The sequence below is a fragment of the Cryptosporangium sp. NPDC048952 genome, from assembly GCF_043197895.1.
In the GTDB taxonomy this organism is placed as follows: domain Bacteria; phylum Actinomycetota; class Actinomycetes; order Mycobacteriales; family Cryptosporangiaceae; genus Cryptosporangium.
Genome location: NZ_JBICTY010000004.1, coordinates 1 through 226144, shown reverse-complemented (window position 1 = coordinate 226144; position 226144 = coordinate 1). Strand labels below are relative to the sequence as shown.

Annotated in this window: 211 protein-coding genes and 3 pseudogenes (1 of these 214 cut by a window edge); 91 read left to right on the top strand and 123 right to left on the bottom strand. The window is 71.0% G+C overall.

From position 1 onward, the window contains the following. Nucleotides 1-478, bottom strand: the 5' portion of a protein-coding gene (locus tag ACGFY5_RS23580) for a tRNA (adenine-N1)-methyltransferase (RefSeq protein WP_392722896.1). The gene continues 455 nt to the left of window position 1, outside the view; the window shows 478 of its 933 coding nt (coding positions 1-478); it begins with the start codon at nucleotides 476-478; its stop codon lies beyond the left edge, outside the window. A gap of 192 nt (nucleotides 479-670) precedes the next feature. Between ACGFY5_RS23580 and ACGFY5_RS23575 the strand changes: the two genes are divergently transcribed. The 6 genes from ACGFY5_RS23575 to ACGFY5_RS23550 all read left to right on the top strand — a co-directional run bounded on the left by ACGFY5_RS23575 (nucleotide 671) and on the right by ACGFY5_RS23550 (nucleotide 8134). Then, the gene (locus tag ACGFY5_RS23575) at nucleotides 671-1540 is read left to right on the top strand and encodes a RecB family exonuclease (RefSeq protein WP_392722894.1); all 870 of its coding nucleotides are present in this window, start codon (nucleotides 671-673) and stop codon (nucleotides 1538-1540) included. A gap of 93 nt (nucleotides 1541-1633) precedes the next feature. Continuing rightward, nucleotides 1634-3169, top strand: a complete 1536-nt coding sequence (locus ACGFY5_RS23570; RefSeq protein WP_392722893.1) for a sensor histidine kinase — start codon at nucleotides 1634-1636, stop codon at nucleotides 3167-3169. Nucleotides 3170-3171: 2 nt separating this feature from the next. Further along, nucleotides 3172-3855, top strand: coding sequence for a response regulator (locus ACGFY5_RS23565; RefSeq protein ID WP_392722891.1), 684 nt, complete (start codon nucleotides 3172-3174; stop codon nucleotides 3853-3855). Between the two features lie 49 nt (nucleotides 3856-3904). Continuing rightward, nucleotides 3905-4603: a Clp protease N-terminal domain-containing protein gene (locus ACGFY5_RS23560; RefSeq protein WP_392722889.1), complete on the top strand. Its 699-nt coding sequence runs from the start codon at nucleotides 3905-3907 to the stop codon at nucleotides 4601-4603. A gap of 226 nt (nucleotides 4604-4829) precedes the next feature. Continuing rightward, complete coding sequence (locus ACGFY5_RS23555; protein ID WP_392723901.1) at nucleotides 4830-5603, top strand: ABC transporter ATP-binding protein; 774 nt, start codon at nucleotides 4830-4832, stop codon at nucleotides 5601-5603. Then, nucleotides 5603-8134, top strand: coding sequence for an ABC transporter permease (locus ACGFY5_RS23550; protein ID WP_392722888.1), 2532 nt, complete (start codon nucleotides 5603-5605; stop codon nucleotides 8132-8134). The genes ACGFY5_RS23555 and ACGFY5_RS23550 overlap by 1 nt, the downstream gene beginning before the upstream one ends. A 53-nt stretch (nucleotides 8135-8187) precedes the next feature. Here the strand turns inward: ACGFY5_RS23550 and ACGFY5_RS23545 are convergent, their stop codons facing one another. The 4 genes from ACGFY5_RS23545 to metH form a co-directional block, all read right to left on the bottom strand. Further along, entirely contained in the window at nucleotides 8188-8907 is a 720-nt protein-coding gene (locus tag ACGFY5_RS23545; RefSeq protein ID WP_392722886.1) for a ribosomal RNA small subunit methyltransferase A, read from the bottom strand. A gap of 343 nt (nucleotides 8908-9250) precedes the next feature. After that, nucleotides 9251-9784, bottom strand: a complete 534-nt coding sequence (locus ACGFY5_RS23540; protein WP_392722885.1) for a hypothetical protein — start codon at nucleotides 9782-9784, stop codon at nucleotides 9251-9253. Nucleotides 9785-9847: 63 nt separating this feature from the next. Continuing rightward, nucleotides 9848-10513 carry an HAD family hydrolase gene (locus tag ACGFY5_RS23535; RefSeq protein ID WP_392722884.1) on the bottom strand — a complete coding sequence of 222 codons (666 nt, stop codon included), beginning with the start codon at nucleotides 10511-10513 and terminating at the stop codon, nucleotides 9848-9850. Further along, nucleotides 10510-14073: a methionine synthase gene (metH, locus tag ACGFY5_RS23530; RefSeq protein ID WP_392722882.1), complete on the bottom strand. Its 3564-nt coding sequence runs from the start codon at nucleotides 14071-14073 to the stop codon at nucleotides 10510-10512. Before metH ends, ACGFY5_RS23535 begins: the two co-directional genes overlap by 4 nt. Nucleotides 14074-14195: 122 nt before the next feature. Here metH and ACGFY5_RS23525 point away from each other — a divergent pair, with 122 nt between their 5' ends. Beyond that, entirely contained in the window at nucleotides 14196-15068 is an 873-nt protein-coding gene (locus tag ACGFY5_RS23525; RefSeq protein WP_392722881.1) for a PAC2 family protein, read from the top strand. A gap of 48 nt (nucleotides 15069-15116) precedes the next feature. Next, nucleotides 15117-15806: a hypothetical protein gene (locus ACGFY5_RS23520; RefSeq protein WP_392722880.1), complete on the top strand. Its 690-nt coding sequence runs from the start codon at nucleotides 15117-15119 to the stop codon at nucleotides 15804-15806. Here ACGFY5_RS23520 and ACGFY5_RS23515 read toward each other — a convergent pair. Next, entirely contained in the window at nucleotides 15800-16444 is a 645-nt protein-coding gene (locus ACGFY5_RS23515; RefSeq protein WP_392722879.1) for an SDR family NAD(P)-dependent oxidoreductase, read from the bottom strand. The two genes, ACGFY5_RS23520 and ACGFY5_RS23515, sit on opposite strands and share 7 nt — an antisense overlap. A gap of 71 nt (nucleotides 16445-16515) precedes the next feature. Here ACGFY5_RS23515 and ACGFY5_RS23510 point away from each other — a divergent pair, with 71 nt between their 5' ends. After that, nucleotides 16516-17421: a LysR family transcriptional regulator gene (locus ACGFY5_RS23510; protein WP_392722878.1), complete on the top strand. Its 906-nt coding sequence runs from the start codon at nucleotides 16516-16518 to the stop codon at nucleotides 17419-17421. On the opposite strand, the gene ACGFY5_RS23505 is transcribed toward ACGFY5_RS23510, so the two are convergent. Next, nucleotides 17409-18848 carry an amidohydrolase family protein gene (locus ACGFY5_RS23505; protein ID WP_392722877.1) on the bottom strand — a complete coding sequence of 480 codons (1440 nt, stop codon included), beginning with the start codon at nucleotides 18846-18848 and terminating at the stop codon, nucleotides 17409-17411. The two genes, ACGFY5_RS23510 and ACGFY5_RS23505, sit on opposite strands and share 13 nt — an antisense overlap. Before the next feature lie 185 nt (nucleotides 18849-19033). Here ACGFY5_RS23505 and mshC point away from each other — a divergent pair, with 185 nt between their 5' ends. Further along, entirely contained in the window at nucleotides 19034-20257 is a 1224-nt protein-coding gene (gene mshC, locus ACGFY5_RS23500) for a cysteine--1-D-myo-inosityl 2-amino-2-deoxy-alpha-D-glucopyranoside ligase (RefSeq protein ID WP_392722876.1), read from the top strand. Nucleotides 20258-20303: 46 nt separating this feature from the next. Here mshC and ACGFY5_RS23495 read toward each other — a convergent pair whose 3' ends face one another. From ACGFY5_RS23495 to ACGFY5_RS23455, 9 genes are all read right to left on the bottom strand, one after another. Next, nucleotides 20304-22775, bottom strand: a complete 2472-nt coding sequence (locus ACGFY5_RS23495) for an FtsX-like permease family protein (RefSeq protein ID WP_392722875.1) — start codon at nucleotides 22773-22775, stop codon at nucleotides 20304-20306. Beyond that, nucleotides 22775-23512: an ABC transporter ATP-binding protein gene (locus ACGFY5_RS23490; protein ID WP_392722873.1), complete on the bottom strand. Its 738-nt coding sequence runs from the start codon at nucleotides 23510-23512 to the stop codon at nucleotides 22775-22777. Before ACGFY5_RS23490 ends, ACGFY5_RS23495 begins: the two co-directional genes overlap by 1 nt. 79 nt (nucleotides 23513-23591) lie before the next feature. After that, nucleotides 23592-24248, bottom strand: a complete 657-nt coding sequence (locus ACGFY5_RS23485; protein ID WP_392722872.1) for a response regulator — start codon at nucleotides 24246-24248, stop codon at nucleotides 23592-23594. Then, nucleotides 24245-25468 carry a sensor histidine kinase gene (locus tag ACGFY5_RS23480; RefSeq protein WP_392722870.1) on the bottom strand — a complete coding sequence of 408 codons (1224 nt, stop codon included), beginning with the start codon at nucleotides 25466-25468 and terminating at the stop codon, nucleotides 24245-24247. The genes ACGFY5_RS23485 and ACGFY5_RS23480 overlap by 4 nt, the downstream gene beginning before the upstream one ends. A 35-nt stretch (nucleotides 25469-25503) precedes the next feature. After that, a complete protein-coding gene (locus ACGFY5_RS23475; protein WP_392723899.1) occupies nucleotides 25504-26325 on the bottom strand; it encodes an SCO1664 family protein in 822 nt (273 codons plus the stop codon). Next, the gene (locus ACGFY5_RS23470; protein WP_392722868.1) at nucleotides 26322-26849 is read right to left on the bottom strand and encodes a DUF3090 family protein; all 528 of its coding nucleotides are present in this window, start codon (nucleotides 26847-26849) and stop codon (nucleotides 26322-26324) included. Before ACGFY5_RS23470 ends, ACGFY5_RS23475 begins: the two co-directional genes overlap by 4 nt. A 51-nt stretch (nucleotides 26850-26900) precedes the next feature. Continuing rightward, on the bottom strand, nucleotides 26901-27614 hold the full coding sequence (locus ACGFY5_RS23465) for a histidine phosphatase family protein (protein ID WP_392722867.1): 714 nt from the start codon (nucleotides 27612-27614) through the stop codon (nucleotides 26901-26903). A 42-nt stretch (nucleotides 27615-27656) separates the two neighbouring features. After that, nucleotides 27657-28493 (bottom strand): undecaprenyl-diphosphate phosphatase, encoded by an 837-nt coding sequence (locus ACGFY5_RS23460; protein ID WP_392722865.1) that lies wholly within the window; start codon nucleotides 28491-28493, stop codon nucleotides 27657-27659. Continuing rightward, the gene (locus ACGFY5_RS23455) at nucleotides 28490-29554 is read right to left on the bottom strand and encodes an LLM class F420-dependent oxidoreductase (RefSeq protein WP_392722863.1); all 1065 of its coding nucleotides are present in this window, start codon (nucleotides 29552-29554) and stop codon (nucleotides 28490-28492) included. The genes ACGFY5_RS23460 and ACGFY5_RS23455 overlap by 4 nt, the downstream gene beginning before the upstream one ends. A gap of 91 nt (nucleotides 29555-29645) precedes the next feature. Between ACGFY5_RS23455 and ACGFY5_RS23450 the strand changes: the two genes are divergently transcribed. From ACGFY5_RS23450 to ACGFY5_RS23440, 3 genes are all read left to right on the top strand, one after another. Further along, nucleotides 29646-30614, top strand: coding sequence for an aldo/keto reductase (locus tag ACGFY5_RS23450; protein WP_392722862.1), 969 nt, complete (start codon nucleotides 29646-29648; stop codon nucleotides 30612-30614). Nucleotides 30615-30682: 68 nt separating this feature from the next. Next, entirely contained in the window at nucleotides 30683-30880 is a 198-nt protein-coding gene (locus ACGFY5_RS23445; RefSeq protein WP_392722860.1) for a DUF5703 family protein, read from the top strand. Nucleotides 30881-30945: 65 nt separating this feature from the next. Next, nucleotides 30946-31941 carry a M48 family metallopeptidase gene (locus ACGFY5_RS23440; RefSeq protein WP_392722859.1) on the top strand — a complete coding sequence of 332 codons (996 nt, stop codon included), beginning with the start codon at nucleotides 30946-30948 and terminating at the stop codon, nucleotides 31939-31941. A 10-nt stretch (nucleotides 31942-31951) separates the two neighbouring features. Here ACGFY5_RS23440 and ACGFY5_RS23435 read toward each other — a convergent pair whose 3' ends face one another. After that, entirely contained in the window at nucleotides 31952-32659 is a 708-nt protein-coding gene (locus tag ACGFY5_RS23435) for a hypothetical protein (RefSeq protein WP_392722857.1), read from the bottom strand. 23 nt (nucleotides 32660-32682) lie between these two features. Next, the gene (locus tag ACGFY5_RS23430) at nucleotides 32683-34008 is read right to left on the bottom strand and encodes a M20/M25/M40 family metallo-hydrolase (protein WP_392722855.1); all 1326 of its coding nucleotides are present in this window, start codon (nucleotides 34006-34008) and stop codon (nucleotides 32683-32685) included. Between the two features lie 96 nt (nucleotides 34009-34104). Here ACGFY5_RS23430 and ACGFY5_RS23425 point away from each other — a divergent pair, with 96 nt between their 5' ends. Beyond that, on the top strand, nucleotides 34105-36147 hold the full coding sequence (locus tag ACGFY5_RS23425; protein ID WP_392722853.1) for an NAD(+) synthase: 2043 nt from the start codon (nucleotides 34105-34107) through the stop codon (nucleotides 36145-36147). A gap of 1642 nt (nucleotides 36148-37789) precedes the next feature. Beyond that, nucleotides 37790-40642 (top strand): AAA family ATPase, encoded by a 2853-nt coding sequence (locus ACGFY5_RS23420; protein ID WP_392722851.1) that lies wholly within the window; start codon nucleotides 37790-37792, stop codon nucleotides 40640-40642. Nucleotides 40643-40743: 101 nt separating this feature from the next. On the opposite strand, the gene ACGFY5_RS23415 is transcribed toward ACGFY5_RS23420, so the two are convergent. From ACGFY5_RS23415 to ACGFY5_RS23400, 4 genes are all read right to left on the bottom strand, one after another. Further along, the gene (locus ACGFY5_RS23415; protein WP_392722849.1) at nucleotides 40744-42501 is read right to left on the bottom strand and encodes a DUF6328 family protein; all 1758 of its coding nucleotides are present in this window, start codon (nucleotides 42499-42501) and stop codon (nucleotides 40744-40746) included. A 244-nt stretch (nucleotides 42502-42745) separates the two neighbouring features. Continuing rightward, nucleotides 42746-43726, bottom strand: coding sequence for a nitric oxide synthase oxygenase (locus ACGFY5_RS23410; RefSeq protein WP_392722848.1), 981 nt, complete (start codon nucleotides 43724-43726; stop codon nucleotides 42746-42748). Nucleotides 43727-43746: 20 nt separating this feature from the next. Next, on the bottom strand, nucleotides 43747-45282 hold the full coding sequence (locus ACGFY5_RS23405) for an aminotransferase class I/II-fold pyridoxal phosphate-dependent enzyme (protein WP_392722846.1): 1536 nt from the start codon (nucleotides 45280-45282) through the stop codon (nucleotides 43747-43749). After that, nucleotides 45279-45842: a hypothetical protein gene (locus ACGFY5_RS23400; protein ID WP_392722844.1), complete on the bottom strand. Its 564-nt coding sequence runs from the start codon at nucleotides 45840-45842 to the stop codon at nucleotides 45279-45281. Before ACGFY5_RS23400 ends, ACGFY5_RS23405 begins: the two co-directional genes overlap by 4 nt. A 296-nt stretch (nucleotides 45843-46138) precedes the next feature. On the opposite strand from ACGFY5_RS23400, the gene ACGFY5_RS23395 reads away from it, so the two are divergent. Then, nucleotides 46139-46633 carry a hypothetical protein gene (locus ACGFY5_RS23395; protein ID WP_392722843.1) on the top strand — a complete coding sequence of 165 codons (495 nt, stop codon included), beginning with the start codon at nucleotides 46139-46141 and terminating at the stop codon, nucleotides 46631-46633. A gap of 90 nt (nucleotides 46634-46723) precedes the next feature. Here the strand turns inward: ACGFY5_RS23395 and ACGFY5_RS23390 are convergent, their stop codons facing one another. Both ACGFY5_RS23390 and ACGFY5_RS23385 read right to left on the bottom strand, forming a co-directional pair. Beyond that, nucleotides 46724-48268 (bottom strand): methyl-accepting chemotaxis protein, encoded by a 1545-nt coding sequence (locus ACGFY5_RS23390; RefSeq protein ID WP_392722842.1) that lies wholly within the window; start codon nucleotides 48266-48268, stop codon nucleotides 46724-46726. A 112-nt stretch (nucleotides 48269-48380) separates the two neighbouring features. Beyond that, nucleotides 48381-49808 carry an FAD-dependent oxidoreductase gene (locus ACGFY5_RS23385; protein WP_392722840.1) on the bottom strand — a complete coding sequence of 476 codons (1428 nt, stop codon included), beginning with the start codon at nucleotides 49806-49808 and terminating at the stop codon, nucleotides 48381-48383. Nucleotides 49809-49955: 147 nt separating this feature from the next. Between ACGFY5_RS23385 and ACGFY5_RS23380 the strand changes: the two genes are divergently transcribed. Beyond that, nucleotides 49956-51413: a glycosyltransferase family 2 protein gene (locus ACGFY5_RS23380; RefSeq protein WP_392722839.1), complete on the top strand. Its 1458-nt coding sequence runs from the start codon at nucleotides 49956-49958 to the stop codon at nucleotides 51411-51413. 194 nt (nucleotides 51414-51607) lie between these two features. Here the strand turns inward: ACGFY5_RS23380 and ACGFY5_RS23375 are convergent, their stop codons facing one another. Continuing rightward, nucleotides 51608-52480 carry an NAD(+)/NADH kinase gene (locus ACGFY5_RS23375; protein WP_392722837.1) on the bottom strand — a complete coding sequence of 291 codons (873 nt, stop codon included), beginning with the start codon at nucleotides 52478-52480 and terminating at the stop codon, nucleotides 51608-51610. A 9-nt stretch (nucleotides 52481-52489) separates the two neighbouring features. After that, a complete protein-coding gene (locus tag ACGFY5_RS23370) occupies nucleotides 52490-53272 on the bottom strand; it encodes a methyltransferase domain-containing protein (RefSeq protein ID WP_392722836.1) in 783 nt (260 codons plus the stop codon). Nucleotides 53273-53331: 59 nt separating this feature from the next. Here ACGFY5_RS23370 and ACGFY5_RS23365 point away from each other — a divergent pair, with 59 nt between their 5' ends. Both ACGFY5_RS23365 and ACGFY5_RS23360 read left to right on the top strand, forming a co-directional pair. Further along, complete coding sequence (locus ACGFY5_RS23365; protein WP_392722834.1) at nucleotides 53332-53814, top strand: hypothetical protein; 483 nt, start codon at nucleotides 53332-53334, stop codon at nucleotides 53812-53814. Continuing rightward, on the top strand, nucleotides 53712-54554 hold the full coding sequence (locus ACGFY5_RS23360; RefSeq protein WP_392722833.1) for a hypothetical protein: 843 nt from the start codon (nucleotides 53712-53714) through the stop codon (nucleotides 54552-54554). The genes ACGFY5_RS23365 and ACGFY5_RS23360 overlap by 103 nt, the downstream gene beginning before the upstream one ends. On the opposite strand, the gene ACGFY5_RS23355 is transcribed toward ACGFY5_RS23360, so the two are convergent. Further along, on the bottom strand, nucleotides 54535-55098 hold the full coding sequence (locus ACGFY5_RS23355; RefSeq protein ID WP_392722831.1) for a LuxR family transcriptional regulator: 564 nt from the start codon (nucleotides 55096-55098) through the stop codon (nucleotides 54535-54537). The two genes, ACGFY5_RS23360 and ACGFY5_RS23355, sit on opposite strands and share 20 nt — an antisense overlap. Next, nucleotides 55095-57734: a LuxR C-terminal-related transcriptional regulator gene (locus ACGFY5_RS23350; protein ID WP_392722830.1), complete on the bottom strand. Its 2640-nt coding sequence runs from the start codon at nucleotides 57732-57734 to the stop codon at nucleotides 55095-55097. Before ACGFY5_RS23350 ends, ACGFY5_RS23355 begins: the two co-directional genes overlap by 4 nt. Before the next feature lie 202 nt (nucleotides 57735-57936). Between ACGFY5_RS23350 and ACGFY5_RS23345 the strand changes: the two genes are divergently transcribed. From ACGFY5_RS23345 to ACGFY5_RS23325, 5 genes are all read left to right on the top strand, one after another. Further along, on the top strand, nucleotides 57937-58428 hold the full coding sequence (locus tag ACGFY5_RS23345) for a hypothetical protein (RefSeq protein ID WP_392722828.1): 492 nt from the start codon (nucleotides 57937-57939) through the stop codon (nucleotides 58426-58428). 88 nt (nucleotides 58429-58516) lie between these two features. After that, entirely contained in the window at nucleotides 58517-60019 is a 1503-nt protein-coding gene (locus ACGFY5_RS23340; RefSeq protein WP_392722827.1) for a dynamin family protein, read from the top strand. 25 nt (nucleotides 60020-60044) lie between these two features. After that, the gene (locus ACGFY5_RS23335) at nucleotides 60045-60881 is read left to right on the top strand and encodes a hypothetical protein (RefSeq protein WP_392722825.1); all 837 of its coding nucleotides are present in this window, start codon (nucleotides 60045-60047) and stop codon (nucleotides 60879-60881) included. Next, entirely contained in the window at nucleotides 60878-62806 is a 1929-nt protein-coding gene (locus ACGFY5_RS23330; protein WP_392722824.1) for a dynamin family protein, read from the top strand. Before ACGFY5_RS23335 ends, ACGFY5_RS23330 begins: the two co-directional genes overlap by 4 nt. Nucleotides 62807-62813: 7 nt before the next feature. Next, complete coding sequence (locus tag ACGFY5_RS23325) at nucleotides 62814-63416, top strand: hypothetical protein (RefSeq protein ID WP_392722822.1); 603 nt, start codon at nucleotides 62814-62816, stop codon at nucleotides 63414-63416. Between the two features lie 22 nt (nucleotides 63417-63438). Here ACGFY5_RS23325 and ACGFY5_RS23320 read toward each other — a convergent pair whose 3' ends face one another. Then, nucleotides 63439-64896 (bottom strand): Hsp70 family protein, encoded by a 1458-nt coding sequence (locus tag ACGFY5_RS23320; RefSeq protein ID WP_392722821.1) that lies wholly within the window; start codon nucleotides 64894-64896, stop codon nucleotides 63439-63441. Nucleotides 64897-64980: 84 nt separating this feature from the next. On the opposite strand from ACGFY5_RS23320, the gene ACGFY5_RS23315 reads away from it, so the two are divergent. The 3 genes from ACGFY5_RS23315 to ACGFY5_RS23305 are packed head-to-tail and all read left to right on the top strand — an operon-like array spanning nucleotide 64981 to nucleotide 67760. Continuing rightward, nucleotides 64981-65748: a glycerophosphodiester phosphodiesterase gene (locus ACGFY5_RS23315; protein ID WP_392723897.1), complete on the top strand. Its 768-nt coding sequence runs from the start codon at nucleotides 64981-64983 to the stop codon at nucleotides 65746-65748. A gap of 15 nt (nucleotides 65749-65763) precedes the next feature. After that, the gene (locus ACGFY5_RS23310) at nucleotides 65764-67116 is read left to right on the top strand and encodes an MFS transporter (protein ID WP_392722819.1); all 1353 of its coding nucleotides are present in this window, start codon (nucleotides 65764-65766) and stop codon (nucleotides 67114-67116) included. Next, nucleotides 67116-67760, top strand: a complete 645-nt coding sequence (locus tag ACGFY5_RS23305) for a thymidine kinase (RefSeq protein ID WP_392722817.1) — start codon at nucleotides 67116-67118, stop codon at nucleotides 67758-67760. Before ACGFY5_RS23310 ends, ACGFY5_RS23305 begins: the two co-directional genes overlap by 1 nt. Here the strand turns inward: ACGFY5_RS23305 and ACGFY5_RS23300 are convergent. Next, entirely contained in the window at nucleotides 67757-67915 is a 159-nt protein-coding gene (locus tag ACGFY5_RS23300; RefSeq protein WP_392722816.1) for a hypothetical protein, read from the bottom strand. The genes ACGFY5_RS23305 and ACGFY5_RS23300 overlap by 4 nt on opposite strands. Before the next feature lie 47 nt (nucleotides 67916-67962). Beyond that, entirely contained in the window at nucleotides 67963-68466 is a 504-nt protein-coding gene (locus tag ACGFY5_RS23295; RefSeq protein WP_392722815.1) for a MarR family winged helix-turn-helix transcriptional regulator, read from the bottom strand. A gap of 139 nt (nucleotides 68467-68605) precedes the next feature. Here ACGFY5_RS23295 and ACGFY5_RS23290 point away from each other — a divergent pair, with 139 nt between their 5' ends. Then, entirely contained in the window at nucleotides 68606-69265 is a 660-nt protein-coding gene (locus ACGFY5_RS23290) for an FMN-dependent NADH-azoreductase (RefSeq protein WP_392722813.1), read from the top strand. 106 nt (nucleotides 69266-69371) lie between these two features. Here ACGFY5_RS23290 and ACGFY5_RS23285 read toward each other — a convergent pair whose 3' ends face one another. Together ACGFY5_RS23285 and ACGFY5_RS23280 are read right to left on the bottom strand one after the other, a co-directional pair. Continuing rightward, a complete protein-coding gene (locus ACGFY5_RS23285; RefSeq protein WP_392722811.1) occupies nucleotides 69372-70799 on the bottom strand; it encodes a dihydrolipoyl dehydrogenase family protein in 1428 nt (475 codons plus the stop codon). A gap of 282 nt (nucleotides 70800-71081) precedes the next feature. Beyond that, on the bottom strand, nucleotides 71082-71318 hold the full coding sequence (locus tag ACGFY5_RS23280) for a hypothetical protein (protein WP_392722810.1): 237 nt from the start codon (nucleotides 71316-71318) through the stop codon (nucleotides 71082-71084). Between the two features lie 317 nt (nucleotides 71319-71635). Here ACGFY5_RS23280 and ACGFY5_RS23275 point away from each other — a divergent pair, with 317 nt between their 5' ends. Further along, entirely contained in the window at nucleotides 71636-71980 is a 345-nt protein-coding gene (locus tag ACGFY5_RS23275; protein ID WP_035856302.1) for an RNA polymerase-binding protein RbpA, read from the top strand. Nucleotides 71981-72094: 114 nt separating this feature from the next. Here the strand turns inward: ACGFY5_RS23275 and ACGFY5_RS23270 are convergent, their stop codons facing one another. The 5 genes from ACGFY5_RS23270 to ACGFY5_RS23250 all read right to left on the bottom strand — a co-directional run bounded on the left by ACGFY5_RS23270 (nucleotide 72095) and on the right by ACGFY5_RS23250 (nucleotide 78327). Further along, nucleotides 72095-72619, bottom strand: a complete 525-nt coding sequence (locus tag ACGFY5_RS23270; protein WP_392722809.1) for an FxsA family protein — start codon at nucleotides 72617-72619, stop codon at nucleotides 72095-72097. Between the two features lie 52 nt (nucleotides 72620-72671). Further along, the gene (locus ACGFY5_RS23265) at nucleotides 72672-73475 is read right to left on the bottom strand and encodes a polyprenol monophosphomannose synthase (RefSeq protein WP_392722808.1); all 804 of its coding nucleotides are present in this window, start codon (nucleotides 73473-73475) and stop codon (nucleotides 72672-72674) included. Between the two features lie 5 nt (nucleotides 73476-73480). Further along, entirely contained in the window at nucleotides 73481-75154 is a 1674-nt protein-coding gene (lnt, locus tag ACGFY5_RS23260) for an apolipoprotein N-acyltransferase (RefSeq protein WP_392722807.1), read from the bottom strand. A 902-nt stretch (nucleotides 75155-76056) separates the two neighbouring features. Continuing rightward, nucleotides 76057-77643, bottom strand: coding sequence for an amidohydrolase (locus tag ACGFY5_RS23255; protein WP_392722806.1), 1587 nt, complete (start codon nucleotides 77641-77643; stop codon nucleotides 76057-76059). A gap of 96 nt (nucleotides 77644-77739) precedes the next feature. Beyond that, nucleotides 77740-78327: a hypothetical protein gene (locus ACGFY5_RS23250; protein WP_392722804.1), complete on the bottom strand. Its 588-nt coding sequence runs from the start codon at nucleotides 78325-78327 to the stop codon at nucleotides 77740-77742. Nucleotides 78328-78491: 164 nt separating this feature from the next. Here ACGFY5_RS23250 and ACGFY5_RS23245 point away from each other — a divergent pair, with 164 nt between their 5' ends. Both ACGFY5_RS23245 and ACGFY5_RS23240 read left to right on the top strand, forming a co-directional pair. Further along, on the top strand, nucleotides 78492-79748 hold the full coding sequence (locus ACGFY5_RS23245) for a sensor histidine kinase (RefSeq protein ID WP_392722803.1): 1257 nt from the start codon (nucleotides 78492-78494) through the stop codon (nucleotides 79746-79748). Further along, complete coding sequence (locus ACGFY5_RS23240) at nucleotides 79745-80395, top strand: response regulator (RefSeq protein WP_392722800.1); 651 nt, start codon at nucleotides 79745-79747, stop codon at nucleotides 80393-80395. Before ACGFY5_RS23245 ends, ACGFY5_RS23240 begins: the two co-directional genes overlap by 4 nt. Here ACGFY5_RS23240 and ACGFY5_RS23235 read toward each other — a convergent pair. After that, nucleotides 80392-81498 carry a M24 family metallopeptidase gene (locus tag ACGFY5_RS23235; RefSeq protein WP_392722799.1) on the bottom strand — a complete coding sequence of 369 codons (1107 nt, stop codon included), beginning with the start codon at nucleotides 81496-81498 and terminating at the stop codon, nucleotides 80392-80394. The genes ACGFY5_RS23240 and ACGFY5_RS23235 overlap by 4 nt on opposite strands. 58 nt (nucleotides 81499-81556) lie before the next feature. Continuing rightward, on the bottom strand, nucleotides 81557-81883 hold the full coding sequence (locus ACGFY5_RS23230; protein WP_392722798.1) for a GNAT family N-acetyltransferase: 327 nt from the start codon (nucleotides 81881-81883) through the stop codon (nucleotides 81557-81559). 90 nt (nucleotides 81884-81973) lie between these two features. Between ACGFY5_RS23230 and ACGFY5_RS23225 the strand changes: the two genes are divergently transcribed. Beyond that, entirely contained in the window at nucleotides 81974-82870 is an 897-nt protein-coding gene (locus ACGFY5_RS23225) for a 5'-3' exonuclease H3TH domain-containing protein (protein WP_392723895.1), read from the top strand. On the opposite strand, the gene ACGFY5_RS23220 is transcribed toward ACGFY5_RS23225, so the two are convergent. Together ACGFY5_RS23220 and ACGFY5_RS23215 are read right to left on the bottom strand one after the other, a co-directional pair. Next, entirely contained in the window at nucleotides 82857-83657 is an 801-nt protein-coding gene (locus ACGFY5_RS23220) for a sensor histidine kinase (RefSeq protein WP_392722796.1), read from the bottom strand. The genes ACGFY5_RS23225 and ACGFY5_RS23220 overlap by 14 nt on opposite strands. 124 nt (nucleotides 83658-83781) lie before the next feature. Further along, complete coding sequence (locus ACGFY5_RS23215) at nucleotides 83782-86502, bottom strand: DEAD/DEAH box helicase (protein ID WP_392722795.1); 2721 nt, start codon at nucleotides 86500-86502, stop codon at nucleotides 83782-83784. A gap of 41 nt (nucleotides 86503-86543) precedes the next feature. Between ACGFY5_RS23215 and ACGFY5_RS23210 the strand changes: the two genes are divergently transcribed. The 3 genes from ACGFY5_RS23210 to ACGFY5_RS23200 all read left to right on the top strand — a co-directional run bounded on the left by ACGFY5_RS23210 (nucleotide 86544) and on the right by ACGFY5_RS23200 (nucleotide 89761). Beyond that, complete coding sequence (locus ACGFY5_RS23210; RefSeq protein ID WP_392722794.1) at nucleotides 86544-87242, top strand: HAD family hydrolase; 699 nt, start codon at nucleotides 86544-86546, stop codon at nucleotides 87240-87242. A gap of 324 nt (nucleotides 87243-87566) precedes the next feature. Next, the gene (locus ACGFY5_RS23205) at nucleotides 87567-88658 is read left to right on the top strand and encodes an IPT/TIG domain-containing protein (protein ID WP_392722793.1); all 1092 of its coding nucleotides are present in this window, start codon (nucleotides 87567-87569) and stop codon (nucleotides 88656-88658) included. Between the two features lie 119 nt (nucleotides 88659-88777). After that, nucleotides 88778-89761: an IPT/TIG domain-containing protein gene (locus ACGFY5_RS23200; protein ID WP_392722790.1), complete on the top strand. Its 984-nt coding sequence runs from the start codon at nucleotides 88778-88780 to the stop codon at nucleotides 89759-89761. Nucleotides 89762-89799: 38 nt separating this feature from the next. Here the strand turns inward: ACGFY5_RS23200 and ACGFY5_RS23195 are convergent, their stop codons facing one another. From ACGFY5_RS23195 to ACGFY5_RS23165, 7 genes are all read right to left on the bottom strand, one after another. Next, nucleotides 89800-90549: an SDR family NAD(P)-dependent oxidoreductase gene (locus ACGFY5_RS23195; protein ID WP_392722789.1), complete on the bottom strand. Its 750-nt coding sequence runs from the start codon at nucleotides 90547-90549 to the stop codon at nucleotides 89800-89802. A gap of 2 nt (nucleotides 90550-90551) precedes the next feature. Next, nucleotides 90552-91403, bottom strand: coding sequence for a putative RNA methyltransferase (locus tag ACGFY5_RS23190; RefSeq protein ID WP_392723894.1), 852 nt, complete (start codon nucleotides 91401-91403; stop codon nucleotides 90552-90554). 76 nt (nucleotides 91404-91479) lie between these two features. Next, nucleotides 91480-91929: a hypothetical protein gene (locus ACGFY5_RS23185; protein ID WP_392722788.1), complete on the bottom strand. Its 450-nt coding sequence runs from the start codon at nucleotides 91927-91929 to the stop codon at nucleotides 91480-91482. Between the two features lie 88 nt (nucleotides 91930-92017). Continuing rightward, on the bottom strand, nucleotides 92018-92992 hold the full coding sequence (locus ACGFY5_RS23180; protein WP_392723892.1) for a diacylglycerol kinase family protein: 975 nt from the start codon (nucleotides 92990-92992) through the stop codon (nucleotides 92018-92020). 56 nt (nucleotides 92993-93048) lie between these two features. After that, the gene (gene tatC / locus ACGFY5_RS23175; RefSeq protein WP_392723890.1) at nucleotides 93049-93942 is read right to left on the bottom strand and encodes a twin-arginine translocase subunit TatC; all 894 of its coding nucleotides are present in this window, start codon (nucleotides 93940-93942) and stop codon (nucleotides 93049-93051) included. A gap of 59 nt (nucleotides 93943-94001) precedes the next feature. Then, nucleotides 94002-94298 (bottom strand): Sec-independent protein translocase subunit TatA, encoded by a 297-nt coding sequence (gene tatA, locus ACGFY5_RS23170; protein WP_392722786.1) that lies wholly within the window; start codon nucleotides 94296-94298, stop codon nucleotides 94002-94004. A 118-nt stretch (nucleotides 94299-94416) separates the two neighbouring features. Next, a complete protein-coding gene (locus ACGFY5_RS23165) occupies nucleotides 94417-94644 on the bottom strand; it encodes a hypothetical protein (protein ID WP_392722785.1) in 228 nt (75 codons plus the stop codon). Nucleotides 94645-94706: 62 nt separating this feature from the next. Between ACGFY5_RS23165 and ACGFY5_RS23160 the strand changes: the two genes are divergently transcribed. Beyond that, entirely contained in the window at nucleotides 94707-96185 is a 1479-nt protein-coding gene (locus ACGFY5_RS23160; protein ID WP_392722784.1) for a DUF222 domain-containing protein, read from the top strand. A 414-nt stretch (nucleotides 96186-96599) separates the two neighbouring features. Here ACGFY5_RS23160 and ACGFY5_RS23155 read toward each other — a convergent pair whose 3' ends face one another. Together ACGFY5_RS23155 and ACGFY5_RS23150 are read right to left on the bottom strand one after the other, a co-directional pair. After that, nucleotides 96600-97571, bottom strand: a complete 972-nt coding sequence (locus ACGFY5_RS23155; protein WP_392722782.1) for a helix-turn-helix transcriptional regulator — start codon at nucleotides 97569-97571, stop codon at nucleotides 96600-96602. 332 nt (nucleotides 97572-97903) lie between these two features. Then, nucleotides 97904-99019: pseudogene (locus ACGFY5_RS23150) on the bottom strand (helix-turn-helix transcriptional regulator); the annotation flags it as partial. Between the two features lie 153 nt (nucleotides 99020-99172). On the opposite strand from ACGFY5_RS23150, the gene ACGFY5_RS23145 reads away from it, so the two are divergent. After that, nucleotides 99173-100240: a DUF3866 family protein gene (locus ACGFY5_RS23145; protein ID WP_392722779.1), complete on the top strand. Its 1068-nt coding sequence runs from the start codon at nucleotides 99173-99175 to the stop codon at nucleotides 100238-100240. A 54-nt stretch (nucleotides 100241-100294) separates the two neighbouring features. Here the strand turns inward: ACGFY5_RS23145 and ACGFY5_RS23140 are convergent, their stop codons facing one another. Continuing rightward, the gene (locus ACGFY5_RS23140; protein WP_392722777.1) at nucleotides 100295-101449 is read right to left on the bottom strand and encodes a hypothetical protein; all 1155 of its coding nucleotides are present in this window, start codon (nucleotides 101447-101449) and stop codon (nucleotides 100295-100297) included. 174 nt (nucleotides 101450-101623) lie between these two features. Beyond that, on the bottom strand, nucleotides 101624-102796 hold the full coding sequence (locus ACGFY5_RS23135) for a hypothetical protein (protein ID WP_392722775.1): 1173 nt from the start codon (nucleotides 102794-102796) through the stop codon (nucleotides 101624-101626). Between the two features lie 237 nt (nucleotides 102797-103033). Between ACGFY5_RS23135 and ACGFY5_RS23130 the strand changes: the two genes are divergently transcribed. Continuing rightward, a complete protein-coding gene (locus tag ACGFY5_RS23130; protein ID WP_392722772.1) occupies nucleotides 103034-103735 on the top strand; it encodes a DUF4232 domain-containing protein in 702 nt (233 codons plus the stop codon). Nucleotides 103736-103883: 148 nt separating this feature from the next. On the opposite strand, the gene pafA is transcribed toward ACGFY5_RS23130, so the two are convergent. The 5 genes from pafA to ACGFY5_RS23105 all read right to left on the bottom strand — a co-directional run bounded on the left by pafA (nucleotide 103884) and on the right by ACGFY5_RS23105 (nucleotide 107825). Beyond that, nucleotides 103884-105242 carry a Pup--protein ligase gene (gene pafA, locus ACGFY5_RS23125; RefSeq protein WP_035856327.1) on the bottom strand — a complete coding sequence of 453 codons (1359 nt, stop codon included), beginning with the start codon at nucleotides 105240-105242 and terminating at the stop codon, nucleotides 103884-103886. 90 nt (nucleotides 105243-105332) lie between these two features. Then, nucleotides 105333-105932 carry a dTDP-4-dehydrorhamnose 3,5-epimerase family protein gene (locus tag ACGFY5_RS23120; protein ID WP_392722769.1) on the bottom strand — a complete coding sequence of 200 codons (600 nt, stop codon included), beginning with the start codon at nucleotides 105930-105932 and terminating at the stop codon, nucleotides 105333-105335. Nucleotides 105933-105961: 29 nt separating this feature from the next. Beyond that, complete coding sequence (locus ACGFY5_RS23115; protein ID WP_392722767.1) at nucleotides 105962-106579, bottom strand: class I SAM-dependent methyltransferase; 618 nt, start codon at nucleotides 106577-106579, stop codon at nucleotides 105962-105964. A gap of 39 nt (nucleotides 106580-106618) precedes the next feature. After that, nucleotides 106619-107485 (bottom strand): glucose-1-phosphate thymidylyltransferase RfbA, encoded by an 867-nt coding sequence (gene rfbA / locus ACGFY5_RS23110; protein ID WP_392722766.1) that lies wholly within the window; start codon nucleotides 107483-107485, stop codon nucleotides 106619-106621. A gap of 76 nt (nucleotides 107486-107561) precedes the next feature. After that, entirely contained in the window at nucleotides 107562-107825 is a 264-nt protein-coding gene (locus tag ACGFY5_RS23105) for a hypothetical protein (protein WP_392722764.1), read from the bottom strand. A gap of 86 nt (nucleotides 107826-107911) precedes the next feature. On the opposite strand from ACGFY5_RS23105, the gene rfbB reads away from it, so the two are divergent. From rfbB to ACGFY5_RS23075, 6 genes are all read left to right on the top strand, one after another. Next, nucleotides 107912-108904: a dTDP-glucose 4,6-dehydratase gene (gene rfbB / locus ACGFY5_RS23100; protein WP_392722763.1), complete on the top strand. Its 993-nt coding sequence runs from the start codon at nucleotides 107912-107914 to the stop codon at nucleotides 108902-108904. Nucleotides 108905-108907: 3 nt separating this feature from the next. Continuing rightward, the gene (rfbD, locus tag ACGFY5_RS23095; protein WP_392722762.1) at nucleotides 108908-109786 is read left to right on the top strand and encodes a dTDP-4-dehydrorhamnose reductase; all 879 of its coding nucleotides are present in this window, start codon (nucleotides 108908-108910) and stop codon (nucleotides 109784-109786) included. Continuing rightward, nucleotides 109783-111117: a lipopolysaccharide biosynthesis protein gene (locus tag ACGFY5_RS23090; RefSeq protein WP_392722761.1), complete on the top strand. Its 1335-nt coding sequence runs from the start codon at nucleotides 109783-109785 to the stop codon at nucleotides 111115-111117. Before rfbD ends, ACGFY5_RS23090 begins: the two co-directional genes overlap by 4 nt. After that, a complete protein-coding gene (locus tag ACGFY5_RS23085) occupies nucleotides 111101-112126 on the top strand; it encodes a glycosyltransferase family 2 protein (protein WP_392722759.1) in 1026 nt (341 codons plus the stop codon). The genes ACGFY5_RS23090 and ACGFY5_RS23085 overlap by 17 nt, the downstream gene beginning before the upstream one ends. 140 nt (nucleotides 112127-112266) lie before the next feature. After that, nucleotides 112267-112977, top strand: a complete 711-nt coding sequence (locus tag ACGFY5_RS23080) for a glycosyltransferase family 2 protein (RefSeq protein ID WP_392723888.1) — start codon at nucleotides 112267-112269, stop codon at nucleotides 112975-112977. A 3-nt stretch (nucleotides 112978-112980) separates the two neighbouring features. Next, the gene (locus ACGFY5_RS23075; protein WP_392722757.1) at nucleotides 112981-113400 is read left to right on the top strand and encodes a DUF2304 domain-containing protein; all 420 of its coding nucleotides are present in this window, start codon (nucleotides 112981-112983) and stop codon (nucleotides 113398-113400) included. Here the strand turns inward: ACGFY5_RS23075 and ACGFY5_RS23070 are convergent. From ACGFY5_RS23070 to ACGFY5_RS23055, 4 genes are all read right to left on the bottom strand, one after another. Continuing rightward, a complete protein-coding gene (locus ACGFY5_RS23070; RefSeq protein WP_392722755.1) occupies nucleotides 113397-113975 on the bottom strand; it encodes a TetR/AcrR family transcriptional regulator in 579 nt (192 codons plus the stop codon). The genes ACGFY5_RS23075 and ACGFY5_RS23070 overlap by 4 nt on opposite strands. A 13-nt stretch (nucleotides 113976-113988) precedes the next feature. Then, nucleotides 113989-114477 (bottom strand): glutathione peroxidase, encoded by a 489-nt coding sequence (locus ACGFY5_RS23065; protein ID WP_392722753.1) that lies wholly within the window; start codon nucleotides 114475-114477, stop codon nucleotides 113989-113991. A 333-nt stretch (nucleotides 114478-114810) separates the two neighbouring features. After that, entirely contained in the window at nucleotides 114811-117072 is a 2262-nt protein-coding gene (locus ACGFY5_RS23060; protein ID WP_392722751.1) for a PAS domain S-box protein, read from the bottom strand. Between the two features lie 23 nt (nucleotides 117073-117095). Next, nucleotides 117096-118085: a substrate-binding domain-containing protein gene (locus ACGFY5_RS23055; RefSeq protein WP_392722750.1), complete on the bottom strand. Its 990-nt coding sequence runs from the start codon at nucleotides 118083-118085 to the stop codon at nucleotides 117096-117098. Between the two features lie 340 nt (nucleotides 118086-118425). Between ACGFY5_RS23055 and ACGFY5_RS23050 the strand changes: the two genes are divergently transcribed. Next, nucleotides 118426-120090, top strand: a complete 1665-nt coding sequence (locus ACGFY5_RS23050; RefSeq protein ID WP_392722749.1) for an MFS transporter — start codon at nucleotides 118426-118428, stop codon at nucleotides 120088-120090. Nucleotides 120091-120129: 39 nt separating this feature from the next. On the opposite strand, the gene ACGFY5_RS23045 is transcribed toward ACGFY5_RS23050, so the two are convergent. After that, a complete protein-coding gene (locus ACGFY5_RS23045) occupies nucleotides 120130-122694 on the bottom strand; it encodes a Tex family protein (RefSeq protein ID WP_392723887.1) in 2565 nt (854 codons plus the stop codon). 169 nt (nucleotides 122695-122863) lie between these two features. Between ACGFY5_RS23045 and ACGFY5_RS23040 the strand changes: the two genes are divergently transcribed. The 4 genes from ACGFY5_RS23040 (at nucleotide 122864) to ACGFY5_RS23025 (ending at nucleotide 126437) form a co-directional block, all read left to right on the top strand. Continuing rightward, nucleotides 122864-123277 (top strand): DNA-binding protein, encoded by a 414-nt coding sequence (locus tag ACGFY5_RS23040; protein WP_392722747.1) that lies wholly within the window; start codon nucleotides 122864-122866, stop codon nucleotides 123275-123277. Nucleotides 123278-123333: 56 nt separating this feature from the next. Beyond that, a complete protein-coding gene (locus ACGFY5_RS23035; RefSeq protein WP_392722746.1) occupies nucleotides 123334-124107 on the top strand; it encodes a DUF4142 domain-containing protein in 774 nt (257 codons plus the stop codon). Between the two features lie 75 nt (nucleotides 124108-124182). After that, entirely contained in the window at nucleotides 124183-125421 is a 1239-nt protein-coding gene (locus ACGFY5_RS23030; protein ID WP_392722744.1) for an MFS transporter, read from the top strand. Further along, nucleotides 125418-126437 (top strand): ketopantoate reductase family protein, encoded by a 1020-nt coding sequence (locus ACGFY5_RS23025; RefSeq protein WP_392722743.1) that lies wholly within the window; start codon nucleotides 125418-125420, stop codon nucleotides 126435-126437. The genes ACGFY5_RS23030 and ACGFY5_RS23025 overlap by 4 nt, the downstream gene beginning before the upstream one ends. A 104-nt stretch (nucleotides 126438-126541) precedes the next feature. Here the strand turns inward: ACGFY5_RS23025 and ACGFY5_RS23020 are convergent, their stop codons facing one another. From ACGFY5_RS23020 to ACGFY5_RS23010, 3 genes are all read right to left on the bottom strand, one after another. Next, nucleotides 126542-127414, bottom strand: coding sequence for a sigma-70 family RNA polymerase sigma factor (locus ACGFY5_RS23020; protein WP_392722741.1), 873 nt, complete (start codon nucleotides 127412-127414; stop codon nucleotides 126542-126544). 177 nt (nucleotides 127415-127591) lie between these two features. Next, nucleotides 127592-127735 carry a DUF6203 family protein gene (locus tag ACGFY5_RS23015; RefSeq protein ID WP_392722739.1) on the bottom strand — a complete coding sequence of 48 codons (144 nt, stop codon included), beginning with the start codon at nucleotides 127733-127735 and terminating at the stop codon, nucleotides 127592-127594. 105 nt (nucleotides 127736-127840) lie between these two features. Next, nucleotides 127841-128575: a CAP domain-containing protein gene (locus ACGFY5_RS23010; protein WP_392722738.1), complete on the bottom strand. Its 735-nt coding sequence runs from the start codon at nucleotides 128573-128575 to the stop codon at nucleotides 127841-127843. A 144-nt stretch (nucleotides 128576-128719) separates the two neighbouring features. Here ACGFY5_RS23010 and ACGFY5_RS23005 point away from each other — a divergent pair, with 144 nt between their 5' ends. The 3 genes from ACGFY5_RS23005 to ACGFY5_RS22995 all read left to right on the top strand — a co-directional run bounded on the left by ACGFY5_RS23005 (nucleotide 128720) and on the right by ACGFY5_RS22995 (nucleotide 131427). Continuing rightward, a complete protein-coding gene (locus ACGFY5_RS23005) occupies nucleotides 128720-129613 on the top strand; it encodes a TIGR03619 family F420-dependent LLM class oxidoreductase (RefSeq protein WP_392722736.1) in 894 nt (297 codons plus the stop codon). 72 nt (nucleotides 129614-129685) lie between these two features. Continuing rightward, complete coding sequence (locus ACGFY5_RS23000; RefSeq protein WP_392722734.1) at nucleotides 129686-130303, top strand: hypothetical protein; 618 nt, start codon at nucleotides 129686-129688, stop codon at nucleotides 130301-130303. Between the two features lie 125 nt (nucleotides 130304-130428). Then, nucleotides 130429-131427, top strand: coding sequence for a LacI family DNA-binding transcriptional regulator (locus ACGFY5_RS22995; RefSeq protein WP_392722732.1), 999 nt, complete (start codon nucleotides 130429-130431; stop codon nucleotides 131425-131427). On the opposite strand, the gene ACGFY5_RS22990 is transcribed toward ACGFY5_RS22995, so the two are convergent. After that, nucleotides 131333-132343: a type IV toxin-antitoxin system AbiEi family antitoxin domain-containing protein gene (locus ACGFY5_RS22990; RefSeq protein ID WP_392722730.1), complete on the bottom strand. Its 1011-nt coding sequence runs from the start codon at nucleotides 132341-132343 to the stop codon at nucleotides 131333-131335. The two genes, ACGFY5_RS22995 and ACGFY5_RS22990, sit on opposite strands and share 95 nt — an antisense overlap. 198 nt (nucleotides 132344-132541) lie before the next feature. Between ACGFY5_RS22990 and ACGFY5_RS22985 the strand changes: the two genes are divergently transcribed. From ACGFY5_RS22985 to ACGFY5_RS22975, 3 genes are all read left to right on the top strand, one after another. After that, the gene (locus tag ACGFY5_RS22985) at nucleotides 132542-132967 is read left to right on the top strand and encodes an HIT family protein (protein WP_392722728.1); all 426 of its coding nucleotides are present in this window, start codon (nucleotides 132542-132544) and stop codon (nucleotides 132965-132967) included. Between the two features lie 48 nt (nucleotides 132968-133015). Further along, nucleotides 133016-134209: a PLP-dependent aminotransferase family protein gene (locus ACGFY5_RS22980; protein ID WP_392722725.1), complete on the top strand. Its 1194-nt coding sequence runs from the start codon at nucleotides 133016-133018 to the stop codon at nucleotides 134207-134209. Nucleotides 134210-134584: 375 nt separating this feature from the next. After that, nucleotides 134585-134953 (top strand): FKBP-type peptidyl-prolyl cis-trans isomerase, encoded by a 369-nt coding sequence (locus ACGFY5_RS22975; protein ID WP_392722724.1) that lies wholly within the window; start codon nucleotides 134585-134587, stop codon nucleotides 134951-134953. 140 nt (nucleotides 134954-135093) lie between these two features. On the opposite strand, the gene ACGFY5_RS22970 is transcribed toward ACGFY5_RS22975, so the two are convergent. Continuing rightward, complete coding sequence (locus ACGFY5_RS22970) at nucleotides 135094-136245, bottom strand: hypothetical protein (RefSeq protein WP_392722723.1); 1152 nt, start codon at nucleotides 136243-136245, stop codon at nucleotides 135094-135096. A gap of 93 nt (nucleotides 136246-136338) precedes the next feature. Between ACGFY5_RS22970 and ACGFY5_RS22965 the strand changes: the two genes are divergently transcribed. Continuing rightward, nucleotides 136339-136764: a rhodanese-like domain-containing protein gene (locus tag ACGFY5_RS22965; protein ID WP_392722722.1), complete on the top strand. Its 426-nt coding sequence runs from the start codon at nucleotides 136339-136341 to the stop codon at nucleotides 136762-136764. A gap of 35 nt (nucleotides 136765-136799) precedes the next feature. On the opposite strand, the gene ACGFY5_RS22960 is transcribed toward ACGFY5_RS22965, so the two are convergent. Further along, a complete protein-coding gene (locus tag ACGFY5_RS22960; RefSeq protein WP_392722721.1) occupies nucleotides 136800-137981 on the bottom strand; it encodes a winged helix DNA-binding domain-containing protein in 1182 nt (393 codons plus the stop codon). A gap of 180 nt (nucleotides 137982-138161) precedes the next feature. Between ACGFY5_RS22960 and ACGFY5_RS22955 the strand changes: the two genes are divergently transcribed. Then, nucleotides 138162-138941, top strand: coding sequence for a hypothetical protein (locus ACGFY5_RS22955; protein WP_392722719.1), 780 nt, complete (start codon nucleotides 138162-138164; stop codon nucleotides 138939-138941). A 63-nt stretch (nucleotides 138942-139004) separates the two neighbouring features. Here ACGFY5_RS22955 and ACGFY5_RS22950 read toward each other — a convergent pair. The 5 genes and pseudogenes from ACGFY5_RS22950 to ACGFY5_RS22930 all read right to left on the bottom strand — a co-directional run. Beyond that, a pseudogene (locus ACGFY5_RS22950) lies at nucleotides 139005-139445 on the bottom strand (FAD-dependent monooxygenase); the annotation flags it as partial. A gap of 137 nt (nucleotides 139446-139582) precedes the next feature. After that, complete coding sequence (locus ACGFY5_RS22945) at nucleotides 139583-140686, bottom strand: coiled-coil domain-containing protein (RefSeq protein WP_392722718.1); 1104 nt, start codon at nucleotides 140684-140686, stop codon at nucleotides 139583-139585. Nucleotides 140687-140773: 87 nt separating this feature from the next. Continuing rightward, nucleotides 140774-141349 carry a dihydrofolate reductase family protein gene (locus tag ACGFY5_RS22940; RefSeq protein ID WP_392722716.1) on the bottom strand — a complete coding sequence of 192 codons (576 nt, stop codon included), beginning with the start codon at nucleotides 141347-141349 and terminating at the stop codon, nucleotides 140774-140776. 18 nt (nucleotides 141350-141367) lie between these two features. Further along, a complete protein-coding gene (locus ACGFY5_RS22935; protein ID WP_392722715.1) occupies nucleotides 141368-142213 on the bottom strand; it encodes an ABC transporter permease in 846 nt (281 codons plus the stop codon). Next, nucleotides 142210-143169 carry an ATP-binding cassette domain-containing protein gene (locus ACGFY5_RS22930; protein ID WP_392722714.1) on the bottom strand — a complete coding sequence of 320 codons (960 nt, stop codon included), beginning with the start codon at nucleotides 143167-143169 and terminating at the stop codon, nucleotides 142210-142212. The genes ACGFY5_RS22935 and ACGFY5_RS22930 overlap by 4 nt, the downstream gene beginning before the upstream one ends. Before the next feature lie 80 nt (nucleotides 143170-143249). Here ACGFY5_RS22930 and ACGFY5_RS22925 point away from each other — a divergent pair, with 80 nt between their 5' ends. Both ACGFY5_RS22925 and ACGFY5_RS22920 read left to right on the top strand, forming a co-directional pair. Then, nucleotides 143250-144317, top strand: coding sequence for a glycosyltransferase (locus ACGFY5_RS22925; protein WP_392722713.1), 1068 nt, complete (start codon nucleotides 143250-143252; stop codon nucleotides 144315-144317). Between the two features lie 58 nt (nucleotides 144318-144375). Continuing rightward, entirely contained in the window at nucleotides 144376-144840 is a 465-nt protein-coding gene (locus ACGFY5_RS22920) for a hypothetical protein (RefSeq protein WP_392722711.1), read from the top strand. On the opposite strand, the gene ACGFY5_RS22915 is transcribed toward ACGFY5_RS22920, so the two are convergent. From ACGFY5_RS22915 to ACGFY5_RS22890, 6 genes are all read right to left on the bottom strand, one after another. Further along, complete coding sequence (locus tag ACGFY5_RS22915; protein ID WP_392722710.1) at nucleotides 144824-146122, bottom strand: DUF4185 domain-containing protein; 1299 nt, start codon at nucleotides 146120-146122, stop codon at nucleotides 144824-144826. The genes ACGFY5_RS22920 and ACGFY5_RS22915 overlap by 17 nt on opposite strands. 151 nt (nucleotides 146123-146273) lie before the next feature. Further along, nucleotides 146274-147053, bottom strand: coding sequence for a hypothetical protein (locus ACGFY5_RS22910; RefSeq protein ID WP_392722708.1), 780 nt, complete (start codon nucleotides 147051-147053; stop codon nucleotides 146274-146276). Continuing rightward, complete coding sequence (locus ACGFY5_RS22905) at nucleotides 147050-148258, bottom strand: CaiB/BaiF CoA transferase family protein (RefSeq protein WP_392722707.1); 1209 nt, start codon at nucleotides 148256-148258, stop codon at nucleotides 147050-147052. The genes ACGFY5_RS22910 and ACGFY5_RS22905 overlap by 4 nt, the downstream gene beginning before the upstream one ends. After that, entirely contained in the window at nucleotides 148255-149244 is a 990-nt protein-coding gene (locus ACGFY5_RS22900) for a hydroxymethylglutaryl-CoA lyase (RefSeq protein ID WP_392722705.1), read from the bottom strand. Before ACGFY5_RS22900 ends, ACGFY5_RS22905 begins: the two co-directional genes overlap by 4 nt. Beyond that, a complete protein-coding gene (locus tag ACGFY5_RS22895; protein ID WP_392722704.1) occupies nucleotides 149241-150524 on the bottom strand; it encodes a hydroxymethylglutaryl-CoA reductase, degradative in 1284 nt (427 codons plus the stop codon). Before ACGFY5_RS22895 ends, ACGFY5_RS22900 begins: the two co-directional genes overlap by 4 nt. A gap of 71 nt (nucleotides 150525-150595) precedes the next feature. After that, nucleotides 150596-152521: a helix-turn-helix domain-containing protein gene (locus ACGFY5_RS22890; RefSeq protein ID WP_392722703.1), complete on the bottom strand. Its 1926-nt coding sequence runs from the start codon at nucleotides 152519-152521 to the stop codon at nucleotides 150596-150598. A 93-nt stretch (nucleotides 152522-152614) separates the two neighbouring features. Here ACGFY5_RS22890 and ACGFY5_RS22885 point away from each other — a divergent pair, with 93 nt between their 5' ends. From ACGFY5_RS22885 to ACGFY5_RS22875, 3 genes are all read left to right on the top strand, one after another. After that, nucleotides 152615-153271, top strand: coding sequence for a TetR/AcrR family transcriptional regulator C-terminal domain-containing protein (locus ACGFY5_RS22885; protein WP_392722702.1), 657 nt, complete (start codon nucleotides 152615-152617; stop codon nucleotides 153269-153271). Nucleotides 153272-153374: 103 nt separating this feature from the next. Beyond that, on the top strand, nucleotides 153375-154349 hold the full coding sequence (locus ACGFY5_RS22880) for an NAD(P)-dependent alcohol dehydrogenase (RefSeq protein ID WP_392722701.1): 975 nt from the start codon (nucleotides 153375-153377) through the stop codon (nucleotides 154347-154349). A 152-nt stretch (nucleotides 154350-154501) separates the two neighbouring features. Further along, nucleotides 154502-155401 carry an acyl-CoA desaturase gene (locus tag ACGFY5_RS22875; protein WP_392723885.1) on the top strand — a complete coding sequence of 300 codons (900 nt, stop codon included), beginning with the start codon at nucleotides 154502-154504 and terminating at the stop codon, nucleotides 155399-155401. On the opposite strand, the gene ACGFY5_RS22870 is transcribed toward ACGFY5_RS22875, so the two are convergent. Further along, on the bottom strand, nucleotides 155382-156293 hold the full coding sequence (locus tag ACGFY5_RS22870) for a DMT family transporter (RefSeq protein WP_392722699.1): 912 nt from the start codon (nucleotides 156291-156293) through the stop codon (nucleotides 155382-155384). The two genes, ACGFY5_RS22875 and ACGFY5_RS22870, sit on opposite strands and share 20 nt — an antisense overlap. A gap of 64 nt (nucleotides 156294-156357) precedes the next feature. Here ACGFY5_RS22870 and ACGFY5_RS22865 point away from each other — a divergent pair, with 64 nt between their 5' ends. Then, nucleotides 156358-156852, top strand: coding sequence for an Lrp/AsnC family transcriptional regulator (locus tag ACGFY5_RS22865; protein WP_392722698.1), 495 nt, complete (start codon nucleotides 156358-156360; stop codon nucleotides 156850-156852). Here ACGFY5_RS22865 and ACGFY5_RS22860 read toward each other — a convergent pair. Genes ACGFY5_RS22860 through ACGFY5_RS22835 form a run of 6 tightly spaced genes read right to left on the bottom strand, consistent with a single transcriptional unit; the run spans nucleotide 156841 to nucleotide 163322 of the window. Further along, nucleotides 156841-157608, bottom strand: coding sequence for an SDR family NAD(P)-dependent oxidoreductase (locus tag ACGFY5_RS22860; protein ID WP_392722696.1), 768 nt, complete (start codon nucleotides 157606-157608; stop codon nucleotides 156841-156843). The two genes, ACGFY5_RS22865 and ACGFY5_RS22860, sit on opposite strands and share 12 nt — an antisense overlap. Further along, the gene (locus tag ACGFY5_RS22855) at nucleotides 157605-159122 is read right to left on the bottom strand and encodes an AMP-binding protein (RefSeq protein WP_392722695.1); all 1518 of its coding nucleotides are present in this window, start codon (nucleotides 159120-159122) and stop codon (nucleotides 157605-157607) included. Before ACGFY5_RS22855 ends, ACGFY5_RS22860 begins: the two co-directional genes overlap by 4 nt. Next, complete coding sequence (locus ACGFY5_RS22850) at nucleotides 159113-160012, bottom strand: LLM class flavin-dependent oxidoreductase (RefSeq protein WP_392722693.1); 900 nt, start codon at nucleotides 160010-160012, stop codon at nucleotides 159113-159115. Before ACGFY5_RS22850 ends, ACGFY5_RS22855 begins: the two co-directional genes overlap by 10 nt. After that, complete coding sequence (locus ACGFY5_RS22845) at nucleotides 159984-160670, bottom strand: TetR/AcrR family transcriptional regulator (RefSeq protein WP_392722692.1); 687 nt, start codon at nucleotides 160668-160670, stop codon at nucleotides 159984-159986. Before ACGFY5_RS22845 ends, ACGFY5_RS22850 begins: the two co-directional genes overlap by 29 nt. Nucleotides 160671-160723: 53 nt before the next feature. Beyond that, nucleotides 160724-162229, bottom strand: a complete 1506-nt coding sequence (locus ACGFY5_RS22840; protein ID WP_392722691.1) for a class I adenylate-forming enzyme family protein — start codon at nucleotides 162227-162229, stop codon at nucleotides 160724-160726. A gap of 10 nt (nucleotides 162230-162239) precedes the next feature. Then, entirely contained in the window at nucleotides 162240-163322 is a 1083-nt protein-coding gene (locus ACGFY5_RS22835; RefSeq protein ID WP_392722690.1) for an LLM class flavin-dependent oxidoreductase, read from the bottom strand. A gap of 96 nt (nucleotides 163323-163418) precedes the next feature. Between ACGFY5_RS22835 and ACGFY5_RS22830 the strand changes: the two genes are divergently transcribed. Genes ACGFY5_RS22830 through ACGFY5_RS22820 form a run of 3 tightly spaced genes read left to right on the top strand, consistent with a single transcriptional unit; the run spans nucleotide 163419 to nucleotide 165643 of the window. After that, nucleotides 163419-164414, top strand: coding sequence for a thiamine pyrophosphate-dependent dehydrogenase E1 component subunit alpha (locus tag ACGFY5_RS22830; RefSeq protein ID WP_392722688.1), 996 nt, complete (start codon nucleotides 163419-163421; stop codon nucleotides 164412-164414). Further along, a complete protein-coding gene (locus ACGFY5_RS22825) occupies nucleotides 164411-165400 on the top strand; it encodes an alpha-ketoacid dehydrogenase subunit beta (RefSeq protein ID WP_392722687.1) in 990 nt (329 codons plus the stop codon). Before ACGFY5_RS22830 ends, ACGFY5_RS22825 begins: the two co-directional genes overlap by 4 nt. After that, nucleotides 165401-165643, top strand: a complete 243-nt coding sequence (locus tag ACGFY5_RS22820; RefSeq protein WP_392722686.1) for a biotin/lipoyl-containing protein — start codon at nucleotides 165401-165403, stop codon at nucleotides 165641-165643. It abuts the gene before it with no gap. Here the strand turns inward: ACGFY5_RS22820 and ACGFY5_RS22815 are convergent. After that, complete coding sequence (locus ACGFY5_RS22815) at nucleotides 165624-166388, bottom strand: enoyl-CoA hydratase/isomerase family protein (RefSeq protein ID WP_392723884.1); 765 nt, start codon at nucleotides 166386-166388, stop codon at nucleotides 165624-165626. The genes ACGFY5_RS22820 and ACGFY5_RS22815 overlap by 20 nt on opposite strands. Before the next feature lie 143 nt (nucleotides 166389-166531). Between ACGFY5_RS22815 and ACGFY5_RS22810 the strand changes: the two genes are divergently transcribed. The 6 genes from ACGFY5_RS22810 (at nucleotide 166532) to ACGFY5_RS22785 (ending at nucleotide 172898) form a co-directional block, all read left to right on the top strand. Then, nucleotides 166532-167731, top strand: a complete 1200-nt coding sequence (locus ACGFY5_RS22810) for a CaiB/BaiF CoA transferase family protein (protein ID WP_392722685.1) — start codon at nucleotides 166532-166534, stop codon at nucleotides 167729-167731. A gap of 91 nt (nucleotides 167732-167822) precedes the next feature. Next, on the top strand, nucleotides 167823-168587 hold the full coding sequence (locus ACGFY5_RS22805) for an ABC transporter ATP-binding protein (RefSeq protein WP_392722683.1): 765 nt from the start codon (nucleotides 167823-167825) through the stop codon (nucleotides 168585-168587). Further along, the gene (locus ACGFY5_RS22800) at nucleotides 168584-169291 is read left to right on the top strand and encodes an ABC transporter ATP-binding protein (RefSeq protein WP_392722681.1); all 708 of its coding nucleotides are present in this window, start codon (nucleotides 168584-168586) and stop codon (nucleotides 169289-169291) included. The genes ACGFY5_RS22805 and ACGFY5_RS22800 overlap by 4 nt, the downstream gene beginning before the upstream one ends. 12 nt (nucleotides 169292-169303) lie before the next feature. Continuing rightward, nucleotides 169304-170329 (top strand): branched-chain amino acid ABC transporter permease, encoded by a 1026-nt coding sequence (locus ACGFY5_RS22795; RefSeq protein ID WP_392722680.1) that lies wholly within the window; start codon nucleotides 169304-169306, stop codon nucleotides 170327-170329. After that, nucleotides 170326-171438, top strand: a complete 1113-nt coding sequence (locus ACGFY5_RS22790; RefSeq protein WP_392722679.1) for a branched-chain amino acid ABC transporter permease — start codon at nucleotides 170326-170328, stop codon at nucleotides 171436-171438. Before ACGFY5_RS22795 ends, ACGFY5_RS22790 begins: the two co-directional genes overlap by 4 nt. Beyond that, entirely contained in the window at nucleotides 171435-172898 is a 1464-nt protein-coding gene (locus ACGFY5_RS22785) for an ABC transporter substrate-binding protein (protein WP_392722677.1), read from the top strand. Before ACGFY5_RS22790 ends, ACGFY5_RS22785 begins: the two co-directional genes overlap by 4 nt. Nucleotides 172899-172975: 77 nt before the next feature. Here the strand turns inward: ACGFY5_RS22785 and ACGFY5_RS22780 are convergent, their stop codons facing one another. The 8 genes from ACGFY5_RS22780 to ACGFY5_RS22745 form a co-directional block, all read right to left on the bottom strand. Beyond that, the gene (locus ACGFY5_RS22780; RefSeq protein ID WP_392722676.1) at nucleotides 172976-173311 is read right to left on the bottom strand and encodes a Rossmann fold domain-containing protein; all 336 of its coding nucleotides are present in this window, start codon (nucleotides 173309-173311) and stop codon (nucleotides 172976-172978) included. A gap of 102 nt (nucleotides 173312-173413) precedes the next feature. Then, nucleotides 173414-174388 carry an SDR family NAD(P)-dependent oxidoreductase gene (locus ACGFY5_RS22775; RefSeq protein WP_392722674.1) on the bottom strand — a complete coding sequence of 325 codons (975 nt, stop codon included), beginning with the start codon at nucleotides 174386-174388 and terminating at the stop codon, nucleotides 173414-173416. A gap of 193 nt (nucleotides 174389-174581) precedes the next feature. Then, nucleotides 174582-175289 (bottom strand): TetR/AcrR family transcriptional regulator, encoded by a 708-nt coding sequence (locus ACGFY5_RS22770; RefSeq protein ID WP_392722673.1) that lies wholly within the window; start codon nucleotides 175287-175289, stop codon nucleotides 174582-174584. A 12-nt stretch (nucleotides 175290-175301) separates the two neighbouring features. Further along, entirely contained in the window at nucleotides 175302-176147 is an 846-nt protein-coding gene (locus tag ACGFY5_RS22765) for an SMP-30/gluconolactonase/LRE family protein (protein ID WP_392722672.1), read from the bottom strand. Beyond that, the gene (locus ACGFY5_RS22760) at nucleotides 176147-177247 is read right to left on the bottom strand and encodes an LLM class flavin-dependent oxidoreductase (protein WP_392722671.1); all 1101 of its coding nucleotides are present in this window, start codon (nucleotides 177245-177247) and stop codon (nucleotides 176147-176149) included. Before ACGFY5_RS22760 ends, ACGFY5_RS22765 begins: the two co-directional genes overlap by 1 nt. 16 nt (nucleotides 177248-177263) lie before the next feature. After that, nucleotides 177264-177764, bottom strand: a complete 501-nt coding sequence (locus tag ACGFY5_RS22755; protein ID WP_392722670.1) for a flavin reductase family protein — start codon at nucleotides 177762-177764, stop codon at nucleotides 177264-177266. Between the two features lie 68 nt (nucleotides 177765-177832). After that, the gene (locus ACGFY5_RS22750; protein WP_392722669.1) at nucleotides 177833-178984 is read right to left on the bottom strand and encodes an acyl-CoA dehydrogenase family protein; all 1152 of its coding nucleotides are present in this window, start codon (nucleotides 178982-178984) and stop codon (nucleotides 177833-177835) included. Between the two features lie 63 nt (nucleotides 178985-179047). Next, nucleotides 179048-179707: a TetR family transcriptional regulator gene (locus ACGFY5_RS22745; RefSeq protein ID WP_392722667.1), complete on the bottom strand. Its 660-nt coding sequence runs from the start codon at nucleotides 179705-179707 to the stop codon at nucleotides 179048-179050. A 29-nt stretch (nucleotides 179708-179736) separates the two neighbouring features. Between ACGFY5_RS22745 and ACGFY5_RS22740 the strand changes: the two genes are divergently transcribed. Genes ACGFY5_RS22740 through ACGFY5_RS22730 form a run of 3 tightly spaced genes read left to right on the top strand, consistent with a single transcriptional unit; the run spans nucleotide 179737 to nucleotide 182578 of the window. Beyond that, on the top strand, nucleotides 179737-180540 hold the full coding sequence (locus ACGFY5_RS22740; protein WP_392722665.1) for a CoA transferase subunit A: 804 nt from the start codon (nucleotides 179737-179739) through the stop codon (nucleotides 180538-180540). Next, complete coding sequence (locus tag ACGFY5_RS22735; protein WP_392722664.1) at nucleotides 180537-181319, top strand: co-chaperone HscB; 783 nt, start codon at nucleotides 180537-180539, stop codon at nucleotides 181317-181319. Before ACGFY5_RS22740 ends, ACGFY5_RS22735 begins: the two co-directional genes overlap by 4 nt. Further along, entirely contained in the window at nucleotides 181316-182578 is a 1263-nt protein-coding gene (locus ACGFY5_RS22730) for a phenylacetate--CoA ligase family protein (RefSeq protein WP_392722662.1), read from the top strand. The genes ACGFY5_RS22735 and ACGFY5_RS22730 overlap by 4 nt, the downstream gene beginning before the upstream one ends. Nucleotides 182579-182668: 90 nt before the next feature. On the opposite strand, the gene ACGFY5_RS22725 is transcribed toward ACGFY5_RS22730, so the two are convergent. After that, nucleotides 182669-183550, bottom strand: coding sequence for an oxidoreductase (locus ACGFY5_RS22725; protein WP_392722661.1), 882 nt, complete (start codon nucleotides 183548-183550; stop codon nucleotides 182669-182671). Between the two features lie 65 nt (nucleotides 183551-183615). On the opposite strand from ACGFY5_RS22725, the gene ACGFY5_RS22720 reads away from it, so the two are divergent. Beyond that, nucleotides 183616-184194 (top strand): TetR/AcrR family transcriptional regulator, encoded by a 579-nt coding sequence (locus tag ACGFY5_RS22720; RefSeq protein WP_392722660.1) that lies wholly within the window; start codon nucleotides 183616-183618, stop codon nucleotides 184192-184194. Nucleotides 184195-184196: 2 nt separating this feature from the next. Further along, nucleotides 184197-184661 (top strand): NUDIX domain-containing protein, encoded by a 465-nt coding sequence (locus ACGFY5_RS22715; RefSeq protein WP_392722658.1) that lies wholly within the window; start codon nucleotides 184197-184199, stop codon nucleotides 184659-184661. Between the two features lie 110 nt (nucleotides 184662-184771). Here ACGFY5_RS22715 and ACGFY5_RS22710 read toward each other — a convergent pair whose 3' ends face one another. From ACGFY5_RS22710 to ACGFY5_RS22690, 5 genes are read right to left on the bottom strand one after another with little or no spacing between them, the layout of a single operon-like run. Next, entirely contained in the window at nucleotides 184772-185872 is a 1101-nt protein-coding gene (locus ACGFY5_RS22710; RefSeq protein WP_392722656.1) for an acyl-CoA dehydrogenase family protein, read from the bottom strand. After that, nucleotides 185869-186975 carry an acyl-CoA dehydrogenase family protein gene (locus tag ACGFY5_RS22705; protein ID WP_392722655.1) on the bottom strand — a complete coding sequence of 369 codons (1107 nt, stop codon included), beginning with the start codon at nucleotides 186973-186975 and terminating at the stop codon, nucleotides 185869-185871. Before ACGFY5_RS22705 ends, ACGFY5_RS22710 begins: the two co-directional genes overlap by 4 nt. Before the next feature lie 49 nt (nucleotides 186976-187024). Next, nucleotides 187025-187780, bottom strand: a complete 756-nt coding sequence (locus tag ACGFY5_RS22700; RefSeq protein WP_392722654.1) for a crotonase/enoyl-CoA hydratase family protein — start codon at nucleotides 187778-187780, stop codon at nucleotides 187025-187027. After that, entirely contained in the window at nucleotides 187777-188583 is an 807-nt protein-coding gene (locus ACGFY5_RS22695; protein ID WP_392722653.1) for an SDR family NAD(P)-dependent oxidoreductase, read from the bottom strand. The genes ACGFY5_RS22700 and ACGFY5_RS22695 overlap by 4 nt, the downstream gene beginning before the upstream one ends. Continuing rightward, nucleotides 188583-189767 (bottom strand): thiolase family protein, encoded by a 1185-nt coding sequence (locus ACGFY5_RS22690; protein ID WP_392722652.1) that lies wholly within the window; start codon nucleotides 189765-189767, stop codon nucleotides 188583-188585. The genes ACGFY5_RS22695 and ACGFY5_RS22690 overlap by 1 nt, the downstream gene beginning before the upstream one ends. 95 nt (nucleotides 189768-189862) lie before the next feature. On the opposite strand from ACGFY5_RS22690, the gene ACGFY5_RS22685 reads away from it, so the two are divergent. Continuing rightward, nucleotides 189863-190324, top strand: a complete 462-nt coding sequence (locus ACGFY5_RS22685) for a MaoC/PaaZ C-terminal domain-containing protein (RefSeq protein ID WP_392722651.1) — start codon at nucleotides 189863-189865, stop codon at nucleotides 190322-190324. Then, complete coding sequence (locus ACGFY5_RS22680; protein WP_392722650.1) at nucleotides 190321-190890, top strand: HD domain-containing protein; 570 nt, start codon at nucleotides 190321-190323, stop codon at nucleotides 190888-190890. The genes ACGFY5_RS22685 and ACGFY5_RS22680 overlap by 4 nt, the downstream gene beginning before the upstream one ends. Here ACGFY5_RS22680 and ACGFY5_RS22675 read toward each other — a convergent pair. The 5 genes from ACGFY5_RS22675 to ACGFY5_RS22655 all read right to left on the bottom strand — a co-directional run bounded on the left by ACGFY5_RS22675 (nucleotide 190883) and on the right by ACGFY5_RS22655 (nucleotide 197618). After that, on the bottom strand, nucleotides 190883-192226 hold the full coding sequence (locus tag ACGFY5_RS22675; RefSeq protein WP_392722648.1) for an alpha/beta fold hydrolase: 1344 nt from the start codon (nucleotides 192224-192226) through the stop codon (nucleotides 190883-190885). The two genes, ACGFY5_RS22680 and ACGFY5_RS22675, sit on opposite strands and share 8 nt — an antisense overlap. A 3-nt stretch (nucleotides 192227-192229) precedes the next feature. Then, on the bottom strand, nucleotides 192230-192895 hold the full coding sequence (locus tag ACGFY5_RS22670) for a response regulator transcription factor (RefSeq protein WP_392722647.1): 666 nt from the start codon (nucleotides 192893-192895) through the stop codon (nucleotides 192230-192232). A 4-nt stretch (nucleotides 192896-192899) separates the two neighbouring features. Beyond that, a complete protein-coding gene (locus ACGFY5_RS22665; RefSeq protein WP_392722646.1) occupies nucleotides 192900-195632 on the bottom strand; it encodes a BTAD domain-containing putative transcriptional regulator in 2733 nt (910 codons plus the stop codon). 115 nt (nucleotides 195633-195747) lie between these two features. After that, complete coding sequence (locus tag ACGFY5_RS22660) at nucleotides 195748-196758, bottom strand: zinc-binding dehydrogenase (RefSeq protein WP_392722645.1); 1011 nt, start codon at nucleotides 196756-196758, stop codon at nucleotides 195748-195750. Then, the gene (locus tag ACGFY5_RS22655; RefSeq protein ID WP_392722643.1) at nucleotides 196755-197618 is read right to left on the bottom strand and encodes an SMP-30/gluconolactonase/LRE family protein; all 864 of its coding nucleotides are present in this window, start codon (nucleotides 197616-197618) and stop codon (nucleotides 196755-196757) included. The genes ACGFY5_RS22660 and ACGFY5_RS22655 overlap by 4 nt, the downstream gene beginning before the upstream one ends. Nucleotides 197619-197665: 47 nt before the next feature. Here ACGFY5_RS22655 and ACGFY5_RS22650 point away from each other — a divergent pair, with 47 nt between their 5' ends. After that, on the top strand, nucleotides 197666-199357 hold the full coding sequence (locus tag ACGFY5_RS22650) for a dihydroxy-acid dehydratase (RefSeq protein ID WP_392722642.1): 1692 nt from the start codon (nucleotides 197666-197668) through the stop codon (nucleotides 199355-199357). Here ACGFY5_RS22650 and ACGFY5_RS22645 read toward each other — a convergent pair. Beyond that, complete coding sequence (locus ACGFY5_RS22645; protein ID WP_392722641.1) at nucleotides 199338-199583, bottom strand: hypothetical protein; 246 nt, start codon at nucleotides 199581-199583, stop codon at nucleotides 199338-199340. The two genes, ACGFY5_RS22650 and ACGFY5_RS22645, sit on opposite strands and share 20 nt — an antisense overlap. 144 nt (nucleotides 199584-199727) lie before the next feature. Between ACGFY5_RS22645 and ACGFY5_RS22640 the strand changes: the two genes are divergently transcribed. From ACGFY5_RS22640 to ACGFY5_RS22630, 3 genes are read left to right on the top strand one after another with little or no spacing between them, the layout of a single operon-like run. Beyond that, a complete protein-coding gene (locus ACGFY5_RS22640) occupies nucleotides 199728-200108 on the top strand; it encodes a hypothetical protein (RefSeq protein WP_392722639.1) in 381 nt (126 codons plus the stop codon). Continuing rightward, complete coding sequence (locus ACGFY5_RS22635; RefSeq protein WP_392722637.1) at nucleotides 200105-200557, top strand: hypothetical protein; 453 nt, start codon at nucleotides 200105-200107, stop codon at nucleotides 200555-200557. Before ACGFY5_RS22640 ends, ACGFY5_RS22635 begins: the two co-directional genes overlap by 4 nt. Beyond that, the gene (locus ACGFY5_RS22630; RefSeq protein WP_392722636.1) at nucleotides 200554-200871 is read left to right on the top strand and encodes a transcriptional regulator; all 318 of its coding nucleotides are present in this window, start codon (nucleotides 200554-200556) and stop codon (nucleotides 200869-200871) included. Before ACGFY5_RS22635 ends, ACGFY5_RS22630 begins: the two co-directional genes overlap by 4 nt. Before the next feature lie 103 nt (nucleotides 200872-200974). Here the strand turns inward: ACGFY5_RS22630 and ACGFY5_RS22625 are convergent, their stop codons facing one another. Continuing rightward, complete coding sequence (locus ACGFY5_RS22625; RefSeq protein ID WP_392722635.1) at nucleotides 200975-202144, bottom strand: ROK family protein; 1170 nt, start codon at nucleotides 202142-202144, stop codon at nucleotides 200975-200977. A 116-nt stretch (nucleotides 202145-202260) separates the two neighbouring features. Here ACGFY5_RS22625 and ACGFY5_RS22620 point away from each other — a divergent pair, with 116 nt between their 5' ends. The 4 genes from ACGFY5_RS22620 to ACGFY5_RS22605 are packed head-to-tail and all read left to right on the top strand — an operon-like array spanning nucleotide 202261 to nucleotide 206025. Beyond that, on the top strand, nucleotides 202261-203310 hold the full coding sequence (locus ACGFY5_RS22620) for a sugar ABC transporter substrate-binding protein (RefSeq protein ID WP_392722634.1): 1050 nt from the start codon (nucleotides 202261-202263) through the stop codon (nucleotides 203308-203310). Beyond that, nucleotides 203310-204032: an ATP-binding cassette domain-containing protein gene (locus ACGFY5_RS22615; RefSeq protein WP_392722632.1), complete on the top strand. Its 723-nt coding sequence runs from the start codon at nucleotides 203310-203312 to the stop codon at nucleotides 204030-204032. Before ACGFY5_RS22620 ends, ACGFY5_RS22615 begins: the two co-directional genes overlap by 1 nt. Continuing rightward, on the top strand, nucleotides 204029-205165 hold the full coding sequence (locus ACGFY5_RS22610; protein WP_392722630.1) for a sugar ABC transporter permease: 1137 nt from the start codon (nucleotides 204029-204031) through the stop codon (nucleotides 205163-205165). The genes ACGFY5_RS22615 and ACGFY5_RS22610 overlap by 4 nt, the downstream gene beginning before the upstream one ends. Next, on the top strand, nucleotides 205162-206025 hold the full coding sequence (locus tag ACGFY5_RS22605) for an ROK family protein (RefSeq protein WP_392722629.1): 864 nt from the start codon (nucleotides 205162-205164) through the stop codon (nucleotides 206023-206025). Before ACGFY5_RS22610 ends, ACGFY5_RS22605 begins: the two co-directional genes overlap by 4 nt. Here the strand turns inward: ACGFY5_RS22605 and ACGFY5_RS22600 are convergent. The 3 genes and pseudogenes from ACGFY5_RS22600 to ACGFY5_RS22590 all read right to left on the bottom strand — a co-directional run bounded on the left by ACGFY5_RS22600 (nucleotide 206022) and on the right by ACGFY5_RS22590 (nucleotide 209708). Further along, nucleotides 206022-207157: pseudogene (locus tag ACGFY5_RS22600) on the bottom strand (AAA family ATPase). The gene ACGFY5_RS22605 and the pseudogene ACGFY5_RS22600 overlap by 4 nt on opposite strands. Further along, nucleotides 207154-208593 (bottom strand): FAD-dependent oxidoreductase, encoded by a 1440-nt coding sequence (locus ACGFY5_RS22595; protein WP_392722627.1) that lies wholly within the window; start codon nucleotides 208591-208593, stop codon nucleotides 207154-207156. Before ACGFY5_RS22595 ends, ACGFY5_RS22600 begins: the two are co-directional and overlap by 4 nt. Continuing rightward, the gene (locus ACGFY5_RS22590) at nucleotides 208590-209708 is read right to left on the bottom strand and encodes a GDSL-type esterase/lipase family protein (protein ID WP_392722625.1); all 1119 of its coding nucleotides are present in this window, start codon (nucleotides 209706-209708) and stop codon (nucleotides 208590-208592) included. The genes ACGFY5_RS22595 and ACGFY5_RS22590 overlap by 4 nt, the downstream gene beginning before the upstream one ends. A gap of 99 nt (nucleotides 209709-209807) precedes the next feature. Here ACGFY5_RS22590 and ACGFY5_RS22585 point away from each other — a divergent pair, with 99 nt between their 5' ends. Continuing rightward, nucleotides 209808-213047, top strand: coding sequence for a BTAD domain-containing putative transcriptional regulator (locus tag ACGFY5_RS22585; protein WP_392722624.1), 3240 nt, complete (start codon nucleotides 209808-209810; stop codon nucleotides 213045-213047). A 51-nt stretch (nucleotides 213048-213098) separates the two neighbouring features. Continuing rightward, on the top strand, nucleotides 213099-213263 hold the full coding sequence (locus ACGFY5_RS22580; RefSeq protein ID WP_392722622.1) for an SAM-dependent methyltransferase: 165 nt from the start codon (nucleotides 213099-213101) through the stop codon (nucleotides 213261-213263). Here ACGFY5_RS22580 and ACGFY5_RS22575 read toward each other — a convergent pair. The 4 genes from ACGFY5_RS22575 to ACGFY5_RS22560 all read right to left on the bottom strand — a co-directional run bounded on the left by ACGFY5_RS22575 (nucleotide 213242) and on the right by ACGFY5_RS22560 (nucleotide 217212). Beyond that, nucleotides 213242-214246: a CobW family GTP-binding protein gene (locus ACGFY5_RS22575; RefSeq protein WP_392722621.1), complete on the bottom strand. Its 1005-nt coding sequence runs from the start codon at nucleotides 214244-214246 to the stop codon at nucleotides 213242-213244. The genes ACGFY5_RS22580 and ACGFY5_RS22575 overlap by 22 nt on opposite strands. Nucleotides 214247-214256: 10 nt before the next feature. Next, entirely contained in the window at nucleotides 214257-215270 is a 1014-nt protein-coding gene (locus ACGFY5_RS22570) for an MsnO8 family LLM class oxidoreductase (protein WP_392722620.1), read from the bottom strand. A gap of 67 nt (nucleotides 215271-215337) precedes the next feature. Then, the gene (locus ACGFY5_RS22565; RefSeq protein ID WP_392722618.1) at nucleotides 215338-216228 is read right to left on the bottom strand and encodes an SDR family oxidoreductase; all 891 of its coding nucleotides are present in this window, start codon (nucleotides 216226-216228) and stop codon (nucleotides 215338-215340) included. Nucleotides 216229-216243: 15 nt separating this feature from the next. After that, nucleotides 216244-217212 carry an alcohol dehydrogenase catalytic domain-containing protein gene (locus ACGFY5_RS22560; RefSeq protein ID WP_392722616.1) on the bottom strand — a complete coding sequence of 323 codons (969 nt, stop codon included), beginning with the start codon at nucleotides 217210-217212 and terminating at the stop codon, nucleotides 216244-216246. Between the two features lie 124 nt (nucleotides 217213-217336). Between ACGFY5_RS22560 and ACGFY5_RS22555 the strand changes: the two genes are divergently transcribed. Next, entirely contained in the window at nucleotides 217337-217948 is a 612-nt protein-coding gene (locus ACGFY5_RS22555) for a TetR/AcrR family transcriptional regulator (RefSeq protein ID WP_392722614.1), read from the top strand. 176 nt (nucleotides 217949-218124) lie between these two features. Here ACGFY5_RS22555 and ACGFY5_RS22550 read toward each other — a convergent pair whose 3' ends face one another. From ACGFY5_RS22550 to ACGFY5_RS22540, 3 genes are all read right to left on the bottom strand, one after another. Further along, nucleotides 218125-218427: a hypothetical protein gene (locus tag ACGFY5_RS22550; protein WP_392722612.1), complete on the bottom strand. Its 303-nt coding sequence runs from the start codon at nucleotides 218425-218427 to the stop codon at nucleotides 218125-218127. Further along, complete coding sequence (locus ACGFY5_RS22545; protein ID WP_392722610.1) at nucleotides 218424-219077, bottom strand: DJ-1/PfpI family protein; 654 nt, start codon at nucleotides 219075-219077, stop codon at nucleotides 218424-218426. Before ACGFY5_RS22545 ends, ACGFY5_RS22550 begins: the two co-directional genes overlap by 4 nt. A 413-nt stretch (nucleotides 219078-219490) precedes the next feature. Then, a complete protein-coding gene (locus tag ACGFY5_RS22540) occupies nucleotides 219491-220354 on the bottom strand; it encodes a type II CAAX prenyl endopeptidase Rce1 family protein (RefSeq protein WP_392722608.1) in 864 nt (287 codons plus the stop codon). Between the two features lie 118 nt (nucleotides 220355-220472). On the opposite strand from ACGFY5_RS22540, the gene ACGFY5_RS22535 reads away from it, so the two are divergent. Next, nucleotides 220473-222125, top strand: coding sequence for a molybdopterin-dependent oxidoreductase (locus ACGFY5_RS22535; RefSeq protein ID WP_392722606.1), 1653 nt, complete (start codon nucleotides 220473-220475; stop codon nucleotides 222123-222125). A gap of 51 nt (nucleotides 222126-222176) precedes the next feature. Here ACGFY5_RS22535 and ACGFY5_RS22530 read toward each other — a convergent pair whose 3' ends face one another. From ACGFY5_RS22530 to ACGFY5_RS22515, 4 genes are all read right to left on the bottom strand, one after another. Further along, nucleotides 222177-222824 carry a response regulator gene (locus tag ACGFY5_RS22530; protein WP_392722604.1) on the bottom strand — a complete coding sequence of 216 codons (648 nt, stop codon included), beginning with the start codon at nucleotides 222822-222824 and terminating at the stop codon, nucleotides 222177-222179. After that, nucleotides 222821-223975, bottom strand: a complete 1155-nt coding sequence (locus ACGFY5_RS22525; RefSeq protein ID WP_392722602.1) for a sensor histidine kinase — start codon at nucleotides 223973-223975, stop codon at nucleotides 222821-222823. Before ACGFY5_RS22525 ends, ACGFY5_RS22530 begins: the two co-directional genes overlap by 4 nt. Nucleotides 223976-223989: 14 nt before the next feature. Next, a complete protein-coding gene (locus ACGFY5_RS22520; protein WP_392722601.1) occupies nucleotides 223990-225477 on the bottom strand; it encodes an alpha/beta fold hydrolase in 1488 nt (495 codons plus the stop codon). Nucleotides 225478-225673: 196 nt separating this feature from the next. Continuing rightward, nucleotides 225674-225835, bottom strand: a complete 162-nt coding sequence (locus tag ACGFY5_RS22515) for a hypothetical protein (RefSeq protein ID WP_392722599.1) — start codon at nucleotides 225833-225835, stop codon at nucleotides 225674-225676. Between the last annotated feature and the right edge of the window lie 309 nt (nucleotides 225836-226144).

The following is a 226144-nucleotide window of genomic DNA, read 5'->3' as shown; positions in this document are numbered from 1 at the left end:
AGAACCGCTCGACGTTGAGCCGGGCGATGTCGGCGAAGTCCTCGCGGCGCTCCCAGGAGTGCACCGCACCGCCCTCGCCGACTGCGCGCAGCAACGAACAGGTGAGCGCACCGGAACCGGCGCCGGCCTCGAGCACCCGTGCGCCCGGGAAGACGTCGCCCATCGCGACGATCTGCGCCGCGTCCTTCGGGTAGATCACCTGGGCGCCGCGGGGCATCGACAGCACGAAGTCGCTGAGCAGCGGACGCAACGCCAGGTACTGCGTGCCCGAACTGGCCGTGACGACGATGCCCTCGGGCTTGCCGATCAGGTCGTCGTGGGCCAGCGCGCCGCGGTGCGTGTGGAACGAGCGGCCAGGTTCGAGGAGCACGGTGTGCAACCGGCCCTTGGGGTCGGTGAGCTGCACACGGTCACCGGGAGCGAACGGCCCGCGGCGGTTCGCGCCGACGGGACGATGAATTCCAGTGGTGTCGCTCACACTTTCCGTCCGGGCGTGTTCGGGTAGCACATTGGTCACGACGGACCACCCTAGGCGTGGTCCGAAGGTTCAGGTCGCCGTGGGTGCGGTCCAGGCTGCTGGCCTTCGGACCACGCCTAGGTCACGTGGCGGTTGTCCACAGGACGCAGGCGAGTGCGGCGAAGTGTCGGGGGGCTCGCCTAACCTTCCGGCATGAGCGTTACGGCGGACGGGCGCACGGAGCTGACGATCATCGGATCGTTGTCGCCGTCGCGTGCGTCGGACTTCAAGACCTGCCCGTTGCTCTACCGCTTCCGCAGCATCGATCGGCTGCCCGAGCGGCCGAGCGCCGCTGCCACCCGCGGCACCCTGGTTCACGCCGTGCTGGAGAGACTGTTCGATCTGCCGGCCGGGCAGCGCTCCCCCGCCGCCGCCCAGGCCCTGCTCGAGCCCGAGTGGGCCCGCCTGGCCGAGGCCGAGCCCGACGTCGTCGGGCTGTTCGAGACGCCCGAGGCGCTGGCCACCTGGTTGGAGTCCGCGCGGGGTCTGCTTGCCGGATACTTCACGCTGGAAGACCCGGACCGGCTCGCGCCGGCCGAGCGGGAGCGCCTGGTCGAGGTGATCACCGAGTCGGGCCTCCGGTTGCGGGGCTTCGTCGACCGGATCGACGTCGCGCCCACCGGCGAGATCCGCGTCGTGGACTACAAGACCGGTGCCGCACCCCGCGAATCGTTCGAGGGCAAGGCGATGTTCCAGCTGAAGTTCTACGCGCTGGTCATCTGGCGTACCCGGGGCGTCGTTCCCCGGCTGCTGCGCCTGCTCTACCTCGGTGATCGCGAGGTGCTCGACTACACGCCCGATCTGGACGAGCTGCTCCGCTTCGAGCGCACGCTGCAGGCCATCTGGGCCGCGATCGACCGCGCCACCGCCGCGCGCGACTTCCGGCCCAACCCCGGCCCCCTCTGCGGCTGGTGCGACCACCAGGAGCTCTGCCCCGCCCACGGCGGCACCCCGCCCCCGTTCCCCGAGCAGCTGCCGCCCCTCACCGAATCGCCGCCGGCCACCCCGGCCTCCGAGGACTGAGCCCACGCGTCGCGCCGACGCACCCGCCGCCCCAGTGGTCCCGTCCGCCCCAGGGGCGCGGGTGGGCGACCCGGGTCGGCGACAATGAGCGCCATGCGCATCCCCCGGCCCCGGGCGGCGCGGCCCGCGGCCGCGCCCCCCGCCGTCGCACCGGTCCCGGCCGCAGACGCGCGCGCCACACCGGCCGCAGACGCGCGGGCCGCACCGGCCGCAGACGCGCGGGCCGCACCGGCCGCAGACGCGCGGGCCGCACCGGCCGCAGACGCGCGGGCCACGCCGGCCGCGGCGCACCCCGCCGCCGCGCACCCCGCCGCCGCGCGCTCCGTCCCGGCGCGGGACCGGGCACGGGACCGGGCACGGCTCGGCTTCCGGCGATGGGTCGGCGGGCTAGGCGCCGACAGGGATGGCGCCGACAGGGATGGCGCCGACAGGGATGGCGTCGACTCGGATGGCGTCGACTGGCGGGCGCTGGGGGTCGACTCGGCGCTGGCTGCCGGGATCCTCGCGCTGTTCGCGATCGCGGCCGGCCCGATGGGCCCCGACAACCACGCCTTCGACGGCGGCCCGAACTGGGCGTTCCTGCTCCCGGCCGTCGCGCTCCTGCCCGTCGCCCTGCGCCGCTCGGCACCCCTGACGTCCGTGGGACTGGTCTGCGTCTCACTGCTGCTCACCGAGTGGCACACCGACGGCGCCACCGCGACGACGGTCGCGGGCCTGATCGTCACCTACACCCGCGCGGCGCTCGCCCCGGTGCGTCAGGCCGTTCTCGCGACCACGGCGCTGGGCGTCTGCGGCACCACCGTCGGCCTGGTCGGGCCGGAGCCCAACGCGGAACGCTGGGCCGCGGTGACGTTCGGGATCCTCGCGTTACTCGCCTGCTTCTTCCTGGGCCGGACGGTGTTCACCCGTCGCGCGTACACGGCCGCGCTCGAGGAGCGGGCCCGCGTCGCCGAACTCAACCGCGAGGCCGCCGCCCGCCAGGCCGTGCTCGACGAGCGTCGCCGGATCGCCCGCGAGCTGCACGACATGGTCGCCCACCACGTCAGCGTCATGGGTGTGCTCGCCACCGGCGCCCGCCGGACGCTGCGCCGCGACCCCGACTCCGCCGACGAGGCTCTCAAGACGATCGAGGACACCGGCCGGGCCAGCCTGCGCGAGATGCGTCGCCTGCTCGACGTCCTGCGCACCGACGACGAACGCGCCCCCGACGAACCGCCACCGGCCTCCGGCGTCGCCGGCCTCGAGCAGCTGGCCGAACAGGTCCGCGAAGCCGGGCTCGACGTCGAACTCACCGTCTCCGGCGCCGCGCCGCAGCTCGAACCCGGCCTCGACCTCACCGTGTTCCGCGTCGTGCAGGAAGCGCTCACGAACTCCCTCAAGCACGCCGGCGGCGCCCGTGCCGTCGTCGCTGTGGAGTTCGCGGTGGACGGCGTCCGCGTCACGGTGACCGACGACGGCCACGGTCCGGCACCGGGCAACGACCACCTCGGCCACGGCCTGGTGGGCATGCGGGAGCGCGTCGCCCTCTACGGTGGCACGCTGCGGACCGGCGCACGGTCCGGCGGCGGGTTCCGGGTGTTCGCCCGCCTCCCCCTCGACGGCGCGTCCGTACCGACGACGAAAGGCTGACGGTGACCCAACCGGCGCAACCCCCACGGATCCAGGTGCTTCTGGCCGACGACCAGCCGCTGCTGCGCACGGGCTTCCGGATGGTGCTGGGCGCCGAGCCCGACCTCGACGTCGTCGGCGAGGCCGGTGACGGGGTCGAGGCGGTGGAACTCACCCGGCGGCTGCTGCCGTCGGTCGTGCTGATGGACGTGCGCATGCCCCGGCTCGACGGCGTGGCCGCGACCAGGGCGATCGTCGCCGCGGGCCTGCCCACCCGGGTCCTGGTGCTGACGACGTTCGACCTGGACGAGTACGTGGTGGGCGCGCTGCGGGCCGGGGCCAGCGGATTCCTGTCCAAGGACGTGCCGGCCGAGGACCTGATCGCGGCGATCCGCACGGTGGCGGCGGGCGAGGCCGTGGTCACCCCGCGCATCCTGCGGCGGCTGCTCGACCAGTTCGCCGACCGGCTGCCGGAGCCGGGCGTCGATCCGCGCAGTCCGTTGACCGTGCTCACCGACCGGGAGCAGGAGGTGCTGACGCTGATGGCGCGCGGCCGGTCCAACGGCGAGATCGCCCGCGAGCTGTTCGTCAGCGAGACGACGGTGAAGACGCACGTCGGGCACGTGCTCACCAAGCTGGGTCTGCGCGACCGGGTGCAGGCCGTGATCCTCGCGTACGAGACCGGTCTGATCCGTCCGCGCGCCTAAACGTCAACCTCGGGTTGACGATGATCGATCGTCAACCTAGGGTTGACGCATGACCACACCACAGCTCCCGCCCGGCATCGGACTCGACGCGCTGATCGCCGGCATCAAGAAGGCCCAGTCCGACCCCCTCGAGCAGCTCTCCACCGCGGTACTGACCGCCGAGGCCGTCGGCGAGATCGCCGACCACCTCATCGGGCACTTCGTCGACCAGGCCCGCCGCACCGGTGCGTCCTGGACCGACATCGGCAAGAGCATGGGCGTCACCAAGCAGGCCGCGCAGAAGCGGTTCGTGCCCGGTGACCCGTCGCAGAACTTCGGCCGTTTCACCGAGCGAGCGCGCCATGTCGTCGTCGCCGCGCAGGAAGAGACGCGTCAGGCCGGCAACCCGGAGATCATGCCCGCGCACCTCGTCCTCGGGCTGCTCGCCGAACCGGAGGCGATCGCGGCGCGGGCGATCGTCGCGGTCGGCGTGACTTTGGACGCGGTGCGCACCGCCGCCACCACCACCTTGCCCGCCGCGGTCGACGATCTGCCGGCGCTCATCCCGTTCGACGGCGATTCCAAGAAAGTGCTGGAGCTGACGTTCCGCGAGGCGATCCGCCTGGTCCACAATTACGTCGGTACCGAGCATTTGCTGCTGGCGCTGCTCGAACACGAGGACGGGCACGGCATTCTGTCGGATCTCGGCGTAACCAAAGCAGCGGTGGAGCCGGTGATCGCGGCCGCCCTCGCGCCGTACACGAAGTAGTACTCCAGAAGGAGTACAGGTCAGGGAAACCCTGAGAGCACACCCGGGGTCGGCGTCCCCCGTAGGGAGTAGTTACAGACCAGACCAGGAGGCGACGAATACGCCTTGAGTCTCCCCTTACGTTGGGGTGGAGGCTGCGAAGCGACAGCACACGGGGATGTGGCCCGGCCACGAAGCACGACGGCCGGGCCGAAATCAGGGGATGGAGAGGGCCGTGACGACGCCGATGACCGACTCATCGACAGCCGACACGCTCGGCAGCAACGCCGCCGCGCGGGCAGTCGACGTGTGGAAGGTCTACGGAACCACCGAGGACACCCGGGTGAACGCGCTCGCCGGTGTCAGCGCCGAGTTCGAGCGGGGCAAGTTCACCGCGATCATGGGGCCCTCCGGGTCCGGCAAGTCGACGCTCATGCACTGCCTGGCCGGGCTGGACTCGATCTCCCGCGGGGAGGTCTGGATCGGCGACACCCGGGTGGACACGCTCGGCGACAAAGGCCTGACCCTGCTCCGCCGGGAGAAGGTCGGCTTCATCTTCCAGCAGTTCAACCTGCTGCCGACGCTCACCGCCGAAGAGAACATCACGCTGCCGCTCAACATCGGCAAGCGCAAGCCCGACGAGGAGTGGATGGCCACCGTCATCAAGACGGTCGGCCTCGGCGACCGGCTCAAGCACCGCCCGACGCAGCTCTCCGGTGGTCAGCAGCAACGCGTGGCCTGCGCCCGTGCGCTGGTGTCCAAGCCAGACGTGGTCTTCGCCGACGAGCCGACCGGTAACCTCGACTCCCGTTCGGGTGCCGAGGTGCTGCAGTTCCTGCAGAACTCGGTCCGCGACTTCGGACAGACGATCGTGATGGTCACCCACGACCCGAACGCGGCCTCGTACGCCGACCGGGTCGTGTTCCTCGCCGACGGCCAGATCAGCGGCGAGATGACCGACCCGACCAGCGAGCGGGTGCTGGAGAAGATGAAGACCCTGGACACGTTCGGGGCCGCGTGATGTTCCGCGCCACTCTCAAGAGCCTGCTGTCGAGGAAGCTCCGGCTGACGCTGTCCGCGTTCGCCGTCGTCCTCGGCGTGATGTTCGTGGCCGGCTCGATCATCATGACGTCGTCGATGGCGAAGTCCTTCGACGCGATGTTCCAGGGCATCAACAAGAACATCGACGTCCAGATCACGGCGAAACCGAAGCTGGACAACACCGGTTCGGACACCCCGACCGCGCTGATCCCGGCGTCGGAGATCGCGAAGATCGAGTCGGCGCCCGGCGTGGAGAAGGCCACCGCGAACGTGTTCGCCGGCGGGGCCCGGGTGATCGGCAAGGACGGCAAGGTCGCCCAAGGCTTCGCACCGCGCTTCGGGAGCAACTGGACCGGCGAAGACGACCTGATCCAGCTGCGTGAGGGCCGCGGTCCGACAGCAGCGAACGAGGTCGTCGTCGACGCGTCGATCGCGAAGTCGCTGAACTTCAAGGTCGGCGACACGATCGGCATCCTGACGCTGCAGCCGAAGAAGGAGTTCACACTCGTCGGAATCTTCGGGTACAGCGGTGACCGGGACACGCTCGGCGGCTCGCAGGTCGTCGCGTGGACGCTGCCGGTCGCGCAGGAACTGATGCTCGGCCAGCAGAACGTCTACACCGACGTCCAGGTGCGCGCCGACAGCGGCGTCAGCCAGACCGACCTGAAGAAGACGATGCAGGACACGCTCGGCAGCGGGTACGTCGTGCAGACGCGGGACGAGGTGAACGAAGCCAACTCCGAGGACATCCAGCAGGCGTTGAGCTTCGTCAACTACATCTTCCTGGGCTTCGCCGGCGTGGCGCTGTTCGTCGGTATCTTCCTGATCCTCAACACGTTCTCGATGCTGGTCGCCCAGCGGACACGCGAACTCGCGCTGTACCGCGCCATGGGGGCCGCGCGAGGACAGGTGATCCGGTCGGTGCTGTTCGAGGCGCTCGTCATCGGTCTCGTCGCGTCGATCGTCGGGCTGCTGTTCGGCATCGGCATCGGGTACGGGCTCGGCTCGGTGTTCAGCAACTTCGGTGGCGCGAACATCGACCTCCAGCTCACGGTCCCGCTCTCGGCGATCATCGCGTCGTTCGTCGTCGGTATCGGTGTGACGCTGGTCGCGGCGCTGTTCCCGGCGATCCGGGCTTCCCGGATCCCGCCGATCGCCGCGATGCGCGACGCCGCGACGCCGGACAAGCCGCTCACCACGATCACGTCGATCGGCGGCGGGATCTTCGTCGTCGGCGGCGCGCTGATGGCGTGGGGCCTGACCGAGAACGGCTCGCTGTGGGCCCTGCTCGGTGGCGTCCTGCTGGTGTTCGTCGGTGTGGCACTGCTGACGCCGATCATCAGCCGGCCGATCGTCTCGGTGATCGGGCGGATCTTCGCCTGGTCGGTGCCGGGCCAGCTGGGCCGACGCAACTCGTCGCGCAACCCGCGTCGCACCGCGATCACCGCCGCGGCGCTGATGGTCAGCATCGCGCTGGTCACCGGCGTCAGCACGATCGTGGCGTCGGCCAGCAAGAGCATCTCGTCCGCGGTCGGGGACCAGCTGAACGCCGAGCTGATCGTGGCCGGCCAGCAGTCCGGTGCGCAGCCCCCGACGTTCGACGTGGCCACGCTCGACAAGATGGAGCAGGCCGACGGCGTCGACAAGGTGGCCGCGTTCTACTACGGCCCGGCCCGCATCAACGACAAGCGGAGCTATCTGCAGGCGGTGAACGACCCGGCTGCGGCGGTCGAACTGCTCGGGATGAAGCGGACCGACGGCGAGATCACCCGCATCGGCCCGAACGAGGTCGTCGTCGACGACGACACCGCGAAGGACCAGCGGCTGTCGGTCGGCGACGAGGTCTCGGTCCAGCTGGTCAAGGGCGGCGAGGAGAACTACCGCGTCGTCGGGACCTACGAGAAGAGCGACGCTCAGTCCGGATTCGTGGCCGGGGAGGACGCGGCGCAGAACTTCCAGGTCGCACAGCCGGCGCAGGCGTTCGTGAAGGTCGACGACGGGGCGTCGGTCAAGGACGTCGAGGCCGAGATCAAGACGCTGCTGGCCGACAGTCCGGAGGTGGACGTGCAGGACCAGAGCGCGTTCATCGACCAGATCACCGGGCAGTTCGACACGATCCTGACGTTCGTGCAGATCCTGCTCGCGCTGGCGATCCTGATCGCGATCCTCGGCATCGTGAACACGCTGGCGCTGTCGGTGATCGAGCGGACGCGGGAGCTCGGGCTCCTGCGGGCGATCGGGCTCCGGCGCTCGCAGACCACCCGGATGATCACTGTGGAGTCGGTGGTGATCTCGGTGTTCGGCGCGTTGCTGGGCATCGTGGTCGGCATCGGACTGGGTGCGGCAGTGGTGCAGGCGCTCAAGTCGCAGGGGTTGGGCGAGTTCGCACTCCCGTGGGGGCAGATGGGTACCTATCTGGTGCTGTCGGTGTTCGTGGGGGTGATCGCGGCGCTGCTCCCGGCGCTGCGTGCGGCCCGCTTGAACGTCCTGGCAGCCATCTCGTACGAGTAGCCCGACAACGCGGAACGGCCGGGCGGGGTTCTCCCCGCCCGGCCGTTCCGCGTCTAGTGGCCGGCGAGGGTTGCCCACTGGGTTGCGGTGAGTCGGCCGGGGAGGGTGCTGGCGGGGATGCCCGCAGTGTGCAAACGGCGCCCGCTCACTGCTCCGCGCAAGCCCCCACGGCCGGTGAACGCGCGGCGGACCAGCGCCTGGTAGGCGGCCCGTTCGGACACCGCCACCAGCGGCACGGGGCGCCGCTCCACGAGCAGGATGCCGCCGTCGACGCTGGGCCGTGGGCGGAAGTCGCTCGCGGGTACCCGCCCGGCCAGCGTGAACGTGTACCAGGGCCACCACGACGCGGTGAGCATCGTGGTCGAGCCCACCGCGGCCCGCTTCCGGGCGACCTCCCACTGCAGCAGCAACACAGCGGTCCCCCATGCGCGCTGCTCCAGCAGGTGCCGCAGCAACGGCGTGGTGATCCCGAACGGCACGTTCGAGACGAGATCGTGCGGCTCCGGCCCCCGGTACCGCAGCATGTCGGCCCGGACCACGTCGACCCGTGACCCGAGCCGACGCAACGTCACGATCCGACGAGGGTCGAGCTCGACAGCGGTCACCCGATGACCCCGGCCGACGAGCGCACGCGTGAGCGCTCCGGCGCCGGCCCCGAGGTCGACGACCCGCGCGGCCCCGGCGGGGACGAGTTCGGCGATCCGGTGAGCGGTGGAGGTGTTGGCAAGAAAGTTCTGGCCCAGCTCGTGCGGGCCAAAGGAATGACGAGACACGTGTTGACGTCCTGCGCATCGGCGGAATGGGCTCGTAGCTCCGTCGACGGCGGTACGCCTGGTGGCGTCCGGAAAGGAATGCGCGCGAACCGGACCGGGGACAGCAACCACCGGTACGGGAAGGCAGCACCGCCGTCAGGCGATGCGCATCCGGATCGCATGTGTCATGGCGGCACGCTAACCCGTTGCCGGGGCGCCGCGCGAACGATTAAAGGCGGCGGCCGTCCGCACACCCCTCGCGCCCGGACGGCCGGTGCTCCTGTGCGGAGCACACGGCGTCACCCCGACGCCGTGCCGCGAGCACAAATCTAGACCGTCCGGGCAAGTCGATGGGGACTGCGCGTCAGCCCTTCGCCATCTGGATCAGGCCCTTGACGACACCGACGACGCCGAAGATCATCGGGCCGGTGGCGACGAGGAAGTGGCCGCCCGGGTCGGCGAACGCGAAGGTGCCGATCGTGATCGCGATGCCGACCACGAACAGGATCGCGCTACCGATGACGAGCTTGGTGCCGGGGCGGTGCCAGAGGCCCCCGGCTGCGGCCGGTGCCGCGAAGTTCTGCGCCTGGTGCGGGGGCACCCCGTACGGCTGAGCGCCGTACTGCTGCGGGGCGCCGTACTGCTGGGGAGCGCCGTACTGCGGGGGAGCGCCGTACTGCGGCTGCCCGTACCCCGGCTGCGGCGCATACCCCTGCGGCGGCGCGCTGGTCGGGTACCCCTGCGGCGCGTACCCCTGCGGCGGAGCGCTCGTGGGATACCCCTGCTGCGGAGGCGCGCTGTTCGGGTAGCCGGGCGGGGGCGCACCCCACTGCTGCTGGGGCGCGGGCTGCCCGTACCCCGGTAACGGCGCCTGGCCGCCGTAACCCTGTGGTTGCATCACGTCTCCCCGTTGGTTGCCGGTCACACCCGACCCGGGAGGCACTCTAAACCCGTCAGTGGGTCAGGACGCAACAGCCGTCAGGACGGCGGCGAGCTCCGGAAGGCCGACCCCGACCAGCGACTCCCGCTGCACCCGCCGGGCCCCCGCCGGCACCGGCGCCTCGCTGGGAACGACCAGCACCGGGCACCCGGCGGCCTCCGCCGACGCGGTGCCGTTCACCGAGTCCTCGATGGCCACGCACGCCCCGGGATCCACCCCGAGCAGCGAAGCCGCCCGCAGATATGGCTCGGGGTGCGGCTTCGAGTGCTCCACCTCATCGCCGCACACCACCGCGTCGAAGTTCTCGCGCCCGAGCGTGTCGAGCGCCACCTCGACCAGGTTCCGCCGGGTCGCGGTGACCAGCGCCGCCGGAATCTCCGCGGCCCGCACGGCCTTGAGCAGCTCCTGCGCCCCGGCTCGCCAGACGAGCGAGGTGGTGAATAGCGTCCGCATGTAGTCCTCGAGCCACGCCCCGCTGGTCGCGATGTCGAGGTCGGGGCGCCCGAGGTCGGCATGGAGGATCTCCATCGACATCGCCAGCGGCGCACCGATCATCGTCGTGCGCGCCGCCTGCGAGAGCTCACCACCGAGGTGGTGAGCCAACTCGTCGAGACCGACGTCCCACAGCTTCTCGCTGTCGAACAGCGTCCCGTCCATGTCGAAGAGAACCGCATCCGGGAGCGTCATCGGGCCGCGAAGTACTTCGCCTCGGGGTGGTGCACGACGATCGCCGACGTCGACTGCTCCGGGTGCAACTGGAACTCCTCGGACAGCTTGACGCCGATCTGGTGCGGCTTGACCAGCTCGAACAGCTGCTCCTGCTGCTCCAGGTCGGGGCAGGCCGGGTAGCCGAACGAGTACCGCGCGCCCCGGTACTGCAGGTCGAAGAACTCCTCGGGCTTCGTCGGGTCCTCGCCGCCGAAGCCGAGCTCCGAGCGCACCCGCTGGTGCCAGTACTCGGCGAGCGCCTCGGTGAGCTGCACGGACAGCCCGTGCACCTCGAGGTAGTCGCGGTAGGAGTTCGCGGCGAACAGCTCGTTCGCGTACTCCGCGATCCGGTTGCCCATCGTGACGACCTGGAACGAGACGACGTCCGTGCGTCCCTCGGCCACCGCGGCCTCGCGCGACCGGAAGAAGTCGGCCAGGTTGAGCCGACGGTCACGAACCTGCCGCGGGAAGCGGAAGCGCACCCGCTCCGCCGAGGAGGGGTCGGAGGACTCCAGCACGATCAGCTTGTTGCCCTCGGACACCGCCGGGAAGTACCCGTACACCACCGCGGCTTCCAGCACCTTGTCGGCGAGCAGCCGGTCGAGCCAGTACCGCAGCCGCGGCCGGCCCTCGGTCTCGACGAGCTCCTCGTACGACGGTCCCTCGCCGCCGCGGGCGCCACGCAGGCCCCACTGACCGAGGAACGTCGCCCGCTCGTCGAGCAGCCCGGAGTACTCCGCCAGCGGGATGCCCTTGACGACCCGGTCGCCCCAGAACGGCGGCGTCGGCACCGGGTTGTCGGTGACGACGTCGGACTTCACGCTCTCGTCGTCGACCGAGATCTCCGGGCCGGCCTTGGCCTTGCGCTCGGCCGCGATCCGGGCCGACCGCTCGTGCCGGGCCTTGCGCTCGGCGGCCTTGCGCTGCTCTTCCTCGCTGTCCGCAGGCGCGACGCCGCCCCGCTTGGCGAGCATCAGGGCGTCCATGAGCCGAAGGCCTTCGAACGCGTCGCGCGCGTACCGCACGTCGCCGGCGTACATCTCAGCCAGGTCGTTCTCCACGTACGCACGGGTCAGCGCGGCACCGCCGAGCATCACCGGCCAGCGCGCGGCGACACCGCGCGTGTTCATCTCGGCCAGGTTCTCCTTCATGACCACGGTGGACTTCACCAGCAGGCCGGACATGCCGATGACGTCGGCCCGGTGCTCCTCCGCGGCGTCCAGGATCGCGTTCACCGGCTGCTTGATGCCGATGTTGACGACGTTGTAGCCGTTGTTGCTCAGGATGATGTCGACGAGGTTCTTGCCGATGTCGTGGACGTCGCCCTTGACGGTGGCGAGCACGATCGTGCCCTTGCCCTCGTCGTCCTCGTTGCGCTCCATGTGCGGCTCGAGGTGCGCGACAGCGGTCTTCATGACCTCGGCCGACTGCAGCACGAACGGCAGCTGCATCTGACCGGAGCCGAACAGCTCGCCGACCGTCTTCATGCCCGAGAGCAGCGTGTCGTTGATGATGTCGAGCGCCGACTTCTGCTGCAGCGCGGCGTCCAGATCGGCTTCGAGGCCGTTGCGCTCGCCGTCGACGATCCGGCGCTGGAGACGCTCTTCCAGGGGCAGTGCGGCAAGCTCCTCGGCCCGGGAGGCGCTGGTGGACTTCGCGTCGACACCGTCGAAGAGCTGCAGCAGGTGCTGCAGCGGGTCGTAACCCTCGCGGCGGCGGTCGTAGATGAGGTCCAGCGCGGTCTCGCGCTGCTCCTCCTGGATCTTGCTGATCGGCAGGATCTTGCTGGCGTGCACGATCGCCGAGTCCAGGCCGGCTTCGCGGCACTCGTGCAGGAACACCGAGTTGACGACCTGGCGGGCGGCCGGGTTGAGGCCGAACGAGATGTTCGAGAGCCCCAGCGTCGTCTGGACGTTCGGGTGCCGCTCCTTGAGCAGGCGGATCGCCTCGATGGTCTCGAGACCGTCGCGGCGGCTCTCCTCCTGGCCGGTGGCGATCGTGAACGTCAGCGTGTCGACGACGATGTCCGACTCGGCCATCCCCCACTTCTGCGTGAGGTCCTCGATGAGCCGCTCGGCGATGCGGACCTTGTGCTCCGCGGTGCGGGCCTGGCCCTCCTCGTCGATCGTCAGCGCGACGACCGCGGCGCCGTGCTCGCGGATGATCGGCATGATGCGCGCGTAGCGGGACTCGGGCCCGTCGCCGTCCTCGAAGTTGACCGAGTTGACGATCGAGCGGCCACCCAGCGACTCCAGGCCGGCCTCGATCACGTCGATCTCGGTGGAGTCGAGCATGATCGGCAGCGTGGACGCGGTCGCGAAACGCCCGGCCAGCTCACGCATGTCGTCGGCGCCCTTACGGCCGACGTAGTCGACGCAGAGGTCGATCAGGTGGGAACCGTCGCGGGTGGCCTCGCGTGCGATCTCGACGCAGTCCTGCCAGCGGCCGTCGAGCATCGCCTCGCGGAACTTCTTGGAGCCGTTCGCGTTGGTGCGCTCGCCGATCATCAGCGCGCTGGCGTCCTGCCGGAACGGCACCGACTGGTAGATCGACGCGACCGACGGGTCGTCGTCGGGGGCCTTGACGGCCGGGGTGAGGTCCTTGACCGCCTCGGCGACCTGGCGGATGTGCTCCGGCGTCGTGCCGCAGCAGCCGCCGACCAACTGGGCGCCGTACTCGGTGACGAACCGGCTCAGCGAGGTGGCCAGCTCCTCGGGGCCCAGCGGGTAGACCGCGCCGTTCGGGCCGAGCTCCGGCAGGCCCGCGTTCGGCATCACCGACAGGCCGACGTGGCCGTGCTGGGAGAGGTACCGCAGGTGCTCGCTCATCTCGGCCGGGCCGGTGGCGCAGTTGAGGCCGAGGTAGTCGATGCCGAGCGGCTCGAGCGCGGTGACCGCGGCGCCGATCTCGCTGCCCAGCAGCATGGTGCCGGTGGTCTCGACCGTGACGTGGCAGATCAGCGGGATGCGCGTGCCCAGCTTGGCCATCGCGCGCTGCGCGCCGATGATCGCGGCCTTCGCCTGCAGCAGGTCCTGGCACGTCTCGACGATGAACGCGTCGGCGCCGCCGGTGAGCAGACCCTCCGCCTGGATCTGGAACGCGTCGCGCAGCTGGGCGTACGGCGCGTGGCCGAGCGTCGGCAATTTTGTTCCGGGACCGACCGAACCGAGCACGAACCGGGGGCGGTCGGCGGTGCTGAAGCCGTCCGCGACCTCGCGCGCGATGCGCGCGCCCTTCTCGTTCAGCTCGAAGATCCGGTCGACGATGTCGTACTCCGCGAAGTTCGCGAAGTTTCCGCCGAACGTGTTGGTCTCGACCAGGTCCGCACCGGCCGCGAAGTACGCCTCGTGGATCGTGCCGACGACGTCGGGGCGGGTGGCGTTCAGGACCTCGTTACAGCCCTCGAGCCCTTCGAAGTCGTCGAGCGTCAGGTCTGCCGCCTGCAGCATCGTGCCCATCGCTCCATCGGAGACGAGGACCCGTTCGCGCAAGGCGGACGTGAGGGCAGTGGCCGGCGTGCTCCGCAGGATGGACACCATGCTGTCAAGGTTACCGCGACCCACCGACGGTCTTTCATCGAGGCGCTGGGGCTTTTCGGGGCATCCCGGTCATCGCCGTGCGCGCCGCCCCTCCCGGCTTGCGTCCCGCGTAGGGTGGTTCTGTGACCGAGTTCGACGGACTACCTGTGCTGCGTTCCCCCATCGTCATCGCCGCCTTCGAGGGCTGGAACGACGCGGGTGACGCAGCGACCGCGGTGGTCGAGCACCTCGAACTGGAGTGGCAGGCCAAGCCGGTCGCCGAGATCGACCCCGACGACTACTACGACTTCCAGGTGAACCGTCCGCTGGTCTCGATGTCCGAAGACCCCAGCGGCCGGCGCATCGAATGGCCCACCACCCGGGTTTCCACCTGCACCCCGCCCGAGGCCGAGCGCGACGTCGTGCTGGTCCGCGGCATCGAGCCGAACATGCGCTGGCGGGGCTTCTGCGAGGAGATCCTGGAGCTGTTCCACGCGCTCGACGTCGAGCAGGTGATCCTGCTCGGCGCGCTGCTGGCCGACACACCGCACTCGCGCCAGTTCCCGGTCACCGGCAGTGCGTCGGACCCGGAGATGGCCAACCGGTACGACGTGCAGCAGACCAAGTACGAGGGGCCGACCGGCATCGTCGGCGTGCTGCACGACGCGTGCGTGCGTGCCGAGATCCCGTCGCTGTCGTACTGGGCGCAGGTGCCGCACTACGTCGCCCAGGCGCCGAACCCGAAGGCGACGCTCGCGCTGCTGCACACGCTGGAGAACGTGCTCGACATGCGGGTGCCGATGGGTGAGCTCGCGGAGCGCGCTGCGGCGTGGGAGTCGCAGGTGAACGAGCTCGCGGCGTCGGACGCGGACATGGCGGAGTACATCCGGACGCTGGAGCAGCGGGACGGGGACGAGCCGCTCCCCCAGGCGTCGGGTGAGGATCTCGCGCGCGAGTTCGAGAAGTACCTCCGCCGCCGGGGCGGCACCGCGGGCCCGGGCGGCCCCGCGGTCTGAGCTTGACGCTCCGGCGATCCTGGAGGCCCGCGTTCCGTCGGAGCCGCCATGTCCGAGGCGTCACCGGAAGTCGTCCCGCTGAACTTCTCACCGGGCCGGTCGGTGCTGGCCGCCGTCGGCGCCGTGCTGATCATCGCCGGGTTGGAGTGGGCTGACACGCCGCTCGGCGAGTTGCGGGTCTACGCCCGCGAGACCGTCGGCTGCGCGACCGGCCGCGCCGACTGCCTGCCCGGTGAATCCGGACGGGTCGTCCGGCGGTGGGAGAGCATCCCGCCGCGCGGCAACCCGTCCTGGGGGCTGGAGGTGCGGCGGGCCGACGGCAGCCGGTGGACGAAACACGTGCCCAGCAACGTCGAGCACGTGGCCCGGGTGGGCGACCCGGCACGGTTACGGATCTGGTGCGGCGAGGTGGTCGAAGTCGCCGTGCGGGACCAGGTGTCGACGTTTCTTCCCCGTGCGGCGAGCGGCGTCGCGGTCGCGTTGCTCGTCAGCTGGGTCGGGCTCGGCGCGTTCGTGGCGGGAGTCCTCCCCCGGAGGCGCCGGTCGGGGCTCCTCGGCGTCAAACTCGCGGTCTGGACGCTTCTCGGCCCGGTGCCGGTGACGGCGGTGGCCTACCTCGTCGCGTATCGGGGGCCACCGGCGGACACCGAGGACTACGGCTGGGGCCTTCTCTGGGCGTGCCTGCTGCCGTGCGCCGTCGCGTTGCTGGCGTACCGCGGCGGCAAGGACGCTCAGTAGCTGGTCGCGACGCTGACGCGTTCCCACTTCGTCAGGTCGTCGGCTAGCCCGGTCTGGTGAGCGCGGAGGGCGTCGACGGCGTCGCGGCCCAGCGGCAGGCGCAGTGGGGCGTCGTCGGAGCCGACCGTGTCGACGATGATGCGCGCGGCCTTGGCCGGGTCACCCGGCTGGGTGCCGTCGCCCTCTTGGAGGTTCCGGCGGGTCGTGCCCACGGTGTCCCGGTAGGCCTCCAGCGGTGCGGACGCGACCATCCGTCCGCCGTTGAACTCGGTGCGGAACGCGCCGGGCTCGACGATCAGCACGCGGACGCCGTGCGGCTCGAGCTCGGCGGCGAGCGCCTCGGACAGCCCTTCGAGCGCGAACTTCGCCGCGCAGTAGGCGCCGACGCCGGCGAACGCCAGCTGGCCGCCCATCGAGCTGATCTGCACGATCGTGCCGTGGCCCTGTTCGGCCGTCGCTGCGGCGCCGGGCTCAGTGACGTCGAGAGCAGCGGTTCTCAGGCTTTCGCCGACCAGGTCGGCGAGGACTTCCGGCTTGCGCGCGGTAGCGAGAACGTTGTCCCCGGCGGCGAGCGCAGCGAGCGCGATCTCGCGGCCGAAGCCGGAGGAGCAGCCGGTGATCAACCAGGTCTTTGTCATGGCCCGAGCCTCACCCGGCGGCAGGGCGCTCCGCCAACACCGGTCGCCGGTTGCGGTTACAGTCCGAGCCTGTGAGCGACCTCGAGCTGCGGCACCTGCGCTACTTCGTGGCGGTGGCCGAGGAGCTGAGCGTCACCGCGGCGGCCGCGCGACTGGGGATCGCGCAGCAGTCGTTGTCGCAGCAGATCGCTGCGCTGGAACGGCGGTTGAAGACCCGATTGTTCGATCGGGACACCCGAGGCACGCGGCTGACCGCTGTGGGCGAAGTGTTCCTGCCCGAGGCGCGGGCGGTGCTCGAACGCGCCGGACTGGCCACGGCCGTGGCCGCGCGGGCGGCGCGGGGCGAGATCGGCCAGGTGGACCTCGCGTTCCTCGCGTCGGCGGCGAACACGCTGCTGCCGCCGATCGTCCGAGCACTGCGGGAACGGTTCCCGGACTGGGAGCTGACGACCGACGCGGTGTCGATCGCGGAGATGGTGACCGGTCTGCGGTCCGGGCGTTACGACGTGGGGTTCGGGCGTCCGCCGTGCGTGGACGACCTGCGCACCCGGGTGATCGCCACCGAGCCGACGTGCGCGGTGCTGCCGTCGGGGCACCCGCTCGCTCTGCGCGGCGCCCTCCACCTCGCGGAGCTGAAGGACGAGCCCTGGGTGCTCACCCCGCGCGACTCCTGGCTGCCCTGGCACGTCAGGTACGACGCCGAGTACGCGGCGGCCGGGTACGAACCCCGCGTCGTGGCCGAGGGAAGCAGCGTGCAGAACCTGCTCGCGCTGGTCGCCGCCGGGGTGGGCGTCACCCGGCTGGCCGCGTCGTCACGCAGCCTGCGCGGCGGTGGTGTGGTGTACGTGCCGCTGGAGGGCGAGGTCGCCGAAACCGTGGTGACCTGGCGGGACGACACCCCGCTGATCCGCAACGTGGTGTCCGTGGTCGCGGCCCTCGCCGCGACCACGGACCTCACCGTCGATCAGGCCTCGTGAGTGGAAGCGCTGCGGTAGTCGGTGTACGTGTAGGGGTTGTCGAGGACCTTGGTCTCCGGGATGTCGGGGTTCATGCCGGCTTCCCAGGCCTCAGTACCGAGCGTCTCCTGCAGGTATTCGACAGTCGATTCGATCGCCGTGCGCGCGGCGGCCAGGTCGATGCCGACCAGCTTGCCGTCGTGCTTGACGACCTTGCCGTCGACCAGCACGGTGTGCACGTCGCCGCGCTGCGCCTGGAACGCCACGTGTCCGTACGGGTTGAGCAGCGGGAACATCACCGGCGAGCTGTCGTTCTTGATCAGCACGACGTCGGCCTTCTTGCCGGCCGCGAGCTGACCCAGGTTGTCCCGGCCCAGCGCCGCCGCCCCACCGCGGGTCGCGTACTCGACGACCTGGTCGGCGCGCAGGTGCGAGTGGGTGACGGTGTCGCCGTTCTTGTGGGCCTCGAGGTGCTCGCGGGAACGGTCGGCGCCGAGCGTCGCCCGCATCGCGGAGAACAGGTCGCCGCTCCACCAGACACTGGTGTCCATCGACAGCGAGACCGGGACGTTGTGCTTGCGCAGCACCCAGGTGGGCGGGTAGCCCTGACCGCAGCTCTGCTCGCTCTCGGTAGAGACCGACACGGAGCCGCCGGTCGCCGCGATCCGCTGGTACGAGTCGTCGGACAGCGTCGCGGCGTGCACGTAGACGGTGCCCGGCGTCATGAAGCCGTTGTCGTACATCAGCCGGATGCCGTCGTCGTTCGTCGCGCCCCACACGCCGGCGTGCGTGGTGACGGTCGCGCCGAGGTCGCGGGCCACCTCGAACGCGGCCTTCTCGGGAAACGCCGGGTCGCCGGTGACGTCGAACGCCATCTGGAAGCCGAGCATGTCGCCGCGGTGCATGCGCCGCTCGACGAAGTCGCGGAAGTCCGGCGTGGTGGCCCACTCCCACGCGCCGCCCTGGATGTTGCCGTAGGCGAACACGAACCGGCCGGGAATCGCCTCGAGGGCGTCGACAGCGGCGTCGGCGTGCTGGGTGGTGTGGTTGTTGTGCGACCAGTCGACGGTGGTGGTGACACCGGCGTCGAGCGCCTCGATCGCGGACAGCAGGTTGCCGGCGTAGATGTCCTCCGGCCGGAACGACTTGCCGTGCTGGAGGTAGTAGAAGACGAAGTACTGGGTGAGCGTCCAGTCGGCGCCGTAGCCGCGCATCGCGGTCTGCCACATGTGCCGGTGGGTGTCGATCATGCCGGGCATCACGATGCCGCCGCGGGCGTCGATCTCCTGGGTGCCCTCCGGCACCGACAGGTTCGGACCGATGGCCTCGATCGTGTCGCCGACGACGAGGACATCGGTGTCGCGCAGCACCGACTTGGTAGCGTCCATCGGCAGGACGGTGCCGCCCCGCAGCACGATCGGACGGCCGGGCTGGAACTGGTCGGTCATGGGTGTTCGACTCCTTCGTCGTCCCGGTACGAACTCTGTCCGGACGTATGTCCGCACAGCGAGCGCGGAGCTGCTGACTGCACCTTCGTGCGAGAACGGTGACGTGTCAACCCCTAGCCGTTCAGCGGACGCTTGTCCGCAGGACGGACATTCTGAATGACGAGAATCCCGGTTACGCTCGGGGAATGCAGAGCTGGCCGCACCCTGACGTGCCCCTTCTCCCCGGAACCGGCATCCCGCTGCGGCTGTACGACTCGGCGACGCACGAGGTGCGGCCGACGGAGCCCGGGCCCGTCGCCCGGATGTACGTCTGCGGCATCACGCCCTACGACGCGACGCACCTCGGTCACGCCGCCACGTACCTCGCGTTCGATCTCGTGAACCGGGTCTGGCGCGACAACGGGCACGAGGTCATGTTCGTCCAGAACGTCACCGACGTCGACGACCCGCTGTTCGAGCGCGCCGACCGCGACGGCGAGGACTGGATCGTGCTCGGTATGCGGGAGACCGCGCTGTTCCGCGAGGACATGACCGCGCTGCGGGTCATCCCGCCGGCGCACTACGTGGGTGTCGTGGAGGCCGTCGAGGAGATCGCCGAGCTGGTCGAGAAGCTCGTGTCGATCGGGGTGGCCTACCGGCTCGAGGACGGGACGGGCGACGTCTACCAGGACGTCGCGGCCGCTGCGCGCTTCGGCTACGAGTCGGGGTACGACCATTCGACGATGCTGAACTTCTTCGCCGAACGCGGTGGGGATCCGGAGCGGCCCGGCAAGCGGAACGCGCTCGACCCGTTGCTGTGGCGTGGCGCCCGGGAGGGTGAACCGCGCTGGCCGTCGCCGGTCGGGCCCGGGCGCCCCGGCTGGCACGTGGAGTGCGCGGCGATCGCGGTCAACCGCCTCGGCATGGGCATCGACGTCCAGGGCGGCGGCTCGGACCTCGTCTTCCCGCACCACGAGATGTCCGCGCTGCACGCCGAGGCGGCCGCGGACCAGTGGCCGTTCGCGAAGCACTACGTCCATACCGGGATGATCGGCCTGGACGGCGAGAAGATGTCGAAGTCGCGCGGAAATCTGGTGTTCGTGTCGCGGTTGCGGGGCGACGGGGTCGACCCGATGGCGGTCCGGCTCGCGCTGCTGTCCGGTCACTACCGGTCCGACCGCGCGTGGACGTCGGCCGCGCTGGACGAGGCACAGGAGCGGCTGGCCCGCTGGCGGGACGCGACGGCGCGGGCCACCGGCCCGTCGGCGGTCGAGCTGCTGGCGACCGTGCGAGAGCGGCTGGCCGACGACCTCGACAGCCCGGGCGCGATCCGGGCCGTCGACGACTGGGTCGCGCGCGAGGGCTCCGACCCCACCGCCCCCGCCCTGGTGCACTCCACGCTCGACGCCCTCCTCGGCATCGCCCTCTGAGCCGTGCACGGTTTGGTGGGTCATAGCCCTCCAAACCGTGCAGGCCTCACCCGAGGGCCTCCACCGGAGCCGTCCTCGACGCCCGGCGCGCCGGGGGGAGGGCCGCGAGCATGCCGATCACCGCGGCCCCGGCCAGCACCCCGGCGATCGGCACCAGCGGCAACCCGATCCGCAGGTCCTCGTCGGTGCCGAACGCCGCGAACGTCCCGGCCACCCCGAGACCGAGCCCCAGCACCGTGCCCAGCACCGCCGCGAGCAGCGCCATGATCGCGCCCTCCAGCGTCAACGTGGTGTACAGCTGACCGCGGGTCAGCCCCAACGCCCGCAGCACCGCGATCTCCCGGCGGCGCTCGAACACCGACAGCGTCAGCGTCACCATCACGCCGAGCACCGCGACGAACACCGCCATGCCGATCAGCAGCCCACCGGCCGTGAGGTAGCCGTTGATCTCGGACTCCAACTGCGCCAGCGCGCCGGCGAGATCCTGCACCTCGACGTCCGGCGTCGCGACGAGCGTGTCGTCGATCGCGGCCCGGGCGGTTCCGGCGTCGACGCCGGGCTTCGCCCAGACCAGCAGCCCGGTGGGGGCGGTCGAGCCGTACCAGCGGGCGAAGTCGGCCGGATCGAACGTCAGCGGCCCGAACGGCGAGCTGTTACCGCCCTCGACCACCGCCGCGACCCGCAGCGCGGTGTTCTCGACCCGCACGGTGTCACCGGCGTTCAGGCCGCCGAGATCCTTCGCGGCCTGACCCGTGACCACCACCCGGCCGGGACCGAAGTCGCGCAGGTCGCCGGACTTCGTGTACTTCGCCGGAAGGTGCGCCCGGAGGTCTCCCGGTTCGACCGCAGCAACGGTGGTGCCGAGCGTGGCGTTCTTCCCGGCGATCTGGTCGGCGTCGTGCGAGCGGACCGGCACCGGGGCCTGCAGCTCGGGTGTCTGCCGCAGCGTGTCCGCGAGCCCGGCCGGCAGCGCGGTCGCCCCCACGCTCGTGAGCGTGAAGTCCGCCGAATAGACGCCGGTCAGCTGCGCGTTCGCGGTCTTCTCCAACGACGCGAACCCGACCAGCATCACGATGGCGAGGCCGATGCCGATCGTCAGCGCGTTCGTCACGGCGGCGGTGCGCCGCGGGTGGCGCGCGCCGTTCGCCGCGGCCAGGTGCCCGGCGGCTCCGGCCAGGCGTCCGGGGAAGCCGACGACCCGCACCAGCGGACCGACGACGACCGGCCCGAGCACCAGCAATGCGAGCACGACCAGGAACCCTCCGCCGATGCCGGTCCAGCTGTCGTGCTGGTCGGCGGCGTACCAGGCGAGGGCCGACCCCGCTGCGGCGAGCAGCAGCCCGATTCCGGCCCGGAGAAAGCCCACCCGCTTGTCGTCGATCAGTTCCGGCTGGTCGGACAGCGCCCGCACCGGCGCGACGCGGGTGGCCGACCACGCGGGCAGTACCGCGGCGAGCACCGACACCGACACCCCGACGATCAGCGCCACCACCGCCGCCACCGGGGAGAACGTCACCCGGAGGCTGTCCGGAGCGGCTCCGACGGACGTCAGCCCGTACGTGGCGATCGCCGCTAGGCCCTGCCCGGCGACGTACCCGATCACCGCGGCGAGCAGACCGGCTGCCGCCGCTTCGACGATCGTCGCGCGGAACACCTGCCCGCGCCCGGCGCCGACGCAGCGCACCAGCGCCACCTCACGCTGACGCTGCGCCAGCACGATGCCGAACGCGTTGTACGCGACCGCCGCCGCCACCACGACCGCGACCCAGGCGAAGAGCTGCAGCCCCTCGATGATCGCAGTGATCGAGCCGCCGAGCTGCGCAGACGCGAGTTGGTCGGCGTATTCGGGTCCGGAAACGACGGTGATGTCGGTGCCCAGAGCTGCACGGACCGCCTCGGGCGTCACCGTGCCGGTCACGTCGAGCGCCGACCACTCCTTCTGGCCCAGGAGCGTGGAGAAGTCGGTGGGGAGCAGGCCCGCGGTGCCCTCCTCGACGCGGCCCTCGACCAGGCCGGTGATCGTGAAGTCGTGCTCACCCCGTGCGGTGTCCAGGACACGCACGTGCGTTCCGGGCTTCCAGCCCCGCTCGTCGGCCAGCGCCGAGGGGACGACGAGCTCGCCGGACTTCGTCGGAAACGCACCGGCGGTCAGGTCGCGGTCGGAGAGGACCGGGTCGACCGGCGCCACGAACGCGGACAGAATCGGCTGCCCCGGTACCCGGACGACCTTCCCGTCCGTTTCGAGCAGCGTGATCGTGCCGAAGTCGGCGCGCGGCTGCACGGCTGTGACGCCCGGCATCGCGGTCAGGGTGCGGACGTCCGCATCGGTCAGCGGGCCCTCGGCGTGGGCCGCGACGTGCTCGGCCTGAGCCGCGGTTTCCCGATAGACGGCCGCGCGGATGGCGTCGCCCAGCGTGAAGGTGGAGGCGATGAAGGCGACGGCGGCTGCCACCGCCAGGGAGACGAGCAGGAGGGATCCGAACTGGTGGCGGACCCGGGAGAGCGCGACGCGCAGCATCAGGCGGCCTGCACTTCCAGCCGCGCCATCCGCTCGAGGACGCCCTCGGGTGTGGGGTTCGTGGCGTCGTCGACGATCCGGCCGTCGGCGAGGAACACGACCCGGTCGGCGTAACCGGCCGCGCGCGGGTCGTGGGTCACCATCACGACGGTCTGGCCCAGCTCGCGCACGCTGGCACGCAGCAGGCTGAGCACCTCGGCACCCGACCGCGAGTCCAGGTTCCCGGTCGGCTCGTCCGCGAAGATCACCGACGGCCGCGTGATCAGCGCGCGTGCGACAGCCACCCGCTGCTGCTGTCCTCCGGACAGCTGATTCGGCCGGTGGTGCATCCGGTCCGCGAGTCCCAGCAGGTCGATCACCCGGTCGAGCCATTCACCATCAGGACGACGTCCGGCAAGACGCAGTGGCAGCAGGATGTTCTCGGCCGCGGACAGCGTCGGGAGCAGGTTGAACGACTGGAACACGAAGCCGACAGCGTCCCGGCGCAGGCGGGTCAGGCGCCCGTCGGAGAGCCCGTCGAGACCGTCGTTACCGATGCGGACCCGGCCGGACGTCGGTCTGTCGAGGCCGGCCAGGCAGTGCAGGAGCGTCGACTTCCCGGAGCCCGACGGCCCCATGATCGCGACGAACTGCCCGGTCCCCACCGCGAGCGACACCCCACGCAGAGCGCTGACCCGGGTGTTGCCGGTGCCGTAGGTCTTCGTGAGGTCGATCGCTGTCACTGCCGCCATGTTCATGACAGAAACGCTACGAATTGCGCGATGGGAGAGCGTCTGGCGTACGTCGTGATCGAGGTCTGTCTTTCGGCTGATGCGACTACCGCTCGAGACCTACGAGCCCCGACTGGTAAGCCAGTACCACCGCCTGCACGCGGTCGCGGACGCCGAGCTTGGTCAGCACGCGGCTGACGTGCGTCTTCACGGTTCCTTCGCTGAGGAACAGGGCTTCGGAGATCTCGAGGTTCGAGAGGCCTTTCGCGAGGAGCACGAGTACTTCGCGTTCGCGGGCGGTGAGCTCGGCGAAGACGTCCTCTGCTGCCTGCGACCCTGGCAGGTGCGGGAGGAACCGGTCGAGCAGCCGACGGGTGGTCGACGGGGCCACGACCGCGTCGCCCTCGTGGACCGCGCGGATCGCGCTCACCAGTTCGGTCGTCGGGACGTCCTTGAGCAGGAACCCGGCAGCACCGGCGCGGAGGCCCGCGAACGCGTACTCGTCCAGATCGAAGGTCGTGAGCAGGAGGACCCGCGGCGGGTCCGGGAGCGCGGCGATGCGTTCGGTGGCGCCGACGCCGTCCAGGCGCGGCATCCGCACGTCCATGACGACGACGTCCACCCCACCGGCGCGGACACGCTCGACGGCGGCCTGCCCGTCGCCGGCCTCGTCGACGACAACGAGACCGTCCTGCGCGTCGAGCACCATCCGCAGCCCGCTGCGCACCAGCTCCTGGTCATCCACCAGCAGCACCCGAATCACTGCCTGACCACCGCTTTCTCGGTCGGAAGGAACGCCGTGACCGCGAAGCCGCCGCCGGGTCGCGGTCCCGCTGTGACCTCCCCGCCGACCGCCGCGGCCCGTTCCCGCATGCCCAGCAGTCCGAGGCCCGCACCGTCGTTGGCTGCGGCGGCGCCGCGTCCGTCGTCGGCAATGGAGACGGAAAGCCCGTCGGGCTGCACCACGACGCTGACCTCGGCCTGCACGGACGGACCGCCGTGTTTGACGGAGTTGGTGAGGGCTTCCTGCACGATCCGGTAGGCCGACAGGCCGGCGCCGGCGGGGACGCTCGCCAGGTCACCGGTCACGTGCAGCGTGACCGGCAGTCCGGACTCGCGGACCTGGCTGACCAGCGTCTCGAGCTGACCGAGGTCGGGCTGCGGCGCCCGAGAGGCGGACTGGGGGCTCCGCAGCACCCCGAGCAGCCGACGCATCTCCGCGGTGGCCTCACGACCCGTGCGGCCGATGGTTTCGAGCGCGACAGCGGCCCGCGCCGGATCGGACTCCAGGACGTGTCGGGCCCCGTCCGCCTGCAGCACCACGACCGAAAGACTGTGGGCGACGACGTCGTGCAGGTCGCGGGCGATGCGGCCGCGCTCCTCGACGACGGCGAGGCGAGCCAGCGCATCCCGTTCGCGTTCGAGCCGGGAGGCACGGTCGAGCGCCTCCTGCAGGTACGCGTGCCGTGCGTGCACGACCCCACCCCACAGCCAGGCCATGAGCAGCGGCGCACTGCACACGCCGATCGAGACGCTCAGCGCGATGGCCTGGTTCCGCAGCGCGAGCTCGTGCAGGTCGTACGAGGTTCCGGTGAGACTCAGCACCAGATACGACCACTTGACGCCCCCGATGACACCGAAGACGACGCTCAACGCCAGGGCGGCGCGAGCGTGCGTGCGCGGGGCGTACGCGGACGCCGAGTACGCCATGACGATGCCGGCGTACAGGATCGCCGGGTGCGGGAAGCTGAACGTGGCCAAGGTGACCAGGCCGAGCGCGGCGGTGGCGTAGAGCGCACCGACCTGGTGGCGGCTACGCAGCGCGACCGGCACGACGAAGGCGAGCGGGAACAGCGCCTGCCACCAATGCCCCTGGACTCCGACCGACGCGAACAGCATCAGCGAGAGCAGCGCGACGACCGTGGCGGCCAGCCCGTCGAACACCAACGGGTGCGCCCGGAGCCACAGGTGCACGTGTCGCATGCGGCCGAGCGTAACCGCGCGCTACGAGGGGCGGCTCAGAACGGGGGCCAGGGGACTACGTGGCGGCGGGACGAGGGCCTTGGGAAGCGGGCGGAGCGGAGGAGGCGGTCGACCCGGGCGGCCGTGGTGTCCACCTCGGTGACCGTGAGGTGTTCCTCGAGCGCCTCCCGCAGCACCCCCTCCGGCTCGAGCTCGGCGCGCAGCCGGGTCAGCGCCTCGACCTCTTCCTCGTCGAGCGGCTCACCACCCCAGCCCCACAACAGCGTCCGGAGTTTCGTCTCCTCGTGGAAGCACAGGCCATGGTCGACGCCGTACAGGTGACCGTCGTCGGTGAGCAGCAGGTGCCCACCCTTGCGGTCGGCGTTGTTCGTCACCGCGTCGAGCACGGCCAGCCGGCGCAACCGCACGTCGTCGGCGTGCGCCACGACGACGTCACGGCCGCCGCCGTCCACGCCGCCGAACACCGGGAACCAGCCCTTCGGAACCTTGTTCTCCGGCAGGAGGTCGACCAGCTCGTCGACGGACTCGGATTCGATCCACAGCTGACACATCCCGGGCCCGAACGGTCCGTCGCGCAGCAGCGTCGGCGGTACGAGATCCCAGCCGAGCGCCTGGTCGACCAGGTATGCGGAGACTTCCCGTCCGGCGAGCGTGCCGTCCGGGAAGTCCCAGAGCGGACGCTCGCCGCGCACCGGCTTGTAGACGCAGGCCGCGCTGACGCCGTTGGCGCTCACGGCGGCGAGGAGGGTGGCGTTGCTGGCGTCGACCAGGCGCCCCTCGATCGTCAGCTCACCGGTGGCGAGCAGGACGAGGGCCTCGGCCGGATCGAGAGCCGCCGGCTGTTCTGCTGTGCTCAGCGCCGGTACCCGTTCTGGCGGGGGCAGACGTGCCCACCGGACTCCAGCGGCAGACCGCAGAGCGGGCAGGGCGGACGCCCGGCGGCCACGACCCGCACGGCCCGCGCGACGAACGCCCGGGTCTCGACCGCGGTGAGCCGCACCCGGAGGCTGTCGAGCTCGTCCTCCTGCGCTTCCTCGTCGTCCGACTGCGCGGTGGCCTCGACGATGACCGTCGACGACTCGGCGTCCCAGGCGAGCGAAAGCGTTCCGACCCGGAACTCTTCCTCGACCGGCGCCGTCAGCGGCGCGGTGTCGACGTCGTCGGGCTCGTCGCCGGTGTCGGCGCCGAGCCTGCGCTGGGCTTCTTCGAGCAGTTCGACGAGCCGCTCCGCCAGCAGCGCCACCTGAGTCTTCTCGAGCACCACGCTGACGGTGCGGCTCTCATCGGTGGCCTGCAGGTAGAAGGTGCGGTCGCCGGGCTCCCCAACCGTCCCGGCGACGAACCTCTCGGGGCGTTCGAACGCGTAGACCTGACCTGCCATGCCTCGACCCTACGCGGTCCCGGCGTGTGCCGCCTCCACGAGGTCCCCGGCTCAGGCGGCGCCGGCACCGCCGCCGACGACGGCGTCCGACTCGTCGGTCTGCTCGGTGTCATCGGCTGATTTCGGAGGGGGAAGCAACCCCGTCACATCGCCCCCGATGTCGTTGACCCGCACCACGAAGGGCCGGGTTTCGGAGTACCGGATGATGCTCACCGAGCAGGGGTCGACGACGATCCGCTGGAACAGGTCGAGGTGCATGCCGTAGGCGTCGGCGAGGATGGCCTTGATCACGTCGCCGTGGCTGCAGGCGAGCCAGACCGCGTCCTTACCGGAGGACTCCTCGACCCGGGCGTTCCACTCCCGCACCGCGGCGACCGCCCGGGCCTGGGTGGCGGCCAGGCCCTCACCGCCCTCGCCGGGGAACACCGCGGCCGACGGGTGCTGCTGGACGACCTTCCAGAGCGGTTCCTTCACCAACTCGGTGAGCTTCCGGCCGGTCCAGTCGCCGTACTTGCACTCCCCCAGTCGGTCGTCGATCACCGGGGTCAGGTCCCGGTCGGCCCAGACCGGTGCCACGGTCTGCTGGCACCGGTCGAGCGGGCTCGACACGATCGCCGCCAGCGGCACCGGCCGGAGGCGTTCGGCGACCGCCTCGGCCTGCTTGCGGCCGTGGTCGTCGAGGTTGACGCCGGGCGTCCAGCCGGCGAGCACCCCGCTGGTGTTCGCGGTACTCCGGCCGTGCCGCAGCAGCACCAGCGTCGGCATACGTCCAACCTCATCCCGGTAAAGCGAGCAGAAACCTCAACACTACGTCGCCGAGATGACCCCGGTTCCGACCAGCAGAAGCACGATCGTGCCGAGGATCACCCGGTAGATGATGAACACCGTGTAGCTGTGCTTCGCGATGAACTTCAACAGCCAGGACACCGAGATGTAGCCGACGACGAAGCTGACGAGGGTCGCGACGATCGTGTTGGCCCAGCCCACGCCACCGGAGATCCGGTCGTACTCGGTGACGCCCTGCAGGATGCTCGCCCCGGTCAGCGCCGGGATCGAGAGCAGGAACGAGAGCTTGGTGATCGTCACCCGGTCGATGTCACGGAGCAGACCGGCCGACATCGTGGCGCCCGATCGGGAGACGCCGGGGATCAGGGCCGCGCACTGCGCGAGGCCCATGATCAGCGTGTCCTTCCAGGTGATGTCCACCTCGTGACGGCGCTGGGTGGCCGCCCGGTCGGCGAACCACATCACGCCGCTGAAGAGGATCAGCGCGGACCCGACGAACCACAGGCTGCGCAATGTCGTCTCGATCGCGTCCTGGAAGAGCAGCCCGACGATGATGATCGGGATCGAACCGATGATCACCGCGAGGCCGAGCCGGAAGTCGGGGTCGCTCTTCGGGCGCTTGCCGGCCAGCCCGGCGAAGAACCCGATGATCATCCGGATGATCGTCTCGCGCAGGAAGATGATCGTCGCCAGCACCGCGCCGGACTGGATGATCACCGTGAACGCGGTGATGTCCGGGTCGTCGATCCGGTAGCCGAGCAGCTTCTCGATGATCGTCAGGTGGCCGGTGCTCGAGATCGGGAGGAACTCGGTGAAGCCCTCGACGGCGCCGAGGAGGACTGCTTCAAAGATATTCACTGAGTGCGCGCGTCTCCATCGTTGAAAGCGAGGCGGTATGCCTCGTCCACTGCCTGCAGAGTTTCGATGCCCGAGCGCTCGCCCGGGAACGCCGCCACGGCGACCGTCGTGACGCCGGCGTCGGCCAGCGCGCGCAGCCCCTCGGCGATCCGCTCCACCGGGCCGAGCAACGAGGTCCGGTCGAGAAACTCGAACGGCAGCGCGGCGTACGCACCCTCGTAGTCCCGCTTGAGGTACTTCTCCTGCACTTCCGCGGCCGCGTCCGCGTAGCCCATCCGGACGGCGAGCTGGTTGTAGAAGTTCTTCTCGCGGCTGCCCATGCCACCGACGTACAGCCCCGCGTACCAGCGCACCGCGTCAGCGCAGCGCTCCGGGTCGTCACCGACGACGACCGGCACCGTGGCGCAGACGTCGAAGCCCTCCATCGTCTTGCCGGCCTTCTCGCGGCCCTTCGCGACGATCTCGAGCTGCTCGGGCCCGAAGTCGGTCGAGTAGAAGATCGCGAGCAGTCCGTCGGCCACCTCACCGGCGAGCTCGAGGTTCTTCGGGCCGACCGCGGCCAGGTAGGTGGGGATGTAGTCGCGCACCGGGTGCACGGTCAGCATCAGCGCCTTGCCCGGTCCGTCCGGCAGCGGCAGCTGGTAATGCGCGCCGTCGTATTTGACCCGGCGTTTGCGCTCCAGCGCCATCCGCACGATGTCGACGTACTCCCGGGTGCGGCCGAGCGGCTTGTCGAAGCGGACGCCGTGCCAGCCCTCGGAAACCTGCGGGCCGGAGACGCCGAGACCGAGCCGGAACCGGCCGCCGGACAGCGTGTCGAGCGTCGCGGCGGTCATCGCGGTCATCGCCGGCGATCGCGCCGGGATCTGGAAGATGGCCGAGCCGATGTCGATCTGCTCCGTCTGGGCGGCGACCCAGGCCAGCACCGTGGCGGCGTCGGACCCGTAGGCCTCTGCCACCCACACCGACGACCAGCCGAGACGATCCGCTTCCCGGGCCAGTTCCAGGTTCGCGGCGTCATTACCCGCGCCCCAGTACCCGAGGTTCACCCCCAGTTTCACGTGCCACTCCCGTCTGCCGTGAGGTCACGGCGCAGCGTAACGGCGGGTCGGTGCTCCGGTGTGGGGTGGGGCGACGGTAGCGTCCGCTGCCATGGAACTGCGTGCCCTCGGCCACAGCGGGCTGATGGTGTCCCGGCTCGCGCTGGGAACGATGTCCTGGGGGCGGGACACTGAAGCTGACGACGCCGCCGAGCAGCTCAAGGCGTTCACCGACGCCGGTGGGACGCTCGTCGACACGGCTGACGTCTATGCGGACGGTCGCGCCGAGGAGATCCTGGGTGACCTGATCGGACCGGTCGTACCGCGCTCGGCGGTGCAGATCGCGACCAAAGCGGTGGCCGTACCGGCGCTGCGGCGGCGCGACGCGTCCCGCGGTCATCTGCTCTCCGCGCTCGACGCCTCGCTCGCCCGCCTGCGCACCGACCACGTCGACCTCTGGCAACTGCACGCGTGGGATCCGCACACGCCGCTGGAGGAGACGCTGTCGGCCGTCGACATCGCGGTCAGCACCGGGCGGGCGCGCTACGTCGGGATGTCCAACTACACCGGCTGGCAGACCGCGAAGGCCGCCACCTGGCAGCTCGCGCACGGGCGTCCGCGGCTGATCTCCACCCAGGTCGAGTACTCGCTGCTCGAACGGGGCGTCGAACGGGAGGTCGTGCCGGCCGCCCTCGACCTCGGCGTCGGGCTGCTCCCCTGGTCGCCGCTCGGCCGCGGGGTGCTGACCGGCAAGTACCGGCACGGCACCCCGAACGACTCCCGCGGTGCGTCGCCGCACTTCGAGCGGTTCGTCGGGCGCTTCCTCGAGCACCGGTCGGCGCGTGTCGTCGAAGCGGTCGCGACCGCGGCGGACGGCCTCGGCGTCTCGCCACTGGCGGTGTCGCTGGCGTGGATCCGCGACCGGCCGGCGGTCACCGCGCCGGTGGTGGGCGCCCGCACGGTCGGTCAGCTGATGGGCTCGCTGCAGACCGAGTCGCTGACGCTACCCGCCGAGATCCGCCGCGCGCTCGACGACGTCTCGGCCCCGGAATTCGGCTACCCCGAGCGCGACGGCGGCTGAGATCACCGCGAAAGCGTCGGGAACGAGGGACACTCGCGCCTCCGGCACCGGCGAGGCACTATGACTGAGTGCCCCCAGATTACGAGTACGCACCGCTGAGGTTGCCGCCCGGCACTGACCGGGTGACCGCACAAGTGGAGCTGACGATCCGGGCCGAGTACGGAGGCTGGGAGCTCTCCCGCGTCCGGCTCTACGCCGACGGCACCCGCAAGATCGTCCTGCGCCGCCGCCGCTCCGCCTCCTCCAGTCCCGCACTGGCCACCTGAGCGCCCCCCGGGGGTTGCCGCCCGTCCTTAGGCTGACCCTCGTGAGCGCCTAGGAGGGCCAGCCAATGACCGTCGAGATCAGCACCGAGCGTCGCCGCTTCCCGGGCATCAGCCCGCGGGCCTACGAGCATCCCGCCGATCGCGGCGCACTGGTCGCGCTCCGCGCGGTACCCGGTCTGCCGTCGGTGCTGCGCGCCCTGTCGGGAGCGGTTGGTGAACGCCGTGAGCGGCTGCTCCTGCTCGCGTCCGCCGTGAAGGTGACGACGAAGCAGTTCCCCGAGGTCCACGCCCTGCGTCTGGAGTGCGCGGCGACGCTCGACATCAGTCCGGTGCCCGAGGTGTTCGTCCTGCGCAACCCGGAACCGATCGCGATGACGATCGGCATGGACGCGCCGTTCCTGGTGCTGAGCACCGGCCTGATCGAGCTGCTCGACACCGACGGGCTGCGGTTCACCATCGGTCACGAGATGGGCCACGTGCTCAGCGGGCACGCGGTCTACCGCACGCTCCTGCTGCACCTGACCAGCGCGTCGCTCAATCTGGCCTGGTTTCCGATCGGCTACTGGGGGCTGCGGGCGATCCGGCTCGCGCTCGAGGAGTGGTACCGCAAGTCCGAGCTGTCGTGCGACCGGGCGGGGCTGCTCTGCGGCCAGGACCCGGCGGCGGCGCTGCGTACCCACGCGCTGATGGCCGGCGCGATGAGCACCGGCCCGGACGAACTGGTCGACTTCCTCGCGCAGGCCGACGAGTACGACGACGCCGCCGATATCCGCGACAGCATCCTCAAGCTCGGGCACCTGACCGGGCGGACCCACCCGCTGCCGGCGCTGCGGGCCGCGGAACTGCAGCGGTGGGCGGACACCGACGAGTACACCACAGTGCTCGGCGGCCAGTACCCGCGCCGGGAAGACGACCCGGACGCCTCCTTCACCGCCGAGGTGAAGGCCGCCGCGGGTGCCTACCGGGACGCGGTGGCGTCCTCCAACGACCCGCTCGCCAAGCTGGTCACCAAGGCCGGTGGCGCCGTCGTCGACGGCCTGCGGAGTTTCCGCAGGCCGTAGACCGTCCGACCTACCAGAGGCGCGCCGCGGATCCGGGAACCGGATCGCGGGGCGCCGGCACCGGCTCCTCGATCGAGTCCTCGTCGACGATCTCCTCGTCCATGCGGTAGAGCTGTGCCTCGTCGGGGCCGAGCAACAGCGGGTCGGGACCGTCGGACGCCGGTGCCTCGGCGAACGTGAGCGGCCGGTGCAGCGCGTTGACCACCAGGACACCGTTGCCCGGCACGAGGTCCTCCGGGTAGGCGTCGAGCGCGGCGACAGTGCCGTCGCCGGCCTGCACGAGCTCGTTGACCGCCTCCCCCACGTCGGTGACCGGCCGCGCCGCATGCGTGGAGTCCACCGCTGCCCAGGATGTACGCCGGGCCTCCGTGGCCAGCGTCAGCAGCCGCGTCGGCTCGGGGATCACGTAGTCACGCCGGTGGCGGACCGACACCATCACGGCGCCGTCGCCGACCGGCACGCCGCCGGTGGGGCGGATCGGCGCCGGGGGCGCCGACTCCGGATCCCCGTCGGCCTCCAGGTACTCGCAGTCCCAGGGCGTGACCTCGTCGTAGACCTCGCTGATCAGGTCGTCGTAGCGGACGGTGGCGTTGTTCAAGGCCACGTACGCACGCCAGATCCGTTCCTCCGACGCACCGGACTGCAGCACGGCGCGATGGCGCCGAGCGGCGGTGACGACCGCCTCGAGCGCCGCGTCGATCTGGGCTTCGGTAGACATTCCTGAGCTCCCAGCGGCCGTGGTCAACTACGCGACAAAAAACGGTCCAGCACACGCACTCCGAAGCGTAGGCCGTCGATCGGCACCCGCTCGTCCACACCGTGGAACAGCGAGGCGAAATCGAGATCCGGGGGCAGCCGGAGCGGGGCGAAGCCGAAGCAGCGGATCCCCAGCCGCGAGAGCGCCTTGCCGTCGGTGCCGCCGGAGAGCATGTAGGGCACGGCCCGCGCCCCCGGGTCCTCGAAGCGCAGCGCGTCGGCCATCGCGTCGACGAGCGCACCGTCGAACGTGGTCTCCAGCGGGATCTGCTCCATCGTCGGCTCGACCGTGACGTCGGGGCCGGCCAGCTCGCGGATCGTGGCGAGGAACTCCTGCTCCTGCCCCGGCAGGACTCGGCCGTCGATCGCGGCGGTGGCCGAACCCGGGATGACGTTCACCTTGTAACCGGCGTCGAGCATCGTCGGGTTGGCGGTGTTGCGCAGCGTCGCGCCGATGATGCGCGCGATCGGCCCGAGCTTCGCGATCGCCAGCTCCGGCTCGTTCGGATCGAACTCGATCTGCAGGGCGTCGCCGGCTTCCTCGAGAAAGCGCCGGACGGTGTCGGTGAGCACGAGCGGGAACTTGTGCCGACCGATCCGGGACACCGCCTCGGACAGCGTCGTGATCGCGTTGTCCTCGTGGGTGAACGACCCGTGGCCGGCCTTACCGGTGGCGGTCAGCTTCAGCCACTCGATGCCCTTCTCGGCGGTCTCGATCAGGTACAGCCGCAGGTCGTCGGTGACGCTGACCGAGAACCCGCCGACCTCGCTGATCGCTTCGGTGGCGCCTTCGAACCACTCGGGGTGGTTGTCGACCATCCAGTGCGCCCCGTGGATGCTGCCGGCCTCTTCGTCGGCGAAGAACGCGAGCGTGATGTCGCGCGGGGGCTTGCGGCCCTCCCGCGCCCACTGGCGCACGAGCGCCAGGACCATCGCGTCCATGTCCTTCATGTCGACAGCGCCGCGGCCCCAGAGGTAGTCGTCGCGGATCTCGCCGGAGAACGGGTCGACCGACCAGTCGGCCGCGTTCGCGGGCACGACGTCGAGGTGGCCGTGCACGACCAGGCCGCCGCGCTCGGAGTCCGTGCCTTCGATCCGCGCGACGACGCTGGCGCGGCCCCGCTCGCTCTCGTAGATCTCCGCGGTGATGCCGACCTCGTCGAGCTTCGCGGCCACGTACTCGGCCGCGGCCCGCTCCCCCGCGCTGGTCGCCGTCTCACCGGTGTTCGTGGTGTCGATCCGGATCAGGTCCCGGGCGAGATCGACGACTTCGTCTTCGGCGCTGGGCTGCGGGTGCGCGCTGGGGCTCATGCGCCCTTGATACCAGCCCACACCGACAACCCGTTGGGAAGAAGCTGGGCGTGCCCATCCCCGGGGCACGACACGGCTCTGCCAAACTAGCGGCTGATGGACTTCTACTCTGTTTACGACCAGGGCTTCTTCCGCGTGGCGTCGTGCACCCTGCGCACCGCCATCGCGGACCCGGCCGCCAACGCCGACGCCGTCCTCGCCGCGGCCCGGGAGTGCCACGACGACGGTGTCGGCCTGGCGGTGTTCCCCGAGCTGACGTTGTCGGGCTACTCGATCGAGGACCTCTTGCTCCAGGACACGCTCCTGGACGCCGTGGAGGCCGCGATCGCCGAGGTCGCGGCCGCGTCCGCCGAGCTGCAGCCGGTGCTGGTCGTTGGGGCGCCGCTGCGCTACCGCAACCGGCTCTACAACACCGCTGTCGTGATCCACCGCGGCCGGGTGCTGGGCGTCGCGCCGAAGTCGTACCTGCCGACCTACCGCGAGTTCTACGAGCGCCGACACTTCGCCCCCGGCGACGACGTGCGCGGCACGATCCGGCTCGGCGACGTCGAGGTGCCGTTCGGGCCCGATCTGCTCTTCAGTGCCCTCGACGTACCCGGGTTCGTCCTCCACGTCGAGGTGTGCGAGGACATGTGGGTGCCGATCCCGCCGAGCGCCGAGGCCGCGCTCGCCGGAGCGACGGTGCTGGTCAACCTGTCGGGCAGCCCGATCACGATCGGCCGCGCCGAGGACCGGAGGCTGTACTCCCGCTCCGCGTCGTCGCGGTGCCTGGCCGCGTACGTCTACGCGGCGGCCGGCGAGGGCGAGTCCAGCACCGATCTGTCCTGGGACGGGCAGACGATGATCTACGAAAACGGCGTCCTGCTGGCCGAGAGCGACCGGTTCCCGGACGGTCCCCGCCGCGCGGTCGCCGACGTCGACCTCGACCTGATCCGCGCCGAACGGCTCCGGATGGGGACGTTCGACGACAACCGCCGACACCACGAGGCACGGCTGGACGGCTTCCGGCACGTCGACTTCGCTGTCGAGCCCCCGGAGGGCGACATCGGGCTGCGGCGCACGCTCGCGCGCTACCCGTTCGTGCCCGCCGATGTCACCCGGCTGGAGCAGGACTGCTACGAGGCCTACAACATCCAGGTCTCCGGTCTGGAGCAACGCCTCCGGGCGATCGGGCAGCCGAAGATCGTCATCGGTGTCTCCGGCGGGCTGGACTCCACGCACGCGCTGATCGTCGCCGCGAAGGCGATGGACCGGCTGCACCGGCCCCGCACCGACATCCTGGCGTTCACGATGCCCGGCTTCGCCACCAGCGACCACACCCGCAACAACGCTGTCGCGCTGGCCGAGACGCTCGGCGTCACGTTCGAGACGCTCGACATCCGGCCGGCCGCCACCCAGATGCTCACCGACCTCGGGCACCCGTTCTCCCGCGGCGAAGAGGTCTACGACGTCACGTTCGAGAACATCCAGGCGGGCCTGCGCACCGACTACCTGTTCCGCGCGGCCAACCAGCGCAACGGCATCGTGCTGGGCACCGGCGACCTGTCCGAGCTCGCGCTGGGCTGGTCCACCTACGGCGTCGGCGACCAGATGTCGCACTACAACGTCAACGCCGGTGTCCCGAAGACGCTCATGCAGCACCTGATCCGCTGGGTCGCCGCGTCCGGGCAGTTCGCCGACGAGGTGAACAAGGTGCTGCACGCGGTGCTCGACACCGAGATCACGCCGGAGCTGGTGCCGACGAAGGAGGGCGAGACGCCGCAGAGCACCGAGGCCAAGGTCGGCCCGTACGCGCTGCAGGACTTCTCGCTGTTCCACGTCCTGCGCTACGGCTTCGGTCCGGCGCGGATCGCGTTCCTGGCCCTGCACGCCTGGCGGGACGTCGAAGCGGGCGAGTGGCCGCCGAACTACCCCCAAGAGCACCGCAACGCCTACGATCTGCCCGCCATCCGCCACTGGCTCGAGGTGTTCCTGCAGCGCTTCTACTCGTTCAGCCAGTTCAAGCGGTCGGCGCTGCCGAACGGTCCGAAGGTTTCCGCGGGCGGGTCGCTCTCGCCGCGCGGCGACTGGCGGGCGCCGTCGGACGCCTCGGCGCGGACCTGGTTGGACGCACTCCACCGCGACGTCCCGGAGTCCTAACAGGTCGTCCGTCCCCGTTCGCGGCATTCACCTCCGCCGATCGGTGGTCCGATGTAGTCACTTCAGGTGATGTCCTGGGCCACTTCGGCTGCGCTGCGTCGCAGTGGACGGTGAACGCCCGCGCCTCACGTGAGTCGACGTGAATGCCGCGAACGGATCAGGCGGCAACGAACTGGACCCGCTTTTGGTTACTCAGCGTTGATGGCGAACGGGTCGTCGGGCGACCCGAAAAACACCGAAGGCGACGAGAACACGCTACCCATCGGTACGTTTGACGACCCCTTCGGAAGGCTTTGTTTTTGAACCCTATTTAAAACCAACTCCGTTTTAAATAGGGTTCAATAATTGCGACTGAGGGCCCAAACTTAACTGCTCTTAATACGGACGATATGCGACTCGTAACTAATCGGGCTCGCGTCCGGGACTTCGAGGCATCGCAACGGGTCCGATGCGGATCTCGCCGCGGCCGTCCACGGGGTCGCCGGCGACCGGGAGACCCTGACGGAATGGCACTCCGGCAACGGGCCCCAGCGGGCTGCTGAAAGCGCCGCTGACGGCTTCTACGGGCCGCGCCTTAGCCGAGCTCGATATCGACGGCACGCGTCGGTGGAACTCGAATGGAGCGGGTCCGATGAGCGCACCGCAGCGCGGGCAGAAAGGCCGGGCGGATCAGTCGGTCCGCAGCCGGGCGCCTTTCTGGAAAGGCGGAAAACCCAAAACCCCGACCGACACGCACACGCCCTGCGGGGGAGGGCGGTACAGGTCAGCCGGGGCCTGTCGTCCGCGCGGCGGCGAAGTGTTTCGCGGGGTGATCGCCGACACGTGGCACGTTCCGGGTGGTGCGGTGTTGCTCGTCCGCCCCGTCCTCGCCGGGCCGGCCGCCGTCTTCCCTGGTCAGGTCAGAGGGGCCGTAGCCCGGCGAGAGGGCGTGTGCGAACGGCGCGGAGCCGTCCGGTACCCGTTTCCGCCGGTGGTCCGGCGGCGGGAGCTGCCTGCCTGGTCGCTTGCCTGGGCCGCGAGGGGCCGGTCCGGCGCGAGGGCTCGGTCAGCGGGGAAACGCTGTCGCAGGAATGGGATTTCGTCGAAGACCGGAATGGTCAGCCGTGCTGCATGGCACAACTCCTCGAGAACGCAGGAACGGGGGAAGAAAGACGTGGGGAACGAACGCTTCAGAAGCGGTTCATCGCAGAGGCGAGCTCTACGCCCCCACCTGCAATCAGGGCGACCGCGGCAAGCGTAACTGCGGTGGAAACAGCCGCGACGATTCGTCCGATGCGCATGATCTCTCCTTGATGGGGAACCGAAAATCGAATTCGGGTGCCCTAGGGGTTTCGCAGAATTTCGACGCGTCGTGTTCTCGATCATTTCGAGGACGGGAGTAACCATTCCACGGCTCACCGTAATGGCAAGCCTCTTAAGGTAAAAGAAAGGTTCGGTCTGATGCCGATGAGAGTCCGCTCGTCGGCCGCCCCGAGTCCGGGCCCGCCGCCGCCGGAGCAATTAGGGAATGAATTTCCTACAGGCCCGTTTCGCCAAGCTCCGTACTAAATGAGGTAGAGTTGAACCGAACGACATGAGTTGTTCACGCGCTCCGGAACGTGACTCACTTGTTCACTCTCCGTCCGCGCCCTATCCTGAGTAAGTGACGATCTCTCCGGTCCCCGGCTCGTTGATCGGGCGTGACCCGGAGATCGCCAAGTTCGATCGCTGGATCAGCGGTTGCCTCCAGGGCGACGGTCGCGCTGTCCTCATCGACGGCGAACCCGGCATCGGCAAATCCACTTTGATGCGCACGGTGTCCCTTCAGGCCGCGGAAGCGGGATTCACCGTGTACCGGGGCGCCGGTGACGAACTCGGCCAGGCACTGCCCCTGCTTCCGTTCCTGGACGCGCTGGAGGTACGCGAGTCCACGACCGATCCGCGCCGCCGCGCCGTACTCCGGCTGTTACGCGGCGACTTCGCCGCCGGCGCTTCGGTCGACGCGGTCACGGCCGCGTCCGAGCAGTTGTTCGCGCTGATCGAACAGCTCTGCGAGCAGTCGCCCACGATGCTCGTCATCGACGATCTGCAGTGGGCCGACCCGGCGACGGTCGCACTCTGGGGCCGGTTCGCCAAAGCCGCCCGCCAGCTGCCGCTGCCCCTGCCGCTGTTCCTTCTCGGTCTCGCCCGGCCCACCCCGCAGGGCGACAGCCTCCGCGCACTGCGCCGCGCCATCGAGCCGGACGAGTTGGTCCGGCTGAGCCCGCTGGAGGACGACGACGTCACCGAGCTGCTGACCAGCCTGACCGGAGCCCGGCCGGGGGCCCAGCTCGCCCGCCTCGCCGACGGCGCGGCAGGCAACCCCCTCTACCTCACCGAGCTCGTCGGCGCACTCAGTCGTAGCTCCTACCTGGCCGAGACCGCGCCGGGCACCGTCGACGTCGTTTCGGGCTCGGCTCCCCGGACGCTGACCGCGGCCATCGCCGACCGCCTCGGCTTCCTGTCCGAGCAGGTCCGCGGTGTCCTCCGGGCCGCGGCGCTGCTGGGAGTGCGGTTCGCTGTCGACGACCTCGCGCTGGTGCAGAAGCAGAGCGTCACCGAACTACTGCCGGCGTTGGAAGAAGCCCTCGCCGCCGGTGTCCTCGCCGACACGCCCGAAGGCCTCGCCTTCCGGCACCCGCTCATCCGCACCGCGCTCTACGAGGAACTGCCCGGGTCGGTCCGGTCGGCGCTGCACCGCGACGCCGGCCGTGCGCTCGCCGCGGCCCACGCACCCGTCGAACGTGTCGCCCGGCAGCTGCTCTCGGCTGACGACCCGTCCGGTCTGCGCCTCGGGCCCCTCGAGCCGTGGGTCCAGGACTGGCTGTCCGAGGCAGGCCCCGCTCTCGTGGCGCAGGCACCGCAGGCAGCGGCCGATCTGCTGCGCCGTGCCTCCAACGGCTGGCCTGCCCGGCCCGCGGACGAAGCGCTGTCGGCGATGCTGGCCAACGCACTGTTCCGGCTCGGCAACTCCACCGAGGCCGTACAGGTCGCCGTGGCCGCGCTCGACCGGGTGACCTCCCCCGATCTCCTCGTCGACCTGCACTGGATCCGGAGTCAGGCCCAGTTGCAGGTCGGCGATACCCCGGAGGCGCTCGAAGCGCTCCTCAAAGCGCTCGACAATCCCGCGCTCACCGCTCGTCACCGCGCCCGGCTCCTGATCTCGGTGGGACGGGCACACCGGATGGTCGGCCAGGTACAGCTGGCGGGAAAGGCCGCCGAGGAGGCCCGGGCGCTCGCGCTGGAATGCGGTGACCGCTGGGCGCTGGCCTGGGCGCTGCACATTCTCTCCGCGACGTCGGTCACCCGCGGCGGCACCACGGAGAGCCTGTCGTTCTACGACCAGGCCATCGCGGCCACCGCCGACGATCTCTCCCTGACCGACCTTCGCCTCCTCGTCCAGATCAACCGCGCGGTGTGGCTCGGCGACCTGGACCGCTACCCGGAGGCGCTGGAGGCCCTACGCGAAGTTCGCGACGAGGCCACCCGGGTCGGCAGCGCGATCCGGGCGGCCCAGGCCTACACCGCGCTCTGCGAGTTGTACTTCGAGAACGGCCAGTGGGACGACGCCCTGGCCGACCAGGACGCGGTGCCCGAAGAGGCGCTCGACCAGGCGTCCGCCTGCCAGCACCGTGGGCTGCTCGCCGCGATCTTCTTCCACCGGGGCGACACCGAGTCCGGCCTGCGTCACCTCGCCGTTTCCGAGGAGCGCGAGGAACTTCTCGGCCTGCGGGTCATCGCGGCGCCCGCGCTGGCCCGCGCCCTGCGCTCCGAACACGCCGGGAAACCCGATGAAGCGCTCGCGGTCCTGCTCGACAGTCTCACCGGTGAGGGTGAAGAGGTGGACGAGATGGAGGAACTCCTCCCCGACGCGATGCGGTTGGCGCTGGAATGCGGCGACGCGGAGGACGCGGCGCACGTGCTCCGGTTCGCCGACGAAGCCGCGGCCCGCTCCGCCAATCCGCACCGGATCGGCACGTCCCTGTACTGCCGAGGGCTGCGCGATCAAGACGCCCACACCCTGCTACAGGCAGCCGAGCAGTACCTGGTGGCCGGTCGTCCGCTGTTCCGGGCCGCCGCTCTGGAGGCCGCGGCCGCGCGGTTCGCCGAGCTCGGGGAGCGGGCCGAGGCGCGCACCGCGTTCAGTCGCGCGCTCGACGGCTACCAGGTCCTCGACGCGAAATGGGATGCCGCGCGGCTGCAGAACCGGTTCCGGGAGTACGGGATCCGGCGGGCGCCGCGGGTCAAGCACCGGCAGGCGCGGTCCGGCTGGGACAGCCTGACGCCGACCGAGTCGAAGGTCGCCGACCTCGTCGTGCAGGGCATGTCCAACCCGCAGATCGCTGCGCAGTTGTTCCTCTCGCCGCGGACGGTGAGCACGCATGTGTCGCACATCCTGAGCAAGCTCGACCTGCGGTCGCGGATCGACCTGGCGCGTGAGGCGGCGCTGCGGAACGAGAGTGCGCCGGACGCCTGAGTCGGCGTCCGGCGCTGTTCCTTGGTGCGGAAACGGTTCAGCCGGGGATCACCCCTCGTGATCCCCGGCTGCGCCGTTCTCCCCGGTCCCCGCGGAGAGTTCTAGTGGTGTTTCGGGCCGGCCGGGTTGGGCGGTACGACCCGGGCCCGGCCGATCACGCCGTCGGTGTTCTCGAAGGGTTCGGACTGGTCGATGCCGACGATCGGGTACGACCCGGTGTCGGTGGGACCGACCGGCGCGGGGCCTGCCACGGCGGGGCCGGCAATGGCAGGACCGACCGCGCCGGCCGGTGTCTCAGCGGCCGGCGACCGACCGGGCAGGACCGAGCTGTACGGCCCGGTCGGTGTCTGGACGGCCTCCCCGCCCGGGGCGGGGAGGCCGGTGGGGGCCGGGCCCAGCGGTAGGGCGACGCCGAACTGCGTGACGCCGTCGTCGGCCCGCCCGTGCTGCATGCCGTCGCCGGAGCGGCCGTTCTGCATGCCGGGCTCGGGACCGAGGATGGGGACCTCGCCCGTGGTGTAGGCGGCCGGAAGGTCGGTCAGCGAGATGCCGTGGTGACGCCCGGCGCGGGAGGTCCAGCCGGAGCCGTCGGGCTGCTGCGCGGCCGCACCGTCGAACGCGTTCCCGTACGGCGCGGGCTGGTGAGGCATCGGACCCGCGGCCACCGGACCCAGCGGGTCGATCGTCGCGTACGGCCCGGACGGGACGTCAATCCCGCCGATGGGGCCCCCGAGGTCGAAGCGGGCGCTGCCGGCGCCGACGGGGCCGCTGACTGGGGCGGGGGCGCCGGCCGGGCCCCGTCCGCTCGGGCCATAGGCGCCACTCACGGGCGCCGGCCCGTACGCCCCACTCACCGGCGCCGCCGAACCGTACGCGCCACTCACCGGCGCCGCCGGTCCGGAGCCGTACGCACCGCTCACCGGCGCAGCCGGACCCGGGCCGAAAGGGGCGCCTCGCCCGTTCCCGTTCGCAGCACGGTACCCATCCGCGCGGTACGGGGGGTACGGGCCCGTCGCCGCACCGGGCTGCGGCGACGGGCGGTCGTAGCCGAGCGCCGGCAGCCGGCCACCGGGATAACCCAGCTGGTCCGAGTTCGCCCGGGGCGGCTGCGGGGTCGGCATCATCGGCAGTCGCGGCGCCGGCCACGTCGGGCCGGGGCGCAGCTGCGGCGGGTGCGGCCCGGGACGTTCCTGGGCGGCCATCATCGTCGATCCCAGCGCCGGAGCCGGAGCGTTCAGGGCCCGGGCCAGGTCGCCACCCTTCACCCGCTCGCTGCGAACGTGTTCGCTGCGTCCCCGCTCGCTGCGGAGTTTCTCAGCTGCGACCTCCAGTGCCACGACCGTGGCCTCCTTCCGACGTCGTTTCTGCCCTCGCCGGGTCCATCCCGGAGCGAAGTACCACCAGGTCAGGAACCACAGGAGCGTCCCGCCGGTGATCGGTAGCGCGTACGAGGTGCCCATGACGACGTCGAGGATCAGCAGCAGCACGCCGTTGACCGCGAGCATCATCAGCGTGACGCCCCAGAACGCGAACCGGCTCGATGCCTTCACCAGCTGCGCCTCGAGCCGACGCCGGAAGACCAGGCGGTGGAACGGGGCCGGGGCGATCAGCAGGCACGTGGCGCCCGCGACGAGCACCAGACTCACGACGTAGACCATCCGCTGGAAGCGGGTCGTCTCGTCGAAGCGGCTCGTGAACGCCAGCGTGAGCAAGAAAACCAGGAGCAGCTGCGTGCCGATCTGGGCGGCCCGCGTCTCGTGCAGGATCTCGAGGTAGTTCCGGTTCCACCGCTGGGTCGGGGTTTCCTGAGTCCGAGGGTCGCGCCGCTCGTTGCGGCCCGTGGTCAGTTCCGCAGACATCGAAACTCACCCCTTCCGTCGCTGGTGAAAAGACTCGTCTAGCGCGAGTCGGAAGACATCGGTCGACTGACGTAACCGCGAAGCAGCGCGGACGACCGCGGCACCGACACGGGTACGTACGTCGCGGGAGCGCAGGGCCCCGGCGTACCGCACACCGGACACAGTGGATCGGCCAGCACCGTTCCCCACAGGTCGGCGGTGGACGGTGCGCGGCTCGGAAGATGTGCCACCCAGTGCCTCACGATCACACCGCCGCTTCGAGTCGTCGCTGGCCGTAGCCTGCGGAAACAGGGGTCGCGCCGGCCGGGTACGGCGCGTCGATGGGCCGGTACATCGGCCGCGGTCCGGGCTTCCGGCGGGGGAAGTAGCGGTGGTAGATCTCCAGCCGGGCCGACGCCGTCGGCGGCACCATGCCGGCGCGTCCGAACGAGTGCAGGATCGCCTGGTGCAACACGCGGGCGGCCTCCTGGAGCGCGAAACCCTCGGTGCGGGCACCCTCCGGCGCCAGGCACCGGGCGATCATCGGCAAGACGTTGTACCGGTTCTGGTCGGCGAGCTCCCGGCAGGCGATCTCGAACGCCACGTAGAAGCCGGAGAACGCGACCGGATAGGCGAGCGCGTCGGTGAAGTGCAGCCGATGGCGCGCCATGGCGGGCACCGCGTACCACCGCAGGCCGAGCTGGGCGAACCACGCGTAGCCGGGATGCTCCAGGTTGACCTCGAGCACGCGTTCCGGCGAGAGCTCGTACGCGATCACCGGCCCGCCGTGCACGCGCAGGAGCAGCGGTAACACGTCGAACGGACCCGGTAGGAGCCGGCCGCCGTCGACCGGGCGTCCACCCGGCCAGCCGGCGCGCAACGCCAGCGTGGTCAGCTCGAGATGGCGGGGATCCCCCAGGATCGAGCCGTCGGCCTGCTGGTAACCGGCGTAGCCGACGAGCTGCTCGTTGAGGATCTCGACCCCCGGGTCGAGCACGGTGGCCACCGAGCGGATCTTCCCGTCCCGGGTCGCCACCCGGAGGTGCTCGGCCAGCCCGGAGGCCACCGCATCCGGATCGGTGACGCCGCGCAGGTCGCGGACGTGCAGGCCGCGCCAGCGCAGGCGGCCGATGCCCTTGTCGGCGTTGGCCCAGGCCACACGGGCCGCCCAGGCGAGTTGCTCGGTGGTCGGAATGGTCGGACCGGCGAGTTGCCCCCGGTCTGCCGCAGCGATCTCGATCCGCACTTCGACACCTCCTTCAGGATTCAGTCGCGCACAACGCAGACCGTGGTGAGCGTGGGGTCGGCAGAGCCGTGGATGTGCATTCCGGTGGCGACCGCACGGGTCAGCGCGGTGACGGCGTCGCGGTCGAGGCACTCACCGGGCATGACGGCCGGGACGCCCGGCGGGTAGGGCGTGATCGGTTCGGCGCTGGTGCGTCCGACGGCGCGCTCCAGCGGAACGGTCTCGGTCGCGGCGAAGTGGGCCTCGCGCGGTGTGCAGACCTGGGTCCGCGGCGCGAGCAGCGCCTCGACGAGCCGGCCGTCCCAGGCCGGGCGCAGCCGCCGCCGGGGGCGGCACGAGAGCGTCCGCAGCGCGGTGACCAGCGCGTCGACGACGTCCGGCGAGGTGCACGTGGTGATCGCGACGAACAGGTTGCTCTCGTCGGCGCCCTCCGCGGCCACGGCCGGGTGCAGCAGCCCGCTCGTCCCCAAGCCGGGGCCGGGCGTCCGGAGCAGCTTTTCGATCTCGAGGCCGGTGAGGCCGAGCCCGGAGACGCTGATCACCAGCCGCAGCGGATCGAACCGCTCGGCGGGAACACCGAGGTCCTCGGCTTCGGCCACCCGGACGCCGGGGATCGCGGCCAGCCGCCGCCGGGCGCTGTAGACCAGCTCGAGGGTCTTGTCGAGCAGGATGCGGCCGCGGCTGACCATCGTGCGCCGGGCGTCGTCGATGCTCGCGAGCACCGGTAGCAGCGGGCTCGTGGTCTGGGTCATCTGGACCGTGCGGCTGATCGTGTCGCCGTTGACCCGGCTGCCCTTGGTGAAGATGATCGCGGCACCGGACGGCGCGGCGAGCATCTTGTGCGCGGAGGTGACGGCCACGTCGGCGCCGACCGAGATCGCGTGCGCCGGCAGGTCGGGGTGGAACGGCAGGTGCGCGCCCCAGGCTTCGTCGACCATCAGCGGCGCGCCGTGGCGGTGGGCCACGTCGGCGAGCGACCGGACATCCGAGCACGCGCCGGCGTAGCCCGGGCTGACCATGCTCACCAGCCCGGCGTGGTGCCCCTGGGCGGTCAGGTCGGTCAGCGTGCGGTCGAGCGAGGCGGGGTCGATGCCGAGGCTGATGCCGAAGCCGCCGTCGTCGAGCCGCGGGGTGACCCAGTGCGGCGTCGCGCCGGAGAGGACCAGACCGGCCAGCGTGGACGTGTGGCTGTCGCGGGCGACGACGACGTGCTCGGCCCGCTGGGACAGGTGCACGGCCCGGTTGCCGCCGGACGAGCCGTCCAGCAGGAACAACGCGGTGTCGGCGCCCCAGGCGGCCGCGGCGAGCGCCTCGGCCTCGCGGCGGGCGTTGGTGGCGTCGGCCGGGGTCAGCCAGACGTCGGAGGCCAGGAACGTGTTCCCCAGCAGGGCACGCAGGCCGGAACCGACAGTGCGTCCACCGGCGTGACCGGGGACGTGCAGCGCCCCGGTCTCGAGGCCTCGGTAGTGGAGTATCGCGTCGACCAGAGGGGCCGCGCTGTGGGCTGCGTCGAAGAGAACCGGGCGGTCGCCAGACGGCAGGGCAACGGCGGTCATCGGTTCGCCGTCCTTTCACCGATGACCGCCGCGCCGCCGGGGGCGCCGGAGAGGCCGGCGCTCGGGGACGGGACGATCGAGACGGATTTGGTGGACTTTCCGTTGGGCGCGAAGATCATGTAGGCCATGAGCAGGAAGATCGCTGCCATTGCGATCCACTTGCCGGGGGGAACCACGACGCCGTTGGCCACGCGGTCCATGACGAGGACACCGACCTGGACGCCGACGATCCAGCCGAGCGTCACGGTGCCGAGCTCGGCCCAGTGGAGGCTCGCCGCGTAGACCGCGAACACTCCCAGGAAGGCGATGGCGCCGGCGGACCACCAGAGTTGGTGGCCGTTGTCCATGTAGCGCATCGCGCAGTAGCTGCCGACCAGATCCAGTCCGGTCAGCGCGACCATCGCGGCCAGGCCCATCGGGGAGAAGCCCAGGAGGCTCTTGCTCGCGATGATCGGTTCGGCCAGTGCGGACGCCACACTCGGCTCGGTCAGAACCGCGGGGAGACGGAAGACGTCGGCTGCTGGCGCCGACGCGGCGTTCACGGTCGTATACATGGCCATCAAGCGCTCCACTTCCTCGCGGACTCGACCCGGCGGGTGTGTCCGTCGCTGTGAATACGCTCGCCCACTCTGCGTAACGAGACATCGGTCGACTGACGTAGACGCGAAGCGCGCAGGGCGGCAGTGCCGTACGTCTGCGGGAATTGCATTGCAGACTCGGCCGATTTCCGGCAAACCGATGGGTCGAACGGTGGAGTACCTGGTGGACGCTCGGAACCCGGTGCCGAGCGTCGCTGCAGAGTCACGGGGACCGGTTGGGAAAAGTTCACCTGGACGGCACCCGGTAATCTCGCCGGGTGTCCGCTACTCCCCCGACCTCGTCCCCGCGGGCCGCCGTCCGCCAGGTCGCGATCGCGCTGATCGTCGTCGCCGCGCTGGACCTGATCCTCGGATTCGTGGCCTGTTGCGGTCGCGTCGCCCGGCTCGGTCAGAGCAACAGCACAGACCTTTCGTCCGACGCCGAAGCCGCCGGATACCTCACCTACACGCTGCTGGCCGTGGTCTCGTTACCGGTCGGGGCGTTGATCCTGGCCGCGGGCATCATGCTGCTGCGCGGCCGGGGCCGGACGCTGGGGCAGGCGGGCGCGATCGCCGCGATGGTGCCGGTCACCTGCTGCTTCCTGGCCGGCATCCCGGTGGGCATCTGGACGCTCATCGTCCTCAAGCGCGAAGACGTGAAGGCCGTGCTCGACGGACGCGGCGGTCCCCCGCCCGGTCCGGGTGGCTACCCACCGCCGCCCGGCGGCTATCCCCCGCCGCCCGGCGGCTATCCCCCGCCGCCCGGCTACTGACGCGCTCGGAGGACGCGGCCAGGGCGGCAAACCCCTGCCGGCCGCTCCGGAGGCCGCGGAGGGCCGGCGAGCGGAGACGCCGGAGCTGGGTCAGGACGTCTCGAAGGCCTGGGCCATGCGGGCCTGCTCTTCGAGCACCTCGTTGATCCGCGCCTGCACGCCGTCGAGTTCGCCGATCGTCTGGCTGGTCGAGTGGATGCCGGCGGCGACCTGCTGGCTGCTCGCCTGGATCCCGGTGATCTGGTCCGACACCTTCTGGGTCGCCTCCGCGGTCTCCCGCGCCAGCTCCTTGACCTCGTTCGCCACGACCGCGAACCCGCGGCCTACCTCACCGGCGCGCGCCGCCTCGATCGTCGCGTTGAGCGCCAGCAGGTTCGTCTGCTCGGCGATGCCGCTGATGATGCGGATGACGTCGCCGATCGCCTGGGACGCGTTGCCGAGCGCCTCCACCTCGACGGTCATCGCGCTGGCGCCCCGCATGGCCTGCTCCCCGACCGAACTGGCGTCCATCGACGCCCGGCGCAGCTCGTTGATGCTGCCGAGCAACGCCTGGGCCTTCTCGTAGTCGTGTTCGGAGCGCCGTAGCGTCTGCATGCGCTGGGACACCAGCAGCTGGACGTTGCGCAGCGCCGCCGCACGCGACGCCGAGAGGTCGATCTCGCGCGTCGTGAAGAAGTCCATGGTGCCGAGGATCCGGTCGCCGTCCAGAATCGGGAAGCAGACGCCGGACTTCACCCCGGCGCGCTGGGCAGCGGGCGCGCGGACACAGTCGGTCATCTCCGCGAGGTCGCGGACGAACACCAGGTCACGGGCCTTCCACGTCCGCCCGGAGAGGCCGACGCCCTCCGCGAACGTCGCGGCCAGCGTCACCTTGCGGAACTCGTCACCGGCCGAACCGGACTCGACCTTGAAGCGCAGGACGTTCTCCTGCTCGTCGAGCTGCCAGAACGAGCCGTAGACCCAGCCGAACGCCGACCGCACGGTGTCCAGCGCCACGCGCAGCGCCGTGTCCTGGTCGGTCGCGTCGCCGATCTTCGCGACGACGGTGGTGACCGCTTCGCGGTCCTCGAGCGTCTCCCGCAGCGCGGCGGCGGCGATCGCGTTGTTGCGCGCGATCAGCGCGATCCGGGTGATCGCCGCCCACTTTTCGCTGCTGAACGCCGGCAGCGGGTCCCGTCCGAAGAATTCCAGCACGGCGACGACGTTCCCGGCCTGCAGCAGCGGCACCGACGCGGCGTGCATCATACCGGCGCGGTGGGCGGCGCCCCAGCGCATGCACTTGTCGCCCGCGTGCGGATCCTCGCTGGTCATCACCGGTCGGCGGTTGTTCACCGCGACGCCGAGCAGGCCCGCGTCCGGCGGGATCGACGCGGCACCGCCGATCGCCGCGCGCAGCGTCGGCGCGAGTTCGCCGTGCTCCGCGCTGAGCGCGAACTGGCCGCTCGGCTCCTTCGACCACCAGGCTCCGTAGGCGAGGTTCAGGGACTTCACCAGCTCGGCGACGATCTTCGAGCTCGCGTCCTCGAGGCTCTCGACACCGTCGCCGAGCGCGGACAGGACCCGCTCCAGCGCCTCGACGTCGCGCGGGACGGCGAACGTCGTCGTTGCCGGGGTCGACCTGGAGAACCAGCCCATGCCGTGCCCTTCTCGGAGATGCGGATGCCACTCAGGTGTCTGTTCGGCGGGTGTGCAGCCCCACTCAAGACAAATCACAACACTGTTCCGAATAAAGACACTGCGGTGGCGGTCACGGCACGGCGCCGTACTGACTCCCGTCCACCCCCGTCCGCAGGTACTCGCGGACCGCGTCGGCACCGTCGGCATCGGCGAGCAGACCGACGTACCCGTCGGGCCGCACGACGACGTAACCGCCGGTGAGGGGGTCGATTCCGTAGGACCCGTACGCACCCGTCGAGTCGGTGGTCACCTGAATATCGTCGATCAAAGGCGTAGCGGGACGGAAGGTGAGGACCGTTGGGTGGGGACCGCGGAAACGCTCGAAGAGCGTGCCGTGCGGGAGGGGGGCGTCGGGAGCCCGGTCGCCGGCGTGCAGGGGGCCGGGCGTCCGGCGGGTGTCGCGGGACAGGACGCTGTCGCGGTAGGAGATGTCGAGCTGGTCGGTGTCCCGGCCGCGCTGCGGGGCCTCCTGGGAGCCGCGGAGCAGCAGGGTGGAGAGGCCGAGCACGTCGGCGGCGACCGGCTGACGTTCGGCCTCGTAGGTGTCGAGCAGGTCTTCCGGGGCCCCGGCGAGGACGGCGGCGAGCTTCCAGCCGAGGTTGTAGGCATCCTGGACGCCGGTGTTGAGGCCCTGGCCGCCGGCCGGCGAGTGGGCGTGCGCGGCGTCGCCGGCGAGGAAGACGCGGCCTTTCCGGTAGTGCGCGGCCAGTCGGATGTTGACCCGGTAGAGCGAGTGCCACGGGATGTCGGTGATCACCAGGTCGTCGCGGCCGGAGCGCTCGGTGACGAAGCGCTGCAGGTCCTCGGGTTCCTCGTCGGGGGCGAGTGGGGCGGTGAGCTGGAAGACGTCGGTGCCGGGGAGCGGGCAGAGGCCGAGTTTCAGCTCCTGGGTGCTGAGGTCGCCCCAGATGTGCCAGTGGTCGCGGTCGAGCAGGCCATCGGGGAAGCGGACGTCAGCCAGGGCCATCCGTTCGGTTGCGAAGGTTTCGCCGAGGAACGGGATGCCGAGGGTCTTGCGGACGGTGCTGCGGCCGCCGTCGGCGCCTACTGCGTAGCGGGCGTGGATGCCGGCGGCGGTCACGCCGTTGTCGTCCTGGGTGAGGTCGGTGACCGGGGTGCCGTACTCGACTCGGACGTTCTCCTGTGCGAGACGGTCGCGTAAGGCCTGCTCGGTGAGTTGCTGGGGAAGCATGACGATGCCCGGGTACGGCACGTCGGGGCCGGCTGCGCGTGGTGACCCCAGGTTGCCTTCCCAGACGACGGTGTCGCCGCGGTAGGCGCGCATCGGGGGGTAGGGGCGGGCGGTCTTCAGGATCGTGTCGATGACGCCGAGATCGTCGAAGACCTCCTGGGTGCGGGGCTGGATGCCCTTGCCGCGGGAGGCCTGGCTCGGGCCGGGCGCGGCGTCGACGATCCGGACGGCCACGCCGCGGCGGGCGAGGTCGAGGGCGAGGGTGAGGCCGGTCGGACCGGCGCCGATCACGAGTACGTCTGTCATGCGCCCACCGTGGCGAGGGCCGCTGTCAAACCGCTTGCGAGCCGCTGACGTGACGGCGGTCACAGCCCGTATTTCCCGGCGATCTCGCGGGTCTGTGTCCGTGAAAGCGCGCCACGGAGCGCGACGAACTTGGAGAGGGGAAACTCCGTGACTGGCAAAGAAATCGTGATCGCACCCAGGCCGGTACCGTACGGCTCCGCCACCGCCGACCTGAGCGACGAGCCGTTCGCCATCCGGATGGCCGCCCGCCTCGGCGACACCAAGCGCACGGTGGACCGCTTCGTCCACGAGCTGCGCTACCGCCCCCCGCGGGCCCGCACCGCCCGCATGCTGGTGCTGATCCCGGCCCACAACGAGGAAGCGACGATCGCGAAGACGCTGGACGCGCTCCTCACCCAGTCACGAGTTCCCGACCGGATCGTCGTCATCGCGGACAACTGCACCGACGACACCGAGAAGATCGCCCGCCGCTACCGCGGGGTGACGGTCATGCGGACCGTCGACAACCACGACCGCAAGGTCGGCGCCCTGAACCAGGCCTGGCGCCGCTGGCAGGCCGGCTACGACTTCATCGCCGGCATCGACGCCGACACGCAGCTCGCCCCCGACTGCCTCCAGCACCTCGAGGAGGAGCTGGCGAGCACCCCCAAGGCCGGCGGCGTGATGGCCCGCTACACCTTCGACCAGCGCCTGGGCACCACACCGATGGCCCGGCTGCTGATCCGCCTGCAGCGCATGGAGTTCGCCGGCTGGACGATGGACGCCCTGCAGAAGAACCGCACGACCTACGTCCTCGGCGGCCAGGCGTCGCTCTTCAACGCCGACGCCTTACGGCGGGTCACCGAGCGCAACAACACGCCGGGCCCGTGGGACGCGTCCGCGCAGGTCGAGGACATGCAGCTCACCGGTGACCTCCGGGGCATGCGGTACGAGACGCTGGTCTCCACCAAGGCCCGCGCACACGCCGGCGCGATGCTCACGTTCCGCTCGCTCTGGGCGCAGCGCCGCAAGTGGGACGAGGGCATGGCCCGCCTGCTCGCCAAGCCGCACCTGTCCAAGTGGACCGCGACGCTCTGGCGTCAGCAGCTGTCGCTGCTCTCCAACGGCGTCACCCGGCTGCTGTTCCTCTTCCTGCTGACGTTCTCGCTGATGGTGCACCAGTTCGTCTGGTCCTGGTGGTGGCTCACCCCGACCGTGATCGCGTCGCTGCTCAACGCCCGGGTCGCGTGGACGATGCCCAACCGCACGATGGGCGACGTGGTGACCGCGATGTTGCTGCTACCGGTCGAGGCGTACCTCTGGTTCCGGCTCGCCTGCACCACCGCGTCCTGGTCGAACGTGCTGGCCGGCATCAAGCGTGACGGCTGGGAGGACCAGGCCCGCGCCGAGCGCGGCGCCTCCAACGGCCCGGGCCGCATCATCACCGCGGTCGCGATCGTGGCGGTGCTCGCCGGTCTGACGGTGTTCGGCTGGCTGCACGCCCCGCTGTGGCTGCAGGAGCGGGTGCTGACCGTCGGTTGGTCGCTCCTGGCGGTGGTCACGATCCTGCAGACCGTGATGATGATGGTCCGCCTGGTCCGCCCCTCGCGCGGCTACCGCCCCTGAAATCTTCCGACCCCGGCCGGGCCGTCCCCTCCGCTCGATCGGGGTCGGAGACACACCACCCCCGCCGGACCATCCCCTCCGTTCGACGGGGGTCGGGAAGTAAATCGAAGCCCCCGCACCGTTCTCGGTGCGGGGGCTTCGGAACGATGTGGCGTAGGGCTCGTCATAGCGAGCCCCTACGCCACATCGTTCTGCTAACCGGCGTACGAGGCGCCGTCGACGAGGCCGAGCTTGCGGCGGACGCGCTGGTAGAACGTGGCTTCGCCGATGCGGACGACGCGGGCGGCGTCGGGGTCGGTGCGCAGCTCGAGCGTCGTACCGGGCTCGGCCGTGCCGGCGACGATCCCGTCGACCTCGACGGCCAGCGCGCCACTGCCCTCCTCGACGGTGAGCGCCAGGCTCTCCGAGCAGTCCAGCACCACCGACCGGTTGAACGCCGAGTGCGGCGCGGCCGGCGTCACGACCAGACCCTTCACGGTCGGCGAGATGATCGGGCCGCCCGCCGAGAAGCTGTACGCGGTGGAGCCGGTCGCGGTGGCCACGACCAGGGCGTCCGCGGAGTACCGCAGGAACGGCTGGCCACCGACGCTCAGCTCGATCGACGCGAGCCCGTGCCCTGGCGTGCGCACCAGCGCGATGTCGTTGAACGCGAGCACGTTGTTCTCGCCCCACGCCGACACGGACGCGGTCACCGCGGACCGCGGCTCGACGCGCGACTCCCCCGCGTCGATCTGAGCGAGCGCGGCCGCCAGATCCGGGACGTCGACCTCGGCGAGGAACCCGAGCCGACCGAGGTTGACCGGCAGGATCGCACCGTGGTGCCCGTGCATCATGCGCATCGCGCGGAGCATCGTGCCGTCGCCGCCGAGGCTGATGACGAGATCGCTGGAGGCAGCCAGCTCGTCCGTGTCGACCGGAACGGCCTCGCAGTCGATGCGCTTGACCTCGTCCTTGAGGCCGAGCACCTCGACGCCCTTGTCTTTGGCCCAGCCGACGATGGTGTCGATCGCCTGCTGGGATTCACGGGCCGGGTGCAGGACCAGGCCGACCTTGCGGAGAACGCCCACGGGGTCAGCCTAAGAGGTTTTGCGCGCAACCACGAAGATCCGGCGGAACGGGTACCAGACCAGGTCGTTCTCGATCGGGTAGTCGACGTCCAGGCGGGCGGTGAGTTCCGCGGCGAATGCGGCGTACTCGTCCGGCGTCAGCGTGTCGACGACCGGCCGGAGCGTGGTGCCTTCCAGCCAGTCGAGCACCGGATGCCGGTCGCCGTCGTCCGGCAGCACGTGCACGTACGTCGTCTCCCACGCGTCGACCCGGCAGCCGGCCGCGGCCAGCAACGCGGCGTACGCGGCCGGATCCAGGACCGGGCCCGATTCGTCGACGCCGGCCAAACGGTCGTGCCACGCTTCGGCGACGTCGCGCACCGCGACGTGGGACGGCGCGCCGTGGTTGCCGGGCACCTGGACGGCCAGCCACCCTCCCGGGCGGAGCGCGCCGGCCCACCGGGCGAGCAGGTCGGGGTGGTCGGGGATCCACTGCAGCACCGCGTTGCTGATGGCGATGTCGACGTCGTCGTCGGGCATCCAGGCGGTGACGTCGCCGACCGCGAACTCGACGCGGTCGCGGGTGGGTGTCCTGGCGATCATCGCTGCGGACGAGTCGATCCCGAGGACACGCGCCGACGGGTACCGGTGGGCGAGCGAGGCGGTCAGGGTTCCCGGCCCACAACCCAGGTCGACGACGGTGCGGACGTCCGCGGGGTCGGCGTCGATCCGCGCGAGCAGCTCGCCGAACGGGCGGGCGCGCTCGGGCGCTCGTCGCAGGTACACCGCAGGGTCCCACTGGTCGCGTGCCATGTCGGTCCACTCTGCCGGATCGCTGGTTCCGCCGCGAGAGGCGGTCCTACGCTGGACTTATGAGCTGGCGGCGCACCGGAACGCCCCGGGGCGACGATCCCGCGGCCGGCAGTTCCGTGCCGCCGGACGAGCCGCTGTCCCTGACCGACCTCCCGCGCCCCTGGGACGCGGCGCCCTCCGCGCCGGAGCCGGACCTGCTCGAGTCGGGCGGCGCCTCCGCGCCGGCGCGGAGGCGCCCCCGGCGGCGCCTCGAACTCCCGGCCTGGACCCGCCTGACCGACGCCGACCCGCCCGCGGAGGCCGGGGCCGACGCGGCTGCGGCCGGGGCCGACGCGGCTGCGGCCGGGGCCGGCGCGGCCGGAGCGGGGGCTGGGGCGGGCGGGGGGCGGATGGGGTGGGTTCGGGCGGTCGTGGGGGTGGGCGGTTCGGGCGGCGTGGGTTGGCGCTGGCTCTGGTTGCCGGGTTGGTGCTCGGTGGCCTGCTCGTCCACGGCTACGACGACCGGCTCGTCGAACAGTCGAAGCGGGACACGATCGCGCTGACGGCGCGGGTCGTGCCGATCGACACGGCGGGCGGGCAGGGCCGTGATACCTGGCTGCTGCGACTCGTCATCGCCAACCGGGGCGCGACGAGCCTGAAACTGCGGTCGGCGACGCTCGCCGAGACCCCGTTACGGTCCTCGCTCCGATCGGTCAGCAAGAACGTGACGCTCCCGGCCGGCAAGGAGGCCTGGATCTCGATGGACATCTCCGGCGCCTGCGCAGGCGGCGGCCTCACCCGCGCCCCCACCGCCCTCGACGCGGTGGTCACCGCCGGCGACCGCCCGAGCCGCACGGTCCGCGTCGACCTCTCCGACGACACCTCCCTGCTGCTGAGCTCAGCACGCCAAACCTGCATGGACTCCAACTTCGCACTCTGGGCCGCAGCGGAACAGGTCGGCGCAGCCCACATCGACAAGAACGGCCTGTTCATCCCGGTACGGTTCCGCTCGAACTGGAGCCCGGCCTGGGAGGTGAGCGCGGTGCGCAACGCCGGCGCCGGTCTCGCGGCCACCGTCGCCGCGACCCTGCCGATCCGCTTCACGAACGGCGTCACCCCGGTGACCACCGTGCGCTGGACCATCACCGACTGCGTCCAGGCCAAGGCCCTCGGGTACACCGACCTGCGCTTACGGACGACGCTCACGCTTCCGGGCGCGACCCGTTCGATCGAGGTGACGACGACGCTGAGCGGCGCCCTCACCGAAGCGGTGTCCCTCTTCGTCACACGCGCCTGCGTCTGACGTACTCGATCACTGCCTGGCGGGTGGTCCGGACGCCGAGCGCGTCGCGGGCCGCGGCGATCCGGCGGTTGGCGGTACGCAGCGACAGGAACTCCGCGGCCGCGGCAGCCGCGATCGAATCCCCCGCCGCGAGCCGGTCGAGCAACGCGCGCTGCTCCGGGGTGAGGGGGAGCCCGTCGCCCGCGCCGTCGGGCTCCGATTCCGCGCGCGGCGCGGCGCCGGCCGTGGAGCCGTCCGGAACCTGGGGTGCGCGACGCACCGGGCCGATCCGCGCGAGGTCGGCGAGGAGCGCCTGCCCGGTGGAGCTCTCGGCATCGGCGACCGCTACCACCCCCGCACCGCGCGCCGCGGCGAGCACGGCCCCCGCCACCGCGGCGTCGTCAGTGACCGGGCCGGTCACGACCGTGCGTGACGCGGTGAGGTCCCACGGTTCGTCCGGGACGCCGAGCCCGGTGCGCACGGCCCATCCGTCCGCGGCCAGCCGACGCACGACGACGGCCAGGTCCGCGGCCGACCGCAGGACGTAGAGCGGCCGGGTACTCACTCGGCACCGGCCAGCACCAGGGTCGCTGCCTCGGTGCGGGTCCGGGCGCCGAGCTTGCGCATGCCGGCCCGGACGTGGGTTTCCACGGTCTCGCGGGAGATGCCGAGCTGGCCGGCGATGCGCCGGGTCGGTTCACCGGCCGCGACCAGCGCGAGGACCTCCCGCTCGCGGGCGGTGAGCGTGCTGGTGCGGGTGCGGTCGATCGTCGCGCGGCGCACCGAGAAGCGGCGCAGGGCGCGGTGCACGCGGCCGAGCAGGACGGTGAGCCCGGCGTGCTCGGCGTACTTCTCCGCGGCCAGCAGGGGTGGCACTGCCCGGTCGGCGTCCGGGGTGGAGAGGCCCGCGGCGAGCAGGCAGCGGATCTGTTCGCGCAGCGCGCTGCCCTGCCACAGCGCGGCCGCGGCCTCGAACGCCGTGGCCGGCGGGGTGTCCTCCACCACCGTGCCGTCCTCTACTCCCGCCCAGGCCGACAGCGTCGCACGCACCGGCAACAACCGATGCGAGACGAATTCGGTGCCGCCGGGAAGGTCGGACTGGGTGGGGGTGAGGTCGTGGCGGGCCCAGTGGGTGGTCACGGCGCCCAGGCCGCCGGCGAGGGAGCTGCTCGTGGGGAGGGCGTCGAGTGCCCGGTCGGGTTGGCCGTCGAGCCAGGACACCTCGCGGTCGACCCAGCGCACGACCTCGGGTCCCGGGCCCCGGCCGGTCGCGGCGGCGTGGCCGGCCGGGTCGCGGTCCAGACGGGTGCGGGCCGGCGCCAGCGCGCCGGTGTCGGCGAGCGCTAGCGACGCCGCGGCGAGCGCATAGCTGCGGGCCTGCGCGGGGAGCGTGCGGTCGAGCAGGTCGACGGCGCCGCGGACGACCGTGTCGAGGTCGGCGCCGAGCAGGGCGCCGCACCACAGTTCGCTGGCGGCGAACCGGGTCTCCCAGCTGTAGGCGAGTTGCCCCGCGCAGGCCGCCCGGTACTGCCCGGCGACGCTGTTGGCTTCGGCGATCCGGCCGTCGGCCAGGAGGTGCTCGGTGAGGAGCCAGCCGCTCCACCAGGCGTCGACCGGCCTGCCGTCGGCCAGTGCGCCGCTCGCGGCGGCCGTGAGCCCTTCGATCCAGCCGTCGCGGCGGTCGCGGGCCGCCAGTGCCGCGAGCCCGACCCGGACCGCGGGGAACTCCGCGAGCTCCGCGGGAACTGTCACCGCGCGCGCCGCGGCACCGCTCGGGTCCGCCGACAGCGCGGCCAGCAGCAGCACCCGCGTGTGCTCGGCACGCAGCACGTCCGGCGCCCCGTCCGCCGACACCGCACCCACCGCGGCAAGCGCCTCAGCCGCATCCCCCACCTGCAACAACGCCTCAGCCCGCAGAACCACCCCCCGCACCCGATCCCCCACCGAAGATCCATCGGGGGAATCGGGGAGGACTCGGCGGCAGCCGGTGGTGTCGCCGGCTGCCAGGGCGGCTTCGGCGGCCTCCAGGCGCAGGGAGACGAGGGAGCGGGGGCGGCCGCCGTCTATTTCGGGTGGGACGGCGCCGGCGGTGACGGCCGCATCGACAGCGAGCAGGAGCGCCGCCGCGCGATCCCCCACCGTCGCGGCGCCCCGCACCGCCCCCAGCGCCGTGCGGTACGCGGCCACCGCGTCGCCACCCGCCGCGCTGTGCCGGGCCGACTCCAGCCCGGACAGCAGATCGGCCAGCCGACGGTGCAGCCCGGTGCGCTCGGTGGCCGGCAGCACCGCCGCGGCCACCTCCGCGAGATACCGCGGCTGCGGCACCACCAGCTCGCCGTCCACAGTGACCCATCCGGCCTCGGCCAGCTCCGGCACCCCGGGCCCGAGCAGCGCGGGCGACGCGGGTCGCCCGAGCAGGCCCAACGCGGCCAACGCGGTCCGCGCCGGGCGAGGCAGGTCAGCCACCGCCGCCGCAACCGCCCGATCCAGCGCCCCGCTCGCGCTGTCCTCCCCGACGTTCGGCCCGGCCGACGGCGCCTCGCCCTCCGCCGGCCCCGCCTCACCACGGTGGTCCACCGACGACGGCCCACGGCCGCCCAGCGACAGAGAACCACCAGCCATTCGCGCGGCAAGCACCCGGATCGCGAGCGGATTGCCACCGGCGCGCGACAGAATCATCTCCACGGCCCGCTCGTCGAGCGCCGGAGCCACCTGCCGCACCAACGCCCGCGCGGCACCGGGATCGAGCCCGGACAACACGGTCCACTGCCCGGCCGCCGCACGCAGTGCCGCTTCCGTCTCGGCCGGCAAGCCGCCGGGCGTCCGGATCGCGACGAGCACTCGACTGACGTCGGCAAGCAGCGGGAGCACAGCCAGTGACAGTGGATCAGCATGGTGCACGTCGTCGACCACCAGGAGACCGTCACCGACGCGGGCCCGCACCGCTTCCGCGGCGAGCGGGACGTCACGCTCCGGTAAGCGGGCGCGCACCGCGCGGGCCAGCGCCATCCCGGGAAGGTGACGCAGAGTGGCCAGCCCGCCACCGGTGAACACCGGACCGCGGAACGCCTCGGCGACGGAACGCAGCGCGGTCGTGCGGCCGACCCCCGGCCCACCGGCCAGTACCACCAGCCCCGGCCGTCTCAGCTGGGCGACAAGGCCGTCCCGGATCGCCGGCGTTCCCCCGTCGGCGTCGACCACCGCATTTCCTCCCGCATTGCCAGTACTTGTCTCCCCCGCCCGAACCCCTGCCGGTGTGGCACGAAGTAGGGATGGTGCGGCCGCAGGATATGCCTAGGGTCAGTGCTGCGAATCCCGCACAGTCAAACCCCCGACACAGGTCCCGCAGCGTATGCCCATCGGGCCACCCTGAACGGACCACTTCGACAGGAGGATATTTCCCATGAGCGACGGAACCGACGCCAACTTCGACGCCGGCGCACCGGACGACGCGCAGGCGGTCGACTACAACCAGGACGGCCACGAGGACGGCTACCTGGTGACCAACAGCGACGGTTCGCAGTACGAGGTTCTCGACACCGACGGCGACGGCGCGTACGACACCGTCCTCGTGGACACCGATGGCGACAACGCTGCCGACGCGGTCGGCGTCGACACCGACGGCGACGGTGTGGTCGACGCGGTGGCGGTCGACACCAACCACGACGGTGTGGCGGACTACGCGGCTGCCGACACCGACGGTGACGGCGTCATCGACACCGCCGTCGCGGACACCGACGGTGACGGAACCGCGGATGTCGCCTACCAGGACACCAACCGCGACGGCACCGCCGACGTGGCGTACACCGACACCGACGGTGACGGTGAGTTCGACTCGCAGACCCAGGCCCCGGCCGGCACCAGCACCGGCGCCCCGGACCTGGCCAGCGCCTGATCGTTCCGGCTGCCGGGCCCGTGGGTCATCGCGGGCCCGGCAGCGGCATGATCAAAAGAAAGCACCGGGAAACTTCAGGGGGAGAACAGTGGCGCCAGGTCCGCTGAGCCAGCGTGTCGCCGGACTGTGCCGGGAGGTCGGTCCCCGGCTCGGTGGCGGCACGGGCGTAGCGGTCGCCGACCTGTCCCGGCGGCTCGGTGAGCCGCTGCGGGTCGCGATCGCGGGACGGCTCAAGGCCGGCAAATCGACGCTGGTCAACGCACTGATCGGGCGGCGGGTAGCCCCCACCGAGGTCGGCGAGTGCACGCGCCTGGTCACGCAGTTCCGCTACGGGCCGGCCGACCGGGTCGACGTCGTGCGCCGCGACGGGCTGCGGGTCAGCCTCCCGCTGGACGAATCGGGCATGATCCCCCAGCGCCTCGGCATCCCCCGCCAAGAGGTGTCCTATGTCGACGTCACGCTCGCCAGCGACCGGCTGCGCGACCTGACCGTCGTCGACACACCGGGCCTGAGCTCGACCAACGCCCAGGTCAGCGCCGGCACGCGACGGTTCCTGTTCAACGACAACCCGGTCGACGACGACCTCGACTCGGACTCGCAGAGCGCACTGTCCGGTGCCGAGGCGATCATCTACGTGTTCACCCAGTCGGTCCGCGAGGACGACCTGGAGGCGCTGGAGGCGTTCCGCTCGATCTCCGCGCGGCTCTCGTCCAACCCGATCAACTCGCTGGGCTTGTTCAACAAGGTCGACAAGCTCGGCGGCGGTGGCGACCCGTGGCCGGTGGCCGGGCCGCTGGCCGAGACCCAGGCCGTGGCGCTGCGCCGCCAGGTCGCCGACGTCGTGCCGGTCGTCGGCCTGCTCGCCGAGACGACCGAGGCCGGTCGGCTGACCGCCGCGGACTGCGAGAGCCTGCGCGCGCTGGCCGCGCTGCCGAACGTGGACCGCGCGGTGCTGATGGCGTCGGTCGACCTGTTCACCACCCGCGAGTGCGAGATCCCCGCCGAACAGCGGGAGCGCCTGCTGCGCCTGCTCGACCTGTACGGAATCCAGTTCGCCGTCGCATCGCTGGCCGCCGACCCGACGCTGGCGACCGGCGAGCTGATCCGCCGGCTCTACCGCGCGTCCGGCTTCCCCCGCGTACGGCAGACGCTCGACCAGGCGTTCCGCTGGCGCACCGACGCGATCAAGGCCGGCTGGGCACTGACGACGCTGGAGCAGATCGCCGCGCGCGCCGAGCGCCCCGCCGACCGGGAGCTGCTCCGCGACGCCGTCGAGCGCCTCCTCCAGCAGCCCGAGTACCACCAGTTGCGGCTGCTCGAGGTGGCTCAGCAGGTCACCACCGGCGCCGTGGAGCTGCCCGCCGGCATGGAGTCCGAGCTGACCCGGCTCGCGCTCTCCGACGACCCCGGTTGGATCCTGAACCTGGCCGGTGCACCGGTCCCCCAGCTCACGCAGGCCGCACTCGAGGCCGCCACCCGGTGGCGGACGTTCGCGGTGGCCAGTGCGAGCCCCGCTCAGGCGCGGATCGCCCACGTGGCGCACCGCGGCTTCTACCTGCTGTCCCAGCGCGTCCGCGCGAACGCGTCCTGACCCCCCCGAACGGAGTACCCCCACCATGCCGACCAGCTTCGTTCGGCTCATCGTGGCCGGGCTGACCCTTGTCCTGGCCGTGCTCACCGGCCTGGTCACCGGTTTCGTCGGCGGCGGCGACGGCTGCGGCACCACCGGTCAGACCCCCGCGTCTACCGCCTCGACCGGTGCCCCGACGTCGGGCGGCGGCCCGGTCGGCTCGGCGTCGCCGTCCGCGGAGCCCAACAAGCGCGACGTCGACGCGCCCGACGGGAACGGCCCGACCGACAACGGCGGCCTGCCGGGTGTCAACGAGGCGTTCACGCTCGACGCCGACGGCTGCGCCAACGACAACTTCGACCCGCTGAGCGCGGTGTTCGGTTTCCTCGGCGCGCTGATGACCGGCGGCATCATCGCCGGGATCGCGCTGTTCGTACCGCGCACCGATGCCCCGGCCGGCGCGGCCACCGCGCGTCCGGTGTCCAGCGGCGCGTACGGCGGCGTCCCGAACTACCCGCCGCCGGTCAACGCCAGCCACTCCACCGGCTCGCACGCCGTGCTCACCGACGCCGCGCTCGACACCGGCCGTCTCACCCGTGAACGCAAGACGCTCGTCGAGACCGCGATCTACGTCCGCGACCGCGCCACCAGCAAGGCGATCGCCGACCGGCTGGCCTGGGCACTGAACGAGGTCGGGGTGGCCGAGGACCGGCCGGCCGGCGAGCCGTTCGACACCGGGCGGCACGAGGCCGGCGGCACCACGCCCACCAACGACCCGGCGCTCTCCGGGACGATCGCGGCGGTCGAGATCTCCGGCTACACCGACCGGGGGCAGATCGTCCGAGCACCCGTCGTCACGGTCTACCAGTCGGAGGCCCGATGACCACCCCCGCCGCCAAGCCCGACCCCGCAGCCGCGCTCCGGGCCGTCGAGGAGCAGATCCGCGGTGCCATCGACACCGGCCTGGGGCACCTGCGCCGCCTCGACCCCGACCTGGCCGCCGACATCGACCAGATCCGCCGCGCGGAGGTCACCCAGCCCACGGTGGTCGTCGTCGGTGAGACCAAACGCGGCAAGAGTTCGCTGATCAACGCCCTGCTCTCGACGCCGAACCTGTCCCCCGTGGACGCCGCGGTCGCGACCAGCGCGTACCTCGAGTTCTCCGCCGGTGACCCGCCGCGGGCGCTCGCCCACGTGCCCGGCGACACGATGCCGCACCCGCTGGGGCTCAACGCGCTGCGGGACTGGGGGACGGTGCTGGGCACGCTGCCCGACGGTCGGCGTCCCCCGCAGCGCATCCAGGTGTTCCACACCGCGCCGCTGCTGCAGAGCATCACGGTCATCGACACCCCCGGCGTCGGCGGGCTCGACTCGACCCACGCCGAGATCGCGCTGGACGCGGTCGCGCGCGCCACCGCGCTGCTGTTCGTCGTCGACGCGTCCTCGCCGTTCTCCAAGCCGGAGCTGGACTTCCTGCTCGAGGCCAGCAAGCGCGTCAACCTGGTCATGTTCGCGCTGACCAAGACCGACGCGTTCCCCGGCTGGCGCACGGTGCTCGACGACGACAAGTCGCTGCTGCACACCCACGCGCCGCGGTTCGCGCAGTCCGCGTTCTTCCCGGTGTCGGCCCGGCTGGCCGAGTTGGCCGACCAGATGCCGATTCCGGAGGCCGCCGAGGAGGTGCGCAAGGAATCGCGCATCTCCGACCTGCGCAACGCGCTGGCCCGCCAGGTCGCGGTGCGCAACGGCGTGCTGGTGCAGGCCAACCTGCTGCGCACGGTGCGCTCGGAGCTCGTCGGCCTGGACACCCAGATCGGCGAGAGAATGCGCGCGGTCGACCCCGACCCCGGCCAGGCCGAGAAGCTCAAGGCCGAGCGGGCGGAGTTCGTGCAGCGCAAGCGCAAGGACGCCCGCACCTGGACGCTCACGCTCAACACCGAGGTGCAGCGGGCCCGCGTCGACTCGACGGCGCTGCTGCGCAACGAGATCAGCAAGGCGCAGGACCACTACCTGACGATCGTCGAGAAGGCCAACGGCGAGCGCATCAAGCGCCTGCCGACCGACATCGACCAGGCTCTGCAGGCGATCGCGCTGCGGCTTTCCGCCGAGATGGAGCGCCGGTTCCGGGTGATCGGCGCGCAGATCCTGCGCGAGGTCTTCTCCGACGCCGAGCTGTCGCAGATCCTGGCCCGGTTGAACGCCCGGCTGCGGTCGGTCGCCTCGGCGCGGCCCCAGCGCGACGGCGCCGGTGGCGACAACGCGCTGGTGATCACCGGTGCGGTCGGAACCGCGTCGCTCCTGGGCAACCTGAGCGCCACCGGCGCCGGTGCGCTGCTGGCCGGTACCGCGGCCGGGTTCGCGGTGCCGGTGATCGGTCTGGGCGTCGGCCTCGCGGCAGGTGCGTTCATGCTCTACCGCCGCCGGGTCGGCAACGACCGGCAGGCCGCGAAGGTGTGGCTGCGCGAGGTGCTGAACGAGGCCAGGGCGTCGATCGCCGAGGAGATCTCGCACCGCTTCACCGACCTGCAGTTCGCGCTGACGGTCGCGCTCGACGAGGCGGTGGAACGGCGGGTCGAGCAGCTCGACGCGCAGATCGCCGAGATCGACAAGTCCCTGGCCGACGACAAGGCCAACCGGGCGAAGAAGCGCACCGCGCTGCAGGGCGACCGGGACGGGATCCGGGCCCGGATCAAGTCGCTGGATGAGGTGCTGGGCAAGGCGAAGGCCGCGACGAGGATCACGGTGCCGGCGGGGCCGCCGAAGCGGGCGGCACCGGCCGACGCCGCTGCCGCTGCCGGGAAGGCCTGAGCGCGCCATGGATTCTCACGTGGGCGACGACTTCCCCGACGACGACGTCCCGGACGACTTCCCGGAAGCGGACGTACCGGACGACGCCGCGCTGCCGGGTGTCGGCGACGCACCGTGGGAGCACGACACCGTCGACCTCGACGACTCCGACTCCCCGGAGGACGTCGCCTGGCAGCCCGAGACGTCGGAGACGCTGGACCTCGCCGAGGACGACTTCGTCGACGAGCCCGACGTCCCCGCCGATGAACCGGACGAACCGGACGTTCCGGTAGTTGGCGACGACTCGCCGGTCAGCCTCGGCGCGGATCCCGACACGGCCGTCGCCGACTCGGGCGACGGCGACTGGCTCGACCTGCCCGACCTGACGAACGTCGAGGTGCCGGAGCCGGCCGGTGGGCCGCCGTGGGTGGACACCGGTCTGCTGGGCGACTCCGACGTCCCCGGCGACGCGGTGCCGGCCACCCCGGACGGTGGCGCCGACGACCTGCGGACCTCGCTCGGCGAACCCCGATCGGTGGGCGACCCGACCGGGGACGCCTACCAGGAGCTGGTGGGCAGCGACGACCCGGCGGTGCGCAACCTGGCCCGCCTGTGGGGGCCGCCCGCGTAGGCGCGGCCCCCAAGCCAGGCGATCAGTTACTGCCGATCGCCAGGCACAGGACGATGAAGAACCCGAGCAACAGCACCAGGGCGACGATCAACGTCACCACGACCGCGGGTTCCTGGTACCAACTCTTCTTCGTGGCGACCGGCTTCTGCGCCATCGCCGCAGCCGGACGCGGGGGCATCGGGTTGTTGACGCGCGGCGGCATCGGCGTGCGCATCGGCCCCGCGGGGCTGGCCGGCGGCCCGGACAGCGGCCGCGCCTGGACGTGCGGCGGCGGCGGCGCGCTCACCGGACGCGCGGGCGCACTGACCGGCTGCGCACCGGACATCTGCGGCCCGGCGGTACGCATCGGCGGGCCCGAACGCGGCGGCACCGGCGCCGACACCGGACGCCCGGTGGGCTGGGCACCGCCCTCGCCGGGCAGCGACCCGACGCGGAGGCTTCCTTCGGCCACCACCGTCTCGGGCTGCTCCAGCGCCGTGGGGGCCACCTGGAGCTGGCTGTGGATCAGGTGCGCGGCCAGCGGGATGCGGCTCGAACCACCGACCAGGAAGATGCCGACCAACTCGCGCGGGTTGAGGTGCGCCTCGGTGATCGTCGTGGTCAGGCAGTTGACGGTCCGCTCCAAATAGGGGCGGATCAGGTGTTCGAGCTCGTCACGCGTCAGGTGCGCGTCGATCTCCATCGCCGGCAGGTGGATGTCGGCGCTGGTGGTGCGCGAGAGCATCTCCTTCGCACCGCGCACGTCCTCCCAGAGCATCCGCCGGTTCCGGCGGTCGGTGGCGTCCAGGGGTTGCTGCAGGCGCTGCCAGAAATCGCCGTTGGCGCGGGAGTAGACGTGGCCGAGGTGCTCGATGACCGCGTGGTCGAAGTCGACGCCACCGACGTCGGGCAGGCCGCCTTCGGCGAGCACCTCGAAGCCGGCCACGGTGCGGCGCACGACGGTGGCGTCGAACGTGCCGCCGCCGAGGTCGTAGATCGCCAGGGAGCGGCCGATCGGCACCGACGTCTGCAGTTCCGCGGTGAAGTACGACGCCGCGGCGACCGGCTCGGCGATCAGCTTCGGGCGCGGTAACCCGGCCCGGACCGCACCTTCGATCAGGACGTTGCGCCGCCGCTCGGCCCAGCGGGCCGGGTGCGTCATCCGCACCTCGTCGGGCAGCGAGCCCAACTGGCGGCGGGCCTCGGTGGCGACGGTGCCGAGCACGGAGGCGAAGACGTCGGGAACCGGCATCTCCCGGTCGCCCAGGAAGATCGTGCCGTCGTCCACCCGCCGCTTCGGGTTCGGCTCGAAGCGACCGGGGTCGACCCGCGCGTTGCGCTCGGCGTCCCGGCCCACCACCATTCGACCGTCGGTACCGAGGTACACCGCGGACGGCAGCAACGGTGAACCGTCGAACAACAGTGGCCGAACCCGACCGTCGGGCGTGCGGAGCATCGCCACAGTGTTCGACGTGCCGAAGTCGATGCCCAGCACGCGCATGAGGCTCCCCCTTTCGACGGTTACCCTATCGGGGCCGTACGACAGCCCGGATGGGCATCGTCGGTTCCCCGACGCACCGCGATACTGAAACGCGTGTCGCACCCGTTCCTCGATGCTCCCCGTCCCCTCGCGTTCGCTCACCGTGGTGGCGCGGCTGAAGGACTCGAGAACACGATGACCGCGTTCGCCCGCGCGGTGGAGGCCGGCTACCGCTACGTCGAGACCGACGTCCACGCGACCGCCGACGGCGCACTGGTGGCGTTCCACGACCGGACGCTGGACCGGGTCACCGATCGCACCGGCCGGATCGCCGCGCTGCCGCTGCGCGAGGTGCGGGCGGCCCGGATCGGCGGTACGGAGCAGGTGCCGCTCTTCGACGAGTTGCTGGAGACGTGGCCTTCGCTCCGGGTCAACATCGACGTCAAGGACGATGCGGCGGTGGGGCCGCTGGCGGAGACCCTGGCACGCCACCACGCTTTCGATCGGGTCTGCATCGGTTCGTTCTCCGATACGCGGCTGGCCCGGTTCCGGGCCGCATGTCCGGGCGTCGCCACGTCGCTCGGTCCGCGGGGCGTCGCGCGGTTGCGGGTGGCGTCGTTGACCGGTGGGCGGCCCCGCTTCGGCGCCGGGGTGTGTGCGGCTCAGGTTCCTGTCCGCCATCGCGGGGTGCGGGTCGTCGACGCCCGGTTCGTCGCCGCCGCCCACCGGCTGGGCCTCCAGGTGCACGTCTGGACGGTCGACGATCAGGACACGATGCTGCGGCTGCTCGACCTCGGCGTGGATGGCATCATGACCGACCGGATCGACGTCCTGCGTGACGTCCTCACCGCCCGCGGCCACTGGGCCGCCTGAACGATCAGGACGCCCGTGACGACGGAGACCGTTGCCAGGTCCACGCCGCAGGAACGCCGCGGCTGGTACTTCTACGACTGGGCGATCTCGGCCTACAACACCACTGTCATCACGGTCTTCCTCGGGCCGTACCTGACCTCGCTGGCCGAACGCGCCGCCGGTTGCGGCGACGAGGGCCAGGTCTGCGCCGACCTGCACCCCCTGGGCATCCCGGTCGCACCCGGTTCGTTCTTCGCCTACGTCCTGTCGCTCTCGGTCGTCGCCCAGGTACTCGTGCTCCCACTGGTCGGCGCGTACGCCGACCGGTCCTGGCACAAGAAGCGCCTGCTCGCCTGGATCACCGCGTTCGGCGCCGGCGCGACGATCCTCATGCTCTTCGTGACCGGTGACCGCTACCTGCTGGGCGGCGCGCTGCTGGTGCTCTCCAACGTGCTGTTCGGCGCGGCGGAGACCGTCTACTACTCGTACCTGCCGCAGCTCTCCGACCCGGACGAACGGGACGCGGTGAGCAGCCGCGGCTGGGCGATCGGTTACCTGGGCGGCGGACTCCTGCTGCTGTTCAACGTCATCGCGGTGCTGGTCGGGGACGGTCTCGGCTGGTCGACCGGGGACATCGCCCGCTGGAGCATCGTCTCGGCGGGGGTCTGGTGGGGTGTGTTCGCAATCGTCGCTATCCGCCCGCTCGTCGATCGCCCGCCGGTGGAGACCTCCCGCAGCCGGTCGGTCTTCGCCGGTTTCGCCCAGCTGGGGCGCACCCTGCGCGAACTCGGCAGCCTGAAACTGACCCTGTTCTTCCTCGCCGCCTACCTGATCTACAACGACGGCATCCAGACCGTGATCACGCTCTCGGCTACGTACGCCACCGAGGAACTGGAACTCGAGCAGACCGCGCTGGTGCCGACGATCCTGATGATCCAGTTCCTCGCGTTCGGCGGCGCGCTGCTGTTGGGAGCGCTTGCGAAGCGGATCGGCGCCTGGAAAGCGATCCTGCTCAGCCTCGTGCTCTGGGCACTCGTCCTGGGCGCCGCGTATTTCGTGCCGGCGCGCCAACCGCTGCCGTTCGTCGCGCTGGGGGCCGCGATCGGCCTGGTGCTCGGCGGCAGCCAGGCGCTGTCCCGCTCGCTCTACAGCCAGCTGATCCCCGCCGGTAAGGAAGCCGAGTACTACGGGCTCTACCAGATCAGCGACAAGGGCACGAGCTGGATGGGCCCGTTGCTGTTCGGCCTGGCCTACCAGCTGACCGACAGCTACCGGATTTCGATCCTGTCGCTGATCGTGTTCTTCGTGGTCGGGTTCCTGCTGCTGGCGGCGGTGCCGATCCGCCGGGCCATCGTCGAAGCCGGAAACACCCCGCCTAAGCTGCTCTAGTGTCTGGAACCCTGCGCTTCTTCTACGGACCCATGGACTGCGGTAAGTCCACGCTCGCGTTACAGATCAACCACAACCACGCCCGGCAGGGTCGGCACGGGTTGCTGCTCACGAAGCTCGATCGGGCCGGGGCGGCGCAGATCTCCAGCCGCGTCGGGCTCACCGCGTACGCGACCGAGGTCGACGAGAAGACCGACCTGCACGACGTGGTGCAGGCCGAGTGGCGCGCGGGTCGCCGCGTCGACTACCTGATCTGCGACGAAGTGCAGTTCTACGACCCCGAGCAGATCGAGCAGGCCGCCGATCTGGCCGACCGCTCCGGGATCGACGTCTACGCGTTCGGCCTGGCCACTGACTTCCGCAGCGAGCTGTTCCCCGGCAGCCGACGCCTGTTCGAACTCGCCGACGAGCTCATCCGGCTGCAGGTGGAAGTGCTGTGCTGGTGCGGCCGCCCCGGCCAGCAGAACGCGCGGGTGGTCGACGGCACCGTCATCCGCACCGGTGACCAGATCCTCGTCGCGGACACCGACGAGGCCGAGGTGCGCTACCAGGTGCTGTGCCGCCGTCACTACCGCGACGGTGACCTCGGTCCGGCGGTTGCGTCCGCGGGTCAGCTCGCGCTGGGCAACGGCGTCGCGCTCTAGCGCGACGCTTCGGCGGTCGGAGAACGCGCCGGCTCCGAGTCGCCGCTCGTGAACAGCGGAAAAACCAGAATCACCAACAGGACGACGATCAAGCCGGCCAGCCCCACGAAGATGCCGAGGGTGAAGCCGTCCATCCGCATCCTGCCGTCCCGCACACCGGAAGTATCCCGTCCGGGTTCGCGGTAACGCGACCCGGGTGCCGTCAGGGGGTCAGCTGCTCGGCGACCTGGCACGCATTCTGGATCGGGTCGACCAGGTTCGCGTGCCCCGCGAGCCGCTGGAGTAGCGCGCGAAACATGGCCTGCTCCCCCTCGGGAAGCACGCCGAGCAGGTGGGCCTCCACGTCGCACAGTCGCCCGTCGAGCTCGCGGAGCAACTCCCGGCCCTGATCGGTGGCGACGATGCGCCGTGCGCGCCGGTCGGCCGGATCGGGCACCCGAGTGACCAGCCCGGCCTTCTCCAGGTCGTCGAGCAGGTACGTCATCACCGTGCGGTCGACGCCGAGCTGGTGGGCCAGCGCGAGCTGGGTGCCCGGGGTGTCGCGGACCGAGGTCGCGAGCACCTGGTAGCCCCGCGGGCCGCCCGGGACGCCTTCCAGGGCGGCCGCGCTCGCCTTCGCGTAGGCGCGGAACAGCACGCCGAGAGCCCATCCCAGGTCGTCACTGAGGGGGATGGTCGGGCTGTCGGAGGCGGGGACCGCGGCCATGGCACACATCGTACGGCTCCCGGGCTCGTTCACCGACTGGATCACAGACGGGTTGTCAATCAGATCGTCTGCTGTACATACTATCTTGGCTACAGCTCAGTGGTGAGACCACACATTTGTTCTGCTCGAGGAGTTTCTCGTGACTTTGTTCCGCCTTGACGCCAGCATCCGCGCCGAAGGTTCGGTGAGCCGGGCGGTCGCCGACACCGTGCAGGCCGCCTGGCAGGCCGAGCACCCCGACGCCCGCATCATCCGCCGGGACCTGGGCATCGAGCCGCTGCCGTCGACCACCTGGGCGACCGCCGTCGGCGCCGGCATGACCCCGGCCGAGAACCGCTCGGTCGCCCAGAACGACGCGGTCACGCTGGCCACGACGCTGGCCGACGAACTCGTCGCCGCGGACGCGTTCCTGTTCGCGATCCCGCTCTACAACTACGCGATCCCCCACCACGTGAAGCTGTGGGTCGACACGCTGCTGACCACCCCGGCGTTCACGCCCGGTGCGACCTCGGCGATCGCCGGACGACCCGCGGTGCTGGTGACCGTGCGCGGCGGCGGCTACGGCCCCGGCACCCCGCGTGAGGGATGGGACCACAACACGCCGTACCTGCGCCGCGTGTTCGCGGACATGTGGGGCCTGGACCTCGAGATCGTCGAGGCCGAGCTGACGCTGGCCGAGGTCAACCCGGCCATGGCCGACCTCCGCCCCCTGGCCGCCCAGCTGCTCCAGTCGGCCCACACCACCGCCGAGGCCCACGGCCGCACCATCGGCCAGCGCCTTGTGAGCGCGGCCCGCTGAGAACGATGCTGCCAGGCGAGCGCGAGCCCTTGAGTACCAGTTCGCGCTCGTCTGGCAGCCCGCCTTCGGCGGGCTCCAGGTCAGTACAACGGCGGCTGCGCCGCCTTCAACTGCTGTAAGCCTCCAGGAGGCGGAGCCAGACCTCGGAGATCGTCGGGAAGCTCGGCACGGCGTGCCAGAGGCGGCTGAGCGGGACCTCACCGACGATGGCGATCGTGGCCGCGTGCACGAGTTCGGCGGAGGTGGCGCCGACGAACGTGGCCCCGACGATCACCTCGCGCTCGGCGTCGATCACGAACTTCGCCCGGCCGAGGTACCCGTCGGCGAAGAGCGATGCCCCGGCCACCTGCGCCAGGTCGTACTCCACCGCCCGGACCGGCAGCCCGGCGTCCCGCGCCTCAGCCTCGGTGAGCCCCACGGCCCCGACCTCCGGGTCGGTGAACACGGCCTGCGGCACGGCGGCGTGGTCCGCGGTGGCGGCGTAGCGGCTCCACGGTGCGGGCTCGGCCGCGTCACCGCCGGCCCGCGCCACGATCGCCGCCCCGCACGCCCGGGCCTGGTACTTGCCCATGTGCGTCAGCAGCGCGCGCCCGTTGACGTCGCCCGCCGCGTAGAGCCAGTCGACACCGACGACGCGGCAGCTGTCGTCGACCTGCAGGTCGACGACCCCGGCCACCTCGAGGCCGAGCCCGTCGACGGCGGGCACCCGACCGGTCGCGACCAGGATCTCGTCCGCGCGGACCGTGCGGGTCGTCTCCGCGTCCGCCAGTTCGATCCTGACGCCGGTCGCGTCGCGTTCGACGGCGGCGACCATCGCACCGAGCCGCACGTCGACACCTGCGGCGCGCATGCCGGTGAGCACCAATTCACTCGCGAACGGCTCGAGCCGCGGCAGGAGGCTCGTGCCGCGTGCGATCAACGTCACCCGGCTACCCAGCGAGGCGAATGCGGTGGCCATCTCGCAGCCGACGACGCCGCCGCCGAGTACGGCCAGCTCGTCGGGGACCGCTGTCGCCGACGTCGCGTCCCGACTGGTCCACGGGTCGGCCTCGGCCAGGCCGGGCACGTCGGGCACCACGGCCCGGCTGCCGGTGGCGACCACGACCGCCTGGCGGGCGGTAACCCGCCGCGCCCCGCCGTCGCGGGTGCGGATCTCGACCTGCCGCTCCCCCACCAGGCGGGCGGTGCCACGCACCAGGGCGATGCCGGCCGAATCCAGCCAGCCGACCTGCGAGTCGTCGGACCAGTTGTGCACGAACGCGGTGCGGCGGGCCAGGACCTGCTCGGGGTTCGGGCCACCGCGGACCGCGGTGGCGGCGCCGTCGACCCGCCGGGCGTCGGCAAGGGCGGCGGCCGGGCGCAGCAGGGCCTTGCTCGGGATGCAGGCCCAGTACGAGCACTCGCCGCCGACCAGTTCCCGCTCGACGACGAGCGCGCTCAGGCCACCGTGGACGACCTGGTCGGCCACGTTCTCCCCGACCGGCCCGGCACCGACGACGATCACGTCGTACTCGTCCCCGCCCGACACCGCCATGCTCGCCGCCTGTCTCTCCGTAGTCGCCGACCGGTGTTGTCCGGCCGAGCGCACGGTAGCGGATCCCTGCGACGGTCACTGCACGTGACGCCCGCGGCCCGGCGCGCCGCCCCCTGGCGCCGTCCCCTGGCGCCGTCCGCTGGCGCGGTCCGCGAAGCGGTCCCGTGCGGACGCCCCAGGGCGCGCCGGAACGGGACCGCTCGGGGCGCGGCAGGGATGCGGCAGGGATGCGGCAGGGATGCGGCAGCGCGCGGCTGGGTCCGCGGGAGGGGATGGGCAGGGTCAGCGCGGGCGGGTGGCGGCCCAGAGGGCGGCGCCGACGGCGGCGACGGCCCCGGCTGCCGCGGCGTAGCTGGGGAGCTTCGCTGCCCGGCCCTGGCGCGCGGCGGTGACGAGTGTCACGGCGTCCGCACCGTCGGCCAGCGCCGACGCCAACAGCCACGGACGGGCGCCCGGACCGCCACGCACCACCGCGAATCCGGTGCCGAGCGCGATCGCGATCTCCCGACTTGCGAACATTTGGGCGATAAACGATGCTCGTCCCGCCGTGGCGCTATCGATGCCCAGTCCCCGGGCCAGCACGGTAGGCTGTGCGGTGGACACGGCGCCGACGGCCAAGCGGAGTAGCGCGACCGCGAGGACGATCTGCCGAGACCGATCGCTGGTGGATCCAACCTCGCTCGTGTGCTCCACGCGTGTCCTCCTTGTAACGAGTTGCCGCATACGCGCATGCGGTGCTGTGCTGCTGGGCACATAAGTCAACGACGGCGGAATCTTCTGTCCGTCATCGTCGTTGGTACCGGTGGCTGACCGCAGACGCCAGGGGGTTGATGCAGATGGGTGAGCGCACGCTGCGCGGTAGTCGGCTCGGAGCCGTAAGCTACGAGACCGACCGCAACACGGAGCTGGCGCCCCGCCAGCAGGGAGAGTACCTGTGCCCGCGTGGGCACCGGTTCACGGTCCCCTTCGCCGCCGACGCGGAGATTCCGATCACGTGGGAATGCCGTGCCGACGGTACCGTGGCGCGGATCATCGACGGTGACGAGCCAGAGGCCAAGAAGGCCAAGCCGCCGCGCACGCACTGGGACATGCTCCTGGAGCGGCGCACGGTCGCCGAGCTCGAGGAGGTCCTGGCCGAGCGCCTGGAAGTCCTCCGAGGCCGGCGGAGCCGCTCCGCCTGATAGCGGGTACTACCAGCGACATGACGAACCCGCCGCCCGAAGGGGCGGCGGGTTCGTCGTGTACCCGAGGCGTGAACGTTCTGGCGGGTCATAGCCCGCCAGAACGTTCAGGCCTCAGCGGTCGATCTCGCCCTCGATGACCGTGCCCCGGCCCGGCGAGAACTCGCGGGGCGGCATCGGCTCACCCTGGCCCGGCGCGGCAGCGGCGTCGGCCTTCACCCGGCGCGAACGGACCTGCATCGGACCGAGCAACGCGCTGCTGACCTCCGGCGGCATCCGGCGCGCGGCCGACCGCAGCACCAGACGCCCGGCGAGCGACCGGATCGGCGGAAGCAGCAGCAGGATGCCGACGACGTCACTGATCAGGCCCGGCAGGATCATGAGCAGCCCACCGGCCAGCACGACCGCCCCTTCGGCGGTCTCCTTCGCCGGGGTACGGCCGGCCGCCGCGGCCTCGCGCAGAGCCCGGAACGCCCGGGCCCCTTCGCGGCGCAGCAACCAGCTACCCAGGATCGCGCTGCCGATGAGCAGCAGGAACGTCCATCCGAGCCCGACCTCCTGGCCGACGCGGATGAGCACGGTGATCTCCACGATGGCGGCCACGATCAGAGCGATGAACGCGGCAAGAAAGGCTCGCATACCCCAAGCGTACGGCCGGTCCGCACGACCGGCCGGAACTCTCAGGAGCCTCTCAGCGGAGCTTGTCGATCGCCTTCTTCGCGGTCTCGAGACGGGCCTGGACACCCCAGAGCCCCACCCGCCACAGCGCCTCGCGGACGATGTCCGAGCTCATCTTGCTGTGCCCGCGCTCCCGCTCGGCGAACGTCACCGGCACCTCACGGACCCGATAGCCGGCCTTCCAGGCCCGGTAGACCATGTCGATCTGGAAGCAGTACCCCTGCGACGCGACGGCGCCGATGTCCATCGCCGCGATGACCTCGGAGCGGTACGCCCGGTACCCCGCGGTGCTGTCCTTGACCGGGATGCTCAGCGCCAGCCGCGTGTAGAGGTTCCCGATGTGCGAGATCATCACCCGTGACATCGGCCAGTTGACGATCTTGCCGCCCGGCACCTTGCGCGAGCCGATCACGACGTCGGCGTCACGCAGCGCGTTGAGCAGACGCGGCAACTCGTCGGGGTCGTGGGAGCCGTCGGCGTCCATCTCGACCATCACGTCGGCCCCGTACTCGGCGGCCCAGGCGAAGCCGGCCAGGTAGGCCGCGCCGAGCCCTTCCTTGCTCGTGCGGTGCAGCGCGTGCACCCGCGGGTCCGCCGCGGCCATCTCGTCGACGATCGCACCGGTGCCGTCGGGCGACCCGTCGTCGGCGACCAGCACCTCCACCTCGGGCACCGCGCGACGGAGCCGGGTGACGATCTGCCGGATGTTCTCGGCCTCGTTGTACGTGGGGATGACGACGACCACGTTCCCCAGACCGGGATATTCCTCACGGTTCGCGGCCGGGCCGGTGTCGTGCTCCATTTTCTCGGCCGTCATCGGTGTCAGCCTTCCTCCGTCAGTCGTCCTACGCCGGCGGATCGGCGTCGCCGCAGAGCGGCGGCCGCGACCAACGCGACCCCGCTCAGCGTGCAGAACGCCGCTTCCGGCCACTGGCCCAATGCGGTGGCCAGCGTACGGTCCTGTGACAACGCGAGTGACCGGATCAGCGTTCCGGCCGAGAAGAGACCCGCATGGTCGTAGATGCGCCCGTTCGGGCCGATTGTGGCTGAAATGCCACTCGTCGACGCTACGACCGACCACTTGCCGTGCTCGACCGCACGGAGCCTGGCCATCGCGACCTGCTGGGGGCTCTCGCCACTCAGGCCGAACGTCGCGTTGTTGGTCTGGACCGCGAGGATCTGCGCGCCCGCGTTCACCGTGTCGGTGACCAGACTGTCGTAGGCGACCTCGAAGCAGATCACGTCGCCGACCTGGACCACGCCGGCGTTCGTCGTCGGCATGCCGACCGCGCCGATCTCGGTGCCGGCCTTGAAGTCGCGGCGGACCAGGTCGACCTTGGTCGTGACCTTCCGCGCGAGCTCGCGCATCGGGATGTACTCGCCGAACGGCACCGGGTGACGCTTCTCGTAGCGGTCGACCGGGCCCTCGCCGGGCGCCCAGACGAGGCCGGCGTTGGTCAGGTACTCGCCGGGGCCGCGCAGCACCGCGCCGACGAGAATCGGTGCCTTGATCGCGCTCGCCGCCTCGTCGATCTCGGCGCGGGCATCCTCGTTGATCAACGGGTCGATGTCGGATGCGTTCTCCGGCCAGATGACCAGGTCAGGTTGTTTCGCCTTTCCGGCGGCGACGTCGCGGGCCAGCGTCAGCGTGCGGGTGACGTGGTTGTCGAGCACCGCACGGCGCTGGGCGTTGAAGTCCAGGCCCAGGCGCGGCACGTTGCCCTGGATCACCGCGACCGTGACGTTCTGCCCGGTCGCTTTCGGCGTCGGTACGAACCAAGCCCCCAGCAGCACCACCCCGACCGCCGCGAGCCACGCCCCCGCGCGCCACGCCTCCGCGCGCACTGCCGGCGCGCGCACTGCCGCGCGCCGGGGTGCCACGTGCGCGCTGAAAGGCCAGGGGCGCCAGAGGGCGGCGACGAGGAGGCCGCCGAGTGCAGCGGTGGCGAAAGTCACCAGCGGAGCGCCGGCGACCGAAGCGAGGTGCAGCAGCGGGCCGTCGGTCTCGGCGAACGCCAGCCGACCCCACGGAAAGCCGCCGAACGGCCAGCGCCCGCGTACCGCCTCCTGCGTGACCCACCCGGCACCGACGACCAGCGGCCAGCTCCAGCGGTACCGGTCCATGACCCGTGAACTCGCGGCCAGCATCGCGCCGAGTCCGGCGACGTACGCGGCCTCCACGGCGCCCAGCAGGTAGACGAACGCCTCGCCGACGTAGATGCCCACCCACTCGAGCAGGAGCACGAAGAACACCAGGCCGTGCAGCAGCCCCAGCCACGCGCCGCGCCGGGCGCGCTGCCGGTGCACCGCGACGGCCAGCATCGCGACCGAGACCGGCGCGAGCCACCACAGGTCGTGCGGCGGAAACGCCGGAACGAGCAACGCCCCGGACCCAACCGCCAACAACGCCGCAAGCCACCCCTTGACCGGCGGCCGCTCCGGATCAACTGTCGCCTTCGACCAGGGCCGCCACCTCCGCCGCCGCCCCTCAGCCACGGGCGCGGCACCATCGGCCGCAGGCGCAGCGGACGTAGGCACGTCCGCCGCAGCCTCAAGCCCGGACGCCGCAGACGCGGATGCCTCCGGCGCGGACGCCGCAGCCCCGGACGCCGCAGCCCCGGACGCCGCAGACGCGGACGCCGCAGACGCGGACGCCGCAGACGCGGACGCCGCAGACGCGGACGCCACAGGCGCGGACGCGGGCGCATCGGACGCGGGGGTGGGCGCGGCGGGGGCGGGACCGGTGGCGGGGGCCGGGGGTGGGGTGGTCGCTACGACGGCGGGCGACCCGCTCTTCGCGTCGCTTCGTGGCAGCACCGAACCTCCCTCCCGACCCGGGAGGGTCGTGTCCTGGCAACGATTGTGCCCACACGTCCGGCGATCCGGGGCCGGGTGTGGCGAGGAATGCCGCCGACAGGCTGTGGTAGAACCGCCGCCCCAACCGTGCGGCCACAAAACACGCCACAGGGGCGCGGCGTGCACGCCGCGCCCCTGCTTCTTCAGCTCCCCGACCGGTACGGGAGGAGTTCAGGAGGACCTTCGGACCGACTGCGGAGCGGCTGGCTGCCCGCTACGCCAGACGTTGTCTACTGACCCTCCGTCACCACCATCACCGCGACCTGGCACCGGCCGCGACCGTCGTCGTCCCGCCACCCTTCGCCTGCTGGACCTGGCCCCTGCGGTGGCGCCACCGCGTTTGCCCAGCTAGCAAAGGGACGTTCCGCCGCCGTCCGATGCCCGAGGAAGTTACCTCGTCACCGTAATTGTCGTCCGTCTTCTGTCAATACCGGCTTTCGCCGACAGTACGGACATCATGCCTGGTCAGCCGTGACGAAGGGAAATCAGCCTCGCTGGATGAGACAAAGCGGACATTGGGCGTGTCATCCCGCCTCGTGGACTCACTCCGCGGTGAACACCGTTCCACCTCGGACGACCGTGCGCACGCATCGCGGCGGGGTGGCCCCCTCACCCAGCGCGGGCAGACCCTGGACGCCGGCCCGCGGGTCGGTGCTCCACCGGGCGACCCGATCGTCGGGCGCCTGGATCACCAACTCCTCCACGTCCCACACTGCGAACGACGCGACCGCGCCGGGCACCAGCATGCCGCCGTCGTCACGCCCGAGCGCGCGCCAGCCGCCCCGGGTGTGGGCCGCGAACGCCGCGCGGACGCTGATCGCGTGCCGGGAGTTGTGCGGAAACGCGGCCGACCGGACCGTGCCCCACGGGTCGAGCGGCGAGACCGGAGCGTCCGATCCGAACGCGAGTGGAACTCCGACCCCGGCCAGCGCCGCGAACGGGTTCAGCGTCTCGGCCCGCTGCGCCCCGAGCCGCCGGACGTACATGCCGTCGGGCCCACCCCAGGCGGCGTCGAACGCGGGCTGCATGCTCGCGACCGCCCCGTGGTTGACCAGCGCCTTGATCAGCGCGGTGTCGAGCATCGCCGCGTGCTCGATGCGGTGGCGGCCCACGCGCAGCTTGTCGAGCCCGACGACGTCGGCCGCCAGCGCGAAGCCCTCCGCGACCGCCGTGAGCGCGCGGTCGCCGATCGCGTGGAACCCGGCCTGGCTGCCGTGCCGCACCGAATCGACGAGGTGCTCGGCGATCTGGTCGGCGTCGGCGTAGAGATGACCGCTGCCGCTCGGATCGTCGGCGTACGGCGTGGACAGCGCGGCCGTGCGGGAGCCGAGCGCACCGTCGACGTAGAGATCGCCACCGGCGCCGACCGCACCCAGTTCCCGTGCCTTCGCCGCCGACCGCCACTCGCCCCAGTAGCCGAACACGTCGGGCCCGGGTTCGGCCGCGGCCAGGGCCAGCAGACCGGTGAAGTCGTCCTCACCACCGATGTCGGGCCCGCCGCACTCGTGCAGCGCCACGATGCCCCGGCTCGCGGCGTGCGCCCGGACCGCGCGCTGGGCGTCGACCCGCTGCGCGGGGGTGACCGAGGCCAGCGCGACCCGGCGGACGGCGTGGTGGGCGTCGCGGGTGACCGGTTCCTGAGCGTCGTACCCGGTCAGGCCCTCGACGCCCGGCGCCGCGGCACGCAGCGCACTCGACACCGCAGCTGAGTGCACGTCGACCCGGGCGAGGTAGACCGGACGGTCACCGGCCGCCCGGTCGAGCTCCGCCGTGGTGGGCGGACGCCCCTCGGGCCACGCGGTCTCGTCCCACCCGTGCCCCAGCACGACGCCGGGGTGCTCGGCGACGTGCCGGGCGAGCGCGTCCAGCGCCGCGGTGAGCGACGGGGTGCCGGTGAGATCGAGCCCGAGAAGGCCCAGGCCGGTCTGGGTCGCGTGCACGTGTGCGTCGACGAAACCCGGCACGACCAGCGCACCCGCCAGGTCCACGACCTCGTCGGCGCCGAACGCGGCCGCTTCCGCGGCGTCGTCGGAGCCGACGAACAGCACCCGATCGCCCTCGACCAGCAGCGCGGTCGCGAAGGGATCTGCGGGGCTGTAGACCTCGCCGTTGCGGTAGAGCGTCGCCATGGGACCCATTCTGCTCCCCGCGACCGACACTTCCCGCCGGGCGTCGCGCCGCGTGGGCCGGGTCACGCCCACGGCCACCCGGCGGCCGCGCCACGGCTACACCGCGGCGGCCACCGCGCGGGTCGAAGCGCGCGACGACGCGCTCCAGAGCGTCCACGAAAGGCCGAGAAGCCCGACGGAGCCGAGCAGGAAGCCGACGGAGACCACGACGTCGGGGACCGCGCCGCGCAGCGCCGCGAACAGGAACCCGACCGCGTACAGAGCCACCGCCCAGCGGGGGTAGGAACGCCAGGAGACGATCGAGAACAGCACCACACCCAGCGCGAACACCGCGGCGATCACCAGGAAACCGACCCGGGCCCGGCCTTCGAGGAGCGCGTCGACCTCCGCCGTGGTGAGGTCCGCGAACAGGAAGTGGCCCGCGAACTCCGCGATCAGCAATCCGGCGACGCCGGCGAGGTTCAGGGCGTAGCCGACGAGTCCGAGCGTGCCGGCGGTGTGCCGTTGCCAGAGGTAGAGACCGGTGAGCGCGAAGAGGGCGATCACGGCGGGCACCGGCGCGATGCTCTCCGTGACCACGTTCTCCGGAACGAGGTCTTCGCGGCGGAGGTCGTTGAACAGCAGCAGGACGCCGGTGAGCAGGCCGGCTGCGGCAGCCAGCCGGTAGCGGGCGGAGTCGGTCATCGAAGGCTCCTTCGGTAGCGGGGCCTCGAACGTAGGGACGCCGGGGTTCCCGGCAGCAGTGCCGCCGGGCGCGTTCCGGAGCCGGTCGGCACGGGTACCCGTGACCAGGGGCCTATGCCGTTCGGCGGATTCTCCGCAGGTGGTGCGGCGCTTACCGTGGGGGCATGGGCGGACGAACGCTGGCTCGGGTGGCGTCCACGTTGTACGGCACGGTGCTCGCCGGTGGGCTGTACTTCGGGGTCGCTGGGCTGGCGCCCGTCGTTCCGTGGCGGGGTGCGGTGTTCGTGGCCGGGCTGCTGGCGTTGCTCGCGCTGGAGCGGTTCCGGGGCGAGCTGATGCTCGGGCGCGTCGTGCTGATCGTGGTGGTGGTTGCGGCTGACACGTCCGGGCTCGCGCGGGTGCTGTTCCTGTTGGTGCCGTTCGCCGTGTATCTCATGCGCGGGAGACGCGCGGGGCACCTCACCGCGGCGGGGTGCGGTGTCGCGCTGGTCACGTGGTGGACGCTCGCCTCGCCGGGCTGGTTCTCCGACCGTGAGGCGCTCGGTGATCTGGTGATGTTCGGGGTCGGGTTGGTGCTGGCGGTCGCGATGGCCGCGGCGACGGTGGCGGCCGATGCCGATCGGGCCCGTGCGGAGCGGTTGGTGGATGAGCTCGCGGCCGCCCAGCAACGGGTGGGGGTGCTCGCGGCGGCGGAGGAGCGCAACCGTGTCGCGCGCGATCTGCACGACAGCCTTGGTCACCACCTCACCGCGGTGACGATCCAGCTCGAGAAGGCCACCGCGTACCGGGCGCGCGATTCCTCGGTCGCCGACCAGGCGGTCACCGACGCCCGCGCCTCGGCCCGCGAGGCCCTGGCCGACGTCCGCCGCTCAGTGTCCGCCCTGCGCACCGACCCACCCGGTGCGCCCGCGCCGCCCGATTCGGTCGCGCGGCGCGAGGCTTGGGGGGCGCCGGAGCCGCTCGTGAGCGTGGAGCCGCTCGCGGTGCGGCTCGGTGAGTTGGTGGGTCGGCTCGGGTCCACCGGTGTGGCGGTGACCTGCACCGCCTCCGGCGAGGCGGGGTGTCCGGCCGAGGTCGAGGACGTGCTGTTCCGCGTCGCCCAGGAGGGCATCACGAACGCCCTGCGGCACGCCGGCGCACGTTCGGTCTCGGTGACCGTCCACTTCGCACCCGACGCCACGACCCTCGCCGTCCGCGACGACGGCTCCGGCCTCCCCCGCGCCCCCGGCGCGACCGGCGCGACCGGCGCGACCGGCGCGACCGGCGCGACCGGCGCGACCGGCCACGGTCTCCTCGGCATGCGAGAGCGGGTGCTGGCCGTCGGCGGCGCGCTGGAATTCACCGGCCCACCCGGCGCAGGCACCACCCTCACCGCCCGCATTCCGGCGCCCGCACCCTCCCGAGCGACCGCCGCACGATGAGCGACGACAGTGGGACGAGGGTGCTGGTCGTTGATGATCAGCGGCTGGTCCGGGAAGGGGTGGCGTCGCTGCTCGCGTTGGAGGACGGCATCACGGTGGTCGGCTCGGCCGCCGACGGGCGGGAAGCCGTCGCACTGGCCGTGCGGCTGAAGCCCGACGTCGTCCTGATGGACGTGCGCATGCCGGCCTCCGACGGCGTCGAGGCCACGGCCGCGGTGCGTCGGCAAGCGCCCGACTGCCGGGTCGTGATGCTGACGACGTTCGACGACGAGGAGTACGTCGTGCGGGCGCTCCGGGCAGGCGCCAACGGCTACCTGCTCAAGGACCTCCCCGCCACGGAGCTGGCCCGCGCCGTGAAAATGGCGCACGCCGGCGTCGACCAGTTCGACCCAGCGGTCACCGCCCGACTTCTCGCCGCTGCCGACCGCAGCGGCGAGCAACCGGCCCCCTCACCGGGCGGGCTCACCGCCCGGGAGGTCGACGTGCTGCGCTGGCTCGCCCGAGGCGCCACGAACCGCGAGATCGCCGCCGCTCTCGTCGTCAGCGAAGGCACCGTGAAGAACCACGTCTCCCACATCCTCGGCCGCCTGAACCTCCGCGACCGCACCCAGGCCGCCCTCTACGCCCGGGACCGCGGCCTCGCCTAAAGGAGTGTCAGGGTTCGGGGGGTCACGTTGAGACGGTCAGGACCGTCGGAACCGCACACCACGATGTCCTCGATCCGCGCCCCGAACCGACCGGCGAGATAGAACCCGGGCTCGACGCTGAACGCCATGCCCTCTTCCAGCACCGTGTCGTTGCCGCCGATGATCCACGGCTCCTCGTGCTCCTCGAGCCCGATGCCGTGCCCGGTGCGGTGGATGAACGCGTCGCCGTAGCCCGCGGCCGTCAACACGTCGCGGCACGCGGCGTCGACCGAAGAAGCGGTGACCCCAGGCCGCACCGCGGCGACTCCGGCCTCCTGCGCCTCCTGCAGCACCGCGTAGGCGGTCGCGAACCCCTCCGGCGGGGCTCCGAGCACGTACGTACGCGTGGAGTCGGAGCAGTAACCGTCGACGGTGACCCCGCCGATGTCGACGACGACCGGGTCACCGTCCTCGATCACCCGGTCGGACACCGCGTGGTGCGGGCTGGCACCGTTCGGCCCGGACCCGACGATCACGAACGACACCGTGGCGTGCCCCTCGCTCAGAATCGCGTCGGCGATGTCGCGCCCGACGGCCGCCTCGGTGCGCCCGGCGATGAGCCACTCCCCCATCCGCTCGTGCACCCGGTCGATCGCCTGCCCGGCCCGGCGCAGCGCCTCGATCTCGGCGGACGACTTCCGCACGCGCAACGGCCGGAGCGCACCCCCGGCGAGAAGCTGCTCCGCACCTCCGAACGCGGCCCGGAACGCCAGGACCTGCTCGGCCCACATCCGGTCGGCCAGCCCCAGGCGCTGCGGAGCACGCAAGAAGCCCCGGATCAGCGCGTACGCGTCCTCCCCCTCACCGAATGCGCGGATCTCGAGGTCGAGGCCACCGGCCGGCGACGCCTTCGCGGCCGCCTCCTCCAGCGCGGGGACGACCAGCACCGGATCGCCGTCGGCAGGCAGCACGAGGCAGGTCAGCCGCTCGAGCGCGTGCGCGTCGTAGCCGGTGAGGTACCGCAGGTCGGCGCCGGGCGTCAGCAGGAGCGCATCCAGACCGGCCGCGGCGGTGGCCTGCTGGGCCACCCGCAGCCGGTCGGACGGATAGAGGGGCTCAGACATGCTGTTCAGGCTACGACGGACCCCCGACGATTTCCGGCCCTCTGCCGGTGCGGTGGCCTCAGGAGGAGGCAGGCAACTTGTACCGCGACCGCGACGCCGCCGGAACCAGGTCCAGGTAGTCGTGGTGGCGGGCGATCCAGCCGGCGATGTACGGGCAGCGCGGTAACACGTCCAGGCCACGGCTGCGTGCGTCGTCGAGCGCGTACCGGGCGAGCTGGGACGCGATGCCCTTGCCTTCGAATTCCGGCGGCACGCCGGTGTGGGTGAGCATGATGACGTCGCCGTCGAGCTGGTACTCGACGACGCCGGCCAGCGCACCGTCCAGCTTCGCTTCGTACCGGTTGTCGTCGGGCGCGTCGGTGATCACCAGACTGTCCTGTGTCATGCGAACCATTGTCCCAGGCGTGTGACCTGCGCGACCGGTGTGGCGAAGTCTGGCAGGCTCTAGGGCGTGACGACAGCACCCGGCGCATTGATGCTCATCGACGCGGCCAGCATGTACTTCCGTGCGTTCTACGGTGTCCCGACGTCGATCACGGCGCCGGACGGCACTCCGATCAACGCCGTGCGCGGCTTCATGGACATGACGTCGACGCTGGTCACCAGGTTCCGGCCAACCCGTCTCGTCGCCTGCCTGGACGAGGACTGGCGCCCGGCGTGGCGGGTGGCGCTGGTGCCGTCGTACAAGGCGCACCGCGTCGCCGGCGAGCCGGACGAGGAGGAAGTTCCGGACGAACTGGCGCCCCAGGTGCCGGTGCTGCTCGAGGTCCTCGCCGCGTTCGGCATCGCCGCCGTGGGTGCGGCCGGGTACGAGGCCGACGACGTGATCGGCACGCTGGCCACCCGCGGTCCGGGCCCGGTGGACGTCGTCACCGGCGACCGGGACCTCATCCAGCTGATCGACGACGCGAACGGCGTCCGGGTGCTCTACACCGGCCGTGGCGTGGCGAAGCTGGAGGAGATGGACGCGGCGGCCGTGCGGACGAAGTACGGCGTCGAGCCGAGCCAGTACGCCGACTTCGCGACCCTGCGGGGCGACCCGAGCGACGGGCTGCCGGGCGTCGCGGGCATCGGCGAGAAGACCGCGGCGGGCCTGCTCGGCCGGTTCGGTGACCTGACCGGCCTGCTCGCGGCCGTCGACGCGCGCAACTCCGCGCTCCCGGCGTCGTCCTGGAAGCGGTTGGACGCCGCCCGGGAGTACCTCGCGGTCGCGCCGGACGTCGTGAAGGTGGCGCGGGACATCCCGATCCCGCCGGTCACCGATGCGCTGCCGGTCACGCCGGTCGATCCGGACCGGGTGGTCGCGCTCGCCGAGCGGTGGGGCCTGGAGAGCGCGGCGGCCCGCCTCACGAAGGCTCTTAGTTCGACCTGACCATCGGAAAGGTGATTCGGAACGTGGTCCCGCGGCCGGGCGCCGACCGGACGTCGAGGTCGCCCTGGTGTGCCCGGGCGATCGCGCTGACCGTGCCCAGCCCCAGGTGGGCGTCGTCGTCGGCGCCGACGCCCTGCGTCAGCACGAGCGGTTGCAGCAGCCCCGGCTGACGCTCGGCTGGGATACCGACACCGGTGTCCTGCACCTCGATCGCGGGACGCGGTTCGGCCAGCGCGCGCAGGCTCAGCCGGCCACCGCGGTCGGTGAAGCGCAGCGCGTTGTTCGCCAGGTGGCCGATCGCGCGCTCGAGCAGTACCGGATCGCCGACCGTCCACACCGGATCGGTCGCCTCGACGGTCATCGAAATGCCGCTGCCGTCGGCCGCGGGTGCCATCGCCGACCCGACACGGTCGACGACCGCCGCGAGGTCGACCGGGACGTGGTCACGCGCCGACTCGGCGTGCCGGGCCCGGGCGAGCAGCAGGAGCGTGTCGATGACACGCAGCATGCGGTCGGAGTTGGCCTGGACCGCGCCGACGAGTCGCCGGGCCGTCGCCGGGTCCAGCCCGCCTGAGCTGTCGTCGGCGAGCAGTTCGAGCAAGGTGCGGATCGCGGTCAGCGGTGTCCGCAAGTGATGGCCGACCAGGTCGACGAAGTCGTCGATGAAGTCGTGCTGACCGTTGCCCGGAGGGAAGAACGCCTCCGAGAACTCCGCGTGGTCCGCGGCGACATCGACTCCGTCCGCCGCCTCCCGGGCGCCGGGAACCCCATTACCGTCGTGCCGCACCGAACCTCCTGCCAGCTGACTACACCGATCGCCCGGAATGCAGGATTTTAAGCACACAAAACACCGATAACGCCTCCCATGCCGCGCCGTAACGAAGCATTTGCGTGAACCCGGAGGCCGCCTACTAAAGGGCGGTGTAGGCGACTACGCCTCGCCGGGTGGCTTCGATGGCCTGCCGGGCGGTGGAGCGGAGGCCGCTGTCGGCCGGAGCAGCTCCCGCGATCTGGTCGAGGAGGTCGAGCACCTGCCGGCACCAGCGCACGAAGTCACCGGCCGGCATCTCGCCCTCGATGCCCGCAGCGGCGGTGAGCACCTTCTCCAGCGGCTCGCCCCGCGCCCACCGGTACGCCGGCCAGACGAAGCCGTAGTCCGGTTCGCGCGTGAGTGACAGGCCGCGCTCCCCCTCGTCGCCCTGGAGCTCTGAGGCGAGCCGACCGACGACGGCGAGCGATTCGCGCAACGGTCCGCTCGGCACGGGCGTCGGGCTCTCGTCGGCCCGACGGGCCTCGTAGACGAGCGCGGACACCGCACCGGCGAGCTCCGGCGCGGACAGCCCATCCCAGACCCCGGCGCGGAGGCACTCGGCGACGAGCAGGTCGGACTCCGACCAGATCCGGGCGAGGCCGCGGCCGGCGTCGGTCACCCGCTCGCCGTCCAGGTAGCCGCGGCTTTCGAGCAGGCCGCAGACCTGGTCGAACGTGCGCGCCAGCGAGTTCGTGCGGTTGTGGACGCGCTGCTCGAGCTGGTGCGTCTCCTTCGACAGGCGGTCGAACCGCTCGGCCCAGCGCGCGTGGTCCTCCCGCTCGTTGCACCCGTGGCACGGGTGACGCCGGAGCGCAGCACGGAGCTCCCCGAGCAGTTCGTCGTCCGCCGCCGCGGCGCGGCCCTTCTTCTTGCGCACCGCTGCCAGGTCCGACGCCGCCGTCCGCAGCGCCGACGCCAGGTCGCGACGCGCCTGCGGGGCCCGGTGGTTGAAGTGCTTGGGCACCCGCATGCGGGTGAGGACGTCGATCTCGCTCGTGAAGTCGGCGAGGGACAGGCGCCCGGCCCAGCGGTCGGCGGTGAGCACGAGCGGGCGGGACTCACCGAGCGGCTCCGCGCCCGGGTCGAGCACGACCGCGAGACCGGCCCGACGCCCCGTCGGCACCATGATGACGTCGCCGATGCGCAGTCTTTCCAGCGAGTCCGCGGCCGCGGCGCGGCGCTGGTTGGCGCCCTGCTTGGCCAGCGCGTTCTCGCGGTCCTTGATCTGCCGGCGCAGCGCGGCGTACTCGGCGAAGTCACCGAGGTGGCAGGTCATCGACTCCTGGTAGGCGTCGAGCGCGTCGTGCTGACGCTGGGCCTGCTTGGCCAGGCCGACGACGGCGCGGTCGGCCTGGAACTGCGCGAACGACGTCTCCAGCAGCTCGCGGGCGCGCTCGCGCCCGACCGAACCGACCAGGTTGACGGCCATGTTGTACGACGGCCGGAAGCTCGAACGGAGCGGATAGGTACGGGTCGAAGCCAGGCCCGCGACGTGACGCGGGTCGATCTCCGGCGACCACACCACGACCGCGTGACCCTCGACGTCGATACCGCGACGCCCCGCACGGCCGGTGAGCTGCGTGTACTCCCCCGCAGTGAGGTCGACGTGCGTCTCGCCGTTGAACTTCACCAGCCGTTCGAGGACGACCGATCGGGCCGGCATGTTGATGCCGAGCGCGAGCGTCTCGGTGGCGAACACGGCCTTGACCAGGCCGCGGACGAACAGCTCCTCGACGACCTCCTTGTACACGGGAAGCAGCCCGGCGTGGTGGGCGGCCAGTCCGCGCTGCAGGCCGTCGAGCCACTCCCAGTAGCCGAGAACCTGCAGGTCCTCGGCAGCCAGGTCACGGGTGCGCTCCTCGGCGATGCTCCGGATCTCGGCGCGCTCGTCGGGCGTCGTGAGGCGCAGGCCCGCGGCCATGCACTGCTGCACGGCGGCGTCGCAGCCCGCGCGGCTGAACACGAACGTGATCGCCGGCAGGAGGCCGGCGTTGTCGAGGCGCTCGATGACGTCGGACCGGTAGGGCACCAGGTTCTTCGCCCGGATCGGGCGGCCGGAGCGGGTGTACTGGACCTTCCGGAGCTGCTCACGCACGTAGCGGGTGAGCTCCGGATCGACGTCCTTGTGCGTCGTCTGGCCGGTGGCCTTCTCGGTGAACAGGTCGAACATGCGGCGGCCGACGAGCATGTGCTGCCACAGCGGCACCGGGCGGTGCTCGGAGACCACCACGGCCGTGTCGCCGCGGACGGTGATCAGCCACTCCGCGAACTCCTCGGCATTGCTGACCGTCGCCGAGAGCGACACCAGCGAGACCGACTCGGGGAGGTGGATGATCACCTCCTCCCAGACCGCGCCGCGGAAGCGGTCGGCCAGGTAGTGGACCTCGTCCATCACGACGTAGGCCAGGTTGGTGAGCGTCGCGGAGTTCGCGTACAGCATGTTCCGCAGCACCTCGGTGGTCATGACCACCACGGGCGCGTCGCCGTTGATCGCGTTGTCGCCGGTCAGCAGGCCGACCTTGTCCGAGCCGTACCGGGCGACGAGGTCGTTGAACTTCTGGTTGCTGAGAGCCTTGATCGGCGTCGTGTAGAAGCACTTGGTGCCCTGGCGAAGAGCCAAATGCACTGCGAATTCTCCGACGACGGTCTTGCCGGCGCCGGTGGGGGCGCACACCAGCACCCCACGCCCGTGTTCGAGCGCCTCGCAGGCCTCCCGCTGGAAGTCATCAAGATCAAACGACAGCTGCGCGGTGAAGTCGGTGTATGCCGGGTGGCCGGCACGCCGACGCGCCGCCGCATACTGCTCGGCGGGGGTGCTCATGCGGCCAAGGCTACGCGAGAGCGCGAGAGATAAATTGAAGCGTGTCTCTTCGTCCGATCGACGCCGTCCTGTTCGATTTCTCCGGCACGTTGCTCGCGGTGGAGCCGCCGTTGGACTGGTTGCGCCGGGCGGCCGCGCCGCTGGGCCTCACATTTGACGACGCCGAATCGGCCGCGATGGTCGAGCGACTGCTGTGGGCCGGTCGGCCCGGTGGTCCGGCCCCGTCCGACCTGACCGGTCCGCACGTCGACGCCTACGCGACCCGTGATCTCTCCGTCGAGCAGCACCGGGACGCGTACATCGCGCTGATGACCCGGGCTGACCTGCCGGATCCGCGGTTGGCTTCGGCGCTGTACGACGCGATGTTTCCGCCGGAGGCGTGGGTGCCGTATGCGGATGCGGCTCCTGTTTTGGCCGCTCTCCGGGCGCACGGAGTGCGCGTGGCCGTGGTCAGTAATATTGCGCACGATCTGCGGCCGACGTTCGACCATCACGGGTTGACGCAGTGGATCGACGCGTTCGTGTTCTCGTACGAGGTCGACGCGATGAAGCCGAGCCCGAAGATCTTCTCCGCGGCGTGCGAGGAGCTGGGGGTGGAGCCGGCGCGGGCTCTCATGGTGGGCGACACCACCGCGGACGCGGGGGCGGTCGAGGTGAACATGCCAGCTCTCGTCCTACCGGCGAGCCCGCCGGGGGCTGTGCACGGCCTGGACGCGGTGCTGGCCTTGGCAGGCATCTAGCCGGCTCCGCCCGGGGCTGATCGGCTGCCCGGCGGCTGCCCGGCGGCTGACCGGCGGCTGACCGGCTCTGCCGGGCGCGGCGCGCAGTCGCGGTGCCGGTGCGCGGGCGCGGATGCGCGGGCGCGGATGCGCGGGCGGCTGCCGCGCTGGGGCGCGGGCGAGGGCTGCGGTCGGGGGCAGGCGGGTGCTGCGCCGGGGCTGACGGGTGCCGGGGCGGGGCGCGGCCGGGTGCGCTCCCGGGCTGCTCCCGGGAGGGGCCCGAGTGGCACCGGGGGCCGCCGACGTCTCCTTCGAAGCCGATCCTGTCGCTCGGAGGAGACTCTCGTGGCTCGTCACACCCGCGCCCGGCGTACCGCCGCTGTCGTCGCACTGCTCGGCACCAGCGCCCTCGGCGTCGGTGCGCTCGCTGCTGCGTCGCCCGCACTCGCAGCGTCGGCCGCTCCCAAGGCTTCGGCGACGCCGAAGGCTACTGCCACGCCCAAGGCGAGTTCGACGCCGAAGCCCGGCGCCACCCCGAAGCCGAGCGCGACCACCAAGCCTTCGGCGAAGCCGACCGCGAGCGTCATCACGATCACCGGCCTCAACAGCGCCTACGGCAACACCGCCGGGGGCACGAACATCGTGATCACCGGCAAGGGCTTCAGCCGAGTCGACCCGTCGAACAAGTCCTCGGTCCTGTTCGCCAAGACCCCGGCAACCGCCTTCCTCGTCCTCTCCGACACCCAGATCGCCGCCACCGCCCCCGCAGGAACCGGCACCAAGATCCAGATCTCGGTCACCGACGGCACGAACACCAGCCCCGACACCCCCACCGACGACTTCTCCTACCTCGACCCGATCACAGTCGCCGTCCCGGACAAGACCAGCTTCTCCGCGGCGGGCGGCACCAGCGTCCGGGTGACGCTCACCGGCAAGAACCTCACCCTCGGCACCTCCCAGAGCACCTTCGCGGCCAAGAAGATCACCGCGACCGTGGACGGCGCGCCCGCGTCCCTGACCTGGGCCGACGCCACCCACGTCGACCTCGTCGCCCCGGCCGGCACGCCGTCCAAGAACCCGGCGAAGGTCGTGATCGCGAACAACGGCGTCACGGGACCCGCGGACACCGCCCATGCGAAGTACGTCGCGGTCGTGACGAAGCTCAGCGCCGTCTCCGGCAAGGTCGCAGGCACGACCGGCCTCGCCGGCAAGCCCGCCCTCACGATCACCGGCGTGGGCTTGAGCGGGGCGACCGGCTTCTCGATCGGCTCGGCGAAGGCCACCTGCACCGCGGTCAGCGGCAAGGAAGACACGACCTGGACCTGCGCGAACATCCCGGCAGGCACGGCGGGCGCCGCCCCCGTGCAGCCCACCTTCGCCGACGGCCGCACCGCCGGCGTCACCGCCGGCTCGATCTACGTCTACACCGACCTCTGACCATCCGTTTTCCAGTGGCGGTAGTTGTTAAGCCCATTAGTTCATGTTTGTCTGGTTTGTGATGAGTGTTACTGCCGCGCATCGGCGCGGCACCACCCCGCTCTCGCATGGAGACAGAGATGCTCGATACCTCCTGCCGCCCGGGCCGCCTGGCCGCGACCGCGCTGGCCGGTTCACTGGCTGCCGGAAGCCTGGCCGGCGCCCTCGGATTCGCGGGCATTGCCCAGGCCGCCGGCGAACCGACAGTCAAGTCACTCAGCGTTGCCAAGGGATCGACGTCCGGCGGCACGGCGGTTCTGATCACCGGAACGGGCTTCAACGGCGTCAACGAGTCCAGCGGTGTCACGTTCGGCTCCACCGCGGCTGGCGGCACGCCTGCCACGAACGTCATCGTCCTGTCGGACACGCAGATCGCGGTCAAGGCGCCGGCCGGCACCAACAGCGTCTCGGTCTTCGTCACGAACGCCAACGGAGCGAGCGCCGACACCACGACCGACAACTTCACGTACATCGCGCCGATCACCGTCACCGTTCCGTCCAACACCAAGCTGAGCGCGGCCGGCGGAACGACGTTCAACGCCAGCATCACCGGCGCGGGCGTCAGCTCCTCGGGCGACATCACCAGCAAGAAGATCACCGCCACCGTCAACGGGGCCGTCGCCAAGGTCGCGTACGGCGGGAGCAGCGACACTCTCGCGATCACCGCGCCCGCCGGGACGCCGACCGCAACCGGCGGCACGGTATCGGTGTCGGTGCTCAGCGACGGCGTGACGGGGACCCCGGACGCGTCCAACGCGAAGTACGTCGCCGTCATCACGAAGCTCAGCGTGATGAGCGGACCCACGGCCGGCACGAATGGCACCAGCGACAAGCCCGCCGTCACGATCACCGGCGTGGGTCTCAAGGGCGCCACGGGCTGGCAGTTCGACGCGGTCGGCGCGACGTGTTCGGCGGGAACCGGCACCAAGGAAGACACCACTGTCACCTGCACCAACATCCCCGCCGGCACTGCGGGACCGGTGACGGTGAACTTCACCCCGGCGAACGGCGCGACGCAGGGCATCACCGCCGGCGCCACGTACACGTACACCGACCTGGGCTGATGCCAAGGGCGGGCCCCGTTTCGGGGCCCGCCATCTCCCTAGTGCACCGAAAACCCACCATCCACGAAGATCGTCTGGCCGGTGACGTAGGCCGACGCGTCGCTGGCGAGGAAGACCGCGATGCCCTCGTAGTCGGAGGGCTCGCCATTGCGGCCGATCATCGTCCGGGCGGCCATCGCCGCCGCCTTCGACGGATCCGCGAACACCGGCGCGGTCAACGGCGTCCGCACCACTCCCGGCGCCACCGAATTCACGCACACACCCCGCGCAGACCACGCCTCGGCCTGGGACCGCGTCAACGCCGTCACGCCGCCCTTCGAGGCCCCGTACGCCCCGCTGTTCAGGTACGCCCGCACGGCCTGCTGCGACGACACGTGCACGATCCGCCCCCATCCCCGCTCGGCCATCCGCGGCCCGAACCGCTGCCCGAGCAGGAACGGCGCGGTCAGGTTGAGCTCGATCGTCGCGTCCCAGTCGTCGAGCGTGAGCTCGTCCATCGACGGCCGGTGGTTGATCGCGGCGGCGGTGATCAGGATGTCGGGCTCACCGACGATCGCCACGGCTTCCTCGGCGGCGCGCGCCACCTCGGCGCGGCTCCCGAGATCCGCGCTCACGGCGGCAGCCGAGGGACCCAGCTCCGCGACCGTCGCGTCCAGCGCCTCCCGGCCGCGCGCAACGACGACCACCCGCGCACCCGCCCGCACCAACGCCGACGCCATCGCCCGACCGATCCCGGAACTACCGCCGGTCACCAGAGCCACCCGTCCGGCCAGCGAGAACAGCTCCACCGTCACCTCCTGTAGGTACTGAGCGTCACCGACACGGTGACGTCCACCGGCTCGGGCAGCGCACCGACCCGCTCCGCGAGCACGTCCGGCTCCACGTGCCACGCCGCCGGCCCCATCGCCACGGCGGTGACCGCCTCCGCATGGCTCAGCCGCAGCGTCGTCTCGTATTCTTCGCTGCCCACGCGCGTCAGGTGCGGCCCCAGCGCCGCGTCCAGGCGGTCGGACTTCCGCGGGTCCACCGACACCGCTCCCACCGCGCTCGCGAGCTCCCGCAGGTGCCGGTCCGTCGGCCCGACCACCAGAACCACCCCGCCGGGCTTCAGCACGCGGTTCAGTTCCGCCCCGTTGCGCGGAGCGAAAACGTTGATGACGACGTCCACCGCGCCGTTTTTGAGCGGAAGCGGCCGCCACGCGTCACAGCGGACAGCTCCAGCGCGCGCGTGAGCCCGCGCCGCCCGGCGCAGCGCGTATCCGGAGATGTCGGCGGCGATCCCCGTCCACCCCGGCAGCGCGTCGAGCACCGAGGCCAGATAGTGCCCGGTCCCAGCTCCGAGATCGAGCACGCACCGATCCCCGGCGGCCGCGGGCACGCCGGCGGGTAGCGCGGCCGCGCGGGCCGCGAGCAGGGAGGTGATGCCGGCGAAGTGACCGCCGGTCAGGAACGACTCGCGGGCGGCGACCATCGCAGCGGTGTCGCCCGGGACAGCCGGGGCGTGGCCGGTGAGAAGGCTGACGTAGCCCTGCTTGGCGACGTCGAACGTGTGGCCGTTCGGGCAACGGAGGGTACGGACATCGAGCGCAAGATCACCGGCACAGTGCGGGCACCGCAGGCGATCGACGATGTCCGCCAGCACCGTGCAGTCCTCCGCCCGCTCGCCGATCCGCCGCGAGCATCCTTCCATCCCGGGACGCACGGGCGGAGAGCAGGCGTCAGGTCGGGATGCAGACCCGACTGGTGGCCACCTGCATGTTGATCGGGCCGTTGCGGAAGTAGCTCGGGTAGAACGCCTGGAGCCAGAACACATACCCGGCGCCCTTGGTCAGCGACCCGATCCGCACGTTGGCGGTCCCCCCGGCTGAGGGCGGCGTGACGCTCACCTGCCGATAGGTCTGCGGGGCGTTCGGACCGACCTCCTGCGGCACGACCCACACCTTGTACGCGTTGACCGGACCGTCCCAGTAGCTACGCACCCACCGCAACGAGCACGACGACTTTCCCGGCGTCACGTACACCTGCACGCGCCAATACGGATCCGCCTGCGCCGGCGCGGGGGCGACCAGGACTCCCATCGTCACGGTGAGGCCGACCAGCACGGCGCCCCACCGTGCACGCGCGCGGCTGAGCTGCGGAAACCGCGCGCGGATCAGGCGGGTAGGCACAGGGAGTCCTCTCAGCCGGCCGGGGGGCGCCGGACGGCGTCCACTCCGCCTATCGGCACGTGCGAGCCGAGGTTGAGCGGTATCACGGTCAGGTCGAGGGTTGCCCCGACGCCCCGATCAGGCGCAGAGCACCGGGTACGGCGGTCAGACGCAGGGGCAGCGAGCCCTGTAGCTCCCCATCGGCGAAAACGGCCGCGCCCGGGGCGTCGATCTGGATCTGGGAGGCGCGGTAGGTACGGACCGCAGGGTGATCGACGTGGGTGCCCGAGTACAGGCGCGGCTTGACGCGGATGAGCTCGAGCCGGCTGACCGGTTCGACGATCGTGACGTCGAGCAGGCCGTCGGTGGGGTCGGCGGACGGGCACATGCGCATGCCGCCGCCGTAGCTGCGGGTGTTGCCGATGGCGGCGAGCAGGGCGGGGGTTTCGACGGTGGTGCCGTCGAGGTCCAGCGTGAGTTGGTAGGTGCGGAGGCGGGCCAGTTCGGCGAGGATCGCCAGGTCGTAGCGGCGGGGTCCGCGGGGCCAGCGCATGCGGTTGGCTCGGGCGTTGACCGCGGAGTCGAATCCGACGGAGAGGATGGCCGCGTACCAGGCCTTTCCCCCGTGCGGTGGTACGTGGTCGGGCGGCGGCCCGCCTGCCTGGCCGCCAACGGCCGGTTCGGCATCCGCGGAGTCGCCGGCCGCGCGGACTCGTTCCACCTGGACGGCGTCGATTGCCAGCTGCCGGGAGTTGGCCAGGTCCGCGAGGATCGCCCGGGCGGCGGCGATCGGGTTCTTGGGGACGCCGACCGCGTCGGCCAGGTCGTTGCCGGTTCCCAGCGGCACAAGCCCGAGCGGGACCTGCGTGCCGGCCACGGCCTGCAGCGCGAGGTGCGCCGTGCCGTCACCACCCACGGCGACCACGCCCAGAGCGTCCGCCTCGACAGCTGCACTGACCGCACTCATGGCGTCGACACGCGTGGCTGCGGGGAGAAGCAGTGGGTCAGCCGGACCGAGTGCCTCCAGCACCGCGGACAGATGCCGCCCCACCTGCCCGCGCCCAGCTTGCGGATGGGCCAGCACCACCAACCGACGAATCCGCCCACACCTGTCGGTGCGAGCGGATTCCGTCCTACTGGTCAGAGGTCTTCTTCGCGCGTCGGACGGGGAGCCTCGCTCGGCTCGACCGGACCACTCTTCCGGACCGGGCCACTCGTCTCGACCGGACCACTCTTCCGGACCGGGCCACTCGTCTCGACCGGATCGATCACGTTCTCGATCTCGGAGGCCTCGTCGTCGCTGAGACCGGCGTAGACCTTGGCGGCGGCGCGAGCACGACGCCGTTCGTTGAGGAACGCGGCGCCGACCGCGGCGAAGTACAACGCGGTCATGCACGCGCCGAGCGCGGTCATGCCGAACGGGTCGGGCGTCGGCGTGACGATCGCGGTGAACGCGAACGTCAGGAACACCGCCGCCCGCCACCAACCGAGCAGACGCTTGGCGCTGGCCACGCCCGCGAGGTTCAGCATGAACACGATCAGCGGGAACTCGAACCCGACACCGAAGATGAGCAGCATCCCGGTGACGAAGTCGATGTAGCCGGCGATGTTCGTGGTGAGTTGATAGTCCCCGTCGACGGGCAACAGGAACTGGATGCCCTTCGCGATGACGAAGTGCGCGAGCACCGCACCGGCGCAGAACAGCGGCACCGCGAACGCGATGAACCCGTAGGCCCACTTGCGCTCCCGCGAGTGCAGCCCGGGCGCGATGAACGCCCACAGCTGGTACAGCCAGATCGGCGACGCGATGATCAGGCCCAGGTAGAGCGCGATCTTCAGTCGGACGATCGTGGGCTCGAGCGGGGTGGCCGCGTTGAACGAGCACCCCGCGGTGAACCGCTCGCAGTACGGATCGGTGAGGAACCGCTCCACCGGCTTCGAGAAGTACAAGCCGATGCACAGACCCAGCAGAATTCCCAGGCACGCCTTGAACAGGCGGTCACGCAACTCACGGATGTGCTCCATGAGCGTCATCGAGCCGTCCGGCGAGATCGTCCTCTTCGGCGTCCGCCGGCGCAGCCGCAGCGCTGGGCTCACCGCTGGTCGCGGGTCTCGCTCCGCGAGTCGACCACCCGGGAATCGACGACCGGGGTCTGCCGATCGCCGAACTGGTCGGCCGGGTCGCCTCGCTCGTCGGTCAGCGGCGCACGTTCGTGCTTGGCTTCCGCCTTGCCCTTGACGTCGTCCTTCATCAAGCCTTCGGTTTCGGCCTTGAAGATCCGCAACGAACGACCGAGGCCGCGCGCCGCATCGGGCAGTCGCTTCGCGCCGAACAGCAAGAGCAGCACGACGACGAGCACTGCGATATGCCAGGGCTTGAGAGCACCCATGACGACACCTCTCGAATCGGATACCGGTTCATCGTACGTCTCACCGGCCCACCGATCGGAAGGATAGGCCCTAGGACCGAGGCCGAACGACCTGCCCTAGGCTCATTTGCTCCTCCGGTCAGCGTGCCGGACGGATCGCTTCGACCTTCGCCTGCACCTCGAGCACGCGAGCCTGGAGCGTCTCGAGCTCAGTCTGCAACGTCTGCGCCTCGTCTGCCTTGTCCTTGAGAACGTCGCCCGCGTTCTTGAGGCGGCGGAGCTTCGGCAGCAGCGGAGCGGCCACCAAGCCCAGAAGGACGACGCCCACCACGACCAGCGCTACGACGATCCAGCTCGCAAGGGTCACAGTCCTCACCCTACCGCTGGTGGACGGCGATTTAGTCGGTGGGGTCCGCTAATATTTCGTACATGAGTTCGATTGCTGCGGCGATGCGGGAGCTGGCTGCCGAAGACCTCGGTGGCTTCTCCGACGAGGCGCAACTCGAGCGTGTCCGCGAGTGGGAGCAGCTGCTTCGGCTGGCCGAGGCAGGGCAGGCGGCCGCGTTGGCGGCGGTGCACTCGCGGGGTGCCGGAGCGTACGACGGGTCACGGTCGACGAGCGCGTGGATGCAGGGCGGGATGCGCCTGTCGCCGCGGGAGGCGGCCAGCCGGGTGACGACCGCGGTGGTGTTGCCGCAGATCCCGCGGTTCCAGGAGGCGTTGAACACTGCCGAGATCACCCGTGAGCACGCTGCGGTCGGGGTGTGGCTGGCCCGCGCCGTGGAGAAGGTCGAGCCGGCGCTGGTGGCCCGCGCCGAGGCCCTATTGTTTCCACATGCCCTGCGCCTTCATGCCGCAGATCTGCGCAAGATCGCGCAGCGCATCAAGGATCACCTGGTACCGCCGAAGGACGATCCGCCGGAGCCGGAGTTCGCGGTCTACCTGGCGCAGACCTACGGCAAGGTCTGGGATCTGCGGGGCGGGTTGTCGCCGGAGTTCGGCGGAATGATCGAGACGTATCTGCGGAGCCTGCCGCCGCGTTCGCCCGGCGATACCGGTACGGCCGCTGAGTGGCGCCACGACGAGTTGATGGCGCTGTTCAAGAAGGCGCTGGAGTCGCTGGATCCGCCGACCAGCGGCGGTGAGCGCCCTCACCTCATGGTGCTGGTCCAGGCCGCGGATCTGCGCCACCTTCCGGACGGGCGCACCGTCTTCGCCGACGACCCCTTCGCCGAGCCCACGCACCCCGTGCCGCCCGCATCGGCCGAGGGAGGCGGGCCGTTCAACCCCGACCCCGGCTGGGACCCGGCCCACGGCTGGGACTTCGAGGTCGACTGGGACTGGAACCTGGTCACCGCTTGGCTCACCGCCCCCGAACCGGCGTCCGCCGCCACGTCCGACTCCGCGACGGGCGTCACGGTGTTTGGCGGCTCGGGTAGCGACCCGGTGTCCGGCGGGCTCTCAGCGAGCAGCGAACGGCTGCGGTTCGGGCGAATTCCCGCACCCGGCGATGGAGCGGTCACCGAGTACGGCGACTACCTTCCTTCGGCCGCACTGCACCGGCTGGCCTGCGACGCGATGATCACCCGGGTCGTCCTCGGCCCCGGCGATGTCCCGCTCGCGATGGGCCGACGCGCCCGGCTCGTGACGACCACTCAGCACCGGGCCCTGGTGGTCCGCGACAAGGGGTGCCGCTTCCCGCACTGCACGCGTCCCCCGCAGTGGACCGAAGCCCACCACGTGGTGCCGTGGACCCAGGGCGGCCCCACCGACCTGGGCAATCTCCTCTCCTTGTGCTCGTTCCACCACCACCGCGTCCACGACGACGGCTGGCGCGTGGAGTTCGACGGAAACGAAGCCACCTTCTTCCGTCCGGACGGCACCGTCCTCCCCGCACCCCCGAGATAGCCGCCGCCGAACACCAGCCGGGCGCCTCCGCCCGGCCCATCGGCATGCCCAAACCCCGCCGCGCGGGGCGCGGGCAGCGCGGGCGTAGCCACGCGGGGCGCGGGCAGCGCGGGCGTAGCCACGCGGGGCGCGGGCAGCGCGGGCGGAGCCACGCGGGGCGCGGACAGCGCGGGCGGGGCCGCGCGGGGCGCGGGGCGGGCGCGGCAGCGCGAGGCGCGAGGCGGCGCGAGGCAGGGACGCAGTTCCCGCACGCCCCGGTTAGGGGTACCAGCCAGCCACAGGGGCGCGCGAGGGCAGCACGGGAGCGCAGCACGCTCGCGCGGCCCGGCATCGCGATGCGCTGGTGGCCCGGACGGGGACGTGCGGGGCACCGGAACGGCGAGGTGCTGCGGCGGGCGGCCTACTGGCTATGGGTCAGGTCGTGTACGCGGCTAGGGCGGCGCGGGCTTCGGAGCGGACCAGCTCGACCAGTTCGGGTGGGCCGACGACCTCGGCGTCCTCGCCGAGACCCATCACGAGGCGCCGGGCCCACTCGAGGTCGCTCGCCTTGAGCGTGACCAGCCACGTGCCACCGGACTCGGCCCGGACGTCCTCGCAGGGGTAATACTCGGTGACCCATCGGCTGCCGAGGCCGACACGGAGCGTCACGAGCGGGCTGTCGGCCGGAGGTTCGAACACCGCACCGTCGGCGAGCCGGAAGCCCCCGTCGGACGTGGCTGCCACTCCCCTGGCGGGCACGGACGGCTCCTCCAGCTCGGTCAGCTCGTCGATGCGGTCGAGCCGGAACATCCGGATCGCCTCGGCGCGCCGGCACCACGCTTCCAGGTACGCGCGGCCGTCGACGACGAGCATCCGCATCGGGTCGATGACGCGCTCGCTCGTCGCGTCGCGCCCGGCGGTGTAGTAGACGATCCGCAGCGCACGACCACGCTCGAGGGCCCCGCGCACGCGGGCGGCGAGCCCCGTGTCCTCGTAACCGCCGGTGATCGCCACGCGCTGAGCGGACCGACCGGCCTCCCCCGCCGCGTTCTCGACCTTGGCCAGCGCACGGCTGACCGCGGCGTCGTCGACTCCGGGCGTCTCGCCGAGGGCACGGAGGGCGACGATCAGCGCGAGGGCCTCGTCAGCGGTGAGGCGCAGCGGCCGGTCGAGCTCGGCGTGGTAGGTCAGCGTGACGGTGTCGTCGTCGAGGGACATGTCGATCAGGTCACCGGGACCGTAACCTGGCAGCCCGCAGACGAACAGCAGCTGCAGGTCGTCGCGCAACTGCCGTTCGGAGACGTCGTGATCGGCCGCGACCTCGGAGATCAGCGCGCCGGGCCGTGCCTGCAGGTACGGCACGAGCGCGAGCAGACGAGCGAGCCGCTCGGTTCCGGACCCACTCATCGCGCCGGCCCCTTCTGCCGACCGCCGGACGCGGTGGCCGGGGCTTCCCGCGGCGAATCAGACCGCGCGGCGCGGCTCTCGCCGGAGCGGGTGCTGGCGCCGGTGCGCGTGCCTGCGCCGGTCGCCGTCGCGGCACCGGTCGCGGTGCCGGCCGCGGTGCCGGACCCGGTGCCGGACCCGGTGCCGGACCCGGTCGCGGCGCCGGACCCGGTCGCGGACGCGGTGCCGGATGCGCTCTGCTCGGCGCCGGACACGGGGCGCGCAGAGGGTCGCACGGGAGCGGCGGCGCGGCGGCTTTCGCGGTCACCGGCGGGGCGGGGGGTGGGAATGCCTGCTGCCATCCGGGTGAGGTGACGGATGACTGCCTGCCGCACGTCGGGTGGGGACAGGACGACGACCGTCGAGCCGTACCCGGCCAGCCGGATCGCGAGCGCCTCCGGGTCGGAGTAACGCAACGTCACGACGTCCCAGGCGGCTTTGGCGTCGGCAGCCGGTTCGCCGCACTCGTCCTCGTCGACGTCGTCCGGCGGCGGGGTCTCGGCCACCGGAGCCTCCGGGTCGTCCACGGTCACCCGGCGATCGATGGCGGCTTGACTGACGTCAGCCTCCAGTAGTTCTGGATTTGCTTGTTCCTCGGGCCGGACATCCTCGGCCCACCGACGCAGACCTGCCGCGGAACCGACCCGCACGCGGACGCGGGCGGGTTTCTGGTCGGTCGGTTCGGGGTCGAAAGCCTGGACCTGGGCGAGGAGGTCGAGGTCGTCGGGCGCGGAGAACGCGTTGAGCTGTCCGAACTGGCTGACGGCGCCGACGATGCGGGAGAGGCGGAAGCAACGGGTGGCGTTGCGGTCGAGGTCGTGGCCGACCACGTACCAGCGGCCGCGCCAGCTCACCACGCCCCAGGGCTGGAGCCGCCGCTGGCGGGGCTGGTCGTCGCGGGGGGTGCGGTACTTGAACTTCACGGCGCGGCGGACGTCGATCGCGCCGAGCATGGGGGTGAGCGCGGGATCCGCGTTGACGACGGGTTCGATGCCGAGGGGCGGACCGTCGACGAGGTCGACGCCGCCGGCGCGGAGCTTGGTGAGTCCGCTGGAGGCCGCGGTGGAGAGCTCGGCGTGGTGCCAGAGGCGGGCCGCGATGCCGACGGCTGCGGCTTCCTCCGGGTCGAGATGGACTTCGGGGAGCGCGTAGTCACCGCGGGTGACGCGGTAGCCGGGTTCGGTGTCGAAGACGCTGTTCGTGCCGGTCTCCAACGGGACACCGAGGTCGCGGAGCTCACCTTTGTCGCGCTCGAACATGCGCTGGAACGCTTCGTGCGATTTCGGGTCTTCTTCCTCATGCTCGTATCCGGGCACGATGGCGGCGATCTGCGCAGCCGTGAGGTACCGGCGGGTCGAGAGCAGGCAGAGGAGCAGGTTGACCAGGCGTTCGGTGCGTCGACGGGACACACCGAACGACGCTACTTCACTTCGACGACCGGCGTGGCGCTGCCTGGCCGCCTGTTGACGACGGATCCCGAGATCCGCAGGGCGCTGCGTCGGTCACGGATCGCGGACCGCGGCGGCGTGGAGTGGCGCGCGGGCTCGGTTACGGTGTGCGGCGTGATTCGGTGGCGGCGCGGAGTTGTTTCGTCTGTTGGGCGGGCTTGGGCGGGGGCGCTCGAGCTATCGGTTTCCGTTGAGGGGGCCCCGGTACGTGCGCTGGCTTACCCCGCCATGGTGGGTACGCCCGTCGAGGGCGACGCCGTCCTGCTGAACACGACCGCATTGTCGCTCGGGTTGGGGACCGGTGGATATGCGCTGGTCATAGCGCTACCTGATCGGCTGCCTCCGGACCCCGACGTAGTGGCCGGACCCGGGCACATGGTGAAGGCGCGGTACACGCCTGGACAGGTGACGGTCCTAGGGGTGGACGAGCAGGATTCGCCGCATCACGTGGTGCTGGCGTCGGACGCCTCGCTAGACGGGATGCCGGTCGTGGTGGCTGACCTGCACTCTGCGTTGCCGGCGATCCTGGCAGGCGTGGGGCCCGGGCCGCGGGTCGTCTACGTGATGACCGACGGCGGGGCGTTGCCACTGTGGTTCTCGCGCGCCGTTGCCACTCTGCGGGACGCTTCGTTGCTCGTGGGCACGGTGACCGTGGGTCAGGCGTTCGGGGGCGACCTGGAGGCGGTGACGCTGCACACGGGTCTGCTGGCGGCGCGGCACGTGCTGTCGGCGGACGTGGCGATCGTCGCCCAGGGGCCGGGGAACCTCGGCACGGGGACGCCGTGGGGGTTCTCGGGGGTGGCGGTCGGCGAGGCGGTGAACGCGATCTCCGTGCTGGAAGGCCGTCCGATCGGATCGCTGCGGATCTCGTCGGGTGACGCCCGGGAACGGCACCTGGGGATTTCGCATCACTCGTTGACAGCGTACGGACGGGTCGCGCTGGCGCCGGCGGATCTCGTCGTGCCTTCGCCGCTGCCGTCGTCGTTGGAGGACCGGGTCGAGGAGCAGCTCGCCGGGTTGCCGGATCGGCATCGCCTGGTGCGCGTACCAACCCACGACTTGGACGGGGCCCTGCGCGCTCTTCCCTTGAGGCTCTCCTCCATGGGCCGCCCCCTGGACGAGGACCGCATCTACTTCGAATCAGCCGCCGCAGCGGGCCGCCACGCCGCTTCCCTGGTCTGAACACGCTGCGGCCCGGCCCTCGCGACGAGGACCGGGCCGCAGCGTCGGGTCGACTTACTCCGCGAGCACCGCGTAGTGCGAGCCCGCAGTGATCGCGCTCGTTTGCGAGGCCACCACGTCCGACACCGTCACCGAGCAGTTGCCCGAGTAGGTGCTGGCGCCGAGGCCAGCGGCGTCGCCGGCCAGGTTGTTCGGCACGGTCACCGTGAGCGACGTGCCCGCCGCGTTCGCCGCGGTGGCGGTTGCGGTCGCGCTGCAGAACCGGATCAGCCACTTCGACGAGTCGTTGGCGTCGGCGAGCACCTTCGGCAGGTTGGTGCCGGTGATGACCGTCGCCAGGTTCGTCTGGTTCGCTCGCCCGGCGTCCACCGACAGACCGGTGACGATCGGAGCCGCCACGACCGAGCCCGCGCCACCCAACGCCGCAACCTGGAACGTCTTGCTGACGCCGTCCTGGGTGATCGTGAGCACCGGGTCACCAGCGGTCATGCCGGCCCCGGTGGTGAACGTCAGTGAGTTTCCGTTCAGGGCGCTGATCGCACCCGCCACGGTAGTGATCGGTGTGCTCGAACTCGCGTCGGCGTAGACCTTGACATTCGTGCCGGGTTTGCCGTTGAGCGTGACCGCCAGCGCAGACGTCGACCGCGGGTCGAAGGCGAAGGCCGGGTCGGCCTTCACCCGCACGACCTGCCCACCGCCGGTGCCGAAACGACGCGATTGGTTGGCCGTCGCCAGCAGCGCGCTGTTGTCATTGATCAACGGCTTGTTGGCGACCGCCTCGATCGCCGGTGGGGTGACGAACGTGATGCCGCCGGTCTTGGTCAGCGTGTCGCCGTTCGAGAACGTGATGACGATGTCGGCGGCTCCGGCCGGACACGTGGCCGGCGTCTTGATGGAGATCGTCGTAGCGCTCGTCACGACGTAGCTGGTGATGTTGTCGCACGGGGACGCACCCAGACCAACCTGGGTAACGCTATCTTCGGACAGCGCTGGCACCGCAGCGCCAGCCACCGTCAAATTCACCACCTGCTTATTCGTCAGCGCGGCGACCTTGGCGTTGGCCGGTGAGCTGACCGTGATGGTTCCGGTGATGGCGGCGGCCTGAGCTGCTGCCGGCGGCAGGATCGCTGAGACGACGACGCTGGCGGCAGCGGCCGCCAGCGCAGGAGCAACGACGCGGCGCAGCCGCCGCGAATGAGCGAATGACATTTTTCGCAGAGTCCTCTCGGGTGCTGCGCGGCACGCCGGTGAACGGTGGCCGCACGAGCCTCGTGTTCCCACGGAGACTAACACCGCTTTTGTCCTTTTCTAGGCGATATGTCACTTAAGTTGACGCGGCCCGGTCCGGGGACTCCAGACCGGGCCGCAACGATTACCCGCCGTCTACTCGGCCAGCACCGTGTAGTACGCCCCGAGAGCGACCGGGCTGGTCTGGTCTGGGTTCTGGGTCAGGTCGGTGACCGCCACCGGGCAGATGCCGGCGTAGACGCCCGCCCCGAGCCCCGGGCTGAGACCCGAGACGGGCGGGACGTTCACGGTGACCGATGTGCCCGTGTCGTTGACGGCAGTGACGTCAGAACCCACCACTGCGGCGCCGCAAAAGGTGATCAACCACTTCGAGGGGTCCTGGGCGTCGCCGAGCGCCCGGGGTAGGCCGGTCCCGGTGATCGTCGTCGAGACCTGCTGGGAAGCACGACCGCCAGGGACCGAGAGGCTGGTGATGCTCGGCAGGCTGACGACGGTCGGGGTGGGCCCGTTGGAGGTCGCGGTCGCCGTGAACGTCTTGGTGATGCCGCCCTGGGTGATCGTGAGCGACACGGGGCCGGGCGTCATACCGGCGCCGGTCGTGAACGTCATCGAGTTGCCCGGCGTGGACGACGTCGTGGTCTGGACGAGCGCCCCGAGGCCGGTCGACCCGGTGAACACCTTGAAGTTGGAGCCCGCCTTGCCGTTCATCGTGACGGCGAGCCCGGCGGCCACCGTCGGATCGAACCCGAATGACGCGCCGGCCCGCACGCGTACCGTCTGGCCGCCGGTCGCCGAGAACCGCGCGGTCTGGTTCGCCGCGTTCAAGAGCACACTGTTGTCGTTGATCACTGGCGGCACGGTGCCGCCGACATCGGCGATCGACGGCGGCGTGACCAGCGTGAGCGCGTTCGTCTTGACCAGCGTGTCCGTGCCGATCGTGACGACGAGGCTCGCGGCACCGAGGATCGCGCAGTTCGTGGCCGTCTTGCCGATGATCGTGGTCGAGCTGGTCACCACGTAGGTCACGACACAGGTCGTCGCGGCGCCGGACGCGTTGTTTCCCTTCAGGCTGACGTCGTTGACGTTGTCCTCGGACAGCGCGGGAACGTCGGCGCCGGAGACCGAGAACGCCAGCACCTGTTTCGCCGAGCCCGCGGCGATCCTCGCGTTGGACGGCGAGGTGACCGTGATCGTGCCGACGACGTCGGCGGCCCGGGCGGCGGCAGGAACCAGACCGGCGCCGATGAGGGCGGTTGTTGCCAAACAGGCCGAGCCGAGTCGGCGGCGCCGCTGATGAACCAACTGCATCTCGCGGATCCTCTCGAGAGCTACGGGGCACGCCGGTGAACGGTGGCCACGCGAGCCTCGTATTCCACGGCGACTGATAGTCGATATGTTCGTTTAGCCAGTATTATTTAGTTTCAAGCACATATTGACCCAATCTCGGCGCGTCTGAGCTGGATTGACCCGAACCGAGGGCACGCTGGGCGCAAGCGCGTAACGGCTGATCGGTGCCGGGCGACGAGCGGCGGACGGGGTGGGCGTATGGGGGCACGCACGGTCGGAGCGCTGCTGGGGCTCGGCGCGATCCTCGCTGTGGGCGCCTGCGGCGGGTCGGGCAATGACGCAACGCCGAACGTCCGGCCGCCGGGTGGGGTGGCGCCCTACACGACCGAGGCCGAGGACGAGGAAGCGGCTAGTTCACAACCACTCGAGCCCGTGCTCACCGCTACACCGCCGGCGCTCGGGTCCACCAAGCCGCCAACGCCGGCGACTCAGGCGCCGCCGCCTCCGCCGCACAACCTCGGCCCGTGCAAGACCGCCGGGCTGGACGTCCGCGTGATCCGCCAGCTGGGGACCAGCAAGAATGGGCCGGGCGTCGGGCTCGTCGCGCTGCGGAACACCGGGACGAAGACCTGTGCGCTGAGTGGATGGCCCTCGGTCGGGCTGACGAAGGCCGGGACGCCGGTCGATGTTCCGGCGACGAAGGTCAACAAGCCGCGGCAGCCCGTCGGGATGGCGCTACAGCCGCAGCGGACCGCATTCGCTGGACTGCAGTGGCGTGGATGCCCGCCCACCGCGACCGGCTGCCGCAGCGGCGACGGGTTCCGGATCGGGGCGCCCGGCTCGAGCGTCGCGCCTGCGCAGCTCACCGGCTTCTCCACGGCCGAGCAGAAGGGGTTCCCGGTGGGTTCGATCGTGATCGGGTCTCTTCAGCCGACGACCACGGACATCATCAACTGGTAAGCGCGACAAGTTCTCGGGCCTTCGACGACTTCCCGGGCCTACCGCGGCCCGAAATGAGGCCGGGAACTCGTCATTACCCCGAAAACTCGTCGTCGTAGAGGCCTCGAGGGCTCGCGCCCCAACCGGCGCGGGCCCTCGAGGCACCTACTCACATGCTCGCGATCAGGCGATCCACTCGCTCGTCCACGGACCGGAACGGGTCCTTGCACAGCACCGTGCGCTGCGCCTGGTCGTTCAGCTTCAGGTGCACCCAGTCCACCGTGAAGTCCCGGCGCCGTTCCTGCGCCTTCCGGATGAACTCGCCGCGCAGCCGCGCCCGCGTCGTCTGCGGCGGCACCGACTTGGCCGCGAAGACGTCCAGGTCGCGTGTGGTGCGCTCGACCGCGCCGCGCTTCTCCATCACCTGGAACACGCCCCGGCCACGGCGGATGTCGTGATAGGCCAGGTCGAGCTGAGCGACCCGCGGACTCGACATCGACAGCCCGTGCCGCTCCGAGTACCGCTCGATCAGCTTGAGCTTCGTGACCCAGTCGATCTCTCGCTCCACCGACGCCAGGTCGTCGCCCTCGACCGCCTTGAGCACCCGGCCCCACAGGTCGATGATGCGGCGCGCGGCCGGGCCGCCGCCGTACCGCTCGACGAACTCCGACGCCTTGGAGTGGTACTCCATCTGGATGTCGAGCGCGCTGATTTCCTTGCCGTTGGCCAGGCGCACGGTGCGCCGACCGGTGATGTCGTGCGAGACCTCGCGGATCGCCCGGATCGGGTTCTCCAGCGTCAGGTCCTTCATCGTGACGCCGGCCTCGATCATGCGCAGCACGATGTCGGCAGCGCCGACCTTGAGCAGCGTCGTGACCTCGTTCATGTTCGAGTCGCCGACGATGACGTGCAGCCGGCGGAAACGCTCTGCGTCGGCGTGCGGCTCGTCGCGGGTGTTGATGATCGGGCGCGACCGGGTGGTCGCCGACGAGACGCCCTCCCAGATGTGCTCGGCGCGCTGCGACAGGCAGTACACCGCGCCGCGCGGCGTCTGCAGCACCTTGCCGGCGCCGCAGATCAACTGCCGGGTGACGAGGAACGGGATGAGCACGTCGGCCAGCCGCGCGAACTCCCCGTGCCGCGAGACCAGGTAGTTCTCGTGGCAGCCGTACGAGTTGCCGGCCGAGTCGGTGTTGTTCTTGAACAGGTAGATGTCCCCGGCGATGCCCTCGTCCCGCAGCCGACGCTCGGCGTCGACCAGGAGACCCTCGAGGATGCGCTCGCCGGCCCGGTCGTGCGTGACCAGGTCGGCGACCGAATCACACTCCGGTGTGGCGTACTCGGGGTGGGAACCCACGTCCAGGTACAGCCGGGCCCCGTTGCGGAGAAAGACATTGCTCGACCGGCCCCACGAGACCACGCGCCGGAACAAGTACCGCGCCACCTCGTCGGGCGAGAGACGCCGCTGGCCCCGGAACGTACACGTGACTCCGTACTCGGTCTCGAGACCGAAGATCCGCCGCTCCATGACTGAACATTAGCCGCCGTAGCACGCGCGCACCCGGCAACAGCGAGCGTGCCCGATTTGCCCCTAAGGACAATGGCTCTCCGTTTCTGTTCAGACCTGGTTCAGCAACGCGTAGTAGTCCTGGCACTCTTTGTAGTTGGGCAGCGTTCCGTCCGCGAGCGCGGAGGCCAGCGACGGAGCCGCTGCGTCTTTCGAGGAGAGCTGGGGCGAATCAGCCGGCCAGTCGATCGCGAGATCAGGATCCAGCGGGTGGATCGCGTGCTCGCGGGTCGGCGCGAACGTCTCCGAGCAGAGGTAGGTCAGCGTCGCGTCGTCGCTCAACGCGCAGAAACCGTGCCCGAGGCCCTCGGCGATGTACACCGCGCGCCGGTCGACGTCGTCGAGCCGCACCATCTCGTGCTGACCGTAGGTCGGCGACCCCACGCGCAGGTCGACGATGACGTCCACCACCGCACCGCGCACGCACATCACGTACTTCGCCTGGCTCGGCGGCACGTCGGCGAAGTGGATGCCCCGTACGACACCGCGCGCGGACACCGAGAGGTTGCCCTGCGCGAGCCGCAGCGGATGCCCGACCGCCTCCGCGAGATGATCGAACCGGTACCACTCGGTGAACAAGCCGCGGGGGTCGCCGTGCTGGACCGGCGTGACTTCCCACGCGCCGTCGATGCTCAAGGGTCGAATCTTCACGCGGCCACGGTAGCGGCACCCACCGACCGTCAGGGTTTGCGGGCGACCGTGACGAACTCGTTGTAGGCGAAGAACTTCCCGGCGAACCGCGGGAACGGGAACGAGTACTGCTTGTCCACCGCGAGGCCCACGTCCGTGGCCAGCGCGCCGACCTCGTCGAAGCCGCTGAACCGGACGTGGGTCGCGTCGGTGGTGTAGCCCTTTTCCTGCGGCGTGATGAACACGATGCGCCCGCCGGAGCGCAGGTACGGCAGGTACGACTCGACGACGGCCTTCGCGTCGGGCTCCAGCAGGTGCTCGACCAGGTGCGAGGCGAGGATCGCGTCGAACGCTTCGGGCTTGGCGTCCTCGGACGCGTGGAACTCGTCCACGGTGTACGCGCTGAAACCGCGCCGGCGGGCGATCTCGATCGACGTGGCGTTGTGGTCGACGCCCACCGGCTCCGGGTTCTTGCCGTCCTTGAGGTGCGACAGGTTACGGCCGATGCCGCAGCCGACGTCGAGCGTGCGACCGAGTTCGAGGCGGCGCAGGTTCCACCGGTACGGAGCCTGGACGTTCAGCACCTGCTTCCAGCGCGCGGTTTCCAGCCGCTGGAGACGCTCGGCGTAGTCCGCGCCCGCCGTGCCCGGTGCTTCGTTCGTTGCCACGTCCTGACCTTCCGTAAGCGGGGGTTTACGGCACCTTACTCACGCGCCGCCGAGCAACTCGATCAGGTAGTCGCCGTAGCCGGACTTGCGCAACGGCTCGGCGAGGGCACGCAGCTGCTCGTCGTCGATGTAACCCTGCCGCCACGCCACCTCTTCGACGCAGCCGATCTTGAAGCCTTGGCGCTCCTCGATGACCCGCACATACTCCGCGGCCTGCACCAGCGAGGTGAACGTGCCCGTGTCCAGCCACGCGGTCCCCCGGTCGAGGACCGTGACCTTCAACGCGTGCTCGTCGAGGTAGGCCTGGTTGACCGCGGTGATCTCCAGCTCCCCCCGGGCACTCGGCGCCAATCCGCGAGTGATCTGCACGACCCGGTTGTCGTAGAAGTACAGGCCCGGTACGACATATTTGCTCTTCGGCTTCTCCGGCTTCTCCTCCAGGGAGAGCACGGTGCCGGTCTCGTCGAACTCGACCACCCCGTAGGCCTCGGGGTTGGCCACCGGGTAGGCGAACACCCGCCCACCGGTCAAACCGTTGTGGGTCGAGAGCTGCCGGCCCAGACCGGCGCCGTGGAAGATGTTGTCGCCCAGCACCAGAGCCACCGGCTCGTCACCGATGAACTCTTCACCGATCAGGAACGCCTGCGCGATACCGTCCGGAGACGGCTGCACCGCGTACTGGATGTCCATCCCCCACTGCGACCCGTCACCGAGCAGCTTCTCGAACTGCGCCGCGTCACCCGGTGTCGTGATCACAAGGACCTCACGAACACCCGCGTACATCAGCGTCGAGAGCGGGTAGTACACCATCGGTTTGTCGAACACAGGCATGAGCTGCTTCGACACCGCGTGAGTAATCGGCCACAAGCGTGAACCTGTGCCGCCGGCCAGGAGGATTCCGCGCACGGCGGGAAGCCTACGCGATTCAGTAACCGCGTGTATTTCCCGCCGGACGCCTTCAACCTCCGTTAAGTGACTGGGGTTACTTGGCCCCCGGGTCCGCGCCCGCGTCTTCGACCGGCGGCGCGCTGTACCCGCTGTCGTCGGCGTCCTCGTTGAGCTCCGGGATCGCGTCGACGCCGAGGTCACCGGCGGCGACCGCGCCCGCGGCCCCGAGCGTGCCGGGCGCCACCTGTGTTTCCCGGTGGGCGTCGTCGGCGGAGCGGCCGGCCGCCGGGTCTCCGGGTCGAGGGAGACCGGACCCTTCACCCACCGATTGGTTAGGAAAATCGGGCGTGGTAGTCATGGAATGGACATACCCGACAGTGACGGGCGTATGCGTGGCTCGGCGATTCACGATCTGTCGCCCCCGGTGACTACACTCCGGTCCCCGTGAGGATTCTTGTCACCGGCGGCGCCGGGTTCATCGGATCGCATTACGTCCGCACGCTCCTGAGCGGCGGATACACGGGTGCGGACGAGTGGTCGGTGACGGTGCTGGACTCCCTCACCTACTCGGGAAATCTGCCGAACCTCGAGCCGGTCGCCGACAACCCCCGCTACACGTTCGTCAAGGGCGACATCACCGATGTCGATCTGGTGAACGATCTGGTCCCCGGACATGACGCGGTCGTGCACTTCGCCGCCGAATCCCACGTCGACCGCTCCATCCTCGGCGCCGCCCAGTTCGTCACCACCAACGTCCTGGGCACCCAGACCCTTCTCGACGCCGCCCAGCGCCACGGCACCGGCCGGTTCCTGCACGTCTCCACCGACGAGGTCTACGGCTCCATCGAACTCGGCTCCTGGCCCGAGACCGACCCCCTCGCACCCAACTCGCCGTACTCCGCGTCCAAGGCCGCCTCGGACCTGCTCGCGCTGGCCTACCATCGCACGCACCACGTCGACGTCGTGGTCACCCGCTGCAGCAACAACTACGGGCCCTACCAGTTCCCCGAAAAGGTCATCCCGCTCTTCGTCACCAACCTCCTCGACGAAAAGCCGGTCCCCCTCTACGGCGACGGCGGCAACGTCCGCGACTGGCTCCACGTCGACGACCACTGCCGCGGCATCCACCTCGCCCTGCAGGGCGGACGCGCCGGCGAGGTCTACAACATCGGCGGCGGCACCGAGCTCACCAACCGCGAGCTCACCCAACTCCTGCTCGACGCCACCGGACGCGACTGGGACACGTTCGTCACCCCCGTCGAGGACCGCAAGGGCCACGACCGGCGCTACTCGGTCGACATCACCAAGATCAACCGCGAACTCGGCTACACCCCCCAGGTGCCCTTCGGCACCGGCCTCACCGACACCGTCGCCTGGTACCGCGACAACCGCGACTGGTGGGAGCCCCTCAAGCAGCGCGCCGCACTGGAGAAGTAAGTCGTGCGCTGGCTGATCACCGGCGCCGGTGGCGCCCTCGGACACGACCTCCGCTCCCTGCTGCCGTCCGCGACGGCCGCGTCGCGGGCCGACCTCGACATCACCGATGCCGACGCCGTGCGCGCCGCCGTGCAGGGGCATGACGTCGTTCTCAACACGGCCGCCTACACCGCTGTCGACAACGCGGAGTCCGACGAAGCGGCCGCGACGCGGGTGAACGGGTTCGGACCCGCGCTGCTCGCCGAGGCATGTGCCGCCTCCGGCGCCACGCTGCTGCAGGTCTCCACCGACTACGTGCTTCCGGGCGACGCCGACGCGCCCTGCCCCGAGGACGCCGCCACCGACCCGGTGAACGCGTACGGGCGCAGCAAACTCGTCGGTGAGCGGGCGGTGCTCTCCGGGCTGCCGGAGCGGGGTTACGTCGTGCGCACCGCCTGGCTCTACGGCGAAAACGGCAACAACTTCGTGGCGACGATGCTCAAGCTGGCGGCCGCGCGGCCCACCGTGAGCGTCGTGGACGACCAGCACGGGCAGCCCACCTGGACGGCCGCGCTCGCCGCGCAACTCGTCGCGCTCGGGGAGGCGGCGGTCGCCGGAACAGCCGAGCCGGGTGTGTACCACGGCACGGCGAGCGGCCAGACCACGTGGCACGGGCTTACGCAGGCGATCTACACGCTGGCCGGGCTCGACCCCGCCCGGGTCGAGACCACGACCAGCGACGCGTTCCCGCGCCCCGCGAAGCGTCCGGCGTACAGCGTGCTCGGGCACGACCGGTGGTCACTTGCCGGTCTCGATCCGCAGCCGCACTGGCACGACCAGTTGGAGCGGGCCCTCAAGCGGCCGGCGTTCGTCCGTCTCATCGAAGCGGCGCAACCCTCGTGACCTGGGCCCGGTTGCGCGCGCTCCTCGGGAGCGCCGCGTCCGTGGGCGCCGGGTACCTGGTGCTGGGTGGTGCCGGGTACCTGTTCCTCGCGGTCGCCAGCCGGACCTTCGACGAGACGGCGTACTCCGCGCTCACGTCGGTGTACCTGCTCGTCAACATCATCGGGCCGGGTCTGTTCGCGGCCGTCGAGCAGGAGACCAGCCGGAACGTGTCCACGCGGTTGGCTCGGGGTGAGGATCCGCGGCCGGTGGTCCGCCAGCTGGGGATGCTCTCGGCGGGTCTGTTCGCCGGGATCGCGGTGATCACGCTCGCGTTGACGCCGGTGCTACTGCCCGACGTCTTGCACGGCAACGTCGTGCTGCTGGTGGGGTTGTTGATCGCGAGTGCCTCGTACGCGGTGGTGTCGGTGACCCGCGGCAACTTCGGCGGGCGCCACGCGTTCGGCCGGTACGGCACGTCGGTGGGCACCGAGGGCACGGTTCGGCTGGTGGCCGGGGTGGTGCTGGCCGTGTTGGCGCTCGCCGGGGCCGCGGTCGCCGGGGCGTCGAGCCTCTACGGCCTGGTGTTCTGCGTCGCACCCGCGGTCGCGGTAGCGCTGACGGCACGCTGGTTCACCAGTGATCTGCGCGGCGGCCGGAGCGTCGCGGACGTCGGGCCGGGTGTGGCCGCGCCGATCGGGCCGCTGATTCGCAGCACCGGGTTGCTCACCGTCGCGTGGGGGCTGTCGCTGGCGATCGCCAACGCGGCGCCGGTGGTGGTCAGCGCGCTCTCGACGGACGACGCCGTCATCGCCGCGTTCGCGTCCGCGGTGGTGCTGGCCCGGATCCCGCTGTTCGTCTTCCAGGGCGCGCAGTCCCTGGTTCTCCCCTCGTTCGCGCGGGCCGCCGCGACGGCCGACTCCGGCGCCCTGCGCCGGGCCGTACGACCGGCGCTGCTGCTGGTCGCCGCGGTGGGCGCGCTGGCGATCCTGGTCAGCGCGGTACTCGGCCACTGGCTCGGGCGCATCGCGTTCGGGCCGACGTTCACCAGCTCCAACGCGCTGGTCACCGCGCTGATGGTCGGCACTGTCGCCGGCATGGCCGTGCAGATCGTCCAGCCGGCGCTGCTGGCGCTGGGCCGGCACCGCTGGGTCGCCGGCGGCTGGGTGATCGGCCTGATCGTGTTCGCGGCCTCGTTCCTGTTGCCGTTCGAACCGGTCACCGACGCCGTGATCGCGCAGCTGGCCAGCGCCGCGGCGACGATCGGCGTCCTCGGTGTCGTCTTGTTCCGGGCTCTGCGGCCCACGGGTATTCCCCAACCTCAGGAGTTCAGCGATGTCCAACCCGCCTGAGCCGCGGGTCAGCGCGGTGGTGCTCGCCTACAAGGCGGAGCCCTGGCTGCGTCGCGCGGTCGAGGCACTGCTGGCCTCCGAGAAGGTCGCTGTCGACGTCGTCCTGGTCGACAACGGCTGCACCACCGACGACGTCGAGGTCCTCTCGGAGCTGACCGGTGTCACGGTGCTGCGCCCCGGTACGAACACGGGCTTCGCCGGTGGGTGCAACCTGGGCGCGTCGGCCGCGACCGGTGAGTACCTCGCGCTGGTCAACGGCGACGCCGTGGTCGAGCCGACGACGATCGCCCGCCTGGTCGAGGAGGCGTCGCAGCCCGACGTGGGCATCGCCGTGGCCAGCGTCCGCCTCGCCGAGGACCCGACACTGCTCAACGCCGGCGCGAACCCGATCCACGTGCTCGGGCTGTCGTGGTCGGGCCGGATGGGTGAGCCCGAGACGCTGACCGAGCCGGTGGAGACCGCCGGGGCGTCGGGTGCGTGCGTCGTCGTGCCGAAGGCGCACTGGGACGCGCTCGGCGGCTTCGACGAGGAGTACTTCGCCTACCACGAGGACGCGGATCTCTCGATCCGTACCTGGCGCAAGGGCCTGCGGGTGCTGTACGTACCGGACGCCGTCGCGGTGCACCGGTACGAGTTCTCGCGCAACGACTTCAAGATGTACCTGGTCGAACGGAACCGGCTGCTGTTCGTGGCGACGCTGTGGAGCGGACGCTCGCTCGTGCTGCTGGCGCTGCCGCTGGCGGGGCTCGAAGCCGCGATGACGCTGATGGCGGCGTCGCAGGGCTGGTTCCCGGCCAAGGTCAAGGGCTGGCGCTGGCTGTGGAGCAACCGTGCGCACATCAAGGCCCGCCGCAAGGTACTCCGCGCCGAGGCGAGCGTGCCCGACCGCGTCTGGATGCAGCGGCTGACCACGAAGGTCGACGCATCGGTCATTCCGGTTCCGGCGCTGGCCGGAACCGTCAACGGTCTGGTCACGATCTGGTGGAAGGTCGCTCACCGATGGGTATGAGTAGCGGCGCGCGATTAGAGTCCGTGGGAATCGAGAGCGAAGGCGAGAGCATCGTGACGGACGAGGACCCGGCCCTCCTGAGTAGCGCAGAGGTCGCCGAGAGCACCGGCGTCGAAACGCCCGCAGTCGCCGAAGGTGACCTGCACGAGGCGCCCCCGGTCGACCTCCCCGACAACAAGGACGTCTGGCTCGTCATCCCGGTCTACAACGAGGCCCAGGTCATCGCCGACGTCGTCGAGCACGCCCGGCAGACGTTCCCGAACATCGTCTGCGTGGACGACGGCAGCCGTGACGGGTCGGCGGCGGCGATCGCCCCGACCGGAGCGCACCTCGTCCAGCACCCGATCAACATGGGCCAGGGCGCCTCGCTGGAGACCGGCCTGCGCTACGCGCTGTCGCGTCCGGGTGCGGAGTACTTCGTCACGTTCGACGCCGACGGTCAGCACCGTGTCGAGGACGCGCTGCGGATGCTCGAGGTCGCCCGATCCGGCAAGGCCGACGTCGTCCTGGGTTCGCGGTTCCTGGAGTCGAAGGAAACCGTGCCGTGGATCAAGCGGTTCGCGCTCAAGACCGTCGTCGCGTTGAGCCCGACGTCGCGGAAGCTGAAGCTCACCGACGCCCACAACGGGCTGCGCGTGCTCAACCGGCCGGCCGCCGAGGGGCTCCGGATCCGGATGAACGGCATGGCGCACGCGTCGGAGATCGTCGGCAAGCTGGCCCGGGGCAACTGGCGGGTCGCGGAGATCCCGGTGACGATCCTCTACACCGACTACTCGCGCGCCAAGGGCCAGTCGCTGGTCAATGGCGTCAACATCCTGTTCGAACTCTCTCTGCGTCACCGAGGCGTGTAACCGATGGTCATCCAGGTACTGCTGCTGCTCGCGGTCGCCGCGTCGCTGATCTACTTCGTCCGGCAGCAGCACGGCGTCCGGCTCCAGGCCGGTAAGCGGCTCGCGTTCGTCGCGTTCCTCATGTTCGCCGCGTACGCGGTCGTGCGTCCGGACGACATCACCGCTATCGCGCACTGGGTCGGCGTCGGCCGTGGTGCCGACCTGGTGCTGTACGCGACCGTCGTCGCCTTCGTGTTCGTCGTCATCAACTTCTACCTGCGGACGCGGGAGATGGAGCGGCGGATCACCGAGTTGGCGCGGGCCGTGGCGTTGCGCGACGCCGAGGTGCTCAACCAGCACCGCCTGCCGGAATCGCCGGTGGCGCGCGACGGCGCCGAGGACGCGATCCTCGCGGCCGTCGTGGCCGAAGGCCGCACGCCCTAGCGCGCCGGAGCGACCCCGGCGCGCATGCCTGCCAGGGCGTAGCCCAGCATGCGCACGGCGCTCTGCTCGGCGTCGGGTGCGTCGAGGTTCGCCAGAGCCAAGCCGTTGATCAGCCGCAGCAGATCGCTGACCGGAACGTCGGCGCGCAGCGCGCCGACGACCTGGGCCCGGGTCAGCAGCCGCCCCGCGGACTCCTGCATCGTCGCGTAGCACCACGTGCTGTCGGTGTGCTCGGTGCGCAGCGCCGCGGCCATGCCCCGGTTGCGGATCGAGTGGAGCAGCACCGCTTCGAGCCAGGCGCGCAGCGCCGCGGCGGGGTCCGGGTCCTCGAGGTGCGCGGCGGCCTGGGCGCAGAGCCCGTCGATCTGCTCGTGGAACACCGCTTCGAGCAGCGCGGCGCGGGTCGGGAAGTGCCGGTACAGCGTTCCCGACCCGACACCGGCACGGCGGGCGATGTCGTCGAGCGAGGCCTCGGCTCCGTGCTGGGCGACGGCCTCGCGGGCGGCGTCGAGCAGCCGGTCGTAGTTCCGCCGGGCGTCAGCGCGCAGGGGGCGGCGGGCCGTTACCGGGGACATGCCCCGGATTCTACTAGCGGGCCAGCTGGGACTCGATCGCGTCGACGACCTCGGCGGACTCGGGCTCGGTGCGGGGCCGGAACCGGCCGACGACCGCGCCGTCCCGATCGACCAGGAACTTCTCGAAGTTCCACTGGACGTCGCCGGCGTCACCCGCGGCGTCGGCGTGCGCGGTGAGCTCCGCGTAGACCGGGTGCCGGTTCTCGCCGTTGACCTCGATCTTCTCGAACAGCGGGAACGTCACGCCGTACGTGGCCGAGCAGAACTCCTGGATCTCGTCGGCGCTGCCCGGCTCCTGGCCCATGAACTGGTTGCAGGGGAACCCCAGAACCGTGAAGTCCTTGTCGGCGTACTTCTGCTGCAACCGCTCGAGGCCCTCGTACTGGGGGGTGAGGCCGCACTTGGAGGCCACGTTGACCAGGAGCAGCGTCTGCCCCGCGTAGTCCCGCAGGCTGGCCGGCTCGCCGGAGAGCGTGTGCAGCGGGATGTCGTAGATCGCCATGTTCGGAGCGTAGGCCGTGTTCGAAGCGCGGCCCAGCCGCGGTGGGGTGCAGGTATGAACGCATGCGTCGATGCATCATGCGTGGACGCAGTTCCGGCAATCATCGGACCATCGCTCAGGTTCGAGGGAGGCCCATGAGCCAGCCGATGTCGTTCCCCCGTCCGCGGATGCGTCCCGAGGACTCGTACCTTCGCTCCGGCCCCGAGCGGCTTCCGAAGCGGGTGCCCGGCGCCGCCTTGCACGGCGTGCCCGGGGCGCGCAGCGGTGAGCAGCCCCGCGCGGACTGGCATCCGTATCCGCCGCGTCCACGACGGGGGTTCTTCGCCCGCCTGTTCACACGGGCAGTCGAAGCACTTCGTCGATAGCCGCGAGCAGGTCGCGCCGGTTGAACGGCTTCTCGATCAGCGTCACTTCCGGGTCGATCGTGCCTTTCGACGTCAGCAGGCGCTGGGCGAAGCCGGACATGTAGAGCACCGGCACGGCCGGGTACAGCGCGCGGACCTGGTCGGCCACCTCGCGGCCGGAGAGCCCCGGCATCGTGATGTCGGTGAGCACCAGGTCCAGCCGGCCGGAGTAGGTCGCGGCGAGATCCACCGCTTCGGCCCCGGACGCCGCCGAGATCACGGTGTACCCCACCCGGGTGAGGATGGTTTCGATCGACGCGCGCAGGTCACGCTCGTCGTCGACGAGCAGGATCGTGCCGAAGCCGGGCTTCGGCTCCGTCCTGGGCGCCTCCTCCGGATCGGTGAGCTCGGCGTCGGCCGCCGGGAGCAGGATCGTCACCGTGGTGCCGACGCCGACCTCGGAGTCCAGCCCGATGGTGCCACCGGCCTGCGACACGATCCCGTACACCGACGCGAGCCCGAGTCCGGTGCCGTGCCCCTCGGCCGCCTTCGTGCTGAAGAACGGTTCGAACGCGCGCTCGGCCACCTCCGGAGGCATTCCGGTGCCCGTGTCGATCACGCGCAGCCGCACGTAGGGGCCACGATCGAGGCCGTGCAGCGCCGCGTCCATCGCGCCGAGTGTCGTGTGGTCGGTGTGCACGCCGAGCGAACCGCCCGCCGGCATCGCGTCCCGGGCGTTGACCGCGAGGTTGACCAGCACCTGCTCGATCCGGCCCGGGTCGGCGCTCACGGCCGCCGGGCGGGGCGTGAGGTCGTCGGTCAGGACGATGTTCGCGCCGAGCGTGCCGGTCAGCATGCGCTGGACGTCGCGCACGACGTCGTTCAGGTCGAAGACCTGCGGACGGACGATCTCGCGGCGGCCGAACGCGAGCAGTTGCTTGGTCAGCCGGGCACCGCGTTCGGACGCGGCGAGGACCTGCGCCACCGCCTCGCGGGCGCCGTCGAGGACAGGTGCGTCCGCTTCGTCGAGATCCTCTTCGAGGATCGAGGCATGGGTGCTGATGATCGCGAGCACGTTGTTGAAATCATGGGCGACGCCACCCGCGAGCTGACCGAGGCTGTCGAGGCGCTGCGAGCGCTGCAGTTCGTTCTCCAGCCGCTGGCGCTCGGCCTCCTGACCCAGCCGGGCCGAGATGTCGTGCACGGTGGCGGCGACCAGCAGGCCCTCGTCGGTCTCGATCGAGGCGAGTGAGATCTCGGCCGGGAACTCGGTGCCGTTCTTGCGGCGGGCGGCGAGTTGCAGGCCCTCCCCCATGCGCCGCATCCGCGGATCGGTCACGTAGATCGACCGGTGCTCGGCGTGGCGCTCCCGGATCTGTTCCGGCAGGAGGATCTCGACCGGCTGACCGCGCAGCTCCTCCGCCGCGTAGCCGAAGATCCGCTGCGCTTCGGAATTGACGAGCTGGATGACGCCGTGCGCGTCGACGCCGATGACCGCGAGCGCCGTGGCGTCGAGCAACCAGCGGAACTTGGCCTCGTCGCGGTGGCGGGCGGTCACGTCGCGGGAGACGCGGGCGGCGCCGACGATCCGGCCGGCGGCGTCGGTCACCGGCGACACCGACAACTCGACCATCATCCGGTGGCCGTCGCGGTGGGTGCGCTGCGCCTCGTAGATTTCGACGCTTTCGCCCTCGGTGATGCGGCGGAGGATGTCCGCTTCCTCACCGGCCGTTTCGAGCGGGTAGAGCTCGGCCATGCGGCGGCCGCGCATTTCGTCCTCGGTGTAGCCGTAGAGCTGCTCCGCGGCCGTGTTCCACGAGGTCACGCGTCCTTCCAGGGACTCGCCGATGATCGCGTCCCGCGCCGAGCGCACGATCGCCGCCGACCAGCTCTGCGCGGCACCGGAGCTGCCGGCTGCGCGAAGGGCGAGCGTCGTCACGGTGCCGTCGCAGGTCGCGGCCTCGCTGCGGGTCACGCTCGCGGCGAAGACACTGCCGTCCGGACGACGGAACGGCGTGGTGGCCACGCGTCCCGTCGTCGTGTCGAGCAGGTCGTGCGCCGATTTGGCCTCGTCCGGTGGTGCCAGCAGGTCGGCGAGCTCGCGGCCCAGGAGTTCCTGCTGCGGACAGGCGAAGAGCTCGGCCGCGGTGCGGTCCGCGAGCGTCACCCGACCGTCCGGACCGCAGACGAGCAGCGCGGCCGAGCGGTATTCGTCAACCCAGAGCGGAGCAGTGAACGACAACGTCCCCATTTACCCCATAATGCCACGGATAGTTACACCAGCGGATCGGGGAACGGCTGCGTCGAATTCGGGTAGCTCGCCAGCTCGGCGTCGACGTTGCTCTTGTTCACCAGCCAGCTCTGCGTCGTCAAGCGTGGCTTGACGGCTTTACCGCTCGTGGCCTGCAGGCAGGCCCGGACGAGCACCGCACCGACCGACGCCGGGTAGGTGGCCACCGTGGCGTCCAGCTCCCCCGCCTTCACTGCCCGGAGACCTTCCCGGGTGCCGCCGACCGAGACGACCTTGACGGTGCCGGCCACTCCCAGTTCGGCGATCGCCGCGGCGGCCGCCCGGCCCGCCATGTCGCTGCTGGTGAAGATGCCGCGCACGTTCGGCTGCGCGCCGATGGCCTCGGTGACGATGCGCTTGGTGTTGGTGAAGTCGTCGTTGGTGGCGTCGGTGGTGATGACGTCCAGCTTGCCGTCGGAGCCATCCTCGAAGCCTTCGCGCTGCTGAGCGGCGTTCGCGTCACCCGGGCTGCCGACGACCATCGCGACCGTGCTCCCGGCGGGCACGGCACTGATCATCTCGCGCACCGCCTGGTGACCGATCTCCAGATCGCTCGGGCCGATGAACGACGTGACGGTGAGCCCCGCTGCCTGCGTTGCCTTCTCGTCCAGCCGCTGGCCGACGTTGAAGATCTTGACGCCGTTCTTCGCGAACCCGGTGAGCGGGGCGACCAGCGCTTTCGGGTCGACCGGGGCGACGGCGAAGCAGTCCATCTTCTCCGGCATGAACGCCTCGACCTTGCTGACCTGGGCGGCGGCCTCGGCGTTCTCGGCCGCGTCCGGCGAGATGTCGACGTCGGTGTCACGGCCCTCGTCGGCCGCGGCATCGAGCAGCGCGTCCCAGCTCTCCGACGTCGAGTCGGGAACGACCAGGCCGAGCATGGTCTTCGTGGCGGTGTCGCCCGCCTGCGTGGACGACTCGGCGTCGCCGCAACCGGCGACCACCAGCACCAGGCTCACGCAGGCGGCAGCCATGGCGGCACCGCATCGCAATCTTCGGTGTGGGCGCTTGCGCTGTGTGATCACTCTCACGGTGATTGAAAGTAGCACCTGCGAACGTCGTTCGCCTCGTTGTCCACAAGAGCATCTGCCGAAGTCAGCGGGGTCAGACGGCCTCCTATCGGCGCAAATATCGCGCAACCGGCTGATCTCGGAGGCGGGGTCGTTCACCTGTTGGTCGCTTGGAACCTGTAGGGAATCTCCGCCGGGAGTACTACGCTCTGTGATCCTGCGGTCACGAATGCGAGAACGTCGGTGGAGTCAGGTACCTTCGCGGCGTCCCGGTCCGTCCGGGGCGTCCGGGGAAGGGGCCACGATGGGCGTGCGGATGGGCACCGCGGCGGGGCGTTGGGTGCTGCTCGCGACCGTGCTCGGCTCGAGCCTCGTGATGCTCGACGGCACTGTCGTGAACGTCGCGCTGGAGAGCATCGGCCGCGAGCTGCGGGCCGACTTCGCCGGCCTGCAGTGGATCGTCAACGCCTACACGCTCGCGCTGGCCGCGCTGATCCTGCTCGGCGGAGCGCTGGGCGACCGGTTCGGGCGCCGGCGGGTGTTCATGTTCGGCGTTGCGTGGTTCGCCGCGGCGTCGTTGCTGTGTGCGCTGGCGCCCACCGCGGAGCTGCTGGCCGGTGCACGGGCCCTCCAGGGCATCGGCGGTGCGCTGCTGACGCCCGGCAGCCTGGCGATGATCGCGGCGACGTTCGACTCCGCCGACCGGTCGCGGGCCGTCGGCGCATGGTCGGCCTGGGGTGGCATCGCGGGGGCGGTCGGCCCGTTCGTCGGCGGGTGGCTCGTCGAGTGGAACTGGCGGTTCGTGTTCCTGCTGAACCTGCCGCTGGCGATCGTGGTGATGGTCGTGGCGCACCTGCACGTGCCGGAGTCGCGCGATCCCGACACGGTGCGCGGCTTCGACGTGAGCGGCACCGTCGTCGGCGCCAGTGGGCTCGGGGTGCTCACGTACGGGCTGATCGCGGCCGGGGGGCGCGGGTTCGACGGGTTGGTCTGGGCGCTGGTGGTCGCGGGGCTGGCACTGCTCGCGCTGTTCCTGGTGATCGAACGGCGCTCGCCGCATCCGCTCGTGCCGCTCGATCTGTTCGCGAACCGCACGTTCAGCGCGGTCAACGGCGTCACGTTCGCGGTGTACGCCGCGCTCGGCGTGTTCTTCTTCCTGCTCGTGCTGCAGTTGCAGGTGGTGGCGGGGTTCTCGCCGATCGCCGCGGGCACGGCGTTGCTGCCGGTCACCGCGGTGATGCTGCTGCTGTCCTCGCGGACCGGTGCGCTCGCCGATCGGATCGGTGCGCGGATCCCGCTGACGGTCGGGCCGCTCGTCGCCGCGACCGGTTTACTGCTGGTCACGCGCGTCGGCCCGGACGCCTCGTACGTCACGACCGTGCTGCCCGCCGTGCTGGTGTTCGGGTTGGGCTTGTCGCTGACGGTGGCACCGCTCACCGCGACCGTGCTGGGCTCGGCGGAGTCTCGTCACGCCGGGATCGCGTCCGGTGTGAACAACGCGGTCGCCCGGGCGGCAGGATTGCTGTCGGTGGCGGTGATTCCGGTCGTGGCCGGGCTGTCCGGTCGGGCGTACGCGGACGCCGCGCTGATGGCGGACGGGTTCCGCATGGCGATGCGGATCTGCGCCGGGTTGCTCGCCGTCGGCGCCGTGCTCGCGTTCCTGCTGATCCGGACGCCCCGCCGCGCGCCGTCCGCGGTCCCCGGAACGGCCGCGGCGGGCACTGCCGGACCGGTCGGCGCTGCCGCCGCGGGCGCGGAGTCGGGTGCCGGTGCGCCCGACGGGGCCGCCGTCGGGGCGGCGGCCGCGGGGGTGGGTGCCGGAGTGGGCGCTCCGGGCACGGGGGCACCTGCCGCGGCGGCCGCCGCGGACGACTTGGATCTCGCGCAGTGCCTGCACTGTGGCGTGACCGGCCCCCAACTCCACCCGGGCCAGATCACGCCGGCCGAAGCACCCCCGGCTGCCCGCTGACACCGGTGCGCCGCCCGGTTCGGGCGGCGCACGGGTGGGTCAGCGCTTGCGCTTGTTGTCGGTGTTGTTGTCGCCGCCGACCAGGCCGGCGCGGCGGAGGGCGTCGGCGAGGGCGCCTTCCGGTTCGGGGCGGCCTCGGCGCTGGGCGTCGCGGCCACCGCCGCCGCCCTGACCGCCCCGGGAGCCGCCGCCCTGCCCGCCACCACGGCCGCCTTGGCCGTCCCGGGGGCCGCCACCGCGGCCGCCCTGGCCGCCGGGCCCGCCGCTGCGCGGGCCGCCGCCGGTGCGTGCACCGCGGTCGCCGGACTGGCCGCCGCGATCACCGCGGCCACCCCCCTGGCCGCGGGCGCCACCGCCCTGGCCCCCGGCACCCGCCTCGTCGTCGAGGCGCAGCGTCAGCGAGATGCGCTTGCGCGGCACGTCGACGTCGAGCACCTTCACGCGGACGACGTCACCGGGCTTCACCACGTCACGCGGATTCTCGACGAACGTCTTCGACATCGCCGACACGTGCACGAGCCCGTCCTGGTGCACACCCACGTCCACGAACGCCCCGAACGCGGCGACGTTCGTGACGACCCCCTCGAGCACCAACCCCGGCGACAGGTCCGACAGCGTCTCGATGCCCTCGGTGAACGTCGCGGTCTTGAACTCCGGCCGCGGGTCACGCCCGGGCTTCTCCAGCTCGGTGATGATGTCGGTGACCGTCGGCAACCCGAACCGCTCGTCGACGAAGTCGGTGGGCTTGAGCGCCCGCAGAGTCGTCGTGTTGCCGAGCAGCCCGCTCACGTCGCTGCCGGTCGTCTGCACGATCCGCCGCACGACCGGGTACGCCTCGGGGTGCACGCTCGTGGAGTCCAGCGGATCGTCCCCGCCCGGGATCCGCAGGAACCCGGCGCACTGCTCGAACGCCTTCGGCCCGAGCCGCGGCACGGCCGACAGCCCCGAGCGCGACCGGAACGGACCGTTCGCATCCCGGTGGACGACGATGTTCTCCGCCAGCCCGGTCGTGATGCCCGAAACCCGTGCCAGCAGCGGCACCGACGCGGTGTTGAGGTCGACGCCGACCGCGTTCACGCAGTCCTCGACGACCGCGTCGAGCGACTTCGACAGCTTCAGCTCGGACAGGTCGTGCTGGTACTGCCCGACGCCGATCGACTTCGGATCGATCTTCACCAGCTCGGCCAGCGGGTCCTGCAGGCGGCGCGCGATCGACACCGCACCGCGCAGCGAAACGTCGAGACCGGGCAGTTCGGCGGATGCGTACGCGGACGCGGAGTACACCGACGCACCGGCCTCGGACACCACGATCTTGGTGAGCTTCAGCTCGGGGTGCTTCGCGATGAGCTCGGCGGCCAGCTTGTCGGTCTCCCGCGACGCGGTGCCGTTGCCGATCGCGATCAGCTCGACGTCGTGGGCAGCGGCCAGCCGGGCCAGCGTCATGAGCGACTCGTCCCAGCGGCGCCGCGGCTCGTGCGGGTAGATCGTGTCGGTGGCGGTGACCTTGCCGGTGCCGTCGACGATCGCGACCTTCACGCCGGTGCGCAGACCCGGGTCGAGGCCCATCGTCGCCCGGGTGCCGGCCGGTGCGGCCAGCAGCAGGTCGCGCAGGTTCCCGGCGAAGACCGCGACCGCGTCGTCCTCCGCGGACTGCCGCAGCCGCAGCCGCAGGTCGATGCCGAGCCGCACGAGGATGCGGGTACGCCACGCCCAGCGGACGGAGTCGATCAGCCAACGGTCGGCCGGACGCCCGGCGTCGCGGATGCCGAACTTCGCGGCGATGCGCACCTCGTAGTCGCTGGCCCCGGTGGGCGGCGGCGCGTCGTCCGGAAGCGGTTCGTCGGACGCGAAGTCGAGGTCGAGGACCTCCTCCTTCTCGCCGCGGAACAGCGCCAGGATCCGGTGCGACGGCAGGCGCGTGTAGGGCTCGGAGAACGCGAAGTAGTCGGCGAACTTGGCGCCGGCCTCCTCCTTGCCCTCACGGACCCGCGACGCGACGTGACCGCGCTCCCACATGCGCTCACGCAGCTCGCCGATCAGGTCGGCGTCCTCCCCGAAACGCTCGACGAGGATCGAGCGGGCGCCGTCGAGCGCGGCCGCGACGTCGGCGACGCTCTTCTCCGCGTCGACGTACCCCGCGGCGAGCTCCTGCGGGTCGTTGGACGGGTCGCCGATCAGCGCGTCGGCCAGCGGCTCCAGCCCGGCCTCGCGGGCGATCTGGGCCTTGGTGCGGCGCTTCGGCTTGTACGGCGCGTAGATGTCTTCCAGGCGCGCCTTCGAGTCGGCCGCCTGGATGCGCTCGAACAGTGCGTCGTCGAGCTTGCCCTGGCTCCGGATCGACTCGACGATCGCGCCCCGCCGCTCCTCGAGCTCCCGCAGGTAACCGAGGCGCTCCTCGAGCGTGCGGAGCTGGGCGTCGTCGAGCGCCCCCGTCTGCTCCTTGCGGTACCGGGCGATGAACGGCACCGTCGAGCCGCCGTCGAGAAGGCCGACCGCGGCGTCGACCTGCCGCTCCGCGACGCCGAGTTCGTCGGCGATGCGCCGCCCGATCGACGCCGCACCGGTCAGCCCGACACCGGTCGGGCCCGCCGGGCGCGCCCCCACCGATTCTGTTCCCACGCAGCTCCGCCTATCCGTCTGCGCCGACTGGTCAGCCGGCGCGGTTCCGTTCTCCGTGCGAAACCGTAGCGTCCGCACGCCCCGGTCAGTGCGTGTCGTCCACAGGTTCGATAAATCAATGTTTTGTTGACAACAGGGAGTGTAAGGTCGAGCCATGGCTGACGCACTCACCCCGCCCAGCGCGAGCCGCGCCCGCGCGGAGCGCACGTACACCGCCCTGTTCCGGCTGGCCGAACGGCACGCCGCCACCGACGCCGACCGGGCGCGCCAGGTCAACGGCGCGGTCGTCGGGCCCCACGAAGCGGTCCGGCTCGTCGCGTTCCTGGCCGGCGGTTCGGCCGCCTACCGAGACGACGAACCCGAGGTCGACACGGCCGACCTCACCGCGGCGCTCACCCTGGTCCCGCTGGTCCGGGCCGAGCTCGACGAGCTGGAACTCGGCCTGCTGACGATGGCGAGGGGGCGCGGGATGACCTGGTCGGACATCGCGTTCGGGCTCGGTCTCGGCAGCGCCCAGGCAGCCTCCCAGCGTCACGACCGGCTGGCCGCCCGGGCCACGGACGCTTAGTCGCGAAAACCTCGGGAATCCGATTCGGGCGAAACGTCCCTAGTTAGGAGTTCCCGATGAAACGAACGTTCACCGCCCTCGCGCTGGTCGGAGCCGTCGCCTTGGGCGGGGCCACGGCGTCCGTGGCCGCCTCCGCGGACGCCGGGCTCAACGAACAGGACCGGCTGTTCCTGCGCTCGGCACACCAGGGCAACCTGGCCGAGCTCAGCGCCGCGCGCATCGCCCAGCAGAAGTCCACGACCCGCACCGTTCGTGACCTGGCCGCCCGTTGGCTCACCGACCACACCGCGCTCGACCTGCGGCTGACCCAGGCGGCGCTCACGCTGGACGTCGTCCTGCCGGCGGAACCGGACGCGGCGCAGGAGGCGGTCGAGGCGCAGTACCGGGCGGCGGCCGCCGCGGACTTCGACGAGCTCTGGGTGAGTACCCAGATCACCGCTCATCACCAGGCGAGCGCGCTCGTCGAGGCCGAGTTGCGCCGAGGCTCCTCGGCCGAGGTGAAGACGCTGGCGCGCGAGGCGCAGCCGGTGATCGCGGCGCACCACCGGCTGCTCGCCTCAGCCGCGCCGGCGGCCGGCGTGGTGGTTCCCGCCGAGGGAAACGCGCCCCCTCCGGGCGCAGTACGCACCGCGACACCGAGCCCAGCGACTCCGACGACCGCTGCGACCGGGGCTCCGAGCGCGGCGCCCAGCTCGGCGGCGCCGACCGGGTGGCGGGTCACCGAGTCGCCGGGCACGCCCGGATGGACCCGGCCCTCACCGGGGATGACCGGGGCGACCATCCCCATCCCGGGCGGACCGGGGCCGTCGATCACCGTGGGCAGCCGGTAAGGATTGGTCACAGTTTCGGTGACGGACGGCACCCCCGCTGGCTCCGTCCGGTCCGCGCTGCCCGAAGGTTGAGCGATGGCGGTGACCCGGGTTCCGCGCCTGCGGGCGGCGTTCGCCGGCACCCGCGCACTCCGCGTTCCGGCGTTCCGGGCGCTGTTCGCCGCGCAGATCGTGTCCGGGGTCGGTACGTGGTCGCAGAATCTTGCCACCTCGCTGCTCGTTCTGCATCTCACCGGTAGCGCTGCGGCGCTCGGACTGGTCACCGCGATCCAGTTCGCGCCGATGCTGGTGCTCTCGCCGATCACCGGCCGCGTTCTCGACCGGTTCGACGTCCGGCGTGTGCTGCTGGTCACCGGGACCGCGGGTGGCGTGACTGCGGGCGCGCTGGCCTCCCTCGCCGCAGCCGGGCACGCGCCGCTGTGGGCGGTGATGGTCGCGGTGGGGCTGTTCGGCGTCGCCGGCGCCTTCGACCGGCCCGGCGTCTACACGCTGCTCCCCCGCACCGTCGACGCGGAACGGCGGCCCAGCGCGATCAGCCTGGTCACCGCCAGCAACGCGGTCGCGCGGCTCGGTGGCCCGGCGCTCGCGGGCCTGCTCTACGCCACGATCGGCCCGGCCGCCTGCTTCGCCTTCAACGGCATCTCCTACGTAGTGGTGGTCATCGCCCTCTGGCTCCTCCCCCGCCTCGGCGCCACTGCGGATCCGGCTCCCGCAGAGGTTCCGGCGGCCCCGACTGGCGGGCTCGGGCTGGGGTATGCGTGGGGGCACCCCGACCTGCGGGCCGCACTCCTGGCCAACGCCGCGATCGGCTGTCTCACCTTCAACTTCGGGGTGATGCTCGCAGCCATGGTCACGTTCACCTACGGCGCCGGATCGAGCACCGTCGGCCTCGCCTACTCCACCGACGCGGTCGGTGCGGTCCTCGGCGGCCTGCTCGGCGTCGGCGCCCTGGTCACGCGCCACCGCACGGCGCTGACCTGCGTCGCACTGGGCACGACGATCGCCGCCGCGGGCCTGGCGCCGAACCTCGTCGTGTTCCTGGCGATCCTCCCGGTCATGGGCGTGGCGATCACGATCTACCAGTCCACCGTCACGGCCCTGGTGCAGCAGGCGAGCGAACCGGCGATGCTCGGCCGCATGATGACGCTGCTGACCCTCGGCTGGTTCGGCACCACCCCGGTCGGCGCGCTGCTCATCGGTTGGATCGCCGACGCGCACTCCCCGCGGGCCGCGATGGTCGTCGCCGGCAGCACGTGTTTAGTCTGCGCTGTCGCAGTGGTTCTCCCCGCACGACGAAAGGCAGGGACACCGTGACCCGTTACGTCCTCATCGGCGCCGGCGCGATCGGCGCACCCGTTGCCGCCTCGCTGCACGAAGCCGGCTCCGAGGTCGTCCTCGTCGCCCGGGGTGCCCACGCCGCGGCGATCCGCGACAACGGGCTCACCTACGTCCGCCCCGACGGCGAGCGTCAGGTCCGGCTCCCGGTCGCCGAGTCCGCCGCCGAGCTCGAGCTGAGGACCGGCGACGTCCTGATCGTCGCCACCAAGACCCAGGCCACCGAGGCCGTGCTGCAGGAGTGGGCCTGGCGCCCGGTGACCGGCGGTACCACCGCCGCCGAGACCCTGCCGCTGATCAGCCTCCAGAACGGCCTGGAGAACGAGCGGGCGGCGCTGCGCCGGTTCGCCCGGGTCTCGGGAGCGTCGGTCTGGATGCCGAGCAGCTATCTGCGCCCCGGCGAGGTCGTGGCGCCGGGTGAGCCGCAGGTCGGCTCGTTCTGGCTCGGACGGTTCCCCGGCGGCCTCGACCCGGACTCCGAACTCTGGGCCGAAGACCTGCGCCGCGCGAACTTCGTCATCCGTCTCGTCGAGGACCTCCCGCGCTGGAAGGCCGGGAAGCTGCTCGCGAACCTCGGGAACGCGGCGGACGCGTTGTTCCCGCGTCACGAGCGCGCCGAGGAGCTGAACCGGGCAGTCCGGGCGGAGGCGCGGGCAGTGCTCACGGCCGCCGGGATCGACCCCGCCGACCCGAAGAGCGACCCGGCGGTCGACCTCGACGCCTACGGGCTCGCCCCGGCGCTCCTGGACCGCTACGGCGGCAGCTCCACCCGGCAGAGCCTGAGCCGGGCGTCCGGCGATACCGAGGCCGACTTCCTCAACGGCGAGATCGTGCTGCTCGGACGCTTGCACGGGGTTCCCACGCCGCTGAACGCGGCCGTTCAAGCAGCGGTGGCGTCCGCCGCGCGCGACGGTCTCCCTCCCGGCGGTGCTCCCAAAACTTTGATCGACGATGTGCTCCGCGCCGCTGCGAAGCAGGGAGCCCCCACCGGGTGAGGTGGGGGCTCCCGGACGCGGCCCGCGGGATGGGCACACGTCACCGACCGAATAGGTCGGCAGTCGAGGGCGCGCCGAAGGCGCACGTGTCGGTTCCAGGCGGCTCAGCCGGCGGCACGAAGGGGCGTCCCCATGGGTGAAGTGTGGGTCAGCCGGGTGTGCAGGTTTCCGCGGGCGGCGACGTCGCTGTAGTAGGTGTGGCGGCGGCGCGCGATGCACCCGTCCTGGCGCACGTGGTTCGGCAGTTGCTCGGGATCGAGCTGGGAGTTGATGCCGTCGCGCAGCAGCGTCAGCGCCTCCGCGCGCAGCTGCGAGACCCGCGATTCGGTGACACCCAGCTCCGACGCGATCACCGCCATCGGCCGTTCGTCGAGGAAGTAGGACTCCACCACCGTGCGCAGCCGCTCGGGCAGCGCGGAGATCGCCTGGTGCAGGTAGCCGATCTTCTCCCGGTGCAGCAGGAGCTCCTCGGGGCCCTGGGTGCGGTCGGGTACCAGGTCCTCGGCGGTGCCGGCGGCGAATCCCTGCAGCGACAACACGACCGCGCGCTGGACGTCGTCGGCAGCGGAATGAAGCTCAGCCACCGCGACGCCGAGCGTTTCCGCCAGTTCCGTGTCGGTCGGTGTGCGGCCCAACTGCGCCGTGAGCTCCGCGGCGGCGGTCTCGATCTTGCGGGCGCGGTGGCGCACCGAGCGGCTCGCCCAGTCCAGACCACGCAGCTCGTCGAGCAGCGCACCGCGGATGCGGACGGTCGCGAAGGAGCCGAACGGGGTGCCGCGGGAAGGGTCGAACGACTTCGCGGCGGACGCCAGGGCGGCCAGCCCCGCGGACGTGAGGTCGTCGCGGTTGACGTGCGCGGGGACCCGGCCGAGCATCTCGCGGACGAGGTGGCCGACCAGCGCCAGGTGCTCACGGACCAGGGCGTCGAGTTCCCGCTCGGTCAGGCGCGCCGGGGCGGCGAGAGTAGTCGTGGTCATGCGATCCCCCCTGTGGTTCCGACACGAATGAGCTTGTGCCGGTTCGGGTGCGGGAGCGGGTGCCGCTCAGTTGCACTCCGGTTGCAAGGAGTAGTTCCACGATCACTTTCAGTAAACACCTTGAACAAAGAAAAACGGCCGGGCGGATGTCCCCCCGGCCGTGGTGCTCGCGTCGGATCAGCGAACGGCGCCCACCTGCTGGGCCTTCTTCGCCTTGCGGTGCCGGAGGTACCAACCACCGCCGATCACGACAGCCGCACCGAGCGGCGTCCGGGCGGCGATCTTCTTCAGAATCGCGCCCTGCGCCAGTTCCTTCAGCATGAGGCTCTCCCTCGGTCAGTCGGCTCTGGTCCCAGGGATACCCCCGTGGAGGGCCGGTCATGCGAACGGCCCCGACCGGCGGTCGGGGCCGTTCATCGGGCTACGTCAGTTCGCGAAGTCCTGGGTCATCCAGAGCGTGCCCTTGGCGTCGCGGTACAGGTCGATGCCGATCTGGCCGAGCGAGGCGTTGAGGATGTTGCGGCGGTGACCGTCGTTCGGCGCCACCTCGTCGATCATCGACTGGGTGATACGGGTCGCGGTGGCCGTGTGCGCGGCGTCGGTCGCGGCGCTCGTGCTGCCGTAGCCGATGTTCTCGGCGTAGGCGTTCCACTTCAGGCCCTGCGCGCTGATGCGGGTGCCGGCGTTGCCCTCACCGGAGCACTGGTGCGAGAGCCCGCAGCCACTGGCCATCGTGAGGTTGTGCTGGTGCGCGGCGGCGGTGAGCTGGTTGTTCAGCGTCAGCGCCTTGACGCCGTTGGCGGCGCGGACCTTGTTGATCTGGGTCAGCACGGCCTGCACGGGAGCGGACACCGAGGTCGTGGTGTTCGCGGTGCTGCCGACCGGGGCGGAGGTCGTCGGAGCGGTGGTGGTGCTGCCGCTCGGACGCGTGGCCGGCGTGGTGGTGACCGGCTTGGTGGTGACCGGCTTGGCCGGACGGGTGTACCGCGGCGAGGCCCACGGGTTGTAGTTGTCGTACTGGTACTGCGAGGCGTAGCGGTCGTAACCCCCAGCCGGGAGCGGAGCGGCCGAGGCCGCGGTGCCCGCGCCGACAGCCATCGTGGTGAAGGCGACCGCGGCGACGATGCCGAACCCGATCTTCTTACCAACGGTGGTTCGCAAGTGGTGTCCCCCTGTAATCGGCGCTTACGGCGGTTGCCGTTGGCGTCGCTGTTCACATCGGCGGGGGTCCTGCGGCGGTGAGAAGACTGCGGGGGTAGGTGGGGTGCAGGAAAGTTGTCGGAGGCCTAGGGCATGCTCGGGCGCATGGACATCGGATTCGGCCTCCCGGTCGCGGGAGGATGGGCGACGCCGGAGAACGTGGTCACGGTGGCCCGGCGCGCCGAGGAGCTCGGCTACCGCACGCTCTGGTCGTTCCAGCGCCTGCTGGTCCCGGAGGGCAAGCGCCTCGCGCCGACCTACCACAGCGTTCTCGATCCGGTCGTGGCGCTGGCGTTCGCCGCCGGCGTCACCGAGCGCGTCGGCCTGGGCACCGCGATCGTCAACGCGCCGTTCGTGACGCCGGCTGTGCTCGGTCAGCAGCTCGCCACGCTCGACGTCCTGTCCCGGGGCCGCCTGCTGGCCGGTCTGGGCCTGGGGTGGATCCCCGGTGAGTTCGCCGCGGCCAACGTCGCGTTCGAACGCCGGGGCGCGCGGTTCGAGGAGTACCTGCGCTGCCTGGATGCGGTGTGGGGGCCCGACCCGGTCTCGTTCGAGGGCGAGTTCTACCGCGTCGAGCCCGCTTCGGTGCTCCCGAAGCCCGTGCAGCGTCCGCGGCCGCCGGTGCTGATCGGCGGCGACGCTCCGCGCGCGCTGGAGCGTGCCGGGCGGCTGGCCGACGGATGGATCAGCCGCAGCACGTTCGATCTGACGAAGCTGCGCCCGGCCGTCGACACGGTCCGGGCCGCCGCGGAGAAGGCCGGCCGCGATGCGGACGCGCTGCGCTTCGTCTGCCGGGGCGTGGTGGTCGTCGGAGAGCGCAAAGGTCTGTTGAGCGGCACGTTGGAGCAGGTGAAGGCCGATCTCCCGGTGCTCGAGGAGCAGGGCATCACCGAGGTCTTCGTCGACCTGAACTTCGATCCGGCGGTGGGTGCGATCGAGGTCGACGCCGCGACGGCGCTACGTCACGCGCTGACCGTTCTGGATGCTCTGGCGCCCTGAACGGGGCCGCGCCGCCGGCCAATTGGGCGGGTCCGGTGAGAAAACGTTGCGTGACCCGGGACACTGGACTCCATGAGCTCGCTACGACGCGTGTGCGCGGTGCTCGGTGCGGCCACGGTCGCCACCGTTTTCGCCGTCCTGATTCCGGTCCAAGCCTGGGCCGCAGAGAACCCCACCCTCGCCAACGTTGCGATCGAGTCCGCCCGCGGACGTCGTAGCCGCGGCGGTTTCGGCGGCATCTGCGGTGCGGTCTGTTGCCTGCTGTTCATCGCCATCATCGTGATCGGCGTGCTGCTGTTCCTGCGTCGCCGCGGCGGCGGTGGCCAGAGCGGTCCCGGCGGTGGACCGGGTGGACCCGGTGGCCCCGGTGGCTTCGGTCCGGGTGGGCCTGGGGGCTACGGTCCGGGCAACTACGGCCAGCCGACGAGCGGCCCGGGTTACACCCCGCCGCCGACGAGCGGCCCGGGCACGGGCTACGGCCCGCCGCCCACGAGCGGAGCGGGCTACACGCCGCCGCCCAGCGGGCCGGGCACCGGTTACCCGCCGTCGAACGAGCCGGGTGGCGGCTACCCGCCGCCCACCAGCGGCCCGGGTTACTCGCCGCCGCCGTCGAGCGGACCGGGTCACACCCCGCCGCCCACGAGCGGGCCGCCGAGCTCCGGCCCGTTGCCCCCGTCGGCACCGTACTGATCGTCAGCGAAGGCCCGGCTGTTCTCCGGCTCGTCCGGAGCGGAGCCGGGCCTTCGTCGTACCGCTGCTGACGACCCCGGATTGCCGTCAGGGACCGGTCGCAAAGGGGCGTTAGAGTGCGGGTCATGACGCCGCGGCTTGCCGATGTGGCCGTGAAGGCCGGGGTGAGCGAGGCGACGGTCAGCCGGGTCCTCAACGACAAGGCGGGCGTCTCCCCCGCGACGCGCCAGGCCGTTCTCGCGGCGCTCGACGTCCTGGGTTACGAGCGGCCGCCACGATTGCAGCAGCGCGGCGCGGGCCTGATCGGACTGATCATCCCCGAGCTCGACAACCCGATCTTCCCGGCGTTCGCGCAGGTCATCGAACAGGGCCTGTCGCTGGCCGGCTTCACCGCGGTGCTGTGCACCCAGGTGCCGGGTGGCGTCACCGAGGACGCGTTCACCGAGGTCCTCACCGAGCGGGGCGTGTCCGGCATCGTGTTCGTGTCGGGATTGCATGCCGACAGCAAGGCCGACGTCGAGCGCTACAACCGGCTGGCCGCGCGCCGACTACCGATCGTGCTGATCAACGGGTACCAGCCGGGGGTCGCCGCGCCGTTCCTGTCCACCGACGACCGGGCGGCGATCCGGCAGTCGGTGTCGCATCTGGTCAGTCTCGGTCACGAGCGCATCGGGCTCGCGATGGGGCCGCGGCGGTTCGTTCCCGTGCTGCGCAAGGTGTCGGCGTTCTCCGAGCTCGTCGGCGAAGCGGGCGTGGTGGAGCACACCTTGTTCACCGTGGAGGGCGGGCAGGCGGCCGCGACGTCGCTGGTCGCTGCGGGCTGCACGGCGGTGATCTGCGGCAGCGACCTGATGGCGCTCGGAGCGATCCGGGCGATCCGCGATCTCGGGCTGTCGGTACCGGGCGACGTGTCGGTGATCGGATTCGACGACTCGCTGCTCGTGGCGTTCACGGACCCTCCGCTCACGACCGTGCGCCAGCCGGTGCAGGCGATGGGCATCGCGGCGGTGCGGATGCTGCTCGGCGAGATCACCGGGGCGCCCGGCCCGAAGTCGGAGTTCCTGTTCCAGCCCGAACTGGTGGTGCGAGGCTCGACAGGCGCGGCACGCCACGCGCGCGGGTGAACCCCCGCGGGCGCTCGCGGTAGGTACCTTCGATCGTGGCGAGCACGCGTCGCGGCGCCTTCCGGATCTCCCGCGGCGAGAAGCTGAGCGTCAGAATTCCGTAGGTGGCCAACAGTTGGGCGCGCTCGCGGGTGCGCTGCTGATCGTCGACTGAGCTGTGGAACTCGTCGGAGTCCATTTCGAGGGCGAGGCCGACGTCCTGGATCCAGCCGTCGGGTGAGGGCAGGCGGGTGCCGTCGTCCGCGCGGAGCGTCGGGTTCCAGAGAATTGGCGGGAGCACCGTGCTCGTGGAGGCCAGCGCGCGCAGTTCCGCTTCGGGCGCTGAGAGAGCACCGTCGCGCACTTCGGAGAGCACTTCACCGAGCAGCTTGCTGTTACGGACGGGGCCTTGTCGCCACTCGGCGTCCAACTGGTCGACCGTGACGCGGCGCTCCTGGAGCAGTTCGGCGAGGAAGGCCCGGACGTCTCGACGGGAGTAGCCGGCGCGTGCGGCGTCGGCGGCTGCCCGTGGCAGGGAGCAGATCTCGAGCGGCGCCCGGTGGAGCGCGTGTTCGTCCGGGCGCGAGGTTCGCACGATCACGACGAAACCACGGGAGACGCGGCGCGTAGCCAGCGGCACCAGCACGTGAACCCGATCGTCCGACGGCAGGTAGCGCACTCCGTGCCGACGCAACGCCGCCACCCCCGTGATCTGTGCCCCTTTGCCAGCGAGGAGGCTCGCTCCAACCGTGCGCTGTTCGGGCGTGGGCGGCCCGGTGAACGTGGCGTACAGACCGGGGTAGATCCGCCGCCACAGCCCGCGTGCGAGGCGCCAAGCGATCGCACGGTCGGTGAGCCCCGACGCGAGCGCTTGACTCCGCAGGAGCATGCCTTGCTGGGCGACGAGCAGCTCCGCGAGGGCAGCGCCAGGATCCATGCGGTCACGATGGCCCGACGGTGGCGCGCTCGGCAGGGGCGGAGCGCGATCTGTGGACAGCCCAGTGGTTGTCCAATCGCGCACCGGATTGGTTGTCAGGAATTGCACCCCATGGTGTGCAACGCCTGACAACCATCGCGGGCTCAACGCGCGTCGCGTGCTCACCACGGGTGGGTGGGGCTCTGGCATGCTGGGGCCGTGGCGACCATCTTCACGCGGATCATCGACGGGGAACTTCCGGGCCGGTTCGTCTGGAAGGACGAGCACGCGGTCGCGTTCCTGAGTATCGCGCCGATTCGGCCGGGCCACACGCTGGTCGTGCCGCGACGCGAGATCGACCAGTGGACCGACGCCCCGGTCGAGCTGATCACCCACCTCACCACGGTGGCGCACACGATCGGCCAGGCGCAGAAGGACGCGTGGGAGGCACCCCGGGCCGCGCTCATCATCGCCGGGTTCGAGGTGCCGCACCTGCACCTGCACACCTACCCGGCCTGGGACCTGGACGACTTCGACTTCGGCAACGCCGACCCCCGCCCCGACTCGCAGGACATGGACGAGGCCGCCGAGCGCCTCCGCGCCGCCCTGGTGACGAACGGGCACAGCGAACACGCTTCTCAGTAAATAGGAATTGTATTCCGAAATGTAGGAAGCGTGGATTAGCGTACTGCCGTGTCCACGCTGCCCCCGCTCGCCGCCCGGCTGCGGGGCGTCGCGAGTTCTCCCGTCCGGGACCTGCTCGCGCTGCTCGAGCGTCCGAATGTGTTGTCGTTCGCGGGTGGGTTGCCCGCACCGGAGCTGTTCGATCTCGACGGCCTCCGGGAGGCGTACGCGCGGGTGCTCGCCGGGCCGGGCGCGCGGCTCGCGCTGCAGTACGCGCCCACCGAGGGGAACCTCGAGCTGCGCACGCGGGTCGCCGAGCGGCTCACCCGGCGTGGGTTGCCGACGGAGCCCGGCGACCTGCTGATCACGACGGGTTCGCAGCAGGCACTGACGCTCGTCACGACCGCGTTGCTCGATCCGGGCGCGGTGGTCGCGGTGGAGGAGCCGACGTACCTCGCCGCGCTGCAGAGTTTCCAGCTCGCGGGCGCCCGTCTCGTGACGGTGCCCGGCGACGAGCAGGGCGTCGATCCCGATGCGCTGGCCGACGTCGTCGCGCGGCACCGCCCGGCGCTGTTCTACACGGTGCCGACGTTCGCGAACCCGACCGGTCGTACGCTGCCGGCGTCGCGCCGGGCGGCGGTGGCGCGGATCGCCTCGGCCGGCGGCGTGCGGGTGGTGGAAGACGATCCGTACGGCGAGCTGCGGTATCGCGGTGCGCCGGTGTTGCCGCTCGCTTCGACGTCGGACGACGTCTTCTATCTGGGCAGTTTTTCGAAGATCGGTGCACCGGGGCTACGGCTCGGGTGGGTGCGGAGCCCTGCGGACGCGCGTCCGGCTCTCGTCGTCGCCAAGCAGGCCGCGGACCTGCACACGTCGACGATCGACCAGGCGGCCGCGGCGGCGTACTTCGGGGTGGCCGACCTGGACGGGCACGTCGCGCGGCTCCAGGACGCGTACCGGGAGCGTCGGGACGCGATGATCGCCGCGTTGCCGGGCACGTTGCCGCCGGGGAGCCGGTGGACCGACCCGGACGGCGGGATGTTCGTGTGGGTGCGGCTGCCGGACGGGTTCGACGCGGCCTCGTTGCTGCCGACCGCGCTCGCGCACGACGTCGCGTTCGTGCCGGGGGCTCCGTTCTACGCCGGGGAGCCCGATCGCGCGACGCTCCGGTTGTCGTTCACTACCAACACTCCGGACGAGATTCGCGAGGGGATGCGGCGGCTGGGCGCGGCGCTGGGAGTGCACGCGGCGGCCACGACCTGAGCCGTGCCGGCGGAAACCGGCCGGGCCCTGTTCTGGGGGCGCAGTGGTGGTCCGGCCCCGACGACGGCGGGGACCGGCCGGGCCCTGTTCTGGGGAGCGCAGTGGTGGTCCGGCCCCTACGACGGCGGGGACCGGCCGGACCCGGGGGGGTGGTCCGGCCGGCGGGGATAGCATCGCCCGAACGACGGGTCACCTGCACGCGTTGATCCACGGTTTAAGGCACTCGTTAGATCTGCTTAGGACAGTGAGCCTCATCTGGACTGAATCAGGTTGCACAGGGCATGGAACGGACCCGAACGGGCGAGCCGGGGCAGGGGTCGCCGACCGGCCATGGTTCGATCGAGGACGCCCTATCCGCTCTGTAGGAGGCAACTGATGCAGAAGCCCGACGTCGGCCCGATCGAAGGTGCTCCCCCGGCCGACCTGGTCGTCGAGGACCTCACCGTCGGTGACGGTGCCACCGTGGGCGCCGGCCAGGTGGCCTCGGTGCACTACGTCGGGGTGTCCCACTCCACCGGCAAGGAGTTCGACGCCTCGTACAACCGCGGTGCCCCGCTCGATTTCACCGTGGGTGCCGGTCAGGTCATCTCCGGCTGGGACCAGGGAGTCAATGGCATGAAGATCGGTGGCCGGCGCAAGCTGACCATCCCGCCGCACCTCGCGTACGGCGACCGCGGTGCCGCCGGCGTGATCAAGCCCGGCGAGACGCTGATCTTCGTCGTCGACCTCGTGGGTATCCGCTAGTCCAGCGAGGAAGTCGGACGTCGCCCGGCGGGAGGGTTTCGCCGGGCGACGCCCGACCGCTCCCCCATTCTGCGCACGCGGGATCGCGCGTCGACGGGGAAACTCGTAACGGACGAGGTGGTGGTCCGCCGCACGGGCGATCAGCGGTACGCCGGTGCGAGCGGCAAGGGCTGTGAGCCCCATTCCTGGACGGTGGCCGCGTGAGTTTCGGCGCCCAGGGTCGCCAGGGGTTCAGCCACCGGGAGTTCCGCGAGCCGGCCGAGCCGGTACTGGATCATCTGCCGTCGTGAGGGTCGGGGGCGGGTCGGTTCGGTCGTGGGTGGGTCGCCGGCCAGTGCGGCCGGGAGGAACCAGCTCACCGAGAGCAGCACCCAGGCGGCGGTGACGAGGTCGAGGGTGGCGTCGAAGGCATCCGTGGCCACGGACGGCAGGCTGGGAGCCAGCGTGTGCCGCCATCGGTCGAGTGCTTTCTCGACGACGTCCGAGGGGAGTCGCCAGCTGCACCAGCAGGTGGGCCAGGGCACGCGGAGGTAGGCGGCGTGCCAGGCGACGTGGCGGTACTCGGCGAACTCGAAGTCGAGCAGCACGGGTCCGTCGGGGGTTTCGATGTTGTTGTCGGGGCAGGCGTCGCCCGGGTCCATGGCGCGAGCGTCGGGTGGGAGGGTTTCCGCGACGGCTCGGAGCGCTTCGAGCGCCTCTGGTCGCGGCGTGACGCCGAGCTGGGGCAGAAGTGCGGCCAGGGCCGTGGCGGCTTCGGCGAGGAGGTCGGCCGAGGAATCGGCGGTCATCGGTGGTGTCAACGCGCTGACGAACGGAACTTCGAGGCCGACGGTGGCGGCTTGGAAGGTGGCCGTGGTCTCGGCCCAGGTCAGTAGTGACCGGGTGGCGGCGGCCGGGTTGGTGCCGATGAGGTGATCGGCGAGGGACGGGCCGGTGCCAGCGTCGGCGAGGACGACGAGTTGCGGGTCGTCGCTGGTCGCGAGGAGCGCGGGGACCCCGCGTACGCCCGCACGGTGCAACACCTCGAGCGCAGCCCGCTCTCGCCACGGCCCACCCCTGCCAGGCGCCTTCACGACGACGCTCGCCGGAACGCCCGCGGCCGCCGCCGGGGCGCCGGGCCCGGCCGACGCAGGCGCGGGCGGTGTGGGGGGCTGATCGGGGCCTTCGACGTGGGCTCGGAAGACGGTGGACCTGGAGCTCGTGAGTCCGGTCGTGGCGGTGAGGTGCACGGGCCCGAAGCGGGTGCTCAGCGCGTGCGCGGCGGTCGCGGCGAGGTGGGTCACGTCAGGCATCGCGTCAGCGTGGCACCGCCCTCGGCTTGATGCATCCCACTTCTGCCGCCCCTTCCGTGCGCGGCGTGGGCGGCCTGGGGACACAATCGGTGCGTGCATTACGACGCGGGAGGTCAGCATCGCCAGCGCGACGAGCCCGAGGCCGCGCGACCGGACGAATTCGTCTGGCGATTGAGTCCCGCCGAGACGGTGGCCGCGTTCGTGCGCGGGGCCGTGCTCATCGACATCCGCACGATCGTCGAGCGACGCGCTCAGGGGTGGTTACCGGGCGCGATCGTGCTCGACCGCTCGGTGCTGGAGTGGCGCGCCGTGCCGAACAGCGGCGGTCATCTGCCCGAGGTGACGAGCTTCGACGTCGAGATCGTGCTCGTGTCGCGGGACGGCGAGGAGTCGAGCCTCGCGGCCGCACGCCTGCGCGAGCTGGGGCTCTGGCGTGCCACCGACCTGGCCGGTGGCTTCGACGCCTGGCGCGCCACCGACCTCCCGATCGGTGGCGACCCCGCCGCCATCCGCCGCTGACGACGGGCCGCGCGGCCCGCATCGACGACGGTCACTCAGCTGGACAATTCTCGTTCGGTGGGGGTGCGGAAGCGGGGTAGGACGCGGACGTCGCCGGCGGCGGCCAACCAGGTCGTGACCCGCTCGGCCTCGGCGTCGACGAGCGCGGACGCCTCCTGACCGACGTCTTCGAAGAGCCGCACCGCGACCTCGCCGTCCTCGCGGTGCGCCCAGCCACCGACGATGCGACCGTCGAGCCAGATCGTGGGGCCCGCGTTGCCGGCGCGGTCGAACAGCAGGGGCGTGTAGCCGCCGAGGTACCAGTCGCGGGCCGCCCAGCCCATCGTCGTGGGGTCGAGCGCGGGGAGGAACGCCACCCAGGGACCGGGGTCGGGCGTCAACTCCCGGTCGTCGGGGAGCACCAGGCCGGTGGCTCCGTTCGGCAGCCCGACCGAGATCGCCTTGGCGTCGGACACCGCGCGGGTGACCTGGGCCCCGGTCCAGCCCGTCCACCACTGCAGGTCGGACGCGGGGGCCGGCCCGTATGCGGCGAGCCAGGCGGCGGCGAGTCGGGCCCGGGCCTCGGTGGGTGACGGCCGGTCGAGCGGCACCGGCAGCCACTGTTCGGCCAGCGCCCACTGGTAGCGCTGCGAGAACAGCTTGCCGGTGGGGCGGCCCCGGACGATGCGGCCGTCGCCGCCGAGGATCGTCAGGACGCGACTGGTGATCGCGGTGCGCGCTTCGTAGGCTTTGCCCGGCGACATGTGCAGGGAGGTGCGCAGGCGGGGTTCGGCGGCCGCCAACTCGACCGCCGACGCGGTGCCGCCCCGCGCGGCCAGTGCGGCGAGTGTGCCCGCCTCGACGTCGGCGAGCCACCGCTCGGTGTCGGGGACACCGGCCGTTCCCAGGTCCTTGAGCAGCAGGCGACGTTGGTTGGCCACCACGCGTTCCATCGTCGACGCCTCGACGATCGGCAGCAGCGGGCTCGGGACGACGAACATCGTCCGCCGCATACCGAGCATGCGGACGAGCGTGCGCCGCGTGTACAGCGCGTCCTCGAGGTCGGCCGGGGCGCCTCGGGTGGCGCGAGCGCGCACGGAGAGGAACACGGTCGCCGCGTCCGTGGCATGCAGCGCGACCACGCGTGCGGCCGCCTCGACCGGATCGGCCGCCCGGACCGCCAGCGCGTGCCGGACACCGAGCCGCCGCCGACGCTCCTCATCCGTGAATTCCCGCATGCCCGGGATGGTGCCTCACCCCACCGACACTTTCGCCCGCCCACCGCGCGATGGGCTCAGCGGCGGTGTGTTCAGGGCGTCGACGAATCAGTCATGGCCCCGGTCTATCGCGTCGCCCGAACTGCGCGGCCGGTAATTTCTCGAACGTGCAAACTACCCGATTCGGGGTATGCCCGGCGCATGTTGATGCACGTCGTCGCTGACTACGGCCCCGGAGATCTGGCGTTCGCCGAGGTTCGGCAGCAGCTCGCGCGCTATCTGCCGGGCGCCGACGTCGTCTACACGCCGATGCGACCCTTCGACACGCTCGGCGCCGGCTTCTGCGTCGCCCAGCTGGCGTTGACGCCCGGCCCACCGGACCGGCTGATCTACTGCAACGTCGCCCCGCGCGCCGATTCGGACGCTCCCCGCCCCGACAACGAGGGCGAACGCCTCCTCGCCGCGCGCCTGCCCAACGGCACGCACGTCGTCGGCGTCGACGCGGGGTACGTGTTCTCGTTCCTGCGGAACGAGGCCGAAACGCTCACCGAGATCGTGATTCCCCCGACCGGTTCCCAGTTCCGCTCCCGGGATGCTTTCCCACCCCTTCTTCCGGACGTCCTGAATGGCGACGCCGAGCAGGTCGGCACCGTGGACGCAGCCGACATCCCCGCGCCGCCGGAACGCGCGCTGGTCTACGTCGACGGCTACGGCAACCTCAAGACGAGCTGGTCGGAGCCGCCGGCGCCGATCGGGTCGGTCGTGACGCTGCGGGTCGGCGGTGTGGGCGCGGAGGCGATGATCAGCGACGGCACGTTCGACGTCCCCGCGCGGACGCTGTCGTTCGCACCCGGCAGCTCGGGCTGGACGCGCAAGGACGGCACCGAGGTGCGGTGGTACGAGGTGCTACTGCGCGGCGGGAACGCAGCCGAGATGCTCGATCACCCCGAACCGGGCACGCGGATCTCGGTGCGCGCCTGACGTGGTGGCTAGGCCGGCTGGCTGACCAGGGCGGCGACGGTGCCCATGAGGCCGGGGACGTCGGTCGAGCTGCTCGGCGCTGGTGAGCAGCTCGGCGAGCACCGCGGCGTCCTCCAGCGCCATCGCCGCGCCCTGCGCCAGGGTGGGCGGGCACGTGTGGGCGGCGTCGCCGATCACGACGACGCGGCCGCGGTTCCACGGGGCGTCGAGGATATGCTCCTCGAAGTGCGTGTAGTTGACCCGGCTCGGGTCGGTCATGCCGGGGCGGATGTCGTCCCACGGCCCGTGGTAGGCCTGCGACAGCTCGACCATCGTCGCGAGTTGCTCTTCCGGCGACAGACCACTGCGGTCCTGCGCTTCTTCGACGATGTACGCGTACAGCGTGTCCTCGCCGGTCGGGCAGTACCCGGCGATGTAGCACGGGCCGCCGTAGATCAGGTCGGTGCGGGTGACGCTGGCCGGGCGGGGCGCGAACACCCGCCAGATGCCCATGCCGAGGGGCCGGAGCCGAGCGCGTTGACCTCGGGTTTCGCCTCGCTACAGCAGGCATGAATGGTTTCCCGTCATCGATGGCCGGACCGGCACCCACTGTGCGAGACCCAGGTCACATCAGGGAGATCGATTCTTGCCATACCGGCTATTTACTGCACCGATAGATGGACGTGGTTCGTGTGCGCCGCCGACGGGTCGCTGCCGCTCTGGTAGGCGCGCCAGCCCGAGCCCGGGAGCCAGATCTGGCGGTACCAGATCACGTACAGGACGCCGAGCCGGTCGGCGTTGTCGACGAACCACGCCGCCAGACGGTTGCCGTAGGCGCGGTCGTTGCCGGTCGCTGCGCCACCGAACCCGCCCGGCGCGGCGGCGAAGTCGCACGCGCGGCCCTTGGGGTGCTCGCCGAACGAGGCCTGTCGGAAGCAGTGCACGTAGTGGGTGAACCCGGCTGCCTTCGTCTGCTGGAGCGCGTGCAGGGTGCGGGGGGTCAGGCAGCCGCCGGACGTCGGGTCGTCCTGGGAGCAGCCCTCGTTGCCGAAGCTACCGTCGCCGCGCCGGGGTGAGGAGGTGGCTTTCCGCGTCTTCTTCCGGGTGGTCTTCTTCTCCGGTGCGGCCTGCGAGGTGTTTCCGGTGGCTGCCGGCACGTCCTTGTTCTCGCCGTCGCTGGTGAAGCCGCCGGACTTCTGGCCGCCGACCTTGGCCTTGCGCAGCGCTTCCTCGGCGTCGGCGCGGCGCTCACCCATCGTCTTCTCTTCGGTGCGCTGCTTCGTGAGCTCGGAGTCGACCTGGCGCCGGGCGGCGACCAGGTCGGAGCGGGTCTTCAGCAGGTCGTCGAGCGTCTGCTGACGCTGGCGCGCCAGGCTCTCGACCAGGCCGACGTTACCGATCATGTCCGGAAGCGACCGGGAGTTCGCCATCGCCGTCGCCGGGTCGGGAAGTCCCTGGCGATACGCGGCCGCGCCCAGATCCTGGACCTGCTGTTCGAGAACCGTGATGCGCTTTTCCGAATTCGCGATCTGTGTGACCAGCGTGGACCGGCGTTTCTGCGACGTCTGCGCTTTCGCCCGCGCGTTGTTGTATCCGGCCGTCGCTTTGTCGAGGTCGCGCCGGAGCGCTTCGGTGCCGCCCTCGTCGTCCGCCGCGCCGGGCCCTGGCGCTGCCGACGCCGGACCGGGAACCCCGCTGAGCAGCACACCGAGTCCGATCAGGACGGTAGCCAGCAGGACGGCGGCGCGGTGGCGGGTGACGGGCACCCCGGAACCGTAGGCAGAACGGAAACTGCGGCCCTGCCCCGCAAAAGCGAATTTGCGTCCGCCTTAATCGCAAACTAAAGGCAGTTGTTACTCGTGTGACTGGTGGGATTGCTGTGTCGCGGAATAACACAGAAGCACCACTCCGGAGCGGAACGCGCGGGACTCCAGTAGGCGCAGTTGCGGGCGCTCGACGCCGTCGGGGAACAGCCGGGCTCCGCGGCCGACGACAGTGGGGTAGACGAACAGCCGGTACTCGTCGACGAGGTCCTTCGCGACGAGCTGGCGAACGAGGTCGACGCTGCCCGTGACGACGATGTCCTTACCGGGTGCGGCCTTGAGCGCGGCGACGTCGTCGCGGAGGGGGCCGCGCAGGATCGTGGTGGGCTCCCACTCCGGATCGGTGAGGGACCGGGACACCACGTACTTCTGCACCTGGTTCAGGTAGTCGGTGACGCCGGTGGTGTCGTCGTTCTGCTTCGGCCAGAAGCTCCGCATGTCCTCGAACGTGGTCCGGCCGACGAGAAACGCGTCCGCGCCGAGCATGTGCTCGCGGGTGGCCTCGTTGATGTCGTCGGAGTCCGGAGCGGTGGGGTCGAACCAATCGCCGGTCATCTCGATCACGCCGTCGAGCGTGATGTTCTCGGTCACCACAAGTGATCTCATTGCTCACCGGTACCCCGGCTACTTGCGGTTGTACCGGCGCATCGTCAGCGAGCCGAAGACGACGACGAACAGACCGCTGGCGATGAACGTCCACAGAACGGCCGGCCCGTCGACCTCGCCCGCCATCAGGCCACGGATCGCACTGACCAGATGGGTGATCGGGTTGACGTCGACGAACGCCTGGAGCCACCCCGGCATCGTCGACGGATCCACGTAGACGTTGCTCAGGAACGTCAGCGGCATCAGCACCATCATGCTGACGCCCATCACCGACTTCTCGCTGCGCAGCACGAGCCCGAAGAACGTCCAGATCCAGGAGAAGGCGAACGAGAACACGACGAGCAGCGCGATGCTGCCCACGACGCCCAGCACGCCCCCGCTCGGACGGAACCCGAGGGCCAGCCCGACGGTGAGGATGACCAGCGACGCGATGACGTAGCGCAACACGTCGCCGAAGATCATCCCGACGAGCGCGGCCGGACGCCAGACCGGCAGCGTGCGGAACCGGTCGAACACGCCCTTCTCGATGTCGGTGTTGAGCCCGACGCCGGTGTACATCGTGATCATCACGACGCTCGAGACGAGGATTCCGGGCAGGAAGAACTGCAGGTAGTCGCGCGGCGAATCGGCCAGCGCACCGCCGAACAGGTACGTGAACATCAGCGTCATGATGAGCGGGAACGCCGTCACGTCGAACAGCTGCTCGGGGACGTGCTTGATGCGCAGCATCGCCCGCCAGCCGAACACGATCGACGCCGCGAGCGGCCCGGGAGGCGTCGGACGCCCCGCTGGCGACAGGACGGCACTCATCGTCTCGGCCGACGGAACATAGGTCGTGGACTCGTCGGTGGTCGTCGTGGTCATACCGCGGCTCCCTGGGCGGTGAGTGCGAGGAACACCTCGTCGAGGCTGGGTTGGCCGAGCGAGAAGTCGTCGACGACGACACCGGCGGCCGCGAGATCGGCCAGCGCCCGCGACGCGTGCTCGGCGGCGCCCCGGTCGGAGTCGCCGCTGACCCGGACGGTCAGCGAAACAGGGTCTGCGTCCTGCAGCACGGTGGCGCCCAGCGCCCGGCCCAGGATGTCGGCCGCCTCGGCGCGCTGCTGGGCGTCGCGCAGACGGACGTGCACGGTGCCCGCGCCGATCGAGGACTTCAGCGCGCCCGGCGTGCCCTCGGCGATGACCTTGCCGTGGTCGATGACAGCGATACGGCCGGCCAGCCGATCGGCCTCGTCGAGGTACTGCGTGGTGAGCAGGACCGTGGTGCCGTACGCGACGACCGCGCGCACGATGTCCCACACCTGGTTGCGGCTGCGCGGATCGAGCCCCGTCGTCGGCTCGTCGAGGAACAGCAGCTGGGGCGTGTTGAGGATGCTGGCCGCGATGTCGAGGCGCCGACGCATGCCGCCGCTGTACTTCTTCACCTGGCGGTCGGCGGCCTCGGTGAGCCCGAACGCGGTGAGCAGATCGTCGGCCCTGGATTTCGCGGCGCGTTTCTTGTGCCCGACCAGGCGGCCGAGCAGGAGCAGGTTCTCCACCCCGGTGAGGTCCTCGTCCACCGACGCGTATTGGCCGGTCAGACTCACCTTGCTGCGCACGGCGTCGGCCTCGCGCACGACGTCGTGCCCGAAGACGCGGGCCTCACCGCCGTCGGGCCGCAACAGCGTCGCCAGGATGCGCACGACAGTCGTCTTTCCGGCGCCGTTCGGCCCCAGGACTCCGTACACCGTCCCCGCGGGCACGCTCAGGTCCACACCGTCGACCGCTCGCGTCTGGCCGAACGTCTTGACCAGGCCGGCGGTCTCGATCGCTCTCTCCATGGTCCCCATGCTCCCGGGTCTATCAATTCGGTACGACAGAATTAGTGACCGTGGACACCGTGTCCCCCTAACGTCGGCGCATGCGCGTTCTGGTGGTCTCCGCACCACTGTCCGGTCACGTCCTCCCGCTCCTTCCGTTGGCCCGTGCACTCGCCGAGGCCGACCACGAGATCCTGATCGCCACTGCCGCCGACGCCGCCACCGCGGCGCGCAAGCAGGGCCTGCCGGTCGAGGACATCGCCCCTGACTTCGACTTCGCCGCCATCGCGCGCGGAGTGGCGCTGAGACACCCCTGGGCGGCCGCCAACAAGCTGTTCGGCACGATCAACGCGAAGCTCGTCGACGCCGTCCGCGACGTCACCGAGACGTTCCGGCCGGACGTCGTCGTCGTCGAGCCGCTGGCGGTGGCCGGACTGATCGCGGCGGCGGGCCACGGCGTCCCGGCCGTCCGCCACGAGACGAACCTGCTCGACGGCGCGGAGCTCGTGCAGGCCACGGCCGGGCCGGCGCTGCGCCGCCTGGCGATCGACCGGTTACCGGACCCGGCTGCGGTGATCCAGGTGCTGCCGCCGAGCGTCGTGGGGCCGCGTCCCGGCTGGGCCATGCGCTACGAGCCACCGGCGCCCGCGCCGCTGCCGTCCTGGCTGACCGAGACACCCGCGCTGCCGCGGATCCTGGTCAGCCGCAGCACGGTGGCCGGGTCGGGCAACGGGAACATGATGAAGGCACTGGTGGCGGTTGCCGGCTCGATCGACGCCGAATTCGTGCTGGTCCGGCCGGAGCCCGGACTCCCGCCGGAACTTCCGGACAACGTCCGGACCATCGGCTGGGTCTCGCTCGACGCCGTGCTCCCCACCTGCACCGGGATCGTCCACCACGGTGGCGCCGGCACCGTGCAGGCGGCGCTCGCGGCCGGTGTGCCGCAGCTGGTCGTGCCCGGCCCCGGCGACCGGCGCCACAACGCCGAGCTCGTCGCGGAGATCGGCGCCGGGATCTCCGCCCCGCTCAAGGGTCCGTCCGCCGAGCACCTGCAACGACTCATCACCGACGACGAACTGCGCCGCGTCAGCGTCCGCATCCAGGACGACCTGGCGATCCGGCCCTCCCCCAAGGACGTCGCGGTCCAGGTCGCAACGTTGGCGAGTTAACACACCGGACGGTGGCGGGGGCACAGAGCACGCGCTCGGGAAAAGCTTCAATATCCCCATGGCCGCGACGACGAGCACCCGCCCCCAGACCTCCGGGCTCGACCACCTGGAGCCCTACCTCCTCGCCCCCTCCTCGCTGACGCCGAGCGCGCTGCGCGAGCGGGCCGACCTCATCACCGCCGAGATCGACGCCGCCGGTGGCGCCGAGGCGATGCTGGCGGCGTCCGGGGGCGAGCCGGTGGCACTGCGCGGCAACTTCCTCTACGACGCGTGGCTGGTCCGCTGGGCCCCGGGCGACGCGACCGACCTGCACGCCCACACGATCGGCTTCCGCACCGTGACCGTCCTCGGCGGCACGCTCAACGAGACGGTCGCGAGCGAGCACGGCCTCGACGAGACCGAGCTGACCACCGGCGAACAGCTCGCCGCCCGTCCCGGCCACACCCACCGCCTGGTCGCCGGCGGGGCCGGGGCGGTCAGCCTGCTGCTGTCCTCGCCCCCGGCACTCAGCCCCGGAAAGTGACGCGCAGCAGCTTCTGCGCCCCGCTGAACTGCTGGTAGTACGTCACGTACTGCACGAGTCCGCCGCGCTCGGAGTACTCCGGATGGGCGAACGCCGCGTAGTTCGTGCCGTAGTCCCCGGGATCGGTCTCGGCCACCGTGAACGGCTCCGACCACGGCCCGTACGGCGCGCCGCTCACCTGCGCCCGCACCTCGTGCGAGCCGTACTCCATGTAGACGTTCACCCAGGCCTGCAACGCCGGATTCCACTGGACGCTGTTGCCGGCGCCACCCGCGCGCACCGTGGCGACCGCGTCCGCCGGGTCGATCGACCACCAGCCGTCGCCACCGTAGAACCGCCACGCGGACCGGTCGGCGATCTTCGCCAGCGGCACCTTCGCGACCCGGCACCGCACGTCGACGGTACTGCAGTCGCCGTACACGTAAACGTCCTCGCCGGCCACCACCGCCGCGGACGCGTACATCGTCTCCGGTCCGAAGAACAGCGACGGGTCGCGGCCCTCGATGCTGCTCACCGGCTCCGCGTTCCCGGCAGGCAACCGCGTGACCTCGTACGTGCGCATGTCGACGGCGGCCACTCCCGTTCCGAGGTCCTGCCCGTACTTCTGCGAGCACGGCTCCTGGGGGGCGCCGCCGCGGCAGAGCTTGTGGTAGAGCACGAGCACGCGGTTACGTTCCGGGTCGGCGATCACCGGCCCGGGCCAGAGGCCGAACGTCACCCCGCAGTACCTGAGCGCGCAGTCCTTCGCATGGGCACGCTCGAACGCGCGCTCGGCGTCGTTCCAGGGCAGGAACTCGTCGTGGACGTCGCCGGCGGTTCCGCCGACGTCGGAGGCGGTGAGCGTGATGCCGTCCCGACCGACCAGATCCGACGTGGACGCCGCGGTGTTCGACAGGAACGCGTCCGGCTTCGTCAGCTCGGTGTCGGCGAACACCCAGACCGAACGGTCGCCGTACCGGGTGCTCTGTCCGTTGTCGCGTCCGGTGACGCGGCCCTGCTGGTGCACCGGGTCGAGCACGTCGACGCTCGCCACCTCGGGCACGTCCGGCAGAACGTCGCTCATCGGAGGCGCCTGCGCCCGGGTGGGTGCGGCGTGCACGGGCGCCGGCTTCGACGGCGGCGGAGCGGCCGGCTCCTGCCGATCGCCGGCGTCGACCACCAAACCGGCTGCCACCAGCGTGAGCAGGTACGCGATCAGCGCCGTGACGATCGGCTTGCGCAGGGGGCGCCTGGTCGGCGGCGCCTCCGCCGTGTCCTCGTCGGGTAGGGCAGCAGTCGGCACGGCTGCTTCCTCCCCGGTGGTACGGATTACTCCGACACTGACCAGTGGTAACTACTGGGCAGTAACGTCACGGTACCCCGCGGTTCCAGGTTCAATCCGAACAGCCCGGTCCTCAGCGGACCGGGCTGCGCACTGTTTCAGTTCACTCTTGTCAACTGGATCGGTAATGCCCCCGCGCCAGCAGGCGGCTGCCGTCGTAGAGCTCCACGTCCGCCTCGCTCCCCACGATCCGCAGCTCGGCGTCGAGCAGAACCGGAGCCAGGGAACGAACCGACCAGGATGTGACCGACAGCGATGGGCGAGCCGCGCGGAGCGCGTCGAGCAGCAGGATCCGCACCAGCGGACCGTGCACCAGCAGGCCCGGCAGGTTCTCCACGTCGACCGCCCACGCGCGGTCGTAGTGCACGCGGTGGGTGTTGAACGTGATCGCCGAAAAACGGAACAACTGCCGAATGTCGACGGTGAACGCGGCGCCCCAGTCGCGCACCGGCGCCTCACCCTCGGCCGGCGCGAGGGCGGTACCCCCGGACGAGAGGAACACGTCGTGCCAGACGCTGCGTACCGCGACCGCACCGTCCACGAGGTACTCGCGGGTGATGTCGGCGAACAGGAGCGAGCCCGAGCGGCCTTCCTTCCGCACCACCGAACTCAGCGAAGAGCGCTGCTCGACCGTGTCGCCCCAGTGCAGCGGACGCAGGAACTCGGTGTCCTCCCCCGCGTACATCCGGCGCGGCGGAGCGTCCGTCGGGGTCAGTCCGTCGTCGGCCGGGCTGCCGTCGGGACGCAGCTCGGCCAGCGGTGCGTCGAACGGGAAGTACAGTCCTTCCCAGCCGGGCGGCAGCTCACCGCCGGTCGTGACGACGACGCCCGGCGCGAACGTGCCCGCGTACTGCAGCGACGGCTCCGGGTGGAGGACCGCGGTCCGGATCACACCACACCGGCCTTCCGCAGCTCGGCGATCCGCTCGTCGGAGTAGCCGGCCACGGCGGTCAGCACGGCGTCGGCGTGCTCGTTCATCTCGTTGGCGCGCCGCGCCGGGGTCGCCGGGGTTGCGCTCAGCTTCACCGGCTGGCCGAACATGCGCAGCGTGCCGAGGTCGCCGTAGTCGGCCTCGACGACCATCTCGCGGGCCACGGTCTCCGGGTCGTCGACCACTTCACCGATGTTCTTGACGGCGGTCAGCGGAACGACGTCGCCGGCGAGTTCCTCGAGCTCGGCGCGGGTACGGTTCGCGAACCAGCCGAGGACGAGCGGCTTCACGCGCCGCTCGTAGACCTCGTCGTCGAAGCGTTTGCGCATCGTGTCGATCTCGGGGTCGTCGACGACCTCGGGGCTGCCGAACAGCTCGCAGGAGGCCCGCCAGAGCTTGTCGGTGTAACCGCCGAAGAACACCTGGCCGTCCGCGCACGGGAACAGGTCGTACGGGCGCACCCAGGAGTGCTTGTTCCCGGACGGTGCCCAGACCTTGCCCTCCACCGTGTAGTCGACGACAGCGGTCTCGGTCATCGCGAGAATGCTGTCGACCTGGGCGACGTCGACGATCTGGCCCTGGCCGGTGCGCTCGGCGTGCCGGAGCGCGGCGAGCGTGCCGATGACGCCGAACATCGTCGCCGACAGGTCGCCGATGACCACTCCGACGCGGACCGGCGGCTGGTCGGGGTAGCCGTTCATCGACCAGAGGCCGCCGGCGGCCTGCGCGGTGTTGTCGAACGCCGGGCGGCGGCTGCGGGAGCCGGTGCGGCCGTAACCGGAGATCGCGAGGTAGACCAGGCGCGGGTTGATCGCGGCGAGCGTCTCGTAGGAGAGGCCGAGTTTGTCCATGGTGCCCGGTCGGAAGTTCTCGACCAGCACGTCCGCGTTGACGACCAGGTCCTTCAGAACCTGTTTTCCGTCGTCCGACGCCAGGTCGAGCGCCAGGCCGAGCTTGCCGCGGTTGTACTGGGCGTAGTAGCCGCTCACTTCCGCGTCCCCGGCGCGCAGGTACGGCGGGAAGCCGCGGGCGACGTCCGGGTCCTTCGGGTTCTCGATCTTGACCACTGTCGCACCGAGGTCGGCCATGATCTGGGCCGCGTAGGGTCCGGCGAGGACCCGGGAGAGGTCGAGGACGGTGACGCCGTCCAGGGCACCGGGAGTCATTGGTCGTCCTCCTCCGGAACGTGGGCACTCAGGGCTTTGAGGACCCGGGACGGGCCTGTCGTACCGCGTTCGGCGGCCAGCCAGCGGGATGTCCTGACCAGGGCGGTGAGGTCCAGGCCGGTGTCGATGCCGAGGCCGTGCAGCATCCAGACGAGGTCTTCGGTGGCGAGGTTGCCGGTCGCGCCGGCGGCGTAGGGGCAGCGGCCGAGGCCGCCGACTGCGGCGTCGAACTCGGTGACTCCGCTTTTCAGGGCCGCGAGGACGTTCGCCAGGCCTTGGCCGTAGGTGTCGTGGAAGTGCATGGCGAGGGCGGTCTTCGGGACACCCGCTTCGACCGTGCGGCGGATGACGTCGGTTACCTGGCCGGGGGTGCCGAGGCCGACGGTGTCGCCGAGGGCGACCGTGGTGCAGCCGGCGGCGTGGAGCTCGGCCGCCATCGTGGCGACTTTCGCCGCGGAGACGTCGCCCTCCCACGGGTCGCCGAACGACATCGAGAGGTAGCCGCGGACGTTGCGGCCCGCGTTGTTCGCTTCGGCGGTGACCTTGGCGGCGGTTTCCAGGGAGCCGCGTGCTGTGGTGTTGAGGTTCGCGGCGGCGAAGGAATCCGTGGCGCTGACGACGACGGCGACGTCGTCGTAGCCGGCGTTCATCGCGTTGTAGAGGCCGCGCGAGTTCGGCACCAGCGCCACGGTGCGCCCGGACGCTCCCGGGAGAACCTCGGCGCTCACCTCCGCGGCGTCGGCGAGCTGGGGGATCCAGCTCGGCGGCACGAAGCTCGTCACTTCCAACCCGGCCTTGCCCGCACCCGCAGCGAGCAGCCGCCGACACAGTTCGGCCTTGGTCGCGGCGGGCACCACATCGGTCTCGGCCTGCAAGCCGTCCCGAGGCCCCACCTCGTACACCCGCACGGTACGCGGTAGGTCGGGATCGGGAACCGGCCGCGGCACCGGCTTCCAGAGCGTCCCGGGCTTCACCGGCCCGCTCACGGCGCTACCGGGGTGGCTGCGCGGAGTTCTGCGAGTACCTCCGTGGCGTACTCGGCGCGGATCTTCTTCTCGGCGACGATACGGCTGGCTACGAGAGCCACCTCGTGTGGTTCGGCGCCGGCGCTGGCGGCGATCGTGCGGGCGTGGAGGGTCATGTGACCGCGCTGGATGCCCTCGGCGGCCAGCGCGCGGCAGGCCGCGAGGTTCTGCGCGAGCCCCACGGACGCGATCACCGCACCGAGCTCGGACGCGTTCGCGATGCCCAGGATCTTCACCGCGGCCTGCGCCACCGGATGCGCCCGGGTAGCGCCGCCCACGAGCCCGACCGCCAGCGGCACCTCGAGCGTCCCCGCCAAGTGACCCGACGGCGTCTCCTCGAACCGCGACAACGCCCGGTAGATCCCGCCCCGCACCGCGTGCGAGTGACACCCCGCCTCGACCGCCCGGGTGTCGTTCCCGGTCGCGAGCACCACGGCCGTGATGCCGTTCATGATGCCCTTGTTGTGGGTGGCCGCCCGGTACGGATCGGCCTCCGCGAACGCCGACGCGTGCACGATGTCGCGCACCACGTCAGCGCCCCCGAGCAGGTCCCGGTCGAACGTCGCCCGCGCCCGCACGATCCGCTGATCGGCCTTGTTGCTCAGGATCCGCAGGATCGCGCGCCCACCGGCGATCTCGGCCAGGCGCGGCGCGAGCGCCTCCGCCATCGTGTTCACCGCGTTCGCGCCCATCGCGTCCCGCACGTCCACGTGCAGGTGGACGATCACCTGGACGCCGGTCCGCGTCGCCAGCTCCCGCACCTCGAGTGCCCGCGCACCACCGCCGAACGACACCAGCACCGGGTCCTGCGCGTCCGCCGCAGCGAGAATCTCCGGAGCCGCCTCCCGCAACCGGAACGCCGCCGCACCCGGGTCCGGCACCTCGACGAGCTGGATCTGCGCGATCATCACGGGCCCGGTGTCCGACGTCGTGAAGCCGCCGTGCTCCCGCGCCATCCGCGCCGCGTTGCTCGCGGCGGCCACCACCGACGGCTCCTCGGTCGCCATCGGCACCAGCCGGTCGACGCCGTCGACGACGAAGTTCGTCCCGATGCCCACCGGCACACCGAGCACGCCGACGACGTTCTCGATCATGTGGTCGGCCGCCTCGAGCGAGAGCCCGGCGGCCGGATCGAGCACGCCCAGCTGCTCGGGCGTCAGACCCGCGCTCTCGGCGACGCGCTCGCGTCGACCGGCGATGTCCGAATCCCGCAGTCCTGTCAATCGGCTGGTCGACGCCACTGGGTCCTCCTCGCTGAGCCTTGCTCCAGGCTAGGAGCGGGCGGAGGCTCGACCTATGGGCGGAAGACCCATCAGTGCGCCGAAGTCATGTGTGGATCCACCCGCGACGCCAGCTCGTCGAGGCGCACGGCCAGCGAGATCCGGAACAGCCGCTCGTCGTCGCGCCAGTCGATGCCGAGCACCCGGTCGAGGCGGTCCAGACGCTGCAGGATCGTGTTCGTGTGGAAGTTCAACGCCCGCGCCGTCTTCGTCGGGCTGGCGGCGCACCGCACGAACGCCCGCAGCGTCGGCAGCAGCTCGGTGCCGCGCTCGACGTCGTACGCGCGCACCGCACCGATCGTGGCGTCGAGGAACTCCCGCAGTGACCGCGGATCGGTGTCCAGCACCGCGGAGTACGGCAGGTAGTCGTTCGTGCGCTCGGTCGTGCCGGTGACGCCCAGCGCGGACAGCAGCCGGGCCGTGCGGGCGGCGGTCGCGACCGCGCCGGCCAGCCCCGCCACCGAATCGACGCCAGGCGGCACCACGCAGCCGACCGGTTCCCCGACCGCAGCCGCGAGCCGCGCCCGCACGGCGTCCGGATCGACCGTCGCGGGCAGCCCACCCGACGACACCAGCGCGACGACCGACCCTCGCCGTTCCCCCACCAGGGCGCCGGGCAGCTGCTGTTGCGCCGCACGCACCACCGCACTCCGGGCCGTCCCGGACACCGTGAACAGCAGCACGGTGTCGAACTCCCCCACTGGGACGTCGAGCCGCCGCGCCCGCCGCTCACCGTCCGCCCGGCGTTCCGGATCGCCGTCGACCAGGTCGGCGACCAGCTCCGCCTGGATCCGGCTCTCCGCGTCGGCGACCGCCTCGCGCTGCAGCGCGAGCAGCGCGCCCACCTGCATGGCCCGCTCCACGGTGCGTCGGTCCACCGGTGTGAGTTCGAACTTGCCGACGCCGAGCAGCGCGGCGCCGAAGTAGCGCGGACCGGCGGTCATCGACGCCACCGCGGAGAGCCCGTCGTCGTCGACCAGAACGCAGCGTCCGGACGAACGGGCGGCCTCCAACGCACTGCGGGTGACCGCGCCCAGCGAGACGTCCGCGGCCGAGTCGGCGGAGTCCGCGATCGGCCGGTCCCGCTCGTCGATCACCACGACCCGGCGCCCCAGCGCGGCGCCGAGCGTCCGCGCCACCGGCCCGAAACCGCCGCCGGCCAGCACGGCACGCAGCAGGTCCTGGTGGACGGTGTTGGCACGGTCCCGCTCGTCCAGGTGCGCGGTGAGCCGCTCCAGCGCGCTGCGTGCTTCGTCGTCGGAATGTTGCAGGTCACGCATGCGCTGGGCGGTCTGGAGCACCACCGACGCGTGGTCGGCGAGCGCGGAGAGCAGCGCGATCTGGTCCTGGGTGAACGCCATCTCCTGCCGGTTGGCGACGAACAGGACGCCGAGCACGTCGCCGCCGGAGAGCATCGGGACGCCGAGGATCGACACCAGGCCTTCGGCCGCGACCGCGTCGTCGACGCCGGCGTCGTGCCGGTCGGCGGCGTAGCGGGTGTAGTCAGCGACCCAGTGCGCGGCCCGACTCTCCACCACCGCTCCCGCCAGACCGGCTCCCGGCGGGACCTCGAGCTGCTGGAACACTGGGCTCACGGAGCCCTTCGTGGTGCGGACCCGGAGCGTACGGGTGCGGGAGTCGAACTCGGAGAGGTACGTGACGTCGCAGCCCATCATCGTGTGCGCGCGCTCGACGAGCCGGTCGAGCAACGTGCCGGTGTCGTGCACCTCGGCGAGCTCGCGGGCGCTCGCGAACAGCACCGTCAGCTCGTGCTCCCGACGCCGGAGCCGGCCGAGTTCACGGCGGGCGCCGAGCAACCGGTCGAGCACCGCGGCGGCGGCGCCCGGCTCGATGTCGAGGCGTTCCAGCGCTTCGCGGACGCGGTCGTCGTCGCGCTGCCCACCGGCCACCGCGTCGATCACCGCGAGCAGCGCGGAGGGCATCGCCGCGTCAGTCATGTGTCGAAACGCTAGCAACTCTCGTGATCCATGGGTACTTGACACATGACTCGTTCACACGGCGAGTCCGGCTTACGTTGTACGATCTGGCGGATGAGCGCGCCACGGACCCCACTGAGCAGGGAACGGGTGCTCCGGGCCGCGATCGACATCGCGGACGCCGAGGGCGTCGAGGCCCTCACGATGCGGCGGCTGGCGCGCGCTGTCGACGCCGAGGCGATGTCCCTGTACCACCACGTCAAGAACAAAGACGACGTGCTCGACGGCGTGGTCGACGTGATCGCGGGCGAGATCAACGCGGCGGTCGAGGACATCGACGGCCCGGACTGGAAAGCGGCAGCGCGCGAGCGCATCCTCACCGCCCGGTCGATCTTCCTGCGCCACCCGTGGGCACCGCCGGTCTTCGCGGGCCGCACCCAGGTCAGCTTCCAGGTGGTGCTCTACCACGACCGGCTCGTCGGGCTGATGCACCGCGGCGGATTCTCCTACGACCTGGCCCACCATGCGCTGCACGCGCTGGGGAGCCGGGCGCTCGGCTTCGCCCAGGAACTGTTCGACCCGGGCGACGCCGGCGGCGACACCGACGTGCCGCCGGAGATGGCCGCCGCGGTTCCGAACCTGGTCGGCATGCTCACCGAGGTCGCGCACGACGATCCCGACTCGACGCTCGGCTGGTGCGACGACCAGTTCGAGTTCGAGTTCGGTCTGGACCTCGTCCTCGACGGCCTCGAGCGCCTCCGCACGACCTGACCCTCAGGGTTCACCCGGGTCCGCTCCACGGGCCCTTGACTCCCCTTACGTTGTAAGTCAACCTTACGTCGTAAGAGCGGCTTACAACGTAAGGGAGCGTCCGATGAAAGCGATCCTCCACACCACCTACGGTGACCCCGCGGTCCTCCGGTTCACCGACGTCGAAACACCCGTTCCCGCCGCCGGCGAGGTGCTGGTCCGCGCGCAGGCGATGTCGGTCAACGCTCGCGACTGGCACCTGATGCGCGGCGACCCGTATCTCGCCCGGCTCAGCGCCCCCGAGCTCGGATTACGCGGCCCGAAGGTGACGATCCGCGGCACCGACTTCGCGGGAGTCGTCCAGGAGGTCGGCGCGGGTGTCACCGACCTGGCGCCCGGCGACGCGGTGTTCGGGGAAGCGCCCGCCGCATTCGCCGAGTACGTCGTCGCGCCGCGGGACGTCGTCGAGCGCGCGCCCGGCTCGCTCAGCCCGAACGAGGCCGCGGCACTCCCGCTGGCGGCGAACACCGCGCTGACGAGCCTCCGCGAGATCGCCGCGATCCGACCCGGTCAGACCGTGCTGATCAACGGCGCGTCCGGTGGCGTCGGTCTGTTCGCAGTGCAGTTGGCCGTTGCCGACGGGGCGGACGTGACCGCTGTGTGCAGCACCCGCAATGTCGAAACCGTGCGGGCGGTCGGCGCGCACACGGTCGTCGACTACACGCGCGAGCGCGTCACCGGTCGCTACGACGTGGTGTTCGACCTGGTCGGCAACTTCTCGCTCAAGCAACTGCGGCAGCTGCTGACGCCCGGCGGCACGCTGTTGCTCTCCGGCGGCGGCACGTCCGACGGCGGCAGCCTGTTCGGGCCGATGGGGCTCATCGTGGGTGCTCAGCTGCGCGCACCGTTCCTGCGCGAGCGTGTCGTCGTCCCGGTGGCGAAGCCGTCGCGGGCGCGCCTCGCGACGCTGCGCGAGCTCGCGGACGCCGGTGTACTGCGCCCGATCGTCGAGCGTTGCTTCCCGCTGGCGGCGGCAGCGGACGCCATCCGCCACATGGAAACCACGCACACCACCGCGAAGATCGTTCTGACGCCCTAGGTGGAAGCCCGGCGCTCATGCGGTGTCGAGGCCCCGTTCTTCGGGTAGTTCCGCAGGACGCTTAGCGTCGGGTTGTCCCGTCGCGCTACTGATCGCGTGAGGTGTCGGCCGTGTCCATCACTGAAGAGGTCCCCCGCCGCGGGCCGAAGAACATGTTCAGCGGGCGGCGGCCGATACCGGCCCACGTCACGGTCTACCTGTTCGTCATCCTGCCGTTCGTGGCGTTGCTCGCCGCCGTGCCGTTCGCGTGGGGGTGGGGGCTGAGCTGGGTCGACGTGGGGCTGGCCGTGCTCTTCTACGTGATCACGTGCCTGGGCACCACCGTGGGGTACCACCGGTACTTCACGCACGGGTCGTTCAAGGCGAAGCGGCCGCTGCGGATCGCGCTCGGGGTCGTCGGGAGCATGGCGGTGCAGGGGCCGGTGCGGCACTGGGTCGCTGATCACCGGCGGCACCACGCGTTCAGCGACAAGGAGGGCGATCCGCACTCGCCCTGGTTGTTCGGTACGTCGCCGTTGGCGCTGGCGCGGGGGTTCTGGCACGCGCACCTCGGGTGGATTCTCGACCGGTCGCTGACCAATCAGCAGCGGTTCGCGCCGGATCTGGTCGCTGACAGGGACATTCGGATCGTGCACCGGTTGTTCGGGCCGCTGACGATCGTCACGTTGGTCGCGCCGGCGTTGCTGGGTGGGTTGATCACGTGGTCGTGGGAGGGTGCGCTGAGCGCGTTCTTCTGGGCCGGGTTGGTGCGGATCACGTTGCTGCACCACGTCACGTGGTCGGTGAACTCGGTGTGCCACATGATCGGTGAGCGGCCGTTCGCCGCGCGGGACAAGTCGGCGAACTTCTGGCCGCTCGCGATCCTGAGCATGGGCGAGTCGTGGCACAACCTGCACCACGCGGATCCGACGAACGCGCGGCACGGCGTGTACCCCGGGCAGATCGACATCTCCGCGATGGTGATCCGCCTCTTCGAGCGCCTCGGCTGGGCCTACGACGTGCGCTGGCCCACCCCCGAACGCCTGGCCAAAATCACCCGCGCTCCGGCCTGACCGCCTCCCCCTCCCGCCCGGCGTCCGCGTCGCGCTCGGGCGGCTCCGCTCGCTCGGGTGATGCCTCGCGCTCGCGGTGGATTGCTACGCCGACGATCACCAGGGCGACGCCCGCGATCTCCGCCGGCGACGGCACCTGCGCCAGGACGATCACGCCGATCACGGTGGCGGTGGCCGGGAGGATCGAGACCATCAGGGCGTAGGTGGCGCGGGGCAGGCGGGCCATCGCGAGTTGGTCGGTCACGTACGGGATCACCGACGACGAGATCCCGACCCCGATCGCTGCGGCCAGCGCAACGACGTCCGTGAACGCGGGTGCGGCGTCACGAATCCCGAACGGAACCGCCACCACCGCGGCGATGATCATCGACAACGCCAGCCCGTCGAGCCCCGACACCGCAGAACTCCGCGCCACCCGGTGCCCCAGCACGATGTACGCCGCGAACAACACCGCATTGGCCGCCGCGAACACGAACCCCAGCGGCTCCCCCACCAGTCGCACGTCGACCAGCAGGTACACACCGGCAACGGCACAACCCAGCGCGAGCAGGTTCCGCCGCGTCCGCGCCGCCCACGCCGCAAGCACGATCACCGGCAGGAACTCGATAGCGGCCACGGTGCCGAGCGGCAGCCGCTCCAACGCGAGATAGAACGCGCTGTTCATGACGGCCAGCACGGCGGCCCAGCCGATGAGCACGCCCCGTGGCGCCGCACGCCAACTACGCCACGGCCTCCGCCACACCGCGAAAATCAACGCCGCGGACGCGATCCGCAACCACGCCACACCCAGCGCATCCACCCGCGCGAACAACAGCACGGCAAACGCCGGGCCGAGATAGTGGAACACCGCACTGACCACGAAGTAGGCATGCGGTGGAAGCCGTTTGGTCATACGAATATCGTCGAAACCGACGCCGCCCAACACCATGCACCATCGAAGGCACGGGGGCCTTGTGATGACGTCTCGCGCACCCAGATTGCCGAACGGCCTTCCAGACGCAAAGACCCTCCTGGATGACGTCAATCAAGCGCTGTTGAAGGCATTGGACGACGACCCGCGGGCCAGTGCGGCGGAACTCGCGCGGCAGGTCGGCATGTCGGCGCCCGCGGTCCGGGAACGACTCACGAGACTCGAAGAAGCCGGGGTCATCCGGGGCTACCGCGTCGACATCGACCCGGCCGCGATCGGGTTGCCGATCGCCGCGTGGGTGCGGGTCCGACCGGGTCCGGGCCAGCTGCCGAAGGTCGCCGAACTCGCCGGCCGCACCCCGGAGGTCAGCGAGTGCCACCGCATCTCCGGTGACGACTGCTTCCTGATGAAGGTGCACGTGCCGGCGATCGAGGCGCTCGAAGACGTCCTCGACCGGTTCCTGCTGTACGGCCAGACGGTCAGCTCGTTCGTCGTGGCGACGCCGGTGGCGCCTCGCACGCCGGGCTCGTCAGTGTCCTGACATCCCGCCGTCGACGGCGAGCGTCGTGCCGGTCACGTACGACGACGCGTCGCTGGCCAGGAAGATCACGGCGGCGTCGAGCTCGTGCTGCTCCCCCATCCGGCCCAGCGGGCTGTGCGCGTCGATGAAGTTCCGGAGTTGCTCCTGGGGAACCTCGGCCGTCATCTCGCTGGTGAAGTAGCCGGGCGCGATCGCGTTGACCCGGATCCCCTTGCGTCCCGCCCACTGCTGCGAGAGGTCCCGGGTGAGGCCGACCAGGCCCGCCTTGCTCGCCGCGTAGGCGGCCTGCGGCGAAAACGACGCGATGAGCGCCAGCACGCTGGCGATGTTGACGATGCTCGATCCGCGCGGCATCACCCGCGCCGCCGCCTGGGCCATCCAGTAGGCGCCCATCAGGTTCACGTCGACGACACTGCGGAACTGCTCGGGCGTCTCACGGGTCGCGGGGACCGCCGTGCCCAGCCCGGCGTTGTTCACCAGAACGTCGAGATGCCCGAGCTGTTCCACAGCGGCGCGGGCGACCTCGGTGCAGGCGTCCGGATCGCTGACGTCGGCCTTGACCGTCACCGCCTGCCGACCGATCGCCCGAACCGCGTCGGCCACCGACTCCAGCCGGTCCGCACGGCGCGCGGCCAGCACCACGTCCGCACCGGCCGACGCCAGGGCGACGGCGAATCCCGCGCCGAGCCCGGAACTCGCACCGGTGACGACAGCGACCTTGCCGGCCAGCGAAAAGCGGTCCAGCACCGAGCTCATGGGCCCTCCTGGGCGGTGATACGCAGGGCGTTCTTCCGGATCTTCCCGGTCGAGGTGCGCGGCAGCTCGCTGAACACGATCCGCTTGGGCACCTTGAACCCGGCGAGCCGTTCCCTGGCGAACCGCACCAGCTCATCTTCGGTGACCGTCGTGCGCGTGGTCACGAATGCGACCGGGATCTCACCCCACTTCTCGTGCGGCGCTCCGACCACAGCGCTTTCGACCACCGCCGGGTGCTCGTCGAGCACCCGCTCGACCTCGACCGACGCGATGTTCTCCCCGCCGGAGATGATGACGTCCTTGAGCCGGTCGCGGATCTCCACGTAGCCGTCGGGATGCATCACCGCGAGGTCGCCGGTGCGGAACCAGCCGTCGTAGGAGGCCTGCTCGGTCGCCTCGTCGTCGCGGTAGTAGCCGAGCATGACGTCGTTGCCGCGGATGACCAGCTCGCCGATCGTCTCGCCGTCGGCCGGCCGGTCACGGCCGTTCGCGTCGACGACACGCAGCGGCGACGCGACGACGTTCGGCACACCCTGCCGGGCCTGGCGGCGGGCGCGGGCGTCGTCGTCCAGCGTGTCCCACTCCGGCTGCCAGACGTTGATCACCGCCGGGCCGAACGTCTCGGTGAGCCCGTAGAGGTGGGTGACCTCGATGTTGAGCCGGCGCATCCGGGCGAGCAGCGCCGGTGACGGCGGCGCGCCGCCGGTGGTGGCCTCCACCGGCCGCTCCAGCGGCGCCGCGGACGGGTGCTCGGCGATCATCGTCAGCACGGTCGGCGCCGCGCTGAAGTGGGTCGCGCGCGACAGCGCGGTCCAGATCTCCGCGGGCTTCACCGCCCGGAGCGCCAGATGCGTGGCGCCGGCGGCGGTCACCGCCCACGGGAAGCACCAGCCGTCGCAGTGGAACATCGGCAGCGTCCACAGGTACGTGGACCTCGGACCGAGTCCGGTGTGGAAGGCCATCGCGAGAGACTGCAAGTAGGCGCCCCGGTGGTGGTACATGACGCCCTTGGGGCGCCCGGTCGTTCCGCTGGTGTAGTTGATCGCGAGCAGCGCGCGCTCGTCGTCGGTCTCGAGCCGCGCGGGCTCGGCCGACGTCAAGTCGTTCTCGTAGTCGAGGATCACGGGGAGGCCGAGCCGCTCGCCCAGCTCGGTGGCGATCGCCGCGTACTCCTGGGTCGCGATCAGCAGCGACGCCCCCGAGTGTTCCAGGATGTACGCCAGCTCGTCGGGGGCGAGCCGGGTGTTCAGCGCGACGAGCACCGCCGACCGTAACGGCACCGCGTGGTGCAGCTCGAGCAGCACGTGCGAGTTCGCGCAGAGCGCGGCGACGCGGTCGCCGGGCCCGATGCCCCGGGCGGCGAGGACGCCGGTGAGCGCGTCGACCCGTTGGTGGAGCTGCGCGTAGGTCAGTTCGACGTCGCCGTCGATCACCGCGGTGCGGTGGGCGAAGACGGCGGCGGAGCGGTCCAGGAAGCGGGTGGGGCTCAGTGGCTCCCAGCTGGTTACGGGCACCACAGCTCCTCGAAGACGCCGTCGGTGGCCTCGCCGGGTGGCCAGACGTCGGACGGTGGGTAGTAGAGGATAGCGTCGTCGATGCCGATTTTCTCGTAGCGTGCGAGGTGTTCGCGCACGCGGTCCGCCGAGGTCCAGATCGGATGTTCGGTGGTGGCCTTGCTGCCGAGCAGGAGCGCTTTGCGCAGCGTGGAGGGGTCGCGGCCGGTCTCTTCGCACGCGCGGTGGAGGGCGTCGGCCCGCCGCCGGGTGACGTCCAGGTGCTCCGCCGCTGTCAGCCCGAAGCCTCCGTACGACACCCACCGGTCCCCGTACTCAGCCGCCACCCGCAACGCCCGCGGCCCGTGCGCGGCCACGGTCAGCGGAATCTTCCGCGTCGGCCGCGGCGCCCAAGGCCCGGGCACCCCGCCGATGCCCGCGCCCTCGCCGCCCGCGCCCTCGCCGCCCGCGGCGCTACTGCCCGCGGCGGCCGCGCCGCGCACTGTCGCGGCAACGGTCGCGACGAAGGTGCGGAAGTGGGCGGCGCGTTCCGGGCCGGGCCAGAGGGGGACGCCGGCGGCGGCGTGGTCGCCCGGGGAGTAGCCGGAGCCCAGGCCGAGTTCGAGGCGTCCGCCGGAGAGGTGCTCGATCGAGAGGGCCTGGCGGGCCAGCGTCGCCGGTGGTCGCAGCACCGGGTTGGACACCAGCGTCCCGAGCCCGATCCGGGTCGTCACCTGCGACAACCCGGCGAGCACCGACCACGCGTCGAGCCACGGCCCCGACGGCCGCGCCGGATGCGCGATGTGGTCGTCGACCCACAGCGACGCGACCCCGAGCGCCTCGAGCACCCGCGCCCGGGAGACCAGAACCTCCCACGGCTGGTCAGGAAGCAGAAGCGCGTGCAGCCTCACGGTTCAGCCCACTCAACGCCATTTCGATGAACGTCTCGGTGAAGTACGTCAGCGGCTGCGGCCCGTCCGGGTCGTACCAGCGGTGGATCCAGTTGAACATCCCCAGGATCCCGAGCACCGCGACCAGCGGCTCGATGTCCGACCGGAAGTCCCCGGCCTCGACCCCCTGACGGATCAACGTCGTCATCGTGCGGCCGTAGGAGTCCGCGTTCCCCCGGATCTGCTCGGCGTTGGAACCCGACATCACCTTGTGCACGTTCTCGCTCAGGAAGATGAACAGCTCCGGCGTCTGCACCATCGACTCGGCGTACGCACGCAGGGCACCCCGCAGCCGGTCGGGCGCGGTACCCGGCCCGACCGCGATCTGCTCGATCTGCTGCCGCATCTCGTCGATCGGCCCGAGCAGGAGCGCGACGAGCAGCTCCTCCTTCGTGCCGACGTAGTAGTACAGCGTCGCCCGGTTGATACCGACCTCGTGCGCGACGTCCTCGAGCGTGGCCTGGCCGTACCCGAGCCGGGTGAACGCCCGCGCCGCACCGGACAGGATCTCCTGCCAGCGCGCGTCCGACCGCGATCCCGCGCTGCTGCGCCGACGTTCCCGCCGCTTCGAGATCTCGCTCTCGGGAGGAGCCGGTGCCCGTTGCGAGCCGGTAGCCATGCGCCTCCGCTTTCGTCCCGATCGTCGGACTTCCGGGAAAGCCTACCGTCACGTCAACGCAAGCGCAGATCACGCTTCAGCACCTTGCCGCTGGCGTTCCGGGGCAGTTCGTCGTCGATCTCGAAAACGGCCGGGATCTTGTACTTGGCCAGCCGCGCAGCCAGGTAGGCACGCGTGGCCTCCGGGTCGAAAACAGCACCCGGCTCCATCACCAGGTGCGCGCGCACGATCTCGCCCCAGTGCACGTCCGGAACACCCACGACCGCGGCCTCCCGCACGCCGGGCACCGCGCAGAGCACGCTCTCGATCTCCGGCGGATAGATGTTCTCCCCGCCGCGGATGATCATGTCCTTCTTGCGGCCGGACAGGTACAGGTACCCGTCCTTGTCCCGGTAGGCCATGTCGCCGCCCCGGAACCACCCGTCGACGAGGACCTCCGCGGTCTCCGATGGCAGCCCCAGGTACCCCGACATGCACGCGTCGGAGCGCGTGACGATCTCGCCGACCTCACCCGGCGGCACGTCGTTCAGGTCGTCGTCGCACAGCCGCAGGACGACGCCGATCCCGGCCTTGCCGATCGAGCCGAGCAGGTGCTCCTGGCCGGCCAGCGCGAGCCGGTGGTCTTCCGGCGTCAGGACGGTCTGCAGTCCGGCTTCGGTGCCGGCGCCGAACATGTTCAGGAACTCGCAGTTGAAGCGCTCCATCGCCCGCCGCAGCAACGCCGGTGACATCGGCGCCGCCCCGTACCCGATCGACTTCAGCGTCGAAATCCGCCCCGAAGACAGCGACGGCTCGTGCAGCAACGTGTCGATCATCGTCGGCACCAGGAACACACCGTCGAGTTCGCCGCTCAGGATCCACTGCGCGACCAGGCCTGCGTCGAACGCCGGTAACACCAGTGACGTGTGGCCGCGGGCGACGCCGGCCAGCGTGTAGAGCATCCCGCCCACGTGGAACAGCGGTGCCGCCGAGTAGTGGAACGACAGGTTCGTCATCCGCCGCTCGAGGATGCACTGCATGATCATGTGCTTGACCATGCGCTGCGAGTGCATGACGCCCTTGGGCAGCCCGGTCGTGCCGCTGGTGAACGCGAGGCACACCAGGTCGTCGTCGGAGACCGGCGTATCGATCTCTTCGTCCGGATTCGAGGCCACCATCGCCTCGTAGTCCGACTCGTAGTTGACCAGCAAGGGCACGTCGAGCCCTCGCACCATGTCGGAGTACCGATCGCTGTAGAACAGCGCCGCGGGCGACGCCGTCGCCAGCAGCGTCTGCAGCTCGGGCAGGGCCAGCCGGAAGTTCAGCGGGACGTAGACCGCGCCCAGCTTCATGCAGGCCAACAGTGTCTCGACGTACGGCACCGAGTCGGTGGCGAACAGCGCGACGCGGTCGCCCTTTCCGACCCCGGCCCGTTGCAGGCCGACGGCGATCGCGTTCACCCGGCTGTTGACCTGGCCGAACGTGTAGGTGGTGCGCTCGGTGACGAAGCAGGCTCGGTCCGGGGTGTTCCCGGCGTTGATGCGGATCCAGTCCGCCGTCCTGGTGTTCTGGTGGACCACGGTGTCCCCTTCACAGCTTGGGAAGGACCTCGGTGCCGATGAGCTCGATCGAGCGCAGAACCTTCTCGTGCGGAATGTTGTACGACTGCACCAGCAGTAACAAGACATCGACGCCGACAGCTTCGTAACGGCGACACATCTGGAGGAAATGGTCCGGATCACCGCAGAGGACCGTTTCGTTGTTCACGAGGTAGTCGAAGGTCAACTCATCCAGCGAAGTGCCGCCGAGCAGACTCCGGGCGTACTCGTAGCTGCCCAGGTTCGTGCCCTCCTGCCAGGCACCGAGCGCGGCGATCTGCTCGAGTGACGTCTGGATGTACCAGGGGAACGCCTCCCGCGCGTCCGCGTGCGCCTCCGCTGTCGTCGCCGCACAGTGCGCCTGGGCGAACGTCGCAATGCGTTCGTGCTTGTACTTGCCGACCGGCACCGCCTCGGCGAGCCCGTCGCGGTAGCGGCCGATGCGCTTGGTGAGGCCTTCCGGCGGGATCGCCACCGAGAACGAGAGCAGCCCGAGGCCCTTGCGGCCGATGATCTCGTGGCTGTCGGAACTCGACGATGCCGCCCACAGCGGTGGGTGCGGCTTCTGCATCGGCTTGGGCACCACCCCGCGCGGCGGCAGCTTGAAGTAGTGGCCGTCCCAGCTGAACTCCTCTTCGGTCCAGCAGCCGACGACGACGTCGAGCGCCTCCTCCCACATGGGGCGGGTGTCCGGCGGGCTGATGCCGAAGCCCTCGATCTCCGTGCGGGTGCCGGAGCGTCCGGTGCCGAACTCCAGCCGGCCCTTGGACAGGATGTCGACGGTCGCGGCGGCTTCCGCGGCACGCACCGGGTGGTTGTACGGGAACGGCAGGAGCCGGACGCCGTGGCCGATCCGGATGTTCTGCGTGCGGGCCGCGATGGCCCCGTAGAAAACACCCGGCGCGGACGACTGCGAGTACTCACCGAGGAAGTGGTGCTCGACCGTCCACACGCTGTCGAACCCGAGCCGGTCAGCGAGTTCGATTTGCAGCAGTGTGTTCTCAAAGGCCGTGTACGCACTGTCATCAGTCCACGGCTTGGGCACCGGCAGCTCATACATCAACGCGAGTTTCATCCAGAACCTCAATGTCATCGTCAGCGTTGACGCAGACCGTAAACCGCTGCGAAGCTCGTCGTCAACGAAAACGCTGACAACGCGGAGGGCCCGTCGATGACGACTGTTCCGGACGAGTTCGTCGGACCGGAGGGACGCGCGCTCGCCTCCGAGATGCTCCGCCGGATGTACGCGGTGCGCCTGTTCGAGGAAGCGACGATCCGGCTCTTCCACGCCGGCGAGCTGCCCGCGATGGTGCACCTCTCGATCGGTCAGGAGGCCGCCGTCGTCGGGGCCTGCCTGGCGACGACGACCGACGACTACATGACCGGCAACCACCGCTCGCACGGTCACCCGATCGCCAAGGGCGCCCGGCTCGACGCGTTGATGGCCGAGCTCCTCGGCAAGAAGGGCGGCGTCTGCGGCGGCAAGGGCGGCAGCATGCACCTGGCCGACTTCTCGGTCGGCAGCCTGGGCGAGTCCGGCATCGTCGGCTCGGCGATCCCGGTCGCGACCGGCGCCGGCTTCGCCGCCCAGGTCAAACGATCCGGCCAGGTCGCGCTCTGTTTCTTCGGCGACGGCGCCGCCAACGAGGGCGTGTTCCACGAGTCGGCGAACATGGCCGGCACGTGGCGCCTGCCGGTCATCTACTTCTGCGAGAACAACGGGCTGGCGGTCAGCGCGGCGATGGCCGACACGACGGCGGTGCCCGACATCGCGATCCGCGCCGCCGGGTACGGCATGCCCGGCGTCGTCGTCGACGGCCAGGACGTGCTGGCGGTGTACCGGGCTACCCGAACGGCGGTGGCCCGGGCACGCGCCGGCGACGGGCCGACGCTGATCGAAGCCAAGACCTACCGGTTCCACGAGCACGCGTACGGCCTGCAGGTGCCGGTGCCCTATCTCGACGACAACGAGGTCAAGGACTGGCGCGAGAACCAGGACCCGATCGCGCTGTTCCTCGCCCGTCTGCAGGAGTGGGGTCTCGCTGACGACTCCGTTCGGGCCGAAGTCACGACTGAGGTCGACGCTGCCATCGAGTTCGCCAGGAACAGCCCCTATCCCCCGCCGGAAGACGCCTACACCGACCTGTACGCGGAGGCGCACTCATGAGCCGCGCGAGCCAGCTCGGCTTCCTCCAGGCCATCAACCAGGCTCAACGCGAGGAGATGGAGCGGGACGACAGCGTCGTGCTGCTCGGTCAGGACCTGCGCGCGAACATCTTCGGCGCCGCCAACGGCATGCTCGACCGGTTCGGGCCCGACCGTATCCGCGACCTGCCGCTGTCCGAGGCGGGCTCGATCGGTCTGGCCGCCGGGGCGGCAATGGCCGGGTTGCGGCCGATCATCGACCTCACCGTCGCGAGCTTCGTGTTCGGCGCGATGGACCAGTTCGTCTCACAGCTGGCCAAGGCCCGGTACATGTTCGGTGGTCAGGCGACACTGCCGGTGGTCGTGCGGGCCGCGCTGTACTACCACGGCGGAACGGCCGGTCATCACGCCGATCGGCCGTATCCGATGTTCATGAACGTACCCGGGCTGAAGATCCTGCTGCCGAGTACGGCCGCGGATCTCAAAGGGCTGCTGAAGACCGCGATCCGGGACGACAACCCCGTGCTGTGTTTCGAGGACGCGAACCTCTGGGGCCGGAAGGGGCGGTCGCCGCTGCCCCCGGAGGATCAGCTGATCCCGTTCGGTATCGCCGCTACCCGCCGGGAAGGCGACGACGTCACGATCGTGGGCCTGGGGCAGGGGGCGTTCCTCGCGCTGCAGGCCGCCGAGGAGCTCGCTCACGAGGGCATCGAGGCCGAGGTGATCGATCCCCGGACGCTCGTGCCGATGGACTGGCCGGCGATCGAGGAGTCGGTGTCCCGTACCGGGCGGCTCGTTGTCGTCGACCCGGCCAACCGGACCTGCAGCGCCGCGAGCGAAATCGCCGCTCATGTCGTCGAGAACTGTTTTTCGTCGTTGCGCGGGCCGGTGCAGCGGGTGACGACCGACGACATCCACGTGCCGTTCAGCCCGGCGCTGGAGAAGCAGATCTATCCGACGAAGGACAAAGTCGTCGCGGCTGTGCGTCGCGCGGTCGAAGGGAAGTAGATGCGCCACGAAGTGCGGTTGCCCCAGCTCTCCATGGGGATGAGCGACGCCGAGATCGTCGACTGGTACGTCGAGGAGGGCGAGACGGTGCCGGAGGGCGCCGATCTCGTCGAGGTGGAGGCCGAGAAGGCCCGTTCGGTCGTGCCCGCCCCGGTCGCCGGCATCGTCCGCGAACTCCGCGGCGACGCCGGCGACGTGATCGAGGTCCGGGACCTCCTGTGCGTCATCGAACTCCCCGACTGACCGCGGCGCGGACGGCGGCGAATTCCGGGCCCGCCAGGGCCCGGTCCTCCAACTCCAAGCCCAGCCGCAGGATGCCGAGGGCCGTGCGGAGGTGGGCGTTCAGGATCGCCTTCGTGGATTGGAGGGCGTACGGGGGGAGGGCGGCCCAGCGTTCGGCCAGGGCCGTGGCCTCGGCCAGCGGGTCGTCGGACGCCGCGTGGATCAGCCCCACGTCGACGGCCTCGTCCGCGGTCAGGACCGCTGCCTCCAACAGCAAGAACTTCGCGCGGTTGACGCCGATCAGGAGCGGCCAGAGCGCCGCGCTGCCGTTGCCGGCGGTCACCCCGCCGGCGACGTGCCGGTCCCCCAACCTCGCGGAGCGAGCCATGAACGCGGCATCGGCCACCGTGGCCAGGATCGCGCCGAGCCCCAAGGCATCCCCGTTCACCGCGCAGATCAACGGCTGGTCCAGGTCGATGAGCGACTCGATCATCATCCGGGCCTCCGCGATCGGTGTGAGCCCGGTCAACGTGGTGAACGTCCGCTCCGGACCCGCGTCACCACCCAGGCAGAACGCGTCCCCGGCACCCGTGAGCACCACCGCACGCACGTCCGGAGCCGCCCGCACGTCGGTGAAGATCCGCGTCAACTCCGAGTGCATCGTGTCGTCCACCCGGTTCCCGTGCTCCGGCCGATCCAGCGTCAGCGTGAGCACCGATCCAGCGAAACCCAGCCGGATCCGCTCGTAGTCGGCCTGTCGCAGCATCACGCACCCCACTCGTTGATGTATGCAATCTCACTTCTACCTCTTGCCAACACTAGTGTTGATAGTGCGTAATGGACCGGCGTTCAGCCGAATGAGATCGGCGAGCTGCTGATTGTGTGCAATCCCCATCCCCAAGGAGGTCGATGGTGGGCCCGTTATCCGGCATCCGCGTGCTCGAACTCGGCAGTTTCATTGCCGGCCCCTTCGCCGGCCAGCTGCTCGCCGACTACGGCGCCGAGGTCATCAAGATCGAGGCACCGGTCACCGGCGACCCGATGCGCCACTGGGGCGTCACCCGCGACGGAGCGTCCCTCTGGTGGCCGGCGATCGCCCGGAACAAGAAGTCCGTGACGCTCGACCTGCGCACCGAGCGCGGCCAGCAGCTCGCCCGCACGATCGCGTCGGAGTGCGACATCGTGCTGGAGAACTTCCGGCCCGGCACGCTCGACCGCTGGGGACTCGACTACGCGAGCGTCAGCGCCGGGAACGCCGGTGTCATCTACGTGCACGTCTCCGGGTACGGCCAGACCGGGCCGAAGTCCGGGGAGGCCGGGTTCGGCTCGATCGCCGAGGCGGTCGGCGGGATCCGGTTCACCACCGGCGCGCCCGACCGGGCACCGGCACGCACCGGGATCAGCCTCGGCGACTCGCTCGCCAGCCTGTTCGCGGTGGTCGGCGCTCTGGCCGCGCTGGCCGAACGCGGACGCAGCGGCCGCGGCCAGGAGGTCGACGTCGCGATTTACGAGGCCGTGTTCGCGCTGATGGAGTCGTTGCTCGCCGACTACGTGCACGGCGGGGTGCTCCGGACGCGTACCGGGCCGGTGCTGCCCGGCGTCGCGCCGTCCAACGTGTACCCGACCGCGGACGGCGAGGAGGTCGTGATCGCGGGGAACGCCGACACGGTGTTCCGGCGCTTGGCCGACGTGATGGGGCGTCCCGAGCTGGCGACGGATTCACGCTTCGCGAGCCACAGCGCGCGTGGGGCCCACGCCGAGACACTCGACGGGCTGGTCGCCGACTGGACTCGCGGCCTGGGCACCGCGGAGGCCCTCGCCACCCTGGCGAACGGTGGCGTTCCCGCCGGTCTCATCAGCACCGCGGCCACGATCCTCGGCGACGAACACTTCGCGGCTCGCGACATGGTGGTCCAGCGCAAGGCCTCCGTCGGCGGCGACGAACTCGACGTACCGATGAACGGCGTCGTCCCGAAGTTCTCCCGCACCCCCGGCGCCATCGAAGCGGTCGGCCCGTCCCTCGGCGAACACACCGCCACCATCCTCCGCGACCTCGCCGGCCTGTCCGACGCCGACCTGACGGCCCTCCGCGCGGAGGGGATCGTATGACCGCGCGCTTCCGCGAACTCCGGCAGCGAGTGAGCGCGCCCTTGCGCGAGCTCCGGCAGCGCATGAGCGCGCGCCACGGCGGGGGGCGGTCATGACCGCGCTGCTGGAGGTCAGTGATCTGACGGTGCGGTTCGGGGGCGTGACCGCGCTGGACGGGGTGTCGTTCGAGGTGCGGTCCGGGCAGGTGTGTGCGCTGATCGGGCCGAACGGCGCGGGCAAGACCACCGCGTTCAACGCGATCAGCCGGCTGGTGCGTCCGCGCGGCGGGGAGATCCGGTTCGCCGGCGAGTCCCTGCTGGCCCACCGCGCCTCGGACCTGAGCAAGCTCGGCATCGCCCGCACCTTCCAGAACCTCGCGCTCTGGCCGGGGCTGAGCGTCCTGGACAACGTGATGGTCGGCCTCCACGCCGAGGGGCACGTCGGCTTCGGACGGGCCCCGCTCGGCCTCCCCGCCTACCGCGAAGACAAAAAGCTGAAGGCCAAGGCCTACGCGGCGCTCGACTACTTCGGGGTCGCCGATGTTGCCCACCAACTCTGCACCGGTCTCCCGTTCGGCACGCTCAAACGCGTCGAACTCGCCCGCGCGGTCGTCCTCCGACCGCGCCTCCTGCTGCTCGACGAGCCGGCCAGCGGCCTCACCCACGGCGAGGTCCGCGAACTCGGCGACGTGCTGCGGACGGTCCGCGACGAGCTCGACGTCACGCTGCTGCTGGTCGAGCACCACATGGCGTTCGTCATGGACCTCTCCGACTACGTCGTCGCGCTCGACTTCGGCCGCAACCTCGTCAGCGGCCGCCCGGCGGAGATCCGCACGGACTCCCGGCTCGCCGAGGCCTACCTGGGGCGGTCCGCATGAGTGCACTGCTGCACGTCACAGACCTTCATGCCTACTACGACGACGTCGAGGTGCTGCACGGCGTCAGCCTGAACGTCGACACCGCAGAGAGCGTCGTCGTGCTCGGCGCCAACGGGGCCGGAAAGACCACGCTGCTGCGCTCGATCTGCCGCATGGTCCGCACGACCGGTGAGATCGACCTGGACGGCGACCCGATCACCGGACGGCGCACCGACCAGCTGGTCGCACACGGCCTGGCGATGGTGCCCCAGGGCCGGGGCACGTTCCCGGACCTCACCGTCGAGGACAACCTGCGTGCCGGTGGCCTCACCCGTCGACGCGGCATCGACGCCGACATCGACCACTGGTATGAGGTGTTCCCCCGTCTGAGGCTGCGCCGCGACCAGGCCGCCGGCAGCCTCTCCGGCGGTGAGCAACAGATGCTCGCGATCGCCCGGGCCATGATGAGCCACCCCCGGCTCCTCCTCCTCGACGAGCCCTCACTCGGCCTCGCGCCGAACGTCGTCGAACAGCTTTTTGGCGTTCTGACGCGGGCAAGCGCCGAGAGCGGGGTCGCGCTGCTGATCGTCGAGCAGAACGCCCAGATCGCGCTCGCCGACGCGCAGCGCGCCTACGTCCTCGAAGCCGGAACGGTCGCCGCGGCGGGCACCGCGGCCGAACTCACCGCCGACGACTCGATCCGCAAGGCCTACCTCGGTTACTGAAGGGAGGACATCGTGACCGTTCTCGAGAAACAAGCCCCTCCCGACGTGCTCCGCCTCGCCCGCCGACGCTCGGCGCGCCGGGCCCTGAGCATCGTGGTCGCGGCGCTCGCCGTGTTCTCCGCCTACGCGGTCATCGCCGACGGCGCAACGCTCTACCTGCAACGACTGGTCGACGGCACGTCGAACGGGGTGCTGTACGGGCTCGTCGCTCTATCGCTGGTCCTGGTGTACAAGGCGACGCGCGTCATCAACTTCGCGCAGGGTGCGATGGCGATGGCCGGCACGTTCCTCGCCTACACCGCGTGGAACTCGTGGGGGTTGCCGCTGGTCGTCGCGATCCTGCTGGCGATGCTGGTCAGCGCGGTGGGAGCCGCCGGTGTCGAACGCGTGCTGGTGCGGCCGTTCGACCCGGCCAACCACCTGGCGATCACGATCGTCACGTTGGCGCTGTACCTGATCTTCAACGCGGGCGCCGCCATGATCTGGGGCTTCGACCCGCGTGGCTTCCCGAGCCTGTTCCCGACCGGTTCGGGTTCGCACGTCGAGGTGCTCGGGGCGCGCCTGTCCTACGTCGAACTCGGGACGCTGCTGCTGGCGGTCGTGCTGGTGCTGGCCCTGCACCTGGTGCTGACCCGTACCCGGATGGGCCTGCGGTTCCGGGCGGTGGCCAGCAGCCTCGACTCCGCCCGGCTGGTCGGGGTCCACATCGGCGCGACCGTGCAGGGCGCGTGGGCACTCGCCGCGGCGGTCGGCACGCTCGCCGGTTGCCTGGTCGCCCCGACGACGTTCCTCGACCCGACGTTCATGGACAAGGTGCTCGTCTACTCGTTCGCCGCCGCGACGCTCGGCGGGCTGGACTCCGTCGTCGGCGCGCTGGTCGGCGGTGCGGTCGTCGGCCTCACCGTGACGCTGGTGACCGGCTACGTCCCCGCGGTCGGCGGCTCGTTCGGGTTGGCCTGCGCGTTCGTCGTCATCATCGCGGTTCTGCAGTTCAAGCCGACGGGCCTGCTCGGTGCGCGCGGATCGGAGCGGGTATGAGAGTCGTTGCGGGAACCCGCGGTTACCGCCTCACGCTGCTCGGTCTCGGGGTGCTGGCGGTCGCGCTGTTGCTGGCTCTGCCGTACGCGATCGGCACGATTTCCGGCATCGGCACGCTCTCCCAACTGGTCGCGTACGGCGTCGCCATTGTGGGTTTGGGGCTGTTGATCGGCTACTGCGGGCAGATTTCGCTCGGCGGTAGCGCGTTCGTCGGGCTCGGCGGTTACACGACGATCATCCTGGTCGCCGACCACGGCTGGCCGTACCTGGCGACGTTGCCGGTGTCGATAGTGATCTGCCTGGTCGCCGGTGCGCTGATCGGCATGCCCGCGCTGCGGATCCAGGGGCTGTACCTGGCGACGCTCACGCTGGCGATCGCCGCGCTGTTCCCGGTGGTCGTGGACAAGTTCGCCGGGCTCACCGGGGGGCCGAACGGCAAGGTCGCCGAGGATCCGATGCAGGTGCCGACGTGGCTGCCGGTGGATCCGTACTCGGTCACGGGACCGGCGACGATCCGCTTCTACACGATTGTGCTGGTCGCGGTGGTGGCGTTCCTCGTGGCCTACAACATCGTCCACTCGCGGATCGGGCGGGCGATGATCGCGGTGCGGGACGCTCCGCTGGGTGCCGCGGCGGCCGGTGTGCCCGTGGCCCGGGTGAAGATCTTCGCGTTCGCGATGAGCGCGGCGTTCGGTGGTGTCGCGGGGTCGTTGCTGGTGATCCAGCTGCCCGAGGTGTCCAGCGCCCGGTTCAACCTGAACCTGTCGATCTTCCTGCTGGTCGCGCTGATCGCCGGGGGTAGCCGGACGATCTGGGGCGCGATCCCCGGCGCGATCGTGTTCGTCACGCTGCGGACGTCGATCGCCGACTGGGCGTCCGACCAGGCACTGTTCTCCGGCCCGCGCGCCGGGCAGCTGGTCGGGATCCTCTCCGGCGTCCTGCTGCTCGCGTTCATCTTCCTGCTGCCCGGTGGCGTGGCCGACGGCGTGCGGCGGCTGTTCCGTCGCTTCGTCGACGTCGTGCCCACGTCACCCCGTGGCTGGCAGGACCACCAACTCCTGCCCGCTCGTGAAACCCCCGTTCCGGCCGAAAAGAGGCTCGTTCCATGAGACGTACGAAGACGTTCGTCGCCGCCGCGGCAGCGCTCGCCGTGTCCCTTTCGATGACCGCGTGTTCCCACGAAGACAGCAAGAAGGGCGCCGAGGCGGCGAAGTGTTCCACTTCGTCGCCCTCCACCGGCAGCGACTCGTCCGCCGACGGCACCGTGCCGACGGCCAACACGGCGCTGAAGGAGTACGGGCAGTCCGACGGCTGCACGTATTCCGGTCCCGGTGGATTCACGCTGGATCTGTCGAACTGCCCGGCGAACTGGAAGAACGACTCCGGCATCACCGACAAGGAGATCAAGCTCTTCACGAGCATGCCGCACTCCGGTGCGCTCGCGGCCTACGGCGCGATCGGCGACGGCATCAAGAGCTACTTCGACTACGTCAACGACAACGGCGGCATCTTCGGGCGGAAGGTCTCCCTCGAGGTCGAGGACGACCAGTACCAGCCGGACCTGACCCGCAAGAACGTCGACGCGGCGGTGCAGTCGGGTTCCTTCGCGTCGAGCTTCGCGCTGCTCGGCTCGGCCAACAACCTGAACGTGCAGCACGAGATGAACACCCAGTGCATGGGTCAGCTGCTCACCGCGGCGTCCGACGACGAGTTCTTCGACCCCCAGAAGAACGCCTGGACCACCGGCTTCGGCCTGAACTACCTGAACGAGAGCGCGATCTGGGCCGAGTCGATCAAGCAGCAGTTCCCGCAGGGCGCCACGGTCGCGTTGATCTCGATCGACAACGCGCTCGGCCAGTCCTACGTCCGCGGGTTCAAGAAGGCGGTCGAGGGCACGAACATTCGCATCGTCACCGAACAGACCAACGCGGTCGACGCGCCGAACCTCAACGACCAGGTCACCACCGCCGCGAACAGCAAGGCGCAGGTCGCGGTGCTGATCGAGGCCGGCACGTTCTGCACGCAAGGCATCGGGGCGGTCGAGAAGAGCGCGTGGGACCCGACGCTGATCACGTCGAACTCGTGCGCGCAGATCGCGACGACGTACGTACCGCTGCAGGAGCAGGGCCTGACCGGCAACGGCACGCAGGTCGTGCGGTACTACTACGCGCCGACGGACGTGGATAACGGGAATCCTACGTTTGCCGCACTCGCGATTTCGACGTTGAAGAAGCACGGGCTGGACGCGAACAACGCGCAGTACGCGAACGGCTGGTTCTGGGGCTGGTACATCGTCCAGGTGCTCAAGGACGCGAGCATCATGAAGGGCGGGCTGAACCGGGCGAACATCAACGTGGCCGCGCACTCGTACTCGAGCACGTACCCGTTGATGGCGTCCGGGGTCACCGGGAAGGTGAGCGGCGTGGACGACGCGTTCCCGTTCGAGGCCGGGCAGGTGTTCCGGTACACCGGGGCCACGACGACGTCAGCCGGCCACTTCGAGCCGGTGGGGTCGCCGATCGACAACGAGGGCAAGCTCGGCAACTTCACGAAGGCGTCGGCGAAGTAGTTGGTGGTGTGGCGCCGGGCCTTCGGTCCGGCGCCGCCGCGTGAGGCGCCGGACTTTGTCCGGCGCCGCTCGCTGGTTCAGCGGGGGCTTTCCAGGATGGCGCCGGTGACCATGGTGGCCGCGGGGGTCGCGAGAAAAGCGGCGAACGCGTCCACGTCCGCGTCTACCGGCACGATCAAGCCGTTCACCCGGACGCCTTTCGCGGCGTTCTCGCGGGCGAGACTCCGGACGAGGGCGCCCAGCGCCCCACGGAGCGCGTCGGTTTCGTCTGTGCGGGCGATCACCAGCACGTTGTCGCCGCGCGCGCAGGCTTCCTTCGCCTCCACGAAAGCCCTGGTCAGCGCATCTGCCAGCTGACCACCGGCCGCAGCGTCCAGGTCCGCGGCCGCATCCATCCTGACGATGGCGTTCACAGTGCCTCCTCGTTCGGCTCGTGGTTGAACGCTTCTCCCCCGTGATGGCAGGGAAAGCGGTCAACCACGAACGGGGACGGTCCGCCATTCACGGGCGGGCGCTCAGGCGTCGTCGAGCATGCGGGAGGCGGCGTCCACCAGGCCGGCGCCGCCGTCGATCTCGATGAACGAGCCGGAGACGGCGTCGGCGATGCCGGTACCGAGCGCGGCGACCCATTCGGCGACCTCGTGAAGGCTCGTGTCCCGGCCGAACGGCGTGCTGTCGACGACACGCTGGAGCGTGGCGGCGGGCAGCTCGCCCGCGACACCCGCGGTGTGGACGGTGCCCGGCGCCAGGCAGAACAGCGCGATGCCGTCGTCGCGCCAGGTTCGCGCGAGAGTGCGGGTGAGGCCCGCGAGGGCGGCGCGCGCGGTGGTGGAGTGCACCATCCCGGCCGAACCGCGGTCGGGGGCGGTGAGCGAGAGCGTGACGACACGCGCCCCCATACGCGCCGGGCCGCGCTGCGCACCGCGCGTCAGGTCCACGTGCGCACCGCGCGTCATATCCGCGTGCGCACCGCGCGTCAGGTCCACGTGCGCACCGCGCGTCAGGTCCACGTGCGCACCGCGCGTCAGGTCCACGTGCGCACCGCGCGTCAGGTCCGCGTGCGCGGCGCGGGCGAGGGCCGGGTGGGCGGCGCGGATCGTCGCGGCGATCGCGGTGAGGTTGAGGTCGGCGACAGCGGCGAATCCTCGCGCGCTGATCGCGGTGGCCGGGGCGATGAACTGGCCGCCGGCGTTGTTCACGAGCAGGTCGAGCGGCCCGAGCGACTCGACGAAGTCGCTCGTGGCGCCGCGGTCCCGGATGTCCAGCGCCTGAACCCGCATCCGCTCGGGCGCGGGGCTCCCCGCGGCCGTCTCTTCCAGCGGCGCAATCCGCCGCCCCACGCCGACGACGATCGCACCCAGCTCCACGAGCCGATGCGCCACCGCCCGCCCGATCCCACTCCCAGCCCCCGTGACCAGCGCGGTGCGCCCCACATACGAGCCGACCGGCACGACCGCGACTTCCGCCGGGCAAGGCCGAGGCGCGCTCACGCCGCCACCCCGCAGAGCGCATGCGCCGGCCCACCGACGGCCCTGCACCGCGCGCGAAGCGGGGCGCCGCCGCGCCCGACCGCGGCAGCACGACGCCCGACCGCGCCGGCACGACGCCCGACCGCGGCGGCTCGGTTGGGGCATGAACACTCTGGGGGCCTATGGGCCGCCAAAGTGTTCAAGGCTCGCGCGGCTAGGGGCGGGGCGTCAGGCCGGACACGGCCATCGTCGTGAAGTCCTCGCCGAACGACTCCAACGTCCGCGGCCCAGCCGGGTTGTACCAACGGTGCATCCAGTTGAACATGCCCAGAATCCCCAGCACTGCCACCGCCGGGTCGATGTCGGCCCGGAAATCCCCGGACCGCGCGCCTTCCGCGATGACTTCCGCGAGCACCTTCCCGTACCGGTCGGCGTTCTCCCGGATCCGCTCCGCCTCGGGCCCCGACATCACCTGGTGCACGTTCTCGCCCTGGAAAACCAGAAGTTCCGGCTTCGTCGCCATCGCCCGCGCGTACTCCCCGAGCGCGCGCTCGAGCTTCTCCCGCGCCGGGATCGGCAGCGCGGCGACCTCCTCCAGCGCGACCCGCAGCGTCGAGATCGGCTCGTCCAGCAGCGCGACCAGCAACTCTTCCTTCGTCCCGACGTAGTAGTACAGCGTCGCCCGGTTCAACCCGACCTCGGCCGCCACGTCCTCCAACGTCGACTGGGCGAAGCCGAGCGTGCCGAAGACGCGAGCCGCACCCGCGCGGATCTCGCTCCAGCGGGCGTCGGAACGACGCCCGGTCGCCTCGCGGCGCTCCGCCCGACGGCGGGCGATCTCGCTGGCCGGCGCCGTCGACGCTGCCGCGGGTGGGCGCGGACGCCGGGTGCGCCGCGACGACCGCGGAGTGGGTGGGGTCACCGGTCGATCCTGTCACGCGATGGCCCCCGAGTGGACGGCGGCCGCCTTCACCCCCAGGTCGAACGCGGCGAGTTGGCCGGTCAGCGCCAGGGTCACGTACAGGACGCCGTCGCCGAGGCAACAGTTCGTCGGCTGGGTGCCGGGACCGGTGTCCAGGGTTTCGGCCAGCGAACCGTCCGGCGAGTACACGTACACCGCGTTGCCGAAGCTCGCGCAGACGTAGAGGTTCCCGTCGGCGTCGAAGCAGAGCCCGTCCGGCATGCCGCCGGGCAGCTTCGCGAACGGGGTCGTCTCGCCGTCGGACACGACGAGCACCTTTTTCGTCAGTGTCTGAGTGACGAACACCCGACCGTCCGGAGCGACCGCCACGCCGTTGGGCATCGCGGGGATCTCCACCGACCACCGCTGCGCGCCGAGCGCCACCAGGGAACCCGCGCGGATGTTCCGCATGTCCTCCCAGTTCCCGGAGTCGGTGACGTACAGCGTGCCGTCCGGTCCGAAACACAGGTCGTTCGGGCGGTGCGGGGCGGGCCCGGGGAACGCGTCGAACACCGTGGTGACCTCGCCGGACGGCGCCACCCGCTGCACCCGCCCGTCGAACTGCCGCGGCGCGTGCCAGTACCCGGCGCCCTCGGCGGAGAGTCCGCCGTTGTTCGCGACGTAGAACTCGCCGTTCGCACCCGGCGCGACGCCGTTCGGTGCGCCACCGCAATCTCCGAGCCGGGTCAGCGTGGAGCCGGAAACCCGGCAGATCGCCTCACCCTTCATCTCGGCGACGACGACCTCACCGTTGCCGACGTAGACCGGCCCCTCCGGGAACCGCAGACCCTCGGCGACGATCCGCATCACGCTGCTCATCAGACGCTGACCTGGTCGAGCTCGGCGAAGTCGACAGCGGGGACCTCCTTCAGGCGCGGCATCACCTCGGCCGCGAACAGCCGCATGTTGGCCTCGGCCATCTCCCTGGTCATGCCGGAGAACGAGCACACCGCGTTGAGCCCGTCGTTGCCGACCTGCGAGCGGATGTCCATGACCCGCTCGTAGCACTGCTGCGGCGTCCCCCAGATCTGAAGGTTGATGAAGTTCTCGACGACCTTGCTCGTGCCCTTCTTGTCGATGTAGGACGCGAGCTGCTTGTAGTACTCGTAGCCATGGGTGCTCTCGAAGTGCCGGCCGCCGAGTTCGTAGTGCGACAAGACCGACTCGTAGTACGTGGCGATGTACTCCTGGGCCATGTCCCGTGCTTTGACTTCGTCCTGGTCGCAGCACACCCAGCCGGTGACCATCGGCGCCGGTGCGTCGATGCCCTTCAGCTCGCGGAACTGCGCCCGGTAGACGCGCATGTCCGCGGCGACCTCGGCCCAGTCCTTCTGCGGGTTGATCAGGATGCCGGCACCGACGTCGGCCATGATCTTGACCGACTCGGGCGACACGGCGGCGGCGTAGAGCCGGTTCTGGAACGACTTCACCGGGCGGGGACGCAGGTCACGCCGTGGGATCTGGTAGTACTTGCCGTCCGCTTCGAGCACGCCGGTTTCCAGCGCACGGAGCACGATCTCGGCCGACTCGACGAACCGCGCGCGCGACTCGTCCATCGGAATACCGAGGCCCTCGAACTCGATCCGGCCCAGTCCGCGGCCCATGCCGAAGATGAAGCGGCCCTCGCTCATCAGGTCGAGGACCGTGACGTTCTCCGCGACGCGGACCGGGTCGTGCCACGGCAGGATGACCGCGCCGGAACCGAGCTGGATGTTCGTCGTCCGACCGGCCATGTAGCACAGGAAGTTCAGCGGGTCGGGGCACATCGTGTACGAGGTGAAGTGGTGCTCGGTCGCCCAGATCATGTCGAAGCCGAGCGGCTCGGCCAGGTCGCACAGCGCTAATTCGTCGCGGTAGACGCGCTGGTCGTCCGCGGGGTCGCCGCTGCCCTGGAAGATCGTGCTGTAGCCGACGCGCATTGGTCTAACCCCTTCGTTAGCTGGCGGAGAGCCGCTGGTACGTGCCGTGGCAGAAGATCAGCGGACGGCCCTGCGACCGCACCCGCAGGTCGTGGACGCAACCGAGGACGAGCTTGTGATCCCCGGCGTCGGTGACCCGCTCGACCGTGCAGTCGAACCAGGCGAGCGCGGTGTCGAGCACCGGCTGGCCGAGCGGTGACGAGTGCCAGTCGAGACCCGCGAACTTGTCGCCACCCCGCGCGGAGAACGCGTTCGACGTCGCCACGTCGTTCTCGTCGAGGACGCTGACCGCGAAGCGGCCGATCGGGGCCAACTTCGGCCAGGTCGACGACGTGTGCGCCACGAAGAACCCGACCAGCGGCGGGTCGAGCGACACCGACATGAACGAGCCCACCGCCAGTCCGGCGGGACCGGCGTCGGTCTGCGCGGCGACCACGGCGACGCCGGTCGGGACGTGCCCGAAGACGTGCCGGAAGTCGTCGGACGTGAACGAAGGGCCGGTCGCCAGGGTGGTCATCGCGATCTCCATCCGTCATCACTAGCGTTGATAGAGACGGTACGGCTTCGCGACGCATGCGTCAACACTTATGTAGACGAAGCCTTGACGGCTCGGCCGATCACCAAGCGCTGGATCTCCGACGTGCCCTCGTAGATCTCGAGGATGCGCTGGTCACGGTAGAGACGCTCGGCGGGGCACGGCTTGCAGTAGCCGTCGCCGCCGAAGATCTGGACGGCCAGGTCGACGGCCTTGTGCGCGGTCTCGCTGGCGTCCAGCTTCGCCATCGCACCGAGGATCGAGACGTCTCCCCCGGCCGCGTACGTCGTGGCCGCATGGTGGGTGAGCATGCGCGCGGTGGTGATGCGGGTCGCCACGTCGGCGAGCGGAAAGCTGATGCCCTGGTTGTCGATGATCGGGGTGCCGAACGTGTGCCTTCTCGCGGCTTCCTTGGATCCGACGTCATAGGCGGCGAGCGCGACCCCGACCGACTGGGCGGCGACAGTGATCCGGCCGGCGTTGAGTGTGCGCATGGCCAGGCCCATGCCTTTGTTGATGGTGCCGAGCAACGCTTCATCGCCGACGACGGTGTCGAGCTTGAGGTTGCTCGTGTTGGTCCCGCGCAGGCCCATCTTGTCCGCGTACTCGTCGATGACGACGCCGTCCGCGTCTTTGTCGACGACGAACGCGGAGATGCCGCGGGTGCCGGCAGCCGGGTCGGTGAGCGCGAAGACCACGTAGTACTGGGAGGCGCCGCCGTTTCCGATGTAGATCTTCTCGCCGTTCAGATGCCAACCGTTGGTCGTGCGGACGGCGGTGGTGCGGATGCCGGCGGCGTCGCTCCCGGCGCCGACCTCGGTGAGCGCGAAGCTGACCGCTCTCCCCTCGGCCAGTCCGCCCAGGTACTTCGCTTTCTGTTCCGGCGTTCCGGCGAGGACGATCGGGGACGCGCCCAGCGCGTACGCGGTGACGATCGCGCCGGTGGAGGCGCAGGCGCGGGAGATCTCCTCGATGACCGCGCAGACCGTGTCGAACGCGGCGCCGCGGCCGCCGTACTCGGTGCCGACGTACAGCCCGGCGAGACCGGTCTCGACCAGCACCGTGACGTGCTCCCACGGGTACCGCTGGACGCGGTCGAGCTCCTCGGCGAGCGGCGCGAAGTGTGCCTGGGCGGTTTCCCGGGCCACTTTTTGCCACTCGGCCGCCTCGTCGGACAGCGGCGGTTCCCAGACGACGCCCATGACAACCCCTCTCGACATACTCATCGGTATGTCGGGTCACGCTAGGGGGTGGTGATTAGTGCGTCAACGTTTGCGTTCACGGGTGGCGCGCTTGGGGTTCACGAGCCCCGCGACGACGAACTGGGCGAACTCCGCCGCGATCTCCGGCGCCTGGGGCTGCGTCTTGCCGCGGCCGGCCGGGCGGTACCAGACACTGATCCAGTTGAGTGAGCCCAGCGCTGCCTTGGCCATGAGGCCGGCGTCGACCTGCCGGAACTCACCGAGCTGAATGCCCTCGGCGATGACCGTTTCGAAGAGGCTTTCGTACTCGTTCCGGAGCGCGAGCACCTCCAGGAGCGCGCGGCGGGGCGTGCGGCCCTCGACAGCCAAAGCCATTTCGGCGTGCTGGACGGCCAACCGCATGTAGCTGGACTCCTCCATCATGAGGCGGGCGTGGGCCTCGGCCATGTCGTGGAGTTTGGTCGTGGCCGACGTGTCGGCGTCGAACAGCGGCGTGACCGCGGCGATCGCCATGTCGAGCGCGCGCCGGTGGACGCCGAGGAACAGGTCGCCCTTGGTGCGGAAGTAGTGGTAGACGCGGCCCTTCGTGCCGCCGAGCTGGTCGGCCACGTCGTCGATCGAAGTGGCCGCGTAGCCGCGTTCGATGAATGCTTCCGCCGCCGCGTCGAGCACCTCTTCCCTGTTTGCTCGTTGGCGTAGGGCAAGGGCTGGTTCGTCCGTCACGGGGCCAACCTACTCGTTAGGATGTCAACATGACCGTTGACCAAGCGGTGCGGGAGTGGGTGCGACCCGGCCGGACCGTCTATCTCGGCAACTTCGGTGCCCAGCTGTTCGCGGTGGGGGCGGCGCTGATCCGTGCCCGGTGCCGTGATCTGCACGTGGTGGCCGGATCCGGTGGCTTGCTGCTCGATCAGCTGATCGGGGCGGGGGTGGCCAGTCGGGTCACGTTCGCCCACTGCTGGAACCCGATCGGCCCAGCCCCGGCCTGGAACCTCCGCCGATCCGCGGAGTCGGGCGCGCCCGCGGTGGAGATCACGGAGTTCAGCCTTGGTGTGCTGACGGCGGCGTTCCGGGCGGCGGCGGAAGGGGTGCCGTTCGCGCCGGTCGTGACGAGTGAGCAGACCGGGTACGTGACCTGGGCGCGTGGGGCGATCTCGCGGGTCTCCTCGCCGTACGGTGAGGCGTTCGTCGTACGGGCCTTACGCCCTGATGTGGCGTTCGTACACGCCGACATGGTGGACCGCCGCGGCAACGCGCTCCTGCTCGCCCCGGGCGGCGAGCACCTGTTCGCCGCCCAGGCCGCGACCACCACGATCGTGGTCACCGAAGAGATCGTCGACCACCTCCCGCGCCCCGCGAACCTCGCCGGAATCCACGTCGACGAGGTCGTCGTACACCCGGGCGCAGTCCACCCCGACGGCGCCGTAGGCCGCTACCCCCGTGACCCAGCCGCCTACCGGAATTACGCCTCCCGCTCGTCCACACCAGACGGCTTCACGAACTGGCTGCACGCCCTGACAGCAGCCGACCCGCAGGCAACGGGAGGTGGGTGGTGACGGCGTCGGTGGCGGAGTTCTTGCTCGTCGCGGCGGAGGAACTGCGTGCCGGTGGGTGGGTGTTCACCGGGTTCAACCTGCCGGTGTTGGCGGCGAGGCTCGCGCGTCGGCTCGGGTACGACGGGTTCACGCAGGTGCTCGAAGCCGGCGCCGCACTCGACCGGGACACCGACGAGCTCCTGACCAGCACGACGGACTACTTCCGCACCGACCAGGCAACCGCCTACCTCGGCACCTCCGCCGACGTCCTCGGCACGATCGTCCCCCGCTGCCGCCGCGTGCTCCTCGACGCGGCGAACGTCGACATCCTGGGGCGCACCAACTCCTCGGTGATCGGCGACTGGGAACGCCCGAAAGTGCGCCTACCCGGCGGGGGTGGCGCCCCGGACGCGGCCTTCCGCGCCCGGCACCTCGTCCTCCTGCACGGCGGCACGAGAATGGACCGCATCGTCGCGGCGGTCTCCCCTGTCACCGCCGCCCCGAACCCCGACGCCACCGTCCGGCTCGTGACCCGCTGGGGGACAGTGACCCTGGGCACCACACCCCACCTCGACACCCTCTTCCCCGCTTGCGACGCCTTCGCCGAGCACCTCGCGACCCTGGGCGTAGACACCTCCTCCCCCACCCCACCACCCGAACGAACCCCCACCGAACTCGACCACGCAACCGCAGTACTGACCGAAGCCACCGCCGCCGGCTACTCGATCGCCGCCACAGAAACCCGCCCCACGCAAACCCGCCCCACCGAGAGCGGCGCTGCGGGGAGGGTGGCGCCATGAGCAGGTTCCATGACCCTTGTGAGGAGTGGTCTCGGGATCGGATCGAAGCGGAGCAGCTTGTTGCGTTGAAGCGGCAGTTGGCCTACGTCGGCGAGTACAGCGCCTACTACCGCAACGCTGGGCTCGGTGACGTGCACTCGTTCGACGAACTGCCTGAGCTCCCGTTCACCACGAAACAGGACTACGTCACCGCACCGAACGACTTCGTGGCAGCGCCCCGCACCGACCTCCGCCGCGTGCACTTCTCCTCCGGCACGACCTCGTCCCCGGCCCCGGTCTACTGGACCGGCCCCGACCTCGACCGCTGGGCCGACCTCTACGCCCGCGCCGCCTACAGCCACGGTGTGCGGCTTGGTGACGTCTACCAATGTCTTTTTGGCTTTGCTTGGTTTGTCGGTGGACTCGGCGCCACCGCCGGCTACCAGCGGCTCGGGTGCCTGTGTGTGCCGGGCGGTTCGTCCGACTCGGTGCGGCAACTCGAGACGATGCTGCGGATGGGTACGACGGCGGTCGGCGGTACGCCGTCGTTCCTGCTGCACCTCGCGGAGGTGGCCGAGCGCGAGGGCTTCGACCTGCGCGGTCGCGGCCCGCGGATCGTGATGACCGGTGGCGAGCCGGGCGCTGCGGTGCCGGGCATCCGGCGGAAGCTGGAAGAGGCGTGGGGCGCCCGAGCCTACGACGGCTACGGGTCGATCGAGTTCCAGCCGATCGCGTGGGAGTGCGAGGCGCAGGCGGGCGGCCACCTGGCCGAAGACTTCGCGTACGCCGAGGTCATCGATCCCGAGACGCGTCGTCCGGTGCCGGACGGTACGCCGGGCGTGCTCGTGCTGACCCACCTGGACAAGCAGGCGACGCCGCTGGTGCGGTGGTGGACCGGGGACGTCGTCGTGCGCGACTCCACGCCGTGCGCGTGCGGGCGGACGATGGCGCGGCTGCCCGGGGGTGTACGGGGGCGCGCCGACGACATGCTCGTCGTCCGGGGCGTGAATCTGTTTCCCAGCGCGGTGGAGGACGTTCTCCGGCGCACGGACGGGGTGACCGGGGAGTTCCGGATCGTCGTGGACGAGTCGCTGGTGGATTCGGCGACCGGGTTTCTGACCGGGATCAAGCTGGAGCTCGAGGGTGATGATGCGCTGGCGTCGGTGGTCGCCGCGCGGATTCGCGCGGAGCTCACCGTCCGCGCGACGGTCGTGCCCTGCGCGCCGGGCTCGCTGCCCCGTTCGACGCACAAGTCCGCCCGCCTCGTCCGTCGGCTCTGACTGTCGGGTCCACCGGACGGCCGAGGACGACGACCTCGCTCGCCGACGCTGCCCGGCGGGCGCGCTCCAGGCTTCGCTCGACGATGCTGCTCAGCGGACGGCGCTGTCCAGCGGGAAGGTGACGCCGACCAGTTGTTCGGAGACCGTCCACAAGCGGCGGGCGACGCCTTCGTCGCGTGCTTTCGCCGAGCGGCCGACGAGCTTCGGCGCGCCGCGCACCTGCAGGAAGCCGCTCGGTCCGGCGTAGCTGTTGCCGGGAACGTCGGTGGCTGTCGCGTAGAGCGTCGGCTGCGCGCCGTCCTCTTCGCTCTGCGCGAAGCGACGGTTCAGCCACAGCAGGGCCGACCCGCGCCGGGAAGGTGTGTCGTGGTGGCGCATGAGTTCGGTCGCGGAGATGCCGGGGTGGGCAGCGGTCGCGGTCACCGGCGAACCCACCTGATCGAGCCTGCGTTGCAGTTCCGCCGTGAACAGCAGGTTGGCGAGTTTCGACTGCCCGTAGGCCGGGCCCGACCGATACGGACGCCGCTCCCAGTTGAGGTCGTCGAAGTCGATCGTCCCCTGCCGGTGGCTGAGCGACGACACCGTGACGACGCGCGTGGTGACGCGCGGCAGCAGCAGGTTGGTCAGCGCGAAGTGGCCGAGGTGGTTGATGCCGAACTGCAGCTCGAAGCCGTCCGTGGTGCGGCCGAACGGCGGGTGCATCAGCCCGGCGTTGTTGATCAGGTAATCGACGGGTTCGTCGATCGCGTCGGCGAACGCACGGATCGACACGAGGTCGCCGAGATCGAGTTCGCGGACCTCGGTGGTGCCGGTCATCGTCGCTGCGGCTTCGTGGCCCTTGGCGAGGTCGCGCACCGCGAGCACCACGCGTGCGCCGTGCGCGGCGAGTTCGCGGGCGGTGATGCGGCCGAGTCCGGTGTTCGCGCCGGTCACGATCGCGGTACGCCCGATCAGCGAAGGTAATGTAGTCATAGACAACAATGTAGTCAGCGCAAACAAAGTCGTCAATGACTACACTGCGTACTAGGCTTCAGCGCGTGCCTTACCACCACGGACAGCTGCGTCCGGCCCTCCTGGCCGTCGCCGAGCGCACCCTGCGCGAGCAGGGCGAAGAACAGCTTTCGCTCCGCGAACTCGCCCGGGAGATCGGTGTGAGTCACGCGGCGCCGCGTCGCCACTTCCCCGACCGGCAGGCCTTGCTCGACGCCCTGGCCGAGGCCGGGTTCGCCCGACTGCACGGCGAGCTACAAGCGGCGCTCGACGGCGCGACTCCGGGGTTCCTGCCGCGAATGCACGCGGCGGCGGCGGCGTTCATCCGGTTCGCGACCGGCAACGCGGCGCTGCTGCGGCTCATGTTCGCCGGCAAGCACGGGCCCGGCGCCGAGCAGGTGGAGCGGGCGGCCGCGCCCATGCTGGCACTGATCTACGGAGTGATCGCCGAGGGGCAGACGGCGGGCGCGCTGCCCGCTGGCGCGCCCGAGCAGGTGGGGCTCGTCCTGTTCGCGACGCTGCAGGGCATCGCGGTTCTCGCCAACGGCGAGATGGTGCCGGCGGGAGCGGTCGACGGGCTCGTCGAAACCGCAGTGGAGCAGTTCGTCCGCGGGGCGGGTGGGTGACGGTGCGCCACTCCGTTCGTGGGATCGTTCTCGACGCCGAGGACCGAATTTTGTTGTGCCGGCACGTCGATCCGGCTGGTGAGGCGCCGGCGGTGTGGGCGGCGCCCGGTGGGGGCATCGAGGCCGACGAGACGCAGTTGGACGCTTTGCGTCGGGAGTTGGGCGAGGAAGTTGGTCTGGTGGTGAGCGGGGTGCCGCCGCACGTGTGGCATCAGGAGGTTGCGGGGATCGCCGGGGGGATCATCAACGACTACTACTTCATTCGGACGACGTGGTTCGTGCCGCGCGGCAGTCTGTCGGCGGCCGAGCTGGCCGCGGAGACGATCAGTGAGGTGCGGTGGTGGTCGTTGGACGAGATCGGGGCGTACCCGGGGTCTGATCTGTTCAGTCCGCGTGCGTTGGTGCGGGTTTTGTCCGCGTTGATCGACGGGGGTGTTCCGGCGGTGCCGGTGGTGCTCGGTCTCTGACTCGAGGCGCGATCTCGGCGACGACTTTTCGGGCTATCGACGAGTTTGCGGCCTTACGATCGGCCGGTGTAGGGCCGAGAACTTGTCGAAGGCCCGAAAAGTCGTCGGGTCTAGGCGCCCGCGATGGTGCGCCAGGGATCGTCAGCGGCGATGCGGGCGAGTTCGGTGTCGAGGGCGGCCTCCGAGGGCCAGGTCGTGCGCCAGGCGCTGAGCCGCGTGGTGACGCGGTGCAGGGCGTGCTCGTCGGTGAAGCCCAACGCGCCGTGCAACTGGTGTGCCGATCGGGCGACCTGTCGCGCCATCCGGTCGGCCTGCGATCGGGCCGCCAATACCGCGAACCGCACCGCGGCGGACGGGGCCGCAGCCCGACCTGGCTCAACGGCCGGCGCGGCGGGCACGGTCGGCGCGGTCGGCACGGCCGGCGCGGTCAGGGCTGTCAGGGCGGCCTCGGTGGCGGCTGCGGCTGCCGCTACCAGGGAGGCCATTACTGCCACGGTCTGCTGCACCGCTTGGAACCGTGCTAGCGCGCGGCCGAACTGTTCGCGTTGGGCCACGTAGGTCAGCGTGTGTTCGAGGGCGCGCTCGCCCGCTCCGACGAGCAGGAAGGTGCGCCCGAGCACCTCGAGCAACGCCAGCCGCTCGGCTTCGACGCTGGACACCGTGCCCGCCGCCGTCGGGGCGGGCCAGCCCGCCGGGTCCGCCGCATCCGACAGGGCAGCCGGCGCCGCTGACGCGACCGGGTCCCCCGCAACCGTGCGACTCGGCGACCACTCGAGATCAGCCGTGCGCCACAGCGCCACGGAAACTTCGCCCTCCGGGTGCCCACCCACGCCTCCGGCGGTCGGGCGCGCGACCACCACCCAGTCCGTGAGGCCTGCGAACGAGACGGTGGGTGGTCCGCCCGGGAGCCCGAGCACACCGGGGTCGAGCGCGACCCCGATCGACCCGCCCTCGTCGGGCAACCCCGCCGCCGCGAGCAGCGACGCTCCGACGTGCGTCTCCAGCAACGGCACCGAAACCCCGGCCCACCCGGCGGTTCGCAGCAACACCGCCAGGTGCGCCGGCTCCCCACCGGCCCCGACCGGCTCGGGCAACGCCACCCGCGTCATCCCGTACTCGTCGAGCACGGCCCACGCCCCCCCGTGCGCCTCGAACAACTCCCGCGCCGTGGCAGCGATCAACGCCACTTCGCTGGTGGGAGGCGGGGTCATCGGAGGCCCAGGTTCCGGGCGACCACGCCGCGCAGAATCTCGTTCGTGCCGCCGCGCAGCGTGAACCCCGGCGACTGCAGCATCGCGTGCACCAGCATCCGGCGCAGCGGCGAGTCCGCCGGTAACTCGTCCGGACCCACCACACTCGACACCACGTCCACCACATCCTGCTCGAAACTCGTCCCGAGGTCCTTCACCAGCGCCGCGGCGGCGTCCGGCGTCTCGCCGCGGCTCAGCGCACCCGCCACCGCGAGCGACAGTTGCCGCAGCGACCAGGCCCGCGACAGCAGCGCCCCCACCGCCGCGTCCGGCCCCCGTTCCCGCAGGAACGCCACGATCAGCGGGAACGTGCTGAGAATCCGCTCGGGCCCGCTGCGTTCGTACGCGAGCTCGGCGGTCACCTGCTTCCAGCCGCCCCCCACTGTGCCCAGCAGAGCGTCGGCCGGCAGTTGGACGTCGTCCAAATGGACTTCGTTGAAGTGGTGGGCGCCGGACATCAGCCGGATCGGGTTGATCGAGACGCCGGCGGTCGGCAGGTCGCAGAGGAATTGGCTGAGACCGGCGTGCCGGTCGGGCGCGGTGCGCGCGAGCAGCAGGATCGCGTGTGCCTCGTGCGCACCGCTGGTCCACACCTTGCGGCCGGAGATCTGCCAGCCGCCGTCGTGCGGTACCGCGCGCGTCCGGACGGCGGCGAGGTCCGAACCGGCGTCGGGCTCGCTCATGCCGAGCGCGAAATAGCACTCGCCGCGTGCGATCCGCGGGAGGTAGCGGTGTTTCTGCTCCTCGGTGCCGTGAGCCAGCAGGCTCGGTGCGATCTGCCGGTCGGCGATCCAGTGCGCCGCCAGCGGCGCTCCCGCCGCCAACAGCTCTTCGATGACGACGTAACGCTCGAGCGCCGTGGCGCCCTGGCCGCCGTACTCGGTCGGGGTCGTGAGGCCGAGCCAGCCGCGCTCGGCGAGGGCGCGGGTGAAGTCGGTGTCCCAGCCGGTGAGCCAGGAGTCCGGCGACGGCGTGAACTCCTGCCCCCGCAGGAACGCCCGCACCGCGCGCCGCAGTTTCGTGTGCACCTCGCCGAGCTGGATCGCCGGGGGAACGAGGCCCATCACCGCGCCGCCCAGCCGGCGGGTCGGGGCCGCGTCTGGTGGGTGGGAGTCATGTGCCCGACCACTGGGGGGCGCGTTTTTCGGCGAACGCGACGGCGCCCTCGTGGGCGTCGGCTGAGGCTTTGATGGCGGCCGCGATCGGCTCCTGCCGGGCGAACGCCTCGTCCGCGGTCCAGTCCGCGCTCTCGGTGACGACGCGCTTCGTCGCGGCGACCGCCAGCGGACCGTTCGCCGCGACCTCGTTCGCGAGCGCGAGCGCGGCGTCGAGGGCCTCACCCGGGCCCACGAGCCGGTTGACGAGACCGAGCTCGTACGCCGTCGCAGCGTCGAGCGCGGCTCCGGTGAGCAGCACCTCCATCGCCCGGTTACGCGGAATGCGCTGGGGCAGGCGGAGCAACCCGCCACCGCTGGCGATCAGCCCGCGCCGCACCTCGGGGAGCGCGAACGTCGCGTTCCCGGACGCGACCACCAGGTCACACGCGAGCACGATCTCGAACCCGCCCCCGAACGCGGGGCCCTCGACCGCCGCGATCAGGGGTTTGACCGGAGGGCGGCCGGTCAGGCCCGCGAAACCCCGTTCCGGCGTGCGCGCCGACTCGCCACGGGCGAAGGCCTTGAGGTCCATGCCCGCGCAGAACGCCGGTCCGTTGCCGGCGAGCACCCCGATGCTCAGGCTCGCGTCGTCCTCGAGGCGGTCGATCGCGTCGTTGACCGCCCTCGCGACGGCCTGGTCGACGGCGTTCCGGGCCGCGGGACGGTTCAGCGTGATCAGCAGGACGGCGCCGCGGGCCTCGACGAGAGTCATTTCGGTCCCATCCGGAGTGCACCGTCGAGGCGGATCGTCTCGCCGTTGAGCATCGGGTTGACGATGATGTGCCCGGCGAGCGAGGCGTACTCCTCCGGCAGCCCGAGTCGCGACGGGTGCGGGATCGACGCGCCGAGCTTTTCCCGGGCCGCCTCGGGTACGCGGGCGAGCATCGGCGTGTCGAACACGCCCGGTGCGATCGAACAGACCCGAATTCTTCTGGACGCCAAGTCGCGCGCCGCGACGAGCGTGAAGCCGACGATCCCGGCTTTGGAGCTTGCGTAGCCCGCCTGGCCGATCTGGCCTTCGTAGGCCGCGACCGAGGCGGTGAGGACGCAGACGCCGCGTTCTTCGGCGTCGGGGTTGCGGGCCATGCGGGCGCTGGTCAGACGCACCATGTTGAAGGTGCCGATCAGGTTGACGCGGACGATGTCGGTGTACTGGGCCAGGTCGCCGGGGTTGCCGTCGCGGTCGAGGAGGCGCACCGGACCGCCGCGGCCGGCGCAGTGCACCAGCGCCCCGATCGGCCCGAGCTCCGCCGCCCGGTCCAGGGCGGCCTCCACGGCCGCCGTATCCGTGACGTCACACTGCACGGCCACCGCGACGTCAGCGCCCGCGCCGCCGGCTGCCGGGCGGGTGTCTCGCGCGGCTGCGTTCAGCTCCGCGGCGACTTTTTCGGCGCCGGCGGCGTCGAGGTCGAGGACGGCCACCGTGGCGCCGAGCTCGGACAAGTGCCGGGCGGTCGCGGCGCCGAGGCCGGAGCCTCCGCCGGTCACCACCGCGACGAGCTTCCGCGGATCCATCACGCACCTGCCCGAAGGTTCTCGACGAGCGTCGCGTTCGCCATGCCGCCGCCCTCGCACATCACCTGCAGGCCGTAGCGCTGGCCCGACGCCGCCATCGCGTGGAGCATCGTGGCGAGCAGGCGCGTGCCCGAGGCACCTAACGGGTGGCCGAGCGCGATCGCACCGCCGTGCGGGTTGAGCGCCTCGTCCGGGACCCCGAACTCGCGCTGCCAGGCCAACGGCACCGACGCGAACGCCTCGTTCACCTCGAAGTGTCCGATCTGGTCGAGCGTCACGTCGCTGCGGGCGAGCAGTTTTTCGGTGACCGGGATCGGCCCGGTGAGCATGAGGATCGGGTCGGAGCCGCAGATCGCCATCGCGCTGATCCGCGCGAGGGGTCGCAGCCCCCACCGCGCGGCCGTCTCTTCGCTCATGAGCAGCGCGGCGCTCGCCCCGTCGGAAATCTGCGACGAGTTACCGGCCGTGACGCTCCACCCGATCTCCGGAAACCGCTCCGAGAACTCGTCGTCCTGGAACGACGGCGTCAACCCCGCGAGCTTCTCCACCGTCGTGCCGTCCCGAATCGTCTCGTCGGAGGAGACAGACCCGATCGGCACGATCTGGGAGTCGAACGCGCCGCTGTCGCGGGCCGCGGCCGCGCGCTGGTGGGAGCGGGCCGCGTACGCGTCCATCTCCTCGCGCGGGATCCCCCACTTGGCCGCGATCAGCTCCGCCGACACCCCCTGCGGAATCAACCCCGGCGCGTACCGCGCCGCCACCGTCGGCCCGAACGGGTCGACGCCCATCCGCGCCGACCCCATCGGCACCCGGCTCATCGACTCGACGCCGCCCGCCACCACGACGTCGCAGGTCCCCGACATGATCGCCTGGGCCGCGAAGTGCACCGACTGCTGGCTCGACCCGCACCGCCGGTCGATCGTGACCGCCGGCACGTGCTCGGGCAGCCCGGCGGCGAGCCACGCCCCGCGCCCCGGCGTCCCGGCCTGGTCCGCGGCCTGGCTCACGCACCCGATGATGACGTCCTCGACCTGGCCGGGATCCACCGCCGGATTCCGCGCGAGTAGCCCGCTCAGCACCTGCGCGAGAAGATCGACAGCGTGCAGCTCGGACCACGCTCCCCCGGCCTTACCTCGGCCGATGGGCGATCGGACGACGTCCACGACGACAGCGGAGTTGCTCACGATCCGCACCTACCCTGGGTCGGCACCATTGCCGCCTGAACATACGACCCAGTAGGTTGACCGTCAACGCTCATGTAGAAAACAGGGGAGCTCAGATGACCGAGCCACAGATCCTCCACCCCGGACTCACCTGGGAGGAGCAGGTCGACCTCACGTTCCGCACGAATCGCCGCACGGTGACCGAGGCGGACCTCGTGCAGTTCGTGACCTGGTCCGGGTTCGTCGAGCCGCTCTTCTACGACGCGGAGCACGCGAAGTCCGCCGGGTACACCGGGCGACTCGTGCCCGGCGGGCTGGTCTACAGCATCGCCGAGGGCCTGGTGATGATCTCCGGCGCGATCACCGGCACCGGCCTGGCGTTCCTCGGCATGGAGCTGACCGTCAAGGGCCCGACGTTCGTCGGCGACACGCTGTACGCGGTGGTCACCACGCTCGAGGCGCGCCCGTCGAGCAAACCGGGCCGCGGCGTGGTGCGCACCGAGGTCAGCGTCCGCAACCAACGCGACGAAGAGGTCCTCGTGTACACGCCGGTACGCCTCATCCGGGGGCGCCGGTGAGTTACCTGCCGAGTGAGGGCGAGATCGTTGCGCTGCACCGGCGTTACGCGCCGAGTGACGACGAGTTCGAGCTGGTGTACACCCACTGCCGGATCGTCGCCGACCTCGCCGCACAACTGCTCAAGCCCGATATCGACGCCGAACTGGTGCGCGTCGGTGCGCTGGTGCACGACGTCGGCGTCCACCGGCTCGGCGGCGCGCACTACATCCGCCACGGCATCCTCGGTGACGAGCTGCTGCGTGAGCTCGGCTGGTCCGAGCGCATTGCCCGGTTCTGCTCGCACCACACGGGCGTGGGGCTCACCCGAGCCGACGTCGTCGACCAGCGGCTACCGCTGCCGGTAGCCGACTACCTGGCCGAGACGCCCGAGGAAGAGCTGGTGATGTACGCCGACAAGTTCCACAGCAAGCTCGACCCACCGGTCTTCGTCTCCGCCGACACCTACCTCACCAAGGTCGGCCGCTTCGGCCCCGACAAGGCGGCCCGCTTCCAGGCCCTCCGCGAGAAGTACGGCGACCCCGACCTTCAGTCGCTCGCCGACAAGAACGGGCACGCGATCACGTGAGGCGTTTCGTGTAGCGGCGGCACGGGACTCCGATCGTGGTGTCGCCGGACTCCGCGGCGTAGTCGAAGTCGCCCTCGTCGACCCAGCCCTCACGCTCGTAGAAACGGCGCGCCCGGGCGTTGCCGGCCACCACCGCGAGCCACGCCGAAGGGAAGCCCGCTGCTCGGACCTGGCGCTCGGCCGCCGCCAGCAATGTCGACGCCGCACCCCCGCCACGGTGGGCGGACGACACGTACACCTGCTCGACCTCGTCACCGACCACGACGACGAACCCCGCCACCTCACCCCCGCGCTCGGCCACCGTCGTCTGCGGCAGGCGGTCGACAGCGCGCGGCCCGAACGACTCCGGAGTACGAACGGAAGCCAGCTCCGCCGGCACCTGCCCGTCGTGCCCGTCATGCCACCCGCGGTGCCACATTTCCGCAATCGCCTCCACGTCACCGGCAGTGGCCGCCCGCATCGTCACGTGCTCCGCGATCAGCGACGCCACCACCCCCGGCGCCTCCCGGTGCGGAAAATGCCCCACCCCGTCGATCACCTCGAGCCGGTACCCCCCGGTGAAGAACTTCTCCTGTCCCACCAGCAGTGACGGCGGGTCGCAGTAGTCCTCCGCACCCTGGATCGTCAGCGTGTCGACGCCGATCGTCCCCACGTCACGCAGTCGCGCCCCGAGCAGGTCGTACCGGGTATCCCGGGGCTCGTCCGCCAGGAACCGCGACCGGTACCCACTGAGCGTCACCGCAGCCCAGTCCGGATTTTCGAACGCCCGAGAAGCCTCCCCGAACGCCGCCTCGTCGTACCACCCGGGCGGACTCCACGTCTCCCACTGCACCCGCGCGAACCCCGCCGGGTCCCGCCGGATCGCCTCCGCCCCGGCATCCACGTACATCAGCCACTGGTACCAGAACGCCCGAGCCTGCCCGAAGTCCGGCATCGCGAACACCCCGTGCGGCTGGTACCCCAGCGACAACGTCACCAGCCGCGTCACCCGGGACGGCGCCACCGCCGCCAGCGTGTACCCGGCCCGCGCTCCCCAGTCGTGACCGACAACCGCGAACTGCTCCAACCCCAAGTGATCGACGAGATCCACGGCGTCCTGCGCCAGCGCCACGCTCCGCCCGTCGCGCACCGTCGAAGCATCCAAGAACCGCGTCCCACCGTGCCCTCGCAACTCCGGCGTGATCGTCCGCAGCCCGAGCCCCGCCAGCTGGTCCGCGATCGGCGTCCACGCCGAGGCCGAATCGGGCCAGCCGTGCAGGATCAGCACCGGCGGTCCGTCAACCGGCCCCGCGTCGCGATAGGAGACGGAAAGTACCTCGGTGCGCAGCGTCGTCATGCCTCACAGGTAACCCTCGCGGAGGGCGTAGGCAACCGCGTGCGTCCGATTACGCAGCTGGAAGCGTGCGTTCAACCCCTGCAGCACGTTCTTGACGGTGCGCTCGGAGTACGCGAGCTTCTCCGCGATCGCGCGCGTCTCCCACCCCTCGGCGAGGAGCCGCAGCACCTCCAGCTCACGCTCCGTGGGCGGATGCGCGCCGGTGCCGGTCGCCGGCTCCCGCCGCATCCGGTTGACGACGTCGACGAGCTGGCCGAGGAGGTCGCTGGGCAGGTCCCGGTCACCGCGGGCAGCGGACCGGACCGCCGCCGCCAACCGCTCCGGGGTCGCTTCGTGGCGCAGCACGATCGCCGTCACCCCGGTCTCCAGCGCCCGTAGCAGCTCGGGCTCCCGGAGCCGCTCGACGACCAGCACGACCCGCTTGTTCAGCGCGATCCGCCGCAGCCGGGCCGCGCCGAGGTCGTCGACCCGCTCGGCGAGCACCACCGCGACGCCGCCCACCGCGCCGACGCCCGGCCGGGCCGCCGCGTCGAACGGCTCGACCAGCGGATCGGTGCGCAGATGGCTGAGCAGGCCCGCGCGCGTCAGCGGGTCGTCGCAGTGGATCGTGACCGGGATCCGGCTCCGGTCGGATTCCGGGGCGTGGGAAGCAGCGCGGGAGCGCGGCACGGAACTACTCCTCGTGACTGGCCTGCGGGACCCGCGCAGCGTACGGAGGCGTCCGTGTAGGAAATCTGTACGCGGGCTGCACGGGCCCGTCCAGCAGCACCCGCAGCTCGTCCCGCAGCTGTTCGGCGGCGGGTTGGTCGGCGTCCTGCACGAGGGCGAGCGCCCGCTTCCACGAGGCGCGGGCGTTCTCCGCCGAGCCCAGGTTCCACCAGCAGATGCCGTGTTCGTGGTGCGCCTGCGCGGCCTCCAGTCCACCGTGGATCTCGGCGAACAGCGCGAGCGCGCGCTCGTTGCAGTCCAGCGCCGCGCCCCACTCCTCCCGCCGGCGGTGCAGCTGCGCGAGGTTGGCCAGCACCGACGCCTCGCCGTAGCGGTCGGCCGTGCCGGCGAACAGCTCGGCGGCCCGCCGGTAGTGCGTCGCGGCCTCGTCGAACGTGTCGGGGTTGAGCGACAGCCGCCAGCCCCTGTTGTTCTCGGAGTACGCCTCGCCCGCCCGGTCGCCGATCGCCCGGTGCAGCTCGATGGCCAGGATGTCCTCCTCCAGCGCGGCGTCGAGCCGGCCCGCGTTGGAGAGCGCGGCCGCGACGCCGACCTGCGCCATCGCCTGCCACCCGGTGTCACCGACGGCGGCGAACAGCCGGGCCGCCTCGCGGCTGTGCGCGACGGCCTCCTCCGAGCGGGACAGCTCGCTCAGCCCGATCGCCATCCGGTGGTGCGCGTGCGCCATCCACCAGGGGTCGTGCTGCCGCGCCGCGGACAGCAGCGCCAGCTCGGCCTGGATCATCCAGTCCCGCCACCGCCCGGACATGTGCTGCACCATGCTCAGCGCCGCGGCCAGCTGACAGACGTGCGCGTCGAAGCCCCGGCGTTCGGCGGCCCGCGTCATCTCCAGGAGCGCCCCGCGCTCGGTCTCGTACCAGGCGACGACAGCGCTCGCGTCGGTGAAGTCGTGCCGGGCGAGGCCGGGTGGCCGGTCCATGAGCCGGTCCAGGGGCCGCGCGGGCGCCAGGACCTGGCGCGTCTCGATCGCGGTGTGCAGGTAGTAGTCGAGCGCGCCGACGAACGCGTCGTCCTCGTCGGTGCTCAGCTCGACGGCGTAGTCGCGCAGCAGGTCGTGGTAGGTGAACCGGCCCGGGCCGTTCTCGATCACGAGATGCGCCGCCACCAGCTCACGCAGCGCGCGGCGCACGACCGGCTCCGGCTGCCCGGCCATCGCTACGGCGGCGCGGAACCCCAGATCCGGACCGGGATGCGCGGCCATGCGGCGGAACAGCGCCGCGGTCTCCGGTCGGAGCGTGCGGTACGACCCGGAGAACACCGCCCGCAGGTCACCGCTCAGGCCGGGCACCGTGAACGCGTCGAGGCCGACCTCGGACTCCAGCTCGTCGGCGAGCGCGGCCAGCGTGAACGTGCTGTTCAGCGCCGCGCGGGCCGCGACGATCGCGAGCGCCAGCGGCAGGCGTCCGCAGCGGGCGACGATCCGGTCCACCGCGTCGGGCTCGGCGGTCACCCGGGTGATGCCGAGGCGGCCGAGAAGGAACCCGCGCGACTGTTCCGCGGTGAACGCGCCGAGCGGAACGGACGTGGCCGCGCCGGTTGCGACCAGCTCGGCGAGCGGGTCACGGCTGGTCACGACCGTCGTGCAGCCGCGGGCGCCCGGAAGCAGCGGACCGACCTGCTTCGCGTCCCGTGCGTCGTCGATGACCACGAGGACCCGCCGGCCGGCCAGCAGGCTGCGGTACAGCGACGCCTGCGCGTCCAGAGTGTCCGGGACCGACGCCGGCGGCACGCCGAGCGCGTCCAGGAACGCGCGGAGCGCCTCTCCCGGATCCACCGGTGAATCGTTCTCGTCAAAACCACGCAGATCGACGTAGAGCTGGCCGTCGGGGTAGCGCGCGGCGACCGAGTGTGCCCAACGCACGACCAACGCGGTTTTCCCGACGCCGCCCATGCCCCGTACCGCGACGGCGGCGCCCGCGTCGACGGCGGCGTCGATCGCTGCCAACTCGGCCGCCCGCCCGGTGAACGTCGCCAGGGCTGCGGGCAGCTGCGCGGGAACCGTGTTCTTCTCGGCCCCTTCGCCGTGCAGCACGTCCTCGTGCGCGCTGCGCAGCTCCGGGCCCGGTTCGATGCCCAACTCGTCGACGAGCCGGTCGCGGACGCTGCGGTACAGCGCCAGCGCCGGGCCGCGCCGTCCCTCGGCGGCCAGCGTCCGGATGACGCGTGCCTGCAGTGCCTCGTCGAGTGGTTCGAGGGCGGCCTGGCGCTGCAGGAACGGCAGGACGTCACGGGTGAGGCCCGCGTCGAGGGCGACGTCGGCCGCGTCGGCGAGCACCCCGGCGTACTCGCGGTCGAGGGCCCGGAACGTGGGGTGCGACCGGACGGCCATGTCCAGGCCCGCCGCCACCGGGCCGTGCCACACCTCCAGCGCGTCGACGTAGGCCGGGATCGCCGCGGTGGTGGACGCCGCCTCCCGCGCCTCGGCGACCCGCCGGCGGAACCACAGCAGGTCCACCTCGTCCGCGGTGGCCACGAGCCGGTAGCCGCGCGACACCCGCTCGATCCAGCGGCTGGGGGCCCGGATCGGACGGTCGGGTTCCAACGCCCGCCGCAGCCGGCTGGCGTACCCGTGGAGGCTGCCGGCGGCGCTGGCCGGTGGGCCGTCCGGCCACAGCGCGTCGATCATTTCGTCGAGCGGAACCTGCTCACCCGCGCGGGCCAGTAACAGCGCGAGCACAGCCCGTTGCTGAGGTGGACCCAGGTCGACCGCCTGTCCGTCCGCCCAGGCCTGTACCGGTCCGAGGACGCACAACCACAGGGGGCGGGATCTGGGCCGATCCACACCAAGCAGCCTAACCGCCCAATTGCGGATCGACGTGGAATTTGGGGCCCGGCCCGGAGCCCTTCGGACGGGTTCCCGACAGCACCGCCGCCACGTCGTCCAGGCCGACGGTGGCCGCGACCAACGGGCGCGGATCGACGACCCCGTCGGCGTACGCGTCGATCGTGGCGGCCAGGCCCGGTGACGCGGACAGGATGCCGACCGCTGTGACGTCGTTGAGCACGAGCGCCCTCGTGTCGATCGGACTCGGCGCACCGGCCAGGCCGATGTAGACCAGCCGACCGGCCGGTTCAACCCGCTCGAGCGCGAGGGCGGGCAGGTGGGCGGCGTTCGAGGCGTCGACGATCGCGTCCCACGCCAGGTCGGGCACGGCGTCGGCCACCGCGAAGCCGAGGCCGCGCGCGAACGCCAGCGACTCGGCGTCGCGGCCCAGCAGGTGCACCTCCGCGCCCGCTGCCTGCAGGAACGCGGCGACGAGCAACCCGATCGTGCCCGGCCCGAGCACCAGGACCCGGTCGCCGGGCCCGGCCTGGGTGGCCTGGGCGGCACGCCACGCGTTCCCGCCCGGCTCCACCAACGCGCCGCGTACGGCGTCGACAGCAGCAGGCAGTGGATGCAGTGAACGGACCGGGACCGCGAGCTGCTCGGCGAGCGCGCCCGGCAGGCCGTCGCGGATGCCGACCTCGCGGAGGTTCTCGCAGACGTGCTGGTGACCGCGGCGGCAGCGTCGGCAGGTGCCGTCGCCGATCATCGTGTCGCCGGTGACCCGCCGCCCGATGCACGCCGGGTCGACGCCCGGGCCCACCGCAGCGACGCGCCCGGCCCACTCGTGGCCCAGCCGCATCGGGTACGACGAGACGCCCTGGTGCAGGTAGGCCATCTCGCCGGTGAAGAACTCGACGTCGGTGCCGCAGACACCGACACGTTCGACGTCGACGACGACCTCACCGGGGCCGGCGACGGGCGCGGGAACGTCCCGGACCTCGGCCTGCCCCGGCCCGGTGAGGACGAACGCCCTCACGGCGCCCACGGCGTGACGGGCAACCCCGGGACGTCGACCGGCACCACGAACAGGTGGCCGGAGTCCGGGAAGTCGCGTTCCTGCTCCTCGGTGAGCGCCACCGTGGCCGTGGTGACCACCAGGCGGTCGAGGTCGTCACCGGCGAACGCGACGCTCGACACGTTCGGCGCGGGCACCGAGCGACGGTCGACGAGCGTGCCGTCGGGCGCGTACCGCCGGACCTCACCCTCGCCCCAGATCGCGACCCACAGGTGCTCCTCGACGTCGATCGTGATGCCGTCGGGGTGATCGTCACCCAGGTCGAGGTGGACGCGTCGCCCACCCACCGAACCGTCGGTCGGGTCGTAGTTGCGCACGTACACGACACGGCGGAACGTGTCGGTGCTGTACATGCGCTGCCCGTCGGGCGACCAGGCCAGCCCGTTGGAGAGCGTGAGGTCGTCGTCGAGCACGGTGATGCTGCCGTCGAACTCGACGCGGACGAGCCGCTCGTTCTCCGACGGGCCGTCGATCAGCATCGTGCCGACCAGGAAACGGCCGGCCGGGTCGGTGGCGCCGTCGTTGAGGCGCCGGCCCTCCCCGACCTCGATGATCCGCGGGCCGGCCTCGCGCGTGCCGTCGGGCCGCAGGACGACCAGTTCCTCCTGCGTCGCGACGAGCAGCGTGCCGTCCGCGGCGGGAACGACGGTGCCGAGCGAGCCGTCGAACTGGTGCCGACCGGTCACCTGGATACGCTCACCGTCGAGCGCACCCTCGAACAACGTGCCGCTGGCGATGTCGACCCAGAGCAGGCGCCGGCGGGGCGCATCCCAGATCGGCCCCTCGGCCAACGTGTACGACTCATCTGTGGCCGGTTTCATCGGTAAAAAGTAAAACAACGCGTTCGACGTAGGAAAGGCGGCCATCCGTGACCCTCCGCAGCGCCCACTGGTACGCCGGGCAGGACCGCAACGCCTACATCCACCGGGCCTGGATGCGCCGTGGCACACCCGACGACGCATTCGACCGCCCCCAGATCGCGATCGCCAACACCGCATCGGACCTCACCCCCTGTAACGCACACTTGACCGAAGTCGCACGGTCGGTCGCCAACGGCATCTACGAGGCAGGCGGCATCCCGCGCGAGCTGCCGGTGGTGTCGCTGGGCGAGACGAACGTACGGCCGACCGCCATGTTGTGGCGCAACATGGCCGCGATGGCCACCGAGGAGATGCTGCGCGCCAACCCGATCGACGGTGTCGTTCTACTCGGCGGGTGCGACAAAACCATTCCGTCGCTGCTCATGGCCGCCGCATCCGTCGATCTCCCCGCCGTCGTGGTGCCCGGCGGACCGATGCTGACCGGGACGTTCCGCGGCGTGCCGCTGGGGTGTGGCACGGACGTGTGGCGGCTCTCCGAAGAGGTCCGCGCCGGAACCCTCTCCAACCAGGACTTCACTCGCTCCGAATCGTCGATGATCCGGTCGCGGGGACACTGCAACACGATGGGCACCGCGTCGACGATGGCGCTGGTCGCCGAGGCCCTGGGAACGACAGTGCCCGGAATCGCCGGCACTCCCGCCCCCGACAGCCGCCTGCTGGAAGCCGCCCACGGCACGGGTCGGCTGGCCGTGCAGCTGATCAGCGAGGACCGGCGGCCCTCGACCCTGATGACCAAGGCCAACTTCCACAACGCGATCGTGGCGCTGGCCGCGATCGGCGGGTCCACCAACGCGGTCGTTCACCTGCTCGCGATCGCCGGGCGCCTCGGCATCGCGCTGACCCTCGACGACTTCGACCGGATCGGCTCCCGGGTCCCGGTGCTCGTCGACCTCCTTCCCGCCGGTCGGTTCCTGATGGAGGACTTCTACCGCGCCGGCGGTTTCCTCGCGGTGCTGCGCGAGGTGCGTGACCTGCTCGACCCGTCCGCGCTCACGGTCACCGGCAAACCCCTTGTCGATTACCTCGACGAGGCCCCGATCTGGGACGCCGAAGTCATCCGGCCGCGGACGGCGCCGCTGGTCGCCGAAGGCGGGATCGCGGTGCTGCGGGGCTCGCTGGCGCCGTCCGGCGCGCTGATCAAGCCCGCCGCGGCCTCCCCGGAACTCCTGCGCCACCGTGGGCGCGCAGTCGTGTTCGACTCGATCGAAGACTTCTCCGCCCGCATCGACGATCCCGATCTCGACGTGGACGCGGACTCCGTGCTGGTGCTGCGCGGCTGCGGCCCCAAGGGCTACCCCGGCATGCCGGAGGTCGCCAACATGCCGCTCCCCCGCAAACTGCTCGAGCAGGGCGTCCGGGACATGGTCCGGATCTGCGACGGACGCATGAGCGGGACCGCCTACGGAACCGTCGTCCTGCACGTGGCGCCCGAGGCCGCCGCCGGCGGTCCCCTCGCCCGCGTCCGGACCGGCGACTACATCGTGCTCGACGTCGAAGCCCGCCGCATCGACGTCGAAGCCGACCTCAGTCAGCGCACCCCGAACATCGAGGGGTTCGCCGCCCCGAAGCGCGGCTGGGAACGGCTCTACGTCGACCACGTCCTCGGCGCCGACACCGGCGCCGACCTCGACTTCCTGCTCGGCTCCAGCGGCTCGGAGGTCAGCCGGGAGTCTCACTGATCCCGGTGGCGTAGTCGGTGAGCTCGCGCGCGGTCATGAACACACCGAACCGGCGCAGCCGGACGTCCAGCTCACGCACGATCTCCTCGACGGGAGCGTCGCGCTTGAGCCGGGCGACCTGGTTGACGGTGAGCTGGATCCGCTGCGCGAGCTGCCACCCGAGCAGCGTCGACGAGTTCTCACGGTTCGCACTCGATAACCCGGTGATGCCGAATTGAGAGGTCATGCCCCGCGGATCGGCCCGTCCCCCGCCACGGCGAACGGATCAGCAGATGCGCTCCCTGATCGCACCGCGGCTACCCTCGCGCGCATGTCTGACTTTCCGCCGCGCGCTTGACTTTCCGGGTTGGAAACTGATTGACTTTCCGACATGGAAAACAATGCGGCACCCCGGTGGTACCACCCGGCCCTCGGCGCCCTCCTCGCCGGTTACGTCGTGGTGATCAGCCTCGGTAGCACCGCCTTCGCGCTCGCCGGCGGCATCCTGTTCATCCTCGCCTGCGGCGCGCTTGCCCGGACTTACCGCACCACCACCGGCGCCACCGCAACCGACGCCGGGAGCGTGGGCCGCTGGGCGACCGCGCTGGGCGCGCTGGTCGGCGTGAGCCTGATCGCCGCGTGGAGCATCGGTCACTACACCGAGCTGCGGTGGCCGATCTTCGTCATCGCCGCGGTGAGCCTGCTCGGCGCGATCGTCATCGGCCGCCGGTCCGGCCACGCCGTGCGGGCCGAACTGGGAACCGCCTCATGACGGGGCCCACCGACAATGCCGCCGAGCAGCTCGCCGCCATCAACGAAGGTCGCGCTGCCGCTGCGGACCGGCTGGTCACGCCCCGGTGGTACCACCCCGTCCTGGGCATCCTGGTCGCCGGTTACACCGTCGCCTACAGCCTCGGCAACACGATCGTCAGGCTCGTCGGAGTGCTGCTGTTCCTCGCGGCCTGCGTCGTGCTGATGCGGACCTACCGAAACATCACCGGGGTCTGGGTGTCCGGCCACAAGGCCGGACGTGCCAGCCGCTGGGCCTACGCCATGGGCGGCCTGATCGGAGTCGGCCTCGCCGGTGGTCTGGCCATCGGGTACTTCACCGACCTGCGGTGGCCGGTGTGGGTCATCGCCGCGGTGCTGTTCGTCGGCACGATCGTTCTCGGCAACCGTTTCGATCAGGCGGTGCGCGCTCAACTCCGGGCGGGAGCATGACCGAGCCGTTCGACGAGACGATCCACGCCCCCAACCGGCTGCGGATCTGCGCGTTCCTGGACGCCACCGACAGCACCGAGTTCGGCGTCCTGCGGAACGTTCTGGGCGTCGCCGACTCGGTGCTGAGCAAGCACGTCAAGGTGCTGCAGGAGGCGGGTTACGTCGACATCAGCAAACCGACCGGACGCGGTCGGGTGAAGACGTGGGTCAGCCTCACCAAGGACGGAAAAGCCGCCTACCGCCAGCACGTCGCCGCATTGAAAGCGATCTTCGAAAGCCCGGGGCAACCGAACGACACCGCCCGTCCATCGTAGAAGGACGACAGACGGCGACCGGGTCGATCGACCTCGTCGCGAATCCGCTGCAGCGCGAGGAGTGGCCCCGGGCCAGGATCCGCTGACGGCGATCCGGGTGCGGTCAGCGGTCGAGGACCAGGTCGCGGGCCGCCGACAGGCCGGACGCGAGGGCGCCGAGCAGGACGGCGTCGGCGCCGAGCGTCGAGACCTCGATCCGGGGCGGGTCCAGCACCACCAGGTCGCCGAGGCGCTCGAGCAGCGGGCCGGTCAGCAGGTCGCCGGCGTGGCTGCCGACGCCGCCGCCGAGCACCACCAGTTCCGGGTCGAGTACCGCTGTCACGCCGGCCACGGCGCGGCTGAGATGGTCCACCTCCTGGTCGACGGCGCGTAGGGCGGACCGGTCGCCGGCGCGGGCGGCGTCGAGGACGTCCTTCGCGGTGGTCGCTCCGGTCATGCCGAAGCGCTGCGCGGTTGCGACCAGCCCAGCGGCCGACGCGACGGATTCGAACATGCCCCGCCCGCGGGCTCCGGGTTGACGCAGCAGCGGGTCGCCATCGCCGATCGGCAGGTAACCGACCTCGCCGGCCGCGCCGCGGAAGCCGCGGTACAGCTTTCCGTCGATCACGATGCCCATGCCCATGCCGGTACCGATCGACAGGTACACGAAGTGCGGGACGTCGCGCCCCAGGCCGTACGTGGCCTCGCCGACGGCGGCCAGATCGACGTCGTTGTCCACCAGGTACGTGGGTCCGGCGATGTCGGCGAACCGGGCCAGGCTGTTGCGCTCCTCCCAACCCGGCAGGTTCGGCGCGAGGTGGAGTGAGCCGTTGGCCTTGTCATGGATGCCGGGCGTGCCGAACACGGCGAGCGTGACGTCGTCGCGGGTGATGCCGGCGGTGGTGACGAGTTCGTCCGCGAGCCGGGTGAGCTGCGGAATGAGGTCACGGGGGCCGTTCGCGGGGTCCGCCACCCGGGTGACGACGTCGCCGACCAGGTCGGCCAGCGCCATGCGCACGTACTCGCGTCCGATGTCGACGGCGAGGACGTAACCGGCCTCGGGCCGCACCTCGTAGAGCAGCGCCGAGCGGCCGGCCGCTCCGGCGCGCATCCCGACCTGACGCAGCAGGCCCGCCGCTTCCAGGTTGCTCAGCGCCACCCCGACCGTCGGCTTCGACAGCCCGGTCACCTGCGCCAACTCCGGACGCGACGCCGCTCCCAGCCGGAAGACCGCGGCGAACACCGCCCGCTCGTTCATGACCCGAAGGACGGTCGTGGTACTCGCGGTCTGCACGACATCAGGCTGCCACACCACTTTGTAAAGGTCACTTACCAAATTCGTAAAGGTCATTGCCAAAGACCGGGCGATGCCCCACGATCCACTGCACACCCCGCGAGAGAGGCGTCGCCATGAGGGCCAGAATCTTCGCCGTCTTAGCCCTTGTCCTAGTGAGCGCGTGCAGCAACGGATCGTCCTCGTCGGATGGCGACGGGAAGACGATCGCCCTGTTCCTGCCCGAGTCCAAGACCACCCGCTACGAGGCGTTCGACCGGCCCCTGTTCGAGGCCAAGGTCAAATCGCTGTGCGCCGACTGCGAAGTGCTGTACTCCAACGCCGATCAGGACGCCGCCAAGCAACAGCAACAGATCGAGGCGGCCCTCACCCAGGGCGCGGACGCGCTCGTGCTCGACGCGGTCGACGCCGGTGCCGTCGCGCCCCTCGTCAACCAGGCGAAGCAGAAGAACGTGCCGGTCATCGCCTACGACCGGCTGATCTCCGGCATCACCTACGAGTACTACGTCTCCTTCAACAACGTCCGCGTGGGCGAGATGCAGGGCCAGGCCCTGCTCGACGCGCTCGGCAAGGCCGGCACCACCGACAAGGGCCAGATCGTCATGATCAACGGCTCCCCCACCGACCCCAGCTCGGCCGATTACAAGAAGGGCGCGCACAACGTCCTCGACGGCAAGGTGAAGGTCGGGCGCGAGTTCGACACCCCCGACTGGAGCCCCGACAAGGCCCAGCAGGAGATGGAACAGTCGATCACCGCTCTCGGCCGCGACTCCGTCGTCGGGGTGCTCTCCGCCAACGACGGCATGGCCGGTGGCGCGATCGCGGCGATGAAGCGCGCCGGCTACCAGACGTTGCCGCCGATCACCGGGCAGGACGCCGAACTCGCGGCCGTGCAGCGGATCCTGACCGGCGAGCAGTACATGACGATCTACCTCGACATCCGCAGCGAGGCCGAGAAGGCCGCCGAGCTGGCCGTTGCGCTGGTCAAGGGCGAGAAGCCGGAGGCACCCGCGAAGGTCGGGCAGATCCCCGCGTTCCTGCTCGACCCGATCCCGGTGACGGCCGACAAGGTCAAGGACACGATCGTCAAGGACGGGTTCTACCAGCCCGCCGACCTCTGCACCGCCGAGGTCCAGGCGGCCTGCGCGAAGCAGGGCATCCAGTAATGCTGTCCGCCCGTGGTGTCTCCAAGCGCTACCGCGCGGTCCACGCGCTCGACGACGTCAGCATCTCCCTCGACGGCGGTGAGGTCGTCGCGCTCGTCGGCGACAACGGCGCCGGCAAGTCCACGCTGGTCAAGGTGCTCTCCGGCGTCGTCCTTCCGGACGACGGCGTCGTCGAGCAGGACGGCAGCCCGGTCCGCATCACCACTCCGCACGACGCCCAGCGGCTCGGCGTCGCCACCGTGCACCAGGACCTCGCGCTCTGCGAGAACCTGGACGTCGTCGCCAATCTGTTTCTGGGCGACGAACGGCGACGGTGGTCGGTGCTGCGTCCCATCCGGATGGAACGGGCCGCGCGGGACCTGCTGACCTCGCTGGACGTGCGCATCCGCGACATCCGGGTGCCGGTGGCGATGCTCTCCGGTGGCCAGCGCCAGTCGGTCGCGATCGCCAGGGCGCTGGTCGGCGAGCCGCGCGTGGTGATCCTGGACGAGCCGACGGCCGCGCTCGGCGTCGAACAGACCGCGCAGGTGCTCGACCTGATCCGACGCCTGCGTGACCGCGGGCTCGCGGTACTGCTGATCTCGCACAATCTCGCCGACGTCCGGGCGGTGAGCGACCGGATCGTCGTCCTGCGCCTCGGGCGCAACGCCGGGGAGTTCCGCACCGCGGAGTCCACTCCGGAGGAAGTCGTCGGCGCCATCACCGGGAGTTTGGTTCCATGATTTCTCGGTTGCGCGCCGATCTCGGCGCCTGGCCCGTCGTCGTCGGCCTGGTGCTGATCGCGATCGTCTTCAGCTCGTTGAACGACAGGTTCCTGTCCGCGGAGAACCTCACGAACCTGGCCCTGCAGATGGCCGCGACCGGCACGATCGCCCTCGGCATCATCATGGTGGTGCTGCTGGGCGAGATCGATCTGTCGGCCGGTTCGGTCAGCGGGCTGTGCGCCGTCATCATGACGATTCTGTCGGTGAAGCAGGGGTGGCCGCCGGTCGCGGCCATCGCGGTGGCGCTGGTCGGCGGGGCGCTGATCGGGCTACTGCACGGGTGGATGTTCACCCGACTGGGCATGCCGTCGTTCGTCGCGACGCTCGCCGGGCTGATCGGCTGGCAGGGGCTGATGCTGTACCTGCTGGGCAGCGGCGGCACGATCAACCTGCCGTTCGACGGGTTTCTCGCGAGCCTCAGCGACACCTGGCTGCCCCCGTGGGTGTCCTGGCTGCTCGTGGTCGTGATCGTCGGGGTCTGCACGGCGAGCGCGCTGCTCGTGCGCCGGTTCCGGAGCGCCGCCGACCTGCCCGTGGGCCCGGTCGCCGGCGTGGCCCTGCGTCTCGGCGGTCTCGCGCTCGCGCTGGCCGTCGTCGCCGTGCTCTCCGCCGACCGCGGTGTGCCGCTGCTCCTCGTCATCTTCGCGTTCCTGGTAGTGGCTTTGGACCTTGTTCTGCGGCACACCGTGTTCGGGCGGCACGTGTACGCGGTCGGCGGCAACGCCGAAGCCGCCCGGCGGGCGGGCATCAATGTGACGCGGATCCGGCTGATCTGTTTCGCCGCGGCCTCCACGCTCGCCGCGTGCGGTGGCATCCTCGCGGCCAGCCGCCTCGCCGCGGTCAACCAGAGCTCGGGCAGCAGTGACACGCTGCTGATGGCGATCGCGGCGGCGGTGATCGGCGGCACGTCGCTGTTCGGTGGTCGAGGGCGCCCGTACGCCGCGCTGCTGGGCATCCTGGTGATCCAGTCGATCACCAACGGCATGCTGCTGCTGAGCGTCGATTCGTCGGTGCGGTTGATGGTGACCGCCACGGTGCTGGCCCTCGCGATCGCTGTCGATTCGGTGGCCCGGCGGGGTGCGCCCGCGTGACGCACGTGCTCGCGATCGATTTCGGGGGGACGAAGATCGCGCTGGCGACGGCAGCCGTCGGGTCGTCCCGGCCGGCGAAGACGGTGCGGCTGGAGACGCTCGGCGAGGCCGGTGCCCTGCAGGCGGTGGAGCGCACGTTCGAGGCGGCCCGGGATCTCCTGGCAAGCCCGGCCGCTGTCGGCGTCTCCACGTTCGGCGTGGTGCGCGACGGCCGGGTCCGGCTCGCACCGAACGTGCCCGGATGGGAGGGCCTCGCACTGCCCGCGCTGTTGCGCGAGCGCTTCGGCGACGCACCGGTTGCGATCGACAACGACGTCAACGCGGGCGCCGCCGCCGAGCTGCGGTGGGGTGCGCTGCGCGGGGTCGACACGGGGCTCTACGTCAACGTCGGCACGGGGCTGGCCGCGGCGGTGGTGGTCGGCGGGCGCGTGGTGCCCGGCGCGCACGGGGCGGCCGGTGAGATCGCCTACCTGCGGGAACACGCGGATCGCTTCTTCGCCGACGGGCACGCGCCGCTGGAGGACGTCGTCTCCGGAGCCGCGTTGAGCCGGCGCGGGTCCGCGCTGCTGGGTCGGCCGGTGACCGCTGCCGAGCTGTTCGCGACGCCGGGGGTTGATGCCCTGCTGGACGACTTCTGCGAGGCACTGGCACGCACGATCGCCAACCTCTGCGTCGTTCTGGATCCCTCGACGGTGGTGCTCGGCGGCGGGCTCCTCGGAGCCGCGGAGTACCTCGTGCCGCGGGTGTCGGCGGTGCTGGAGCGGGCGGTGCCGTTCCCGCCGTCGCTGGCCCTCGCGCGGTTCGTCGACGACGCGCCCCTGATCGGGGCGATGGCGTTGGCGCTGGAGAACGTGGGTTAGCGCTCGGGCCAGTGCCAGGGCGGTTCGTCGAGGCGGCCCTGGCCCTCGATGCGGGTCTCGCCGAGTTCCTTGACCAGTTCGATTTCGTCATCGGCGTCCAGTGCGTTGACCAGGGCGCGGGAGTGGCTGATCACCACCACCTGGGTGCGTTCCGAGCCGGTGGTGATCAGCTGCGCCACGGCCGGAGCAGGTCCGGGTGGAGGCTGGTCTCCGGCTCGTTGAGCACCAGCAACGCCGGTGGCCTGGGCGTCAGCAGGGCCGCCACCCACATCAGGTATTTCATCGTCCCGTCGGACAGTTCGGCGGCACCGAACGGCCGCTGCAGACCCGGCTGCCGAAAACCCAGAACGAAACGCCCCGCTTCGACGTCGATCGAGAGCGAGCTGCCCGGGAACGCCGTCTCGACAGCGGCGTCGAGGGCCTCCGCGTCGCCGATCTCGCGGATGGTCTGCAGCGCCGCGGCGAGGTCGGCCCCCTCGGGGCCCAGCACGGGAGTGCGGGTGCCGATCTGCGCCTGGCGGACCGGTGCGTCGGCGTCGGTGCGCAGGTGATCGTAGAAGCGCCAGGACCGGATCTGCTCGCGGACCTCGAGGATCTCCGGCGCGCGCTGCGGGTCGGAGTACTCGCTGAGCATGCTGTCGTAGCTGGCCAGGACGCCGGGAACGGCCTGCCAGCTGCGGCCGTCGCGCAGCCGCAGCGCACCGTTCGCCCGGTCGGCGAGCAGGCCGGCCGGGCGCAGGAACCGCCCCGCCCAGATCGCTTCGCGTTTGATCTCCGGGTCGCGGGCGAACGCGGACCGCGACGGCTGGGGCAGCCCGAAGTCGATCGCGTACCCGAAGTCGTCACCGGCGAAGCCCAGCCGCAGGCCGATCGGACTGCGGCGGGCCGAGCCCTGCGGCCGGCCCACGCGGGCGCCGTTCTCCGATCCCGCCCAGAGCGTCGAGCTCAGACCGCCCTCGCGGGCCAGCGCCGCGATCGCGCCGTTGCGCGCGGAATCCGCGAGCAGGCGCAGTGCGCGGTACAGGCTGGACTTGCCGGCTCCGTTCGCGCCGGTGACGACGGTCAGGCGCCCCAGGCCCACCACCACGTGCCGCAGGGAGCGGTAGTTCTCCACGGCCAGGGTGGTGATCACCAGGTCAGGCTAACCACACCGTCCGGGCGGACCAGCACGGCCTCGAGGCCGAGGTCGTCGGCCGCCGGCCCGGCGACGTAACAGACCTGGTCGGCCCACTCCTCTCGGCGTCGTTCGTCGCCGGTGAAGTCGAGCAGAACCGCTCGTCCGTCGCGCATCAGGTCGCCGAGGCGGGTGCCGTCGGCGAACCGGAAGTCCGGTGCGTCCCGGCCGACGAGCGGGTGCCGGCCGCCGAGGTCGTAGCGGTTCGACGTGCCGGACGTGCGCCGGTGGACGTAGGTGGTGCCGTCGCGGGTGGTGAGCAGGTCGCGGATCAGGCCCTGCAGCGCGGGCGCGTGCGAACCCGGCCGCATGACCGCGACCTGGGCCCGCGACCAGTCGAGGATCCGTTCGCCGACCGGGTGGCGCTCGCTGGTGTAGGTGTCCAGCAGACCGTCCGGCGCGGTCTTCCGGATCGTCGCCGCGAGCTTCCATCCGAGGTTCAGCGCGTCGCCGAGCCCGAGGTTGAGCCCCTGCCCGCCCAGCGGCGAGTGGATGTGCGCGGCGTCGCCGGCGAGCAGCACGCGTCCCCGCCGGTAGGTGGTCGTCTGCATCGCCCGGTCGGTGAAGCTCGAGGCCAGGTGGACGTCGTCGAGCGTGACGTCGGTGCCGGAGACCCGGCGCAGGACCGCCTGGAGGTGTTCGCGGGTGAGCGGTGACGAGCGGTCGAACGCGCCGCCGTCGAAGTCCATGATGCCGATGTGGCCCGGTACCGGCGTGCGCAGGTACATGCCGTTCGGCGTCAGCGTGAAGCCGGGGCGCAGTGGTGACGGCTCGGCGACCGTCGCGTGCAGGACGTAGCCGGTCAGCTGCGGTTCGGTGCCGACGAATTCGAACCCGGCGAGGCTCCGCACCGCGCTGCGGCCGCCGTCGCATCCGACCAGCCAGCGGGCCCGGTACTCCGGCCCGCCGGCCCGGGCGACGACACCCTCGTCGTCCTGGTCGACGGTCGTGACCGTGACACCGCGCCGGATCTCCACACCGAGCTCTGCCGCCCGCTCGGCGAGCACGGATTCGACCGCTTCGAGGCTCGTCATCATGCCGTCGGCGGCGGGGCTGGGCAGCCGGTAGTCCAGCGCCGCGAGGTCGACGGCGGCCGGGTCGAGCATCATGCCGGCGAAGTGCGCCACGCTGCGGACGGGCGGTAGCTCGTCGGTCGTTTCGGGTTCGTCCGGAGCGCCGGACGCCGCTCGCAGCGCGGGCAGCAGCCCGCGGCGATAGAACGCCTCGACCGATCCGAGCGACAGGCCGCGCATTCCGAGCGGCAGCGCTTTCCACGGGGTCCGGCCTTCCGGCTCCCGCTCGAGCACGAGGACGTCGCAGCCGGCGAGGGCGAGCTCACCGGCGAGGAACAGCCCGACCGGCCCGCCGCCCACGATCACCACGTCGTGGGTCATCGGAACAGCGCCAGGTCGATGGAGTCGGCGATCGCCTGGTAGCCCGCGTCACTGCCGTGCAGGTGATCTCCCATGTGGAACTCCTCCCGGATCCGGCTGGGGTGCTCCGGGTCGCGCCAGACCTCGTCGAAGTCGAGGACCGCGTCGAACGCGCCGCTGGTGCGGATCCAGTCGTTGACCAGTCGGCGGGCGGCGTCGCCCTCCGGGGTGAAGATGTCGTCGCCCTCGTACGGCGCTGTCGTCGCGGCGTAGATCTTCACGCCGCGGCCGTGCGCGCGGGCGATCAGTTGGCGGTAGCCCGCGATGACGTCGTCGGGCGTGACCGGGTCGCCGGGGAACATTTTCAGGAAGTCGGACGGGCCGTCCTGCGGCGCGAACGAGATCGCGATGTCGTTGGCGCCGAGGGCCACGACGACGTGGCTCAGGCCCGGTGTCGCGAGCACGTCGCGGTCGAAGCGGCGCAGGCCGGAGTCGCCGAGGCCGTCGTTGAGCAGACGGTTTCCGCTGATGCCCTGGTTGGAGACGTAGCGGCCGGAGCGTTCGGCGAGCAGTTCCGGCCAGCTGCGGTTGGCGCCCGGGGTCGAGCCGATGCCGTCGACGCGGGAGTCGCCCAGGACGACGACGGTGGTGGCCGGGGTATCGGGGAGCACCTCGACTGCCGAGAGGAGCGCTCGGACGGGCAGCGGCTCCGCGTCGGCCGGCAGGGTGTCGGCGTTTCCGGGGATGACCCAACCGTCGTCCAGTGCGGGGTCGTGGCAGGTGCAGGTTTCTACCCGTTCCGGTAGGTAGAGGCTGATCGCGAGCGTGGCCAGGGCGGGCACGGACAGGTCCAGCGGGTCGGTGAGGATCGGGGCGCCCGCGGGGACGACGGCGGTCGGGTTGCCGTTGAACGTGAGCGTGCGGTCGTTCACCCGGGCGGCGCCGATGACCAGCGGGGTGGTGCCGTACTCGTTGGTGAAGCGGACGCGTATGCGGTGTCCGCCGCCGGTGATGCGGACCGCCTGGCGCAGGGTCACGTCGGCGAAGGGTGGGACGTCGTCGAGTGAGCCGAGCCCGGCGGTCGGTGCTTGGGGTGAAGCGGCCCAGGTGCGGACCCAGCCGTCGTTCGTCGTCATGGTTCCTCCGTCGTGATTCGTTCCGGCAAGACAGAGACTGACCCTGGTCGCCGACAGGCGGCTTACACGACGCTGACACGGGCGCGCGAAGATCGAGGGATGGATCGGCTCCGTGTCAGGCTGCTCGGCGCGTTTTCGGCGTCGCGCGGGGACGCCGTGTTGTCCGTGCCGGGGGCTCGGCTGCAGGGTCTGCTGGTGCGGCTCGCGCTGGCCGGGGGGCGGCCGGTCGAGTCGAGCGTGCTGGTCGAGGCGATCTGGGGCGAAGACCCGCCCGCCCATCCCGCCCCGGCCCTGCAGGCCCTCGTCTCGCGGCTGCGCCGCGTGCTCGGCTCGCCGACCGCCGTGACGCAGATCGCCGGCAGCTACCGGCTCGCCGTCGATCCGGACGACGTCGACGCACTCCGCTTCGAGCACCTGACCACCACCGCCCGCGACCACCTCCGCGCGGGCGACCCCTCCACCGCAGCAACCCTCCTGATGGAGGCCCTGACCCTCACCAGCGGCGAGGCCGCCACGGGCAGCGGGGCCGCCAGCAGCGGTGGAGCGTGGGCTACCGGCGGGGCCGGGAGCGGGGCTGGGCCTGCCGTTGTTGCGGCGGTTGCGCCTGGGGCGGCGATTGCGCTGGAACGGGTTGCGGTTGAGGCGGTGGTGGATCTCGGCGAGGCGGAGTTGGCGCTCGGGCGGGTTGAGGAGGCCGCCGCGCGGCTCACCGCGCTGGTCAGTGAGCAGCCGGTGCACGAGCGCGCCACTGGGCTGCTGATCGATGCGCTCGCAGCGCAGGGGCGGCAGGCCGATGCCCTCGCCGTCTACGAGCGGATGCGCGAGGCGCTGGCCGACCGGCTGGGCGCCGACCCCGGCACCGCGCTGCAAGACCGCCATCTGAGCTTGCTCCGCGCCGAGCGGCCCGTTGCACCAACAACCAACCTCCCCGCCCCGCTCACCAGCTTCATCGGCAGGCACGACGACCTCGACCGCGTCGACGCGCTACTGACCACCGGACGCCTCGTCACCGTGCTGGGCCCGGGCGGCGCCGGAAAGACCCGCCTCGCGATCGAGGCCGCCCGTCGGCACCCGAACGGCGTCCGGATGATCGATCTGGCCTCCGTCACCGAACCGGCCAAGCTCGGCACGGCCGTGCTCGCCGCCGCCGGCCTCCGCGGCGGCGCCCTGTTCGAGGCGCGGCTGCGCGTCGAAGGCGACGAACTGGACCTGCTCGTCGACCGGCTAGGCGATCAGCAGACCCTGCTGCTGATCGACAACTGCGAGCACCTGATCGACGCCGTCGCGCACCTGGTCGCCGCGCTGCTGACCCGCGCACCCGTGGTCCGTGTCCTGGCCACCAGCCGCGAACCGCTGGCGATCGACGGCGAGGCGCTGGTCCCGCTCGGCCCACTCCCCCTCCCGGCCCCGGACGCCGACGTCGAACAGGCCCGCCGGACGGCGTCGGTGCGGCTGTTCAGCGAGCGGGCGGCCGCCGTGAAACCTGGGTTCGAGGTCAGCGAACACAACCTCGACGAGGTGCTGCGCGTCGTCCGCAGCCTGGACGGCCTGCCGCTCGCGCTCGAACTGGCCGCCGCCCGCCTGCGCACGCTGTCGCTGACCGACGTCGCCGCGGGCCTCTCGGACCGGTTCGCCCTGCTCACCACCGGCAGCCGCGTCGCGTTCCCCCGCCACCGCACGCTCCGTGGCGTCATCGCCTGGAGCTGGGACCTGCTCGACGCGGACGCGCGCACTGTCGCCGAACGGGTCGCGGTGCTGCCCGGCGGCATCACGTACGCGTCGGCCGCCGCGGTCTGCCGAACAGCGGTGGACGACGTCCTCGCGGACCTCGTCGAGCGGTCGTTGCTGCAACTCACACCAGAGGGCGGCCGGTACCGGATGCTGGAGACGATCCGCGAGTACGGCCTGGAACGCCTCGCCGAGCAGGGCACGCTCGACGAGATGCGCGACCGGGCCGCCGACTACTTCGCCGAGCTGGTCGCCCACTACGACGCGCTGCTGCGCGGCCCCGACCAGCTCGACGCACTCGCCGTACTCGGCGCGGAGTACGAGAACGTCTTCGCCGCGCTGCGCCACCTCTGCGACCGCGGCGACGCCACCGGCGCGATCGGACTCGCGGTGAACCTCACGTGGTACGGGCAGCTGCTGGGCCGCCACCACGAGGCGACCTACTGGCTCGGTGAGGCCGTCGCGATTCCCGTCGAGCGGCCGGGCCTCGCGCACGACATCGCCCAGGCGTTGTTGCTGCTGATCGACCTCGCGACCCCGAGTGCACCGGAAACGCTCCCCGAGCGCCAGGAGAAGCTGCGGACGCTCACCGACCGGCTGGTGCGTCACCCGGAGTCGCTGGGCCCGAGCGAGACGCTGGTCGCGGTCCGGCTCGCCACCTTGGACCGGACCGGGACGTCAGCGGCGTTCGTCCAGCGGCTGGTCGACGGGCCGGACGTGTGGCTGGCCGGGCTGGCGCGTCTGTTCCGCGCCCAGCTCGCGGAGAGCGAGGGCGAACTCGGCCAGGCGGGCGAGGACGTCACAGTGGCCCTGGAGTGCTTCACGCGCACCGGGGACCGCTGGGGCCTGGCCACGGCGCTGCCGCTGCGCTCGCTGCTGCGGCAGTACGACGGCGACCTCGACGGCGCGCTGGCCGACCTGAACGAGGCCAAACGGCTCGCCCGTGAGTTCGGATCGCTCAGCCTGAGCGATGAGATCTTCGTCGACCTGCGCTGGAGCGACCTGTACGTGCGGCTCGGCGACCCGGCACGCGCGGCAGAAGCGATCGTCGCGACCCGCGAGCGTGTGCAGCGCTCGGCGACGCCCGACATGGCGATCCTTCTCGACGCGATGGAAGCCGGCCTGCGGGTGCTCACCGGCGAGCTGGACCGGGCACGCACGCTGATCGACGCCGCCGCGACCGCGCTCGCCGACCGTTTCCCGGGCGTCGGCGACCACGGCCAGGCGCTGGTCTCCGCAGCCGACGCCGTGCTCCGCCTGGAGCTCGGCGATCGACCGGGCGCCCGGGAAGCGCTCCGGCGCGCCCACGCAGCGGCCGTCGAGAGCCGGGACGGGCCACTACTCGCGACGGTGACCGTGACGCTCGCTGGGCTCGCGGAGCCGGACGACGACGTCGCCGTCCTGCTCGGGGCGGCTGCCCGGCTGCGTGGCGCCCACGACCGCACCGATCCGCGGATCCGCTCGCTCGCCGCAGGGGCGCGTGCCGCGCTCGGCGACGAGAAGTTCGACGCCGCCTACGAGCGTGGTTGGCGGTTCACCGTGGAGGAAGCGTTGACCCGCGCCGATCCCGAAGTGAACTTCACTACCGCTGGGCCGTCGTCACCGGTGTGACCAGAACCGTGCAACTGGACCGGACGATCGTCAGCGAACCGCAGGAGGCCGATGAGGTCGGGCCACGTCTCCGACGAGGACGATCCGGCGCGCATCGTCCGCTCGTTCGTCGACGCTCTGCCGAGCGGCAGTTACCTGGCCACGGCATCGTCCGCACGCCCTGACGCGCGCGGCCGCAAGGCCCGACGGGCGGCTCAGGCGCTGAGCCTCCGGTAGCGGCGTAGACGGCGGAGCCCGGCGGCGTCGGGCTGGTCGGCGGGTGCGCTCGCGACAGTCTCCAGGCGCTGCTGGGCAACGGACGGGTCCAGATCCATGCCGATCGCGACGAGTTCCCCGACCGGCGGCGGCTCCTTCAGCGGCGTGACGTGGATCAGCGATCCCACGACGTCGACGACGAACCCCTGCGCACCCTGCACCCGCACGCGCCCCTTGAGCCGGTAGGCACCGGCGGGCGGATCCTCCAGCAGATCGATCAGCGCACTCGGCGACACCGGCCGCACCAGTTCCACGGAAGCCGCCCGCGCGTGCTCGTGATCGTGCCGGTCGGGGTTCTGCTCCCGGATGAGCCGGGCGAGCGGAAGCTGATCGACCGGATCCTCGTCGGCCGCGGTGTCGAACACCAGCGCCGGGTCGATCCGGCTGTGCCGGGCCGTGACGATCTGCACGTGCGGATGCCGCCGCCGCACCCGCTCCCGGATGCGCGCGAGTACAGCCTCGTCCACCAGATCCACTTTGTTGACGACGACGAGCGTCGCGGCAGCGTAGCGGGCAGGTGGCTCCGGCCAGCGGTCCACAGTGGCGAAGTGCTCGACGGCGTCGATCACCTCGACGAGACCACCCGGCCGGATGTTGCCGGCGCGGCTGAAGCCGATCAGCCGGGCCACCGCGATCGGGTCGGCCGCGCCGCTGGCCTCGACCAGGATCGCGTCCAGCCGGAGGCGGGGCTGCGCGAGGCGCCGGAGCGCGTCGTCGAGCCCACCGGCGTCCTCCAGGCAGCACACGCAGCCGCCGGAGATCGCCGCTGCGTCGTCGACCTGCCCGGTCACCAGCGCGGCGTCGACGTTCAGCGTCCCGAAATCGTTGACGACGACGCCCACCCGCGCGCCGGGCCGGCGCAGCAGGTGGTTGAGCAGGCTCGTCTTCCCCGCACCCAGATAGCCGGTCAACGCGACGACCGGCACCCGCCCTCGTCCTCGCATACGCAGAAATCTAGCCCGGCCCGCTGCGGACGGCGCCGAACACGGCGGCCAGTTCCGCGTCCGAGGCGGCCAGGGCGGCCCGATCGAACGTGCTGCCGGCTGAGACGAGCTCGACTGCCCCGGTCCGGTCGAACAGCTCGGCGAGTGCCCGCTCCACGTGGGCCGGTGTGCCGGCGATCGCCGCCGCGACGGTCCGTTCGAGATACTGCTGCTGGCGCGACGTGCGGCGAGTGGCCCGGACCGCGCCCACCGGCTCCAGCGGCGGGAACACCCCAGTGGTACGGCTCAAAGCCATCGCCCATGCCTCGGGCAGCAGCAGATCGACGGCCTCCGCGGCCGTGTCGGCGACCAGCACGTCCAGGCTGATCGCCACCCACGGCTCCGATTGCTGGGGCGACGGCCGGAAGGCTCGCCGGTAATCGGCCAGGGCCGCCAGCCCGGGCGCCGGATCGCCGCCGACCCCCAGCAGCGGGCCGCCAACGATCACCGGCAACCCCAGCTCCGCCGCCAGGCGCAGCCCGTTTCCGGTGGCCAGCACGTAGAGCGGCAACGCTCCCTGCGGTCGTGGGTGCAGGCTGATCTCCGCCGTCCCTGCGAAGTATGCGCGCAGCTCGGCGAGGTCCGCGGCGAAGTCGCGGTCGGTCTGACGCAATGCCCGCCGTACGGGTGCGGTGAAGCCCGGCGATCGCCCGAGTCCCAGGTCGACCCGGCCTGCCGCGAACGCGGAGAGCGTGGCGAACTGCTCGGCGACGACGAGCGGCTGGTGGTGCGGAAGCATCACGCCGGCTGAGCCGATCCGGATGGTCGTCGTCGACCCCGCGATGGCGGCCAGCAGCACCGCCGGGGCGGCGCCGGCGATCCCCGGTACCCCGTGGTGCTCGGCCACCCAGAACCGGTCGGTCCCGAGCCGTTCGGCGTGAACTGCGCGCGCGACCGTGCCCCGGAGCGCCTCGGACTCGGCTTCGCCGACGCGGGTTCGGGACCGGTCCAGCAGGGAGAGGCGGGGTGCATGGCCGATCACCACAGGTCCAGCGTCACCGGAGCAGTACTTGTTCCCCGACCGGGAGCTCCGACCGCCCGGTCAGAGTTGATCACGCGTCTGTTCGAGGGATGACCGCGGGATAGTTCTTCTCGAGGAATTCGCGGTAGCTGGTGGGCCGGTAGCCGATGAGCCGCTCCAGATCGTCGGTGTTCTTGCTGAACGAGCCGAGGCCGACGCCCGCGACCCAGGCCGTCAGGAACTCGGCGACCGGCCGGGGAATGTCCTTCCGGAGGTAGCTGTCGAGGTGTTCCTCCACGCTGACCGGCAGGTAGGGAACCGTCTTGCCGTGGATTTCGCTCAACGCGGCGGCGATTTCCCGGAACGAGGCCGCCTCGCTCCCGTTGAGCGTGTAGATCGCGTTCTCGTGGCCCTCCTGGGTGAGCACGGCCACGTTGGCTGCCGCGAGGTCGCGGAGCAGCGCCGGCGCCATCGTGCCGTCACCGTGGGGAACACGCACGCCGTTCTCGTACGCGTCGGCTCCGATGTAGCCGTCGAACTGGTCGAGGTACATCGGGTTACGAAGGATCGTGTAGGTGAGCCCGGAAGCACGAAGTGCCTGCTCCGTGAAGACGTCGGACTCGGTGACTCCCACCTGGTCGATGCCGAGCTCGTCGTCGCGCTGGATCGCCGTGTAGATCACGTGCCTGACGCCGGCCTGCTTCGCGGCGGCAATGGCGTTGAAGTGCTGGGCGCTCCGATCCGTGAAGGCCTGCGCCGAGACGAGCAGGAGCCTGTCCACGCCGTCGAAGGCGCGCACGAGTGACGCGTAGTCGAGGTAGTCGCCCTGACGGACGTCCACACCGCGCTCGGCGAGATCGGCTGCGCGGCCGGGGGTACGGGAGAGCCCGGCCAGTTGTTCGGCGGGTACGCGTTCGAGAAGGAGTTGCAGTGTCCGGCGGCCAAGGTTTCCCGTGGCTCCGGTGACGAGTAGCTTTCCCATGCTTTTGTTCCTGTTCTACGGTTCGGTGATCACGGTTTTGCCGATCGCGCGGCCGCTCTCGGCGATCCGGTGGGCTTCTCGCATGGAGTCCACAGTGAGGCCGTGCAGTTCCGTGGTCACGATGGGGCGAACTCGGCTGGCCAACTCGGCGAAGATCTGGCCTTGGTCGGCTACGAGCCTGCTGAAAACCATCTCCGTGTGAAGGGAGATGGACTTCTGAATCAGGGGTTCGATGTCGGTGGCGCCGGTGAGGTCCGTGGTTGCCACGTGGCCGAACGGTCGCAGGACGTCCGCGATCCAGCTGATGTTGGCGGCGGTTCCCCGGGTGGAGAGGACGAGATCGATCCGGTCGACGCCTGCGGTGCGCAGTTGCCCGGCGACGTCCGCAGTGTGGTCGACCACCAGGTCGGCGCCCATGGCCGTGCACCACTCGCGGGATTCGGGTCGAGAAGCCGTGCTGACCACCAGAGCGGACGTCGTGCTCTTGAGCAGCTGTGTCGCCAGTGAACCCACGCCTCCGGCGCCGCCGACGACCAGGACGTTCTCGACCCCCGCCGGTAAGCCGCTCTGATCGCGGAACAGGGCCTCCCAGGCGGTGAGGCCGCCGATCGGCAGGGAGGCGGCGTCCGCGAAGGAGAGCTGATCCGGAATCCTGGCGACGACCCGGTGGTCCACTGCCACGCGCTCGGCCCAACAGCCGTCGCGCGTGACGTCGCCGGTGCCGATGACCCGGTCGCCGACGGCGAATCCCTCCGTCGCCGGTCCCGTCCCGGCCACCACCCCGGCGAACTCCCAGCCGAGGATCACGCGCCCACCCGGGGGTGCGCTGCGCATCTGCCGGATGGTCGCCTCGCCCGGGTTGACGCCCACGGCTCTGACGTCGATCAGCAGATCGTTTCTCTGCAGTTGCGGTTCGTCCACGTCGACGAGTTCCAGCGCGAACGCCTCGAGTGGGTGGGCCTTCTCGTACGCCAGCGCCTTCATGCGGCACCGAACGTTCCGACGTTCATACCCACCTCCGGTTTTCGATGACGATCGTCATCGTTTAAACAATGATGGCCATCATCGTTCGTTGTCAAGCGGCAATGATGATGGGTATCATCGATGTGTGGCCCGCCTCACGCAGGAGCAGAAGAAGCTCAACCACGACAAGATCCTCGACGCCGCCGGCCGGGGATTCCGGACCCACGGCGTCAACGGGATCGGCATCGCCGACCTGATGAAGGCCGCCGAGATGACGCACGGCGGCTTCTACAACCACTTCGGCTCCAAGGACGACCTCGCCCTGGAAGTGATCCGGCAGGGCTTCGTCAGCTCACTGGCGGCCCTGGCCGACATCCGCGAGGAGCATCCCCACTCGGCCCGGGCGGCACTGGATCACATGTTCGACCAGTATCTGTCCGTCGAGCACCGCGACCGACCCGAGGACGGCTGTGCGTCAGCCGCCCTGGTCACGGACGCCGGACGCCATGGTGTCGCCGCCCAGTCCGAGTACCAGCACGGACTCGAGGGCTTCTTCAGTGCGATCACCGAGATGGTGCTCGAGAACGCGCGCCAGTCCGACGTCGACATGAATGTGGATCAGGCCCGCGAGCGGGCCATTGCTCTGTTCAGCCAGATGGTCGGCGCGCTCGTCATCTCGCGGGCGGTCGCCGAATCCTCCCCCGAGCTCGCGGACGAGATCCTCCAGACGAACACCACCAGGCTCAAGCAAGCCTGATTGAACCCTGCGTCGCTTCGGGCCGGTCGTTCCCTCGGGCCAGGACGGCCTTTACCTCGACGGCTTGGGGATCAACTTCGAGCACAGCGATGGGGACTATCGCTACACCGAGCGTCTTCCTGGTGCACCGCACTTCTCGCTGATGCCGCTGGGGCGGCTGGACGCGTGCCGGCTTCTTAGCTGACTTGGCGCCCGGTCACCGCCGTGCGCGGCAGGCGGCCCGCCTGGGAATGGCCGTGCATCACGCCGTCCTGGATGACGACGTCGAACTCGAGATTGAGCCGCATGGGCTTGGTGACCCGCTGAGACCACGTCACGTGTTCGCCGTCCACCGCGACGTCGAGCAACGGCACTGTCTCCTTGGCGCTCGTCGCCGAACCGGTGAACCCGTCGGCGGTGCGTTCGAAGCGGTACTGGACGTGCAGGGTTCCGATGGGGGTTGTGAGATCGAGGTCCCAGACTCCGGGCAAGGTGCTCATGACGCCCGGCCCCGTCGCTGCCAGACGGTGCCGCGGCGCTCGTACTCGAAGAGGTCTTCGACCGACCGGGCGATCGCCGGCCCGAACTCACGGTCGAGCAGGTAGAGCGCCACGTCGAGGCCCGAGGTGACTCCCCCGCCGGTGACCAGGTCACCGTCGTCGACGACCCGGGCCCGGACGACGTCGACCCCGGTCGCCTCGAGCACCTCCAGACCGAGGCTGTGGGTGACGGCGGTGCGGCCCTCCAGGAGCCCCGCCATCGCCAGCGCGAGGGAGCCACCGCAGACGGCCCAGATCTGCACGTCCGGGTTGTCGAACGCCTTCTGGATCAACGGCATCGCCGGGCTGTCGGCGAACCGGGCGAGCAGCACCGGGATCGTCTCGTCACCGGCATCCGGATCCCCGTCGACGGGTCCCGACGCCCCGGGGACGATCACGTAGCCCGGGCGGTCCGGATCGAGTGCCGAGGTCGCCGTGAGCACGAGTCCGCGGGTGCCGGAGACGACCGGTCCCGGACCGTCCGCTGCGACGAGTTCGACGTCGAGATCTCCCCCGAGCGCATCGCTCCCCGCAGCAAGCACCTCGAACGGCGCGACGACGTCCAGCGGATCGAAGCCAGGGAACAGCACGATCTGTGCAGCCAGTGACATACGGCATCTCCAGGAAGAAGGGCCTGATGACGCGAATGCTGCCTCCGCAGGTATTCGTCGAACAGCGCTCTCGTGGCCGATGAGCGACCGGTTCTCGCCAACGGGCCCCGGACTGCCCGCTGACGACGACCTTCCACAGATAGCCGTCCGGGTCGCTGAAGTACCCGGAACAGCCCCACGGCGCGAACCCCGCAGCTCACGACGAAGAGTGCACTCACAGGTGGAACGTCGTCGTTGTCGGCCCACATTTCGCCGGCGCCCTGACCGCCAAAGACCTCGGCGACGACGGACCCGATCACGAACGACGTTTCAGCTACGTGCTGACCTATGGACGGTCGCTGGTGCTGCACGCAGCACGGGCACTCGCTGGTCGACTCACGCCGATAGTGGGTTGAATCCGCGGTCCTCTCGACCTAGCACTGCGCTGTCCGGGCCGGAGCGCGCCACCACCACACCACCGCCGTGACGAGCAGGGCTGCGCCGGCCACGAACAACCCCGACTCGCCCACCCACACGTCGTGTGCAGCGCGCGGACCCTCACCGGCGGTGGCTACGTCGAAAGCGCCTTGAATGACGGCATTCCACGTCGCGTGCAGCAGGACGGCGGGCCACACACTCCCGGTGTCCAGCCGGGACCAACCCGCCACCGCCCCCAGAGCGAGGACGGAGCCGCCGAAGACGAGCGCGGCGAACGGCGCGGAGGGCCCGGACGCGTACAGGCCGGCGAGGATCAGCGGGACGTGGAAGAGCCACCACACGATCGAAGTCGCCACCACCGGCCCGCGGATTCCGGCCTGCACCATTCGCGGCAGCAGGTAGCCGCGCCAGCCGATCTCCTCCCCGGTCGCGAGGACGGCGTTCAGCGGCACCGCGACCGTTGCGTTCACCGCGACCAACACCAGGACGCGCCCGGCACCGCTGTCGTCACGCATCGGAGCCAGACCCGTCGACCAACCGATCCCGTACGCCAGCGCCCCGACGGCGATCGGAATCAGCCACACGATCAGGTACCAGCGCCAGGCCTTGCGCAGGTTCAGACGGAACGAGACGTCGCCGAAGCCTTGCCGACCGGCCATCCGCAGGACGATCGACACCAGCGCGGGAGTGCACGTCAGCAGCACGACCAACAACGGCTGGTCGTCCACCGGTCGGCCGGAGCGAATCAGCACGGTGGACAAAACGGCGACAACAACCACGACAACCGCCAGGAACATCCCGACGTCGCGGCGCGCGCGTCCCCGGGCCGGCGCGAGCGACGAAAGGTCCTCTGACACCACGACTCTTCTCCTCCGGTTGATCGATGCAACCGAAACGCTAGGATTCGCGGAGGTCGTCGGCAAGAAACTCGTTCATCGTGACACCCATCCGGGCGACGGCTGACTCCGAATACATGGTGTGACATGGCTGAGAACGCTGGGGTTCGGTGCGCTGACCGGGGCGGCCGCTGCGGGTGCCGCCCTCGGGTCGGCCGAGCCGGTGGCTGCCGCGGTCGGGCGCGGGTCTTCGCCCGTGGTCGCGGTGGGTCTGGCGTTCATTGATCTGGTGCCGCGGCCGGTCAAGGACTTCGGCATCGAAACATTCGGGCAGAACGACAAGGTCGCACTGCTCGCCGGAGTGTTCCTTCTCCTGGCGATCTTCGCGGTGGCGTGTGGCGTGGTGTCGCTGCGCCGCCGGCTGCTGGGTGCGGCCGGAGTCGCCCTGTTCGGTGTGGTGGGAGTCGTCGCGGCGGTCACCCGGCCCGGCGCCGGCCCGCTGTCGTCCCTGCCCGCGCTGGTAGGAGCGGCGATCGGGGTCGGCGTACTGCTTGTTCTCGCTCCCCGCGCGGCCGTTGCGGCGTCAGCCCGTCCGCCTGCCGGATCGCCGGAGCCGGATCAGGCGGCCGCTGGGAACCAGACGTCATCGGGTGTGACGACCGGCGGCGCCGATGCCATGCAGACGAAGACTCCCAGCGGGGTGCGCCGGATACCGACGGCGCCCTCTCGGCGGAGGTTCCTGCTGCTGTCGGGCTCGGTTCTGGTCGTCTCCGCCGGTCTGGGCGCAGCCGGACGCTACTTGAGCAGCCTGCGCGACGTGGCCGCCGAGCGGCTCAACCTGACTCTCCCGGCCGCCGCCGACCCGGCGCCGCCGTTGCCGACCGGCGTCGATCTGAAGCTGCCCGACCTCACACCGTTCCTGACCCCGGAGAAGGACTTCTATCGGGTGGACACCGCCCTGGCCGTCCCGCAGTTGTCCACCGACGACTATCGGCTGCGCATCCACGGCCGGGTCCGATCACCGCTGACTCTCACCTACCAGGATCTTCTCGACCGCGAACTCGTCGAACGGGTCATCACACTGTCGTGCGTCTCCAACGAGGTCGGCGGCACCCTGGCCGGCACCGCGCGCTGGCTCGGCGTCCCCCTCAGAACGCTTCTCGACGAGGTGCAACCGGAGGCCGACGCGGATCAGATCGTCACCAGGTCGGTCGACGGCTGGACCTGTGGCACCCCGACGTCCGTGGTCCGCGACGGGCGCGATGCACTGATCGTCGTCGGGATGAACGGCAAGCCGCTACCCATCGAGCGCGGTTACCCCGTTCGCATGCTCGTTCCCGGCCTGTACGGGTACGTGTCGGCCACCAAATGGCTGGTCGACATGGAGCTGACGTCGTTCTCCGACTTCGATCCGTACTGGGTCAAGCGCGGCTGGAAAGCGCAGGCTCCGATCAAGACCTTCTCCCGCATCGACACCCCCCGCCCGCTCGCCGCCTCCAAGGCCGGACCGATCACGGTGGCCGGGGTCGCGTGGGCCCAGCATCGCGGCGTCGAACGGGTGGAAGTCCGTGTCGACGGCGGCTCCTGGAACGCCGCGACGCTGGCGGCGGTCCCGTCCGAAGACACCTGGCGCCAATGGCGCTGGAACTGGGACGCGACCAAGGCCTCGTCCGGTCAGCACACCCTCGAGGTCCGCGCCACCGACCGGACCGGCGCCACGCAGCCCGAACGACGCGCCAAACCGTTCCCGGACGGTGCGACCGGGTGGCACTCGGTAGTCGTCACCCTCAGCTGACCCGACGCCCTGCCCTACCGGCCGCCGCGGCTTCCGCTTTCCTACGGCCAGCTAGAGCAGGGAGTTCTCGTAGGCGTAGATGACCGCCTGGACGCGGTCGCGCAGACCCAGCTTGGTCAGGACGTGCGAGACGTGCGTCTTGACCGTCTGCTCGCCGACGTAGAGCCGGGACGCGATCTCCGCGTTGGAACGGCCCCGGGCCATTTCCAGCAGGATTTCCCGCTCCCGGCCGGTCAGCCGGTCCAGCTCCGTGGACATTGCCGGGGCAGGCGCCAACCCGTCGGTGAAACGGGTCACCAGCCGGGCGGTGACCGAGGGGTCGATGAGCGCGTCGCCCCGGGCGACCACGCGGATGGCGCCGAGCAGCTCCTCGGTCGGCATGCTCTTCAGGCAGAATCCGCTGGCCCCGGCTCGGAGCCCGCGATAGATGTAGCTGTCGTCGTCGTACGTCGTCAGCAGGATGATTTTGGTGTTGCTGCCCCGGCTCAGCACCGTCTCGGCGGCCGTGAGGCCGTCCATCCTGGGCATCCGGACGTCGAGCACGGCGACGTCCGGCCGCAGGCGCTCGATCTCGGTCACGGCTTCGCGCCCGTCGCCGACGTCGCCCACGCACTCCAGGTCGGGCTGGGTCTCCAGCGCGCTACGGAACCCGGAGCGGAAGAACTCGTGGTCGTCGGCGAGCAGAACACGGATCGTCACGCGGGCTCCTTGATCGGAAGGGTCAGGTGGGTGCGCCAGATGCCGTCCGCCGGGCCGATCTCCGCGGTGCCGCCGAACAGATCGACCCGGTGGTGGATGCCGTCGACGCCCCGGCCGGTGCCCGCATGACCGGAGCTGCCCACCGGGTTGGTGGCGGTCACCGTGAGAGTGGTGTCGGTCTGGGTCACGGCGAGGTCGAGCGTGCCGTCGCCGTGTCTGAGCGCGTTGGTGAGGATCTCCTGGACGACGCGGTAGGTCGCGAGGTTCAGCGACTTGGGGAGGCGTTGCGGCGCCAGGTCGGTGACTTCCAGGCCGACGGTCAGGCCCGCCCGCCGGCTGCCTTCGACGAGGTCGTCGAGGGCGTTGAGGCCGGGCTGGCGGACGCCGTCGGACTCGTTGCCGTGCAGCAGGTCGAGCATCCGCCGCAGGTCGGCCATCGCGGCCCGGCTCGATGCCTCGACCTGCTCCAGCGAGGTCGTCACCTTCGTCGAACCCGATGCCATCCCCAACCGGGCGGCGGCCGCGTGGACGCCGACCGCGCTCACGTGGTGGGAGATCGTGTCGTGCAGGTCACGGGCGATCGACACCCGCTCGGCCTCGACCGCGAGCGCGGCGGCGCGCTGCTGTTCCTCGGCTCGGCGTCGGACCTGTTCGATGTAGCCGCTGCGTCCGGTCGTGTGCCGGCCGAGCAGCCATGGCAGCAGCGTGTTGGTGAACGTGACCAGGACGTTCGACGCCGTCTCGTCGTAGCCCTGGAGCACCTGGGTGGCGAACATGCCCGCGACCAGCGCTCCCAGCGCCGCCCATGCGCCCCGGCCGCTGACCCAGGCGCCGGCCCGGTAGGCGGAGAGAAACAGCCCGGCGGCGTTGCCGATGCTGTCGCGGTCCCCGGTGGCCACGAGCAGAGCGACGGCGACGCCGATCCGGACCACCGCGTGGATCACCGCCACCGGCCCGGCGGTGCGGGCCGGTAGCGCCAGCGCGAGGTCGGCGAGGACGATCGCCGCACCGGCCAGCCAGATCAAGGGGTGGCCGGGCGACTGCGACGCGTGCAGCAGAAACGGTGCCCCGTCGCCGATCACGCATCCCACGGCGACCAGGATCGATTGTCGACGCAGGGTCGGGGTCTCGTCGCTCTGCCCGGCACGCATGGGGGTTCCTCTGCTCAGCGGTGGGCGTCGCGGATGAACCGGACGATGGCGTCCGCGCCCTCCGGGGTGGACGCCGGAGTGTGGCCCGCGCCGGCGATTTCCCGGAAGGTCGCGCGCGGGAATTGTGCCGCAGCCGCGCGTCCCGACTCGCTGGGGGTATTGGCGTCCAGGTCGCCGCTGAGCACCAGAGCCGGGACGTCGGGCAGCGTCGCGCCGGCCTCGAACGGTGACTGCGCGGTGGGGTCGTTCGGCCAGTTCAGGCACGCCCCGGTGTCGTAGTCGGCCCGGGTCGTCCAGGCTCGCGCGGAGAACGGGGCGAAGTCGGCGTCGTCGAGTTTCGCGAGGTTGGCCTCGTAGTCGCTGGTCCGCTCCGCGATCGGGTCGGCGTAGTCGAAGTCACGCAGGTAGTCGTGGCAGGACGTCGCCCAGGACTGCGCGTCGGACAGCGCCATCGGACCGTAGGAGTAGATCTCGGCCTGCGCGAGCAGGCTCTTCCGGACGACTTCACGCACCGGGCCCAGATCGCCGGTCCGCGCGGCGGCGACGGCGTTCGCCAGCGCGAGCGTGGCCTTGGTGTCCGGCTTGTTGGAGAACAGCCGGCCGGCCACGGAGGTCAGCTGCCACTCGTCGAGGGCGACCGTGTAGTGCTTGTTCTTGAACGGGACGTCGACCGACTCGGGTTCAGCGCGTAAGCGCTCGAGCAGCGCGGCGAGATCGTCGAGGACCTCGTCGCCGTCGCACTCCTTCGTCCGCTCGCAGACCAGCCCGATCGCCCGCCGGAACGCGGCCGCCCCGACGGCGCCGGTGGGATCCTCGTTCACCGCGTACGCCCCGGCCATGCTCACCGTGCGCACGTGCTCGGGGAAGCGCTGGGCGTAGGTGGGCATGAGGTAGGTGCCGTACGAGACCCCGAGCAGATCGAGGCGGTCCAGCCCGAGCGTCGCGCGGACGGCGTCGATGTCGTCGGCGACCGCGGTCGTGGCGTAGTTGGACAGCTTGTCGCCGAGCTGGGCGCCGCACTCGCCGATGAGCTGTCGCTGCTGGGCCAGCGGCTCGAAGACCCGCGTCGGGCCGGCCAGGGCCGGACAGCTGAGCGCGCTGGAGCGGCCGACGCCGCGCGGGTCGATCAGCAGTAGGTCGCGCCGGTCGAGCAGGGGTGTGAGCGCCTCGGCGAACAGTTCACCGGAGAGGTCGATGGTCGAGGTCCCGGGTCCACCGGGGTTGGGCACGATCGTGCCCAACCCCGGACGGGACGTGTCGGTGTGCGGTACCAGCGCGAATGAGACTTTGATCGTTCCCTTGGCCGGATCGACCCGGTCGCGGGGCACGGTGATCTGTCCACACCGTGCGGTCGGGAGGCTGGGCAGCTCCGGGCAGGCGACGAGGGCCTTCAGCGTCGTCGTCGACACCGTGGGGGTGAGCTGCGCGCCGGCCGCCGGGGTGGGGGCGGCGCATCCGGCCGCGAGCAGAGCGCTCATCGCGAGGACTGCGGGCTTCTTCATGAGGCGTCCGTTTCAGGCGAGGGACGAGGGCTGCCGGCCGGCAAGATCGACAATGGCAGCGGCAACGGGCCGAGTCGTCCGTCGCTCGCGGGAAAAAGCCTCCCTCTCTCGGGGGAGAGACCACAGTGGAGACTGCCGGGCGCTGCCGCCTGCCGGAGGCCCTGATGCCCGGGGCAGCGCTGTGGCGGCTGGTTCCTCACAGCCATCCGTTGCGCCGGAACAGAGCCAAGCCGATAGCGGCCCACGCCGAGATCTTCCGCATGTCCTCGTTCTGCCGGTCGTGCGCTTCGACCGCGTCGATGGTCCGCAGCACGTGGTCGTGAACGTCCCGGAAGTGCTCCGCGAGCTTCTTGTCCACCCCTGACACCGTGCCCGCCACCAGCCGCTGCAACGGCGCATTCAGCGGCACTGCCGCCCGGCGGAACTCCGCGATCTCCCGCTTGAGCTTGTAGATGCGTGCCCCGTGATCGGCACTTCGTCGGTGGGCTGCTGCAACCCGATCCAGACGAACCCATCGGTCTGCGCCGCATCGCCCTCGGCGGCCGCCGCCCTGGAGCCGGCCGGCTGCGGCATCAGCGGTGGATGTAGGCGCCCAGACCACCGAATTCTTCGCTGGCGATGAACACCGACCGGACGCTGATCATGGCTTCCTCGACGTGGTCCGGGC

Coding starts and splice junctions, on each gene's coding strand:
- ACGFY5_RS23200 (WP_392722790.1), top strand. CDS start 88,778: ATGCTCGATACCTCCTGCCGCCCGGGCCGCCTGGCCGCGACCGCGCTG.
- ACGFY5_RS23520 (WP_392722880.1), top strand. CDS start 15,117: ATGTCCGAGGCGTCACCGGAAGTCGTCCCGCTGAACTTCTCACCGGGC.
- ACGFY5_RS23400 (WP_392722844.1), bottom strand. CDS start 45,842: ATGGCCATGTATACGACCGTGAACGCCGCGTCGGCGCCAGCAGCCGAC.
- ACGFY5_RS22975 (WP_392722724.1), top strand. CDS start 134,585: ATGCAGAAGCCCGACGTCGGCCCGATCGAAGGTGCTCCCCCGGCCGAC.
- ACGFY5_RS23005 (WP_392722736.1), top strand. CDS start 128,720: ATGGACATCGGATTCGGCCTCCCGGTCGCGGGAGGATGGGCGACGCCG.
- ACGFY5_RS23490 (WP_392722873.1), bottom strand. CDS start 23,512: ATGAACATGGCGGCAGTGACAGCGATCGACCTCACGAAGACCTACGGC.
- ACGFY5_RS23000 (WP_392722734.1), top strand. CDS start 129,686: ATGAGCTCGCTACGACGCGTGTGCGCGGTGCTCGGTGCGGCCACGGTC.
- ACGFY5_RS23285 (WP_392722811.1), bottom strand. CDS start 70,799: ATGGCGGTGTCGGGCGGGGACGAGTACGACGTGATCGTCGTCGGTGCC.
- ACGFY5_RS23415 (WP_392722849.1), bottom strand. CDS start 42,501: ATGTCTGCGGAACTGACCACGGGCCGCAACGAGCGGCGCGACCCTCGG.
- tatA (WP_392722786.1), bottom strand. CDS start 94,298: ATGGGTGCTCTCAAGCCCTGGCATATCGCAGTGCTCGTCGTCGTGCTG.
- ACGFY5_RS23085 (WP_392722759.1), top strand. CDS start 111,101: ATGTCCAACCCGCCTGAGCCGCGGGTCAGCGCGGTGGTGCTCGCCTAC.
- ACGFY5_RS22560 (WP_392722616.1), bottom strand. CDS start 217,212: ATGAAGGCGCTGGCGTACGAGAAGGCCCACCCACTCGAGGCGTTCGCG.
- ACGFY5_RS23325 (WP_392722822.1), top strand. CDS start 62,814: ATGGATTCTCACGTGGGCGACGACTTCCCCGACGACGACGTCCCGGAC.
- ACGFY5_RS23295 (WP_392722815.1), bottom strand. CDS start 68,466: ATGGCCGCGGTCCCCGCCTCCGACAGCCCGACCATCCCCCTCAGTGAC.
- ACGFY5_RS22760 (WP_392722671.1), bottom strand. CDS start 177,247: ATGCGCGTCGGCTACAGCACGATCTTCCAGGGCAGCGGCGACCCCGCG.
- ACGFY5_RS22615 (WP_392722632.1), top strand. CDS start 203,310: ATGCTGTCCGCCCGTGGTGTCTCCAAGCGCTACCGCGCGGTCCACGCG.
- ACGFY5_RS23320 (WP_392722821.1), bottom strand. CDS start 64,896: ATGCGCGTGCTGGGCATCGACTTCGGCACGTCGAACACTGTGGCGATG.
- ACGFY5_RS23435 (WP_392722857.1), bottom strand. CDS start 32,659: ATGTCTACCGAAGCCCAGATCGACGCGGCGCTCGAGGCGGTCGTCACC.
- ACGFY5_RS23480 (WP_392722870.1), bottom strand. CDS start 25,468: ATGCGACACGTGCACCTGTGGCTCCGGGCGCACCCGTTGGTGTTCGAC.
- ACGFY5_RS23425 (WP_392722853.1), top strand. CDS start 34,105: ATGGACTTCTACTCTGTTTACGACCAGGGCTTCTTCCGCGTGGCGTCG.
- ACGFY5_RS23280 (WP_392722810.1), bottom strand. CDS start 71,318: ATGTTCGCAAGTCGGGAGATCGCGATCGCGCTCGGCACCGGATTCGCG.
- ACGFY5_RS22710 (WP_392722656.1), bottom strand. CDS start 185,872: ATGACCCCGCCTCCCACCAGCGAAGTGGCGTTGATCGCTGCCACGGCG.
- ACGFY5_RS22645 (WP_392722641.1), bottom strand. CDS start 199,583: ATGACCTCTCAATTCGGCATCACCGGGTTATCGAGTGCGAACCGTGAG.
- ACGFY5_RS22940 (WP_392722716.1), bottom strand. CDS start 141,349: ATGAGATCACTTGTGGTGACCGAGAACATCACGCTCGACGGCGTGATC.
- ACGFY5_RS23345 (WP_392722828.1), top strand. CDS start 57,937: ATGAGCGACGGAACCGACGCCAACTTCGACGCCGGCGCACCGGACGAC.
- ACGFY5_RS22820 (WP_392722686.1), top strand. CDS start 165,401: ATGCGCCACGAAGTGCGGTTGCCCCAGCTCTCCATGGGGATGAGCGAC.
- ACGFY5_RS22860 (WP_392722696.1), bottom strand. CDS start 157,608: ATGAGCTCGGTGCTGGACCGCTTTTCGCTGGCCGGCAAGGTCGCTGTC.
- ACGFY5_RS22750 (WP_392722669.1), bottom strand. CDS start 178,984: ATGGGCGTCGTCTGGGAACCGCCGCTGTCCGACGAGGCGGCCGAGTGG.
- ACGFY5_RS22705 (WP_392722655.1), bottom strand. CDS start 186,975: ATGGGCCTCGTTCCCCCGGCGATCCAGCTCGGCGAGGTGCACACGAAA.
- ACGFY5_RS23140 (WP_392722777.1), bottom strand. CDS start 101,449: ATGTCATTCGCTCATTCGCGGCGGCTGCGCCGCGTCGTTGCTCCTGCG.
- ACGFY5_RS22815 (WP_392723884.1), bottom strand. CDS start 166,388: ATGCTGCGACAGGCCGACTACGAGCGGATCCGGCTGGGTTTCGCTGGA.
- tatC (WP_392723890.1), bottom strand. CDS start 93,942: ATGACGCTCATGGAGCACATCCGTGAGTTGCGTGACCGCCTGTTCAAG.
- ACGFY5_RS22595 (WP_392722627.1), bottom strand. CDS start 208,593: ATGACCCACGACGTGGTGATCGTGGGCGGCGGGCCGGTCGGGCTGTTC.
- ACGFY5_RS22640 (WP_392722639.1), top strand. CDS start 199,728: ATGGAAAACAATGCGGCACCCCGGTGGTACCACCCGGCCCTCGGCGCC.
- ACGFY5_RS22655 (WP_392722643.1), bottom strand. CDS start 197,618: ATGAAACCGGCCACAGATGAGTCGTACACGTTGGCCGAGGGGCCGATC.
- ACGFY5_RS22925 (WP_392722713.1), top strand. CDS start 143,250: ATGCGCGTTCTGGTGGTCTCCGCACCACTGTCCGGTCACGTCCTCCCG.
- ACGFY5_RS22865 (WP_392722698.1), top strand. CDS start 156,358: ATGACGTCTCGCGCACCCAGATTGCCGAACGGCCTTCCAGACGCAAAG.
- ACGFY5_RS22700 (WP_392722654.1), bottom strand. CDS start 187,780: ATGACTCTCGTCGAGGCCCGCGGCGCCGTCCTGCTGATCACGCTGAAC.
- ACGFY5_RS23570 (WP_392722893.1), top strand. CDS start 1,634: ATGCGCATCCCCCGGCCCCGGGCGGCGCGGCCCGCGGCCGCGCCCCCC.
- ACGFY5_RS22635 (WP_392722637.1), top strand. CDS start 200,105: ATGACGGGGCCCACCGACAATGCCGCCGAGCAGCTCGCCGCCATCAAC.
- ACGFY5_RS22970 (WP_392722723.1), bottom strand. CDS start 136,245: ATGCCTGACGTGACCCACCTCGCCGCGACCGCCGCGCACGCGCTGAGC.
- ACGFY5_RS23075 (WP_392722757.1), top strand. CDS start 112,981: ATGGTCATCCAGGTACTGCTGCTGCTCGCGGTCGCCGCGTCGCTGATC.
- ACGFY5_RS23405 (WP_392722846.1), bottom strand. CDS start 45,282: ATGACCGCCGTTGCCCTGCCGTCTGGCGACCGCCCGGTTCTCTTCGAC.
- ACGFY5_RS22740 (WP_392722665.1), top strand. CDS start 179,737: ATGACCGTTGACCAAGCGGTGCGGGAGTGGGTGCGACCCGGCCGGACC.
- ACGFY5_RS23555 (WP_392723901.1), top strand. CDS start 4,830: ATGACCGACTCATCGACAGCCGACACGCTCGGCAGCAACGCCGCCGCG.
- ACGFY5_RS23275 (WP_035856302.1), top strand. CDS start 71,636: ATGGGTGAGCGCACGCTGCGCGGTAGTCGGCTCGGAGCCGTAAGCTAC.
- ACGFY5_RS22630 (WP_392722636.1), top strand. CDS start 200,554: ATGACCGAGCCGTTCGACGAGACGATCCACGCCCCCAACCGGCTGCGG.
- ACGFY5_RS22880 (WP_392722701.1), top strand. CDS start 153,375: ATGAAAGCGATCCTCCACACCACCTACGGTGACCCCGCGGTCCTCCGG.
- ACGFY5_RS23250 (WP_392722804.1), bottom strand. CDS start 78,327: ATGACCGACTCCGCCCGCTACCGGCTGGCTGCCGCAGCCGGCCTGCTC.
- ACGFY5_RS23135 (WP_392722775.1), bottom strand. CDS start 102,796: ATGCAGTTGGTTCATCAGCGGCGCCGCCGACTCGGCTCGGCCTGTTTG.
- ACGFY5_RS22520 (WP_392722601.1), bottom strand. CDS start 225,477: ATGAAGAAGCCCGCAGTCCTCGCGATGAGCGCTCTGCTCGCGGCCGGA.
- metH (WP_392722882.1), bottom strand. CDS start 14,073: ATGGTGTCCATCCTGCGGAGCACGCCGGCCACTGCCCTCACGTCCGCC.
- ACGFY5_RS23535 (WP_392722884.1), bottom strand. CDS start 10,513: ATGACGCTCCCGGATGCGGTTCTCTTCGACATGGACGGGACGCTGTTC.
- ACGFY5_RS22835 (WP_392722690.1), bottom strand. CDS start 163,322: ATGAAACTCGCGTTGATGTATGAGCTGCCGGTGCCCAAGCCGTGGACT.
- ACGFY5_RS23470 (WP_392722868.1), bottom strand. CDS start 26,849: ATGGCAGGTCAGGTCTACGCGTTCGAACGCCCCGAGAGGTTCGTCGCC.
- ACGFY5_RS23105 (WP_392722764.1), bottom strand. CDS start 107,825: ATGACTACCACGCCCGATTTTCCTAACCAATCGGTGGGTGAAGGGTCC.
- ACGFY5_RS22885 (WP_392722702.1), top strand. CDS start 152,615: ATGAGCGCGCCACGGACCCCACTGAGCAGGGAACGGGTGCTCCGGGCC.
- ACGFY5_RS22995 (WP_392722732.1), top strand. CDS start 130,429: ATGACGCCGCGGCTTGCCGATGTGGCCGTGAAGGCCGGGGTGAGCGAG.
- ACGFY5_RS22725 (WP_392722661.1), bottom strand. CDS start 183,550: ATGACTACATTACCTTCGCTGATCGGGCGTACCGCGATCGTGACCGGC.
- ACGFY5_RS22575 (WP_392722621.1), bottom strand. CDS start 214,246: ATGCGAGGACGAGGGCGGGTGCCGGTCGTCGCGTTGACCGGCTATCTG.
- ACGFY5_RS23370 (WP_392722836.1), bottom strand. CDS start 53,272: ATGGCACGCGACCAGTGGGACCCTGCGGTGTACCTGCGACGAGCGCCC.
- ACGFY5_RS23015 (WP_392722739.1), bottom strand. CDS start 127,735: ATGCTGAAGGAACTGGCGCAGGGCGCGATTCTGAAGAAGATCGCCGCC.
- ACGFY5_RS23265 (WP_392722808.1), bottom strand. CDS start 73,475: ATGACGGCCGAGAAAATGGAGCACGACACCGGCCCGGCCGCGAACCGT.
- mshC (WP_392722876.1), top strand. CDS start 19,034: ATGCAGAGCTGGCCGCACCCTGACGTGCCCCTTCTCCCCGGAACCGGC.
- ACGFY5_RS23365 (WP_392722834.1), top strand. CDS start 53,332: ATGAGCTGGCGGCGCACCGGAACGCCCCGGGGCGACGATCCCGCGGCC.
- ACGFY5_RS22565 (WP_392722618.1), bottom strand. CDS start 216,228: ATGGGAAAGCTACTCGTCACCGGAGCCACGGGAAACCTTGGCCGCCGG.
- ACGFY5_RS23440 (WP_392722859.1), top strand. CDS start 30,946: ATGACCGTCGAGATCAGCACCGAGCGTCGCCGCTTCCCGGGCATCAGC.
- ACGFY5_RS22550 (WP_392722612.1), bottom strand. CDS start 218,427: ATGAGCACCTTGCCCGGAGTCTGGGACCTCGATCTCACAACCCCCATC.
- ACGFY5_RS22845 (WP_392722692.1), bottom strand. CDS start 160,670: ATGGCTACCGGCTCGCAACGGGCACCGGCTCCTCCCGAGAGCGAGATC.
- ACGFY5_RS22545 (WP_392722610.1), bottom strand. CDS start 219,077: ATGTCACTGGCTGCACAGATCGTGCTGTTCCCTGGCTTCGATCCGCTG.
- ACGFY5_RS23575 (WP_392722894.1), top strand. CDS start 671: ATGAGCGTTACGGCGGACGGGCGCACGGAGCTGACGATCATCGGATCG.
- ACGFY5_RS22890 (WP_392722703.1), bottom strand. CDS start 152,521: ATGACTGACGCGGCGATGCCCTCCGCGCTGCTCGCGGTGATCGACGCG.
- ACGFY5_RS22580 (WP_392722622.1), top strand. CDS start 213,099: ATGAGGTCGGGCCACGTCTCCGACGAGGACGATCCGGCGCGCATCGTC.
- ACGFY5_RS23230 (WP_392722798.1), bottom strand. CDS start 81,883: ATGACACAGGACAGTCTGGTGATCACCGACGCGCCCGACGACAACCGG.
- ACGFY5_RS23155 (WP_392722782.1), bottom strand. CDS start 97,571: ATGAGTGGGTCCGGAACCGAGCGGCTCGCTCGTCTGCTCGCGCTCGTG.
- ACGFY5_RS22800 (WP_392722681.1), top strand. CDS start 168,584: ATGAGTGCACTGCTGCACGTCACAGACCTTCATGCCTACTACGACGAC.
- ACGFY5_RS23050 (WP_392722749.1), top strand. CDS start 118,426: ATGGGCGTGCGGATGGGCACCGCGGCGGGGCGTTGGGTGCTGCTCGCG.
- ACGFY5_RS22765 (WP_392722672.1), bottom strand. CDS start 176,147: ATGAGCAGCGTGATGCGGATCGTCGCCGAGGGTCTGCGGTTCCCGGAG.
- ACGFY5_RS22610 (WP_392722630.1), top strand. CDS start 204,029: ATGATTTCTCGGTTGCGCGCCGATCTCGGCGCCTGGCCCGTCGTCGTC.
- ACGFY5_RS23070 (WP_392722755.1), bottom strand. CDS start 113,975: ATGTCCCCGGTAACGGCCCGCCGCCCCCTGCGCGCTGACGCCCGGCGG.
- ACGFY5_RS23255 (WP_392722806.1), bottom strand. CDS start 77,643: ATGGCGACGCTCTACCGCAACGGCGAGGTCTACAGCCCCGCAGATCCC.
- ACGFY5_RS22810 (WP_392722685.1), top strand. CDS start 166,532: ATGGTGGGCCCGTTATCCGGCATCCGCGTGCTCGAACTCGGCAGTTTC.
- pafA (WP_035856327.1), bottom strand. CDS start 105,242: ATGGAGCGGCGGATCTTCGGTCTCGAGACCGAGTACGGAGTCACGTGT.
- ACGFY5_RS22960 (WP_392722721.1), bottom strand. CDS start 137,981: ATGCGGGAATTCACGGATGAGGAGCGTCGGCGGCGGCTCGGTGTCCGG.
- ACGFY5_RS23240 (WP_392722800.1), top strand. CDS start 79,745: ATGAGCGACGACAGTGGGACGAGGGTGCTGGTCGTTGATGATCAGCGG.
- ACGFY5_RS22825 (WP_392722687.1), top strand. CDS start 164,411: ATGAGCCGCGCGAGCCAGCTCGGCTTCCTCCAGGCCATCAACCAGGCT.
- ACGFY5_RS23270 (WP_392722809.1), bottom strand. CDS start 72,619: ATGCGAGCCTTTCTTGCCGCGTTCATCGCTCTGATCGTGGCCGCCATC.
- ACGFY5_RS23040 (WP_392722747.1), top strand. CDS start 122,864: ATGGCTGACGCACTCACCCCGCCCAGCGCGAGCCGCGCCCGCGCGGAG.
- ACGFY5_RS22955 (WP_392722719.1), top strand. CDS start 138,162: ATGTTGATGCACGTCGTCGCTGACTACGGCCCCGGAGATCTGGCGTTC.
- ACGFY5_RS23225 (WP_392723895.1), top strand. CDS start 81,974: ATGCTCATCGACGCGGCCAGCATGTACTTCCGTGCGTTCTACGGTGTC.
- ACGFY5_RS23130 (WP_392722772.1), top strand. CDS start 103,034: ATGGGGGCACGCACGGTCGGAGCGCTGCTGGGGCTCGGCGCGATCCTC.
- ACGFY5_RS23390 (WP_392722842.1), bottom strand. CDS start 48,268: ATGGGCTGGTTCTCCAGGTCGACCCCGGCAACGACGACGTTCGCCGTC.
- ACGFY5_RS23515 (WP_392722879.1), bottom strand. CDS start 16,444: ATGACAAAGACCTGGTTGATCACCGGCTGCTCCTCCGGCTTCGGCCGC.
- ACGFY5_RS23540 (WP_392722885.1), bottom strand. CDS start 9,784: ATGCAACCACAGGGTTACGGCGGCCAGGCGCCGTTACCGGGGTACGGG.
- ACGFY5_RS22755 (WP_392722670.1), bottom strand. CDS start 177,764: ATGACCACCCTGGCGACCGGCCCTTCGTTCACGTCCGACGACTTCCGG.
- ACGFY5_RS22930 (WP_392722714.1), bottom strand. CDS start 143,169: ATGGAGAGAGCGATCGAGACCGCCGGCCTGGTCAAGACGTTCGGCCAG.
- ACGFY5_RS23235 (WP_392722799.1), bottom strand. CDS start 81,498: ATGTCTGAGCCCCTCTATCCGTCCGACCGGCTGCGGGTGGCCCAGCAG.
- ACGFY5_RS23560 (WP_392722889.1), top strand. CDS start 3,905: ATGACCACACCACAGCTCCCGCCCGGCATCGGACTCGACGCGCTGATC.
- ACGFY5_RS22790 (WP_392722679.1), top strand. CDS start 170,326: ATGAGAGTCGTTGCGGGAACCCGCGGTTACCGCCTCACGCTGCTCGGT.
- ACGFY5_RS22830 (WP_392722688.1), top strand. CDS start 163,419: ATGACGACTGTTCCGGACGAGTTCGTCGGACCGGAGGGACGCGCGCTC.
- ACGFY5_RS23060 (WP_392722751.1), bottom strand. CDS start 117,072: ATGGGGACGTTGTCGTTCACTGCTCCGCTCTGGGTTGACGAATACCGC.
- ACGFY5_RS22730 (WP_392722662.1), top strand. CDS start 181,316: ATGAGCAGGTTCCATGACCCTTGTGAGGAGTGGTCTCGGGATCGGATC.
- ACGFY5_RS22905 (WP_392722707.1), bottom strand. CDS start 148,258: ATGACTCCCGGTGCCCTGGACGGCGTCACCGTCCTCGACCTCTCCCGG.
- ACGFY5_RS22990 (WP_392722730.1), bottom strand. CDS start 132,343: ATGGATCCTGGCGCTGCCCTCGCGGAGCTGCTCGTCGCCCAGCAAGGC.
- ACGFY5_RS22870 (WP_392722699.1), bottom strand. CDS start 156,293: ATGACCAAACGGCTTCCACCGCATGCCTACTTCGTGGTCAGTGCGGTG.
- ACGFY5_RS22620 (WP_392722634.1), top strand. CDS start 202,261: ATGAGGGCCAGAATCTTCGCCGTCTTAGCCCTTGTCCTAGTGAGCGCG.
- ACGFY5_RS23035 (WP_392722746.1), top strand. CDS start 123,334: ATGAAACGAACGTTCACCGCCCTCGCGCTGGTCGGAGCCGTCGCCTTG.
- ACGFY5_RS23550 (WP_392722888.1), top strand. CDS start 5,603: ATGTTCCGCGCCACTCTCAAGAGCCTGCTGTCGAGGAAGCTCCGGCTG.
- ACGFY5_RS23430 (WP_392722855.1), bottom strand. CDS start 34,008: ATGAGCCCCAGCGCGCACCCGCAGCCCAGCGCCGAAGACGAAGTCGTC.
- ACGFY5_RS22695 (WP_392722653.1), bottom strand. CDS start 188,583: ATGGATCCGCGGAAGCTCGTCGCGGTGGTGACCGGCGGAGGCTCCGGC.
- ACGFY5_RS22585 (WP_392722624.1), top strand. CDS start 209,808: ATGGATCGGCTCCGTGTCAGGCTGCTCGGCGCGTTTTCGGCGTCGCGC.
- ACGFY5_RS23065 (WP_392722753.1), bottom strand. CDS start 114,477: ATGGCGATCTACGACATCCCGCTGCACACGCTCTCCGGCGAGCCGGCC.
- ACGFY5_RS23020 (WP_392722741.1), bottom strand. CDS start 127,414: ATGACCACGACTACTCTCGCCGCCCCGGCGCGCCTGACCGAGCGGGAA.
- ACGFY5_RS22935 (WP_392722715.1), bottom strand. CDS start 142,213: ATGACCACGACGACCACCGACGAGTCCACGACCTATGTTCCGTCGGCC.
- ACGFY5_RS22675 (WP_392722648.1), bottom strand. CDS start 192,226: ATGACGACGCTGCGCACCGAGGTACTTTCCGTCTCCTATCGCGACGCG.
- ACGFY5_RS23495 (WP_392722875.1), bottom strand. CDS start 22,775: ATGCTGCGCGTCGCGCTCTCCCGGGTCCGCCACCAGTTCGGATCCCTC.
- ACGFY5_RS22805 (WP_392722683.1), top strand. CDS start 167,823: ATGACCGCGCTGCTGGAGGTCAGTGATCTGACGGTGCGGTTCGGGGGC.
- ACGFY5_RS22590 (WP_392722625.1), bottom strand. CDS start 209,708: ATGACGACGAACGACGGCTGGGTCCGCACCTGGGCCGCTTCACCCCAA.
- ACGFY5_RS23330 (WP_392722824.1), top strand. CDS start 60,878: ATGACCACCCCCGCCGCCAAGCCCGACCCCGCAGCCGCGCTCCGGGCC.
- ACGFY5_RS23505 (WP_392722877.1), bottom strand. CDS start 18,848: ATGACCGACCAGTTCCAGCCCGGCCGTCCGATCGTGCTGCGGGGCGGC.
- ACGFY5_RS23055 (WP_392722750.1), bottom strand. CDS start 118,085: ATGGCTGCCGCCTGCGTGAGCCTGGTGCTGGTGGTCGCCGGTTGCGGC.
- ACGFY5_RS23245 (WP_392722803.1), top strand. CDS start 78,492: ATGGGCGGACGAACGCTGGCTCGGGTGGCGTCCACGTTGTACGGCACG.
- ACGFY5_RS23030 (WP_392722744.1), top strand. CDS start 124,183: ATGGCGGTGACCCGGGTTCCGCGCCTGCGGGCGGCGTTCGCCGGCACC.
- ACGFY5_RS23450 (WP_392722862.1), top strand. CDS start 29,646: ATGGAACTGCGTGCCCTCGGCCACAGCGGGCTGATGGTGTCCCGGCTC.
- ACGFY5_RS22875 (WP_392723885.1), top strand. CDS start 154,502: ATGTTCAGCGGGCGGCGGCCGATACCGGCCCACGTCACGGTCTACCTG.
- ACGFY5_RS23385 (WP_392722840.1), bottom strand. CDS start 49,808: ATGACAGACGTACTCGTGATCGGCGCCGGTCCGACCGGCCTCACCCTC.
- ACGFY5_RS23160 (WP_392722784.1), top strand. CDS start 94,707: ATGAGTTCGATTGCTGCGGCGATGCGGGAGCTGGCTGCCGAAGACCTC.
- ACGFY5_RS22525 (WP_392722602.1), bottom strand. CDS start 223,975: ATGCGTGCCGGGCAGAGCGACGAGACCCCGACCCTGCGTCGACAATCG.
- ACGFY5_RS22785 (WP_392722677.1), top strand. CDS start 171,435: ATGAGACGTACGAAGACGTTCGTCGCCGCCGCGGCAGCGCTCGCCGTG.
- ACGFY5_RS23465 (WP_392722867.1), bottom strand. CDS start 27,614: ATGCCGACGCTGGTGCTGCTGCGGCACGGCCGGAGTACCGCGAACACC.
- ACGFY5_RS23335 (WP_392722825.1), top strand. CDS start 60,045: ATGCCGACCAGCTTCGTTCGGCTCATCGTGGCCGGGCTGACCCTTGTC.
- ACGFY5_RS23215 (WP_392722795.1), bottom strand. CDS start 86,502: ATGAGCACCCCCGCCGAGCAGTATGCGGCGGCGCGTCGGCGTGCCGGC.
- ACGFY5_RS22920 (WP_392722711.1), top strand. CDS start 144,376: ATGGCCGCGACGACGAGCACCCGCCCCCAGACCTCCGGGCTCGACCAC.
- ACGFY5_RS22685 (WP_392722651.1), top strand. CDS start 189,863: ATGACCGAGCCACAGATCCTCCACCCCGGACTCACCTGGGAGGAGCAG.